Genomic DNA, 230686 nt, shown 5'->3' with positions numbered 1-230686 from the left:
ATATGGCTGAGGCCGTAGGCTTAATTATTAATGATCTTGGCTTTCATCTGGTTTGTGGTGGTTTGGGTGGCGTAATGGAAGCCAGTTGTAAAGGGCATAAATCAGGGGCTGAACCAAGTCAAACAATCGGCATACTGCCCTCTTTTAAAGAGAATACAGCAAATAAGTACACTGATATTATTATACCATCTGGGTTGGATGTTGGTCGTAATCAGCTAATTGTCTCTAGCGGATTTGCCGTTGTTGTTTTGGGTGGTGGTGCTGGGACCCTAAGTGAAATAGCTTTGGCATCCCAAATAAACAAGCCAATACTTTTGATGAAAGGCTCTGGGGGCTGGGCTGATATATTGACCGATGAGTATTTAGATCAACGTTGTAATTCAAAGCTCTATCATATTAGTAGTTTAGATGAATTAAGAATAACGCTTCAAAAATTGTCTTTGCATGAGTCAAAAAGTGGTTCTGTAGACAGTGGTCATAATCGATGAAATTACTAATCCCAATAAGTTACTTTTTCGGAAATCCAAAAAGTGAGTTGTGGCAATTAGATACAGAGACAAAGAAAAGGAGTTTGTTAGCCACCCTACCTTCCTCTGAGAGAGATGTTGCTGGCAAAGGCTTGACCAGTGTTACATGGATTAGCAATGACTTGCTTGTGGGTTGTGATTTTAATCGTGTATTTATTATTGATCGTAAATTATGTGAGTTAAAAAAAATAAATACAGACGAACAATTCAATGATTTACACCACGTTAGCTTTGATGGTCATTTCATTCATATAGCTAATACAGGCCGTGATTGTGTCGATGTTTTAGACAATCAATTACAGTCTGTCAGCCGAATAGAGTTTCTTCCAATAGAAGAAATATCATCAAGGGTTAAAGGGGAATATAAAGCTCAAGGTGATTATTACGATTGTGAAGCGATAAAAATTGATTTTCACCTACGCAAGGTGCCTGATTCTCTGCATATCAATCATGTAATCCGAGTGGGTAAAGAACTTGCAAACAAAGTTATCGTTACAAGTTTTAAAAAAAAATGTTTAGTTGACGCTAAAACTCTAGAGCCACTCAGTAATAATTTACCAGAACAACCCCATGATGGCTTCATTGACAATAAGTATATTTGGATAACCACTGTTTCAGGGAAAGTGTTTCGTTCAAAGCTATCGCTACCTTTTAATTTTGAATTGTTTTTTGATCTATTTCGGGTAGTAAAGTTCAAAGGGTGGTGTCGGGGTTTATTAGTTGCTAATGACACTTTATTTATTGGAGTAACTGCTATTCATAAGGAAAATAATCGAACAAACTGGCTTAATAGTCCAGTGAAGAATACTCGAACGGGAGTTTATCAGATCAATTTAGCCTCATTAAATATTGAACACTTCTACGATTTTAGTCACACAAACGGTTCCCGTATATTTTCAATAATCAGTGATTATTTTGATGGATAAGCAACCAAGGATTTATATGTTTCATCGTGTCCTTAAAAATTACGATGAAAAGAACTATTACTATCAACGACAAACAGCCATTAGTTGGAAGAAGTTCATCGAACTGCTTGATACTATAGAGAAAAAAGGTTGGAAAACTAAGCCAATTTCTGCTCTGGCGAAAGGATATACACATAATGATGTATTTATTACTTTCGATGATGGATATAGAGATAATATTGGTGCATTTGATGAATTAATTAATCGTGGAATGATCGCTACAGTTTATCCCGTGAAGGATTTTGTTTTAGATGGTTTTTCTCCGATAGATGATATGGCTCTTCACTTGATGTTGACACCGAATGTACCTAAAGACCTTAGTCTATCATTGCTCGGTGGGCGATTAAAAAGAATATTACGAGGTATAACAGCCTCGAGATATAGGTATCTCCGACAACGTTTGTTTGGCATAGATGTGGATGCGGATTCTACTCATTTATTTATGCAGGAGCATCATCTAAAACTGTACAATAGCCAAGGAATTGAACTGGGTATTCACGGGTGTAGCCACAGAGCATTTACCCAACTTTCTCCAAGTGAGCTAAATAAAGAGTTAACTGAAAATTATAATTGGATCAGAGGATTGGAATGTAGAGAATCGATGTCTATTTGCTTCCCTCATGGTAAACATAATAAGAAAGTAATTGAGCAAAGCCAGCTATTTGGCTTAATTCATTTAGGTGTCGACTGTGAGACATTTTACCCATCAGTTTTAAGGAGAATACATATTACGGAAGATTATTGTGGGTGACCTTAATGCTAAGCTTTGCGCATTGCTCAAGAATCAATTAGAGACTTTTCCATTTCACAATTTAGGGCAGTTATTGGGGAAGAAGGTTATTAATGGGGGGACTTGTTTTGATCACGCACTAAGCTTGCGCGCTCACATAACTAAAATGGGGCTTAGCGGAACATTACATGAGGCTGAGGTTTGCATGACAGGTTTAAACTCACATCGTTTGATCCGAGTTGAATCTTCAGACAAGGTTAGCTTTTTAGATTCTGGCACGGGCTGGCCAACTATGTATCAGGCTCATGCTTGCGATATCTATCGAGAGTATACATCAGCAGGAATACGCTTTCGAATTGTCAAAGAGTCAAACAAGCTTCTTGTCAAACGACACGATGGTCGACAATGGCGTGATATGAACCGTATTGCATTAGTCGCTCAAAATGAAGAGATTATATTATCCAAATACCCTAACAGGTATCTCCAACAACTGCCTTACAGCCAAGAACTTCGGTTTTGCTGGTTAATGAATGAAAAGTTTTATCGAATTACAGGTTTCTGTTTAGCAGTATACGAAGCAGGAAAAAATACTCAAAAATACAGCCTAACACCGATAGAGCTTTTGAGTTTTGTCCAGAGTAGCTTTCCCGAATTGATTTCGGACTTAAAAATATATCTAGAGAGTATTAGTTGATGTGCGGGTTTGTTGTAAGTGTCACTGAAGGACAATCTAATTTAAATAAGAAAGTAGGAAAGGATATTCTATCTCGGGGCGAAGACCATTCTAGTTTAGAAACCATTCATTTTAATGGAATACCTATACATTTTGAATTTTCGCATTTATTTATAACTTCTCCCCAAGTTGTTCAACCAATACAAAGTATGTCGAAAATTTTAGTACTGAATGGTGAGATATATAATTATCAAGAATTGGCTGAGATACTTGGTCTCGAATTAAATAAGTTTAATGATGTAGGTATTTTTTTTGAGTGTATAGAGCGTTACGGTTTAACTCAGGCCATGACGATGGCAAATGGAATGTACTCAGGTGTTCTTTTCGATAAATCAACGGGAGATTTGAGAGTTTTTACAGATCATGTTGGTAAAAAGCCTTTGCTCGTTTGGAATAGTAGTATGGGATGGCATATAGGAACGGGCGTTGATACTGGTTATATAGATGCATACACTAATACGTTAGATGTAATCTCCCCTGGAGTATCAAAGTTTGATATAAAAACTGGGGTAGTATGCAAAGAATACCTCCATCAATACACTGTGACCAATAAACGAAGCTTTGTTGATATTATAGAAAGTGCTATAGCACTTCGAATTCCTAAGGATATCCCATTCGCTGTAGCTTTAAGTGGTGGGCTAGATAGTTCGATTATTGCTTATATTTTAGAGACAAGATTAAGCAAAAGTGCAAGATATTACGTCGTGGCTGACAGTTATCCCGATTCAGTTTTGACGTTATTAGAACATCTAAAGGTTTGTCCTAGTCGTGTCGTTTTAATTAAGCCACCGACACAAAGTGAGCTCTTAGGATTAATTAAAAAAACATGCGAAATTACAAAAAGCTATAACCCTTCAATTATATCAAATGGACTAGCAACATTATTACTCAGTAAGGCTGTACAAGCAGACGGTATCCGCGTTTTGTTATCAGGTGAAGGTGCAGATGAGTATTTCTGTGGTTATCAAGGAATGTACAATGGTCGTAATGACCCTGAGAAAATGAGAGCTTGTTTGATTGAAAACCTCCATTACACGGAATTGAGACGCTTAGATCTTATTACTGCTAGCCATAGTATAGAGGCTCGTTGCCCATTTTTAGATAATCGCGTCACTCAGTTTGCATTAGCACATGACGTTCAAGATCTTTGCGACATTTCTTTGAACGTGGGAAAAACAATACTAAGAGATACATTTAAACATGTATTACCCAACTCAATAATTCATGCTCCTAAAGAGCCTTTCGATATTACCTCAGGTTTGCAAAAAATGGTTATAGATGAATTAAAGAAAATATCTACGACAGAAAGAACAGCATTAAGATCCATTTTTGAACAAATTATGGATAACACTTCTATAGCTAATCATCATTACTTCTCCCATTACCCAACTTTTGACACGATGATTGAACGACGTGAGCTTAAATACAAGCAGAGGGATATATGATCGATAATCAAGTGGTTGCAGTCGTTGGGCTAGGGTATGTCGGGTATCCGCTTGCAATAGCATTTGGTCAGCATATCCAAACAGTAGGTTTTGACATAAACGAAACTAGAATCTCTGAATTACATGAAAGTAATGATCGCACCAATGAAAGCGATATTAAGTTAGTTGAAAGTGCTGAGCATTTAACTTTGTCTAATGATCTAGAGTGTATTCGAAGAGCGAATATATATATTGTCACTACACCTACTCCAGTTGATAAGGCATACCAACCGGAGTTAAGTGCGGTATTGAATGCTGCAAAGATGGTTGGCTCTGTGATTTCAACTAACGATATTGTTGTCCTAGAATCTACAGTATATCCTGGTGTTACAGAGGGAGTGTTTGCTTCTGAAATTGAAAAAACAAGTGGATTGCTTGCAAATATTGACTTTCAGCTAGGGTACAGTCCTGAGCGGATTAATCCAGGAGATGAGCTTCATCGCTTACAACATATAGTAAAGGTTGTTTCTGCCACAAATACATCTACTTTAGAAATATTATCTCAATTATATGAACTTATAGTTCCTGCTGGAGTATTAAAAGCTGAGTCAATAAGAACAGCTGAGTTATCTAAGTTAATAGAAAACACCCAGTGTGATGTTAATGTTGCATTTATAAACGAAATGTATCAGTTGTCGGGCAAGTTGAAATTAGATTTTAACAAGGTATTAGAATGCGCCAGTAGTAAGTGGAATTTTCTAGATTTTAAACCTGGGTTAGTTGGTGGACACTGCGTTGCTGTTGATCCGTATTACTTAATTCATTCTCAGGTTATGAATGGAGTTGCACCTCGTATAACAAATACAGCACGGCAAGTTAACGGGGATATGGTTAGTTACGTTGCAAATACATTTTTGAAAAAGTTAATTCGGGCTGGCCTTTCACTACCTTCCACAAGAATATTAATCTTGGGTGTGAGTTTTAAACCCAACTGTCCTGACGTTAGAAACTCTAAACATTTTGAAGTTATAAGAGAGTTGATAGATTTTGGAGCAAAGCCACTTATTTACGACCCAGTTGTTAAGTGGGAAGATACCCAAAACTGCATTGTTGAAGAACAAATGCCTACAGGCCCTTTTGATGCGATATTGTTACTTGTACCTCACGATGAAATTGTTCGAGATTTACGATGCAATGGGGCCTCTCTGATACATGAAAACACCATTTTCTTCTCTTTAGACTCACAATATACAGATTTACTGAAATGACTATAGAATTAACAGAATATAATAAATTCATCTCTATGGCCTCAATTGTTGGGGATTCCCTAGGTAATAAAAATGCTATTGATTTTGTTACTAGCTTCCTTGAAGGTTTAGGCTTCGATGTTCGGGTTTCAAATACTAAACATACAGCTCAACCTACAATAATAGCGCACTATTCAGGACGGTTATGTGATAAAAAAATAGTCATTTATGGTCATTATGATGTTGCACCTGTGAAAAGTGAGAATAATTGGCTCAGTGAAAACCCATTCTTATTAAAACGTATCAATGGTCGTATTTATGGACGAGGAATAGCCGATAACAAGGGGCCTCTGTTATCCCGCATGCTCGCTATGAAATCATTAATATTATCGGAAAAAGCAATCCCTGAAATTATGTGGTTAATTCAAGGTGAGGAAGAAATTATGCATGGGGATAGAGTTGCCTATGATATTTTTAAGCATGAAATAAGTTCATTTGGTGCAAATACTTACATTGAAGAAACAGGATTTAATAATTTAGACACAGGATCTCAAATTGCATTTCTATGGTCACCATCTCTGACTGATTTACAGTTATCTTCGTGGCATGATTTACTAAATCACAGCTTGGATAATCCGAATATCGAATATCGTCATCTAAATAAGCTAAATGGCATCAAAGCTTGTCCTCTTCTAGCCAATTTGCCCAAAGACTCTGTTTATATTGGTTTTGGTCCTAATGATCGCTTGCATAATATCCATCAAGACAATGAATCATTAGATGAGAGTAATCTTTTAAAACACCAAAAACAATTTGAAAATTTTTTAGCAAATTATGCGTCGTATAGCCATGCAGTCTAACAACATCATTAACGTGGTATTGGCCAGTGCTGATATAAAAGTGGCAAACAGTCTGTTGAAAAGCATGTATCAAGCGTTACCTAGTTTTGAGATTAAAGCGTCCATCTTATTATTTGGCATAACAGAGCCAAGAAAAATTTATCAGTTTTGTCCTCCAGTTGAAATAATAGATATAGTTACGTACTACCCACCTATTGTGGATAGTCGAAATATCTGCCAAGAATACCTTCGTCGTAAAATGAACGAATTTGGGGGAATCGGATTTATACTTGATGATGATTTATCTTGGACACTTCCTGAAATTGAATTTATTACTGTGCTTGAAAAATTGAAAAAAGCGGGTTGTGATATGGCTTTTAGTGCGCTATCTGGTGATTCACCAATCCCAAAGGAATATACTCGAACAAGCCCCTTACTCGATGTTTTGATAGCCATTGCAGTCCAATATAATGACTCTAAGACTTTGAAAATAAAAGAATATATTGCAAAGGTGAATGTGTCGAAAAAAAGCGAAAGTAATATCAATATTCATCATGACTTTTATACTTTTACCCATAAAAAATTTCATAAATATGATGTGGATATAGCAACTATCAATTGGCATAATTTCATCGATCGATTAGTAAAGGGTAAATCTACAACCCGAACTACACCAACACCAATTACAATAACGCCAGCAAAAGGAAGAGAGCGGGGTGGTGCAACTCTTATACTAAATATTGATGTATTACTTTGTAAAAATGATTCAATGCGCTATTTGAATTTATATAGCCGCCGAAGTGATATGATTATGGCAACGGATGCTGCGAATTATAACTTTAAACTATTTAATACTCCGCCTATGTTAAAACACCTCAGAGATGAAGCATTTGATACCCATGACAGTAAAAAGTTAATAGGCGATATACTTGGGTATGCGCTTGTTGAATCTAAAGAAGGAGCTAATTTTTGTGCGAAAAAATTTGAGACAAACGTATCTCAACGAATTGAACATACAAAGTTTTTGCTAATGGAATCATCAAAAATGATGGAGTTACTAGATGTATGGTTAAAAAATAATAATTATATTGAGTTGGGTGTAAGTAGCTTGGTTAAATCCATGATTGAAGAAAATGAGAAAACCCACTCAGCGCTCACATCCATTGACTTAGGGATTGTTCAGCAGTCCTTTAATACATTTATTACTAATAGAATTCATGTTTTTAAACCAAATGAAAGAAAAGTATCGGCTTCTTAGATTTCGTTTAGCATTATGGTTTTGTTGTTTATTTAAACTAACTACCCGTTAAATGCTTATCCATGGCGTACGTATTATCAAGCTGTTGCTCTATTAAGCTAATCGTTTGTTTATTTACATCAAGTGCTTTAGCGGTGTCTTTAAAGTTGAAAATAATCTCTGCTATTTCAGATATGATCACTTGTACTTGTTTCCAATTAGCATAACCTGCTGCAGAGGCCAGCTTTTGAATCGCTTTTAGTGGTGGGTTCTTTCTAAATCCAGCAAACGAAGTCGCATGCTCGTTAAAAGGGTGAGGACTAAAAGTGACATCAGAAAAAGGCGCTAAATCCCACTCACCAGAATCTTCTTGTAAAAAAGCCCTGTTTTTACTGTGGTCGTCTTGGTTACAGCTAAATAAATTAAACATAGCCCGACGAAATTGTAATTGTCCTGCAGCAGGTGATTTGCATAAAACACGGCTCGCTTTAAGGCAAGCCATTGCTTTGCACCGATTCCTTCTGGAGCAGGTACCAGTAATCGTTGAGGTGGGTTTAATCCCGCTTGTTCAGCTAAATCCAAATACACAGCTTCACATAATCCTTCTTCATGTCCTAAAGCGAGGTTTTTTAATGTGAATTTTATTAACCAAGCATCATCGCCCGTTTTAGGCTTTGTTCTACATTCTTGTATATTATTGTCAGGAAAATAAATTTGAGCTTTAGGGCGTGCACCGCCGGAGCTGCCAGCAGCCACTAACGCAGAAAGTACTTCTTCTGTCTGCCCGTCAAATATTGCTTGGGCTTGTTGACCTCATGTAGCAAGACCAGCTTCATCGTCATTTGTGCCACCATAATGAGTTTCAGGTGTAAACGATAATGCGCCATAGCACAATGGCCAACAAAAGATAAGCGGTCCATTTGGGTCACAAAGTTAGGCATTATATTATTTTGTCTGAATACACGGTCCTGTAGTAGTAACCCCCACCCATCAGGTAAGCAATCAGAAAAGACCCCATGCAATCCATTATGTGGGCTTTTAGGTGCTAATTGAACATCTCTATTGAAGGCGAGTGAGAATGGCGAAAGATTACCATATGTGTCTAAATAGCCTTGATCGAATTAAAAGTAAACACCTTGCCTATTTTGAGCAAGTACACCAACCATTAACTCTGTTGAGTCTGACAGTGTACGTTTTACTTCTAGATTTTCTATGGGTTTAAAGGCCATTGTTTAATACCTGATCAATAGAAGTTGGCGCATTCTTACCTTGAGCTGGCGCTTTTGTTAAGTCATATAAACGAGTTAAATCGTCCAGTGTTTGCCATAAAAGCAATAGCTGCCTGAATGAAATAAGCCCTGTAACCTCAAACTTTTTTATTGTAGATGCAGGTACTGTGCTTTTTTTAGCTAACGCCTCGCGTGACATTTTTGCTTTTTTGCGACGCTCTTTTAAATGCTCAGCAAAAGCCAGCTGCACATCACCTTCGCTTAATAATAAATAATAAATAATTAATGATAGAACCTCGCGAACTTGATTGGACATTACAGTGTCCATTTTTGGGTTGTAAAGTTAATGGTTGAATGCGAATTAACTAATATGATTTTTATTGATTGAGATCAACAAGGAAACCCAGCATAAAATGCATAATTTGCGGCTGCAAATTTATGCTAGAAGTACTAGCTTTAATAAATGAGGTTAGAGAGTGGCTTTACTAATAAATAGTAAGTGCATTAACTGTGATATGTGCGATCCAGAGTGCCCAAATGAAGCGATTTATATGGGCGCTAAAATTTACCAAATCGACCCTGCAAAATGCACCGAATGCGTAGGCCACTACGACAAACCTACGTGCGTGAGTGTATGCCCAATTGACTGCATAAAGCCCGATCCTAATCACCGTGAAAGTATAGATGAGCTGGCAGAGAAATATGTGAGGTTAACGGGGTAGTTTGTCGGTTGGTTTTTATGCTTAATGGGTTACGAAGCGAAAGTGGCGATACTGTCGCAATAATCAAACTGCTCGCATATTGCGTATTGTGAGCGATAAATATCCCTTCATATATTTTTAATTAAGTCTCAATAATTCGTGCTCTTTACGGTATGATAACTCAATAATTTGTATTGATATTCTGGTCTGAGATAGTTATGGAAACCGCACCTAAAAAAACCGCCACAAAGCCCGCTACTAAAAAAGTTGCTAAAAAAACCACAAAACAAGCACAAGTCGGGTTTGAAGAATCGCTTTGGGATGCCGCCAATAAACTACGTGGCAGTGTTGAATCAGCCGAATATAAACACATTGTTTTAAGCTTAATCTTTCTTAAATTTATTAGTGATAAGTTTGAAGTACGTCAAAAAGCCATTATTGCCGAGTATGGTGATGAATACATCGATATGGTTGACTTTTACGCGATGGATAACGTGTTTTACCTACCAGAAGACGCTCGCTGGTCATACATTCAAGCCAACGCCAAGCAAGGCGATATCGCTGTAAAAATAGATACCGCCCTGCACGGCGTTGAAAAAAACAATAAATCACTCGCGGGCGCATTGCCCGATAACTACTTTTCACGCTTAGGGCTTGATGCCAGTAAGCTCTCAGCGTTAATCGATACCATTAATAATATCGACACCATTGCCAACCAAAACGAAAAAACAGAAGAAGACTTAGTTGGCCGTGTGTACGAATACTTTTTAGGTAAATTTGCTGCATCTGAAGGTAAAGGCGGAGGCGAGTTCTATACGCCTAAGTCAATCGTTACACTCATTGCTGATATGATTGAACCATTCGAAGGTAAAATTTACGACCCCTGTTGTGGCTCGGGCGGTATGTTTGTGCAATCGCTTAAGTTTATTAATAGCCATAACGGTAACCAAAAAAATGTGTCTATTTATGGGCAAGAGTACACCAACACCACCTATAAATTGGCGAAAATGAACCTCGCCGTGCGCGGTATTTCGGGCAACTTAGGCGATGTAGCGGGCGATACCTTTTTTAAAGATCAGCACCCTGACCTAAAAGCCGATTACATTATGGCAAACCCACCGTTTAACCAAAAACAGTGGCGCGCCGATAACGAATTAGTTGACGATGCCCGCTGGGCGGGTTACCCAACACCGCCTACCGGTAATGCCAACTATGCGTGGATCATGCACATGATCTCAAAACTCAGCGAACATGGCACCGCAGGCTTTGTACTGGCTAATGGCTCAATGAGTTCAAACACCAGTGGCGAGGGCGATATTCGCCAAAAAATAATCGAAAATGATTTAGTCGATTGTATGATAGCCCTACCAGGGCAGTTGTTTTACACCACACAAATTCCGGTGTGTTTATGGTTTATAAGTAAAGACAAACGCGGTAATAACGAAAAAGGCCTACTAAAGCGCCGCGATCGCCAAGGCGAAACGCTATTTATAGACGCCCGCGAAATGGGCACTATGGTTAACCGCACCTTAAAAGAACTCACCAACGACGACATAGCTAAAATTACCCAAACCTACCATATTTGGCGCGGCGAAGAGCTAACCACTGAAACTGCGAAGCCAGAAAGCGCAGATAAAGAGCAAAGCGCACAAAAAGAGCAAAGCGAAAATAAAGAGCAAGAGTACAAAGATGTCGCCGGTTACTGTAAATCAGCCACCCTTGCCGATATAAAAGCGAACGACTACGTACTTACACCAGGGCGCTATGTCGGCGCGGCCGATATTATCGACGATGGCATCCCGTTCGAAACTAAAATGAGCGAACTTAGCCAAACCCTATATAGCCAAATGAATCAAGCCGATGAGCTTGATAACGCTATTCGTAAAAACTTGCAGGCCTTAGGCTATGGTGAAGAGCGTGATGGAGCAAAACGTAATGACTCATAGTGAAGAACAACCATCGACTCAAAACGAGCACTTATTAGTTGATATTCGCCGCATTGTTGAGCAAGCCCGTGGGCAAGTTAAACAAACTGTTAATACCGCCATGCTACAAGCGTATTGGCAAATAGGGCGCTTAATTGTAGAAGATGAGCAAGGCGGTGAAACACGCGCAGCCTACGGCAAAGCAACATTAAAACGTTTATCGCAGCAACTCAGCACAGATTATGGCAGAGGATTTGACATAACCAACCTGCGTAATATGCGCCGCTTTTATCTCGCCTTTGAAAAACGAGACGCAGTGCGTCTCGAATTAAGCTGGACGCATTATCGTGTACTATTACGGATAGATAATTCAACTGCGCGCAACTGGTATCGAGATGAAGCCATTTTACAAAATTGGTCGGCGCGCGCGTTAGAACGTCAAATTGGTACGCTTTACTACGAGCGTTTGCTCTCAAGTAAAAATAAACAACCCGTAGAGCAAGAAGCACAACAAAACACACAAGTATTGGCAGAGTCCGCAAAAGACTACCTGCGCGATCCCTACATTTTAGATTTTTTAAACCTGCAAGACAAAAGCTATCAAGAGAACGACCTAGAGCAAGGCATTATAAATAACTTACAACAATTTTTATTAGAGCTTGGTAAAGGCTTTGCTTTTGTAGAGCGCCAAAAACGCATTCGCTTTGATGACGAAGATTTTTATATCGACCTCGTTTTTTACAATTTTAAACTTAAGTGTTTTTTATTGCTTGATTTAAAAATTGGCAAACTCAAACACCAAGATATAGGCCAAATGGACACCTACATTCGCTTGTACGATGATCGATACACCAGCAGCGACGATAACCCTACTATTGGCTTGGTCTTATGCAGTGAAAAAAGCGAAGCCGTTGTTAAATACTCTGTACTGAGCGACCAAAAACAGCTGTTTGCTGCAAAATATTTAGCCCATCTACCGAGCGAAGAAGAATTACGCATAGAACTCCAAAAAGAGCGCGAACGTGTGCAAGCGCAATTGCTTAATCAGCAAGTTAAAGGCCAAGATGATGAATAAACAAATAGTGGGTGTTGTTGATAGCCGAATGGGCGAAGCAAAAGTGTTAGATAGAGCTATTCGTGAAAATGCGGAGGCGCTGGGTTATGGGGAGTAAAGTTAAACTAGGGAGCTTACTTTCTCTATTGACGGATTATCATGCGAACGGTGCGTATAAAAAGCTTAAAGAAAATGTAGAGTTGTTTGATGAACCTGATTATGCAGTAATGATAAGAACTACAAATTTCGAACAGAAAAATTTTGACTCTAATCTAAAATATATTTCTGAGCACGCTTATAACTTTCTCGAAAAATCCAAAGTTAAGGCTGGTGATATTATAATGAATAAAATAGCTAATGCAGGTAGTAGCTATTTAATGCCTGAGCTTAATTGTCCTGTTTCACTTGCAATGAATTTATTTTTACTAAGAATTGACGACGATAAAGCTAATTCCACTTTTGTATATTTGTATTTAAAACTCAATGAAGATTATGTAAAAAGTTTTGCAAATGGCTCTGTAACTAAAACCATTACAAAAGAAGTAGTAAGAAATCTAGAGATAGAGCTACCTGAAAGGTCAATACAAGATTATATTGTTAAAGTGTATATGGATTATGTTAGTAAATTGACCCTGAACCAAAAAACCAACCAAACCTTAGAACAAATGGCGCAGGCGTTATTTAAAAGTTGGTTTGTTGATTTTGATCCCGTGTTCGACAACCTACTTGCTAGCGTTGATTTTAACTTAGAAAACCTTGAAACTAGTCTGCCTGACGAGTTAAAACTAAAAGCGCAGCGCCGCTTAGTGGCACTAAACAGTTTAGAAAATGTGGCACAATACAAAGCGTCACTCATTGCGCTTGCTCACGAGTTACAAGCACTCTCACCAACAAAAGAAGCAACACAATCAGCAGAGAAAGGCACTGAAACACCCGTTAAAGCAAACTTTAACACCAACCCTAATATATTGGCCCAACACGCCAATACCCACGCCCACTTCCCCAATGAGTTCGAGCACAACGAACAACTAGGCTGGATACCAAAGGGGTGGGAAGATGTTAAAGTTAATGAAATGGTTCGAACCGTTTCGGAAACTTACCCTCTTAAATCAGTAGGTAAAGTCATTTTTTTGAATACAGGTGACATTTTGGAAGGCAAATTTCTCCATAGTGAGTTTTCTAATACTGAAGGACTACCAGGACAAGCTAAAAAGTCTATTAAAAAGGGAGATATTTTATACAGTGAAATACGACCTAAAAATAAACGTTTTGCGCTGGTAAATTTTGACGGCTCTGAACATGTTGTTTCTACTAAGTTGATGGTGCTAAGACCTAATGAAGGTTTTGAAGAGTTATTTCCATACTTTGTATTGACCCAAGAACATAACATATCTCTTCTACAACAAGCGGCAGAGTCTCGTTCCGGAACATTTCCTCAAATTACTTTCACTGAATTGGCGATGATTAAAATAGCATTACCAAAAGATAAAAAGTTAATTAATATATTTATAAGTAGCTTCTTAAAAGATCATTTTTCTAAAAAAGATAAACGTGACTTTCAAAATAAAACTTTGACCAAACTCCGTGATACTTTGCTACCCAAACTCATCTCTGGCGAACTACAAATACCCGATTTAGCCACCGACGATGAAACGGCAGATTAATACATAAGCAGAGCACTTAACCGTTTAAAATAATAACAATAAGGATGTTTGATGAAATTTACTGAAGCCAAATTAGAACAAGCGGTGGTTGAGTTATTAGGTGAACAAGGCTACCCGCATTTACTAGGCGGGCATCTCACTCGCAATAATAGCGATGTATTAATTAAAGACGACCTCTGTGCTTTTTTAACCAAGCGCTACGCTAAAAATAATATTACCACCGGTGAAGTAGACTCAATAATTGCAAAGCTTGAAAAGCTGCCTGCCAGTGATTTATACGAGAGCAATAAAACCTTTTGTAAGTGGCTAAGTGACGGCTTTTTACTGAGTCGCGAGCGTGGCAGAGTGGCAGGCAGCGCGGCACAAAAAGATTTGTATATTCAGCTGCTAGATTACGACAACGTTGAGCAAGGCATTAAAAGTAGCCTAATAGCAGGCAGTGCTATGGCTGCTTTGGATAATGTGAATGAAGCGAGCGTAACTTACCTGCAAGACGACAACATTTACCGCTTTGTTACTCAGTTAGAAATAGAAAGCCCCACAAGCTACGACAATATTGAACTGCGTATTCCCGATGGCATTTTATATGTGAATGGCTTGCCGCTGGTGGTGTTTGAATTTAAAAGTGCGATACGCGAGCAAGCCCCTATATTTGAAGCGTATGAGCAGTTAACTGTTCGGTATAAACGCGCTATTCCTCAGCTATTTGTGTTTAATACCTTGTGCGTTATAAGCGATGGTGTAAACAACAAAATGGGTAACTTATTTGCGCCGTATCAGTTTTTTTACTCGTGGGGAAAAGTAACGGGGCAAGAGCTGACCGCGCAAGAGGGCATTAACTCATTACATACCTTATTGCAGGGCTTGTTTGATAAAGCGCGCTTGCGCGATGTAATGCGCAACTTTGTGTTCTTCCCTGATTCTGATAATAAAAACGCGGGTAAAAAAGAGACAAAAATAGTGCCCCGTTACCCGCAATATTACGCTGCTAAAAAGTTGTTTGAAAATATAAAGCTGCATTTAAAGCCAAAGGGTGATGGTAAAGGTGGTACGTACTTTGGCGCAACGGGTTGTGGTAAAAGTTACACCATGCAATTTTTAACACGCTTGTTGATGAAAAGCGTTGAACTTAAAAGCCCCACCATTATTTTAATTACCGACCGCACCGATTTAGACGATCAACTCTCCCAGCAGTTTGGTAATGCTAAAACCTACATTGGCGACGACACAGTTAAAACAGTCACCAGCCGTACTCACTTACGCGAGTTACTTAAAGGGCGTAATAGTGGCGGTGTATTTTTAACGACCATTCATAAGTTTACCGAAGACACTCAGCTTTTAACTGATCGCACTAACGTTATTTGTATTTCTGATGAGGCGCATCGTAGCCAAGTTAATCTTGATCAAAAAATTACTATTACCGACAAAGGCCCTAATGCCGGAGTAAAAAAAACCTTTGGCTTTGCTAAATACCTGCACGACTCACTGCCCAATGCCACCTATGTTGGTTTTACTGGCACGCCAGTCGACGCGACTTTAGATGTATTTGGTGAAGTGGTTGACTCGTACACCATGACCGAATCGGTCAAAGATGAAATAACCGTGCGCATAGTTTACGAAGGCCGCGCGGCCAAAGTGTGTTTAAACAACAGTAAGCTGGCCGAAATTGAAGCCTATTACAAAGAATGCGCCGATGCTGGCAGTAACGAGCTGCAAATAGAAGACAGTAAAAAAGCCACCGCCAACATGAATAGCATTTTAGGTGACCCAGACCGTATTAAAGTGTTAGCAAAAGATTTTGTACAGCACTACGAAAAACGTGTTGAAGAATGCTCAACGGTTGCAGGTAAGGCAATGTTTGTGTGCAGCTCGCGTGGCATTGCTTATCAGTTGTATCAAGAATTAGAAGAATTACGCCCACATTGGTTTGATGTAGTCGACTCTTTAAACGAGCAGGATAACGCTCAAAATTTATCGGATACCGAGCGAAAGCGTGCTATTAGCGAAGGCCGTATTGCAGCCCCTTCTGAAAAAGTAAAAATGGTAATGACCCGTGGAAAAGACGACGTAGCACGCTTATATAATTTACTAGGCAGTAAAGACGAGCGTAAAGAGCTTGATAAGCAATTTAAAAATAAACATTCAAACTTCAAAATAGCCATAGTGGTAGATATGTGGCTAACCGGTTTTGACGTGCCATTTTTAGACACCATGTACATAGACAAGCCACTGCAAAAGCACAGCTTAATACAAACTATTTCGCGGGTTAATCGCCAGTTCGAAGGCAAAGATAAAGGCCTAGTGGTTGATTATATTGGTATTAAATCTGAAATGAATAAAGCGTTAGCGCAGTATTCAAAAACAGACGAAACCAATTTTGAAGATATTACCGCCTCGGTTATTGAAGTAAAAAATCACTTAGCATTACTTGCTCAGTTATTTCATAAATTTGACAGCAGCGCGTACTTTACAGGCGAAGCAGTTACGCAGCTAAATAGCTTAAACCACGCCGCCGAGTTTGCGCTTATTACCGAAAAGCGCCGAAAACGCTTTATGGATTTAGTTAAGCGTTTAAAAGCCGCTTACGATGTATGTTGTGGTAGTGAAAAAATTAACGAAAACGAGCGTAACCACATTCACTTTTACCTCGCTATTCGCTCTATTATTTACAAGCTAACCAAAGGCGAAGCGCCCGATACCGCGCAAATGAACGCCAAAGTACGCGAAATGATAGCCGAAGCCCTACAAAGCGACGGCGTAGAAGAAGTATTTAAACTCGGTAATGAAGACGGCGGCGAAATCGACATTTTTAATGATGACTACATCGCTAAAATAGAAAAAATAAAACTCCCCAATACCAAAATTAAAATACTGCAACAAATGTTAGCCAAAGCGATTGGCGAGCTTAAAAAAGTAAACCAAACCCAAGGTATCGACTTTACTAAACGCTTTGAATCGCTAGTTCAACGCTACAACGAGCGAAAAGAAGATGACGTACTGGTAAGCAGCGTACTAGATGACTTTTCAGAAAGCATGGTTGATATGATTTACAGCGTACGCGACGAAATGAACGCCGGCGACGAGCTAGGAATCGATATTGAAGAAAAAGGCTTTTACGATGCATTAAAAGCACTTGCCGTTAAATACGACTTTGACTACCCCGAAGATAAGCTCATTGAGCTTGCCCAAGCGGTAAAAGTAATCGTAGACGACAAAGTTAAATTTGTAGATTGGAACCACCGCGAAGACATTAAATCATCCCTAAGAGTAGAGCTTATTTTAATACTGGCTAAATTTAAGTACCCACCAATCAGCCGCGATGAAGTATACAAAGAAATATTTGAACAAGCGCAGAGCGTGAAAGCGAATAAAGAGGGGTAAAACATCCGTTAACTCGTTTATTTTGCTGACTGAGTTTGCAATATTTCGGTTGAGTGCTTTTTATTTACTTTAATAAAATAACGGCCTAAGAAGGTTTACATGACAATAATAAACTGGGGTCTACTTGGCCCTGATAAACTTGAATCTGAACGACGTACTCGCACCTTGGGTCTTGCAGTTGCTGTACGTGCATTTAATGACTTGGCAGTACCTAATTTAGGTGGGGTAAAATTTAGTAAAAATGTTTTTTTAGCCTGTTTGGGCATTCATGTGGCTGAAAAAGTAAGATTAGAAGGTAAGCAGGTAAGTAACATACAAGTTGCAAATGTAATTGAAGCGCTCGGCTGTATTTTGTCGTTTGAAAAAAATAATTGGCAGTCTGATGAAAGGTTAAGGGGAAACTCCAAGTTAGCAGGTGCAAAAGATTTATCATATAAAGTAGTTGGCGCTAACAATTATTATGTAACACAGCCTATGCGTATGGCTACTGTGCAATTATTACCAGGGCTTGGGTTAGTTGAATCACAAGGAGAGCGATTTAATAGCTATAGTTTGAACGACAATGGATTGAAGTTAGTTATTGCCGGCTGCGCTGATTTTAAATGTCATAACAGTAGTATTGTTAATTTTTTAGTTAAGTGGGTGCTAGGTAATCATAGAAGCCCTAGAGTAAGTGGTTTAATAAAGGCGCTAGCGCCTATTTATAGTTTAGCGGCAGACGCTAAAGCCATTTTAAAAGATCGTTTGGTTTCTGGTAATGATGAGTCTGCACTTCGAAGAAGAAATGCATTAACGTGGGTTAGTAATATAAATACAAACCCATGTATAAATTGGCGAAAACCATCAGAATTAACAGACTTACATTTTAAAGACATAAAAAGCGGAGCTTACTTTTTCATACTCAGAGATAGTGTGATGATGTTATTAGACGCTATTGAAACCGCAGTTGCTAATGAAAAGTCGGGGAGTTTAGATTTACGTAAAGGCACTCCTTTAGATTTGCAAAACGCATTAACCAGAGTGAAGTCGGCAGCAACTAGTTTTGTTAATTTAAGCCATGATCCTACGCCTGATAAATTAGCGCTGAGTTTTGCACGTGAATGCTTACAAAGTCAGGATGAATTAATTATTTTAAGTGTTGTTGAAAGAGATAATTTAGTACTTAAAGTAAGAGATAAAGCTGTTATTAAAGGATCTGCTTTTGGTGGCGAGCAGCAAGAAGCTAACGACGCTGGCGAAACAGAAAGCTTGTTTCCAAAAGGCGTTTCATTTCGTTTTTGGAACTTGTATTTACTGAATATTGACTTCGATGGGCAGCTTGATATGTGGCTAAATAAAAAGGAGAAAGCAGATGAGTAATCCATTACCACTTTCTTTATCGGCTTATTTTGTGCCACCGACAGATTGTATTGGTGAATTTGGCTTGTTGACTGGATATTCGGCAGATACTCACTTTTTTAATGATGCACTTGATAAGTTTACGCAAACAATTAAATCACAAAGAGCCTATGAAGGAAGTGGTTATTTAGCCATGATGTTAGACCCAAACCATCACCAGATATCTGCGGTTGACTGCCCTGGGTTGGTTCATTTAGCAGCTAAATCTAATACAGAAAAAAAGTTTAGATTGTTACATGCAAAAGTAGCGTTATTACTATTTAAAAATAAGCTAACAGAGCAAAAAATTATTAGGGTTATTGTGTCTACGGGGAATTGGACACGCCAAACAATAGAAGACAGTTTAGATATGGTTTGGTCGATTGATTATGAAGTAGCCTATAGTGATAATCATCAAGTGCAAACTGATATTGCCAAGGTGAATGATTTTATCAATCACACTTTAACTTTTTTTAATATCGATATATTAAATAGCGTAAGAATAGAAAATAAAGCAACAGCAATAGCAACAACAACAGCGACAGCGTTAAGGTTTAAACACTATCAACATGTTTTAGGTGAAATTAAGCCAGTAAAAAATGTACAACCTCGCTTTTTTGATAATACAAAGCAAGCACTCATTACACAGTTACCACATTTAATAAAAACACATAGTAATAATACAAAGTGCAATTATTTAGCCCTTGGTTCTGGTTTTTATGAAGGTGGAGATAATAAGAGCAAAGTGCCAAAAGTGATTTCTGAGATTGAAAAAGTATTACAGCAGGCTGGTCTCTTAACTAAAACAGCTGAAAAAGATATTTATGTCAACCCTGATAATTGTCAACTAGTCGCTCAAACTTTAGATATATTAAATACAAATGATTGGTCAGTTAGGCCTGCTTACGATGCTGTTTATCAAAGTAAAAATTATCGAAGATCATTGCATGCAAAGTTTATATTTTCAGCCAAAAATGGAAGTGACGATATCTGCAAAAGATCATGGTTGTATTTAGGGTCAGGAAATTTAACAACGCCTGGCTTTTTAAGTAAAGCAAGTTTGCATGGCGGCAACCTAGAAGCGGGAGTTGTGTTTTCTCCAAAAGAATTGAGTTGGTATGGCGAAGATGACTCAGCTAATTGTATTAGTGATAAATTGCCTATTAATTGGGATGAAGAAACTATTATTACAGATGCTACGCAGTTGTGCTCAGGGAAAGGGATGCCAGAACTCGACGGTGAATTTGTAGCTGCACCGATAAGTTATTTTACTATTTGTAGCTTAACTAAGACAGGTTGCTTATTACGACCTAATACTGATGATACAAAAAGCTATCAAGTTTGGTACGCTGAAAATTACGCGTGTGAGTGTAAAGGTGAAAATATAATTTGGCCCGATAATACTCCGAGGCAAGTGAAAGTTACGTGGAATATCAAAGATGAGACGCACAGCATTTATATACCTGTATTCGATGAGTTTGGACGAATGGCAGCAACCGCTTTGCCTGAGTTAGAGATAGATGACGCATGGAACTTGCTAGGCGCATTCCCTACTTTGCCCGCAGAGGACGGTTTCGATGGCGAGGTGCTAGATGAAAGTCATTCAGTGGCATTAAATTGTCAGCAAGAGGCATCAGGTTCTAATTATTATATAAATAAAATGATGTTATTGATTGAACATGTAGCACAAAAACAAACAGAACTAGATCCATTCAACTGGGAACAGTGGTGTTATCGTTTAGAGCAAATATTTTGTCAAATGAGTAAGTCAGCAGCAATCTTTTACTTTAAAGAAATTAATATTAATCCATTGTCCCCTTTATGGGCAGCCCCTTTTAGACCTCTTTTTGCAGAAGACTCAAGTACTGAGCAAGGTCGTTTATATGAGTCATTATTAAGAAAAATTGAACATAGTTTGGAATTGAATCAGTTAATAACGCTTGGAGGCAAAGGTGAGTAATTTTTTAGGTTGGGAAAAGGTTGCTAAAATAATAAAAGATACTCTCGCATTCAATGAGCGTCTGAACTCAACCCAAAAAGAAAGTGTAAATGCGATATTAAATAGGATAGCTAACACAGGAGTAATTATTGCTGATGAAGTTGGCATGGGTAAAACACGAATAGCAGTTGAGCTTATCCATGCTGTTAAACAAGCAGGTGGTCGTACAGCCATTATTGTGCCCACAACATTAGGATTCCAATGGCAAAAAGAGCTTAATGATCGCGAAGCAGATTTAGCGCCACAGCACACAGTAAATAGTCTCTGGCGTTTTATGTCTGCTTGGGCTGATGGTGATAAGCAAGAGCATTGGGATAAACAGTCGGTTATTTTATTATCTCAAAATTTTGCGAATTGGCGCATTGGTGGTAATTCTCATTCAAGTCGTTGGGCACTGCTACCAGAAGTGTATGCACAGTGGCGAAAAGCTAAAAATAACAGGTTACCTAATGGTTACAATAGCCATGAAGACCTAAAATATATGGATGCTGAATATTGCGCACGTAGAATAGTTGAACAAACATATTACTTATCGAATAGTGATCCTAGAAAGAAAATTTTATATTGCATCATTGAAAACTTTGAATGGGGTGTAAATTCATTTGGCGGGGATAATTTTTCTGCTGGAAGTGAATACCGAAATTTGTTGGAAAAAACGGTAGGTTTAGGACTCGGTTCATTTGACTTAGTTGTTATAGATGAAGCACATAAAAGTCGAGGTGAAAGCAGTAGCTTAAGCCGAATTTTGAATGAAATTATTATTCAAAATGATAATGGTCGCCGGTTAGCTATGACGGCTACACCTGTTGAGTTAAATGTTGAGCAATGGCAACAAATGCTCAATAGAATAGAGTTATCCGAATCTGATCAGCAGCCTATTTTAAAGAGTGTTGATAACTATGCTAAAGCTGTCGCTAAACTCAAGTTATATTGGAAGGTTGATGAGCAATCTCGGTTGAGTTTTCAGCGGGCCGCTAGAGCGTTTGAGAATTCGTTGAAACCTTATTTATTAAGAAGGGATAAGCGACAAGACCCAACAATTCAACAATTTCACTCTGTTTCAAATTTACCAATTAATGCATATAGGAAGCATACCCAGGTAGAAATTAAAGTAGAAGAACTATCAGAGCAGTGGAAGCAAATAGTGTGCTCTGTTGAAGGGCTATCTGCTGCTTCAATTATGCAAGATGCGACTTCAAAAAGAGCACGACTTACACTAGCTAATGGTCACGGGATTGCTGCAATTATAGATAACTCAGCTTATTCATCTCATGAAGATGACGATGACGAGCTAGAAAATGATTTGAACAATGATGATAGTAAAAAGCTTCAACGGGCTCACTGGTGGAAAAAACAGATTACTGAGGTATATGCAAGTGGAGATGAATCGTTATATCAACATCCTGCATTATTAAAAGTTATTTCAGAAATTGAAAATAATTTAATGTTGGGTCAAAAAGCATTAGTGTTTGGTAAGTTGACCAAGCCTATGAGGATATTAGTTAATTTATTAAATGCAAGAGAAATGCTACGCAGGCTAGATAAAAAAGAGTTTTGGCCTCAAACTAAAGTTCATATCAGTGATAAAGAAAATGATGACTCTGAAGTGCATGCGGCCAAATTTGCGTCAAAGCAACTTGGTTTAAATTGGAGTATTGATGAAATAAATGATCGTTTAAAACGTCAATATGAAAAGCATGCTAATCAAGTTGATCAAACTAAACAACACCTGATTGAAAATATTGAACACTCAATCTCTTTATTGGATACACGTTGTGAACAGCTCTTCAAAGCATTTAAAAAATCTGTTGAACAAGCCTGCTCAGAGGAACATGCTGTTCTTACCTTTATGACGCGTGCTATTTATGAGCTATCAGATTCAAGCGATTTTAATTTAACATCTGAAGAGGTTGCTCAGGGTTTTATTGATCTAATGGGTGCAGTCACAGCAGAGAATGAAGGTGATGCCGATGGTGATGGTCAATTAGATGAAAAAGAAGCAAGCAAGCTTTGGCCCTGTATAGAAGCAAGGGTAAAAGAAGAGTATGAACATGTTAGAGGTGGCATGGCGCGCTTAATGTATGGGAATACATCAGCGGCAAGTCGTCGCATGTTACAGCTGGGTTTTAATCGTAAGAACAGTTTTCCTTATGTGTTAGTTGCACAGTCAGTAGTTGGAAGAGAAGGGTTAAATTTACATCAAGCTTGTCGGTTCGTATATTTATTACACCCAGAGTGGAATCCTGGCGTTGTTGAGCAACAAATAGGTCGTGTTGATAGGCTCGGATCTCGTTGGGAGAAAGAGTTTTATGAGCAACAAGACCAAGGGGGAGAGCTTCCGTTTATTGAAATTAAGCAGGTTATATTTAAGGGAACTTATGACGAATATAATTGGCAGGTATTGCATGCACGCTGGGATCAACTTCGCTCACAATTACATGGAGTTGTCATCCCTATAAGTGAACGAGATGATGCGTTTTCACATTATTATGATGAATTATGCTCAGCTGCACCGGATTTTACTCCTTGATATAAAAGTTTATTAATGAATTCACATCGTCATTTATTTATTCTCGAGCTTGTGCCAATGGGGCCAAGCTCTATCTCGACACAACAATTACAACAGCAGTTAATTGAACGTGGCTTTGACCTTTCAACCCGAATGCTCCAGCGCGACTTGCAATCACTTTACGAGCAAGGTTGCTTCGGTCTTGAAAAAGATACGCGGAGTAAACCGTATGGTTGGTCTATCAATGCGCAGTGGCGCGGTGTTAACGAAAAAGTAATGAGCAGCGAAGTGGCTGAACATTATTTGTTGTTGGAGCAGTTATTACCGCAATCTGTCCCCAGTGAGGTTAAGCAGTCAGTGCATATTAAAGCAGAGCAGGCGTTAAAGCGTGTTAATGGCCATCTGCCTGAGTGGCTCTCAACTCTGCCTAAGCCTTCGTTAAAAGTGAATGTTGATAGTCAGTTAGTGGCGCAAATTGAGCATGCGATTAAACATAAGCGTGCAGTGAGTGCTGAGCTATACAGGGTGCTGTACGATGAGGCGCATTGGTTAAAGTTTGCTGAATTGAGTTTTTATAATTTAGTTGAACAAGGCGGTGTTTTAATGGCGCAGTTTATGGTGGGGTCGCTTCACGATAAGTGCTATCAAATGCCGGTTTATCGCATTCGCAATGTACACATTTTGCAAAAGACACGACGTGAGCCAAGTGCTGAGCAACTAAAATCGTTACGTAGCGCTATTAATAAAGGTATGAAGCAAGAGGCTATTGAGTTAGTTGTGGCAGTACCCAGCCACTCGGCAGTTAATCAAGGTTTTATTGAACTTGGTGAGCTGACTGACAAACAATATATTGACGATAAAAATGTATTACTCACCTATCAAACGATTGATACAGAACAACTCACCAATGAGCTATTTAAATGTGCTCATTGGCTTGAAGTTATAAAACCTGAGCAAATCAGGAAAAGAATCATCACAAAACTTAAAGCGGCTGCTAGTAACTATCAATAACTCTAATTAGTTGGATGCGTCAATTTTTGACGCACCGGTTTGTTATGCTCCTTTAAAAGTTAAGGAGTAGTTATGTTTCAATTAATTGAGCAGCAAGATGGTTTATCTATTGGTGTATTTGGCATTGGAGGTTGTGGCTGTAATACGTTAAATAGTATTTATGAGCAGCGCGAGAGTAAACAAGCAAAGTTATTTAGTGTTAATACCGATAAAGTAGTGCTCGAACATACCCAAAGTGATGATGCCGTGCTGATTGGCGCTGAACTGACACATGGTGCTGGCGCCGATCCTGAGGTTGGTTTACAAGCGGCGCAAGAAAGCAAAGATCAACTGTTAACATTAATAAATAGCTGCGATATTTTATTGTGCGCAACAGGGCTAGGTGGTGGTACTGGTACCGGCGCGAGTCCTTATATCGCAGAGCTTGCTCGTGAACAAAATAAGCCTGTGATATTTGTTGCAACACTGCCTTTTAGCAGTGAAGGGCAGTTTAGATCACATGTTGCACAAACCGGGTTGAACGCCTTAAAAGAGCATGCAAATGCAGTGATCACTTTACCTAATGATCAGCTGATTCAGGTGTTAGGGGATGACGTTGATTTATTTGATGCATTTAAACACAGCAACCAAATATTACACTCACTTATCAAATCATTGATTGATATGCTGTGCTATCAAGGTTTGATTAACGTTGATTTAAATGACTTTGCGAAAATTATGGATTGCAAAGGTGATGCTGTTTTAGGTGTGGGTAAATGTGATCTTGAGGATGAATTCCCTAACGCACTTGATGACGCGCTCAATAATCCGTTAGTGAACCAAGTGGATATGTCATCCAGTTCGGGTGTTATTGTGCAAGTAAACTGTAAAGACGAGATCTCATTAGGAAGTTATAATCTCATTACCGACACGGTTCGCCAACAAGTAAGCCCTAATGCGCTAGTGATCTGTGGTGTATCTAAAATTGAGAGCTTAGCAACTAATTATGAGCTGTTGATCATCGCAACCTGTGCAAGCGCTAAGATGATTGTTGAACCTTTCAATAATGCGCCTAGTAGCGAAGTCGAACAGTCGCCAGCTGCAAGAGTTAAACCTCAAGCTTCTGATATTTTTGACATACCAGCGTTTATACGTAACCAAGCTCCAGCACCATCTGGAAAATAACTATTATTATATAGCTTAAAGTGTTGTTAGTTATTGCTTTCAGAGTCTGAAAACATTTTTCAGTGAGATACCTATGAACGTATATTTAGATGATGAAAGAGAAACACCAGCCGGTTGGTTACGAGCCTATTGGCCTGATGAAGTGATTGCATTTTTGAAGAGCGGAAAAGTAAAACAGCTCAGCCTTGATCATGATTTAGGTAATGATAACAAAGGCACTGGCTATGACGTTTTACTTTGGATTGAGCGGGCAGTGTTTATTGATGGCTTTGTACCACCAACAATAGCCGTTCATTCAGCCAATAGCTCAGCACGAATTAAAATGGAATGCGCAATTGCACAAATTAATTTACTGGCTAGGCATTAATACTGAATGAGACTAAAAATGAGTCACGTTCTAAAGTGATCGCCACTGAGTGAAAAGCATCGGATATTTTTGATACCCCTGCTTTTAGAAGAAATCAATCTGCACCACCTAGTAAAGCCCTTTATAGGTTTTGTAATCAAAGACAAAGTTGTATAGCAATATGTAAGCACTACTCTAATATTTGCACATAGGTTGGATCTTAAGAAACTTGAAGTTGAACTCTGTTAATGATCAAATAGTTACGCCAATAAAAAAATGACTAAAAACAAAGTTCACATGCAGATTAACCAAGTTTCAAATCAATTAAAAGCCCTCATCTCAGAAAAGCACCTAATCGCGCTTGCAAAAACCTCAGGGTTTCAAGTCCGCCATCGATGTTTGTCGATTGTCTCTTTACTCAAAGCCGTATTCAAAAGCTTATCTTGCTTGCAAGACGCTAACTTGTCAGATATCCATCAAAACCTTAAAACGCAGACTGATTGCACAATCAGTTATAAACCTTTTCATAACCAAATCCGAAAACCAGCCTTGACTGAATTACTCCGTGAACTCGTTATTCAAGCGATGTCTAAATTAACTCTAAACACGCTGGATAAAACCTTTTTTATCCAGCGTGGAATACAACGCGTGTTATTACAAGATGGCTCTTCATTTGCTCTACATGATGAATTAGCTCAGGTTTTTGCTGATCGCTTTACTGCTGTAAGCCCTGCCGCAATCGAGTTGCATGTTACCTATGACCTATTTAACGAACAGCCTTGTGAAATAGATATTCGTCCTGATGTTGAAACTGAGCGAGCAAGTGCAGTTATCTTTGGTTGGATGATATTCTAGGTTGCATGGAGCAAACACGGTGCAGCCACAAGATACACCGTGTACTAAAGCTACTAGCGGAAAATTGTAAGCGTCAATCCATTGAAAAAGAGAGTGACATTTGCCGTTTTAAAATAGGAAGTTACGCGATCAATGTTCCTTAAGAACTAAGCTATGAATCATCCCTAAGAGTAGAGCTTATTTTAATACTGGCTAAATTTAAGTACCCACCAATCAGCCGCGATGAAGTATACAAAGAAATATTTGAACAAGCGCAGAGCGTGAAAGCGAATAAAGAGGGGTAAACAGCTTATGGCTAGTATCGCAATTAGATTATGCTTTAGTAAGAATTGGAAAAAAATTAATGCATTTTAATTATGTAAATAAGGACTGATTACCATGTTTGATTTAGGCGAAATAATACAGCGCGCATCGAGCAAAACGTACGATCTTGGTTATGGCTTGTTTGCGTCAAACCATGTTAGCAAGTTGCTAATTATTGATAACCAGGCAATGGCAACCGTGGCGGGGCAGTTTAAATACAAAGTCACTTTAGAAAATAACACGGCAGGGCAATTTTTGGCTAGTTGTACATGCCCTGCAGGCGATTATCAAGAGATATGCAAACATGGCGTTGCCGTGGCGCTCAAAGTAAATAGTTTATCCGCTGCTGAATTCGCTGATGCAAATGCTAATGATGAAACAGCGCAAGATAATGAGCGCAGTGAACTCATCGCGTGGTTTTTAGATAAACCCACTACTGAACTGACCGATATAATCATGGCTTTTTTAGACGAGTCAGAGCATGAGTACGACAAATGGGTACTTATAATGGCAAACGATAAACAGGCAATGGGCGCAGGGGAGCTAAGTAAACTTATCACCAAGGCGTTGCCTAAAAAGCAAATATGGGGCTGGAGTGAAGTGCGAGGCTATTTTGCTGAGGCAGACTCATTGTTTGAAATGATATTCCCTGCAATAGAAAAACTGCCCGTTGATCAGCAATGGCTGCTGAATCTTAAAGCCTTGGTACGTTTAAATACAGTGCTTGAGGGGATAGATGACTCGGGCGGCTTTCGCTTTGAGATAGAGGGGAGTCTTAACCAAAAATTGAGCGAACTTTTTAATCAACTACCTTGGTCTGATGAACAAAAAGCGCAGTGGATTTTTGAGCACTTTGAAGATTATAAATACGATGTATTCCCGAGTGTGCCGCATGACTTTGACATAACGCCAAGTGTAAATACCTTGTTTTTATCACAGTGTACAGCGGCAATAGAAAAACGACTGCAAGCAGGCGTTGATTTTGATGACTGGAGACAAAAAAACGCACTTACACGCCTTACCTCGGTATTGATAAAACAAGCGCAAGAACAGGATGATTGGCAAGAGCAACTGCGTTTAATTAAACTAACAGCCCATGATTCAGATGATTATTTAAAAATAGCTGCACTTTGCAAAGCGCGTAATGACTTATTAGATGCCGAGTACTATTTAAAGCAAGCGTATCAACGGGCAAATAAGTCCCATGAAGTGTTGGCATGTAAACGTGATGAAATAGCACTTCGCCTTGAGTTATCAGAATTTAAGGCCGCATGGGCAATAGCGTGGCAGTTATTTGTTGATAGCCCGAGTTTTAATGGCTTTAAAAACTTACAAACGCTACAACTAAAAACCGGTATCATTGATGCAGAGTTTACGCAAAAGGTAGAGCAATTATTACTTTCTTTGTCAGATAAAGCGGCTAAATCAAACCAAGGTGCTTATCGCTTTACTAATTATCCGAGTGAGTTACTGGATTTTTATATTGATCAAAACGACATTGCAAAAGCACGTTCATTAGCTGCAAAACATGAGGTTAAGTCGAGCCAATTGATAACGTTGGCTGGTTTAATTATGGCGCAATACCCACAAGAGTCGATTGACTTGTATCACAAATCACTTAGCAACATAATTGGACAAACCAATAATGACGCTTACCGTGAAGCAACTAATTTATTAATTAAAATAGAAAAAAACTTAAAAGACACCAACGCTGACTGCACGCTATTGTATGACATGATTGGTACACTCGCTAAAAGCTTTAAACAAAAACGTAATATGATGAAGCTATTGCGAGAATACTTTCCTGAGTGTTTTTAATAATTAAATTTTGCAGACGGTGTCTGCAAAATTGAGTTGGTTGTTTTTATTGGGCTTGCAATGATTTAGCGTGGATTTAACGCGGACTTACACACGGTAAGCCCGCAGCTATACGTTACTCTGCGTAATCACGCTTTTTAGACATGCCGCCGATGCCTGCATTTAAGGTATTGGTTGGGTCTAAGTGTCGGTAATTATCGGCCAAGGCAGGTTTGGCATGATAATGATGCCCTACGTTATGCTCTGCAGGATATTCGGCACCACGTTGCTCTAACAGTGCGAGTAAAGCCGCTTTTACGGCTTTGCAGTCTTCGCCTTTACGTACTAAATAGTCTTGATGAAATACGTGACACAAAAAGTGGCCGTAATAAAGTTTACTCACTAGTTTATCGGTAATGCTGGGTGGTAGCTTTTCAAACCATTCGTTGTCGTTACGCTTGAGTGCAATATCTAGCGCGAGAATACCTTCAACTTCGTTATGGTTTATTTTTGCATATTGTACTGCTGCGCCTGCGGCTGCAAAACGCAGCAAATACGCTGCTTTTGCTTCTTGTTCGCTACACTGAAAAAAATCAAGTTGGTAGTCTTTTTTAACTTGCTCAAGCAGTGCTAGAGTTTGCTGGTGAGCATCCCCTTTGACAGTCAAAATTAATTGGTGTTGGTATTGCTTGTTCCATTGTTGGAGTTTCTTTGGCGTTTGGCTTGGGAACAGCTTAGCAAGGCGATAAACTAATTTATCAATGGTGTTTTTTGGTAAAAAAGGCAGCTTTTGGCATACAGCATCAAGTTGGCGCTTAATATTAAAAAACTTAGGTAGCCAGTTTGTGCCTAGGTTTTTTATGAGTAAAACCGTATCGCGGCCGTAGTTATCAGCAAGTTCAAAAATATCGCGGTGCAAATACTCAGCGTAAACAGGCAAGCTGGTGGCTTGCTCTAGCAATATTTTGCGTACAGCTTGTAATGCGGTCGATGAATTAGTACCAAGATAGAAAGTAAGTTCTTGTTCGTTTTTGGCAAAGGTGTCTACACGTACTGCAAAAACAGCGAGTTTGCCTGCGCAGCCGCTGGCTTGGTGCAAGCGCCGTGGGTCAGCATTAAAGCGTGCAGGGGTATCATCATCCGTTTTACGCACCCAGTTAGCGTATTCTCGATCAGAGGCTTTTTTTGCTGTTGTTTTTACATCGTGTTCGCTGTATTTCTTATTTTGTAAGTTAGTGAGTATTTGCTCTGGTGTATCACCAAGGTCAATATCTAAATTATTAATTAAACTAAGGTTACCATCACTGTTTATTTGTGCATATAAGGCAAGCTCAGTATACGCTGGGCCACGTTCCACTAATGCGCCACCTGAGTTATTACATACGCCGCCAACAATCGATGCGCCAATGCACGAGGAGCCGATAACGGAGTGTGGCACTCGGCCATACGGGGCGAGGGCTTTTTCTAGTGAGAATAAGCTAGCCCCTGGAAATGCCACAATTTGTTGTTGCGCGGGCAGTACTTGAATATCGCTAATTCGTGTTGTGTTAATAATAACCGTATTACGGTCACACCCTTGAGTTGGGGTTGAGCCGCCCGTTAAGCCGGTATTGGCCGCTTGCATAATAACAATGACATTGGCGCTTACACAGGCTTGTAAAATATGCCATTGCTGTAATAGTGTGGCAGGTTTTACTACCGCAAGCGCGGGTCCATGGCCTTCTCTAAAGCCTGTACGATAAGGCGCTGTGGCGCGGTCGCTTGTTAATACATAACGAACGCCAACGATTTTTTTTAATGATGCGACTAACTGTGACTGTGACTGTGACTGTGACATAAGAGCTCTAATTTAGTGAAGGCTTTAATGATGTGTCATTAAATAGGTTTTTACGCACGCTGGTACGTAGTTTTTCTTGTTCTAACAAATGCGTTGCGTCTATATCATTTAAGGGTAATGCGTCTTCTCGGGTTAAATTGCCATCGGCAACCAACGATAAATAGCGCGAACAGCACACACGCAAAAATGACGTGAAGTTACCTATGTCGTGATCAGCATCAAGAGACTCAAGATACAACTTAGTGATCATTTGGTTTACGGTCATTTGATCACGAAATGCGACTTCTTCTAAAATATCCCAAAAAAACTCTTCTAAACGGATTGAGGTAACAACGCCATCAATACGCAAAGATTTGGTACGACAGGTCCATAAGCGGCTGTCGGCATTAATAAAAAGTTGGCACATAAAAATTAACCTCTCGATGCTGTATTAGCAGTGCTTATAACAATGCCGCAAATTGCTTTAACATGGCAGGGTGTGCAGGCCATGCCGGGGCCGTTACTAATTTACCATCTGTGATTGCGCCGTCCATCGGTAAATCTACGTATTGTGCACCCGCCATTTTTATTTCTGGCTGGCAAGCAGGGTATGCTGATACTTTTTTACCTTCAAGCACTCCTGCAGCGGTGAGTAATTGTGGGCCGTGGCAAATAGAAGCAATGGGTTTATCTGCCGTTGCAAAGTGTTGAATAATTTCGATTACTTTAGGGTTTAAACGTAAATACTCAGGGGCACGGCCACCGGGTAAATAAAGCGCATCGTAGTCATTTACATTAAGCTCGGCAAATGTCGCGTTTAATGCAAAGTTATGGCCGCGTTTTTCTGTATAAGTTTGGTCGCCTTCAAAATCATGAATTGACGTTGCGATTGTATCGCCTGCTTTTTTATCAGGGCATACGGCATCAACATCGTGTCCCATTGCTAATAAAGCTTGAAAAGGCACCATGTTTTCATAGTCTTCGACAAAATCACCGGTGATCATTAGTACTCTAGCCATGCTGTGCTCCAAATTTAATAGGTATTTGCTCGCTGCTTTAAGTGCGTTCAAATACAAAAATATAAGAGAGTCTAGTAAAACATATGTGGATCCGGAGCGGGTAATATCCAAATACTACACAGAGCTATTTTGTCGGGTTTTTGCATATTATTAAACGTTGGCTAAATCACATTTAAAGTTTGTAATAGATAATCTCTTAAAGGGTGTTTTAGTTCAAAAAGAAGAGATCACTGCGTCGATGGGCGCTTAATATTAAATCATGATGCTTTAAATGCCGCTAAAGCTTAAATTATGGTTATGTCCCTAAAATTCTTGGGTACTAAACTAAATGGAATAATATATATCGTTTTTAGTAGCATATTTATAATTTAAAGTTTATAAATGGCCATAACGTATTAGCAGATAAATCCCCCTGCACAGCATTAACGGCGGAGCTTTTAGGATTTAGGTACGTATTTGATTTAATTATATGGTGTAGATTTATCAGTGAGTAACTATTCAGATTTAGCGCAACGAAAGCTAATAATAAAATTATTTTCCGTAATTGGTTTTTTAACTACCAGTTTTATGTCTGTTATGGCATTTTGGGGCGGCTTAGGGGTACTAAGTTTAGTACTTGTTATAGCGTCCATCTGTTTTGTAATTTCATTTTTTGTTACTGCATTTTTACATAAGCGGTTATTACTTGCTTCGACCACTATTTTATACACCATTTATATTTTGATGTTCTACTTGGTTTTAACCGGAGGGAGTCACGGAACTGGGCCATTGTGGATTTATGTTGTTGCACCGATCACCTTTTTTATTCGTGGTTTTAAAAAAGGCATTGTTGATATTTTCTTTTTTGTATTAGTAATGTTGTATGCCTTTTATTTAGCGTCTACTTTTCAATTTACCGATTACGGTACTTTACATTTTCCTTCCCGTATTATTTTAACGTTTATTATAGTGGCTGCACTAAGTGGATTATATGAACACTTTAGGCAACACCACAGTGAAAAATTGACGCTTTTAGCGCAAAAAAATGAATTACTTGCCACTATAGACCCACTAACTAACCTACCCAATAGACGCAGTATGATGGCAAAGCTGGCGGAATTAAAAAGTAACGATATTAATCCTGTCTTTTCGATTATATTGCTTGATGTAGATGATTTTAAAAAAATAAACGATCAGTATGGTCATTTTGTAGGAGACCATGCATTAACCCACCTTGCTGGTATTTTTACGCAGCAGCTTATACATAACGACTTAGTGGCACGCTGGGGCGGCGAGGAGTTTTTATTTGTTTTACCAAATAAAGACAAAGCAAAAGCGTTACAATTAACAGATACGTTGCATGGCGCACTTAAATCACAGCCGCTGCATATTGACGGTTATACTATAAGCATCACCGTGAGTATGGGGATTGCTGAGATCACAGATTCATCTGCAATTGAGCGCGACATTCAACATGCCGACGCTTTACTCTATCAAGCAAAAAATAGTGGTAAAAACCGTACTTGTGCTTAATGAGGTTTAATGAGGTTTAATGAGGTCTAATGAGTTTATTGTTGTCGATTGCGCTTAGCGCGCTTCCAGTATTACCCGAACCAGTTGCAAATAATGCAGTAGCAAAAGTAATTGTGAATGAGCAGCCCTATTTTTTAAGTTTTATGGGCATTGGCGCGAGTAAAGATCATACCAGTGTGCACAATAAAGTGTGGGCATTAAAACTAGGCGACGCTAAATGGCACGCTAAAGCACCCGTTCCCAGTAGCTTATCAATTAAAGGCCGTTTAGCCAGTACAGCCGTTGGTGTAGGTGAATATGCGTATGTATTTGGTGGTTATACGCTAAGCGCAGATCATAGCGAAATTTCCAGCCCTGATGTATACCGTTATGATTTAAAAAACGATAGCTACACTGAGCTTAGTACAATGCCGGTTCCAGTTGACGACAGCGTAGCACTCACTTATCAGCAGCGTTATATCTACTTAGTCAGCGGTTGGCATAACGATGGCAATGTAAATCTTGTGCAAGTGTACGATATAAAAACCGATACATGGCAACAGGCATCGCCATTTTTAGGTGAACCGGTATTTGGTCAAGCCGCTGCAATTAGTGGGAATACAATTGTGGTGTGTGATGGCGTAAAAACGCAGGCAAACGTTGATAAACGTCGATCATTTGCAAGCGTTGCTCAGTGTTTAAAAGGCACTATTGATGATAATAACCCATTAAAAATTGATTGGCGCACGTTGCCACATCCAACGGGAACATCACATTATCGTATGGCGGCCACCCGCTTTAACGGTGCTATTTATATGCTTGCAGGATCGTCAAATCCCTATAATTACGATGGCATGGGGTACAACGGTAAACCAGCACCAGCGAGCAACCACGTGTGGCGTTTTGATATTGTAAGTAATCGCTGGAATGTGCTTGCCCCGGCTGAATCCTCAAGTATGGATCACCGTGGTTTACTTGAGCACGATGGTATTTTTTATCGAATCGGTGGAATGGATAACAATCAGCAAGTTACTGACTTAGTATTAGCACATATGGTTAAGGATTAACTATGAATACTCTATACATCACTGGCGCGGGTGTCAGTGCCGCCAGTGGTATCCCGACTTTTCGGGGCGAAGACGGCTACTGGACTATCGGCAGTAAAAACTACACACCGATGGAAATGGCTACTCGGGCAATGTATGAAAACAACCCACGGCAGTTTTTAGCGTGGTATTATCATCGATTTGCCACTTATCGTAATCATGGACCTAATGAAGTACATCACTGGCTTAGCGATAAAAACTTAATCACTCAAAATATAGACGGACTCGATGGTAAAGCAGGTAATAAAAATTACATTGCTATTCATGGCAGACTTGATCAAATGACGGTGTTTCATCATCAGGGCGATGACGTAACACCGCACACTACGCCGTGGGATGATGTAGACGAAAGCTGTTTACACGACTCATTACTTGAGTTGTTTAAAATCGATAATCAACAGCCTGTATTGAACCAGTCTTTCAAACCTTTTGTGTTGTTATTTTGACGAATACTACACCGAGCTTTACCGTATTAGTGAAGCGCAGCAACGTATGGCGGATGCTGACAAAATAGTCTTTATGGGCACTTCGTTTAGTGTCAACATTACTCAAATGGCACTTGAGGTCGCACGCAGTTATGCTATTCCTGTAGAGGTAGTCGACCCTGAGCCTGCACACATTATGCACCCTAATGTGAGCTATAAAAAAATGACCGCACTGGAATATATTGATTCTACATTTAAGGGCTAAATTTCAACCGTAATGTTACAAATTAAAAAGCCTCAACATGCTCTTCAGTTGAGGCTTTTTAATGCCTGGTCTTTTGTGAAATTTAAGGCCATGATCAAACATAAAGTAATTCAAAGCAAAAGTTGTTATTTTTAAAGGGCTGTCTACTTCCGAGACTGCTCTAATCTTCTAATCAGAAGTAGAAATAAGGAGATCAAGCAAGCCTTTGTTATGTAGTTTTTGATCACTTATAGCTCGTAAAGATTCATGAGCAAGGATAATTTTTAAATTATCAGGAGTTATTGAAAAATAATTTGACTCAAAAAATGAGTAACCACAGCAATCACATTTTCTTAATGTAATAATTTGTGGAAAGTGACAGCGACTACAACGTTTTATTTCATTATTGCGAAGCAAAAACGAATCAAAGCACTCTATCAGGCCAATTCTTTTTACTTTATCTTCATTTGAAAAATCAACCTTATTATTTTTAGCTTGTAATCTTAATGCTTCTTTTAACTTTCGGGTTTCTATAGCTGCAAGTTTTTCACGCTCAAGCTCAGCTTGGGTTTTAGCATCTTCTTTTTTTTGTTCTTCTATAGCCCTTTCTATAGCTGCAAGTCTTTCGCACTCAAGCTCAACTTGTTTTGCAGCATAAGCTTTAGTTTGTTCTAACTTGTGGTCATAAAATGACTTTTTTACTTGTTCTTCAAACGGGTGATAAAGCCATTTTTTGTTAGTGAGGTTATTCGTTAATAAATCAATAATAACCTGCCTAAAAGATATATTGTGACGTTCAAATATTTCTCTTGAACCTTCAAGATCAACAATTATATGAGCTAATTTTTCACCATCAATTACATACGGTGTCTTACTATTAAAATCAGGGTCGAAATTTACGGTTATAGCGACTTTTTGAGAGTTGATACATACAAAAAAAGTGCAAGACTGATCTAAAGCGATTGAGGTTTTATAATACGAGTAGGAAAAAGAAGCTGTTTCTTCAGGAATAACGTTTAATTCGACGTCAATATCACTTTCTGGATCGGTTACAAATACATTATAAGCTGGTAAAGCAATTGAGTCTGTAGATTCAAATACCTCTCTACACATCCAAAATACACACCGTTCAAAGCTAATTTCACAAGCATCTTCAGTGGTATCTTTATTCTTGTGTTTAAAGTGGTGTACGTTGACTTCGCCTTTACTAGCAACTAAATCAAGATTGCAACTCAAACAAATACAATTACAATTTTTACCTTGAGCCACTTCGTCAATAGACACTATTTTTTGTGTGCTTTTATCTAGGGCGTGTTGACCTTTCGTGATTGATTTTGCAGCAGTATGTTTGGTATTTAGGCAAGGCAGAGCCTATGTCGTGTGGTTGTTCCCCATAAATAGGTGATAACGCAGTATAAATACCAAACATGCGCTGCCCAAAGGGTTCTTCCTAGGGGCGATTGACTCTTTGTTACTCGGTTTTTACTTAGCCCGCTAGGTTACAAACCTCGCGCCGCGATTAAATCGCCCCTAGGTTGAACAAATTTCAATCCACAAAGGTCAACACGCCCTAATGCAAAAGGGATTAGTGTGCTCAAAATATCATCCTTGTTATTTATTAATCTGACTTAATCGGAAGTATAAACAAGTAACTGGTTTATCAAAAGTGGTTAAGTAAAGCTTACCATGCGCGAGCGCATAAAATATAAAAGACTATTCCAATATCATCCCAGCCTAATTAACCGAATTTCCTTGTTAATAGACTGTGATAGTTTAATCTATGTTGCATTAAATAACATTTAAATTATGCAATCAATAAAATGCTAAGACAAATATTAGTCGATAACGATATAAATTCGCTTCTAAATGACGCGTGTACTGGTAAGTATTCACTTAAAGATAGGTATCTAATAACCCAACTTGCTTGCGTCCCCTTGTCACTTACAGAGCATAATTTATTAAAACTACATCAGCTGATAAGTGACAAAGGAGAAGTTTATCGCAAGTGGGTTTTGCCAGCAGAATATAGTCGAAACAAGAATGAGCGCATTATCGAAGTGCCTGAAGTTTTTTGCCAAGCACTAGAGCAATATTTAGACTGGTACGCACAGCAACAAGATTTACCAGTTGAATACAGGCATAACTTAGGAACGTACAGGGGGTTTAGTCAAAAAGCCCCTGCTTTACTTAATGACCGCCTAACTGCGTTTGCTATGAGTGAGCGAACCGTTAAAAAGGGCATTAATAAACAACCAACAAACTTAAGAACCAAAGTTAATACACTGCTTAAAAAGGCTGGTTTAGATTGGGCTACAGCTAAAACCTTTGAGGACTCGCTCATAATCCATTTATCAAAAAACGTAGATCATGGTGTTGTAGCTGACTTGTTTGGTTACGCATCAAGACAAGTAGTAACAGATAAGTACAACGGTAACTTGTTGCAATTATCGGACGCTATCAATAGCGTGTATTCAAGAATTAAAGTGACAGGACATTAGGAAGTTGAAAAAGTTTAAGTTTATAAACAATCAATCAAAAAAAGAGTTTCTAGCGTTGCCTGATAAGATTCAAAAGCGCTTTGCAAATGATTTAAACGCTATTTGTCAAAACAAAGAGCCATTTAGCAAGTTTAAGCACTTAAAGGAAAGTGTAGGTATTGGTGCGGTTGAGCTGATAGAGAACGGCAGACCAGCATACCGAACGATTTACGTTGCAAAGTTTGCTGACACTGTTTTTATTTTGCACTCATTTACCAAAACCACTAACGGGGTAGAAAAACAGGCAATGGACACAGCGAAAAAGCGCTACAAACTCATGCAAAAAGAATTGAATAAATAAAATTATATCAGTGCTTGTATATATATCAACGCTGATATATAGTGATTGTAAGTTAAGCAATAAGGTTGTTAAGATGACTCTTGAATACTCAAATATCTTTGATGCAATAACCGAAGATAAAGCAGAAGCCTCGGAACTACAGACGCGCTCAGATCTGATGATTGTTATTCGTGACATTATCAATGCTAAGAATTGGTCACAGACCGATGCAGCGATTCAATTAGGGCTAACCCAACCTCGCGTAAGTGATCTGGTTAATGGCCGAATTGATAAATTCAGCATTGATAAGTTAATGACTTGTTTGTATCGAATTGGTTTTCGCTTTAAACCGTCCTTTGCAGATGATCAGTTAACAATGGCTGTTGAAGCCGTTAAAACACACTAGTTGGAATGATATGCAAGAAAATGATTTAAAGACAGAGGCAGATTTCAACAGTGTCAAAGTTAAATATAACTCATACACGAATACCTTTTTTTGTACAGTTTTAGTTTTTCATATTTTGATATTCTGTCTCTTTTGCTATATAGATATTAGCGAACAGTCTCAAGGTGGTTTTTTTGCTAGAAGTGGCGCATTAAATACGGCGATACTTCTATTTATTGATTTTTTTCTACTCCGATTCAATGACAAGGCCAAGACAGAAGCATTAACAGGTGGTCAATGGGGGGGGCGTATTGCAGTTGATGTCATTTTTAAATTTACAGAATCAATCAAACTGCAAAGTGCTGCATTTATATCAGTTAACACCTTAGTGTGGGGGTTTGGCGATAAACTATTTTGATATTGGAAAAAGGTCTTATGGATTTAACAATCATAATCAATTACGACAATAAACCATTGTTGGAGCAATCGAAACTAGCAAACTCTATTATGCATTGCTACTTCAATAATCAGAATGTGATTGCCTCAGAAGCACTTAATAGCTGTGAAGACAAGTTGTTTATTGAAGAAGAGTGTATGAGCGATGAACTGGCAAAGCATTGGCTTATTGCTAGTGATTTAGCATTTGTGGCAGTGTGTGGTGGAATTGCTGAGATAACAGACCGGTACACTTTAAGTTTTGTGGAATAGTTTAATTGGATTAGTTTGTGTTTCTAATATTGAGTTTGAGATTATTGCTTTATGAAGAGGTCAAAAAAATAATAAGAGATATTTGTAACGATAATGGTAAACCTTATGCGTTTGATCCAGAAAGTATTGAGTGTGTTGAGGATCTAACAAGTAAATCAGATAAAGCTATGGTAACGGTAGCTGTAACAATGAAGTCTGGTAAAACAGTTGTTTTGAATGTTATCGCAGCAAAATAGTAACCAAATTTAATATAGGAATTTTTGTGAAAAGTAATGATCAAAGCATCAATAATTTAAATACGTACTTGAGTGTTCTTAGTTTAATTGTTGCCGTTGCAGCTTTGTATTTTACATATGAACTTCATGTAGAACGTGATGAAAACCTGTATCTCGATTTCGGTGTTTGTCAAGCTAGTTGTCGCGATCACTACGTTATGCACTCTCCACGTTGACGATTTCACGTTCGGGGTTTAGGTGCACTTTTCCTGGTAAATCCCAGTTGCGGATGTCACCACTCCAGCGCTCAGGCGTTTGCTCCTTAGCACGTTGATACACTTCTTTTCTCTTTGCCAACACTTCACTTGCCACCCCAGAATGTCTTTGGTGAGGGGTTATATATTTAATACCGCTATGTTTGTGGTTAAAATTATACCAGTGGCTAAATTTCAACACCCAACTACGTGCTTCATCTATTGTTGAAAACCCTTTATACGGATAGTCAGGACGATATTTACACGTTTTAAATATCGACTCAGCATAAGCATTATCATTGCTCACCCTAGGACGATTAGAAGACGACACGACGCCTAAACTATAAAGTGTTTCAAGCATTGATGAGCCTTTCATTGGGCTTCCATTATCCGAATGCAGCACCAAAGGGTTATCCTTAACCCCTTCTTTTAAATTGGCTTTTCTGATTAACATTGATGCATTCTCTGCTGATTCGTCATCATGAATTTCCCATCCAACAATCTTTCGACTAAATATATCGAGTATCAAATATAAATAAAAATGCAGCCCCTTAGCGGGACCTGGTAACCAAGTAATATCCCAACACCACACTTGGTTCGGCCCTGTAGCACAGTGTGTCGTCGGTACTTTTCTCTCTTTTATCTGACTACGTCCGCGAGCGTTTTGCTGTTTTTCTTCATGAAGAACACGATAATATGTTGATTCAGAAGCAAGATAAATCCCCTCATCTGCTAATGTTGGGACGATTTGGCTTGGTGGTAAGCTCTTAAAATCATCGCTATTAACGATGGCTAATATGTTATATCTCTCTTCTTTTGATAGCTTATTTTTTGGCTCAGGGCGCTGAGATATTGGTCTACCATCTGTTTTTATATTCCCGTCAACAGTCCAACGTTGATACGTCCGGACACTGATCCCGAGTTCACGGCAAGCTTTAAACCTTGGCGCTCCAGAACTCACAGCTTCATTAACTAGTTTAACCGCTTGAACGCGAGCTGAGTCGAGGATCATTCGTCCTCGGCTTCCCCCCAGATCGCATTTGCTTTTTTTCTTAACACCAATAGTGCTGCAGTTTCTGCTAATGCCTTATCTTTTCGGCGCAATTCTTTTTCTAATTGATTAATCTGCTTTTTATCTTTTTTAGCTTCAATAGAGAAGGCTTTTTCCTGCTCTTTAACGTTAGCGTTTGCATCCATACACGCATTTCGCCAAGCCGATACTTGTTCCACATAAAGACCTTTACTTCGGCAATATTCCGCTAACTCAGCTTGATTTAAAGAGGCTGTTTCCAACACGACTGAAAATTTATTTGCTGATGACCACTGCTCAGCATTCTTTCCATTACCTGGCACTAAATGCCCCTTATCAATTGCTTGTTTTCGCCAATTATACAAGGTTGATTCACCAATACCCATCTCGATAGATAATTGGGCTATTGCTATATTATTTGGAGGCATCATCTTCTGAAGAGCCGACTCTTTGCTTTGCGCTGAATAATGTTTCATTGTTACTCCACGCCCTCTATTTAATGGTTAAATATTAAGCGCGACAACTAGTCTGACAGAGAGGGATTTTGATATAATCACTCGGGGTGATTACCCTGTCAAACTCATCACTACTGAATTTGAGTTTTTACCAGCCACATTACAATCACAATGGGAACTTGTGATTGGAAACAAAAGTGATAGAGATATTTCAATTATTAGTGTTAAATTGTATCGCTTAGCATCAGACAGCAAGTGGAAATACGATTTTATTCGTGGAATGAAAACTGAGTACGACAACCCTTTATATTACACAGCTGTAAATTCTAATGAAGAGTATGCTTTTAATGTCCCTTTTTCAATAAAGCCAGGTCACAGCAAAAAATTTACACTTGGAGTAACTTTTCCAGTTGCTATTGAAGCTTATAATACTTTAGATGAGCTCCTAAATTTAGAAGAAAAATATCCTTTAAGAAAGTTAAGACTTGCATTGTGCTATAAGAACTTAGATTTTATGGGAAATTATGCGCATTGTGCAGGAGGTCCATCAGGTCATAATTCTAAGAAGAAAAACATACCTTATACTTATCAGTTGTTATTACAATCATCTAGAGGGAATATATTCACTTTTGAAAAAACGGTGCTTTACCTTTAATAGGGTGGCCTAAGCTGTAATAGCTTCATTTGTATAGCTAACTAACACTATTGGATAATAACTCTAATTTGCAAACTGTAACGATTTCGATTTAGACTCAATAAGCGAAGCTGACGCAGGTTTAGTTTTAATTATTAAGTAACCATTGGAATAACGAATTATGGCACTAAAAGTACACCTTGAGATAAAAGCGGGTGAGAACTTCAGTCCTCGAAACGAGTATGTAGGTTCTTTTGACGAAGCGCAATTAAATATCCTTAAAGAAAAGTTCAATACAGAGGGTCGAGTACATTTTTGGTCAGTTAGCGAAGAACTACCTTATGACGAAGGGTATAAGGCAGCAATGGATGGTGAGGCGAGTGAAAAGAACCCTTATGCCGAACATTTTTGGAAACATAATGAATGGTGGTTAGGTTGGGATGCCTATCACGAATCAAATGATTAATTAGCCATATTGGAATGTATTCAACAGCAAGGGTAGGTTTGCGCTAGCCTAACAACATAATGGGAATGATGTGGCATTTATTTTTGAAACTCAAAGACTTAGTGTACGTGAAATCACGCCAAGTGATGCTGAGGATTTAGCATTTGTGCTTGCGGATCCGCTGGTAATGACACACTCAACAGTGGGTGTGCATTCTGATCTGCAAATAAATGATTTTATAAAAAACTGCCAGCAGCTGTATAGAATAAACGGCTATGGTCATTGGATTATTTATAACAATTTCAATGAATTTGTTGGTGTGTGCGGGCTAAATAAGCATCAAGTAGGTGACAAAGAGCTTGTACACATTAATTATCGGCTGGCCACTTCGCAGCAAGGTAAAGGCTATGCAGTTGAGTCGACGCAAGGGGTACTATCTTTTGCCAAGGATGCACTTGCGCTAAGCTGGGTATATGCGCTGATTGAGCCTGACAACGTGAACTCGGTTAAAGTGGCTAATCGAACTGGGTTTTCGTTTATTGAGTCCTCTGTATTTCGAGGGTTTGATATAGATATATACCAGCATTCATTATAAGTTTGTGTAGGTGAGCTTTACGCCGCGCATGTGGCTTATTGAGGCATGTTGATGTCGTGATTAAAGCAAACAAAGCGTGCGAAGTTAGTGCGTTAAAGGAATGTTATTAAATTTTAAAAGGAGTTATATAACCAATGGCGTACTTTAAAACCCCTCAATTTTTGCATGAGGTATTTGGTGAAAAGCAATCGATGCTAGAGGTGAGTTGCACTGTATTATTTGCGCTGGTAGGAAGTTGGCTTGTTTATTTTGTTGCGGACATCAAGCTCGACAATTGGCAGGTAATCTTAGCGTTTATATTAATCGCTGATGTATTAGCGGGCTGTATTGCTAATTTTAGCTTTGGCACGAATGCGTTTTATGCAAAACGCCCGAAAAACCGGCTTATCTTTATTGCCATTCATGTTCATATAGTAGCAATTGCATGGTTACTTTCGCAGCCAATGGATATTGCGCTGATTATTTGGGCATATACGATAGTGACAGCATGTGTTGTAAATGCATTACACGGTAAATCGATACAGGGTTTTATTGCTGCAAACTTAATGTGCTACGGGATTTTTTTACTAATTTACTTATCTCTTCCTACGTGGTTTTTAATGGTTAGTGTATTTTTTATGATTAAAGTATTGTTTAGTTTTGCTGTTGATCATTATAGGCAATCAACTCAGTAAGCTTGTTAAAAAAACCAGTACAGCGTTATCAACTGTACTGGTTTGGTATTTGGCAAAAAGCTTATTTAAATAACTGTGCTAAGTCTTTCATCTCCTGGGCAGAAGTATACCAAATTTGGTGCTATCAAATTGACTTACAATTAAAAGCGAGTACGAATACCAAAGGTTATACGGCGCTCAAAGATATTTTGAGTGATCACATGATCTGACCACTGCGCATAAATATCTTCCTTCTCTTCAGTTAAGTTGCTCACCGACGTATAAATACTCATATCTTCGGCAAATTCATAGCCGGCATACATATCAAAGTACAAAGTGCTGTCGGTCCAAAATGGCATTACTCCCTCTCCCATCGGCGAGCTTAGGCTATCTAAACGGTCGCTACGGTAGTTAGCCGCGAGGCGTAGTTGTAATGGGCCTTTTTCGTACCAAAGTACCGCATTGGCTGATTTCTCTGAATTATCTTGAATCGGTAAGCTTTTGCCATAAACATCCACATTTGCACTGTCACTTGGCGCATAGGTAAAGTTAACTGACGTCCCTAAGCCATCAAATGGTGCAGGTAAAAAATCAAACGCTTGTTGGTAAACCACTTCAATGCCTTTGATATTTCCGCCTTTGCCGTTTATTTCTGTGCTTACGGGCACTTCTCGGCGCACCACGCCATCAATATCGGGCAGGCCTTGCATTACTATACCGCTTTGAATGAAGGATTCCATATCCATTAAAAAGGCTGAAATACTCAGTAAGCCGCTGTCGTTAAAATACCACTCGGCCGATAAGTTGTAGTTTGTTGCGCACCACGGTTCTAAATCAGGGTTACCATTTTGACGACCCTGTACAGCCACTAATAAATCAGGGCTAACACCAAGCTCTGCGGCTAGTACATCGCCAGCACGGGTACGACCAACACTAATACCACCAGCAAGCTTACCAATATCTAAAGTGGTCATGGTTTTACCGTAACCGGCACGTAAAATAATCTCTTCGGTGAGGTTTAAGTTAAAGTTCATTGATGGTAAAAAGTCTGAGTAATCTCTGCTTAACCATTTTTCACCGATTTTTTCACTGGCGGTACATAATGAGCAAGGGCGTGCTGAGCCTAACTGGTTTTGCAGCATGTCGAGTTCGGTTTTAATGTATTGCGCGCCGATATTAGCGGTGTAACTTAAATCCCCTAATTCGCCGGCAAAGTTCGCTTTAAAGTAGGCGGTTTGGGTTTGCTCTTTTACTTGATAGGTACGTGAGGGATTAGCTAAACGTTTGTTACCCGGATAAATGGCATTTTGAAATGCCATTGGGTCGTCCATCACTTTTGGGTCGATTAAGTAAAAACTGTGCCCACTACCACCTGGGCCTAAACCATTTACTTGGTTTACCCAACCGGCAGGCATATCGCTAAAGAAGTTGGTTTACCTATCGTTAAATCACCACCTGCTACGCTGTTTTCGCCATCACCGTTAGTATCACCCAAAGATGCGCCTGAATCCTTCCACATCACATCGGCAGTAATATCCCCAGTGGTAAATGGTGCAACTAGAATATAGGTTTCGCGCTCTACATCTTGTTTTTTACTGGCGGCAATGCCCCGTACTTCAATGGTTTCTATGTCGTCACTTGCTGTTTGGGCTTGATCAGCGGCAAAAGCGCCAAAGCTGGCGTATCCACAAATGATAGCGGCGACTGCTTTCGCTGTTAAGCTCTTATTTAGAGTAGGCTAGCGACGGTTTTTAATGCTCATGTTGATATACCTCATCCTGTATATTTAGACGTTAATTATTATTCCCCGTTAATTTGTAACATATGTTGATTCTTTGCTTGTTATTAATTAACATTGCTTTCAAGTAAAATGCAATAACAATTACATTAACATTTGATAATTTTTTGATTTTTAATGTAACGTTGCTATCTAAGGTAATGATTTAAAATAAGAGTTTTATTTATAGGAAAGTTAGTCATGCAACACGCCGCAAAAATTTATACTGTGAATAAAGGCTTAGGCACTAACGATGCGCTCATACAAGGTGATTGCAATGTTGCTAAGCAACAAGTGAGCCTCCCTTGTGCATGTATTTACCAAACACGCTTGGATAACAACATTGCTTGGATGGCAAAGTTTGCCAAACAAAGTCAGGTGGCGTTTTCACCCCATGGTAAAACAACGATGGCACCGGGCATTTTTAAAAAGCAGCTCAGTGCCGGCGCATATGCGATTACGGTCGCCACGGTGCATCAAGCGGTTGTAGCAGCGCAGGCCGGTGCTAAGCGTATTATTATGGCAAATCAGTTGGTCGGCAAAGCTAACTGTCAGCACTTAGCAAACTTATTGCACAGTGCTGAAATTGATTTTTACTGCTTAGTTGATGATGTTGATAACGTGACGTCACTGGCTGAGTTTTTTTGCGAGCAAGGTGTAACACTCAAACTGTTAATTGAATTGGGTGTGCCCGGTGGGCGTTGTGGTGTTGTTGATAGTAAAAAACTACAGCAGTTGGTTAAACATATTAGTCAGTTCCCATCATTACAGCTTGCGGGTATTGAAGTGTATGAAGGCGTACTAAATACTCAAAGCCAAGTTGCAGCGTTTTTAAGTGATGCTGTTACGCAGTGTAAAGAGTTGATTGCCGATAATGCATTTGCTACCGATCAAGTGATGATCACCGCCGGCGGCTCTGCATGGTACGACTTAGTCTGTGATGCCTTTGCCCCTGCCAATATGCTTGAAAATATGGTGCCGGTGATCCGTCCTGGCTGTTATGTGGCTCATGATCAGGGAATTTATGATGCTGCCCAACAGCAGGTTTTAGCACGTAATCCATTAGCGTGTAATATTGGCAGTGATTTACAGTCATGCTTAGAAATTTGGGCGTATGTGCAATCAATACCAGAACCTGGGCGTGCAATTATAGGAATGGGCAAGCGCGATGTAGCGTTTGATGCTGGGTTGCCCATTGCCAATTTACATATTGATCAACACGGTGTTGTTACTAAAGCGGGTGCTGATTGGAAAGTTGAAAAAATAATGGACCAGCATGCCATGCTCCGTGTTGAACAAAATAGCAATTTAAAAGTCGGTGATATTATTGCGTTTGGGACTTCGCATCCTTGCCTTACATTTGATAAATGGCGTTATATTAATGTCATAGACGATAACTATAACGTTATTGATATCTTTGATACGTATTTTTAGGAGAATAAGTAATTGGATATTGTTTCGCGAATTAAAGAGCGTTTAGGTCATTTACGCCAATCAGAACAGCTTGTTGCACAATTAATTTTAGCCGATCTGCAATATGCAGCATCCGCAAGTATAAGTGATTTAGCACAGCGCGCTAAAGTGAGCCATGCATCAATTACTCGTTTAGCTAAAGCATTAGGTTGCGATAATGTACGTGATATGAAACTCCAGCTTGCGCAATCACTGGCAGTAGGTGAGCGCTTTATTAGTGAAAGCAGCTCAGTACGTGAAGATATTCCGGCCATTTATCAAGCTATACACGATATTTTAGATATTAATGCCGGGCTTATTGAGCAATCGCTGGTGGAAGAAGCCGCACGTTGTATTGCGGGGAGCCGACATACTTTAATTTTTGGCGTTGGCGGCGGCAGCTCGGTGGTCGCACAAGAGTGCCACAACCGGTTGTTTCGCCTTGATGTACTAAGCAATGCCTATAGCGATCCGGTGATGATGCGCATGACCGCAGCAAGTGTTGATATCAGTGATGTGGTGGTGGTGTTATCGCTTACTGGCTTACCAAATGACTTAATTGACGCGGCAAGTATTGCCAAAGATTACGGTGCTAAAGTGATTGCCATTTGCCCAGACAGTGCCCTTGCTGATATCGCAACGATTCACTTGCCAATAAAAACCAATGAGTCAGATTATATTTTTACGCCAAGTACAGGGCGCTACGCCATGCTTGCGGCCGTAGACATATTGGCCAGTGAAGTGGCTATTTTGACTCAGAAAAAATCTCGAGAAAAACTGCGTCGCATTAAGCATGAATTAGATGAGTACCGTGAAGGACCAGATAGAGCGCCACTAGGAGATTAATGATGCACGATACCTCGCAATCAGTAGATACAATTATTTATCAAGCAAACGTGTTTGATGGATTAGGCAATGATCCCCAGCGCATGGATGTCGCAATACAAGGGCAGTACATTGTTGCTCTGGGCGAGTTATCACAGTGGCAGGCGACGCACAAAATAATGGCCAATGGTTTGTGCCTTGCGCCTGGGTTTATAGATGTTCATACCCATGATGACCTTGAGCTACTAAGAAACCCGAATATGGCCGCAAAAATAAGCCAAGGAGTGACTACAGTGATCACAGGCAATTGTGGGATCAGTGCCGCCCCTGCAAAATTAAACGCCGATGCGCCAGATCCAATGAATTTATTGGGCGAGAAAAGCGAATTTACCTTTGCGCAGATGCGCGATTATATCAATGCATTTAATCGTAAAAAGGCCAATGTGAATGTGGCCGCTTTAGTCGGACACACTACGCTGCGTAACAATGTTATGACTGATTTACTGCGCCCAGCAACCGCTGATGAAATTACTGCGATGCAATTGCAATTAGATGAAGCCATAGCGCAAGGCGCACTTGGTCTTAGCACGGGCCTTGCCTATCGCAATGCACATTGTGCGCCCGAACAAGAAATATACGCATTTGGCGGTATTTTAAAAAAGCACGATGCGCTTTATACCACCCATTTACGCACCGAATTTGATGCCGTACTTGAAGCAATGGATGAAGCGTTTGCAATGGAGCAAGAGTTTGGTATTAAAGTGATTATTTCCCACTTAAAGTGTGCGGGTAAAAATAATTGGGGGCGTGCCCCTGAACTACTGGCAAAATTTACAGCGCAAGGTGAGCACTCAAAATGCAGTTGTGATGCTTATCCGTATGCAGCCAGCTCCAGCACCTTAGATTTAAACCAAGTGACCGATGACTTTGATATTTTTATTACCTGGTCAGAAGCCCATCCAGAAATGGCAGAGCAATTACTGGCAGATATAGCTAAGCAATGGGGCATGAGTTTGCTTGACGCCGCTAAAAAATTGCAACCTGCGGGCGCGGTATATCATGGTTTAAACGAAGACGATGTAAAAACTATTTTAGCGTTTGATAAAACCATGATTGGCTCTGACGGTTTACCGTGCGACCCGCATCCGCATCCACGGTTATGGGGATCATTCCCACGTGTGCTGGGACATTATAGCCGCGGGGAAGGGATTTTTTCACTGGCAACCGCTATTCATAAAATGACCGGGCTCAGTGCCGCTAATTATCGGTTGGAAAATCGTGGCGTGATCAAAGTCGGTAACTTTGCCGATTTAGTGCTATTTGATGCCGATGAGGTTATTGATAACGCAACATTTGTCGATTCAGAATTACCGGCCTCAGGTATTCACCAAGTCTGGACTAATGGCCAAACTACATTTAAAGATAAACGAGTTTTACCCGCGTATTCGGGTCAATTTTTAACATCCTTAGGAGCAAGTAAACATGATTAGACGAATTGGTATTGAGGGCGGTAAAGGCACGGGTGGTCAACATTTACCGTTTGCACGTGCAGTAGAGGCGGGTGGTTGGTTAATGGTGTCAGGGCAAACCCCGATGAAAGATGGCGAAGTTGTTGAAGGTGGCATTATTGATCAGTCTCGGTTAGCGATTGAAAATTGCCTCGATATTATGAAAGAAGCAGGTTACGGCCTCGAAGATGTGGTTCACGTTACCGTTATTCTAACCGATTCACGTTATTTTCAGTCGTTTAATAAAGTATTTAAAGCGTATTTTGGTGCTAATCCACCAGCACGTATTTGTGCTGTGGCGGATTTAGTGGTCGACTGTAAAGTTGAAGTGGATGTGACGTGTTATAAAGCACCTTAACTTCTCCTGCCAACATCAAAATTTATACCTAAGAGCATAAAAAATAATAACGGCTCTTAGGTGGCTTAGATATATTAATCAACAGAATAATAACTAACATCAACCTCGTAATTAATAATGATAAGTGCCGTAAGGTACAACGTGGATTGGTGCAGCAGGGTGTCTTATGAAGTGGCAATTATTAATGGCCTTTTTAGGTTACTTAGGTTTTATGATCTGGTTTGGCTGGTGGGTAAGCCGCAATTCTAAAGGGGGAGATGACTTTTTACTGGGTGGACGTAACTTACCGTTTTTTCTTACGTTAGGCACTACCGTTGCCACTATGGTTGGCACCGGCTCGTCAATGGGGGCGGTCGGTTTTGCCTACTTAAATGGCTGGGCAGGGATGATTTACGGCCTTGGCGGCGCGTGTGGCATTTTGCTGCTGGCCAAGTTATTTGCGCCGGTGCGCGAGCATCAATTTATGACCATGAGTGAAGAAGTTTCTTACTATGTTGGAGCCCACCCATTAGTCAAAAATACCATTGCCGTGTTTATTTTTGTCGCCAGTATTGGCTGGTTAGGGGCACATATTCTAGGCGGTGGTATGTATTTAGCGTGGCTGACTGGGCTATCACCGTTTTCAGCCAAACTGATTATTGCCTTAGGTTTTAGTATTTATGTGGTGATTGGTGGCTATGTTGCCGTGGTATGGACTGACTCGATTCAGGCGTTGATATTATTTGTTGGATTTTTCTTGATGGCGGGAGTCGCGCTGTACGAGATAGGCGGTTTAGCAGAGATGGCAAGTGCGCAGCCAGCTGTTAATCAAAGCTTTTTATCACTCGATAAAATTGGTTACGTACATGGTTTATCATTATTTTTTGCGGTATTGATTGGTGTGTTAGTGGCGCCATCATTTCGCCAGCGAATTTACTCAGGCAAACATGTAAAAAGTATTCGCCAATCGTTTTATTTATCAGGCGGGTTGTATTTAGTGTTTGCTATTGTGCCTGCCATTATTGGCATGGTGGCCTATGCACTTAACCCTGCTTTAGAAAACAGTGCCTTTTCGTTCCCATACATGGCATTTGAATTACTACCATTTGGTTTAGCTGCTTTAGTGATTATTGCTGGGTTGTCAGCAACAATTTCTAGCGCTAGTTCTGACGCTATTGCAGCAGTGAGTGTTCTAATTCGTGATATTTATAGTCTAGTGTTTAAACGCATGCCGCACGCTAAAGATGTGGTGCTGCTCTCGCAAATCGGTTTAGTGCTGACGATAGGCATTGCTTTACTATTGGCATTACTAACCAATGATGTGATCGGATATATCACTAATATGATCGCTACACTGATGTCGGGTTTATGTGTGTGCGTGTTGTTTGGTCACTTTTGGCCGCGTTTTAATTGGCAAGGAGCGATTACGGCGTTACTGGTTTCTTTAATCGTATCGCTGGCAATAATTCTAACACCTAATTGGCTTGCTTATTGGAGTAATCCAATCATTCCTGCCACTTTGCTATCTGCTTTGTTAGCAGCGGTCATAACCTTACTGACTCCGGTTCAAACACACACTTCAGCACAAGCATTGGCCATTTTGCAGGCACAACGCGAGGAGATGCAACATGATTAAATTAACGCTAGGTGCCCTAGTACTTGTGGGGGGGCTGTTTAACATTGTTCAAGCAAAGCAGCCGGTATTAATGCCAATGCCTGCAAAGGTACAGATGCTAGAAGGGAAAACACAATTAAATCCTGTTATTGGCGTGCACATCCCAAAGCAGCAACAAGCATTATTGCAACCATTATTGCTAAATTCTGTTTTTTCTCAGCAGTTTAATGAACTAAAGTGGAGCGATGAGTCGCAAGCTCAACTGCAGATTAGTATTACTCACAGCGCTGCGACTTTGCCCTACTTAGGCATGGATGAAAGCTATAAAATTAGTATTATTGATAACACTGTAAAACTAACTAGCGCTAACCAGTATGGGATGTTGCGCGGGTTAGCGAGTTTATCGCAGTTAATGTTTAGTGCCGAGCAGCCTCGCGAACTGACGAACTTAATAATAACCGATTCACCCACTTATCCATGGCGAGGGCTGTTATTTGATGGGGTTCGTCATTTTTTACCGATCGCGGATGTAAAACGCACGTTACGTGGCTTGGCCTCAGCAAAATTCAATGTATTTCACTGGCATTTAACTGATGATCAAGGTTGGCGAATAGCGCTAAATAGCTACCCCAAGTTGCATCAACAGGCTTCAGATGGTTTGTATTATAGCCAAGCGCAAATCAAAGACGTGGTTGCGTATGCTGCAATGTTAGGTATTCGTGTGGTGCCAGAGTTTGATGTGCCAGGGCATGCCAGCAGCATTGTAATGGCGTATCCAGAGTTTGGTAGCGGTACAACTTTAACTGAGCTGGAGCGACGTTGGGGGGTATTTAAACCGCTACTCGATCCAAGTAATCCTAAGGTATATAAATTTGTTGATGAAATAGTGGCAGAGCTTGCGGGGTTGTTTCCTGATCCGTATTTACATATTGGTGGCGATGAAATTGACGACACAGATTGGCAAGCAAACAGCAAAATACAGGCTTTTATGCGCGAGCAAAAATTGGCTGACAGCCATGCACTACATGCTTATTTTAATCAGCGGGTTGCGAAAATATTAGCAAAGTACAATAAAAAAATGATTGGCTGGGATGAAGTACTGCACCCAAGCTTACCTAAAAATACCTTAGTGCAATCATGGCGCGGGCACCATTCACTCGCGGCGATCACCCAAGCAGGCTACGACGGGTTGCTATCGAGTGGTTTTTATATTGATCAACCGCAGTGGAGTAGCTATCACTATCGCAACCACCCGCAGCAACCGGTTAAGCCCAGCGTAACGGCAAACGCTGTGATAGGACATGTTGATTTTACGCTAACACGTTTAAAAGGCAGTGCGGTAACGGGCGACATTACCGTATTTGAAGGTGACGATGATCATGCTGGCATACACGCAATTGTAAACATTGTTGGTAAAGGGGCATTTATTACCGATAACGTGACTAAAACGGCAGATAACTATCAGCTGTTAATCGACACTTGGCTTGGCCCTACGCAACTGACCTTTAATTTATCAAATACTGCTAGTATCTCGGCATATGTGGGTAACACGCCTTATGCGTTTACCAGTCATGGCGCAGATAAGGTATCGCTTATACAGTTAAACCAGCAGTTAATACATGAGCAGCAACGGGTTAAATCAGGCAATGTACTCGGTGGTGAAGCGACAATTTGGGCTGAACTGATCACCACTGATAATCTAGATTCACGCATTTGGCCAAGGCTTTATGCCATAGGTGAGCGTTTCTGGTCACCTGCGAGTGTAATAGATGAGCGCGATATGTATAACAGGCTTGATGTTATGAACCGTTATGCGATTGAAAAAATTGGTTTACAACATCAGCAACAATTTATTCAGCGTTTAAAGCAATTATCAATTAGTTCAAAAGACGATCTTGATGCACTCGTTACTTTTAGCCAGCTGATCGAACCTGCGCACTATTATACTTTGCATCATTTAGCGTTTTTACGTGATGAATATCATCAATTAGCGCCACTGGATAAACTTGTGGATGTACTGCCCGTAGAGAGCCTGACGTTAAAACAATTTGACTATGCGGTGGATGACTATCAGCAATCGTGTGACGATCAGCAATTATTGTTACTACACAGCAAACTACTAAAGTGGCAACAATTACTAGAACGCGAGCAGCCTCTGTTTTTAGCGGTTCAACAATGGCAAGTAAGTTACTCGGCAATACTCCTTGCACTCAAGCAACACGATAAGCTGACTAAGCAGCATTTAGTGAAAAATAACAACGGCACTATTCCCCAAGTTATCGCATCAATTAACCGTTTAAAGAAAGCACGCTTAGGGTGTGGGCAATAGGGACTTAATGAGGAATAGGTTACGTTTGTTTGTAAATCATTGCGTTGCTATTTTAAACGCAATGATTTTAAAGTGGATGGCATTTTAAAGTAGCGGTTTATAAAAATACACAGTAGCGTTAAGTTCACCTGATGAACTCAGTGCAAACTGTGGTATTTGCCCAGCTTCTATATAATTTAATTTATGATATAAACGTGAGGCTACATCACCTAAACGAGTATCAAGCACCAGCAGTGTTAGTTGTTGCTGTAACGCGCTTTGTTCAAGGGTATTCATCAGTTGTTTAGCAAACCCTTGACCTTGATGTTGGCTGTGCACCATGAGTTTTTCAATTTCACCACGATGTGCGCCATTGGCTTTACTACATAGCGATAATTGCACAGCACCAATCACCTCAGTTCCAACCGTGATAATAAATAACTCACGGTTGTTGTTTAGGGCATGTTGACCTTCCGTGATTGATTTTGCAGCAGTATGTTTGGTATTTAGGCAAGGCAGCGCCTATGGTGTGTGATGTTCCCCATAAATAGGCGATAACTCAGTATAAATGCCAAACAGGCGCTGCCCAAAGGGTTCTTCCTAGGGGCGATTAACTCTTTGTTACCTACACGGATGTAGGTAAGGGGCGTGAGCAGGACGCACAAGCTTTGCTCGATTTTTACTTAGCCCACTAGGTTACAAACCTCGCGCCGCGATTAAATCGCCCCTAGGTTGAACAAATTTCAATCCATAAAGGTCAGCACGCCCTAGTAAATCGTTTTCAATACTGTACCAATATTGAACTGCATTTTTGTGGGTTAATGGCGCGATAAAACCAATTGATGCCCCGCAGTTAACACTATCAATGAGTAAATTACTCAGCGAATCTTTAAATTCATGCAGTGAATTTATTTTATAAGCTTGAGAGTAGCCAGCGGCGACATCGTGCATTGCTTAACCTTCTAGTTGAAATGGGTAAACAGCGCCTAATTCCAGGTGCTGGGTAAGCTCATCAAGCGCATTATAGCTTTCGATAAGTAAATTAGGATCCGCAAAGTCATCATTGCTGAGTTTGTCGCGGTAGTGTTTATTAGCCCAATCACATAATTGTTGGTACTTGCTATCATTTAAAATGACAGCAGGGTTGACGGCCGCAAGTTCTGGTTGATTTAACGCAACACGCAAACGCAAGCAAGCAGGGCCACCACCATTTTGCATGCTTTGTTTTAAGTCAAAAAATTGCACTTGATCAACGGGGTTGTCAGCCATGATCATTTCTTCAATATAGGAGTTAACGGCTTGGTTATTTTTACATTCATGTGGGGCGACTAATAACATTTTTCCGTTTTTTAGACTAACGAGTTGGCTATTAAATAAATAGCTGGTAACGGCGTCTTGCACGCTTACTTTGGCGGTGGGTACTTCTATAATATGCAGCGTTTTATTCCCCATATAGGCATCTTTTATTTGTTGTAATGCATGCGATTGATTTAAAAAAGCTTGTTGATGGCATAGCAGAACATTGGCATTACCAACTGCAATCACATCATTATGAAATACACCTTGATCAATCACGTCAGGATTTTGTTGGATCATCAATTGGCTAGATGGTTTTAGCTGATGCAGTCGACAAATTGCTTGTGATGCTTCGAGAGTTTGGCGTGCCGGAAACTTACTTGGTTTTGGTAATGCGCTGTTAAATGCGCTGGCACCATACACAAATAACTCAAGTCCTTGTTCGCCATGCTCATCGCCTAAGCGTGTGTGATTAGCTGCGCCTTCATCGCCAAAAAAACCTTGATCGGGCAAGTGAGTGTGATGACTAAAATAATCATCGTTATTAAACATGGCTTTAAGCAAGCGAGTAGTAGTTTGGGGCTCAAGAGAGCGATGAAATTTATTATTTAAATTAGCGGCCGTAAAATGCACTTTGCCGTCAAGTGTATCGGCTGATGGAGACACTGTACCGGCATTGGCAGTCCACATTGATGATGCTGAATAACATGCACGAACTAACACCGGATCAGCTTTGAATGCTTTACTGATCACTTGTTCAGCAGTGCCTGTAAATCCTAAACGGCGCAGCACATTGATATCAGGGCGGGCATGCGGTGCAAATACGCCTTGGGTCAGCCCTAAATCATGCATTGCTTTCATTTTTGCAAGGCCTTGTAACACAGCCTCTTTGGGGTTTGAGTAACTAGCTGCATTATTGAGCGAAGCTACGTTACCATATGATAAACCGGCATAATTATGAGTTGGGCCAACAAGGCCGTCAAAATTCACTTCTACTGATTTCATTGTCATCTCGTAATTTTAATATCTTGTGTATTAAAACTATACATAAAATAGCCAGTAATAGTTTAATTAAAATGAGCTAATTTTATGCTTTATAAATAACGCGCTCAGGTTAATCATAGTGTTCAGATGTTTCACTGATCGTTAATTGATGTACCGATAGCTTTTTAGCGCTTAGTCTAAGTGCGGATAGTTATTTAACATCTCTACGCTCCTTTTCTGACATAGAGTGTGTATCATTAGCATCATGAACATGCCAAACGCTGATGTCTAAGTGCCATAATAAATACAAAAAGTTACTCATAGCCCGCTCCTAGTTAACGAGGTAATAAAGTTAAATCTCACACTTTATGTGAGTTAATTTTATATAAGGAAGATCTATGCCAGTACGGAAAATTATTTTTATGATATTAAAATCAAATAATTAGGTTTTTTGGAGAGTAAATGTTTGAGTGTAAGCACTAATATAGTGAAAAGTAATGACTAAATTGCACAATACTGGAGCATTAGAATTTAAATTGTGCGGGGGCTTTTGCACGAAATGGCCGGCTTTCGTGCAAAAAGAAATGTGCTTAAAACCCTTCGAGTACTAGTTTACCGCGTGATTGATGAGACTCTAAAATTTGGTGCGCTTTCATTAAGTTCTCTACGCTGATTTTCCCTAGATGTTGGCCTAAGGTAGTTTTAATGGTGCCGTTATCAACTAACTCTGCTAATTCAGTAAGTAGCTGATGTTGCGCAATCATGTCGTCGGTTTGGTACATCGAACGGGTGTACATAAACTCCCAATGTAGCGAGATACTTTTACGTTTAAGTTTTAAAATATCAAAACTGGCTGGATCATCAATTAACGCTAATTTACCTTGCGGTTTTAGCACTTGAATAATTTCATCAAGGTGTTGCTCTGTATGAGTAAGGCTTATTACATAATCAAATTCAGTAAGCTTTAATTGCGCTCTTTGTGTATCTAAACTTTGTGAATGATCAAGTACCTGATCAACACCTAATTCTTGCAACCAAGTAACACTTTGTGCGCGTGCTGCGGTGCCTACAACAGTTAAATTGGTCAACTTTTTAGCTAGTTGCACTAAGATAGAACCTACACCACCAGCAGCACCAATTACTAATAAAGATGCGGGTTTTTCATCACTGGAGCGAGGTATTTGTAAGCGATCGAACAACAATTCCCATGCAGTAATACTGGTCAGTGGCAATGCTGCGGTTTGGGCATCATTTAAAGTGGTAGGCGCACGACCAACAATGCGCTCATCAACCAGTTGAAACTCTGCATTACTGCCTGAACGAGTTAAATCACCGGCGTAATAAACACGGTCGCCAATATTAAATAAACTCACTTTATCGCCGACTGCTCTTACAATACCCACCGCATCCCAACCAATGACTTTATGACCTTCATCAGGACTTACATTAGCGCGAATTTTTGCATCCACAGGGTTGACCGAAATGGCTTTTACTTCGACTAGCAAATCGTGGTCATGCGCCATTGGTGTCGGTAACTCGATAATTTCAAAAGATTGTTCGTTAAGTGTTTTTGTTGCTGCTAGATATCCAATGGCTTTCATGAGGTAACTCCTTAATGTGTTTATGAACCTACTATACCCAAGCCACCTCAAGATGCGAGCGTCGTTGGAATTAAAAGCGATTTAGGCAAGGCATTGATTGCAAATAATAGTGGTTCTATTGTTCAAATCAATAACGCAGTATAAATCGCTTTTAAACCAACCCTCTGGGCGTTTCACAGGCGCTTACTCTCTACGTTGTTACTTCTTAAAAGGGACGACCATTATTGCAAAGTAACGCCTTGATATTAAGCGCCTGTGGAACGCTGAATTCTGCATCTTGAGGTGGCTTGGGTATATAGCTAATTAATTTATATGAAAAAGAGGGTTGTATCTAAAACACTATCAAATATTTTTTGATAGTTAGCTTAAGTCAATATTGAGTTTATCAAGCAAACTGATTAGCAGGGCTGCTTCTTGCTCATTAATAGATGGGAATTGGCAGCGAATTTTTTCAGGAATATCAGCAGCCTGTTGTTGTAGTTGTAGGCCGTGAGGTTGCAGCTTAACGACTCGCTTACGTTTATCAGTTTCACCTTTGACCACCGCTAAGAGCTGTTTATCGGCCATTTTTTTAAGAATTTGTGTCATTGCGCCACCATCGACCATCGTTTTTTCTACTAGTTGCGCAATACTGACTTTGTCTTCTTCCCAAAGCGCCATCATAACCACATATTGAGGATAAGTGAGATCCAGTTGATTTAATGCATCTCGATAAGCACGTACCACTGAATTTGACGCCATATACAAGCGATGACAAATTTGGTTCTCTAATTTTAATTGTGGGTATTTCATGAATGCTCTCTATACGGCTAGACAATACATTTTAATTTGCACACAAAGTATTTGCAATCATGATTTTTCTGCTTTATTATTTTGCATGCAAAATACTTTAACGTTTAACCTTAAATAAGGAAAAGACCATGAAAGAATTACTACAAGTCGCATATACAGCTAAAGCAACTGCAACAGGTGGCCGTGAAGGGTCTGCAAAATCAGACGATGGCCGTTTAAATGTCGCGCTTTCAACCCCTAAAGGCTTAGGTGGCGATGATGGTCAAGGTACTAACCCTGAGCAATTGTTTGCAGCAGGCTATGCCGCATGCTTCATTGGTGCATTAAAATTAGTAGCGGGCCAGGCTAAAATTAAATTACCTGCTGATACCCGTATTGATTCAGAAGTATCAATTGGTCCAATCGAAGGGGGCTTTGGGATTGCTGTAAAACTGGCTGTATTTGTTGGTGATTTAGATAAAACCATCGCTGAAGAATTAGTCGCTAAAGCGCACGAAGTTTGCCCATACTCAAATGCCACTCGTGGTAATATCGCAATTGAATTATCGGTGATCTAAGTTTTGTTAAATTAATTTTAAAAAGGCGCATTTTAAATCAAAATGCGCCTTTTTTACGACCGTTAGTTTATAATCCAGGGCGTTTTACGTACAACAAATAAAGGGTGGTAGCCATGTGGCAGTGTGTTTTTTTGATTTTTTCAATCCTTGGGTGTTGCTTTCTCTACTTAACGAATAAACATCAAGGTGCTTTAATTAATACATTGGATGTTAAACCGTGGCGAATTTTAGGTTATTTTTTTCTATTCGTATCACTACTGGGGTGGCTTTGGTTGTTTACGATTAGTAACGCAATTTTTACTTGGGTTGTAATTAATATGGTCACACTGGGTTGTGCGCCATTGCTAATAAACCGTAGTAGTAAGGCAAAATAAGTGCGTATAAAAAAAAGCAACAGAATTGCACCTGATTGGTGGACAAAAACCATTGCCGCCACATTACTAGGGTATTTATTAGCACTGGGGTTAGTTGGCCTATTTGCTTGGTTTGGTCCCGGAGGAATAGACGCAAAGAGTAAAGTACAATTTAATGTATGGCTAACGCCACTAATATGGTTATTAATTGTAAGTTTTAGCTTTTTGTTTAAAAGTGGTTTACGTGCTTTTTTATGGCTATCGGCAAGTAATTGTGTGGTGTATGGCGCGCTGTATTTATTTAAATAGTTTATTTATTAAGGTATGTAGATGAAGATACGCAGCGATGTTTTGCGCATTTATCAATTAATTCATAGTTGGACTGGCATATTCGCAGGGATCATACTGTTTATTGGTTTTTTTGCGGGCTCATTAACTATGTTTAAAGATCAGATAGCGCAATGGGCTACCCCGCCTCATCATGTATTAGCGCCAGTAAAGTTTACGCAGTTAGACAGCTTGATCAGTCAGGCAACCAGCAGCCACGACAAAGCCCGTAGCGGGTTTAGCCTCTATTTAAATGATACAACTCGTTCGCCAATGATGTGGTACGAGCAGGGTACTGCACGAGGTTTAGCGTTAGATAAACAACGACAGCATGCAAGTTTAAATGCACAAGGACAACTGATAACACACCGAGCAGAGCAAGGCGTATTGGCTGAGCTTATTGACCAATTACACCGTAGTGCAGGAATAGCAGGAGCTATTGGTTATCGTATAGCGGGAGAATACGTATTAGGCACTGCCGCAATCGTGTATTTTTTGGCAATTGTGTCAGGCATCATATTTTTACTACCCAGTTTAACTAAAAATTTTTTTGCGATCCGTAAAGATAAAAGCGAAAAACGTTTTTGGCTTGATACCCATAATTTAGTGGGTATAACCAGCTTACCGTTTCATCTTGTTATTAGTTTAACGGTTGTGGTCTTTACTTTTAATAGCCAGATCTATGCAAGCTTAGGTACAGCGGTATATGGCGATCAGCCATTATTTCCAAGGAGCAACACCGTAGCTCACGTTTATCCATTTACAGAGTTACCACCGGTAGCGAAATTTCAAGCAATTGTAGATGAGCAAGCCCCAGGCTATATTATCAAAGAGCTTCGTTTTGTTGGTCTTGATACAGCATGGCCGTTTGCACAACTGGGAATTTATAACCCAACAGCGTTGATGCGCGGGCCAACCACCGACTATATTTTTATGCATCCTTTTACACTTGAAGTAAGCAATAATTCAGCCAGTACAACGGATGATGCAATATGGAATCGCATTGTAGCCAGTTTTTATGCGCTGCACTTTGGTAGCTTTGGTGGTGATATTGGCCGTTGGAGCTATTTTATACTTGGTTTGGGCGGCGCATTTTTATTTTACAGTGGTAACTTATTGTGGCTTGAAAAACGTCGTGTTAAACAACAAAGTGCTGAAAATGTAAAACAAACACGTGCTTGTAGATTAATGGCTGCAGCTACTGTGGGGATGTGTCTAGGATCGATAGCGGGTGTAGCAATCACGATGGTGGTAGCAAAGTGGTTGTATCCGTTGGTAGATAATATAAACCATGCGTATTTATACAGTTACTACGGTGTATTTTTTTCATTTGTGTTTTACAGCTTTTACAAAGGAGCTGCCAAAGCGGCAATTACATTATTAAAAGTATGTATGTTTAGTTGTTTTGCAATCACTGCTACGTCACTTGTAGCAATGTTACTACCACAACTAGGTTTATACGTTGTAATTAACTTTACGAGTATCGGTGTTGATATTGTTGCGCTTTTAGCGGGGTTTGCGTTTATGTATTTTTATAAAATTACAAAACATCGTGCTCTGTACGGGCCTAAAGACAGCGTATGGGCATTACCTAAGCCGTTATCCACGATTTAATATAAAATATTTACTAATTTATGGTATGAAATCATTAATTAATACTATCTTCCCAATAAATGTAGTTAAATTATTTATAATTAGACTAGAATATAGACGTAGTTTTAATTAAAGGATAAGTGGAATGCGGCAATTAGCGTTGGCGAAAAAGTTACTATGGCTTACTTTAGGCAGTATTTTTATAACCGTTTTAGTGCTATCAAGTGTGCTTTGGTGGCAACTTTCAAGTAGTAATAAGGTACTTTCAGCACAGGCTGAGACGTTAATAGTGGCTGAAGTAGAAGAAAAGCTAGCAACAAATGCAGCTGCATACGGCGAAAAAATAGCCGGTTTTATTAATGAGGCTTATCGTGTCCCTTTTTCATTGGCTGCTACGCTTGGTAACGAAGCGGCAGACGAAACACTAACCCGTGATTCTGTTGTACAACTTAACCGTTCCATTATTGCTGGTAATTCAATACTTTCATCAATTTATTCGCAATTTGAGGCGAACGGTTTTGATGGTAATGATCAGCAATTTAAAAACGGTTTTGATCATTCGGTCGCAGGTTCAGGTACTTTAGAGATATATTTTACTCGCAGCCGTGAAGGCGTGATTGATCAACAAATTGTCGATGACGCATCAGAAAAATACGTCACAACTAAAAATGAATTTGGCCTACGTGAAGCTGAATGGTACTTGTGTGCAAAAGACAATCGAAAAGCTTGCATAATGGAACCATACCTATACGAAATATCACCGGGTTATTCTGAAATGATGACTTCGTTAACGGTACCCATCCTGCGCTCGGGCAAGTTTATTGGGATCAGTGGGGTGGATATTACCTTACCTGTTTTTCAAACCATGACAGAGCAATTATCAAAAGAACTGTATAACGGTCAAGCTCGGGTTACTTTGTTAAGTTCACTCGATTTGATTGTGGGCAGTAGTCACTACAAAGAAAAGTTAGGTCGTCCACTTAAAGAAGCGGTTCCTGGGAATATTTTAGATGATTACGTTGCGCTGAAAAAGAATGCAGGCGTACTAAAGTCAGGTGATGAATATTTAGTTAACTACCCAATTGACATTAAGCTTGCGGGTAGCCAGTGGACATTGCTTGTTGAAGTACCCATAGAGCTTGCCTTAGAAGGGCCGCAAGCGCTTAGCGCAAGTATGCAAGATAATGCTAATACGTTAGGCGGGCTTATACTCGTGTCTGGTTTAGTGATTGCTGGGGCTGCATTTATTATCATGACGTTAGTGATCAAAAGTATTGTTGCGCCACTTAAGCAAATTCAACAGCGAGTTGATAATTTAGCCAGCGCTGAGGGCGATTTAACGCAAACATTATCTGTCGATACTCATGCTGAGTTAATGGCCTTAGCAACTGGCTTTAATGCATTTTTAGAAAAGCTACGCGATATGATTGCTCAGCTCAAAGATGTGTCAGGCCAAACAAAAGATCAAGCACAAATTGCAGCGCATGTTGCCGTAGATACAAAGCAAAATGTACAAGCGCAATTTCAAGAAATTGAAAGCGTAGTGACTGCCATGAATGAAATGAGCGCCACGGCATTGGAAGTGGCCCGTGCATCTGAGCAATCGGCTCAGCAAGCTGATGAGATTAATAGCTTAGTTGTTAGCAGTGAAACAAGTTTGTCGTCTGCAGTAACGCAAGTTAAAACAATGTCTGAAGAAATCAAGCAGGCTAACCAAGCAGTTGAAAAAGTAGCGGCAAGAAGTAACGATATTACACAAATTTTAGATGTTATTCGGACTATTTCGGAGCAAACAAACTTACTTGCTCTTAATGCCGCAATTGAAGCTGCACGTGCTGGTGAACAAGGCCGAGGGTTTGCTGTAGTTGCTGATGAGGTTCGTGCGCTAGCATCGAAAACGCGTGCATCAACAGATGACATAAGTGGCCTAATTGATAACCTACAGTTAGAGGTGGGTAATGCATCAACCGTAATTGAAAAAGGGGTAATTCGTGCCCAAACGGCAGTTGATGAAACGACAGTCGCATTTGATGCATTGCACAGTGTTGTTGTTAAGGTTGAAGAAATAACCAACCAAATTACACAAATAGCGACAGCTGCAGAAGAGCAAAGCTCTGTGACTGAAGAAATCAATCGGAATTTAACGCTCATATCTGATGCAGCATCACAATTAGCTGATTTATCAACGCAAGCGGGAGACGGTAGTCAAATGCTGAATCAACTCGTTGCACAGCAAGATGATGCATTGAATAAATTAAAGACTTAAACCCGCCAACAGGTGTTTTAGATCTTAATACAAAAATGTTGAGATCTAAAACACACTGCTTTTATGCTATTTTAACAGCTGTAAAGATAGAAACATTTGCGCTATTAATCCCGCAGCTAGCCTATTTGAATTTGGTCTATTTAAATAACTACGCAAGCCAGTAAATTGTATTTGAAAAAAACGCGCATATTCAAGTGCTGTTAAATCCTCAGCGAGCTCACCTTGGCGCTGTGCTTTTGTAAAAATAATACTTAAGAACTCTTCGAATTGACCTAACAAATTTTGACTTAATGTTTTTAGCGTTGGTTGATCGTCACCAAATTCGCTATTTGCTTTAATAAGCATGCATAAGTTGCTAGGAGCATGATGCTGGTCTTCAATCAATACCTGCGTTACAAACATTGTCAACCCATCAAGCACTTTTGAGTGTGCAGCTAAACAGGTATTTAACTTGTTTTGCATTTGCAATGCGTAGTCTTTTAATGCTTCGCAGTATAGACCCTCTTTAGAACCAAACGCAGCATAAATGCTACCTGGGCGCATGTTTATTGCATCTTGTAGATCACGGGTTGAAGTGGTGTTAAAGCCTTTTTGCCAAAATAATTGGCTGGCAATGCGTACAACCGCATCACGCTCGAATTTAACTTTATTGACCATCATCATTACCTTCTTGAACGAATGCTCAATTTTAACTTGAACAATCGCTCAAAATCAAATAGTCTAGATCAGGTAAATACATTTAAATGACAACTTTGGAGTTAAATAATGACCGATTTTACTTTATATACTCAAGATAACGCACCTGAAGCCGCAAAACCTTTACTGACTAAATCAGTCGCTGCATTTGGTATATTACCTAATTTACATGCTGTCATGGCAGAGGCGCCAACTTTGCTTGAGGGCTACCAAGTACTGCATGAACTATTTCAAAATACGTCGTTTAACGCTGAAGAGTTAACCGTGGTTTGGCAATCTATAAATGTCGAACATGATTGCCATTATTGCGTACCAGCACACAGTGCGATTGCTGCGGGCATGAAAGTTGATCAAAGTATTGTTGATGCATTGGTAAATAAAACACCGTTAGCAGACACTAAACTTGAAGCACTTCGCGAGACAACGTTGGCAATGACGCGTAGTCGTGGCGTAATAAGTGATGAGCAAATAGCTGCCTTTTTTGCTGCAGGTTATGTTAAGCAACAGTTATTGGAAATTATTGTAGGTTTATCACAAAAAGTAATGAGTAATTACACAAATCATCTGGCAGATACCCCAATCGATGCACCATTCAAAAAGTTTGTAAAATAATCAGTTGCTTTTACAGCGCAGACTTTCCTGCGCTGTATCTTGAGGTGGCTTGGGTGTAGTATTTAAAGTTATTTAAAAATAACCTGCTTATCACTACGCGTGTATATACGCTTTTCAGGTTTAGTCCACTCACCTTTTTTTAAATAAGAAGTCGACACTATAAACTCGCCGTCTTTATAGTCACTAATAGATTTAACTTTAGTAATCCCTTCTTTTGATCCTGTTACAGTTTCGTATGCAACAAACTGTGTTGGGCTCAATACCTTCATAGTACCTTTAGTGTAAAAGCCTGCAGTAGTGAAATAATAAAATACCAGTGACTGTTGCTCACGATCCCAAAAAATCATCGACTCGCCACCGTACTCACCTTCGTTTATCGAGTGTTTGGTATGAATTGCTTGCCCATTTAACGCACGTTCCCATATACCTACATCTTGAATTTTTGGTTTGTTATCAGCAACCTTGAAATCAGCTTGCCATGTACCAAGGTAAGGTTTAAATACTGCTAGCTCAGGGGCTAGCTCGCTAGGTTGGGCGTGAGCAAAAAACGCCAAAGTGAGAAGAAAGGTTAAGGTAAGTGTTTTTATATATGACATAATTAGCGCCTTTAGTTGTTATTCTTTGCATAGTATAGGCGATAGTTCATTGATTAAAAAAATCTTAGTTATTTTTTCGAGTAGTTTTTTGTGTGTGTTAGTACTAGGCGGCTTGCTTGGCTATTGGGCTGCAATTATAAGCTGTGCGTATGTTCTAATGACGGTTATAACTATTTGTGTTTATAAATGGGATAAGCATTTAGCTATGGCAAAGCCAAAGCAATCAACAAGAGTACCTGAACGTAGTTTGCAGATTTTAGCGTTAGTTTGCGGCTGGCCAGGGGCATTGATTGCACAGCAATGGTTTCGGCATAAATCACAAAAGCGTTCATTTATTGTTGTGCTGTGGCTAACCATTTTTCTAAATATTAGTGTGCTAGGTGCGGCGTATTACTGGCAATTTATTTAAATTGCTGCATTATCAGGTTATATAAAAATAAAAAAGCTAAATATTATGCATGTTTTTTACCGCTGTTATCACTTTATTTTAAAATGTATTGTCATTTTCATTGGTATACCTCACCCACGTTTATATCAAGGTTATTCGGGGCTAGAGCAATGGGCAGCCCAATGGAATAGCGAAAAACCTGTGTTAGTCGTCAGTGACGCGACCTTACAAAAGCTTGGCGTGCTTAAGCAGACATTAGCGCAACTTGACGAGAAAAAAATAACTTGGCATTTATATACTGGTGTTGCTCCAAATCCTACCATAGACAATGTTGAGCATGGCCTTGAAATGTATATAGAACATCGTTGCACAGGCATTATTGCCATTGGTGGGGGCTCGGTAATGGACTGCGCTAAATTGATTGGAGCACGTGCCGTGAGGCCTAGTAAATCGGTAAAACAATTAAAAGGGCTTTTTAAAGTACTTAAATCTTTACCGCCTTTGTGTGCTATTCCAACAACAGCAGGAACAGGCTCAGAAACCACTGTTGCAGCCGTTGTTAACGACCCTAATACCAAAACAAAGTATGCCGTAACTGATTTTTCATTGGTGCCAAGTGATGCGGTTTTAATTGGCGAACTGACACAAAGTGTGCCTGACTTTATTACAGCTGCAACGGGTATCGACGCGTTAACGCATGCCATCGAGGCGTATATAGGGACTATTGGATTAGCATTTAGCAATGAAAAATCACTCCAGGCGATAGATCTTATTTTAAAAAACCTTAAAGTTGCTTATAACGAAGGTGATAACTTAGTTGCCAGAGAGCAAATGTTACTGGCCTCTTTTTACGCTGGACAGGCATTTACTCGTACATCGGTAGGGTATGTGCATGCTATCGCCCATCAATTTGGCGCGCAATATGGCACCGCACATGGTTTAGCTAATAGTGTACTATTAATGCCCGTTTTGAGGTTTTATGGCAAAGTAATATACCCTAAACTGGCTGAGATTGCGGATTATTGTAAGTTGACACAGCCCCAGCAAAGTACTGAGCAAAAGGCGTTGTTATTACTTAAAACGTTTGATGATTTATTAGCATCTTTAGCCATACCGAAAACGTTACCTGAGATAAAAGTAAACGATATATCGGGTATCTCACAAGCGGCAATGAAAGAAGCGCATCCAGATTATCCCGTGCCAGTATTTATGAGTCATTCGCAATGTGAAGCAATTGTTCTGCAATTAACTCAGTAATCAAGTCAGTAATAAGCTTTAAGCGTATGAGTTTGGCAAAGAAGCGCGTCGTTCCTGCAAGAGAAAATCGCAGGAACGAATTTACGAAATTAAATCAACGCCTTAGCTGAGCCTCAGGCTGGTTTAGTAAATTAATAACTGGATTTTGTTCAATTATTTTTGATTTTAAAGCAAAGCCAATAATTAAGCCTGCAATAAAGCCACCAATATGAGCGCCATAGTCAACACCATCTGGCGCAGAGATCATGCCAAAAATATTGATCCCTAACCAAATTACAAAAAACCAAACCGCAGATAACTTTTTCTGATAAATGATGATCATAAAGGTTAAGCTTGCGTGCCTAAACCACATTAAATACATACCAAATAAACCTGCGATAGCGCCGCTTGCTCCTACACTTGGAATTGCTGAACTTGGATCAACGATAAAGCTAGCAAAAGACGCCGCCAAGCCACAGACCATATACCACATTAAAAAATTTTTATGGCCTAATACGTCTTCTAGGTTATCGCCAATAATGTATAAAAAGTACATATTACCGATAAGGTGCATTACTGAGCCATGTAAAAACACACAGGTAATCACGCTCCATAAATGTTCGCCTTGAGAAATCTTACTTGGGTTCATGGCAAACAGTTCGAGTGTGGTGCTGAATGCGGTGGTATTAAAAAAATACAAGGCAAAAATAATGGCATTGAGAGCAATTAAACTGCGTGTTACCCACGGCGTTTGTTTTGGTTTTAGGTTATATTCAACCGGCATTTGCGTTAAAAATTGAAACAGGTAAGTTTTCCAACTAACTTTTTGATTTAGCTTGTCTAAGCTCGCTTTAAGTTCAGGGCTATTTTCAACGCTTTCTAATTGATCTTTTTCAATCCAACTACCATCACAATGACGGCACACATCAATTTCTGTATGGAAATCTTCGAGTAAATGAAAACGCTCTAAATTTTTATTACAATCAGGGCAATCTAGTTTGGAGATCCCCAACGACTCACCAAAATGAGTTTCGTATTTATCGCCGATTGGGCCTTCATTGATCTCGGCAATCATTCTATTAACTTCGTTTTTTTCAAACCATAGACCACCACATTCACGACAAATATCAATTTCTTCGCCTTGATAATGCGTCACTTCTAATGGATGGGTAATACAATGTGGACAGCGCTTAGTTGGCATTATTAGTGTCCTTTAATGAACCAATAATTATATCGTTTTTCTTTAATTCTTTTTGCAAGTTTAATGCACTCGCCTGAAGCTTAGGCAGTGTTTGCAATTCAATAATATCAGCAATTTTATTGAGTTCTAGCGAAGCTTGACGCGCAGACATTTGACGTTTTAACGCCGCTTCAATCACAAATTCAGCACGGCTATAAAAGCGGCGTATTTGAGTTAAAAATATGCTCGGCGTTTCAAGTGTTGTGGGTGAGTATTGCATTGTTTGCCAAATATATTGCTCAAGATTTGGTTTGTGATATTGCATTTCTGAACTCGGTGGGCTTTTAGCGAGTCGCTCTGCATAAGCACGTACATTTGCTGCGTTGTCTTTTACTTCGTCATAAAGTGAGGTGCGAAGATAAAAATTATCTTCCATTTTACTATATGTATCAAATTTAAGCGCTTGCTCTAAACCACTTTGCGCGGCTAGGTAAACCCCAAAAATTGTTGAAAGCACAAGAAATACCTGATTTAGCCAAAAACCGGTACTTTTTAATTCTTTATTATCAACCGTTTTTAATGCTTCAGCCAATTTAGGTTTAGGTGTTGGTGCTCTATCTTCAGAGGTAGGTTGTGTTGGTTCCACGTGTTTATTCCTTATGCGATTGCTTCCTTTTTGAGCGCGATAGGCTACTTGAATTTTTTGGTTTTAACAATCAGTTGTTGTTAATTTGTTTCATATTTTATGTAATGTGTTTTGAATTAGAAGGAAATACAAGGGATATAGGTTTATTTATATTGTTTAGAGGTATTATGTTACCCGAATACAGTGGTTATTTACATTGTCGGGAATAGGTAAATAGTTTACTTTTGATAAGTGGTGCTATCTGGCGCTTCGGGGGGGGCAATTAATTATCATTAAAACCAACCCCAACCCCTCACAATAAACTGACCTAAAGCTGATGAAACTTATGTATATCTAATTATTTAAATAACTACCTCAAAAGTTTGATTAAATTGCTTTAATGCGGCTTCTACGCGAGTTATGCCTAAATCGAATTCAGCCCGAGTTGCTGGTCCGCCTAGGGTGAGGCGTACACCATTTTGGCAATTCGCTTTGCTGGTGGGATCGTCGAGGACAAAAGCGTCTAATGTCCTCACTATTACTTTATGTGCTTTTAATACGCCGCAAAATTCAAACATATTTTGCGACGGAGCTAGGGGGATATACACGTTTAAACTGGCAAAATGTGCGTCTATTTCGTAGGCTTTGAGTCGTTTTTTAGTTTCTTCAATACGATATCTGATTTCATCGGCAAGCTTGGTTTGATTATAAGCAAACTCGTTACTTTTAATAGCGCGCATTATTAACTCAAAGTTCATTGAGGACACCGCCCAACATTCACTATGAAGTTGTTTTAAAATTGGTTGTTCCCAAAGTCGTGGAGGTAATAAGTAACCCGCTCGTAGCCCGCCGGCAAAGTATTTTGAAAAACTTGAGATATAAAAAACGCGATCGGGAGCTTGTTGCCATAATGGTAATCGCCAATGCTCTGGCAAACAGTAATTTACGTCATCCTCAATAATGAAAAAATTATATAGGCGACTCAGCGCCAGTAGAGCATCTAAATTGTCACTGCTATAGCAAATATTGGTCGGGTTTTGACAGTTTGGCGTGATATACACTGCTTTGATTGTCCGTGACTTGCACAGAGCTTCTATTTGCGCAAGATCAATCCCTTTGCTATACACGTTTACTTGCGCTAATGAAAGTTTAAGCGAATGACACGCATGATAAAAACCGGGGTAACACATCGACTCTGCAATGACAGTATCGCCACTTTTACACAAGGTTGCTAACGTAGTGAATATTCCTTGCTGAGCGCCTTGGGTAAATATCAACGGATGGTTTAAGCAATCAATGCCCTTATCCGCTAGCCATTGCTTAAAAAAATGTTGATGTGAGGTAAGCCCGTTGAGTTTATAAATCATCACATCTTTTAATGCACTTTGATCCTTTGATAGCGATTGCAGGGCGTTGGTCATAACATGTTGTTGCCCCATCATAGGTTGCATGCTCGAAGCAAAGTCGGTGTCGCCCTCAAAGTGACTTAACTCAATAACTTTACTTACAAAGGTACCAGCCCCTAGTTTTGCAGTAACCAACCCTCGCTGCTCAAGTAAAGCGTATGCACGCGTTACCGTACCATGTGTAACACTTAGGCTGTCAGCGAGTAGTCGTTGGGCTGGTAACTTTTGCTTAAAACCCAGCATTTTTTTGTCGATAGCATGCTCAATCAAAGCAGCTAATGCACGGTATTTGGGTTGTGTGTCACATAAGTTGCTAAACAGAGCCCGATCAGGTTTGTAAATTGTATCCATAACAATAAAAATATTGATGATTTTGTATAAGTATGACAATTAATAGTTATTAAACAACCACAATATTGTATCAATACAATTAACCATTATGAATACAGTTACTGTTTTTGAGCTTGCCCCGGCTCTCATTTTATTTTGTTTTGCGGCGTCAATTACGCCTGGGCCTAATAATATTTTGCTTACTCACTCAGGCACACATTTTGGCGTGATCAAAACCCTACCGCACTTATTAGGTATTCGTGTTGGCATGACGATAATGCATTTGGCAATGTTATTGGGGTTAGGGAAATTGTTTTTAATGCAGCCAAAACTGCATTTTTTTCTACAACTTTGTGCCAGTGGTTATATTTTATATCTGGCGTATAAAGTGGCTAATTCAACCCAAGTAGACGGCGTAAATGCCAAGGTGAAGCCTTTGAGTTTTTTTCAAGGCATGCTTTTTCAGTTGATCAATCCTAAGTCATATGCGGTGTTAATGACACTTTGTACTGCACTTACTTTACCTGAAGGTGCTTATTGGCCTTCTGCAATTTTGGGCGTGATTATTTTTAACCTTGTTGCGGCTTGCTCAGGCTTGTTTTGGGTGAATTTTGGTAAATACATGCGCCAATTTTTAAATAGGCCAAATACCTTTAAACGTTTTAATTGGATTATGTCACTGTTTCTTGCGGCATCAATTCCTTTAGTTTTTCTTTCCAATACAAGCATCCAGTAGGGGAATAAAATGAAATTTACTCACCAATTGTCACCACAACAATTTACCCAAGCGTTTGAGTTTTTATCTGAGCGAAGTTATTGGAGTCAAGGCATTAGTCGCGAACGGTTAGAAAAAGCGTTCGCACATTCGCTGTGCTTTGCATTAATTGAAAATAACCAGCTATTGGCATTTGCACGAGTGGTGACTGACCAAGCCACTTTTGCAAACTTACTGGATGTATTTGTGTTAGAGCCATTTAGAGGGCGAGGGCTGGGTAAAAAGCTGATGGATCATGTAATGAGTCACCCTGAATTGCAATCGTTGCGCCGTTTTACACTAGCAACAAAAGACGCTCATTCACTTTATCAACAATTTGGTTTTCAAAGCCAAGCAAACCCCAATCTTGCAATGGAAAAATGTTTAGCTGGCGGGTACTCAACAGTATTACAGCGGCAAAAATAAAACCAGGATTGAACGTTTTGACGCGTGCAGTTAGATATTAGTTAAATATTCTTATTATTTTTCAGCTCAACTCATTTTCTCTATTTATAGCCGTTTTATTAATAACATAAGTGCTCAGGGTAACAATAAACAATACGGCCTATAAAAATAGGCCGTGTTTTTACTCAATGGTTATTGCAAATTAGTAAGATGCGACAATGCTAACGCCAGAGAATGTATTATATCCTCTTAATGTAATGTAGTATTTACCGCCTTGCCCTGAGTTTAGGTTGCAGCTTTCATTATTACCGTTTGCATATGGACGACAGTCATACACGCTCGTTGTAGCTTGAGCGTCTTTACGAACATATAGATCAGCGTCGCCCGTGCCACCAGACATACTGACATTTAACGTGGCATTTGCGGGTACATCAATAGTGTAAACGAGTTCTTGATTACGTGCGCCAGAAAGCCCTGTGGCTGGTACACCATTTGTTAAGCAATTACTGCCACAACTAGTGCCGCCGCCAATAGTGCCAGTTAAACTTACTCCACTGTATTGGCTGTAGCCATTGAGCATCACCCACCAATCGCCAGCTTGTGGGTTGGTGAACGTGCAGTTTTCTGTGTTGCCATCTTTATATGGTCGACAGTTGTAGCTACTCGTTGAAGGTTTTTGCCCTACCTGTACATACATGTCAACATCGCCAGAACCACCATTTGTATCAAATGACAACGATTCAGAGCCCGCAGGTACAACTAGCTTATAAAAGGTGTTTGTACCTTGAGCACCTGATATGGTAACACTTTGTCCATTGGTGAGTTCATTTTCTTCTGGCGGTACAATAATGCCACCTTCTAATGTGTAAAGTAACTCATTTGGTGAGCCAGATTTTGCATCGGATACTTTGTTTTTAGTACTACGTTGGCTGAGCATGGTTTCGATTTGTGATGGGCTTAAAGAAGGTGTTTCATCAAGGTATAGTGCAACGGCACCAGCAACATGAGGTGAGGCCATTGATGTACCACTGATGGTATTTGTTGCTGTATTTGAGTTATACCACGCTGATTTAATACTTGAACCAGGTGCATAGATATCTAAACAGTTACCATAGTTTGAAAAACTTGAACGGCTATCGCCGCTGGTTGTTGAGCCAACCGTTATGGCATTAGCTGCGCGAGCTGGTGAATAATTACAGGCATTACTGTTGTCATTACCGGCAGCTACAACAAAACTAATTCCTGCGGCTACGGCATTATTTACAGCATCATCAGTTGCTTGCGAAGCTCCACCGCCTAAGCTCATATTGGCTACAGAAGGACCCGATGCATTATTTTTAACCCAGTTAATACCTGCAATAACCCCTGAGTTTGAGCCAGAACCATTACAGCCCAGTACACGCACGCCAACAATGTTTACATTTTTAGCAACCCCGTAAGCGCCACCACCAATCGTGCCTGCTACATGCGTACCATGTCCATTACAGTCTGTTGCATCTGAGTCATTATCGATAAAGTCATAACCATGAGATGCGCGATTGCCAAATTCATTGTGATTTATACGTACACCAGTATCAATGACATAGGCTGTTACCCCAGATCCATCAAAGTCATAATAGTAATTTGAATTGAGAGGAAGATCTTGCTGATCAATACGGTCTAAGCCCCAGATTGCATTTGGTTGATTTGCGTTTGTTTGTGCTAAAGGGTTAACCGACATCATTTGATCTTGCTCAATATAGTCAATATTCGGATTGCTAAGCATTTGTTGAATTGTTTTATCCGATGCATTGACAACAACACCATTTAAAACGCCGCCAAATTCCTGAGCCACGTCGATGTTGTATAGGTTACTTAAACTGGCCGATTGTGAACTGGCAAAGTCTGCTATTGCGTCACTACTTTGAATATTTAAAACCGAGGGAGTTTTAAATACAACGATATATTTACCTTCAATCGCACGGCTTGTGTCGACAGACATAAGTTCTGCGGCATGAACTTGCCCAGCTGATAAACCGACTAATACAGCAAAACTTAGAGTACTTAATTTACGCATTGTTTAATCCTTTTTGGATGGTTACTGTTTGAAACGCACTCCAAAAGATAGCCCTGAATAGCAATAAGTAAACATTCTATTAACTTTTATTTAACTTAAATGTAAAGATATGTAAACAAGTGTGACTGTTTTAGGTTTTTCTGTCGCTTTATCATGAGCCTAACGCGTGCTTGTTTTTTAGTGCAATTACGCGTGCTAGGTATTTTTAATATTGAGCGTATTGATGTTATTGGAGGAATTATTTTTGAGGGGTATTTAAAAGCACAGCACCGCTTTGTTTGTCGCCTAGATGATCATCTTTATTGTAAATTGGGCAGTTGTTCATTGATAAGCAACCGCAACCAATGCAGCCATCAACTTTATCGCGAAGACGCTGCATATAGGCAATTCGTTCATCAAGCTGGGCTTGCCATTTTTTAGACAGGGCAGACCAATCTTTTTTTGTAGGAGTACGTTGCTCTGGCAACGTGTCAAGTGTGCTTTTAATGTCATCAAGTGTAATGCCCATAGTTTGAGCGGCTTTGATCACCGCAACACGGCGTAATACATCTGGCTTGTAACGGCGTTGGTTGCCGTTATTACGCCAACTACGAATTAGCCCTTTCGATTCATAGAAATGTAGGGCTGAGACATTAACACCGCTGCGTTTGGCAACAAAGCCAACGCTTAAATTGGCGTCGACGATTTTTTTTGTGGTGGTCGTTGTTGGCATCGTGTTTTTACTCATTATTGGTTCAAATTAAACACAGTGTATTGCTATTCGTGTGGCCTAATGGCTTTAATATCTTGCTCTGCCGCCCATGCCATAACATCTTCGCGCTTTAAGGCGGTGGCCATTAGATCAGGAAATTGATCTGGCGTACAGGCAAATACCGGGCTACCTAATGTTGCAAACTCGCTTGCCATGTCGCTATCGTACGCGGGCCGCCCGTCATCACTTAAGGCAAGTAGGGTGATGACATTAACATCTTGTTTTATTAATTGAGCAATACGTTGTTTTAATTGACTTGCGTCGCCGCCTTCATATAAATCAGAAATAAGCAGCAAATGCGTTTTACTGGGGTGTTCAATTTGTTTTTCGCAGTAAGCAATAGCTTGATTTATATCGGTCCCGCCGCCTAATTGCACACCAAATAATACGCTAACGGGATCGGCCAAGTCTTCAGTTAAATCTAAAATACTGGTATCAAAACAAATCAGTTTTGTTTTGATACCAGGGATAGAGGCCATAACAGCGGCAAAAATTGAGCTGTACACCACAGACGTTGCCATAGAGCCTGATTGATCAACACATAAAATCACTTCATCAAGATCGGCTAAACGACGTTGTTGGCGCATAAATCCAATGAGTTTATCAGGGACTATAGTGTTGTATTTTGGTTGATAGTGACGCAAATTAGCGTTAATAGTGCGCGGCCAGTCTATGTCACTAAAACGAGGGCGAAAGCTGCGCTTGGATTTATTAACTGCACCACGAATAGCTTCGGTTGTTTTTTGTTCAAGCTTGGCGAGTAATTGATTAACCACTTTATCGATCACGTGACGCGCTGTATCAAGGGTTTTTTCAGGCATGACTGAGCGTAAGCTTACTAAATCAGCCACTAAATGCACATCAGCTTCAATGGCGGCAAGAAACTCAGGCTCCATTAACATTTCTTTTAGGCCGAGTCGCTCAAATGCATCGCGTTGTACCACTTGGACTATGGGAACTGGGAAAAACTCACGAATATCCCCAAGCCATTTTGAAATTTTAGGGGCTGAGCGGCTTAAACTCCCGCGCCCACGCGCTGTACTTTGCTCTGCGTTATAAAGGGCTGAAAGTGCGCCAGATAAACGCTTATCTCTGTCGTTTAATGTGCCTTGTTGATCGTCATCAACCCCCAGTGCTAATTGCCAGCGGCGTGATTTTTCATCTATCAATGTAGTTGATGATTGTTCTGTCACTGAGTTTGGCTCGGTTAAGGTTGTTTTATCGTTCATGCCAACCAATCCTTATTGCGTTGAGCGAGTTTAGCCAGTTTTTCCATGTGTTGCTGCCAATATGTATGTTGATTTGTATCGATGTTTTGAACTATCTCGGCGTGTGCTTTGTTATTAAAAAGCGTATCGAACAAGCGTTTACGCTCCATTGCATCAAGGTTTGAAAATACCCGCCTAAACAAAGGCAAAAACTCAACAAAGGTGGTTTCTTCTAATTGGAGTAACCAATTATTTATGGCGTTGAGTAACAGTGAGTCGTATAGCAGTTGGTCGACCGAATCTGTAAAAAAGCCATCAAAAAATCGTGCAGCTTGAGCCGGTGGCAACGCAGGGGAGAGCATTTTATCAAGCATGGTGCTTAGTTGCTCACGGCTTAAACGCTCATTTTGATAAAGTAATCGTGCACATAAACCAATGAGTAAATAGCTGGATTGATCGCTGTGAGCAATAGCCTCTATCGCTTGCCACCATTTAGCTAAAATGTCGGTATCACCAAGGTGCAGCACTAAGGCACGATGTGCGCTGTTAATATTTTGCTGAACGTGCTGCGCTTCTTCATCATTTAAGTTACGGCACGCGTAAGGCAAAGCAAGCGCTGCTTGAATTGCTAAACGCTCGATCAGTGCATCTATTTGACTCAAAGAAAGCGTACGAGCGCTGCCATAACGGCTTATATCAATAAGGGGCGCAATGCTGGTAAGTAAATCATTGCAGTCACTGACTTGGCCGGCGCGCAGTGTTAACTGGGTTAAACCAAACTCAGTGGCTTGCGAAAGGTTGGCAGTTAAACAGTTAAGCACTGAATCGGCGAGCACGGCTAAGTTTTGTTCTTTTGCTAGTGACGCCATCACTTTGTTATTGGCGGCTTGCTCTATGGTGCTGCCGTAAACAATATGTTCAACGAGTTTAATAGCAAATTCAGGCTGCCAGGTTAAGCGCCACTTTTCTCTAAACGTACCTCGGCTGCTACCTGAGTCAAGTAGCTCGCCCCATGGCACATTTAACAACTGCAGTTGATGTAATAAAATAGATTTGTTTTGGCCAATATCACTGCGCAAGTCGAGTGAATGTTCGCGTGCGAGGGCTTCGGGTTTGAGTTTGTATTTTTTTTGGCGCTTTTGTAAATCTTCAAGCAGTGGCACCAAATCAGTATCATCAGGAATTTGCCCAACCTGATGACCCAGTAAAACGGTGTTATGTATTTGTTCCCACAAGGCGTGTTCACCAAAACACATGCAGCTTATAACCGCATCAGTGATTTCTTCAAAACTTGGTTGTGGCCTGTCTCTTACTGCGGCTAAGCTTAGGCAAAGTCGCTGGGCTTCAATGACTGATGCAGTTGAAATAACCGCCCCTTGCTCTCGTAAATTTTGTGCAATAAACACTAACCAAGGCGCAATACGATCATCCTGTTGGCGATGTTGCCATAAATGCTGATACCACATAGGTGCAGCAACACCTGCGCCGTAGCCTGTTTGCGTGGCTAAACGTGCTGAAGTCCACGGGATCCAAGTGGATTTATGTTTACTGGCTGCAAGCTTTTTAGGGAGGGCTTTTATTAATGCCCGATCATCTTTAGCGCTATGCTTGGCTTTAAGTGCGGGTACATGCCAAGCACCACAAATTACGGCAATGGGGCCGTCGCATAGTTTAGCTATTTTGGCTATTTCTAAGCGCATAAATGCTTCGCGTTGATGATCATGTGCCAGCTCTGGCGAATCTTGTGCGACAGGCTGCCTTAGTGCAGTCATTGCATGTTCAACTTGTTCAAAAATAGCTAAGCTGTCATCGCGATTTTGCTCGATAAGGTCATTCCACCAAGCCTCTGCATCTTGATAGCCTGCAATGTTTGCCAAGACACCAATGGGATCGCGTAAGAGTGCGGTTAACTGTGGTGTATTTTCTTGGTTATTGCTTTGATCATCGCTTTTGCCATCGCTTTGATTATTATTTGGTGTGAGTTGCTCAGCTTGCATTTGTGCTAAGCGCACTGCAATGGGTAAATCAATAAACGCGCTGGGTATTTGCTGTTGCTTTGCCCAGACACTGGCTTGGTATTCAGGGGAATACTCAGCAAAGGGATAAAAAATGCTGCTTTGTGCATGCTCTACCGCATAGCTTAGCAATGCCACGGGTGGTTTCATTTGCTGATGCGCTAATAATGGTAAAAGATCACTGCAATCAGCGGGGCCTTCTATCAATATATACTGCGGTTGCAGCTGCTCAAGGGCGGCAAGTAATCGCTTACTTGAGCCCGGACCATGATGTCGAATACCAAAATAATGAATATCAGAATGTGCCATTAGTTAACCTTATAGCACCTGATTTAAATGGTGGTAATAGTCTTCATAGCCTTTACGCTTTTTGAGCACAGTTTCAAGGTATTCCTCTAATACGGCGCGATCTTGAACGGGGTCTTTCACAATTGCACCAAGCATACTTTGGCTAATTTCGGCAGCGGTTAACTGGCCTTGGCTAAACCAGTTTGCTTGGCTGAGCCCGCCAACCATAACGGCAATAGCCTCTGCGGTTGATAGGTTCCCGGTTGGGGTTTTTAATGTGAGTTTACCGTCGAGCGTTTCGCCGCCACGTAGCTCTCTAAAAATGGCAACAACCTTGGCAATTTCGTCAGCGGTGTTTTTCGGTACTGGTAAATCTAACGATTGGCCCACTTCAGCAACACGCTTATTAATAATTTCGACTTCTTGATCAACCGAATCTGGCAGCGGCAGTACTACAACATTAAAGCGACGTTTTAACGCTGATGATAGTTCATTAACGCCTTTATCGCGGTTATTCGCGGTGGCAATAATATTAAAACCGCGCTGTGCAAATATGGCATCGTTTAGCTCTGGTACTGGGAGCATTTTTTCTGATAGTACGGTGATCAAGGTATCTTGAACGTCAGAGCCCATACGGGTTAGCTCTTCTAAGCGGCACAAGCTGCCATTTTCCATTGCACGCAATAGTGGCGTTGCAACGAGGGCTTCTTTACTCGGGCCATGTGCTAATAGCTGCGCATAGTTCCAGCCGTAGCGAATTTGGTTTTCGTCTGTGCCAGCGGTACATTGGATAACTTGGGTACTACAGCCACAGATGGCTGCGCTTAAATGTTCAGACACCCATGATTTGGCTGTACCAGGTACGCCCAAAAGTAATAATGCGCGATCGGTCGCCAACGTGGCAACGGCGGTTTCTATAATGCGGCGGTGGCCAATGTATTTTGCTGAAATATCAACGCCCGATGCAGTTTTACCACCCATTAAATAAGTAACCACTGCTTGTGGCGACATTGCCCAGTTATAGGGTTTATTACCGGTGTCGTCCGCTTTTAATGCATCTAATTCACTTTGGTATACTTGCTCAACGGGTAAACGAAGGATATCGCTCATTATAGTGTCCTTGAATAATGTGTGTTGCGCGTCCTGTTTATATTTAGGGCGGCTAATAAAGGGTTGTAAAATGACTGTGCGGCTTGGCTTTTATTAAATTTCATGGTGTTTGTGCCTTTACAGCGACTAAGCCAACATTAAGTTTAAGTGCGTCTAGCATGGGATCTGCAGGCATCACACCTAATGCAATCACGCCATCGTAAATTCGCTGTGCCAGTGCTTGGGGTAAAAATAGCCCAAGTGCTAATAACTCACTCATTATGGCGTAATGCTCAAGGTAATGTTTATCAGTGAGCTCCTGTTTAATATCTTGCTGTAATTGTGCCCAAGCTTGAGTGTGGCTTAGTTGTTGCCAAGTTAGCTCTGTTAATGGCGAATCAATGAGCGACAGCAAATTGCCAAAATTGAAGTGCATATGCTTTTTTTCAAGCAGCGTATAAATAACAGTGGCAACATGTTGCGGTGATAAACGAGATTTAACGCCACGCAGTACATACCATAACAAGCTGTGCGTGAAGAGTTCATCACAACTGCGGGTTATAAAGTCATTGAGTGTTGTTTCTGGCAGGGAATCAAACGCATTGTTAATAAAGCCAATATTATCTTGCTCACGGTATTGATCAAATTGCCAGCCGTTGCATAGCTGTGTAACCGAAATGTTAAGTGTTTTTGCTAATGCTGCTAATGAAACCTCAGCAATAAACTCGGTTCGCATGGCCTGTTGTGTTTTACTTTTGAGTTTTGCGGGCAATACTATGGTGGTTTTTTTAAACAAACCTTTGGTTTTTACTTCTAGCCAAGGTGCTAACTCTTGTGCGCGTTGATCACTTTGGGTATCGTCAACATCCACAGCTAAACGTGCGAGTAATTGTTTGGCAAAGGCCACCACCTTTTTTGATTTATCGGTTAAGTATTCTTGTAATTGGGGTTGATCTTGATGGCTTAAATGAATGCTTAAAATATGATACAAACGCAGCCGATTTTCTGCTAACTCAGTTTTCGCAACCTGATGAATATACTGCGCTGCTAGTTGTGGGTTTGTATGCCTAAGTTGGGTTAAGCGGGCACGTTTTTCTGCTGGGTAAAGGTCGTCCCACTGTAGTTGTTCAAGTGCTGTATTTTGCTGCGCTTGCCATTGGCATAATTGATCATTAGACCAATATACCCAAGGTAAATAAATACTGGGCACAGAGTCTGAGTGTTTTGTTGGCATCCAATCGGCTGGATGGGCACATACGCCACGACTAGCAAGTAAATTAAGTACGGCATCAAACCCTGAGCTTGTTTGTTGTTTACAAAATGTCATTACACGGCTAAATAGAGGCCGCAATGAGGTTGTAATACACGGGAGTGCAAGTGTTGGAATATCAGGTGCTGATACTAACTCCGTCTCGGGTGATGGGTAGTGCATAATCAATTGTTGTTGCTGAGAAAGTATCAGCGCATACATGTTTTGTTTGCTCGGTGTTATCGCACTTAGTAATGTTTGCCAATCATCGGGGAGTTCAACTAGGTTGATTTGATCATGCCCAACGAGCCATTTTTTCTCGAGCTTTTGAGCTGCTTGCAATGCGTTATTAAGCTGCTCATTACGCGCTTCGATTTCGTTAGCATGAGTGTCGATGATAGTTACTGACATAAAATAACGCCCCATGATGCTGTTTCAACACTTATTAACTCAGCAAATTGTCCATCGAGTAATACAAAGGCCGTATCAAGCTGGCTTCCCAATATTAAAGGATCTAGCACTTCATTTATTAAAGGCAAATGCACTGTTTTAGTGTTATTTTGCCACCAGTATTGACCTGACTTGTCTTGGCTAATACGCCCTGCAGGGGTAATAAAAGGCACTTCTTCAAGCCATGGCAATTGGGCATGATGCTGCAAAAAATGTAGTCGCCAATCTTGAAGTGGTTCTTGTATATGGCTCATTTGCTGATTAGTTGGGCTTTGGGGCATGTATTCATGCTCACCTAAAATAGCCCTGTATGGCATACGACTAGCATAAAAAGTTACTTTACCTTTTAGGGTTTTCCCCAGCGCACTTTGCGTTTTACTACTGCCACTTTTTACAGGAATAAAATCGAGCAACATAGCAATCGCAGTTGCAGGAGTCGATGTTTGTTCATCGCTTGGCGAGAGTAACTTTAACCAGCGCATAGACGCTAGTAAGCCATTACGGCGCATTTGTGATTTTTCACCAATAACTTGCCACGTACCATTGATAGTGAGCGGTTGAGTGCTATTTTCATCAGTATTGGGGCTGAGTACTTGTTCACGATTTTCGCTGCTAACAACACTGCGATAGGCATCAATGTCTTGTGGGTTACTTAGCCATGCTTCGCTGAGTAACGCTAATTTAGCGAGCTCTTGGAGCGCCGCACTGGGTTGATGTTGCACCGGCTGAGCCAGTATTTTTGCTGGTAATTCGTCAATTCTTGCTGCCAAGTTTGCTGCTTTGGCATCAACTAAACGCGCCGCTATTTGGCGGCACTTATCTCGGCTGTCTTTTAAAAACTGTACAATGCCACTGCTAAGTTGATCGTTTATCCACTGTTGTAACTCAGTCAGCCCTTGTGCCACTGAATCGAGAGTTTTGGCTCGATTTTGCGCTGCGCGTTTAGCTTTATCTTCTTCACGTTTAGCGAGTTCTTCATCGGTGAGTACTTTCTCAACATTGGTTTTATGCAATGAAAGGGGGGCGGCGGATTTACTTATTTTTGCTGCGTTGTCCTGCGCAGAGGCTTCGTCTGTTGTGCTGGTGGAGCGTCTGCGTCTGCCTAACCAGTCATTCACCCATTGTGGCGGCGCAGTTTTAGCGAAGTTATCAGGCAAGTCAGAAAACTGCCAAAATAGCGCAAGCACATGTTTACACGGAAACTTACGCGACGGGCATGTACATTTATAGCCGTGATCGCTCACATCAGCCATAGTGTAGTAGGGTGTGGAGCCTGAGCCCTGACACTCTCCCCAAATTGTATTTACGTCTTGGGCTTGCCCAAGCACTGGCCACTTGGCGGGTTTGAGTAATTTTTTTGCGGCATTAATTGATGGCTGATCGGGTGCCAACTCTTGCACGAGCGTGTCGGATACTTCCATGATAAAACGCCTACTACATTACTAATGTGGAATAAGGTTAATAGCGCCAGTTTATCTATAATTCTCGTAAATACAATACGCTAATAGTTAATATAGGTACATCAAAGTAAAAAATTGATCACAAATAGCGCCTTAAAAAGGTAAAAAAATAGTTGTTGACCTTAACTTAGCTTGAGGTTTTATGCTTGGTTGCATCATTAAAAAGGAGTTAACCCAATGCAACAAAAATCAGTACATAATACAGCGATTATTTATTCAAGTGGCCGAAAAAATGGTAATACAACAGCGCAGGTGAACGCATACATTAAACAAAAAAGCGGTATTGTTTTTTGTTTAGATGATTATGTTATTGCCCCTTACCGATATGATAAGCAATATAACAATGACGACTTTTATAACTTGTTCGAAGTGCTGTTACGTTATGAACATTGGGTATTTGCATCCCCCGTTTACTGGTACAACACGACCCCACAAATGAAAGCGTTTATGGATAGAATAACCGATTACATGGATGATGAGGTGCTAAAGCCAAAGTTAAGAACATTGCGCCAAAAGCATTACTCTTTACTCTCAAATGCAGCCTCAGCAGAGGCCCCATCTGCATTTATAGATATGTTTAAACATACCTTTAACTATTTAGGTATGACGTTTAAAGCACATTCACATATTCAAGCTAGTTAAACTGTTTTAAACAGGGTAGGCTAAAACAAAAAAGGGTAATTTATGAAAACGTTACTTATGGGTTTTAGCCTACTTTTAACAAGCCTCGCACTATCAGCACAGGAACCCGAGCCTGTTATTAAAGATTTTGGCTTTTTTTATAATGTTCCAGAGCACACATCTGATCTAAAGCAGGCGCAGTTTAAAATAGCTTTTGATGTAGGTGAGGGAGCTGAAAAAGGTCAGCAAAACAACCATATAAATTCGTTGGCGCGTTTTATTAATATGCATGTGGCGCATGGCGTTAACCCTGACAATATCAAGCTTGCTTTGGTTGTTCATGGCAGTGCCAGTGTTGATGTGCTTGAAAATAGTTTTTACATGCAGCGTTTTGCTGTGGGTAACAAAAACCAATCACTTATAAAGCAATTACTTGCTAATAACACCGACATTTATGTATGCGGCCAGTCGGCAACGCATATGAAAGTAGCTAAAAAGCAGCTTATCCAAGGTGTTAAAATGTCGCTATCAGCAATGACCGCTCACGCAAAATTACAGCAGCAAGGTTATACCTTGAACCCGTTTTAAATGAATGTTTTGTGTTTTGGTGATTCAAATACCTTTGGGCTTTCAGCAATAGATGGCTCGCGTTTATCTGAAATTGAACGTTGGCCTACATTATTTAAACAAGCGATCGGGGACGAACATCAAGTAATTGAAGCAGGGCAACCTAACCGCACACTTGTAAATAACCCACCATTTACCGGGAACAAATCAGGGGTTACGTACTTAAAGCCTTATCTTGAAGCGCATCAGCTTGATGTAATCATCATACAACTGGGTACGAATGATCTAAAAGCACGCTTTGCGTTAACAGCAGAGAAAATTGCTGAAGGTTTAGCGCAATTTATTAATGAAATTGAGTTGTTTTATCAATCAACACCTCAACCGCGTTTAGTTATTATTAGCCCATTTACAGTGTTTGAAGTAGGCCAATACCAACGTATTTACGCAGGCGCACAGGTTAAAGCCGTGCAATTATCTCACGAGTGTAGGCGTATAGCACACGCACACAACTGCCTTTTTTTAGACGGTCACACATTAATAACACCCTGTAAAAACGAGGGAATTCATTTACCAGCCACAGAGCACAAAAAGCTAGCAAATGCTGTGTTTGAGCTTATTTACCAATACTCAGGTTACTTAAGGCGGGCTGTTTTAATTAGTGACTAAATTAAAATAGTAGCAACGCGCCTTAGAGTTTATCGAACAATAAAGCTTTGCTCTGTTTGGCCTGATTCATACATCCATTGGTAAGTGAGAGGTTCAGTGCTGCCATCATAAAACCATATCAATGCGACTAACTCTGTTTCACTATTAGCGATTGTTACAGATTGTTTAATGCCTAAGCTGCTGATCGGGCTTCTATAAATACAGTTATTATAGTCCACAGGTTGCTCAAGTTGAGGTTTAACACATACATTTAAATACGCTCGTTGAGATATCTCAGTCAATTTAACGTCTATTAGTAATTCAAATTGCGTCGAAAAATCAAATTCGGGTGTTGCGACTAAATCAGCTGTTGAAACCGGCGTAACAACTGGTGGTGAAACTGGTGCAGGTGTTTCTCCTTGAATAGGAGTTGATGTATTTGTATCATCCGATCCACCACCACAGCCTTGTAACATAAACCCTGTTGCCGCCAAAATAGTCATGATTAAATTTTTCATATTAAACTCCTAATTATTGATGACTTTTGATTCACTAAAGGTATTAAACCACGTTGTTTTTTCTGATCCTGATGATTGTGTAAACTCGGCAAAATCAGGGTAAGCACTCAGTAGATCAACGCCCTCTTTAGGATGAGACCAGTTCACACCAATTTCTAATGCCCAAGGTAACCCTTGTGCTGTTTGATAATACATTTCTGAACCACTGTTATCATCGGCTTGACCATATGAGATTGCAAAAGCCTCTGTGGGAGATTGGTTTTTAAGATGTACTTCCCAACTTCTAGCATTGTTAACATCGACAAATGGGCCATGATAAAAACCATTTACAGCAAAAATAAAGGGGTCAAATAATGCGGATGGAGCGCTTTCACTTGCCACAGGTGTAATTAAAGGCACTGTCACTTTAAAGCTAACTTTAGGGCTGTTTTCGCACCCGGATTGTGTTCTAAAATATGTGCATGACGCTGAGGTTTCAAACCAGTTCTTAGTATCAGCCATAACGATTATGATAGTCTCACTACGCCCTGGCTCGATCGCAGAGCTAGTTTGCTGCACACCGTTTATTTCATAACGAATTAAATCTTCATTGATGTTACTAGACAATATTGAATCTAAGCGCACAGCAAAACCGTTATGATAACTTGCCCCAACAGCATTTAACGTGCCCTCTACTGTAAATCTCACAACATCAGAACCCACTAAATCAGTGGTTGTACGGTAATTAACAACAACATCATTAAAGTCATAATCACCCTTTTCAGGCCATAAATCCTCATAAGCCAATGCAACCCAATCATTTGCCCCTGGATAGCTAATACTGGTAATTCCTGGATCTGATATGCTAATTGGGTAATCTTCAACCTCACCATCAGATACCCCGCCAATAGAGCCTATATCAGCTGTTTTTGATACTCTGAACCTTGACCATGTATCACCTACAAATGCATTACTTGGAATATCTACTAATATTGCATTTAACCCTTCAACCAATAAGTGCTGGCTTATCGCTTGCGTATCATCAAACTTGCCATTATTATCCCAATCAAACCAAGCGTTTAAATAACCTTCTTTTGATGCTTTAACAATAATTAAACTATCAAGGCCAGCCTCTAAGGCTGTGACAAATTGAACGCCATCATCGCTATCATCTGTAGATTTAGGTGCAGGTTCGCCATTGACAATATCACCTAGAAAAATGCCATTTTCATCAAATTCATGTCTTGCACCGTTATCAGCTAATGAAATGCCATAGCTAGTTGGCGCATCACCAAAATCAATCGTGGTGTCATCTTCATCTATGATCGGTGCTGTTGCACACCTTGCACCATCGTTATTAGAAGAGCTTGGCCCGTAAGCAAACAGCGTTGCATTAGGTGATGCTGCTGAAACATCAATTCTGAAAACATGACCATCACTATTTCTGCTGATATAAAAATTACCATCAACATCAAAATAAACTGCACCAAATGTACCGGACACTCCCACATTACCTAAATTGGTTGATACTGCGGTTGAGCCATCTTTTTGGATAGTTATTTTATGTAAATTACCATTACTATCAACACTATAAGCACGGTCTGCGTTAGGGTTTGAGTCTGCATCAGGGTGAAATGCTAAATCAAAGATGTTTAAATTGAGTAAATCTCCAGAAACAACCAGATTCATAATTAAGTAGTCGCTACTACTTTCATCTAAATCAGTACGATAAAGGCCATAGCTAGCGCCTTTTCTATAGCTGTAGTAATAATTTTGTTGAACAGAAACGTCACCAACATAAAAATTAGTGCTTGCGGGTGTGTTAGCAACTGCTAATGGAATCATTTGAAAGTCGTTGCCAATTTTTACTATGGTTGCTGCGTCGTATCCCCAGCCATATAAATATCGGTCATGTAGATTAAATCCCAACCCATTGATTTTGCCAGTAGTGCCTAAATTATCACTTAAAACAGCATTGCTACCAGTTGCTAAGTTAACACCATATAATTTAGCAACTGACTCTTGTACTAAAAAAGCTTTTGACGGACAAGTCGTAAAAGGATCTGCGTGTAAATCCAAACTCAATAAAGCCAAAGTGACAGCTACATAAAGTTGTTTAGTTTTCATATAAAGACTCCAATGGGTAAGCTACTTTGGAAGTGCATTACTCAAGCCAACTTTTTTTATTATATACTTCAAAGTGTTGTGGCATTGCTAATCAATGCTTTTGCAATTTGCGATACGAATTGCGACTCAATTACTCAACTAGGTTTGCTTTTTATCCGCCTGATATTCCAGTTAGATAGCTTAACTCTGAGTAATACAGTTAACAGCGCGCAAGCGGTAATGTTATTCCTGATGAGTAATTAGCAGCTAAAAATATATGCTTGTCATTTTTATTTAAGTAAAACAATTGATTAAAAATGTTATTTTATAAAATCGCTTAAGTAGTGTAGGTGGCGTAAGTGGTTGGTATTGTTCAATAGGCTATGATGCCCGCAGAAATGTTACTAACAACGGCGCATATAGTTTAGATTTCAATGCGGCCAATCAACTTAAAACCGCGAAAGGTAATAGCTATTTATATGATGGTCACAACCGCCGCGTAAAACAGACCGATGGTAATGGCACCAGCTATTCAATGTACAGCCAAGATGGTACATTACTGTACAGAGAAAAAGGCGACACCATAACAGGCAACGGCACTAACTATATTTACTTAGGTAAAAAACTGATTGCCAAATACAGTGACGTAACACCGCAAACAGTGAATGAAAGCCGTCAGCACAGTCGTCCATTTGGTGAATCGATAGAAGCACCCAGAGATGACGTAGGGTACACAGGGCATAAATTCGACACCGACTTAGGGTTGAGTTATATGCAGGCACGATACTATGATCCAGTCATAGGTCGGTTTTATTCGAATGATCCTGTTGGTTGGACTTCTGCAAATCCTGTAATGTCCTTTAACCGCTACTTGTATGTCAATAACAATCCGTATAAATATACTGATCCAGACGGTGAATTTTTAGACATAGTTCTTGATGTTGGCTTTATTCTGTATGACCTAGGTGATATGGCATTTAATGGAGTGAATGCAACGAACTCAGCATAGTTGGGCGCAAATGTTGCTGGGTTGTTTATTCCCGGAGCCACAGGGCTTGGACTTGCAGTGAGAGCTGGTGATAAAGGTGTCGATGCGGCAAATGTATTACGCAGGACCTGCTGTTTTGTAGCTGGAACTCAAGTGCTAACTAAAGGTGGCTACAAGAACATTGAAGATGTTAAATTAGGTGAAAATCTGTGGGCGAAAAATACTGAAACAGGTGAACAAGACTGGAAGCCAGTTACAAAGGTATTTATTGAACCAGATCGAGGCATCTTTGAAATCAAATTAGTTGCTGGAGATGGTTTTGAACAGAAAATCCAAGCAACAGATGACCACCCTTTCTATGTCATTGGTAAGGGGTGGAAACAAACTATTGAGTTAAAATTTGGTGATAAGATTGAAACTGATGGCAATGGAGCTATGGAAGTTGTCAGTGTTATAGATGAGCAAAGACTCGACTTAACATATAACTTTACTGTAGCTGATTTTCATACTTATTATGTTACAAAGAAAAATGTTCTAGTTCACAATTGTAATCTACATAGTACTTCGAAGTCGGTAGATAAGGCTTTCAAGAAAAATAGTCGATTACAAGTAGCTTTTGAAAAAGCTACAGGTAAAGGTGAAGTCGATGCTACAGGTCAAGAAGGCATCAAGGCACTAAAAGGTAGCAAGTATACTCATGAAGTTAAATTCAAAAGTAAAGAGTTTGGTGATGTTAGAATACTGGGTAATAAGCAGGAAAACGGCACATTTAAGTGGGAAAAAGCAACAGACCACAAAGGTGTAAAGAGGAGCTAATAAGTGAATTTCCCTGAAGTAGAATTAAGTGATTCATTGATAGACAAAGCGACTAGTGATGGCTGTGTAAACTACATTTCTACTCTGAACAATGAGGACCCTGAAAGCTTTTCTGAGTATTTTGGTGATTTAGAACCTTCATCATTACACTCAAGTTTAGTGCGAGTTTCCTATGTGAAAAACATAGTAGTCGATGATTTAAGCGATCACTTTGAGCAGCCAACTGAGTTTTTTTTCAACTGTATGCGATATATATTTGCCTATGATGAAGATGGTGATAAAGAGCATATTGCTACTTATGTTTTAGTAATTGATCAAAGCATGACGGCTGTGGATGATTATTTACTTTAATGTAAACTTACTCGACTACATGTAGTATTTTTTTGAATCCAAAGCCTCGGACTCGCGGGGCATTGCTTTTTCTGGCTTGGGGCTTGGGCTTGTTTTCAAGGCTGGCTGTTCACCTCAATGAAATAAACAAAGATGACACCCACCCTAAAGTTTGATACTTGAATGCAAGAAGAGATAAACTTTTAGCCCAAAAGAGTAAACTTAGTAGCGCAGTTTTATTTACTCAATTAAAGTGGCTGTCTAGTTTATTTCGTAAGTATGTTGATCCAAACGGTGAGTTGAAGGTTAGAGCTCGCGTTGCGACAGTCTCACCTCAGCAATCATTAATTAATGCCAGAGTTAATCACTTAGTTAGTCAAATAAGGCAAGTAAATACGACTTTTAGTGGTTTATTTGCAAGACCTTCTTCTGATTCTGGCAGTCAACATAACATGCAGACCATTAACGCCTTGCAGTCAAGGTTGAACAATGCCCAGCAAGCGGGTTTCTGTGGGCCGGGAGCTAGTAATCCTAGACCTACAGATCCAACTACAGGAATGACAGTCGGAAGATTTATAGTAAATTAGAATGGTACTACGATGATAGAACCTGTGGGAGGGAGTACTGTAGGTGCAGGAAGATCACTAGCCGGAGGTGTTAGGCAGGAGACGTATACAACATACCCTAATGACTCAAATTATCAGAGATTAAACGCTCAGGGGCATGGTAATAACCCACAACCTCACGGGCATGGTCACGCACCGGGAACTGAGCCGGGGATGAGAGGTCAAGGTCCTTCACTGGACATATACGGAAATATCGTGCCAAATAATACAGGTGCGGCTCATTGGCCGTTAACTGGGGGATCAAATTGAAAAACAGTATCGAATTAATAAAGTCTCTTTATCTAGGTGATAGATATATAGAAAAATTGACGTGGGATTTTGGTAAGAAGACTTTCGAAATTCAAATTAATCTAATTTCGTTTTGTGATGCAGAAGCTGGGGAGTGGAACTTTGATAGCTCTAGAGACATTGAACATGGTGTATTAATATTTTCTGGCGTTAGATCTGTTGAGTTTATGGATAATAAAAACTTTCCAAACGATCAAATCAACGAAATAGTCGTTAATGAAGTTGATCAAGCATTAGGTTTCAAAGTGTTTGCTGATTCAATATCAGCATCTGGAGAAAATATTGAGAGTCACGTAGCAATAGTTGCTGATGAAGTTCGAATCTCAGCGGAGACTATTACAAAGTAAGTAGGCATGGCTCAATCTTTTTTGATTCCAAAGCCTCGCACTCGCGGGGCTTTGCTTTTCTGGCTTAGATAGCTCGGGATTTTGGATAATAAAAATAAAGATCAAAAATAAAGATGACACCCATCCTAAAGTTTGTATTTTGCACTAACTTTTTTCCTAAAGTTTGATACTTGAATTCAAGAAGAGATAAGTTTTTAGCCCAAAAGAGTAAGATAATTAACGCAGACATCCACCGTTAATTTTATTAAACGCCCTTTTAAAGGGCGTTTTTTATGTCTATTGATTTGCGGTTTATAGGCAATAGGGTCGTTTGGGTGGGCAGTTAATATTTGTAATAGCGACAGAATAAACCCAAGGCTTCAATGAGCAATACATTGAAGCCTTTGATATTAAATGGGTAATGCTCTTTTGTTATTAAATAATGTTATTGTACGTGGAAAACTATAATACTGAGTGGTATAGTTAGCCAAGAGTAAGGAATTTAAATGTATATCTTTAAATCAAAATGGTTCAGTAAGTGGGCTGAAAAAGAATGTTTAACCGATCATGCTTTGCAAGAGACGATACGTGAACTTGGAGAGGGACTTAATGATGGTGAACTAGGCGGCCATGTTTATAAAAAACGAGCAGCAATTCAAGGCCAAGGTAAACGTGGCGGGTTTCGTACTATTGTAGCGTTTAAAGTGGGTGATAAATCATTCTTCATGTTTGGTTTTTCTAAAAATCAACGAGATAACATAGGTAAAAAAGAGTTAAAGACACTGAAGTTGATGGCAAAATAATTACTTGGTTATTCAGATATTCAACTCAAAAAAGCCATTGAATCAGGTGAATTAATAGAGGTAATAAATCATGAGTAATAGTATTTTAGATGTTATGCACGACACCGCAAAAGGGTTGACTGATGCGGGTGTAATGGATGTGCAAACAATGCGGGAATTTGATGTGTTATGCCTACCAGAAATAGAGCGCTATGATGCTGCACATATAAAAGCAATACGAGAGAGAGCTCATGTTAGTCAAGCCGTGTTTGCTGCTTATTTAAATACAAGCCCTTCGACGGTTAGATCATGGGAGCAAGGTGGGAAATCACCAAAAGGAGCGTCTTTAAAATTACTCAACCTAGTGGCGCACAAAGGGCTAGATGTACTTGCTTATTAAATTCATTGAACACTTAATATCACTAAGACGTTCATTTAAATCATTACTTTAATAAGATTGACCCTGTGGATCATAAAGCCAATTACTGTATATGCAGGCACGATATTATGATCCAGTGATTAGGCGTTTTTACTCAAATGATCCGGTTGGGTTTACTAATGTACATACGTTCAATAGATATGCATACGCTAATAATAATCTGTATAAATACATAGATCCCGATGGTAGAGAAGTACGTTCTGTATACAATAATGCTATTGGTCAGTTAAGTATGAGGGATAGGGACACTGGTAAAAAAATTGTCATAAATGCGGAGTCTGGTGGAAAGCCATTTGGAGGAATAAACTAGACAGCCACTTTAATTGAGTAAATAAAACTGCGCTACTAAGTTTACTCTTTTGGGCTAAAAGTTTATCTCTTCTTGCATTCAAGTATCAAACTTTAGGATGGGTGTCATCTTTGTTTATTTCATTGTGAAGTCAAGATTTGACCCCTTTTGTTTTCATTCTCGGTGGTGAAATTTACTTTCTCGGACTAAAGCCCGACCTACAAATAAAACCAACTAGTTTGTCTTTTATGTGCTCGCTAGGATTAGATAACACCCATTTCCCCCTCTTTGAAAATGGAATAAAAACATGAAAATACGGTTAAAAAGCTTGAAAACACTTTGATGTCTGAAGTCAAGATTTGGCCCCTTTTGTTTTGATGTCTGAAGTCAAGATTTGACCCCTTTTGTTTGATTTGTCATGTGTCATTCCTGTTTTTATCAGTTTAATCAAATGACACAGATTTTTGAACACTCCCGTGGGGGCTGGAGGTTAGAGACCTCCGGCTACCCGATTAGTTTCTGTTTTCACCAAACTTATTCAACAATTTTTCAGTTAGCACTTGCGCCTGTTCAATATCTTGAAATTCCATATTTTGAGTAATACGCAGCTTAATAAAATCTAATTTCAAGTGAATATCGTTATCCTCTACTATTTTTAATCCAAAGTCTGCATATGCTATGGCTTTTAAATAGTTTGGGTTTCCTGTGTCAGGATCGTAATTTTGATATTCTTTTACCAGCCTTAATATTGACTGCTCTCCACCAGTTAAAGCAACACTTTCTGAAAGTTGAAATTTCAGGCTATCAAATTTAATTCTTTGCTCTATTGTTTTCTCACGATTTAATTCAAGCAACCCTTTACTTTGAAAGTATTCTTTGTCTGAAATAGCCCATAACTCTGTCATGGCGTCATCAGAACCTAATTTGATTGCTTTAACAAGTAACTCAATAAAATCATCAGATATAAAGCTAATTTGTGAACAGCGCTCAAAAAGAGACAAAACATCTTCGATATACTCGTAGGGCTCACCCACCTCATTTGCATTGCCCAGCCAATTATCAAGTTCATCTTGAGTTTTAGGTATTGCGCTGCAACGACGTATTTCTTTTGCTTCAAATAAGTATTCTTCTGCGGATACAAGAGCACTAACTTCTATATCAGTTTCAATCGTTGATTTTTCTTTCGGCTTTAAGCCTTTGGAAACAACCTTTTCGCTATCACTTTTATCGCTAAACTTTTCAATTTCACTATGTTCTTTTGGAATAAAATAGAAAACAACTAAGGCCAAAATTGATATAGCAAGAGTAATTTTTTTCACAAAACCTCGATAGGAGACTAACGCCTCGTTTAAGGGGCAGAAACACATGGGCTACAATGCGAAGCAGCCCATGTGCTTGTGTCCCAGTGTGCGCCAGCACACGCCTTAAAACGTTTTTTAGCGACCTCCCGCCACGTCAAAAACATCTTTTACCAACAAGAAATTATTAAATCTATTACTCTGCTCCGTGTCTAAGCCTTTTCTCCATTGCTTGACTCCAGTAATCATATGTTCGCAGAAAGTGTTTATATGTAGAACAAGTTGGTTATTAAGAATACTTCCATGCATGATCATTTGCCCATGTGGCTCTACAAATTTAATACCCTGCAATATTTCTCTAGCACGTTGCGATGAGATGTCACCTAATCCCTGATGAAGGTATGCACATCTGAAAGCATAACAATCGTTGCCTGATAACTTAGTTTGCTTTTTTAAATTTTCATAGTCTTCTTTTGTGCTGTATGTCAACACCATTTGAAGTTGAGATTCGCTGTAGTTTGTTTTGTAAAAGCTACCAACATACTGATTAAACCAAGCAGCATATTTTTTACCATTAGTATGCGCACCATCATTAATATATGAGCAAATGTCTGGAATGGTTAAGGCTGTAGCGAGTGCTGCGTGCCAATTTTTAGTTTCTAAAGAAAGGGCTATTGAGCTTGTTAAATGGTCCATTATTTATCCGAGTCGCTAACATTTTAGTATTTATGCGACACGCAGTTTGTCTTGCATAATCGCTTGTTGGACTGAGGCGCTACCTACTCGGTATATCAGAGTTGGTGTTGTTTATGCTATGGGAATTTTTTTTATGGCCTAAGTGATATCAAACCAATTTCATTGGCGTGTCTATCGTATCTAAGCTATCCCTGCGTTACTCAGCGTTTATTATGTGCCTATTAAACCGAATATTTAACCGTTAAGCAATGATATTTTTCTTACGCACTGTCGCGACTAGCCTGAGCAGTTAAGCAGGTTAACTCATTGATTTGATGCAGCAAGCAAGGCTGCTAACTCGTTCGTGCTATTTTATTTGTCTCCACATCTAAATTCCCGAATTCAGGTTTCAAGTAGCTAAAGCTCTTAATTTAGCGTAAGCGTCTAGCAAAGTGCACCTGCCAGTAATTCGTCAAACCGATTAAGCTATTTCTTAATTTCAATTAGGAGATAGCCATGAGAAACAAAGATGACACCCATCCTAAAGTTTGATGCTTGAATGCAAGAAGAGATAAACTTTTAGCCCAAAAGAGTAAACTTAGTAGCGCAGTTTTATTTACTCAATTAAAGTGGCTGTCTAGTTTATTTCGCTAAAGCAAGTCTCGCACCTGCGGTTTATATGACTTGCCAATTTTAACCTTTGCGTTTGACGCTAATTGGATGGTGTCGGTATTTATCGCAACAACCTTACTTTTGTTGATCACGTAGGATTTATGTACTTGCATAAAGGAGCTGTCGAGATCGAGTAAAACTTGCTTGAGGGTACTGTTTACTAAGGTGGCGGTTTCTCCTTGCCATACTTTTACATAGTTGCCGTAGGCTTCAAACATGTCGATTGAATTAAGTTGAAATTTACGTTTTTCACGCTCGATTTTAAGTGTAATAGTTGAAGGTGCAGCGCCGGTGAGGGGCAGTTGATTTTGGTTAGCTCTTAACCTGACCTTGTCTAATGCTTTTTCAAGTCGCGGCGCTGATACTGGCTTGAGCAAATAATCGGTTACATCCAGCTCAAAGCCTTCTAAAGCGTATTCTTGATACGCGCTAATAATAATCACTTGTGGGCGCTTGGCGAGGACTTTTAAAAGTTCGATACCGGAGAGCTCGGGCATATTTATATCTAGAAAAAGTAAATCAATGGATGATGTTGCTAATGTGCATAAGGCATCTTTGGCATTAAAACTTTGTCCTGTTACTTTAATATCGGGGTGTTTGGTCAAGTGGTGCAAAATGACCTGATGGGCAAGGGGTTCATCATCAACAATCAGTGCGTTTAACATCGTGGTAGCTCCATGGCGAGTGTGGTTTGCCAAAGGTCATTATTTTCATTAATTGTGAGAGTGTGCTTATTTGGGTATAAAAGGGCCAGCCTGCGGCGCAGATTAGTCAACCCAACTCCCTGATGTGAACTAGTCTGAGCATGGTTGATAGGGTTAGCAGAAAACAAGGTTAATGTGTTCTCTGTGATTGTGAGCTTAAACACGACGGTGACTTTGTCTGATGTGGGTTCTACGCCATGTTTAATCGCATTTTCTAAAATCATAATAAGCAATAAAGGGGCAATAGCATATTGCTGAGCCTGCTCAGGCCATTGTGTTTCAAACTGACAACGCTCGCCACTGCGTATACGCTGCAGGGCTATAAAGTATTTTAAATAATCAACCTCATTAGTTAAACTCACCTGCGATTTTTGCCCCTCATAAACGCTGTATCGCAATAAGTTAGCTAACTGCATAACAAGTTCTGGCGCGTCATCTGATTTAGTTAATGTGAGTGCGTATAAGTTATTTAATGTATTAAACAAAAAATGTGGGTTGATCTGTTGTTGCAGTAACTTGAGCTCTGTTGTTGTTTGTTGTTGGGCAATTTCATTGATTTGGGCGTGCTGCTGCTGACGCTCAAACGCTAAAATAATGGGGGTACTCACAGCCAAATAGAAAAACATAAACAGGTAGTTATCAGGGCTAAAAATATTATTGTTTCCGCCGGGTGTGAGGTTTGAAATACCCACAGGCAAGTCATTTATGGGGAGTAAAAGTACCCAAGAAGTTAGAGTGGGCGTTAGTATAACCAAACCTATTAAGCTTGCTGATAAAAATGCCAACACACCACAATGTGTTAATATTTTACGTATCAGTATGTAGCGGTTTAATAAGTACACACTATACATAAGTGCTGTATACAAAGTGATTTGCCAAAGGTAATTCACAAAGTTATCAAACTCAGAGAATATTTTAGTGATATCAATAATTATATTAAATGGCTGATTTAGCATAGGGTTTACATGTGTATTGAGTACCCCAGAAAAAATAAGCGACCAGCCAAACATCATCATAAATAACATCCCATCGAGTGATACAATTGACTTTAGCCACTTGCTGTTTAGGATTTTTTTGCTTTTATTCCCCCGTTTTGAAATCAGCCATACTAAGCTCACACTCAGGCATAACGCCCAGCTTTGCAGGTCAAGAAAATGCCATTGCGCAGTGTTAGCAAATTGCTCTTTAAGTATTAAAAATAGTATTGGGTAGACTATAAAACCGAATGAGAACACTATTACTGCGCGCTTTAGCGTGAAACGAGATGCGCATACATGGGCGACTAAAAAGGGAGTGCATTGTAAAAATAGTTGTGCATTGATCAGTAAGTAGTCTGAAATAAAATGTAATTTTAATGATAAAAAACGGATATGCGCTTCAAGCAAAATTATGGCGATTAAGGGCAAAAACACGATCAAGTGGTGCGCATTAAAACGTTGCCGTAATGAGGAAAAAACCCTGTGCATTGTGAACTCCATTTATTTGTTCTTATTATAGTTACTCGAATATCACGTCAGTATCTAAGTCATTATATGCTCTACCACGAGAGTAAATGGTCTGAATGAGCACTACAAATGACGAAAGTCACTATTTAAATGATGAACGTCTAATTTAAACTTTTATCACTTTGTTTAGTGCTTTAATCATCAATGTATCGAGTGTTGGCCTGTGTTGACTTAAGCTAATAGTATATTAATTAAGGAGATACCACTATGCTGGCGCTGACGAACATAAATAAAACCTACGCAGACGGTACACACGCGCTTAAAGATGTGTCACTTACATTACCAAGCGGTATGGTGGGGCTACTAGGCCCAAATGGAGCAGGAAAATCAAGCCTAATGCGCACTTTGGCGTGTTTACAGCATGCGGATTCAGGCAGCATAGAATTTAACGGGCTCGATGTAATAGCGAAACCGCAAATACTTAGAGAGCAGTTAGGTTATTTACCGCAATATTTTGGTGTTTACCCTAATATGAGTTGCCGTGCATTGCTTGACCATATTGGCGTATTAAAAGGGCTACCAACAAAAACACGTAAACTACAAATCGATAACTTACTTGCGCTTACAAACTTAACGCGTTTTGCTGACAAAAAAGTGGTTAACTTTTCGGGTGGGATGCGCCAGCGTTTTGGTGTTGCACAAGCATTATTAGGCGATCCAAAATTAATAATTATGGATGAACCCACCGCAGGACTTGATCCTATGGAGCGAGAAAGCCTTAATAACTTATTAGTTACGATCAGCAAAGACAGACTGGTATTACTCTCAACACATATTGTTGAAGACATTGAAAACCTTTGTCATCACGTGGCGATTATTAATCAAGGGGCTGTGGTTGGCAGCGCCGATGTACTTGACTTGATCTCACCGCTTGAAGATAAAGTATGGCAACTTGATAGCTTGCCTGCTGATATTGAAAAAAAACATATACTGAGTAAAAGTTACCGTTACGGTAAAGCGGCTTTTCGTGTGTATGCGCAACAGCAACCGTGTGAAGATGCAAAGCTAAGTAAAACGACATTACAAGATAAATACTTTTTTGAGCTTAATGCACAAGGAGGCGTATCATGTTAATGATGAATGAGTGGAAGTTTGTGCTACGCCAACCTTTAGTGTGGCTGTGTATTTTAGCGCCTGTTGGGTTTACTATTTTATTAGCTAGTGGTCTAGCAACGCTCGATGTAGATATTGTTAAACAGTATCAGCTAAATGTGATTGCCATGCAGATGATGGTGCTGCCTGTATTAGTAGGCGTATTGTCGCCAATTGTATTTTTACGCGATCAACACGCGAATATGGATTCACTGATTGCAGTCACGCCCGTAAGTGTATTTAAGCGTGGCTTTGTACGTTTTGCGCTGGTATTCAGCCTCGCTTTTTTGATTGTAAGCCTAAGCACTTTAATGATGATGTGTTTGCATTTTAGTCAGTTAGGTTTTCAACCCTCAATTCTAGCCAGAACATTATTCAATAGTCTGTTTGTATTATTGCCAAATGCAGTTCTTCTGACTGTGATTGGCTTTTGTGTGTGCCATAAATTGTCAAGCTCGTTAGTTAACTATGTGGTGTTTGCTGTATTATGGGTTGGTTATTTAGTGCTGGCGAGTTTAACTGGCAACCCTATACTTGCAGGCAGTAGTATTGCAAGTGAGCAGTTGCATTCGCTGTTTGTTTGGTTCGACCCTTTTACATTTACAGCAATAATTCATGGTTTTTCACAGCCAGAATCGTTTTGGAATACGCCGCTCATTATTAACCGTGTTGTGATTTTATTAGGCTCAGGGACGTGCATGTACTACGCATTACACACACGACCTAATCAAAAAAGTATGGCTCTTAAAACACAAAAAAAGGTTGAGCAGAACATTGAAAGTAGTGATGCTTTTATTCCTGGAACACGAGCAACAGAATATAAAACGTTTACAGCGTTACCTAATATGCTTTCAACTATCTTTGCTGTGTACAAAGCTGCGTTAAGTGATCTGATTGCACACCCCGTTACATGGATAATTTTTGCGGGATGGCCGTTGATTATATTTAATAATGTCGCTTCGAGGTCAGGTTATGTTGAGCCATTTTCTATCATGGACTACACCAGTATTGATGTAGTAAATCATTATGCGTTTGATACCTTACTAGTGCTGGGCACCTTGTTAATGTTGCTTTGGAGTTGGCAAGTCTGTACGCGTGGTAAAAGTACCCAAATGGCAGAGCTTATTGCAGTTTCGCCAGTAAAAAACGTGCAGCTGTTAATCAGTCATTTAGGCGTGTTAACCACCATGGTAGTGGCTCTATTAGTTGGGAGTTTTATTGGTGCAAATGCTGCTCAGTGGTTTTGTGGTGGTAGTTATCAGCCATTAGTTCATGTGCATATTTTATTAATGATTGGCTTTGGGCTAATGTTAGTTGCGTGGGCATTTGTGAGTGTGTTTCACTTGTGTCGTTCGTCAAAGACGGCTGGGCTTATCATCACTGCTATTTTACTTATCAAATTTACGCCTGTGATGACCTATTTAGGACTGACGAATACGCTATGGAGCCTAGCATGGACGCCATTACAAGGGCCAGAGGCCTTTTGGGGGTACCGTGGGAGCATCACAACTTATTGGCCTTATATGCAGCTGTGGTTAGTTGCCGTTGTTAGCTTGGTTATTGTAGCCTGTGTTTTTAGTTACCGTGGTGCGGGTATCGACAGCGCAAAAATAAGCCGTAAGCACAGTTGGTTAGTTTTACCTGTTATGTTGACTGGTGTGCTGTTTGTACAATTACATATGCAATTAGTCGCTGAAAAACCACTCACTAATTCTCACAAACGTGAGGTGTTTAAAGCGCAATATGAACAGAATTTTGTGCATTGGCAAAGCGTTGCACAGCCAAAAATAACCCATATTGATGCTAATGTTGATTTTTACCCTAGTAAACAAAAAGCAGATTTTGCTTTAACGTACACGCTTACAAATTTAGATAAAAACCCAATAAAGCAGGTATTAGTAGGGCGCGCTGGTTTTTATAATTGGGCTGATATTGAGGTGACTGGCGCGTATAAAGTAGATCATGATGAAACACTAAACCAAGCCGTTTTTGAGTTTGAGATTGCAATGCAACCGGGCGAAGTGAGAACGCTTAAAAGCACGTTCACTTATCAACAGCCAAAGCTATGGCCTGTTAATTCTCACCAAATAGTAACACCTGAATTTAGCTATATTCGTTCTGTGCCTTTATTACCTACAGTTGGTTATCAAGCAAATTATGAGCTGACTGATCATGGCCTACGTGAGACTCACAACCTTCAAGAAAAATTGCAGCGGCCACCGAGCCAATTATTTGCAAAGGCGGACAATCGCCAAGGCCAATTTGAATGGACAACGCTTTCAAGTACTGTAACAACAGAGGCCGGCCATCAGATTGTTAGCCAAGGGGAGTTAGTATCACAAGCGCGTATGGGTGGGCGCGAGATATTTGATTTTGTAACAAACAACCCTGTAAGCGCTATTCCTACTTGGGTATCTGTACCCTATAAAGCTGTAAGTAAAATGCAAAATGGCGTAAAGCTACAGGTTTTTGCACAGCACAAAGCTCAGCCAAATATTGTGCGCGCAATAGATGTAAACCTCACTGCAATGGCCGATACGCTAAAATGGTTTAGTGACAATATTAGTCCTTACAAAGGTAAGCAACTTAGCCTTATTGGGAGCCCAAATTTTGGTGCTACAGGTTATGCATTACCGCAGGTTATGTTTATTGAACACAATGTTGGTTTTAGAGCAAGACCCGCTGATGATGCGTTATTTGATCAACGCTATCGCCGTGCAGTGCATGAGACGGCGCATCAATGGTTTGGTCATGATATTGGTAATGGAGTAGCAAGTGACAGATCATTCTTAGTGGAATCGATGGCTAAATATGTTGAACTTGTAATGATTGAGCAACGCTATGGTAAACAAGCAATGCAGGGATTAGTTGACTTTGAAACGAAGCGTTACGAGCAACGTTCAATGATGGATATTACAGATAAGGTCGCACTTATTGATGCTACACAAAGTCATGATCAATATTCTCGCGCCACGATAGTGTTTGCAATGTTAAGAGCTGAAACAGGGGATGAGCCTATTGTCCGTGCATTAAAATCAGTGTGGCAAGAGCACAGTTATCCACAAAACCCTGCAAATTCAATGGACTTTATACGTGCGCTAAAACATGAAACGGGTAGGCAGCATGAGCAATTAATCACCCATTTGTTTTTAGAAAAATGAATTAACCTACAGTGATAAAAGCCGCTCTTATACTAAGAGCGGCTGTGTGTACCTTTCAAGGGGAGGTAAATTTAAAACGCGTAACTCACACTAAATCGAGTCGTGCGCGGCATAATGTAGCGGCCATTAGGTGCGTCCGCATTACGTGGATCGCCTTCGGTAATACCTTGCTCATTTGTTAGGTTATCAATTGCCAGTTGCAGTTTGATCCCTTCCATTGGCTCAAGGATAAAACCTAAATCAATTTTTTCGTAACCATCAAGGGTTACAGTGTTTTCATTATTACCAAAACGATCATCAACAGCCGACAACGTGCCATATAATGTTGCATACATGCCCTCTAGCTCAAAATCATAACTTGGCGTAGCACGAAGTTGCCATCTAGGCTGGCGTTGTGCTTCATTGCCTTTGTTTGTTGGGCTTTGAGTGATCTCAGTACTTTGAATAGTTGAATTAAGATTAATAGAAAACCCAGATTCATGGTTAAAATTGTAATCAAGTTCTACGCCGTATGCTTCGTTGGTTAAAACTTCTGCAGGTTCACCTGGGCGGCGAACAAAAGTGTCACCCTCAACTTTATTAGTAAATAGTGTGGCATAAAAGTCAGTGCTTTGGCTTATTAATTTATAACCAACTTCTGCTTGAGTGACTTCTTTAATGAGAGTTTCGCCCTTTTGGTAGGCGCTATAGTTATCTCTAAAGTCATCAAAGTAAGGCATTTTATAGCCACGATTTACGCGAGCAAAAACACCCGTATTGTCGTTCAGTGAGTAATTTATACCTGTGGTCCACGATGTTTTGCTTTCATCATATTTTACGGTTTTATTTATAATGCCATCAAGACCTTCGTCAACACTATATTGCACATCATGGTTTTCAAAACGCAGGCCGACATCTAGGGTTAGATCTTGAGTAAACTTATATTGAGTTGTGGCATAAAAAGCGTTAGTTCGGGCATCGCCTGTTGAGTTAATATCGTAATTAAAGTCGCAACCAGCTGTGCTTTCGTTACAGGCAATATCGTTTAGCATTTCGCCACCAGCTTGGAGCACGTGGTATGCTGTATTACCTAAGCTCCACCAATCGTTTGCTGAGGTGGTCGCCGTGAAATAACCCGCCGCAATTGAGAAGTCGTCAAACTGTTTTGAGAATGCTAAGTCATTGGTAAATGAGCTTATCTCTTTAAGCACAACCCAGCGACCAATTTGTTGAACTGGTGTACTACCGGTATAAATAGTGCCTGTTGCTGCACCTGTTGCACTTTGTTCATTATCAGCAACAGCACTAAGTGTAGTGGCTGCGCCAGCGGGGACTAAACCAAACGTGTTAGCATCGCCTTTGGTAATATTAAACCGGTCTGAAAAAGTCCAACCATTATCAAAATCTAGCTTAATACTCCCGCCAGATACATGGCCTTTCCAACCTCGACCATTACCTATATCAATGTGGTGTTCATCGTTATTTGGCCCGGTATAAATAGTTGCTTGGCGGTTGAGCGTACCAAGTTGTGTATATTCAGCATCAATGCCATCAACATTAAGGGGGGTTGGTAAATACCATGCGCCATGGTCGTCAGTTTGGCGAGTATAAAAATTCAACTCACCATTATCGAGAACTTTGGTGATATTAACTGTAAATTGGCTGCCTTTTTCAGACGTAAAGCCGGCATCTCGAATGCCCGGTGAACTTTTGATATAACCGCCTACCATAAAGTAAAGATCATCTGATATTTCACCACTAACAACGGCATCTACACGCTGTAAATTATAATCAGACGTGGTGTATTTAAAGAGCCCTTGTGTGTCTTCACTACCACGCTTTAAGCGAAAATTTGTGGTTAAACCGGGTTGACCGTTTGATAAAACAGGGTTCGGGCCGCCACGAAGTGCTTCCATGGTTTCAATGGTTTCGTCGATTCTAAATATTGAAGAGTTCTCTAAGAATGACAACGTAGACGCTGGATAAATAGGCGAGCCTTCAAGGCTTAACGTTAAAAATGGGGCGTCACCACCACCTGGAAAACCACGTACAAATATATTGGCCCCAGATTCACCACCTGAGCTTTCAACCCAGACTCCAGGTACCGCTTTAAACAGATCAGCTGTGCTCTTAGGTGATAACTTTATTATTTGCTCTGCATCAATATTTGTTACTGCGTAACTAGCATCAATTTTACGCACGCCCATACCTGCAGGGGTGCCAGAAACCACAATGCGTTCAACTTTATTATTAATTGCTGTTTGTTCGCTATTTAGCTGTTGCTGTGCAAGGGCGTTTTGACTGGTTAACGCTAAAAAAATAGCGCAAGCCAGTTTGCTTGGTGTGTGTGTTGTCATGTCGGTGTTCCCATTTTTGTTCGTTATATAAAAAACTATTAATGACCTAGCGCTTTGGTTGATGAATCAGTTTCGAGTTGTTTATTCAATACCTGCGCGTTGAATTTACTCGTAATAGCAAGCTACAGTTCTATAAAACTGCTTAGCAATTACAGGCGAAATATTGACCCAATACTTAGGCTGTACAACACAGTATTAAGCTATTTTATACAATGTTAATGCTGTGCTCTTTTAAACCTTAGAACTTTATGCAAACGTTTGCAATTATTTTTTTGAGCTTTCAGTGTTATTTTTATACATAACGATGTTTGTAGTGAAACTTATGTTTTTGCGCAGCCTATTTTTAATAATAATGGTATATTGCATGCCTATGATTTAAGGAAGGCGTCATATTTAACAATGAAGAATAAACAACTTAAGTTAGCCGATTTAGCCAAGCTTGCGGGTGTATCAACATCGACTGTTTCTCGCGCGTTAAATGATAACCCATTGATAAAAAAAGAAACTCGAGATAAGTTAAAGCAACTTGCTAAGCAACACAGCTTTAGTTTAAACACGGCTGCAAGCCGCCTTCGCTCGCAAAAAACTAATGTAGTGGCCGTAATTATTAATTTTGACAGTGGGACTGAGCAGTCAATTAATGATCCGTTCTTGCTTAAAGTGGTTGGTGAAATAAACCTAGCGCTAAATAAGCAAGGCTTAGAATTATTACTTTCAAACTCTTTTATGGCTGGTGATGATTGGGCTAATTATTTTATTAATGGCCGTCGAGCTGATGGTATTATTGTGGTTGGCCAAGGTAAAAATCCAGCAAACATTGAAACCGCAGCCGCTGCGGGTGTACCGTTAGTTGTATGGGGTGACCCTAAAACCGTAAGTGATTACGCTATTGTAGGCAGTGATAATTTTGTTGGTGGGCGTTTAGCCACTGAACACTTATTAGCCGTAGGTGCTGAGAATATTCTATTTTTAGGCGATCCTGACCATGCTGAAATTGGTGAACGATGCCGTGGATATATTGAGGCCATTAAAGCGGCTAATCGCACTCCACACATTATGTCTATTGATATTACCAGTGGTGCTGCGTATCAAGGAATAAACCACTTACTGGTTGAAAAAGGGTTGTGTTTTGATGGCATAATGGCATGCAGTGATATGGTTGCACTGGGGGCAATGAAAGCTTTAAAAGAGCGCTACATCAGTATTCCTAACGATGTTGCCTTAGTTGGCTTTGATGACATAGCAATGGCTGATATTAGTCACCCTTCACTTTCAAGTGTTAAGCAAAATACACAACGTGCATCGGTGTTATTGGTCGAAAAGTTACTCACTCAGTTACAAGGACTAAAAGCTGAATCGCAAGTTGTTGAAATAGAATTAGTTAATCGTCAATCAAGTAGCCGAAAATAGACCAATTAAACATATTAATAGCACTTATTTTAAAAATTAAATGCAAACGTTTGCATTTTTATTTTAGCTAAACTATTCTAAAAAGAAATCAACAACAGGTTAAGCGAATGAACTCAATAAGAATAACCATAGCATTGGCATGCAGTTACTTTGTGTTCGCTATTTTACTCAATAGTGTTGGTACTGTGATTTTACAGGCTATCAATAGTTTTGATATCACAAAAATGCAAGCTTCTGTTTTAGAAGGTTATAAAGACCTGACAATCGCGATTATATCGTTTGTTGTTGCATCCTTTATCCCACGTATTGGGTATAAATTTGCCATGCTATTGGCCTTAGGGTTGGTGGCTTTAATATGTTTATTGGTACCCTATATTGCCGAATTTTATGCGATTAAAATATTGTTTGCAGTGATTGGTTGCAGTTTTGCGATTATGAAAATATCGGTTTACTCAGTTATTGGCCAGGTTACTGACAACGCTAACACACATTCTTCATTGCTAAACACCATAGAAGGCCTATTTATGGTGGGTGTATTATCAGGGTATTGGATATTCTCTGGGTTTATTGATAGCAACGATGCACACAGTACCACCTGGCTGAATGTGTACTATTTGCTTGCAGGATTAATTGCTGTGGCATTTGTTGCTGTAACTGTTGCACCAATTAAATCCCCTGACACACATGCCCAACGGGGAGAGCACTGGCAGGCTTTTGTTGAAATGTTGGTACTTACATATAAGCCTTTGGTTTTAATATTCATTATTAGTGCATTTTTATATGTGCTAGTTGAACAAGGTGTTGGTACTTGGCTGCCAACGTTTAATAATCAGGTACTGAAATTACCAGTCGATGTCAGTATTCAATTAGCCAGCTTATTTGCAGCTGCTCTTGCGTTGGGTCGGTTAGTTGCAGGGCAGGTTCTACGTGTGATTGGTTGGTATAGTTTGTTGTTAGGGTGCTTAATTGCAATGGCAATGTTAGTTTTGCTGATATTACCACTGACTCAAGACGTTGACGGTAGCCATATAACCAATGTATTTGATGTGCCTTTTGCCGCTTATATGTTGCCCTTAATTGGTTTTTTTATGGCGCCATTATATCCACTATTAAATTCAGTAATGCTCAGTTCATTACCCTCTAGTCAGCATGCATCAATGACGGGATTGATTGTTGTTTTTTCTGCCTTAGGTGGGACAACAGGTTCAATAATCACCGGTTATATATTTGATAAGTTCAGTGGACAACATGCTTTTTATCTCACTTTGATCCCTATTAGTTTATTGGTAGTCAGCGTTTCTATATTTAAAAAAATGACAATAGCTCAGCATGCAGAGCCAGTTAAAGGATGATTATGAATTTTGTAAATAGCCAATTATTTTTAGATGTGCAGTTAAGTGGCTTATTTGCTGATAGCAAAACCTTTGCCGATGCGAAAGCAAAAAAAACGTGGCAATATGCTTGCCAGTGTTACGAGAAACTAGGACCATTACAGGATAAAGCTCTGTATGCTTTCGTCATAGACAATTTTATTTTTGAATCAGTTGAGTTACCCGATGCGAAAATAAATACAGCTAGCGTGAGTGATTATATTACTGATTTATGGCCTTACTTATCCCGAGAGGCTGATAAGCCACAAAGCAGCTCATTACTGCCATTAACGCATAGTTACACAGTGCCTGGTGGGCGTTTCCAAGAAATATATTACTGGGACAGCTATTTTACCTCGTTGGGCCTTGAAGACATTGGCGACATTGCCAGCATTGAAGCCATGATATTTAATTTCATTGATTTACAAAAGCGCAATGGGTGTATTCCAAATGGAAATCGTGCGTACTATAGCTCGCGTTCTCAACCTCCTGTTTTAGCGTTAATGGTTGATTTGGTTTGGCAAGCAAAGCACCGCGACAATATGAATACTCAATGGTTATCACAATGCGTTGTAGCACTAGAGCAAGAGTATGCTTTTTGGATGCAAGGCAGTGAGCAGTTATCTGATAAAGTGCCAGCACATAAACGTGTTGTTAGAATGGCGAATGATGCGCTACTTAATCGTTACTGGGATGATGAGGCAACGCCAAGGCCGGAATCATTACGAGAAGATTTACACGATGCGTCACTATTACCTGAATCTGAACGGGCTGATTATTTTAGGAATATACGCGCCGCGTGTGAATCAGGGTGGGATTTTAGCCGTCGATGGCTTGCAGATACAAATTTAACCAGTATTCAAACAACCGATATTATCCCTGTAGATTTGAATAGTTTGCTCTATAACCTCGAAAATCAACTTGCAGTGTATTTTGGTGAGCTAAATAACTCACAAAAGCAGGTATATTTTAATCATAAAGCAACGCAGCGTAAAAAAGCGATTAACACGTATTTATGGGATCCATCGCATTACTTTTTTGTAGATTATAATATTCGACAAAAGCAATACTCGCCAATATTATCACTTGCTGCTGTAGTTCCTTTATTTGTGAAGTGCGCAGATGAAGAACAAGCTCACTGCGTTAAACAAATACTTATGCAGGACTTTTTAAAGCCGGGTGGGTTAGTTACTACATTGTGTGACACATCTCAGCAGTGGGACAGTCCAAATGGCTGGGCACCATTGCAGTGGTTTGCAGTGCAAGGCTTTAAACATTATGACTTTGAAAAAGAAGCAACATCGGTCATGCATAATTGGTTAGGAATGATAGAAATGCGGTTTAGTGCTGATAGTTGTTTACTTGAGAAATATAACGTTTGCGAACCAGATAACCGTGCTGGTGGCGGTGAATACAGTGTACAGCAAGGGTTTGGCTGGACAAATGGCGTGACTTCGCGGTTTTATAGGTTAGTCTTTTTGGCTGGTTCTTAATAAACTATATTTGTAGAGTATATTATTTTGCGGTCTCAATCTAAATAGCTAGACGTCTATCCTTGTAAACACTATATATATCATAGTATTAATCAATAAATAACGGTTGAATGTTGTTATTTAATTGGGTATTGTGAATAAAATATTTCAAGGACGAAAGCAGATGATTCGACCGACTTCTGTATTTATAAAAACAGTTCAAAACGTACGCCCTCAAACACAAAGCTACTCTTACTTGATAAAAATACTAGAGGCGTTTTTTGGCAAGGTTAAAATGGAAGACTGCTTGCCGCATACGAGTGAGCGCCATGATTTTGACCTTTATTTAGTCGACAGTGCCGGCAGTAATTGGCAAGATTTAGTGCCCGCAGATTTAATTATGCTAGCAAAATTACGCCCTGTTATTGTTTTTAATGCTAATCCTGATGCAACATGTGAAAAAAACCTATTGCTTAATAATTTTAAAGGTGTGTTTTATGATCATGACGCACCAGAAAATGTATTTAAAGGATTAGTCCGCATAATTAATGATGAATTGTGGTTTAGCCGTAAGATCATTTCATCTACTTTCATTGAAATCCTCGCGATGGTCACAAATAGTGAACAGTCAAATACCCTCAATATCGATAGCACACACGAGCAATTAGTTAATTTAACTAAACGTGAAAAATCAGTTATATACTTACTTGCTCAAGGTGCCAGTAATCATGATATTGCTGATCGATTAAATATCAGTGATCACACGGTGAAAACCCACCTGTATAGTGCGTTTAAAAAAACCAGCTCACGTAATCGTATTGAACTTGCTAATTGGGCACAGCGTTATATGGCGGTTAGATTGCCGTTGCATGATTAAATGCTTTTTATAGTTATTGAGTAGATAGGAAATAGCATGAATACGTGTATTTTTTGCGATATTGTCGCTGGCAAAGAACCTTGCCACAAAGTGTGGGAAGACGATGAACATTTGGCTTTTTTAACTATTTACCCAAACACGAAAGGGGCCACGGTTGTGATCCCTAAACAGCACCTTTCAAGTTATGCCTTTGCACAACCGGATCAAGTTCTTGAAAAACTTATAGTCGCAACTAAAAAAGTAGCGCTTATTTTAGACTCTGTACTCGATGGAGTAGGGCGAACAGGTATGTTTTTAGAAGGCTATGAAATTGATCATCTACATAGTAAATTATCACCTATGCATGGTACGGGAAGTGGATCTGAATTTCATCATATAGAACCAACATTCGGGCCCTTTATAGAAAAATATGAAGGCTATTTATCATCTCATGATTGCGAGCGTGCTGATGACAGCGAACTTGCTGTGTTAGCCAAGTTACTTCAAGATCATGTGCCACGTTTTAGTTGTTAGATTACTGAAGGATCATTATGTTAGAGGCAGCTGCACTTTTATTGTTATTTTGCGGAATAGTTCACTCATACTTGGGTGAAAAGTATATTTTGATCCGCTTATTTAAACGCGACAATTTACCAAAATTACTTGGCAGTGATTGGTTTACAAAGCGTGTATTACGTTTCGCTTGGCATTTAACTACCATTGCTTGGTGGGGATTTGCGGCGATCATCTACTTTATACTGTACCCCAGCGGCAATTACAGCATTGATATTCTGCATATTATTGCTGTGGTATTTATCCTAAGTGGTATTATGTCGCTAACGTTTACCCGAGGTAAGCATTTGTCGTGGATATTCTTTTTTTGCATCGCAGGATTATGCATTGCAGTTGGTAATAACTACTAGCGAAGATTATCTATTTAGATACAGCCTTGGCAATAGATTTAACTATTTACTAAGGCTGTTGTTGGGGAAAGATTAACTACGCTTTGTTGCCCATATTCCTTTATCAATGCCTTTAATGACTAAATCGCTGAGGGCTTTTTCAATTGCCTGAGTGACGCAAATACTCATTGGCTCGTTATCGCTGTAGCCTGCTTCAGCTTCGGCTAAACGTTTGTAGCTGACATAACGGAAAAAGCCTGCCCGCATTTCTTGGCTAAGTACTTTTTTGCTTGTAGCAACCGAAAGTAAAACTTGTCCTGTACGTACATCTACGGCACGTAAATAAATAGAGATTGCATCTTCTCGGTATAGCTCTGATGCGCCAATGCCAAAATATTCCATGCCAAATCCACCTGTTTTTACATTGGTGTCGTAGCTAATAATACCCCCTTCTAAGATTATTTTTGCCGTCGTTAAAGGTGGGAGTTCAACAGCATTGGGTTGATCTGCTTGAGAAGCGCGAATGATTTTTCGCTCTGTTAGTATATTTTGTAAGCCTTCTCGTTCAACAGGGATAAACCAATCAGACTCATGCAGTGCTTGCATTAAAATTGAATTTGCACCTTGCGTGACGGCGGTAGAAAATGAACTCACATTCCCTTGTGGTTTATACTGACCTGTTTGATCGCGAAACGAATACACAGAAACGGCAATGCTACCTGCTGGCTTAGGGAGTTGTTGCAGTGCTGTAAAGGTATCAGTAGGTGCTAAAGTAGCGGCTAACTCTTTAGATGGTGGGATCAAGTGGCCCACATTACTACATGCTGATAAAAGAGCAGATAATGCAATGGCAAATGCTGTAATTGATAATTTTTTCATTTAGCTAAACCTCGGGACTTCAATAACTACAATGCTGCCATCAGTGGTGTTGGTAATACGTACTGTTATTGAATCAACAGTACTAGTGATCACTTGAATCTCATAATCCCCGCTTAAGAAAATAGAATCTTGATTAAAAATACTGTCATCAATATCCTCGCCAAAAGCAATATCTGTGATTTCACGTACCATACGATTTAAATACGTACGCTCTAAGGAATCTTGAAATTTTTCAGCATAACTTTGCTCTATAATCGGGGCTTTATGTTTATTTTGTGATTGCGCTTTATTGAGCAACATATTAGCGTTTAATGGGCTACCGCCAAAACTAGGGTTTATTGGGGTATAGACAAGCTCGGTTGCACACAAGGTGAAAGAAAAAACCGTTGTAATAATTGTTATTATATATTTCATAAAATTGGGAGTCATTTTACCATCCGTTTTTTGCCATATCTGGCGAAGCTTTGTGTAAATTTGAGCGTGCCATTGCATCCATAACGCCATAGAGTGCGTGCTCAACGCGATCACTAATTGGTTCAAGTCGACGTCCTAAATAGGTTACGTAAACAGTTTGATTATTCATCATAAGGGTAAGTTGAGTGCCAGCGCGAGGTAACACTGTTTCTTTTATTTCGACGTTAAAACCCGCAGTTGAAGGGAGATCGCGCCATAAGTTAGAAAATTCAAAATAAAATTGATGACCAAAGCGGCTAATACTGCGATCAAGTACCAAACCATCTATTTCTAATTCATCAGCACCATGAGAAAAAGCGCTGTAGGTCAATACACACAGCAAGCTAAATGAAGTCATAAGTGTTTTAATTAACATGGTATAACGTATAGGGGGGCGATAACCCCCCTATATCCTTACTCTTGTGTAATGGTTGCTGTGTTGAAATCACCTACTTGGGTGATGATCACAGAACTATTTGAGTTAATGATTGATCCTTCAACAAGGTTACCGTTACCTACTTGAGTAACTTCGAAATTGATATTATCGCCGCCGATAATAAATGCGCCGCTACCAATTCCAGCCACCATATTCATGTCGCCTTCTTGGGAAATATCGATTGAATGGTTATTACCTTCCATTACTAAATCAATCGCATTGAGTTCACCGTTTTGAGAAAAATCAACGCTGTTGTTATTGCTATCAATTACGCTACCAAAAGTAACAACTGCTTCATTCGCAGTGCCTAGTTGGTAAATGTTGATGTCGTTGTTATTTGATGCAATTGTAGTATCTGGGTACGAAGACTGAATTAACGCGGTATTCATATCACCCGCTTGAGCGAGGTCTACATCATTACCTTCGCCATTAAAGTTGGCAATGTGTGCGCTATTTTCATTACCAATTTGGTTACTCATGAATTCGTTATTTGAACCAATAACACCTAAATATGTTTCATTTGTAGAACCGTTTTGTACAACGGTGAGTTCGTTATTATCACCAACAACATCAGCGCCAACTTGGTTGTCATTTTGTTGTTGATTTACTGATACTTCATTATCAGTGCCTGCAAATAAATCAGAAGTAAATACGTTGTTATTACCTTCTTGATCTATTGAGAGTCTATTGTCATCGCCTTCTACATCAGCGAAAGTTGCTTTGTTAGAATCACCGGCTTGCTCTACTTCTAAGCGGTTATCATCACCACGCAGTGAAGTGATTGTAACGTCATTGAAATTACCATCTTGGTCGATTGAAAGCTCATTTTCGTTGCCAACAAGCTCGTCAATTGCAAAAGCATTAAACAGACCAATTTGATTGACTTCAACTGAGTTTTCATCACCGCTGATCAATGCAATCTTTGCTTCGTTTAATAACCCTGATTGTGATGCGCTAAGAGTATTATCGTTTCCTTGTAAGTCTAGATTATAGAACCAATGGCCACCGTCTTGTTGCGTAACTGCAACATCATTGTTATCACCTTGGATGATGTTGATAGCTTCATTATTAATGCCAAAAAAGCCACTGCCATATTGTGCGACATCAATCGTGTTGTCGTTACCTGTTACGTCTGATAATGCGCCATTGAGTTCACCGTCTTGGCTGTGGCTTAACGTATTGTTGTCACCGACAGTGTAAGTTAGTGATAGATTTTGAATTTGTTTTTGATCGACCGTAATACTGTTGTTATCGCCTAAACTTTTTACGTTAGCCTCAAGGCCATCGCCTTGTTGTGTTACGGTGGCATCATTGCCTATACCTTGTAATGATGTTTGTTCAATTGTTAGAACATTTCCTACCGCAGTACTTGAGACTTGGCTTGCTAGTACCGAAGTTGATTGATTTTTATCTTCTATATTTGCGTGTGCAACAAAGCTTGAGCTCAACGCAACTGCGATTGCACATGTTAATAAAGATTTTTTCAATGTCATGATTTTTCCTTAACTTATAATTATTAGCGCAGTGACTTGATGGGTATACCGCCAATTCCTGCATTGTGTTCGGCATGCCTTGCCGATTTAAGTTTTGTAATATCAAGAGCAAAATACTCATTCATCAAAGAGGTGAAGAGTTATGTTGATGGCGGTGCTGTATTGTGTGTTATTTAAAAGCGAGCCGAAATCAACTGACGATTTACTGTATTGTGTTATCGAAATGACTTAAATCATCTTTTTTTAGGGTTTTTATTTTCATTTAATTTCAAAGACTTAATTTGATGTTGCTAATTTGTTAAGTTTTTGTTGTTGGTAACTGGTAAAAAATGATGAGACTGGCGTAGTCGAGCAGCTATAAATTTACCAGTAAAAATGAATGGGTTTTCTTTAAGGTTATGGGTAAAACTCATGTTAAAGAATGGTTTTACAGTTGCGGTCATAATTTTTCTTGTGTGTTTTCTTTTTTGTGGTCATTTATTGATCTTGCCATGTAATATTTTTCAAAGTAGTGAAGTTAACAAAACTTAGTTGCACTTTTGCATTGAGTTAATTTTTCTAACTATGGATACAGTAAATGAAAACTAAATTATCTATTTTAAGCTTGGCTATTTTGCCATGTCTTGCAGCAGCACAAGTAACGAATATTTCTGCGCAGTCTTCTATTCAAGCGAGCCAAGACTCATTGTTAGTCATGTATAAAAAAGGTACGTCACAGGCTATTCGGTTACAAGCGCGTAGTTTGGTAAAGGCTAAAATCAGTGATTTGAATAAAGATGGAGTTGATGATAATTATTCGTCTATTTTGTCAGGGCGTTTAGCTAAGTTTGAAGTAACAGGAATGAGTACCAAAGAGGCTATCAAGTTACTACAAACGCATAGCGCGATTGAGTATGTTGAGCCCGATTACCGTGTAAGTATTGCTAATACACCCAATGATCCTGATTTTTCACAATTATGGGGCCTCCATAATGAAGGACAAACGGGTGGTACTGCTGATGCCGATATTGATGCATTAGAGGCATGGTCTATTACCACGGGTGGTAAAGATGTTGTTGTGGGTGTAATTGATACTGGTGTTGATTATAGTCACAGTGATTTAACTGCAAACATGTGGGTTAACCCAGGTGAAATTGCAGGTGATGGTATTGATAATGATAATAACGGTTATGTTGATGATATTTACGGTATTAATGCGATTACTAGTGCAGGTGATCCAATGGATGATCAAGGCCATGGTACGCACGTGTCAGGTACTATTGGTGCCACAGGTAATAACAATAACGGGGTAGTGGGTGTAAACCATGATGCTGCAATTGTTGGTTGTAAGTTTTTGGACGCACAAGGTAGTGGTTCAACTTCTAATGCAATCAAGTGTATTGATTACATGGTGGGTTTAAAAAATGACGGTGTAAATATTCGTGTGCTTAATAATAGCTGGGGCGGTGGTGGCTTTAGTCAGGCACTTGCTGATGCGATCACAGCCAGTGAACAAGCCGACATCCTTTTTGTTGCAGCAGCGGGTAATGATGCTGTTGATAACGATCAAAACCCAAGTTATCCGGCAAATTATGAGCACGAAAGTGTGTTATCCGTAGCTAGTACTGATAGTCGCGATAATATGTCTGATTTTTCACAATGGGGTGCAACGACTGTTGATTTAGGCGCGCCAGGTAGCGCCATTCTATCAACTGTCCCAGGTAATGGTTACGCAAGTTATTCAGGTACGTCAATGGCAACACCTCATGTTGCGGGTGTGGCTGCATTGGTATTATCGATCAATCCAGATCTTTCAACCAGTGAGCTCAAACAACTGTTAATGGACAGTGGTGATGACAATGCACAACTGCAAGGTAAAACCGTATCGGGTAAACGCTTAAACGCGAACCAAGCGTTAGAGCAGGCAGATCCTACGCCGAGCTTTAAATTATCAGTTACGCCAAGTTCTCAGCAAATAACCGCGGGTGATGTGGCAACCTATACATTTGAGATTGGGTCAATCGCGCAGTGGGATGGTGTTGTTAACCTTGAACTTGTGGGTGATTTAGCTGGTGCCAGTTTATCTGCTAATACTGCTATGCCAGGTGAAGCTATTACATTGTCAGTACCTACTCAAGAGTCGACGCAATGGGGTGGCTATAGCTTTACTGTGAATGCGTCTTCAGGCGAACTGGCGAAGCAAAAATCGGTAAGTTTATTAGTTGATCCAGTTGGTTTAAATGACTTTACTTACAGTAACGACACATCTATCGATATTCCTGATAGTAATGTTGATGGGATAGATTCCGTGATCACCGTTGCTGACCCATTAACGGTATTTGCAACGCAAGCGAATATTGATATTTCACACACATATATCGGTGATTTGGTTGTAACGCTGACTTCACCTGCAGGTACTGCAACAACGCTTCATAGTCAAACTGGAGGCGGAGCTGATGACTTAGTACAAAGCTATACACTTGCTAATTTTAATGGCGAAGTAGCAACAGGTGATTGGACTCTCCATGTTGAAGATACGCTTTCAGCAGACACTGGCACATTAAACAATTGGTCTATTACTTTTAGTGCCATTGGTGAAGTGAGCCCTCAACCTCCGCAAGCAGGTTTTGAGTTTGACACACAAGGCCTGATGGTGACTTTTAACAACACGAGTACTGACAGCAATAATGATATTGTTAGTTGGGCATGGGATTTTGGTGACGGTGATACATCAACAGATAGCAGCCCTGTACATGCATTTGCGCAAGCTGGTAGCTATGAAGTTCAACTGACAGCCACTGACAGTGAAGGACTCACCGGTACATTCACACAAACAGTGGTAGTAACTGATGTTGAAATTGAGCTCTCACTAAAACGAGCTAATAAAACACGCTTGGGTACGATGCGAGTTGATCTTACTTGGCCAACAGTCGCTGCAGAGCAAGTGAGCATATACCGTGATGGTGAGTTACTAGACACAGTATCTGACAATGGTCGCTATCGTGATTTTGAGCGTAACGCAACATTAGATAGTTACGACTATCAAGTATGTGTTACTGAGTCAGCATGTTCGAACACAGTGACAGTTACATTTAACTAAAACTTTTGAACTGTTCAAAGCCCAGTTTCCCCGCTGGGCTTTTTTTATGGTTGGCTTTTGTCATTAGTTGTTGCTAATAGTTCAATTACATGTTGCTGGCCAAAAGTATGTGCAAATTGTTCAGCTGTTTGACCTGCGTTGTTTTGGTGTGCGTTGTCGCAATCAAGTGATACGAGTGTTTTAGCGATACTAAATTCACCTCTAAAAATTGCAGCCATAAGCGCTGTGTTACCACGGTTATCTTCTAAACAGGCATTAGCGCCTAAGTGTAAAAGCGTGTTGACCGTGTTTTTATTGCCATGATAAGTGGCAATCATCAACGCGGTGTAGCCTTTAATGTTATAGCTATTGATAGGAATACCAGCCTCTACAAATTGTTCAATTACGTCGGTATCGTTGGTACGTGCTGCGGCAAAGTAGTAAGCGAGTAAACTATCGTACTGTGCTTGTGGCGAGTTGTGGTGTTCAACTTGCGTACTCGTTATTTGTGTATCTGTTGTATTTTGAGCATTAACGCTATTGGTAAAGCTTATTAATACAGTCGCTATAATTAGTAAATTACGCATAACAGTCGCCTTTTAAAAAGAGGAGGGAGTTTACTCCCTTCCTCATAGTTGTGGTTGCTTATATAAGTGTTCGTTTAGTTGGGACTAACTTAAACAACTGGCTATTTACAAGGTAGCTGCAAGTTGTTTAACCATTTTAATATCGCCTTTTACAGCTTTTGTTAAACGTGTACCGTACTCACTGTCTGCTTTGTAGAAGTGGCTAAGCATTTTGTGTTTAACACTGCTGTTTTGCACTTTTCCTAAATCGCCTGCTAGGTTATTAATTAAATTTGTACGCTCTTGTTTACTAAAACCACGGTATAAAACACCTGCTTGAGCAAAGTTTTGTTGCTTTTTAATCGCGGCCTGTTGTACATAACCTTTCAGCTGCGTTTGGCTTCTACGGGCAATTGGGTTTTCAGCTACATTTTCGTGGCTTGGTTGGTAGTTCACATTACTTGTTGTGTTGCCGTAGTTCATTGCGCCGTCTTGGTTGTAGTTAACTACATTCACTTTTGCACGGTTTATTGGCAATTGCTGGTGGTTAGCACCCAAGCGGTACATTTGTGTATCTGAGTACGAAAATACACGCCCTTGTAATAAACGGTCTTCAGATGGCTCTATACCCGGAATAATATTGGCAGGGGCCATTGCAACTTGTTCAGTAGATTGAAAAAAGTTAGTTGGCATACGGTTTAAGGTCATAGTACCGACTTTGGTTTCTTTGACATCTAACCACATTTTAGTGGCGTCTAATGGGTTGTAATTAAAGTCATCAAGTTGTGATGGATCTAATGTTTTAATGTAAAGATCCCATTTTGGAAAATTACCTTTGCCTATTTCGGTGTATAAATCACGGGTTAAATGCTGGAAATCTTGGCTTTGTACTTTTGCCACGGCTTTAGCGTCTAAATTATCAATACCTTGCTGGCTTACCCAATGAAATTTAACGTATTTTACATCGCCCGATTTATTAATCATTTTGTAAGCATGTACGCCCCAGCCATCCATTTTACGCAGGCTTGCTGGCGTACCGTAATCACTGTAAACCCAAGTTAGCATGTGTGTTGATCCCGGCTCATACGAAAAAAAATCAAAAAATCGATTTGGATCCTGAATATTATCAACAGGAGATGGCTTTAATGAATGCACCATATCTGGAAATTTAATGGCGTCTCGAATAAAGAATACTGGCAGGTTATTACCCACTAAATCCCAGTTCCCTGCATCAGTGTAAAATTTGGTAGCAAAGCCTCGTGGATCACGCAGTGTCTCAGGGCTTCCTTTAGAGTGAATAACCGATGAGAAACGTACAAATACGTCAGTTTCTTTACCCGCTTCACTAAATGGGGCTGCAATAGTTAAATCATCTAATTCTTTACTCGCAACAAATACCCCATGCGCACCAGTGCCACGTGCATGTACAACACGCTCAGGAATACGCTCGCGAGCAAAGCGTTGCAATTTTTGAATTAGTTGTACATCTTCAAGTAATACACTGCCGTGCTCACCAGCGGTGATTGAATTTTGGTTATCACCCACTGCTGCGCCATTATCTTTGGTAAGAGTGGTTGCAGCTGAAGCAGGCAGTGCCATTGCCAGTGCTAATGCACTTAAAGTGAGTGTGGTTTTATTATTTATTTTGTTTGATTGTGTGTTCATTGTCGACCTCATCTATTTAATCGAGCCAGCATCAGTGCAAGCGTTTTTACTAGGGTTGAGTGTATGAGTAAAAAGCCTATCGGTAAAATTGATTGTTTAGATTAGTGCAATTTGTATTTTGGATTGATTGATGTATGCCCAACGATGCTTACACCTGGGAATCGCTTGGGTATATAAGCAGGTTTAAGACCAGAAAAAGCAAATTAAACTTATCGCTCACTCGAGTACGTAAGGCAGCTTAGCTGTGTATTGCGCATCAATTTGATTTATAATTGCAGTGTAAAAGAATTGCATATTTCATTTTTAATAAAACTAATATATCAATATTCGTTAATGTTATATAAAATATATTGTATACAATGATAATTAAATGTTACAACTCTCACCCTCAATAACCCGTTCTGGATTGAGATAATAATAATTATCGAAGGTATATTATGAAAATTAATACATTGATTCTCGCGTTACCAATACTTGGTGTAAGTTCTATTGCACTTGCCAATACTTCGCATGAGCGTTTGTTTACGCCTCAAGCTGCGGTTGTAGAGCGTGTGCATCATCATGGTGTGGAGCAAGCACACAATGAAAAAGCACCTATCGCAAAGCTGCAATCACAGCCTCAGCAATTTAATACCTTAATAGTACATAGCCAAGCGGTAGCGGCTGTTACTTGTGATCTCAACGCGTTAGCAATAGCAAGTACATCAAGCATTATTACAGAGATAAAAAACCAAGGAACAAGTTGTATAAATGAACTCTTTAGCGCTTCGACTTCAATACAAAGCCAGGTTTTTACCTCTGACAATATGTTTGCAGTCGCGAATCACGCAAAGTCACTCTCACAGACTTATTCAGGCGGTGGTAATGTTGAGTTAGAGGCGCTGTTTTTATACCTTCGCACAGGCTTTTATGCCGAATTTTATAACGATAGTGTTAGTTTTGCGACATGGGTTACGCCAGCGGTTGTAGGTGCAATTGATGCATTTGTTAATAATACCCATTTTTATGATGATAATGACGGCCACGGTAAAACACTTTCAGAAGTGATAATTACTATGGATAGTGCAGAACAACAGCACCGCTACTTAGGTGTGGTTAAGGGGTGGCTTACACGTTTTAACGAAAGTTATGCTGCAAAATGGAATATGCGCAGTGCCGTAAATGGTATATTTACCTTACTTTATCGTGGTCAGTGGAATGATGCGTTTGTTACTGCTGTAGGCAAAGATACCGACTTGGTAGTTAAACTGAATACGTTTACGCAACAGCAATGGATGATTGGATCAGATGCACAATACTTAATTGTTAATGCGGCAAGTGAACTAGCGCGGCTTAAGAAATATTCAGGCACTGTTATTCAAGCGACGGTAGATACAGGCATTAAAGCTATTTTCAGCACCTATAACAGTTTTGGTTATGGCGATGCGGTATGGCTTGCGACAGCGGATTCTGTCAGCTATTACGCGGATTGTAATGATTATGGTATTTGTGGGTTTGTGGAGCAACTTACCCAGCAAGCACTTTCGCAAAGCTACAGTTGTAGCAGCACCATTAAAATTCGCTCGCAAAATATGACTGCAATCCAACACGCTGCGGCATGTGATGCAATGGGGGCGGAAGAGGGCTTATTTCATAATAAACTAGCAACAAATAACACACCAGTAGCTGATGATAACAACAGTTTTTTACAAGTAAATATATTTGATAGCAGCGACGATTACGGTAAATATGCGGGTGCTATTTTTGGTATTAATACAAATAATGGTGGGATGTATTTAGAAGGTGACCCTTCTGTTGTGGGTAATCAAGCAAATTTTATTGCTTATGAAGCAAGTTACGCCAATGCAGAGCATTACGTGTGGAATTTAGAGCACGAATATGTACATTATCTTGATGGCCGCTTTGATTTATACGGTAACTTTAATTCACCAACGCAAGATATTGTTTGGTGGTCTGAAGGCGTTGCAGAATACGTTGCTAATTTAGATAATAATGAAGCCGCTAAAAATACCATCAGTGATGGCTCTCGTTATACATTAGCGCAAGTGTTTGCCACTAACTATGACGGTTTTGATCAAGACCGCATTTATCGCTGGGGCTATTTAGCCGTTCGTTTTATGTTTGAGCGCCATAATAGCGAAATCAATGCCATGCTTGCTCATACTCGTGTTGGCGATTGGAATGGATACAAAGCTAAAACAGTTCAATGGGCAAATAGTTACGAAAATGAGTTTGTGCAATGGTGTGATGATTTAGTTGCAGGTACACCGACCAATAATCCACCAACAGCACAGATCAACGGCCCATATGCCGGCATGCAAAATAGTGAAATCAGTTTTACAAGCAATGGCAGTGTTGATAGCGATGGGGCAATTGCAAGCTACCAGTGGGACTTTGGTGATGGTAGTAGCTCTAATGAAGCAAATCCTGCACACATTTACACGACTGCGGGTGAATATACAGTGTCACTAACGGTTGTTGATAATCAAGGTAGTAGCCAAACAGTAACAACGCTTACCAGTGTTGAAGCAGATACAAGTGTTGGAGATGGTGAACTAGTTAATGGTCAGGCAACAGTGATAAGTGGTACTCAGAACGAATTGTTGTATTTTAGTTTTGATGTACCACAAGGTGCGACTGATTTAGTGTTTAACTTAAATGGTGGCACAGGCGATGCTGATTTATATGTCAGTTATGAAGCTACCCCAACTGTAAATAGCTACGATTGTCGTCCGTATGTGGGTGGTAACAGTGAGCAATGTGCAATAAACCCTGCACAAGTTGGTACATATCAAGTCATGGTTCGGGGCTATAATATGTTTGATAACGTGCAACTTACAGCGTCTTACACTGGCGCTGCGAGTAACGTACCAAATGTATGTGCAACACAAGGGAGCCGCAGTAGTGGGCGTTTAAATGATGGCGATGTGATTTGTTTAGGTAACAACGACCCAATGTGGTTTAGTATTGGCGATGTGCAAGGACAAAATGGTGTGGCGATCACGACCGCAAATGGCAGTGGTGATATGAGCCTTAGCTATTCAAATAGTGGCTGGCCAAATGGTGTGAATGAACAAGCACAGTCAAGCAATACAGGGAATGGCGAATGTATTTACATTAGCAACCAGAGTCAATATTGGGGTTATTTAAAAGTATCAGGCAATAGCACGGGTGCAAGCCTAGTCGTTGACTTTAACAGCGGTGGTTGCCGTTAAAGTGAAACCAATAATTTAATAAAAATCCACAAAAAGCCCATGTAAATGGGCTTTTTTGTAGATTTTTTAAATAGTTAAAATGCCTTTAATAGCTGTAGTTTAATTGCTTTTGCACCTTGCTGCGGTATGGTTTTAAGCTCATTCGCAATATAAAGTAAGCAAGGCAAAAGAATCAAAGACGTTAGCGTGGCAAATAGCACAGCAAAACTTAATGAAACAGCCATTGGGATCACAAACTGTGCTTGTAAACTGCTTTCAAACATCAAGGGTAATAAACCAATGAATGTAGTGAGTGATGTTATTAAAATTGCTTTAAAGCGAGCGGCAGCACCTTGGTAAATTGCTTCATTTAGAGGCATTTTATTACGCAGTTGGTTAACTCGTGTTAATAGTACGAGAGCATCGTTTATAACGACGCCAGATGCGGCAACTATGCCAAAAATCGACATCATACTTAGTGTATACCCCAGCAGTAAATGCCCATACAACGCGCCTGCCGTGGCAAACGGTATAACAAAAATAATCAGGAACGGTTGGCTATAGCTCTTCAGTGGTATTGCTAATAAGCTATACACCATTAATAACGCGATTATAGCAAACGAAGTGACTTGGCTTTGTTCTTGTTGCTGCTCCTTTAAATGTTCACCTAAATCAAAAGACACATCAGGGTAGCGGGCTTTTATAGCGGGTAATATTTGGGTTTCAATTGCTAAATGTATCGCTTTTGTTTGCGGCTTTTTACTTGGAACAATAAACGCAGAGACATTAAATGTTCTTCTGCCTTGTTCTGTATGAATTTCATGGCTGCTTTGCGTTGTAGTGAGTGTTGCTATCTCTGAAAAAAACACTTGTGAGTGCTCATTTACACTAATAGGTAGGTTATTTAAAGATGAAAAAGATTGGCGTTCGTTTAAATCCCCTCGAACCATAAATCGGACGGTTTGTTGTTGTGTAACAACTCGCTGTACCTCAATACCATAAAAGTAGGCAAATACCTGTTTAGCAACTTGGTTTGAAGTTAGCCCCAAATGGCGTCCTTTAGGTGTTAGCTGAATTTTCCATTCTTGCTGATTTGTGTTTAAGTTTGATGTTAATTGTGTGATGGCCTCATGTTCAGATAAAGCGGTACTCAAATCTAAAGTGGCAGCAGTTAGCATACTTAAATTATCGCTATATAATTGATAGCTTAGTTCAGGCTTTTGATTAATATCAATAACATCAGATTCAATGGTAATTGCTTTAACGCCAAGTAGCGTCGGCATCGCAGCTTGCCAGTGACGTGCTAATTCAAATGCGTCAAAGGGGCGCTTATCTTCATCAACCAAGGGGGCGAGCACTTCGCCCTCGGTATCATTATCGAGCCAAATGTAGGTGTCTTTTACAAGCGAACGCCCTGAGATTTGCTGTGTTTGTTGCTCTACTTGTAAAACCATTTGTTCTATACTTTTAACAGCATGCAATGTTTGTTGATGCGACGCATTGTTATCCATTTGAATATGAATAGATGGAAAATCATGCGGAACTTTAGGTACGGCAGTAAAGCCAATTAAACCTGTTTTTACAAGTAAAATAGCGCCAACTAAAAATGCAATAAAGAGCATTAATACTGGATACCTAAAGTGAATAATATGCTTTAAAACTGGCACAAATGTATCCGCTAGCCATTGATTAAAGGCGTGATCAAACTTTGTTCTCCAGTGGGTTTTAGAAAGAGGCTTGATAGGGCTATGAGCAAGGTGTGCGGGCAAAATCATTTTGGATTCTATCAAACTAAAAAATAAGCACAGTAGAGCAACGCCCGCAATGGCGATAAATTGCCCTGAGTTAGGGCCTGTGCTAAACATAAATGGCATAAACACAGCCATTGTGGTGAGTACACCGAATGTAGCAGGGGCAACGACCTTACTAGCCCCCGTGATTATATTTTCAACATTATGGCCGTAATCGGTTGTTTCGTTCGCAGCGCTTTCACTAATAACAATGGCATCATCTACCACTATGCCTAACACCATAATAAACGCAAAAAGTGATACAACATTAAGCGTTACGCCGATAAACGGCATTAACCAAATAGCGCCTAAAAAGCTAACTGGCAAGCCAAGCATTACCCACATGGCCAAGCGCACCCGTAAAAATAAACTCAATACAATAAAAACTAACAATGCCCCTTGGGCTAAATTGTTTAACATCATATTAAGTCGTCCTTCTAAATAGTAGGTGGTGTCGACTAATTGGTACAAAGAAAACCCCGCAGGCAGCAGAGGGGTTTTATACGCTAAATAAGATTGTACACTTTGCGCCACAGCGGTAATTGACTGTGACTCATCGGCTAAAATACGCATATAAAAAGCATTTTTGCCATTTAACTTTGCTAGGTGCAATTGCTCAGTGAGTGATTTTTTTATAGTGGCAATATTGCCTAATGTGAGTAATTCGCCATGCTCAGTATTCAATATTGGCAGGGAGTTTAAGCTCGCTATTGTTTCTTTTCGGGCTGGCATTTGTAGATTGATTTTGCCATTTTTAGTAGCAATTTGACCTGCACTGATATTTTTCGAATGTTGACTAATAAGATCAGCAATGTCCTGTAATGATAATCCGTAGCGTTGTAATTGATAGCGAGTTACCTCTATTGAAAACTCAACATCGGGTAAGTTTGTTGCTTGTACGTGACTAATTAGGTCTCGGGCTAACAACTCTCTTTTAATATGTTCGCCAAACTGCTTTAAAGCGAGTTTATCGTCTGGCCCGGTTAGTACTAAGCTTACTGCATTTTGTAACTGCGGCTTATTTTGTAAAATGATAGGTTCCATGGCTTTTGGTAAATCAGCGATGGCATCTAATTTGTGTTTGATTTCATTGAGCCTTTGCTCACTGGATTGATCTGCGTATAAAGCAATGGTCATACTGGCGCTATGTTGCCTAGCTTGGCTTTGAACTCGTTTAATGCCCGCTTGGCCATTGAGGGCGTGCTCTATTTTGGCTACGACCTGTTCTTCAAGCTCTTTTGCAGAGGCACCAAAATATTGAATTTGTATATGGATCTCAGGGTTTTTAGCTATTGGGAACATTTGTCTTTGTATACTGTTAAAGCTTAACAATCCCATCGCAATAATAAATAACATCAATAAGTTAGCAATCAACGGGCGATGACAAAAAAAAGCGATCACACTGTTTTTATAAGGTGCTGCTGGTGTGTGCTGTGTCGTCATAGTGAGTTGCCCTCAAGAGGGGCTGTCGCTAGAGCTGAGTTAATGACATTTACTGCCATGTTTTCTCTTACAATTTCAGGGCGTTTATCGACTAAAATAATTGATTCATCGCTAGGTAGTTGAATCATTAAATTGTGTTTTTGCATGTTTAAGATTTCAACGGGGATTGACTGTAAGGTATTGTTTGCAGACAAAGCCCATATACGGCTATTAGTAACCATATGTTGTGCCACAACTGCTGCATTCTCAAAGTGTTTTGTTGGTACAGAGACGTGTACAAACTCACCAAATTCGATCCTTTTTCCTTGATTAAGTAATCCGTAGGGATCAGTAATTTCAACAATATAAATAGCGCTACGAGTTGAAGAAGAGCGCGTACCAATACTGCGTGTTAAGCGGCCAGTATGAATAACATGATGATGGTTAATAATCACATTGTTTATTGGTAAACTAGGCAACACACTTAATTTATTATCTGCAATGGCAACATGAACCTCGGCTTTAGCAACATTAGCTAAACGCCCCAGCGTTTGCCCTTGACTGATAACTTGACCAAGGCCTACTGCGCGGTTTTGAACGAGTGCGTCGTAAGGTGCCCTATATGCACTACGGGCAAGGTTTGTTTGTGCAATTTGCAATTGCGTTTGTGCGGCAAGCAATAAAGCTTTGGCACTTTTAACTTGCGGCTCTCGTTTTGCAAGGGGGTTGGTAGAAGGCGTGTTAGCAAGTAAAAGCGTGGCTTTGGCAACGCTTGCTTTGGCTTTTTCTTCTTCAAGCTCTGCGCTGGCTTTTGCAACTTTAGCCTCTGCAAGTGTCACTGCGGCCGTTAAATCAAATGGATTAAGTTTGATCAACACAGTGCCTTTTTTAACGATCCCGCCATCAATAAAGCTCGGATGTAAGTAGATTACTTTCCCTGCAACTTGAAAAGCAATATCAGTGTTTTCGATTGGTTTTACAACGCCTGATAATTCAAGCTTAGTATTCATCAATTTAGGCGTTATGGGCGTTACACTTATAAGTGGCAAAGGCTTAGTTGAAGAGCTAGTTGGCTCAGTGTTTGCCTTTGACGAAGGTGTAATAAAATAGCCAGCCAACACGATTAATATAATCATTAAGAGTGTTAAAAACCATCGTCCTTTGATGCCGTAAAACATTTTGAGCATGGAAATTCATTCCTTTTTGTATAATCAAGGACCCTTATTAAATACAGGGAAACGCTTGTAATTGCCTATTTTGATATGTTATAACATTTTTTAGTTAATTATGTGTAACAATTTTTCCTAAATTAGGTATGTATGTCTCAAACAATTTCACCCTATCAACATGCGTCGCAAATTTGTGATGTATTTCAAATGATTAAAAATATAAAGATGGATTCTTTTGAAGCGCCGAACATGGCATTGTATGAGCGCTTTATGGCTTTACTGTCTAATCAACAAGATGAAAAATTTGCTAGCCAAGTTTTAGCTGAACCTTGCCTCAGTACAATTAAAAGTGATATAGCGTCACTTTTTGCAGCTGCGTCGGGGCGCTATGAACATTACTGGGCGCAAAAAGTACTTGCCTCTACCGCACCTATCTTGACCTTAGAGTCTGATTACCCTTGGTTTAGTCATTACCAAAGAGCGGTTGGTTTAGAGTCAAATGCTATTTATGCCTTATCAGGTAAGCAAAATTTAAACGTATTAATGGCTGGCAGTGGGCCGCTGCCTATTACGTCAATGCTCCTTTCTCAGCAAGGTATGAAGGTGAGCAATCTAGACATTGACGCACAGGCATTAACCGTTGGTGAGCGTGTGCAAAAACATGTTTACCCACAGCAGAATCAAAAATTTAGTTGTGCAGATATTTGTGAATTTGAAGACCTTGAACAGTTTGATGTAGTGTGGCTGGCTGCATTAGCGGGGTCAAGCGATGTAAAAAGGCAAATATTATCGCATTTATTTACGCGCATGCGAGCGGGAAGCTTTGTTGTCGTGAGAACAGCATTTAATTTACGTCAGCTACTTTACCCCAGTATTGAGCTGAGTGATTTAATGCCTTTTACTCCTAAATTAAAAATTCAGACCTATAGCGATAATTTTCATTCTATTTTGATCGCGCAAAAGCCGTTTGAAGAGCAACCTTAATGCACGCATTAGCACCTTTTCGTGGATTAACCCCTGAGTACAAATTGATGCTGTTTGCTGCATTTGTATTTAACTTAGGTTTTTATATGTTGATCCCATTATTGAGCCATTATCTAGCAGAGAACTTACTTTTGAGCGCCACATTGATCGGCGTAGTCATGGGAGTTCGCTCGTTTTGTCAACAAGGTTTGTTTTTAGTCGGTGGTGTGTTAGCTGACAAGCTTGGTGTTAAGCGATTGATAATAGGAGGATGTTTTTTACGAGCAGTCGGTTTTTTACTGTTTTTATGGGCCGATCACATTGTTGTTTTGTTTTTAGCTGCATTTTTGACGGGCTTTGCGGGGGCATTGTTTACACCTGCTGCCCAAGCCTATTTTGCACATGCGCAAGGGATCAGTAAAGCAAACATGTTTGCGCTCGTTGGTGTTGCAAGAAACGCTGGCGAGCTGCTTGGTCCTGTGTGCGGTTTATTATTAATTTCAATGAGTTTTGGTTTACTGTGCGGCGTAGCTGCGTTTCCTTTTTTATGTTTTGGTATCGCGTTTATTTATTATTTACCAACAGCAAAAAAATCACAAAAAAGTGCAGGACTTAATACTCGTGATTTAATTAAAACAGTGTTGGGTAATCGTGCATTTTTACAACTTTGCGCAGTGATGATTGGCTACTTTATGCTGATCAACCAAATCTCATTTGCGATGCCCATTTTTTTAGGTCAATTAGATATGCCGCTGCATAGTGTGACTTGGTTATTAAGTATGTGCGCATTGATTTCAATCCTAGTACAACTACCCATTACGGCGCTGACTGAGCGTATTAATAAAGATGCTCTGTTTATTAGTGCAGGGCTTACATTGATGGGGAGTGGTTTTTTAGTCATGTTATTTGAAGTACAGAGTCAGTGGCAGCTATATCTTCAATTGGGGCTGTTAGCCTTATTTTTTAGTGTAGCAACTGCAATGAGCTTACCGCTTATTATGAAACAAATTGCGAACTCGGCACCGCCAGGAACGGTGTCTACTCACTATGGATTCTTTTACTTATTTGCAGGTTTTGGATTAATCATAGGCAGTGCTTTAGCTGGTTATGCCTTAGATTTAGAGCAACAAGTACCGGGCTTAATTTGGTATTTATTTGCTTTAATAGGAGGAGTAAGCGCACTTGCACATTTATATTTAAGCTCGCCAAATAAAGAAGAAAAGCTAGGGCGTGTTGACCTTTCGTGATTAATTTTGCAGCAGTATGTTTGGTATTTAGGCAAGGCAGCGCCTATGCAGTGTGGTTGTTCCCCATAAATAGGCGATAACGCAGTATAAATGCCAAACATGCGCTGCCCAAAGGGTTCTTCCTAGGGGCGATTGACTCTTTGTTGCTCGGTTTTTACTTAGCCCGCTAGGTTACAAACCTCGCGCCGCGATTAAATCGCCCCTAGATTGAACAAATTTCAATCCACAAAGGTCAACACGCCCTAAACACATTCAACACTTAAAAGGATAATTTATGCAACAGTTAAATACACAGCAACAACAGGCTCTGATGTCTGATTACTTGCAAAAAGGCTGGAAACAAGAAGTGATGGAGTTTTCATCCGTTCACCTTGAACCTGGTTATATCAAAGGCTTAATAGATGTTAAATATTTTCAAATGCCAGGAGATGGCGAGTTTCATTTTAGTGCGCAAAGCGCAATGATTTGGATTTCGCAGTTAGGGATAATATATGGCTGTTGGGATAATCAATTAGAGACAAAAGCAGGTGAAGTGTATTTGAGAGATATTGATCTTAAGTTTAAACGTACGATTAATAAAACAGAGCAAGTGAGTTTTGAAGGTTTTTTCCCTAAACACTGTAAAAAGAAATTATCAGAGGATTTAGTGTATTACAAAGATGCAAAAATAATTGTTGAATCTGGCGCGTTTATTGGCAGTGCAAGCTTTATGGTGCCTTTAAAATGAAGTGTAAGTATATTAATTTTAAACAGCGAAAGAATTAATCTATAAATAAGCTCTTTACAATATGGGTACAGTAAGTGTTATGATATAACAAATCTTGGATGTTATATTGTTAAAGGAACTACAATGCACTTTTCTCTTCGCTCATTCCAACTTTGCTCTATCCATCTAGGGGTTGCACTTAGCTTATGCTCAACTGCAGCCTACGCAAAAAAAGATGAATCACTCGAAATAATAGAAGTTACTGCAAAGCGACAGGCTTATCGTGGTAACTTTGATGTGCTGGAAACACCTGAGGCCATCTCGGAGATAAACCAGCAGTTAATCGAAAATACCGGTGTGGCAGGGTTAACTGAGGCGTTAGATTTATCAGCTTCAGTATCGAGACAAAATAGCCTCGGTGGCTTATGGGACAGCTTTGCTATACGCGGCTTTTTTGGTGATGAAAATGTCCCAAGCGGCTATTTAGTTAATGGTTTTAATGCAGGGCGTGGCTTTTCAGGGCCCAGAGACTTATCTGGTATTGAGCGAGTTGAAATATTAAAGGGCCCAAAAGCGGCCCTTTATGGTCGCGGAGAGCCTGGAGGGACAATTAATTTAGTCACTAAAAAACCAACATTCGAGCAGCAAGGAAAAATAGCTCTAGAAGTTGGAAGCCGTGATAAACGCCGCCTTGAGGCTGACTATAGCGGTGGTTTAACTGAGCAAGCAGCTGCGCGTGTTATAGGCTATTATGAAACGGGTGATAGCTTTCGCGATACTATAGAAATTAATAAAAAAGGCGTAATGGCTTCTGTATACTTTGAGCAAAGCGATCGCTCTGTGTGGCAATATGAATTAGAAGCTGCACGTCAAGAGATCCCATTCGATCGGGGTATTCTTGCGATTGGTGGCAATTTTGACATGATGCCTATTGAACGCTTTTTAGGTGAACCAGGCGATGGCGCCACAGTAACAGAAGTACTGGGACACCAGTTACAATGGCAGTATGAGTTTTCTAACGATTGGTACTTAAATTCAGGCTTAAGCTATCGCTCAACACGCTTAACAGGCACATCGAGTGACGCTGAGGTATCTCCCGCGAGACAAAAGCTGTATTACAATGGTCGTACGCTAACACGTCAAAGACGCCAGCGTGACTACGATACCGATCAGTTTGTGATCCGCTCAGAAGTCTCAGGGCAGTTTGATACCGGCTCAATTGCGCATGAGCTAATAGTGGGTATTGACTACGATTTGTTTGATTATGACCGTGATTACCGCGTTTACCGCTCCCCAGCGTTATCTACAAATCCAACGAATGAACAGTTGCATGCAATTGATATTCATCAGCCTCTTTATGGACAACATGCATTACCAACACCAGTGCCTGCGATTGTAAGAGTACAAAAGCAATTCGCAACTGGATTATACCTGCAAGATCAAATGCGCTTAACTGATAACTTGCATGTTAGGCTTGGCGGGCGGATTGATCGTTTAAAACAAACGCTTGATGATAAAATTACAAATTTTGATGCTGAACAATCTGAAACTCATTTTAGCCCTCAAGCTGGGGTGGTTTATCAGTTAAGCGATAGCTGGTCTTTATACTCAAGTTATGGCGAAGGTTATCGTCTGAACTTTGGCACAGATGCAAGTGGCCAAGGTTTTAAACCAAATGAAACAAAATCGGCCGAAATCGGTACTAAATTTAATCTGCTCGATAATAACCTAGGCGTTACGTTTGCTTATTTTGATAGCACGCAAAAAAATATCATCGTCGCAGATGCTGCAAATCCGGGCTTCCACACTGCAATTGGTCAAGCCAGCAGTAAGGGCTTTGAGTTTGATGTAACAGGGCAGTTACCAGGTGATATTGATATGTGGTTTTCTTACGCATACATTGATGCGCAAGTAGACAAAGATGCAAAAGATACAGGCTTAGGTGTTGCTTTAAAACGAGGAGATGAGCTGCTTAATATTCCAAAAAATAGCGCAAGCTTACAAATCAGCAAGCAATTCTCAGTGGCTGATCGTGCACTAACGGTAGGTGTTGGCGCTAATTATGTGGATGAGCGTTTAGGTCAACGTGGTTCTGACTTTTACTTACCATCGTATACTGTGGCAAATATGTTTGCTAAATATGATTTAACGCAGCAATTTGAAGTGAAACTACAAGTCCATAATCTGTTTGACCGTAAATATTTCCCTAACTCATACACGCAAATTTGGGTACAGCCGGGCGAACCTCGTTCAGTTGACTTAGCGTTAAGTTATAAGTTTTAAAATATGACAGACTGCCACACAATGTGCGGCAGTCTTATTTAGCAAGCTTTCTACCTCATAACTATCTTATTCACTAATCGGATCTCTTCACCATCGACATCTAACAATGCGGTTACAGTAATAAGCTGTGATTGTTTTGTTGGTGCTAGTTCAAATACATGAATTTTCTGCTCATAAGGTGCGATCTCAACATTATGCTGTTGTGTTTTGATGATCTCAGGTTGAGTAAACGGTGTTGTTGTAATCGTTAGTACCCCTTTGGTTCTACCTGAGTACGGGCCTGAAAGATGTGCCTTAAATAGCCAGTGTCCGTTGTTGCCTTTACTTTGTGTAAGGGAAAGCTCAACGCCGTTAAATGGGGTGGCTGAGGCATGTAATTGGCTTATGTTATTTAAACCTTGCCAATTAAGCGTCTGCTCAATAGTAATAGTCTTTGTATCGGGTATTTTGAATAAAGCAATATTGTGAATGCCGGGTTTAATAGCTTGGTTGAGTTGTTGGTTATTAAGCAATAGGCCTTTGCTATTGTTAAAGCTAACTTTTGCTGTAAGTGTGAGATTAAAATTAGTTGGATTGACCACTCTTAAAAAAGCCTCGCCTTGATGATAGTGTACGCTAGCACTGATACCAGAAAGCACGCTAAAGCCATTATCTCCTAATAGGGTTTTGTAGCGATTGAGAAGTATTATTAGCTCTGAATTAATTGCTGCATGATTAGCCTTTATGGGCAGTTTTTTCATCAAGTTACTGAGTTTTTCATCACAACCGATTAACTGTGCACCATATTGTTGACAGGTCTTAAATAAGCGGCTTAACAGGCTGTATTCTTCGAATAACCAAGGGTTAGGTAATTGGGTATGAGATTTATCGAATGTATAATCATCATCGTCTTTATGGGGAAATAAATAGGGTGTGATTGCATGGTTATTATTTTTACTCAATAAGCTGATTTTTTGTGTATTGAGTAAGTGTGTAAAGTCACCAGAGAAAGGGATGATAAACACTTGCGTAATTATTTTAGTGCCACTATTTGCTTTTAAGTTAACGCTCAGCTGGTTGTGATCTAGCGTGATATTCAAGCCCAGTTCTTTATGTGTGGTCAAAGCTGCTTTTAATTCAGTTGTTAGGGCAACCTGCACCGAGTTAAAACCACTGATATTATTTTCGCTGATTAATATGCGCTCAGCATCTACTATTAATAGTTTAAGTAATTGGTCGTCATTTGCTTGCTCATTACCCATAAACGTAGCGCGGTATCGTTGGGTTTGTTCACTGAGTTTGCCTTGCATGGCGATGCCTATTTCACCGCGCTGCAGTTGTGCTGGTTCAAATTTAATTAAAGCAGCCACTTGGTGCTCATTATTTAGGTTAATTAAAGCACTTGGTTGCGGCGCGGGAAAGTCTATTACAGGGTGAGTCGCATTGCTTGTTGGGTTTATATCCAATCGAGATAAGGTATTAGAGTCTGTATTTCGTAGCCAATAAGCATTACCATCTTGCTCCCACGGGCCTGATACAATATGAAAACTCGGCTTAATAGTTTGCACAAAATCTGCAAAGCCTTGCTCTATTGCCTGCCAATCTTTAAAAGTGTGTTTAAGGAGTGAATTGGCTGTGCTGAGCGTGGCGTCACTGTGCGGGTTGGCAAGTCTAAGCTGCTGCACAAAATATGCAAAATATTGTGCGCGTTCTGGGGAGCTTAAAAGGTAATGAATGATGAAAAAATTAAGGCCGCGTTTAAGTGCAGGATCATCGTTTATTTGCTCAATAGTAGGTTTATTGGCACTGTAATATTGCTTTAAACCGGTCTCAATATAATTCATGGGCGCGCGATCAAACACCATCACAGTCAGTTGTTTTTGCTTGGCATCGTAAACATGGTGAGCGACCGAGTCGGCTAAGCCTTCGGTGATCCAATTAGGCGCCCAGGTTGAATGACCGTTTAAAGCCATGTGAAAAGCATGCATGGTTTCGTGAATGACAATATAGCGTTGGTGATGCTCACGATGGCTTGGGAAGTTATATCCTGCGCGGTTGTAAAACATAGTTTCGCCGCCTGCGGTTTTATGCACGCCTCGTAAAAAGCCATCATCAAGCATGGCCTCGCGCACTCTATCGCGGCTGCTACCATACACTACAGCGATACGCTGGCGTTCAATATTAGGTGGCTCCATACCGAATAGCGCAACATAGTGTGGGTAAGCCATTTCTAAAAGCTCTAGATACAGCGTTACTTTTTCTTTTGGTAAATCGCTCTTCAGTGCAAAATGTTTACTTACCCACCAATTATAGCCCCGGCTATTACCAATTTTGCCATCGCTATATGTATAGGGGATGGTTTGCCCTAAGAATGTAATGTCCATTTTGTGCAAAGTACTGGTGTAACCTTGTACTGATAGGTCTACTTGCATCTGTTGTGGATCAGTTACCATAGCACTTGACGTTGTTGATTGTAGTTGTACGGTCTGCGCAGTATCAACTTGCGGCTCTTTTTGACACGCGGCAAGTAACAGTAATAACAAAGTGAGTGAGATTTTTTTCATAATTATAGTTGTTTTATATGTATATTGTATGCAATATAAAATACTGCGTTTAATTGTGAAAGTAAACTATGAATAATAATCAAATACCAATAACAACTAACTCAACAGCAAAGCAGAGTAAACAAACCCCAGCTAATAAAGGCTTTGGTTTGGCATTTTATATTGCTAATACCATGGAGATTTTTGAGCGCTTAGCTTGGTATGGTTTTTTTGCGGTTTCATCTGTCTATATGACTACCCCAGTTGAGCAAGGTGGGGTGGGTTTTAATGATGCACAACGTGGCGCAGTGCAAGGTATTATTCCCTTCTTTTTATATTTGCTGCCTGTGCTAACCGGGGCTTTGGCCGATAGGTATGGTTATAAAAAGCTGTTTATTATTTCATTTATAATTATGGCGCCTAGTTACTATTTTTTAGGTCAAGTAACTGACTTTAATTCGTTCTTTATGATTCTAATGTTGGTGGCATTTGGCGCAGCGTGTTTTAAACCTGTCGTGGTTGGCACGATTAGTCGCAGCACTAATGATACTAACCGTGGCCTAGGGTTTGGTATTTTTTACACTATGGTTAATTTGGGCGGTTTTATTGGCCCATTAGTCGCCGGTTATATGCGTGCGATCAGCTGGGATGCGGTATTTGTAATGTCGGCCGTGTGGATATTGCTTAACTTTATTCCGCTGTTGTTTTATCGCGAAGCCACACCATCTTCACAAGTAAATACCAGCTTTAAACAGGTATTACAACAAGCTCAACAAGTATTGGGCAATAGCCGCTTTGCACTATTGTTATTTACTTGCGTGATTATTCTAATGACCGCAGGAGTGAGTTGGCTCAGTTATACGCAAGCTTTTGTATTAATTGTAATATGGCTAGGATTAAACTGGTTGTGGGATAAAAGCGTTAGCACTAAGCAAAGCCATAACTGGTATTTACAGCCAGTGCGGGTAAGTAACCGTAATTTTGCCTTGTACTTAGCCATATTGACTGGATTTTGGACTGTGTATAATCAGCTATTTTACACTTTACCGTTGTTTATACGTGATTATACAAACACCCAAGATTTGGTTGTTTTACTCAGTTATTTTGGTCAATCAACGGTGGATTTTTTTGCGTTTGTTGATAGTGGGGCATTGAGTGAAAAAATTCAGCTTTTGTCAGTCAATTATGTATCTTCATCACCTTTAACGAGCACTGAGCTTGAAGCAATACGCCTTGAATTAGTGCATCTAAAAGTAAACGTGCCAGTGAGCGAAATAGCGCTTTTTATTGAGCAAATAGCAACTAGCGATTTTACTCAGCAACAAAGCAAACAACTTGCCCAGCAATGGCTGGTTTATCGGCAAGTTAACCCCGAGTACCTGATTAATTTAGACTTTGCGGCCATTGTATTATTACAAATAATCGTTAGTTTAAAATGCCAAGGATTTAAGGTGATATCGGTTTTGATCAGTGGCTTGATTGTTACTGCGGGTGCCTTTTTATTGTTATTGCTAATGAGCGCGGGTTTATTAATGACGCAACTGGGCGGAGCTGTAATGATCACCGTTATTTTACTGATCGCCTTTGGTGAAATGCTCACCTCCCCAAAAAGCCAAGAATATGTAGCCAGTATTGCCCCTAAAAATAGCGCTGCGATGTTCATGGGTTACTATTTTGTATCTATGGCGCTGGGCTTTTTATTTGCTGGTTTTTTATCAGGGTGGAGCTATGGTTACTTAGTGAAAGAGCTGCAACGTCCGGCACTCATGTGGCTATTATTTGCAGTGATTGCGCTTATCACCGGCTTTGGTTTTTACCTTCTAGCGCGAAATAATAAGGATACCAACAGTGAAACTTAAACAGCGACTTGTTTTAATGGCTGCCATGATGGCTTTGAGTTTGCAAGCCACAGCAAATGAACCAGTGAGTGATGCAAATAGTCATTATAAAAACTTAATTGATCGTACTGGTAGTCCATATTACATGCAAGATTTTGCTAAAGGCGGGCATCAACGGTTTAGTCCATTATTTGACTTAGGCGCATGGCATGGTCATTTACTACCAAGTGTTGATAATATGGGGGGCTTTACCGGGCCTGCAATTATTACCGAAGAATACCTTAATTTTATCGCCCCTTATTTAGAAAAACTCAGTGTATATAAAGACCAAGGTCGTAAAGTTAAACTCGCCATGAATAGTTACAGCTTGCCGGGCGCTTTAGTACAAGAATTAATGGGGGATGGCGTAAGTATTCGCATGGAGTTACGTTTTGTAAGTAATCGCACTTCGTTAGTTAAAACACAGATCACAACCAATCAACCACTCACTTTACGATGGGAAGGGCGGTTGGTGAGTAACTTAACAGCTCAAGACGGTACTGTAAAAGATGCGCGTTCACCTTTTGAAGTGCACCCGCAACTGCTACCTCAATGGCAAGTGAGTAATAACGCTATCGCGCTATTATTTGGCAAAGTACGCGCTTATGGCCAGTTGCTAACTTCTGGCAGCTCGCAATTACAATTACACAAAACGTTATCAGTCAGTACCACGCACGATGCATTAAGTTATGTAAGCCAAACAACGATTGATACCGACACCACGTTTTATACAACTTATTCGTACTTATTAAATAGCCAAGAAGTGGCAAGCGAGCAGGCTATTATAAAAGATATTTTAAAACAACCCGAGCAATATTTAGCCAGCAGTGCTGCGCGTTGGCAGGGCTATATTAATAATGCACTGCGCCCGTTAGCCAGTGCAGACAACACACATAAAAAGTTAGCTGTTAAAAGCGTTGAAACGTTACTCGGTAATTGGCGAGGTAAAGCAGGTGCTGTTGGTTTTGATACCGTAAGCCCTGCGGTAACTGGGCGTTGGTTTTCGGGCAATCAAACCTGGCCATGGGACAGCTATAAACAGGCATTTGCATTGGCAACGTTTAACTCAGCGCTTGCAAAACAGAACTTAAATGCGGTGTTTGAGCATCAAATAACGGCAGCGGATAAAGTTAGGCCGTGGGATGTGGGTTTTATTCCTGATTTAGTGGCTTACAATGTCAGTTCTGAACGTGGTGGCGATGGTACTAACTGGAACGAACGTAATACTAAACCCAGTTTAGCGGCCTGGGCTGTGTGGCAAGTATACAAATATACCAATGATAAACAGTGGCTTGCTGAAATATTCCCAAAGTTGGTTGGCTATAGAAACTGGTGGCTAACTAATCGAGATCACAATGGCAATGGCGTGCCCGAGTATGGCGCAACAGTTGATAAAGCCCATACAACGGATGACGGTAAATTACGCTTCGAGGTGCAAACAGCAGCGGGTTGGGCTGAGCGAAGCGGTCTTGAAAACTATAAAAATGAGCTTAGGGCCCATCCGCAAAGGCAAATAAAGATCCCTGCGCAAACGGCGGCATCTTGGGAGTCGGGGCGAGATGATGCTGCGGTATTTGGCTTTATTGATAGTCAACAACTGGCGCAGTATGTAAAAAAAGGCGGTAAAGCGAGTGACTGGCACGTAGGCTTTGCCTCAAATTTTGATAAAACGGGACGTTTGATCGGTTATTCATTATTACAAGAATCCGTTGATCAGGCATCATACATGGCAGCAGATAATCGCTATTTAAGTAAAATGGCGCGGGTACTTAATTATCCTCGCCAAGCGAGTTACTTTTTAAAACAAGCTACCAAACTAAGAACGTATATAAATAGATGTATGTTCGATAAAACAACGGGCTATTATTATGACATTGAAATAGCACCACAACCGTTAGCAAATGGTTGCGCAGGCAAGCCGTTAGTTAAGCGCGGTAAAGGCCCTGAAGGCTGGTCGCCGCTATTTAATCAAGTAGCACGTGTTGAACAAGCGCAGCAAGTGGTTGATGTAATGCTTGATGAACAAGAGTTTAATACCTATGTACCACTTGGCAGCGCGGCTTTGAGCAACCCTGCTTTTGGTGCTGATATCTATTGGCGAGGTCGAGTATGGCTTGATCAGCTGTATTTTGGTTTAGTGGGCATGAGCCATTACGGTTACTGTGAAAAGGCACAAAAGCTAAGTGAACAGTTACTTAGTCATGCAGATGGCTTATTGGCAAGTGCCCCTATTCGCGAAAATTATAATCCTTTGACGGGTGAGCAACAAGGCGCGCCTAATTTCTCGTGGAGCGCCGCACATTTGTTACTAATAACACAGCAACAAGGACGTTGGTGTGAGTTACATTAAGCAACAAAGCGTTGCTTAATGTGCACGTTTAAGGCATTTTGTTCAGATGAGATGGAGTAAGTAATGCCTGAAATTGATACAAAAAAAATAATCGAGAGTAATAAAATAATTCTCTTTGATGCAGAGTGTAAGCTTTGCAGTGCGTGGTGTAATTTTATGATAAAGCATGACAAAAAACTGTGTTTTAAATTATGCAGTGTGCAATCTTCAAAAGGCCAGGCGATACTTAAGTACTTTAATTATCCAACGGATAGTTTTAAAACCATGCTCTATATTGAAAAAAGTATGTGCACTGTGCAAAGTGATGCGTTTATTGATGTTGTAATACAGCTTGGTTGGCCGTGGCGTATGGCTAAAATATTACGAATAATACCTAAGCGCGTGCGCAATTGGGCGTATGATCGCATTGCGTTTAATCGTTATGCATTATTTGGTAAATATGATTACTGCCTTATACCCAATGCTGACTATGATCAGCATTACTTATAAAATATCAATCCATTTTGATATAGTTACCTCAGTCTATAATGTGGGTATGATGTTGTGTTAAAATTGGTGCAGTTAAAATAGAAGAGATAAGCAATGGCTAGCACAGCACACGCATTACACATTTTGGTTAAACATAAAGAGTTAGCCGAAGATATCATCAAGCAGTTAAAAAAAGGTGCTAAATTTCAAGTGCTCGCAAAAAAGCACTCATCTTGCCCATCAGGTAAAAAAGGCGGTGATTTAGGTGAATTTAAGCGCGGTCAAATGGTTCCTCAATTTGATAAAGTAGCCTTTGGTGCAGAAATATTAGAACCACATTTAGTAAAAACTAAATTTGGTTGGCACGTGATAAAAGTGCTTTATAGAACTTAAAAATACAGCCAGCAGCAAGTTAGCGATAATGGCGCTGTAGGCCACGCTTTAGCGCGAAAGAGCTTGCGACTGCGGTTAGCAATTTTAGTGGCTTATAACGTAAAAACCACCTAAAAAAGGTGGTTTTTACGTTCAAGTATTCAGTAAGTTAGCTGCCAACGGCACTTGGTTGTACATCCAAGCCGTAACCAAACATAACAGCAAGCACTAACACAATTGATGCGGCAACCATTAGCTTAATTAATAGTGGTAAACAAAAGCGGAACCAATGTCCATAAGGCACACCCGCCATGCCTAAAATACCCATTAATACTGCGTTGGTAGGGATAATCATATTTGAAAAGCCATCACCAAATTGATAAGCAAGTACTGCAACTTGGCGTGGCACACCCACTAAATCACCCAGTGGTGCCATCAGTGGCATAGTGACATAGGCTTGACCAGAACCTGATGGGATAAAGGTATTTAACACTGTTTGAATTACTAACATGCCAATCGCTGATATTTCAGCGCTCACATAAGATAATGGCAGTGACATACCGTGTACTAAGCTGTGAAGTATTTGTCCATCTTCTAAAATTAATGCTATACCACGAGCAACACCGATTAAAATAGCAGTCGTAACTAAGTCTGAAACACCTTCAATAAAGCGATTTGCAGTTTCATCAGCAGATAGGCGCCCAAGTATCGCAATTAATGCGCCCCATGCGATAAATACACCGCCTAATTCGTATAAGTACCAGCCTTTGGTTGCAATGCCCCAGACAGCAACACCTAGTGTGACAATGAAACTACCAAGGATAAGCTTATGACGCATTGCAAGTTCAGGGTAATGTGGGGTTGCTTTATCTTTGAGTGGACAAGGCACATCAAGCATCATTGATTGACTTGGATCGTTTGCAACTCTTTGAGTGTATTGCCACACATGATGAAAACCAATTAGTACAAATGGCACAAATATAGCTAAACGTAACCATAAACCAGAATAAACAGGGACTTCAGCAATTTGTTGTGCAATCAATACAGTAAAGGGATTAAAAGCGGATACGCCATAACCAATACCGTAACCGGCAACAATCATGCCTACCGCAGTCATTGCATCAAGGCGCATTGCTTTACACAAAGCCACTAAAATTAGCACAAACGGAATATATTCACCCGCCGTTCCAATGCTGCTAGAGGCTAATGCGAAACAAAAGACCACCATAAAAATCAAACGTTGTGGTTTCTTGCCGTGGCGTTCGAGTAAACGGCCAATTAGCGCATCAACGGTGCCTGTTGCACGCGCTATGGCAAGTACACCACCAACAATTAATACAAAAAATATCACATCTTGCGCAGCGGCAAAGGCACGCGGAATTGCAGTAAGTAAATCCCATGGGGTAAGGTAATGGCGTTCAGCAACTGTTTGGTAGGTACCCGCTACGACCATTTCACGGCCAGACTCAGACAATGTAGTATCAAAAAAACCTTGTGGTACTAACCAAGTAGCAATCAAAGCGGTGACCATCATACCCAATAGTAAAATTAAGGTATGAGGGACTTTGAGTGTTTTACTCATAAATTCTCCATAAATGTAATTTGCACAGCAAAAAAGAGGTGCTGCTTTTTTCCAAAGAATATCACGAGTTGCTTAAAACGAGATAATAATAGGGACAGTTATCTGTAAAGGATTGTAACGGCTTGTAGACACTAAGCGTGTTTCAAGCTTACTTTATTGATTTAGGTAGTTCAGATTAAAATAAAAAGGTTAACCCGAATGAGTTAACCTTTTTAAATAATATATAAAAATACATTGCTAAATATGTAAGCGTTACTGCATATTTACGCAAATTTCGTAATACCATAAATCTGAGTATGGATGAGATACTAGCGCCCCGGCTGTAAATACATTACCCTCAGCATCGGTCACAGAGCCCGTGCCAATCGGTACTTCGCCTTTAGATACGCCATCCCACATAAATCTATCTGTGCCATAACTGGTGTTATGATATATAAATGTTTGCCCGGTAAAGCCTGGATCATTACGACCTTGATTATCACCAGAGAAAGCGCACTGAGGAGCAATTATCGTATTGTCAGGGGTAAAACTAAAGTTATCAAACGTCGCATTATAACTTGATGATTTGGTTGTCCCCCAGGTCAAAAATTCAAATACATCGCCAGCGCTGATTGTGATATTTTGCGCAGCACCTGAGGCACTCCCTGCTGTAGATAAGTCGAAGTTAACGCCATTGATAACGTAACGGATAACATCGCCATACTGACCCGCTGAGTTAATCGCAATATCCCAATCAAAGTTAACAACGCCGCTTGCTGGCATTGTGATTGAAGCTGTTACACCACCCCCACCATAATTTACGGACGCACTAAAAGCTGATTCAGACATATTTGCAGTGCCAACGCCTGTTATACTCCAATTACTAGCAGCAAAAGAGTCTGTAAATCCATAGGTGGTTGCCTCATTGTAAGTACCACATTTGTAGTGATAGCGCATCGTGGTTGCCGTGGGTCTTTCAAGTCTAAGGTAGCTCAGTACCTCATTTTCTGGGCAGTTTACATGATGTCTATCAAGGTAAACGGCATTACCGCCACCATCTTCATTGGCAGGAGTAAAGTAATCGCTTACGTCACTAAGTGTCTTGTCACTGCATTGATAATGGTACTGAACAGTGCTGGCGGTTGCTCTTTGTAAATGCAAATATTGCAGTGCCTTTCCTTCGCAATTTACAGTGTGGCGATCTAAAAATATAACGTTACCACCGCCGTCATCATTAGCGGGGGTGTATACATCATTATTTATTGCGCTATTGAGGTTAGTACATCCGTATTCATACGCAATTTGTGTTGCTGTAGGCCTAAACAGATGGAGCGAATTGATGGCATCACTACCACAATCGACAATGTGTCGATCAAAAAAAACAAAATTGCCTTGCCCATCATCATTTGCAGGCGTCGCCATTTGATAAGTAGACGCACTTGCCAGCTGCGATGACGATGCAATAACCGCAGTTAATGCGAGCAACACAAGCTTACATTTTTTGTGTGTGTTTTTTATGAAATTATTCTGAGATGTTAAAAAACGTTTCCTTTTGAAATATGTTTTCATAGTTTTCTCCTGTTGAGTATTTCACAATCTACTGTAGAAGAATGTTAAAAAAATGTTTATTACACGCTATTACACGGATGATTTTGGAGGGAGAGGCTAAACACTCAAAAAACTTGGCTGACAGTTAATTGCATCTGTATCCAAACCACCTCAAAACGCTGAAGTCTGCATTTTGTGTTGGTTTGGGTAAAGCCAATCGCATAGTTACTAAATTTTCTTGTGGTGTTTGTAATGGCGCACATTAATTAAACAACTATAAGGCCCTTATCTATTGCATCAAAATTACGGGTGGGATATTGTTTTTATTGGGAGTATATAAAATGCGGGAATTGTTTTATAAGCTGATCACTTGACAGGGCACCCTCTTTAATAATGGAGATTAACATGAAACGAGTAACAGGAATTGGTGGCATCTTTTTTAAAGCCAAAGATGCACCTATGCTACATGCTTGGTACAAGCGTCATCTTGGTATCGACGTGCAAGAGTGGGGAGGTGCAGTTTTTAACTGGGCAGACTCTGAAGGTAAACCAACAAATGGAACAACTATCTGGTCGGTTAATTCAGATCAAGACGAACCGCTTTCCCCTAATAATTCACCTTTTATGATCAACTACCGTGTAGATGATCTTCATGCTTTAGTTGCAGAACTTAAAGCCGAAGGTTGTAACGTCCTTGATAAAATTGATGATTCTGAACATGGTAAGTTTGCTTGGGTAATAGATCCAGAGGGAAACAAGGTTGAACTATGGCAACCACCTGCTGGCCAATGATTTACATTATCATGGTTGCACCAACACTAAACACTAAGAAGACATATATGGACGCTATGACTTATGAAATAGCGTGTTAAAAAATATGGGTGTCACTGGTAATTGGTTTTTTAATCGGAGGTTTTATGAATTATTTATCTATTTTTTCTTTGCTGGTATTTTCTGCATTATCATATGCAAATAACAGTTTGCCCGACAATCGCCATGTTTCGATTGTGGGTACGGCGAAGCTACAAGCCAAACCCGACATTGCCGTTATTAAATTTGAAGTTGAAAGCTTGAAAGCCACGAGTATAGGCGCCAAAAAAGATATTGATAACAGAGTTAACAATTTTTTAGAGGGGCTGGTTACGTTTAACATTAATGAAGATAACGTTTCAGCATCTAGGATTACGACACAACCTAGTTATTCATATTCGGATGATGATAAACAACAATTAGAGGGTTACATTGCTAATCGAAGCATTAAAGTAACTTTGCATGATATTAAGCGTTTAAATACGTTTCTCGATTTTGCTTTAACTGTAAAAATTGATGAAATAAAAAGCATTGAATTAAAGTCATCTGATGAAGAGCCGTTGAAACAAAAAGTAAGGGCGATGGCTGTAAATAATGCGAAAGAAAAAGCGAGTTCCTTAGCGAATGCATTTGGTGCCAAATTAGGAAAAATTTATAGTATAAACTCAACATCAAATGAGCATTTTAATCGATATGGCGCAAACAATAATATTGAACGTATCGAAGTGACTGGCTCAAGGATCAGCGAAGCAGTTCGCCCTGGCAAGTATTTACAAGAAAATATTGTTTTTTCAGCATCAATTAGTGTTGTATTTGATTTAGAAGTCAATAGGACGACATCTAACCAAAATTGATGTTTAGGCTGAAAAACCACGTCAAGTTAAGAGGTGACCTTCTGAATTACGTGGCTTGTTATTTTACTGCTGTTGTTGCGCTTCTTGCTCGGTTATTTGTTTAAATGCTTGCACAAATGCGTCGCTTGGTTGGCCGCCAGTAAGCGCGAATTGATCGTTGATAATAAACGTTGGCACTGAGGTGATACCCATTTGCTGTAGCGCGTTTTGCTCGCTGCGAACGTCTTGAAAATACTCACCTGAGTCTAAAATCTCTTTTGCGCGGGCTCTATCAAGGCCAACACTTTGTACTACATCAAGTAGGTTTTCTTGCTCGTTCAAAAAGACTAAATCGGTAAAGTGGGCTTTAAATAATGCCAGTTTTAGCTCGGTTTGTTTGCCTTCACTGGCAGCCCAAGTGAGTAAGCGGTGCAGATCAAAGCTGTTGATCATGATGCGTTTACCATCAAAGTTAAAGGCAAAACCCGCTTGTTCGCCCATTTCTAAAATACGCTTGCGGTTTTCCTCGCCTTGCTCTTCGCTCAGGCCGTATTTTTGTGCTAAATGTTCGTTTAAATCTTGCCCTTCGATTGGCATATCCGGATTTAACTCAAATGGTTTCCAGCTGATCTCAGCTGTAAATTCGTCACTTAATTGCTTAAGGGCTGTTTCAAGGTTTTTATAACCAATAATGCACCACGGGCACATTACGTCTGAAACGATGTCGATTTTTAGCTTTTTCATCGGTGAGCTTATTTTTTACAGTGTGTACAGGTCTATATGCAGGCGTTAAGGGGTTAATTCAAGTGGCGTGATTTTCAATTTATAAAAATAAGTGCGTAAACTGCACGGTAAGAATTTACCGTGCAGTGAATAATGATAGGCTAGTTGAGAGTAAATTAATTAGCTAAACCAAATGGGTCTTCTATGCTGTGGCTCGGCTGGGTAAACCATTTAGGGCCGTTATCAGTCATGTAAAAATGATCTTCTAAGCGTACGCCAAATTCATCAGGTACAACTAACATAGGTTCGTTACTAAAACACATGCCTGCTGCGAGTGGGGTTTTATTGCCACCCACTAAATAAGGCCATTCATGTATGTCTAAACCAATGCCGTGACCAGTGCGATGCGGGCAACCTGGCGTTTGATATTCTGGGCCTAAATCTTGGGCAGCCAAGTAACTGCGCGCGGCGGCATCGACTGCTTCACAAGGCGCACCAATTTTTGCGGCGTTGAAGGCGGCAATTTGCGCGGCTTTTTCATAATCCCAAAATTGGCGTTGGCGCGGCGTTGCTTCACCAAATACATAGGTACGCGTAATGTCTGATAGATAGTCATGCACTTTACAACCCGTATCAATCAATACCATATCGCCTTTTTTAAGAATTTGCGGGTCTTTTACGCCATGAGGAAATGACGTTGCTAGCCCAAATAATACGATACAAAAGTAATTGCCTGGTGCGCCGACTTTTTGATGCGCTTGTTTGATAAAAGCTTCTACTTCGCTCGTGCTAATGCCTTCATGTAGCATGCTGGCTGTTGCTTGGTGTACTGCTAAAGTCATGTCCATAGCGCGTTGCATCAATGCTAATTCGTTGGCTGATTTATGCATACGACAATGTGCGGTAACGGGTTGTGCATTAACCAGTTTTAAGCCGGTTTGTGCTTTGTTTATACCATCAAAAATAAAGAACTGTGCGCTTTCGTCAATGCCAACAGTGCCATTAGCAGCAATGCCCATCTCTGCGAGTATTTCAACAAATAAGGCATAAGGGTTTTGGTGTTCTTGCCAACCGCGAATAGGCCCATCAATAACTTTAAAACCATTAAGTGAGCCAATTTCAAAAAACGGAGCTATGTATTGTACGTCGCCTTTAGCCGGTAATATTGCACCCACTATTCGTTCACTGGCATACCAACGCATGCCGGTAAAGTAGGTTAGGTTAGTTCCTGCATTTAGGTAAATTGCATCAATACCATTAGTTTGCATGTAGGTTTGTGCGTTGGCAATACGTGCTAGGTGTTCATCAGCTTGAATAGGCGTTAAATCGCCCGTCATATCGCTTAGGCTTGCGAGTGCTTGTTCTTTATTTTGCGTACCAATACCGAATGTTGTCATGGTGCTCTCCTTTATTTATATGCGGCTATTGTGCGTGTGGCTGTGCTTTACTGCAAGCGGGTTGCGTTGAAAAGCGGCTAACACAATAAGGGTGTATATCTATTTGCGGCGGGTGGTTTAAACACAGTGCGGTTATTAATTCTGCGGTTACAGCGCCTTGCGTTAATCCTAAGTGCTGGTGGCCAAAAGCAAAATACAGGTTATCGTGGTTTGGGGCGCTGCCAATGATAGGTAATGAATCTGGTAGCGATGGCCTACACCCCATCCAGGTACTGCTAGCATGTAATGAAATGGCTGACTTATTAAGGAGTGCTTTAGCATTAGGTAATAATGCCAATGCGCGTTTGTTATTCATTTTACGCTCGGTGCCGGCAAACTCTACGGTGCCTGCAATACGCAGGCCTTGACTCATCGGGGTCATAATAAAGTGACGTTCGGCAGAGGCCACAGGGCGTGAAAGGCCGTAATTACTGGCTAGCATACAATGGTAACCGCGTTCAGTATCAAGGGGGACTTTATAGCCTAAAGGTTTAAGGAGTGTTTTACTCCATGCGCCTGCGGCGATGACTACTTTATCAGCTGTGACTTTTTGATCATGATAACTGAGTGTATAACCTTGCTTTACTGGTTGTATCGCGGTTATTTTTTGTTGGCAAAATTGGCCGCCCAAAGCGCTGAATTGCTCAGCTAAGTGCAGGCAAAATAAATGCGGATCAACACTGTGGGCCACGTCTTTAAATAATAAAGCGTAGGTAATTGTTTTAGCCAAATTGGGCTCTAGTAGGCGTACGTGTTCGTCATCAAGTAACTCCACTGCAATACCCTGATCAAGATAGCTGTCTAGCATGGATTCAATTTTACTAAGAGGAGTGCTTTCAAAGGTCAATAAGCTGCCTTTTTTAGTTAATAAATGGCCTAAATGGTACTCACTGAGTAAGCGCTCATAAGCGGGGATCGCTAGTTGGTTTAATGCCTTAAGTGCCTGTGTGTTAGCACGGTAAGTTGTACTTGGCATATTTTTAACAAATTGCCAAAACCAAGGCAGGGCTTGAAACCCATAACGCCAATCAATCCGAAGTGGCCCTAATGGATTGAATAACATACCGGGTAGCTTTTTTAATAGAGAAGGGTGCGCAAGCGGAAACACTTGCTCAGTAGCAAAGTGGCCTGCATTGCCCTTTGAGCACCCTTGCGCTAAACCACTTTCATCATATAAGGTGACTGCAAAACCTGCGCGCTGTAATTGTAATGCGCTACAAATACCAATAATACCGGCGCCGATAACGGCGACTTGCTGGTTTTTTTTATCCGCCAAAATAACTTACCTCTTCTATAAAAGTAATACTAAGCACTTGATTTACAGGCGCGTATACATTGCATCTCACTTTAAACCGTGATTTATGAAAAAAATCCTGCTGTTTTAAATCAGTAAATAAGCATTGTTTTTCAGCTGCTTAAATAGTTTTTCCCAACTTTTAAAAAGCCTCTAAAGATAAACCTTCTAACAAACTTTAAGTCGGGATATTGATTATTGTATACAATATACTTACTATATCAAGTCTAAACATCAATCAGGTAATTAAAATGACAGTAACTTGGCAAGGTGTCTGTGCAGCAGTAACGACTCAGTTTTATGCAGACGACGCCATTAATTGTGCAACAACAGTAAAAATGATCGATGAACTTAATAACGAAGGTGTTCACGGCATGATTGTAATGGCAAAGGAGCAAGCAGCTGACGTCTCGCTTTATAGTCAAGTGATGGCAAGCCCTATTAACTTAACAAAATTTAAATTGGACTAAGTTATGCTCAAAGGGACCTTTTTTTGTATTGACGGGCATACCTGTGGTAACCCCGTTAGGCTCATAACCAGTGGTCATCCACAATTGAGCGGGCTGAGTATGAGTGAGAAGCGTCAAGATTTTTTGCAAAATCATGATTGGATACGCCAAGCACTGATGTTTGAGCCTCGTGGTCATGACATGATGTCGGGAGGATTTTTATATCCGCCCACCACAGAAGATGGTGATGCAGCCATTTTATTTGTTGAAACATCAGGGTGTTTACCCATGTGCGGCCACGGCACAATGGGCATTGTCACGTTTGCTTTAGAGCATGGTTTATTACATGCAAAAGTACCCGGAATCCTGCTGTTGGACACGCCTGCTGGGCGTGTACAAATCAATTATGAAATGACTGATGGCAAAGTGCAGTGGGTAAAAATTTATAATGTTCCCGCCTATTTAGCACACCAGTCGATCGTTATTGAAGTGCCTGAATTAGGCGAGCTGACAGTAGATATCGCCTATGGCGGCAACTTCTACATTATTGTTGAGCCACAGTGTAATTATAAAGGCATTGAACATTTAACCGCTGGGCAAATTTTGCAGTATAGCCCGCTGGTGCGTGATGCGATAAACGCGAAAGTTCAATGTACTCACCCGCTTGATCCAACCGTTCAAGGTGCAAGCCATGTTTTATGGACAGGCACACCAAAAAGTGCCAATTCAGATGCAGCAAATGCTGTTTTTTATGGCGATAAAGCCATTGACCGCTCGCCATGTGGAACAGGCACCAGCGCGCGTATGGCACAGCTATTTGCCAAAGGGCAGTTGGCTCAAGGGCAAAAGTTTATTCACGAAAGTTATATTGGCAGCCAGTTTATTGGTTGCATTGAACACGTAACAAAAATCGCAGGCATAACAGCTATTTTACCAAGTATTCAAGGCTGGTCTAGGGTGACGGGCACAAGCGCGATCACTGTGGATGACGATGACCCATACGCATTTGGGTTTCAAGTAATTTAATGAGGAGCAAAGCATGACATTAACAGGACAAAGTTTAGTCGCAGGGCAATGGGTTGGTGATTCAGCGAATGGTGAATTTAACGCATTTTCTCCAGCACGCAATGAACCACTACCAACGCGCTTTTTTAATCTCAGTGCCACTGAATTAGACGGTGCCATAGAGGCCGCGCAATCGGCATTTTATGAGTACCGTAAAACCAGTTTTGCACAACGAGCTGATTTTTTAACGTGTATTGCTGATCACATTCTAGCGCTTGGGGATGAGTTACTTGAGCAAACACATCAAGAAACCAACCTACCGCTTGCACGCTTACAAGGCGAGCGCATGCGCACCGTAAATCAACTTAAAGCGTTTGCCAGTGCCTTGCGCGAAAACCCTGCATCACCACTGGGTTTAAAAATAGTGGATGAGGCCGATGCCACAAGAGCGCCTTTGCCTAAACCACACACTGAGCTTAACTATTTACCACTGGGGCCTGTTGCTGTATTTGGTGCATCTAATTTTCCGTACGCCTTTTCAACACTGGGTGGCGATACGGCAGCAGCACTGGCAGCAGGTTGCCCAGTGATTGTAAAAAACCACACAGCGCACCCTGGTACAGGTGAGCTAATGGCACGTGCAGCGTTTGCCGCTATAAAAGAATGTGCGATGCCTTTAGGGGTATTTGCAATGATACAAAGCAAAGCGTATGACATGTCGCATCAGCTAGTTGCAGCATCATCAATTAAAGCGGTGGGTTTTACCGGATCATTTAATGTGGCAAGCAAGCTGCAAGCAACGATTGCGAATCGTGAAGAGCCAATCCCATTTTATGGCGAATTAGGCAGTATTAACCCACAAGTTATTTTGCCCAATAAAGCGATTGAAAACAGCAAAGAAATCGCACAGTCACTTTGCCAGTCAATGCTTATGGGCAACGGGCAATTTTGTACCAGCCCTGGGCTTTGGTTAGTACCAACCGGATGTGATGAGCTTGAAGCACACATTACCACGTGCATTAATGATGCCGCGTCAGATACTTTACTTACACCAGGAATTGTTAACACGTTTAAACAGCAAATAGCAGAACGTTGCCAACTTGATCAGCTAAGCGTATTGGGTAAAGGCAAGCTTGAGCACGCGTTTCATGCCAATGCGCATGTATTCGCGTGCAATGCCGATGATTATTTAACAACCCCTGCTTTGCAAGATGAAGTGTTTGGTCCTGCTGCATTAGTGGTGCGCTACGACAGTGAAGCCCAGCTCATGACATTGATAAACCAATTACAAGGGCAGCTGACAGCCAGTGTTCATGGCACTGAAGCTGATTTAAACAAAGCCGATAGCCTTATCGAAGCGCTGCAATATAAAGTAGGCCGTTTGATAAAAAATCAGATGCCAACAGGTGTTGAAGTGTGCGGTTCAATGAACCACGGTGGGCCATTCCCCAGCTCAACCGATGTACGCAGCACCTCTGTGGGCACAAATGCAATGTTACGTTTTATGCGACCAATTTGTTATCAAGCATAAGATTTATTGGGCGGGATTTACAGATTGTATTTTCCCGCTTATCCCCTATTTATAGAGGGTTCAGGCAGATTCTAACTTGGCATATGAGTGAATTTGAGTATAATGTATGCCAAATGCAATATAATACCAATCGACTTAAATATTTAACCATTCTAGCGAGCTAAATAAAGCGCTAACTGCGTTATAAATTTTTCATGTACGACTGCATGGATGCAGGAGGTAGAGCAATGCAGGAGCAATTGCCGAGATCAACACCATGTCAAAATTTATGCCTTGTTATCACTCCATTTACCTGTCGCTATAATTGGTCAGTAACTTAACACGATTGGTATAAGAGGATCACCATGGCTATCGAGCACAAAACCCGTACCCAATTAGTCGCAGAAGCAATTCGCGCAAAAATTCTTTCTGGTGAAATTAAAGCCGGCGAACCTTTACGTCAAGCGGCACTGGCAACAGAGATGAACGTAAGCCGTATTCCTGTACGTGAAGCTCTATTGCAGCTTGAAGCCGAAGGGCTTGTTAACTTCGAAGCACACAAAGGAGCCACGGCCACAGAGCTTTCAGCATCACAAATTGATGAAATCTTTGATTTAAGAGCGTTGCTTGAAGCCGAGCTACTAAGCCATTCAATAGGTGGTTTAACAGATCAAGATTTAATCGACGCAGAGCTTATTTTAACTGAGCTTGAAAGCGCCATGGATGCAGGCGATACCCACCTAGCCACGGGCGATTTAAATAGCCGTTTTCATGGCAAACTCTATAGCCGCGCAGAGAGACCACAAACCCGTGAGCTGGTTGACATGTATAGTAAAAATTCAGAGCGTTATGTTCGTATGCATATATTGTTAGCCGGTGGCCTAACTACAGCGCCAGAAGAACACCGTACTTTACTAGAGTTTTGCCGCGCAAAAGATACTAAAAAAGCCTGTGACTTTTTGAAAAAACATATATTGGGTGCCAAAAACGACATTAAAAAGCTACTACTTAAAATAGAAGACGAAAAAAGGTAGCTTTTCGTAAACTTTTGCTAGCACATTCATATAATGTGCTTTAACGCGTTAAATTTATTTGACAAAAATATACGGCTGTCCTTTTTACCTGTTTTATAACCTAGAGAATGGACTAATCACGCCATTTGCACCTTGTTGTAAAACATGCGTATATATCTGAGTTGTTCGCACATCGCTATGGCCTAATTGAGTTTGAACCGTTCTAATATCAGCACCACTTTGTAGTAAATGTGTTGCAAAAGAATGGCGTAAGGTATGCGGAGTAACGTGTTTATTAATTTGTGCTCTTGCCGAAGACAATTTTACTGCCTTTCTTACCCCTGAATGATCTAAGTGGTGGCGTCTTATTTCTCCTGTTTCAGGGTCTGTACTTAATTTATGTGATGGGAACAGAAACTGCCATTGTAATGACTTATTAGCGCTTGGGTATTTTTTACTAAGTCGATAAGGCATCCATACACCGGCGTACGCATCATTTTTTAAATCTAACTGTAAATATTCATCAACTTGAATTATTTGATTTCTTAGCATTGGTATTAATTCTTCAGCAAGTGTCACAATACGATTTTTATTACCTTTTCCGTTCCAAATACGTATGTTTTTATAGTCGAAGTCAATATCATGAACTCTTATTTTTACTGCTTCCATCAGCCGTAAACCACTTCCATATAGCAGGCTTGCTATCAAATAATGTCGTTTATTTATATTTCTAAAAAATAGCGATACCTCAGTTTGTGTAAGTACGACAGGAAGTTTCTGCTGACGGTTACTTTTAATGAAATTTAAATCTAATGAAAGCTCATTCTTAATAATATGTTTATATAAAAAAGCAAGTGCATTTAAAGCGGTTGCTTGTGTTCTCGCTGCCACTTTTTTAGTGACTGTTAAGTGATTTAAAAATATTTCTACTTCATTATTGCCCATACTGGTAGGGTGCCGCTTATTATGAAAATGGATATAGGCAGTAATCCAAAATACATAAGTTTCAATAGATTTTTTAGCATAGTGATGGCTATACATATAGTTGATAATACTATTAAGAAAAGGGGATTTAGTTTTCATTTTAAATCTCAGTTAACTGTATTTATATACAGTATTGGCGTTTTTCCTCCTAAGTCAAGAAATGAGGACCTTTTCCTCTTTTCTGTATTTTAATAAAAGAATAGCCTGACTTAAAGTTTAAAGCTGGCAATGTATTACAGGATTTGTTATTAATATGAAAAACAATTAAGGGGACATGCATTGCTCATAAAAAGAGGAAAGTGTCCTTTGATAAAGTTGTTAGTTTCCTGTCGAGGTTTCGTGAAAAAATTTGCTCTTGCTATATCAATTTTGGCCTTGGTTGTTTTCTATTTTATTCCAAAAGAACATAGTGAAATTGAAAAGTTTAGCGATAAAAATGATAGTGAAAACGCTGTTTCTAAAGACTTAAAGCGCAAAGAAAAATCAACGATTGAAACTGATATAGGTGTTAGTGAACTTGCATCCGCAGAAGAATACTTACTTGAAGCAAAAGAAATACGTCGTTGCAGCGCAATACCCAAAACTCAAGATGAACTTGATAAATGGATGAGCAAAGTAAATGAGGTGGGTGAGCCCTACGAGTATATCGAAGAGGTTTTGTCTCGTTTTGAGCGCTGTTCACAATTTAATTTTATATCTGATGATTTTGTTGAATTACTTTTTAAAGCAATTGAATTAGGTTCCGATAATGCCGTAGCAGAGTTATGGGCTGTTTCGGATAGAGAATATTTTCAAAGTAAAGGCTTAGATGAATTAAGCAGAGAAGACACAATAAAGCAAAGAGTTAAATTTAATAAATTGAAATACCGCCTTTCCGAAAGTGTTGCTTTGACTGGTGGAGAGCAGTCAATATTAAGGCTGGTAAAAGAGTATCAAAATTACGATCCTGACACTGGAAACCCAAACTATTTAAAAGTCATAGCATATGCAGACTTTGGGTTAAAAATAGTAGAGGATAACGATATTTATTTGAAATTAGATTTTATCAAGCAGCGTATTCATCAAAATATGGAATTTCAAGATATTGAACAGGCGCAAATGCTAACTGAAAAGTTGTTGAATAAGTTTGTTGAAAATGGAAACTAACAAATCACTTAAAAGGACAAATAACAGTTGGCTGTTTGCTCCTTCGTCGCCTATTTTAGCCAGCAATTATTTTCCTCTTAGTGAGGCGTTATGCGGCATTGAGAATTCGACTAAATGTTATTGCACCCGTTGTATTTTATGAAAGGTTTATCGTTTGTTGCCTTTTCTTTTACTTGGCAAATTATTCGTAAGTAAGTCTGTTTCAACTTATGGCTAAACAGTTTTTCGCCAAAGTAGGTTAGTGGTAAATTAAGTTTTTATCGTGTGGCTCAAAATTCACGGTTTAGAGCATCACAATGCAATGGTCTTTTAAAACGTGCATTGCATGCCGTTAATATTTATACAAATAGTATGTTATTGTAATCTGAAAATCGCATAACAAGGCATTTAAGCAGGACAAAAAACAGTTGGTTTTTGCTCGTGTCTCGCTTATTTTAACCAACTATTTTTTGCCTCTTAATGAGGCGTTATATTTTATTCAAACTAAGGAGAGTTATATGAGCATTAAAGATACCATCCATTCAGCAGGTCAAAATCTTCATACAATCATGATCACTGCCCGAGAAAAAGATGGCTCTGTTGAAACAAGAGAAGCTGAACCCTACAGTTACAGAGTGACTGCAGGGACTGAAAAGTTTTTTTGCTATGATATCCAAAAAGGTGGCACAAGAAACTTATTCGTCTCAAATATTATTTTAGTCGAAGAAACTAGCAATTCATTTCAACCTCGTTGGACAGTAGAGGTTTAGCGTAATATAAAATATAACAAGTTGCTCAAACGGAAAATAACAGTTGGCCATCGCTTCGCGATTATAGCCAACCGTTATTTTCCGTTTGAGCAAAGCGTTAGCCGTTCAAGGAGTATCAACATGGATGTAAAATCTCTGCCTACAGATAATTTATATAAATTTATCGCAATATTTTGTATAGCTCTAATTTTTACAAGTGCATATGCGTTTGTAAATGTATACGACACTTTTTCAAAAAACTATCAAAATAATCAAATTTCTATTATGGAATTGGAAGCAAAAACGGATTTAAAGGATTTAGAAAAAAAGAAACTCAAATTTTTTCAAAATAGACTCGAATTAATAGATTCTGATAAAGGTTTCTTAATGGGAACATGTTTATGGATTTTAATATTCTCAATATTTGGGGCTATCATGGGATTTCGCTCATGGAGAAAAAATTTACAAATATATCTTGATATGCAAATTCAATATGAAACGACGCTATTGCGCTTTCAAGTTGAAACGGCTAACAAGAAAATCAACAAGGACACGTAACAGTTGGCTACGTTTCGCTTCGCTACACAATTTTAGCCAACCATTACTTAGCCTGTTATTTAGGCGTTAGTGCGTCAAGCGAAGCTTGATGCATCTTGCAGGGTGCAAGTCCCTGTCGGGTAAGGTTTAACTCACCACCCGTATCGAGTGTTGCGCCTATGGCGGAGCTGAATTTTTTTCAGCGAACAAGCTAGGTGAAGCGTACACAGAGAATTAAGTAGGCCACAGGGGATACGTGTCCCTGAAGTGCTGGCATCGCTCCGATAAATACAGTCTGACTGACGAGGTTTGCAACGCCACCGAAGTCCATGCAAAGCAACCGTAATGAGTGAGGTTGTGGCGAGTCAGCGGAGTTATTAAGCCGTGGCATGGTTAAAGAGATGCATTAGGAACTTGAGAGAGCCAAGGGTGTTCCGCAAGGACGCGGTAGGGAAGCTAAGCCAAAAAGCAAGGCCAACGATGACCCTTTGGCAGTCAGACCAGCTCGTAGTAGTTTGAGACGGGAAAGCCGATCACATGGCGAAGGGGCTGGCAGTTATATCACGTGTTTAGCAGACACATAGGCCGGACAATGTAGGGCTGGAACCACTATGATAACCGAACTAAACGCGATCACATTTAAATCACAGCGACACCCCAAACACAGGTTTCAGAACTTATACGGATTACTAAGGGAAGATTGCTTGTATAAAAGTTGGGATCAGCTCAATAAGCAGGCTGCGGCCGGTATTGATGGCATTACCATGCCTGTTTATAAGCAGCAACTCATTAGCAACATTACTCGACTGAGCGATGCCCTTAAGCATAAGCGCTTTCGAGCCAATGACATCAAACGTGTCTTTATTCCCAAAGCAAATGGCAAACAGCGACCGCTGGGGTTGCCCACGGTGGATGATAAATTGGTGCAACAAGGCGTGAGCCAGATATTGCAAAGTATCTGGGAAGCGGACTTTCTGCCCAATAGCTATGGCTACCGACCGAATAAAAGCGCTCATCAAGCGGTGCACAGTTTAGCGTTGAACCTTCAGTTTAAAGGATACGGTTACATTGTGGAGGCTGACATTAAAGGCTTCTTCAACAACCTTGACCACGACTGGCTGATGAAGATGCTCAAACAACGTATTGATGACAAAGCCATGCTGAGTTTAATCAGCCAATGGCTTAAAGCCCGTATCAAATCACCGGAAGGGGTGTTTGAACCCCGAAAAGCGGTACGCCGCAAGGGGGGATCATTAGCCCAGTACTGGCGAACATCTATTTGCACTACGCACTCGACTTATGGTTTGAAAAGAAAGTAAAACCTCGAATGCATGGTCGCGCGATGCTCATCCGGTATGCCGATGATTTTGTGTGTGCGTTTCAATACGCCAACGACGCAGAGCGATTTTACAAGGTGTTGCCAAAACGACTCAAGAGGTTCAACTTAGAGGTAGCAGAGGATAAAACCTCACTGCTGCGTTTCAGTCGATTTCACCCGAGTGAAACAACGATGACACCCATCCTAAAGTTTGTATTTTTTATATTTTGCACTAACTTTGAGTTAGTGCAAAATATAATCTGGGTGTCACATGGCAATTGCAAGAAGGCGTCAAGTAAGTTTGGTTGATACAAAGTATTATCACTGTATTTCACGTTGCGTTCGTCGTGCTTTCTTGTGCGGGGAAGACCGTTTTACAGGGAAGTCTTTTGAGCATCGCAGAGGCTGGGTTGAAGATAAGCTACTCACATTGGCGAAGGCATTTTGCATTGATGTGTGTGCCTATGCAGTCATGAGTAACCACACTCATTTAGTCCTGTATGTAGATGATAAAAAAGCGAATCGACTAAATGATAAAGCGATTGTTATTCGTTGGCATAAACTCTGTAAGGGCACTTTGCTTACTCAAAAGTACATGCAAGGTGAGAAGCTAAGTAAAACTGAACTTATCTTTTTTAATCAAACAGTAAAACAATACCGTGAACGGCTAGCAAGTATTAGCTGGTTTATGCGATTATTAAATGAAGACATTGCGCGTAAAGCCAATAAGGAAGATAACTGTACAGGCCGATTCTGGGAAGGGCGCTTTAAATCCCAAGCATTATTAGATGAAGCCGCACTCGCCGCCTGTATGGCCTATGTAGATTTAAACCCAATCAGAGCAAAAATGGCACAAACACCGGAAACATCTGACCACACCAGTGTACAAAAACGCATTGGAAGCGCAACAGAGGGCAAGCAACCAAAACAACTATTACGCTTTGCAGGCATGCCACGTCAAATCATGCCAAAAGGGTTACCATTTGAGCTTAAATCGTACCTTGAACTGGTTGAATTAACAGGGCGTTGTATAAGAGAAGGCAAACGCGGGTATATTGAAAACACACATTTACCTTTACTAGAAAGAGTCAATATCTCCCCAGAAAATTGGTTAAAACTGACCACGCAATTTACACGCGTATTTCATGGCGCAGTAGGTAGGACGACCTCACAAGAGAGTTACTGTGAACACTTGAACAGAAAACGGCGTAGCAACGTCAGTAACAGCGAAAAGCTGCTGGCATAAAGTTAAAAGTCCTCAGTAAAAAGTTAAAACTGCAATTATGCAGTTATTATTATGCGCGTAATTTAGGCTTTAGAGTACTAATAACTTATTTAATGGATGGAATGAAAGCAACCCATTAATAAAAAGTAAATTCATAACCTAAAAAGTAAATCTAGTGGAATAGTGATGTTGGCTCAATTAGAATGGCTGTCTAATTTGTTGTTGCTTTTAAGAAAAATAGCCAGTTTTATGGGTCCCAAATACATTGCCTAATGCTTTACAAACGCTTAGAGTTAATTACAGGAGCTCGTTTTTTAATTGAATTTGGCTGTTAGAGTTATTCTACAGCCTCGTTATACCTACAGGGGGCACGGTGAAATTTTTAATTCTGATATTTTCGTTTATTTCATTATCTAGTTTTGCATGTTCAGATGGTAAACCCGAAAACGGTATAGCCGCTTTTATTACTAAAGAAAGTCACCTTAGGTCATTAGATGTCTCGGTTTATTACCCTTTAAAGTTTGGCGAAGCAATTGCTTTTCGCGCAGACATTTCATTTGGTAATAACATAGACGAGTCAATGTTATCCGTTCCTACAAATGTAACAGTACCTTATCAACTGACGGAGAATCCAGAATTAAAAAACTATATGGTATCCACTTTTCTAGTTGAGCCTAGTATGTTAGACAAGATTTCCATTACTGTTTATTATAAACGACAGAAACGCAAAGGTGGGTTAATTACATTTTGTGCGGGGCCAGTAGCAATATATAAAATTAATGATTTACCTATTAAGTAGGTATAACAAGGCAATTAAGTCGGATTCGTAACAGTTTGCTCGGTTCCACTTCGTTTCACATTTTAGCAAACTGTTACTCACCGCTTATTGCGGCGTTGTGGCTGTAGAATTACTCTTTTTTAAGAAAAACAGCTTGTTTTATGGGTTCCAAATGCATTACCTAATGCTTTAAAAACGCTTAGAGTTAATTACAGGAGCTCGTTTTTTAATTGAATTTGGCTGTTAGAGTTATTCTACAGCCTCGTTAGCAGTCAGGTTTTAGGATTAAGTTAAATGGAATTTTTTAAGCAAGTAATATATGAAATGTACGGTTTTACTTTACTGGAATTTCTTTTTTACGCCTTAGATGCACTTGTCATCTGCGCTTGTTTTATAGCTTTGTTAGTGGGCTCAGTTAAATTAAATCGTCGCGTTAACTCCAAGGATTCTCGGCTGCTCGTTTTCTCTTGTCTAACGGTACTGGTTCTAAGTGTCTTATCAGGTGTCGTATCAGAATATAGTTATCAAGAAAATGATTCCTTGTCTTTGACGGAGCTGCTAATGATTTACTCTCCATCAGTTGCAGTTGTATGTCTTACAATTAGTCTTCTTCGAGTTTTAAAAAGCTTAAGAGGTAATTTAAACAATGACTGCTAACAAAGCGCTTAAGCCTCTCCCTTCGGTCGCTGGGACGCCTATACGCGGGGCGGCTTCGCCATTATGCCCCACGTATCAGCACCCCTTAGCTTAAAGTTATACGCAAATATGAATTCGAACATTGTGCCACAAAATAAACATGATTTAGATGCATGCATTAACTTACAAGCTATCCCTAATTCGGAGTTGCCATTATATTTTGAGCAACTACTTCCATGGCTTCAAGATATTAATTGGCCAGTGGCATTACCTGTTGCGGAAAAACTATCACAGGCGAACGATGATTTAGTTCCGTTTATCAATGAAATCTTACTGGGTAATGATGATATCTGGAAGTGTAATGCCATTGAGTATTTAATTATGAAACTGAAACCACAAGTAATGGAATCAGCTTTAGTTGAGGTTGTTAAAATTATTAACTCTCCTACTCAATCTGAAATAGATGAAGGTGTTAATTTAATTGCAAGAGAAGCTGTGTTCTATTACAGTCATTGCGTATAATCGGTTAGCCGGAGGTTTCTAATCTCCAGCCCCCAAACCACCCATCATGCGCTTTTTATTGACAGGAAGTGCAATGGGCGGTTCATCTCCTGTAATGAATATTGATCCAAATATCTTTCAATGACACTAAACCTTGTGATGCTAAGTAGTCATTGCCTAGCGCAATGTTAATTCCTTTTGTTTTTGAGCTTCTACAAGGGCGTTCGTTTCCAAGCGCCTACTTTTGGTACTGTGATACCACAGGCTCTGGCGAGTCGCACGCTAACCCCCAATTTCATTAAACTGCGAACTTTAGTGTGTACTATTCCCTTTATAAAGAGCGCCATCGCCGCCAGTAGCACATTCTTATCCTGCGGCGGATCCAATGATCTAAATCCACCGTTAGATAATAAGCATTGGCAGGCTGAAAATGAGCTACATTGACAAGATGAAGGTCAAAATAGACAGTCTATTGGAACGACGACAATGTTTTATAAAGTAATGGTAAAAGACTCGGCAGTATTGAGCCTGTCTTTCTTGAGGTAAAAAGCGCAATATTACAGTCAATAAAGACATGAATAAATTGACCTTACGCGGACAAACTAATGTGAATGCATTCACTTTATTCTGCGGCAACTGTATTGCCTTGTTCATAATCTAGAAAAGCTGAGAAACACGATGCATTAATAAGGGTAACCCCTTATCACTTTAAATAAACCACTCACACACCTGCAATCCCTTTCAAAACGCCGATTAAAACAACACCAAGTCCTCTTTTTATATTTACGTGAAATAGAAGTAACCGATTGAACCAAAATAGGAACTCAGCTATGGTTGATGCATCAATAAAAATAAATTAAAACGAGTTGTTCTACGGGCTCGTTATGTTCTAGGGAGAAATTATGATTTATACGACAACGGAAACTGTTCCTGGCAAGGAAATTGAAGCTGTATTGGGCATCGTCAATGGGAACATGGTTCAGTCTAAACATGTTGGTCGAGATATCATGGCTGGTTTAAAAGGTATTGTGGGCGGCGAACTCAAAGGCTATACCGAGATGTTGATGGAAGCTCGAAATATAGCGGTAGAACGATTAATAGAAGATGCAAAAAAGTTAAATGCCGATGCAATAGTAGGAATACGATTTACAACTAGCTCAGTTACTGATGGGGCATCAGAAATATTAGTGTTTGGCACAGCTGTTAAATTTCGAACATAACCGGGTAGCCGGAGTTCTCTAGCCTCCAGCTCCACACCACTCATCTTAACATTGGTGTTTCCCCTGTTTTTATGACGTTTAATTAGCATGAATATTGAATAGCTCAAGATGTAACAATAACAGTTAAACTGTAGATACAAAAAAACTCCGTAAAGCGGAGTTTTCTTTGCGAATATTCTAAAAGATCAATCTATTAAGCCCAGAATTTCAAGTCTTTCTTTTGCTTTGATATATCGTGCGCGGACGTCATCAATTTGCGGTTGAGTTAACTTTTTACCAAAGGTACGAAGCCCGCCGTTGGCATCGTTATGATGAATTCCGAAAGCAAATTTTAGGTACTCTAAAAGTAACGGTTGTGCATCAAGGTAGGAGATAGAATTCATCGCCTGAGAAATTTTATTTGCCTCAGCCCACTCTCCGTTATTTACATATTCTTGCATAGTAATACTCGCTTTTGGGAATATACACCCAACGCCTGTAATTCCACCACATGCACCAGCGAGCCCTGCATGTACCGTTACGGTATCAACACCGGCCAGCACTTTTAAATCTTTGTTCTCTAGTATCATTGTTTCAATAACTGACACGTCTATAGTCGATATCTTAAGCGCGGTTACTTCAGGCAGGGCTGCAAGTCTTGTAAGAAGATCAGTTGAGAGCGCATGATAGCCGGCCGCATCAGGGTTGTTATAAGGCATTATTGTTATGCCGGCTTCTTTTGCCGCTGCTGCAGAAAGTGCGTAGTACGCATACATTTGTTCATCAGATGGTGCTACTTTTGTTTTTGGTGGCATTACCATAACGGTATCCACACCAACTGTTGCTAGCTCTTTAACGATTTTAGCAAGTTCTTCTTTCGTTTCTGCCGCAGCGCCACTGATCAATGGAACATTGTATTCATTAGCAACACTAGAAAGGGCTTTTAGCAAAGAAAGGCGCTGCTCAGAACTTAGGTAGCTATTCTCACCCAGAGTACCAGAGCCAACCAGCCCACCCATTCTAGTTCCATGTTTACCTTGAACTTTTAAAATATCAGCAGCGTATTTTTGTGTTGCTTCAAGGTCAATTTCAAGGACTCCAGATTCTGACTCTTTTAGCCATGTAAATACGGCCGGCATAACTGTATATCGCCAATCTTTACTGCTTGCTTCCATCATATTCTCTCTTTTGTTTTATATTGTATACATTATGCAATTATTGTATCAGTAAAATTAACTTCGGCAAGGCCGGGATAAAAATAAAGCTAAATATAAATAAATCTGACATCTACCTTAAAGTTGAATAATAGCCGACAGATTTGAAGAGTCCCACCAAACTAGCGTCAAAGCACTTAGAGTATGAAAAGTGACTCGCCTAGAGCTATGCTCAATAATGTGGTTTATATTTCACGTAGGCGGGGTTTTATGCCGCGCGGATCTTCAAATATATAAAACTGCGCGAGGTAAACTCCCGCCTACTTTCCTTGTTTTTATTGCTGTTCTCTTTTCAAATGAAACATATTTTTTATATGATATGTGAAATAAATGTATATTTAATATTGTATACAATATGTAATGAGTGTATATTTTTTGCGTCTGAGGTTAGACAGACAACAAAAATCAACAGGATCAAGGAACATATTCATGTTTACATATAATAAAAAGCAAACTCGGGGTGTTGGCGTTAAAACATTATTAGCAACGGCGGTTACAGCTGCGTTAATGATGGCACCTGCTGCGCATGCGGTAGATGGTAGCAGTGTTGTAAAAGGCCATGTTGTGGCTCAGGCAGGTACGGATTTAATTGGCGCAACAATCACACTAAAGCATAAAAGCAAGGGCTTGGTTTATACAATTACAAGTAATGCGCAAGGTGAGTATTTGCTGCGTAATGTACCAGTAGGTACGTATGATGTGACAATTGTTAAAGATGGTTACCAAACACTAACAGAAGAAAATGTTTCTGTGACGATTGGACAATCAATTATTCTTGATGTACAGCTTTATAAAGCGGGTACCGATATGGAGCGCATTGCGGTAACTGGCGCTGCGATCCGTCGTGTTGATATGGCGTCTTCTACGTCGGGCTTAACATTTAGCGACGCTGAGCTTAAAGCGATGCCAGTAAATACGGGTTTTGAAAGTATTGCGTTATTAGCGCCGGGTACTGTTGCACCGGGTGGCTCAAACTTTAAAGGTGCATCGAGCTTTGGTGGCTCGTCTGCTGCTGAAAATGGCTATTACTTTAATGGTTTAAATGTGACGAGTATTCGTACCGGGTTGGGTTCAATACGCCTGCCGTGGGAAGCTATTTCGCAAACCCAAGTTAAAACGGGCGGCGTGAGTCCTGAATTTGGTGGCGCATTAGGCGGTATTGTTAATGCTGTTTCTAAATCAGGTGATAATGACTTTAAATTTGGTGCTGAAGTACGCTGGGATCCAAATAGCTTACGCAGCCAACATGACTCAATATTTCAAGATAATGGCACGATAAGCACCAATACGCAGCAAAGTAGTTACGACTTTAAAGAACTGCAATTGTGGGCCAGTGGTGCGATTATCGAAGATACTTTGTTCTTTTATGGTTTATTTGCACCGCGCCGTGAGGAGTCTAATAGCGCAGGTCAAACGACGTTCTCAGATTTTGAGCGTGATGAAGATCGCTGGTTTACCAAAGTAGATTGGTTTATTAATGAAGACCATTCAGTAGGCTTTTCAGCCATGAACAACAAACGTACATGGACTGATAAAACCTTTGCTTATAGCTGGAAAGACAATGTTGTAGGTGCGCAACAAGGTGTGGATGCGCCGGGTGAAGACGGCGGTAATGTATATAGCATTAACTATAATGGTTACCTTAGCGATACGTTTTCTGTCTCTGCGGTAATAGGGCGCGTTACTGAAAATGTTGAAAACGTTGTAGCCTCGCCAAACCCTGGTGTATGGGATGCACGTGATGGCTCTGTTACGCTAAGCCAACACACTAATTCCGCGGTTAGCGAAGAGGAGTACACTCGTGATCAAGCACGTATCGATTTTAGTTGGGATTTAGATGCACATTCAATTCAATTTGGTGTGGATTATACCAAAGTTGATGTGGTATCTCATTCAGGCCAGAACGGTGTTGGTGATGCAGAAGGTTGGTGGACAGTAAAAACTGCGGGCGAAAATGATGTATCAGGCGCAGCGGTCGGTAGTGATTATATTGAACGTCGCATCCGTACTCGTGACGTAGAGTCAGACGTTTCTTCATTGGCATTTTATATTAACGACTCTTGGCAGGCGACTGATAATTTAGTGCTTAATTTAGGTGTTCGATACAGCGAATTTGAAAATACGGTATCAGATGGCCGTGCTTTTGTAGATATTGATGGTCAAATTGCGCCACGCTTACAAGCTATCTACGATCTATCAGGTGATGGCAGCTCAAAGGTTTTTGCAACCTATGGACGTTATTTCCAGCCAGTGTCTGCCAATATGAATATCACTCAAGGGTCTGCGTCAGTAGAGTGGTTTGAATATTTCGATTTAGATCAGCTAGATGGTAACGGAGCGCCAAGCTTAATGACCGATGGTTCGCCAAGTCGTGGTGAAATGCTGCGAGATAGGCGCTGGCGCCAACGTGGTATTACTGAGCCAGGCTTAATAGCATCAGCCTCTTTAAAGCCTATGTACAGTGATGAATTTACCATTGGTTATCAACAAGAAGTGTTCGATACCATGTCAGCTGGTGTACGTGCCATTTACCGTGATTTAGGTCGCAGTGTAGAAGACACTGATGTAGGCCCTGTTTTAGCTAAAAAATTAGCAGAAATGGGCATAACCGATAATGTCGGTCAGGGTTCGTATTATGTCCTTAATAATCCCGGCGAAGCGATTCAAATGTCGTATGACTTTGATGGTGACGGCCAAGTTGATGATGTTAATTTAAGTGCAGAGGAACTTTCACTTCCTGCGGCACAACGAAAATATTTAGCACTTGAGTTTACTTTAGACGGCAATGTAACAGACGATTTACGCATTAATACGTCATATACGTGGTCTCATAGTTATGGCAACACGGAAGGACTCGTCAAAACCGATAATAACCAAGCGGATCCGGGCTGGACAACGTCATATGACTACGGTGACTTGATGGACCATGGTTATGGTAATTTACCAAATGATCATCGCCACGCTATTAAACTCAGCGGTGCTTACACTATTACAGACTCGTTAACGTTAGGCTTAGTTGCGCGTACTGCGTCGGGTCGACCTAAGAGTTATTTCTCAGTGCACCCTGAAGGAGTCGATAGCTGTGCAAAAGGCAGTCCATGGGATGCATGTGCCAGTAAATACTACGACCAAGCATCACATTATGATGAAAATGGTAACCCAGCTCCGCGTGGAAGCAAAGGTAATTTACCGTGGGCTACAAATATAGATATGTCGCTTACGTATTACACAGACTTTTTTGGCGCTGATATGACATTAAAAGGCACTGTTTATAATTTACTTGATAGTGACAGTGCCATTTCGATTAATGAAGAGCGTGCGCAGTATGGTGATGATGGCTTAGAGCTTAACCCTGACTATGGATTGGTGACAGGCCGACAAGGTGCGCGTTATGTATCGTTAACCGCGCGTATAGAGTTTTAAATTCCCTGGTAAGATGCTGTTAAATAACAATAAGGTAATAACTTTACCCATCGTTTTTAGCTTGTTGTTTTAATGTTTAAGCACATTCTCTGTTAAGAGTGATACAGCCTTGATGCCGAGCAGGAAACTGCTCGGCATTTTTCATTAAAGTTATTGCACTAAAAAACATTAAGATATATTGTATGCAAAAAGGAGTTGATGATGTCCCACACTTTATTCTCTCACTGGCAACAGCCAAATAATGATTGGTTACAAATACACACCCTGGATATGCACACCGGGGGCGAGCCGCTGCGTATTATTGTTGATGGTTTTGAGCAGCTAGTAGGTAATACGATGCTTGAAAAACGTGCAGATTGTTTAGCTCGCTTTGATTACTTACGCAAAGCATTGATGTTTGAACCTCGCGGTCATGCTGACATGTATGGCGCAGTGATCACCCCCGCTGAGCGCCCAGATAGCCACTTTGGCGTACTTTTTTTACATAATGAAGGCTACAGTACGATGTGCGGGCATGCGATTATTGCGCTGGCAACCGCTGCAAAAGATTGCAGATTTGTTGAGTTTAAAGATGGTCATAATGAGCTAAGAATAGACACTCCTGCAGGGCTTATAAAAGCCTATGTTGAACTTAAAAATAATCAGTTACAGCAGGTGTATTTTGATAATGTCGCCAGCTTTGTCGATAAACTCGACGTTCAAATAAGCTTGCCTATGTTTGGCTCAGTTAGCTGCGATATAGCATTTGGCGGTGCATATTACGCATTTGTTGATGCAGACACCCTTGATTTAAGCTTAGCGCCTGAAAATCATGAGCAGATAATTAGTCTTGGTAAAGCGATTAAACAGCAGGTTACTAAGCAATACCAACCAAAACACCCGAGCGATAATGGACTTGGCTTTCTATACGGGGTTATTTTTTACTCCAATAGTCAGTTATCGCAAGTCAATCACTTTAGTCGCCATGTGTGTGTATTTGCCGAAGGTGAACTTGATAGAAGCCCAACAGGCACAGGCGTAAGTGCTCGTGCAGCATTAGCATTTGCTAAAGGCGAGTTAGCCGTTGGGCAAAGTGCAAATATTGAGAGCATTTTAGGCTCCTTATTTAATGTGAAAATTAAGCAATCATGCACCTTTGAAACACATGCTGCTATTATTCCCCGCGTTACTGGTAGTGCATTTATAACAGGTAAACATACATTTTTAATTGATCCGAACGATCCCCTAAAGCAAGGATTTATTTTTCGATGAATAGTCATTTTTTTCAGCGCCAACAGATTTTAAAACAACAACTAATAAATGATAATTTAACTGCTATTTTAGTTTTAGGTCATGAAAATATTCGCTACTTGAGTGGCTTTAGTGGTAACGCGGCGTATGCAATAGTAACACCAGCTAGTTGTGTACTTATTACTGATTACCGCTACTTTGAACGGGCAAAGCAAGAGTGCCAAGGTTTTGAAGTGATCTGCCGTGATCGTGATAACGAGAGCTTGGGTCATTGTATTAATCGTTTTTTACCAGCTAATAGCGATTTGGGTTTTGATGCCGCATTTATAAATGTGGCATTGTGGCAGCAGGTTGCAAATGATTTGAATAGCCATACATTAGTGCCAATCCAAGGTGTAATTGAACGCCAGCGCATGATCAAAAATGACTGGGAAGTAACACAAATTAAAGCTGCGGCAGCGATTGCTGATGAAGCGTTAGCACACACACTGCCATACTTTAAAGTCGGTGTGAGTGAGCGTGATTTAGCCCTAGAGCTTGAGTTTAGAATGCAAAAACTAGGCTCAGAAGGCATGTCATTTGCGACCATTTTAATGTTTGCTGAACGTACATCACTCCCCCATGGCAGCCCAAGTGAGCGCACACTTAAAGAGGGCGATTTTATTACCTTAGATTTTGGTGCTGTTATTAATGGTTATCGCTCAGACATGACTCGCAGCTATGTATTAGGCAAGGCGTCAAGCAAACAAACTCAAATTTACAATGCAGTTGCGACTGCTCAACAAACTGCTATTAATTTACTTAAGCCTGGTGTTGATTGTATTGATTTACAAAATGCCTCGCAACGAGTATTGGATGACTCAGGTTATGGGAAGTGGGCAGGGCAAGGGCTTGGCCACGGTTTGGGGCTATTTTTACATGAACACCCCTTTATTAATAAAAATGTGAGTCATGTTTTAGAGGTTGGTAATGTGATAACAATTGAACCGGGTATTTACATCCCTGATTTTGGTGGTGTACGTCTTGAAGAAGATATTTTAATTACACCAATCGGCTACGAAATATTAACGCATGCACCAAAGCCATTTGAGCTGGAGCTATAAAATGCAAGTTATTGATACAAAGCACATTGATAGCGCTCTTGATTTTGATTCGTTAATAACTGCTATGCAACAAGGATTTGCGCTCGATTTTGGCATGCCAAAACGTAACGTGTATGAGTTAGATAGCAACAGTGCCAGCCATGATGCGTTTGCTGTGCTACCTGCTTGGAATGAACAAGTGATTGGGGTTAAAGCATTTACTTACTTTCCAAACAATGGCGAAGCGGGTTTTGACTCGTTGTATTCTAAAATTATGCTGTTTTCGCGCGAGCACGGCGAGCCACTGGCATTGGTGGATGGAACGCGGATTACTTTGTGGCGCACGGCGAGTGTATCTGCACTGGCGAGTCGTTATTTATCTCGAGAGAACAGCAAGCATTTAGTGTTTTTTGGCAGTGGCAACTTAGCCCAATACATGGTACGTGCACATTTAGCTGTACGTGATTTTAAGCGGGTAACGCTGGTGGCGCGCAATAAATTAAAAGTAGCCGCCCTGCAACGTCGTTTACAGCATGCATTTCCCGATGTTGAGTTTGTGATTGGACAAAGCACACAGGAGATTATTTATAGCGCTGACGTGATCAGCTGCGCAACCGGTTCTGCTAAACCATTATTTGATGGTAACTGGTTAAAAGCAGGCACGCATATTGATTTAATAGGTAATCATCACAGCGAGCATCGTGAATGCGACACCACGACCATCACCCGCAGCCGTGTTTATGTAGATAGCAAAGCAAATGTTTTGGCAGAAGCAGGTGAGTTATTAATACCGATAGCGCAAGGGGTATTTAGTGAGCAAGATGTATGTGCAGAGTTGGCTGATTTAGCCAAGGTAAATACCATTGCTCGTTTTAATGAAACGGATATAACAGTATTTAAGTCAGTTGGTACGGCATTGAGTGATTTAATTGCTGCATATAAAGTGTACACCCAAACCACCTGCAAAATGACCAACTGAAACTCGCATCTTTAGGTCGTTTGGGTATATCAATCTTTACAAGGCTAGAAACTGATGAGCAAAGTACTATTTATATTGGGGGCTATTTTTATATTCGTTGGCATTTTGCCACTACTGCGCTGGCTAAAAAGTAAAATTAGCAAGCATCATTGGCGAGTATGCCCGATTGACGATATAACGAGTGTTGTTAATACGCGCGTGGCATCGCGTGAGTTACTACCACAAAAATCAATGTTAGTAAGCTTTCGCTTTAATAACCATTTGCACAGTGTTTTAATTGGTTACGACAGACGATTATTACTGCGTTTTAGAGATTCGCAAAGCTGCACTATATTAGTTGATAAAGATAACCCGCAGAGTGTGTATAACAATGCGCAGCTGTGGCATAGCTACGCAACAATATGGTTATTTTCAGGGGTAAGCCTATGTGCGGGTAGTTACTTTTTAGTGCCGTAGTTTTGGCCATTTAAAGGTTGGTATAAAGTAACTTAAAAACCAACCTTTTGGGTACGGGCTATTTTTTAGCGTAAGGCAGGCGAGTTAAGTGGCGAGTTTTATGATAGCTATCTAAACCACTGATAGCGACTGTATTTATAAGTTCAATGTCCAGAAAACCGTCGTCCATCACGGCTATATCATCAACGTGTATGTCCATTATTTCACCGATTACCAGCTCTGTTGCGTTAATATTAAGGTGCTGATGATCAACAAACTTAACAGCGTATTTTAGTTTACTTTGCGCGACGAATGGAGCTTTAAAATCAGCTAAGTATTGCTCCGTTAAGCCTGTTGCATCAAACTCAGACTCATCCTTATCATAGCGAGCTGATGTTTGATGTGCTTGCTCAACAATTTCACTGTTAACTTGGTTGATTGTAAATACACCGGTCTGAATAATATTTTCAAAGGTGTGTCTAGGTACGCTGTGTGGACGCATTATCATTGCGACCAAAGGTGGATGCGCGCCTAAGTGGATAACTGAACTGACAATCGCCAAATTTGTATTACCTGATTCGTCTTGTGTACCAATTAAATTAGCGCTTTTGAATCCAGACAATGAGTTTATCAGATGAGTGCGATAATCCTTTTCAAAGCTTTCGATTGCGTCTTTTGTTATATGCATGATGAATCCTTACCAGTGAATGTGTTCGCCTCGCCAATCTATGTAAGCTGGCGTACCAATATTTGTTAATTGTTCGGGTGTTTGTAAAAGAGCAAATAATTGATCCGCCACAAATTCAGGTGTAAACAGTTTTCCTGCGGGGACATTTTTTTGAAATGGTTTAGATAGTTCAGTATCTGTTGTGCCAGGGTGAAAAAGCACTAACCGTGTTTGTTTTGCTCTGCGGGCAAGCTCTATGGCAGCAGTTTTAAACAACATATTAAGCGCCGCTTTAGAGGCGCGATAGCTATACCATCCACCTAAATCATTATCAGTAATACTACCAACACGCGCACTGAGTGAGGTTATCACACAGGGGGATTTATGATTAAGTAGTGGTAAAATAGATTGTAAGCACAATACCGGTGTAAGTGCATTGGTGTTTAGCAGTACGTTGAAATAATTTTCATCTAAATCTTCGAGTTTTTTTTCTGGCATTGATTGGTCAAAATGCAGTAAACCGTTGAATATTAAAACTTGAGTAGGAGTAATGTTTTTAGTTTTTAAATGGGCTGTTAATTTGGCTAAGCTGGATTTGGTGTAATCACTGTGTATTTGTTCAATAAGTAATGAAGTGTTGGGCAATTGAATCTGCGCACGGCTTATACAAAAAACATGCGCGTTGGCGTCATCTGATGCAATTTTTTCTATGTATGCTTTTGCAATTGCACTGTTTGCGCCAAATAAAATATACACAGATGACATTATTTGATCCCACATGATGATTTACACAGTACGCTTGAGATTTGCAGGCGATACTTTGCAAATACCCAGTACCCTAGATCGGCAAAAAAGCGTATTACAGGAAGTTGTAAAATCTTTAACCATGAATGACGACCAACGGCTTTCCAAGCCGCAAATGTAACATCTAAGCCATATAGCATTTCGCCATTGTCACTTTGACCATGTAAAAAAGCCTGAGCATCTTGGCGTTTTATATAGCTATAGCGGTCTTCAAAATCATCTTTGTTGATATCTTCAAGGACAATTTGGTTGCGTGTGTCGGCGTGTTTGAGTTGTTGCATTTCTTTGCTGCATAAAGGGCATTTGCCATCGTAAAAAATAATCACAGTTTACTCATCCAGTATCAATTCATTATTAATTGTTACGAAATAGAATAAGCTTTGGATCTGTTCAATTAGCAATTTGGATGATATTAATAGAGCCTAACAAAATAAGGGTTAGCAAAATGTCGATTTTAACCATTATCCACACTCCACACTTTTAAAATCGATCCGGCTAACTATTTGTACCTAAACGGTATAAAAACATCAACAATGGAGTATCAGGAATGAGTGAACAATATGCCGCCTTACGGGGGAACGTTAATTTATTGGGCCAATTATTAGGCCAAACAATTAAAGACGCCCAAGGACAAGCAATTTTAGATAAAGTGGAAGAGATCCGAGCTTTAGCTAAATCATCTCGCACAGGTAATGAGCAAGATCGTTATGCCTTAATTGATGTTCTGCACGCTTTAACTGATGAAGAGCTATTGCCCGTCGCGCGTGCGTTTAATCACTTTTTAAACTTAGCGAATGTTGCTGAGCAATTTCATACAATATCGCGCTTTAACGATGTTGGATTTTGTCAATTAAGCCCTCTGACACAAACACTTAAAGCGTTATCAAGCCAAGTCCAGCAAGGTAAAATAGATCCAAACCAAATAGCAGACAACCTTGCTAAATTACATATCAATTTAGTACTAACCGCGCATCCTACAGAAGTAACTCGTCGTACTATTATTAATAAACATGTTGAACTAAGTGACTGTTTAGCAGCGCTTGAGCGCACTGATAACTTACCATTTGAACGTGAGAATATTTTAAACCGTATTGCTCAGCTTATTAGCCAAGCATGGCATACTGATGATATTCGTCGCTCGCGACCAACCCCCATTGATGAAGCGAAATGGGGCTTTGCGGTTATAGAAAACAGCTTGTGGCATGCGGTTCCTCGTTTTTTACGTGATTTTAGTAAAGAAGTAAAAGAGCATCTGGATTTAGAACTGCCAAACAACTATAGCCCGGTTGAATTTACATCTTGGATGGGGGGCGATCGCGATGGCAATCCATTTGTTACTGCACAGGTAACACAGCAAGTGTTGGATCATGGTCGTTGGATGGCGCTTGATTTGTACAGTCGTGATATTGAGACCTTAAGTACAGAGCTATCAATGTCGCAAGCAAGTGATGAACTGATTGAGCAGGCAGGACAAGAGTTTGAACCATATCGTGCTGTATTAAAAGATCTCAAGGCACAGGTGAGTGAAACGGTAGCTCATTTAGGCGCTAAAATTATGGGTAATCGCAGTGAAGCGCAAGACATCATTACTGATATTAGCCAAATTAAATACCCTCTAGAGGCGTGCTATCGCTCATTACTTAAAACAAATATGGGTGTTGTAGCGAATGGTTTATTATTAGATGTATTACACCGTATTAATAGCTTTGGGATCCGATTAGCTAAGCTTGATGTACGTCAAGATTCATCACGCCATAGCGATGTTTTTTCAGAGTTAACACGTTACTTGGGTCTGGGTGATTACAATCAATGGCAAGAAGAAGATAAGCAAGCCTTTTTATTGGCTGAGCTTAACTCTCGCCGCCCACTTATCCCTAAACATTGGCAACCAAGCGCAGATGTTAAAGAAGTGCTCGATACCTTTGATGTAATAGCACAACAAGATGCGTCAACATTTGGTTTATACGTGATTTCAATGGCACGTACAGCATCAGATGTGCTGGCGGTACAATTATTATTAAAAGAAAGTGGCTGTGGTTTTAAACTGCCAGTTGCGCCGTTATTTGAAACCTTAGATGATTTAAACGCCGGGCACAGTGTTATAACGCAATTACTGGATAATAATTGGTATCGTGGTCAAGCTGAGGGTGTGCAAAACGTCATGATCGGTTATTCAGATTCAGCTAAAGACGCTGGTATGATGGCAGCGGGTTGGGCTCAATATGAAGCAATGGATAAACTTGTACAATTAGCGCAGCAACGCGGTATTGAACTGGTGTTGTTTCATGGTCGTGGTGGTACGGTGGGTCGTGGTGGTGCACCTGCAGCGCAAGCACTTCGTTCACAACCGCCAGGATCACTCAAAGGTGGCCTGCGTGTAACTGAGCAAGGTGAAATGATCCGCTTTAAATTTGGTTTGCCTAATGTGGCATTACAAAGTTTAAATATATACGCGGGTGCAGTGCTTGAAAGTAACTTATTACCGCCGCCAGAACCTAAAGATAAATGGCGTGACGTGATGGCATTGATCAGCGAAAAATCATGTGAACATTATCGTAATGTGGTTCGTCATGATGACAATTTCGTGCCGTATTTTAGAATGGCAACACCTGAGCAAGAGCTATCTAAATTACCGCTAGGTTCAAGGCCTGCTAAACGAAACCCACATGGTGGCGTTGAAAGCTTACGTGCTATTCCGTGGATATTTGCATGGAGTCAAAACCGTCTAATGCTGCCAGCATGGTTAGGTGCATTAACAGGGCTACAGGCAGCACTTGAAAAGCATGGCATAGAGACGCTTAATGAAATGAGTCAACAATGGCCATTTTTCAGAGCGCGTCTAGAAATGCTCGAAATGGTGTTTAGTAAGGCTGACTGCTGGTTAAGCGCGCATTATGACGATGCGTTAGTTGAGACACAATACAAACCTCTTGGTGTGACGTTACGCCAAGAGCTAAAACAAGCCATTGAATTAGTTCAATCATTGAGCCCACAACAAAGCTTATTGGCAGATCAGCCATGGATCAAAGAATCTATCAATTTGCGTAATCCGTACACCGATCCACTTAATGTATTACAAGTTGAGCTGTTAAAACGCTCTCGTGAAGCTGCGCAAGGTAGCTCCGGTGATATTGATAATGCACTAATGATCACTATGACGGGCATTGCCGCTGGTATGCGTAATACGGGTTAGATAGCGTTAACTTAGGGTTTATATTACAGCGTCTCAACTGGCCCATTGAGAGGTAGTACAATTTTAAAACATGCGCCTAGCTTACACTGCTCGGCGCATATATTACCATTTAATGATTGCTTTACTGCGTTAAACACAATATTTAAACCCAGCCCTAAGTGGTTTCCCCCCATATTTGTTGAATAAAATGGAGTGAAAATATCTTTGAGTATTTTATCATCAATGCCGCTGCCATTATCTTGAAATATAATCACAGCATGATTGTTAACTACACTTATTTCTATCGTGATTAACGCATCATCAGTGTGTACAAAACCATGCTCGTAAGCATTAATGATCAATGTTTTAATAACATCAGAAACAATTGATGGATAAGTAGGAATAGAGACTTCGGTGCCTATCACGTTAAAACTAATATGTTTTTTAAAGTGATTTTGTAATGTGGTCACTCTATCTGTAATAAACGTTTTAAGTGGGATTACTCGCATTGGTATATCGGGTGCAATCGAGACACTTAATGCTTTGAACTCTTCAACAATATTTGCTAAGCGGTTTATATTATTGATCACAAAATCTTTTGCTTCGTTCGTTTCTTGAATAAATTTACTAAAGTCGTTGCTGCTGAGTGTTTTTTCATTGAATTTCTGGCTCAATCGTTTTAGATTTTCTTCGATCAAAGAGCTGGCCGTCGCAGCTGTGCCAATAGGGGTATTTAATTGATGTGCAAGCCCGGTGACTAACACTGTTAATGCGGCTATTTTCTCAGCTTCTAATAATTGCGATTGAGTTTTATGAAGTTCATCGAGTGTTTTAGCTAAGCGTTGCTCACGCTTATGAATATTATGTACAGCAAAAAAAGAGCCGAACAATATCACTAACAACGAAATAGTAATTGCTATAGACAATTCTTGAAACGCTTTAGCTTTTGTTTCTTTGAGTTGTTTTGTACGAGTTAACTCGGTTATTTCTACTTCCTTACTACTTGAGTCAGCTTCGGCGAGTGCCTTGGCTAAGTTAACATCACTTTGCTGTTTCACTAATTGAGTATGCGCATTAGTATGCTTTTTATATGCATTAATTGATTGTTTATAAAGGCTTTGAGACTCAAGGAAACTTGACTGAAATTTATAAACACGAGATACAAATAGTAAATTACTTTGTTTATTTATACTCGCAATCACTAACGCTAGGGTTGTATTTGCTTTATTTAGATCACCCATATCAGCATATATTTGTGCAATAAAAAAATGAGCTTGTGATATTTTTTCAGGCAAACCTTGTTGCTGAAAAATACTGAGGGCTTTTTCGTAATGCTGCTTGGCAAGTGGGTAGTCATTATTTGCTTGTTCAATCTCACCGAGTAATAAATATGCTTCAGCTAAGTAGTATTTAAAATCATTGTCTTGTAAATCAATAATAATATTTAAAGCTAGCGTTTTTGCTTCTGCATACTGTTGTTTGGCAATTAACGTCTTAATTAAATTGTTCGTCGAAATTGAGATGCTTAATGGGTTTTTTAATGCGGTGGCATAATCGAGGTACTTCCTGTAAATATCCTCTGCTTCATCGAGACGTCCAAGTTGTAAATATACTTCAGCTAAGTTGTTAAGTGTTTGCTGGGCTAAATTTTTGTTATCTTTTTTAGTGTGTTCAAGCGCCTTTAAAAAATGCTCTATAGCAAGTTGATACATGCCTAATTGTGTGTAAATACCGCCAGAAATATTATAGTACCCATAAATTAAGCTCGGTTTATCTGATCGTTGAACCAGATTTTTATACAGAACTAAAGTGCGCATTGCTTCTTCAAATTGTCTGGCTTCGAGTTCAAACCATGCTTTGTAATTAAGCATTACAATTTTTTGAGTTGGATTTAACTCGTCATTATTGAGAATGTTTTTTAATTGTGTAAGTGCTTCGGTGGGGTTTTTTGCGTAACTGGCGCGAAGATCCACGCGTAATTCTTCAAACGATTTTTTAGTGTAGGACTGAGCAAAAGCAGATACAGAACTTAGGCTATATAAAATGACAAGTAACACAACACGAAGCATATAACTTCCTTTTAACTGCATGAGTGGCGATATAAAATATTCTTTAATTATAAGTGAAAAAGTAGCTCAGTTGTGTATGATTTTTACCTTTTTCGTAGTCTTTGCTAATACTTTAATCTGTTTCTGTCGGATGGACTGACCAGTTAGGATGATAATGATTGACGGCGGCGAAGAAAAAACTACAATGACTCACCTCCTTGAATGAGAGTTTATCTTATTCTCTTTTACTTAACTGACAGAGCCGTTTAATGTCTAATGTTTCTACTTGTATTACTTATGATGCGTCGACATCATTAATAATGATGACATTACGAGGGACTGCAAATGCACAGGATGTGATTACTTTTTATCAAATAGCTGAACAATATATTGGCATCTATAAATGTAATAAATTATTGGTAGATGTATCTGAATTAAAACACGATTTTCCTGCAAGTGACTTACTTAGCATTATGCCTGCGATTTCGAGCTGGCTTAAACACTGTTTTATAGCTCGCATTGTTAGTTTTGATGGTTTTATGCATGATTTATTTTTGCAAAAAGCGAAACGTTTTGAAATAACGGCTGAGAATTTTGAGTGTTTTCGTAGTGCAAAGCACTGGCTTGAAAATCAGCCTAGCAATTAGGCCTGTAACATTTTACACTGTGTAGCCATTAAATAAGAATAAATTGTTTATGACTGCATCAACGTCTTCTGTATTAAAAGATTCATTAAATAAAACCACATTTTCATTTGATGAATCGCAGCGCACAGCATTGTTCAATCAAGTTAAAACACAGCATGGATTGCTGTTTGCTGCTGACATTAAAGCGCTTTGCGCTCAATATACAATTACACATGATGAGCTTTTACGTGCATGTTTGCCGGTAGCCTCATTGTTTGCTGTAGCACCGATTTCTCACTTTTTGGTTGGTGCTGTTGTTGTTGGTATTGATTGTGATGATGCTATAAATTTTTACTTTGGTGCTAATGTTGAATTCGCCAAACAACCATTGAGCTTGGTGGTACATGCCGAGCAATCGGCGATAAACAACGCATGGCTTAAAGGTGCACAAACAATTGTGCAAATAGCAATAAGTGATGCACCTTGTGGCTATTGTCGTCAGTTTATGAATGAGCTTGCCGATGCAGAAAAATTTGATATTTTGTTACCTGATCAGCAATTTAAATTAAACCAATTATTACCACATGCATTTGGTCCAAAAGATTTAGGTAATAATTACAGCCTATTTAATCCAGCTCCACAAACGCAGACTTTTGAGGCTAACGCTGATATTGATACTGCGCTTACTAAGCTTGCTTTAACAGCTTATGTCCCTTATACGGCTAATTACTGCGCTGTGAAAATTACAACGTTTGATAATGGCTGCTTCTATGGCTGTTATGCTGAAAATGCAGCCTATAGCCCAAGTTTAGCACCACTACAAAGTGCAATTAGCCAGTTGCATTTAGCGGGCTTAAGTATGAATGACACAACAGTGAAAAGTATTGAGTTGCTACAAACTAAGGGAGTGGAAAATCAGTTACACGTAAGTGAATCAGTACTGGCAAGTTATAGTAACTTACCAGCGTTGATCGCATATAGTTTAGCGCTTATAAAGACCTGTTAAGCAAGAAGTATTTTTGCAGCCTCGATAACCACGGCGACTGATTTCTTCTCGATTTCGCCGTGATCAACATTTGGTATTTCCTGGCGAGTACGGTTCACTAATACACCAGCTACACAAGCCGCTTTTAAACCAAGTGCTGCACACATAGTAAATAAGGTTGCTGATTCCATTTCATAATTCATTACACCTAGTTTTTGCCATTCTTCACAACTACCTTGAAATGCTTTTGGCACATAACCAGAATACGTATCGTAACGTTCTTGGCCTGGGTAAAAGGTATCGCTTGATGCTGTAATACCAATGTGAAAATCAATCCCTAAATTGCCACAGGCATTAACCATTGCTTGAGTTGCAAAAAAATCAGATACAGCAGGGTAGCTAAGAGGAGCAAAGTGTTGACTGGCACCATCTAAACGCACAGATGCTTGGCTAATTAATATGTCCCCTTCATTTATATGTGGTTGGATCGCGCCAGTTGTTCCTATACGCAAGAATGTACCTACACCTAGTTGGGCCAGTTCTTCAACTGCAATAGATGTTGAAGGTCCACCAATACCTGTGGAACAAATTACCACTGAATGGCCATTTAATTGCCCTAAATAAACATGGAACTCACGAGTTTGAGCAAGGCATGTGGGGTTTTCAAGGAACGTTGAAATACGTGCTGCGCGATCTGGATCGCCAGGAACGATTGCTAATGTTGCGCCTTGAAGATCATCGCGAGAGAGTCCTAAGTGAAATACCTTTTCCATAACGGGGCCTTATTATTACTTTTGTTGATAACGTAAGTGGTAACGTTAACTTACAGAGTTATAGTCAATTTAGCATAATTACTACAATACCGAGCACTGTACAGGACGGATGTCCGTTTTATAAAATAATGCTTTATTCAGTGCATTTGAATATTCAAGCACTTAACAATATTGTGATAAACCAGCGGTTGTTGACTTGTATTAGCAGACACTATATCTATCTTAATTAGTACTAAATTTTAATTTATCCGGTGTATGAAAATTTATATAACATATTGTTATATAAATGGTTAATTATTTCTATTGTTTGGTCTATAAAAAACAGTCAGCCTTAAATTTGACCATTCAAAAACAAGATGAATCTTTTATTATATTTATTTTCTGCAGCGCCTTTTGCATAACTACGCAAAAATACCAAGTAAGGAATCGTGATGAGCACACAATGGCACACATTTAAAAGTAAAGTTGAACACTGTTTATGTCCACCGGGTGATGGTGTATTTACGGTCAATACAGCACAAGAAAGAAAAGCAGCACTGCGTAATAAATTGTATGGCCAAACTGATAATGTTGATGTGCTATGGCGTGACTCGTTAATTAATCTACCAGAAAGTGAGCATAAGGCAGTTATGCTTGGAATTAGTTCAGATTGTGGTGGTGGGATTTTGCGTGGAGCAAATTGGGGACCATTGTTTTTGCGTTCAGCATTAATTGATCAGCAGCCTCAAGCTAAATCATTCGATTTAGGTGATGTGCGTGTGATCCCACATTTATTGCATGATAAGTACCTAAATGAAACGACTATTAGTAACTGCCAAAAGGCATTATACGATAACCCAAGCAGTGAATATTATGTCAGCCCATTGTCAATCACTGAAGATGTGTGCGATAGCTTTTACGCAACCTTTACTGATAAAGGAATTTTTGGCATCGGTGGCGATCATTCAATTAGTTACCCGTTAACAAAAGCGTATTTAAAAGCAAAACGCGCGCAAGGTAAACGCACCGCTATTATTCATTTTGATGCCCACACAGATTTACTCGTTGAACGTTTAGGCATTGATTTATGTTTTGGTTCATGGTGTACGCATATTTTAGAATTTTTACCAGCGCCGCATCACCTTATCCAATTTGGTATTCGTTCAAGTGGTAAACCAAAGGAACACTGGGAATCAACGTTTGGTGTTAAACAGCATTGGGCACATGAAATTATTGAACGTGGCGCGCAGGCAATTGCATCGGATGCGATTGCACAGCTAAAAGCAGATAACGTTGATGAGCTTTATGTTAGTTTTGATATTGATGCGCTAGATGAAGAATTTGCTTCAGCGACGGGCACACCAGAAGGCAATGGCTTAACGCCACAACATGCCCTCGATATTTTAGTCGCACTGGCGGATGAATTTCCAATTACAGGTGCTGATATGATGGAGATTGCCCCATTTACAGACAGTTCATTAGTTGGTCAATCAAGCTCAGACACAACGCTTAGGGAAGGTGCTAAAATCTCAGCATTTTTAATTAATGCAATGAATCGTTAAGTTTTATTCGGTACGCATTAAAAAACAGACCCTTTGTGGTCTGTTTTTATTCACATACCCGTAATTTGCCGCTATATTCAACTTATATAAAAGAATGATATAAAAAAAATCTGTGGGGCAACAGTGGCTAAATGGTGTTATTTTTTATTTATAATTATTAGTAATCAATGCGTAGCTAAATTACATGTAGTTACGGAAAACTTCCCGCCTGCCCAATACTTAGATGAAAACGATCGTTTAGTGGGTTATGTTGCCGATAAAGTACGCTTAGTACTTGATCAAGCAAAGATTGATTACACACTTTCAGTTAATAATTGGAGTACCGTATTTAATACAGCCTTAAGAGACCCCCAAACATGTATTTTCTCAGTCGTTCGTTCATCAGAGCGAGAAAACAAGCTTTTTTGGGTCGCTGAAATAGCTGAATTAAAAACATATTTGTATGCACTTGGTTCAAAAAATATTACGATCACTGAGCTCAATGACGCAAAAAAAATGAATGTCGCAGTACTAAAAGATAACTACAGTCATCAATATTTGCGTTCACAAGGCTTTGAAGATGGAAAAAACTTGATGCTGATTAATAGCTTCGATAACATATTTAAAATTATAAAAAACCGTAAAAGTAGTATTGATTTGGTTGTATTGCCGGAGCAACGTGTTCGTTATGAAGAATCAATAAATCACGTTGCTACATCATTAAAATCTGTTTATCGTTTAAACGTAGAACAACCGCCTTTATACTTTGCGTGTAATAAAAACTTAGACCCTTCAATTAAATCAAAATTGCTTAGTGCCTTTTCGCACTATTGATAAATATGATGCTGCACTACTTTGCGTACATGTCTATTTTATAGAGTACTGCCAGATTTTTAGTTTACCTCACTTAAAAAACAACACTTACACTATCTATTACATTGATATTAAATGCTTTTTAATATTATTTAAATATAAATTGCTCCGCATTTAAAAGAGGCTATAATCCAGCTGCTTTTGCTTATAAAAGCGTTTATTTTTGGAGCTATAAATGGGTGATTTAATCGGGATTGGCTTATTAATCTTGATCAGTGCGTTGTTTGCGATGTCAGAAATTGCGATAGCCGCATCACGTAAAATAAAATTAAGAGTCATGGCTGATGAAGGCAATATTAAAGCTGCTGCGGTCTTAAAATTACAAGAAAAACCGGGTGCATTTTTTGCCATGATCCAGATTGCGCTAAATGCGATTGCGATTTTAGGTGGTATAGTTGGTGAACAAGCACTTTCGCCATACGTTGAAAGTGTACTGACGATATTTTATCAAGGACCTTTGCTTGAGCAAATGAGCTTTATTTTATCGTTTTTAGCGATTACCTCTTTATTTATTTTATTTGCTGATTTATTGCCGAAACGCTTAGCCATGATTTTGCCAGAAGCTGTTGCTGTGCGAGTTGTTACTATTATGCGTTGGGTGACGTTTGCTTTAACACCGCTGGTATTGTTTTTTAATGGTGTCACTAATATTGTGCTACGGCTATTTAACGTGCCAGCTGAACGTGAAGATATTGTAACCACAGAAGATATAGTGGCAATGATGGATGCTGGCGCGGAATACGGTAGCCTGCAACAACAAGAATACGATTTAATTGGTAATGTGTTTGATCTAGAAGCCCGCTTCTTATCCAGCGTAATGTCACCACGTGATCAAATTGTGTATTTTGATATTAAAGAAGCCAGTGCTGATATTTCGAGTAAAATTATCGATCATCCGCATAATCACTTTTTAGTATGCAATGGTAACTTAGACAAACTAATTGGCTCAGTTGAGTCTAAAGATATTCTACGTCAAGTGCTCAAAGGCGAAGCGGCGAATATTAATGATGATTTATTAGAAAAAGATATTTTCTATTTGCCAGAGACACTCAGCTTATCAGAGGCATTAAATGCATTTAAAGGCGCAGCTAAACCTTTTGCTGTGGTGGTTAATGAGTACGCTTTAGTGGTGGGTATTGTGACCGTTAAAGATCTTATGAAAGGGTTTATGGGAGATTTAATAACTCATACTGGCGATGAATTAATTATTGAACGTGATGAAAACTCGTGGTTAGTCGATGGTCTAACGCCAATAGTTGAACTGGCTAAAGTACTGGATGTTGACGAGTTCCCAGATCAAATGCATTACGAAACAGTTGCTGGCTATTTGATTTATATGATGAAGCGCATCCCCAAACGGGCTGAGTATATTCAATACGGTGGTTTTAAGTTTGAAGTTGTAGATGTAGAAGGTATTCGAGTAGAGCAGCTCTTGGTATCAAAAATAGCTGCGGCGACGAATACCGCATCAGGACATATCTAAGGTGCGTTAAATTAATCATTCAGGTATTTCAAAGGGGCTTACTTCATCGTGTTACTTTATTTCAAATAGCGCCTGATGTTAAGCCCTGCATAATGCACACATAGAGCGCACGTTATTAAAGTGTGGTTATACAACTTTATTAAAAACGTTATCAGTGTGGAAAGTTAAATAACCCATTTAGTGACAAATTACTTATATACGACGACATATAGCCAAGCTACCTCAAGATACAGAGTTTAGCGTTTCACAGGGGCGCAATATCAAGGCGTTACTTTGCAATAATGGCAACCCTTTTTAATAAGTAACAACGATGAGAGTGAGTTCCTGTGAAACGCCCATCGTATTGGTTTTAAAGCGATTTATACTGCGTTACTTTTATAAGGGATTGATTTTAACAATAGAACCACTATTATTTGCAATCAATGCCTTGCCTAAATCGCTTTAAATTCCAACGACGCTCGCATCTTGAGGTGGTTTGGGTATAGATGTAGATCAATACAGGAAAGTTGGCGAAACCAACGCTAAAAGATCAAACACGTCCTACATATTTTATTTATTTTATAGCTCAGCTTGTTGTTAATAACTAGATGGTTAACAATACAGACAGTGTTTAATTATTGGGTATAGATTAGTTATGCTAATACAGTCACTTGGATTTATTTCACGTGTTAAACGCAGGGTATTTTTATTCTGTTTGCTTGCTGGTTCTTCGTCAGTATTTGCTGATAATAAAGAACAAACATTGATTATCATGGGCAGCGAAATTGAGACCTGCACCACTTTGAGCCCACAGTTTTGTAATATAGACACCCCATTGAGGAATGAAAAAGGCGCGCTTTATTCATTAACGCCAAAAGCAATCAAAAGGTTAGAAATTAATTGGCCAACAGACGACAAAAGCCAATTAGTAGCAACTGTCAGTCATTTAAATACACTGCTTAAACAGCATTCGTTGCCCCTTAGCAAACAAGAATTGTTATGGGCATGGCGTGATATTGCAAGTAAGCAATTGAGTGAATTATCGCAAATTGAGTTTGATTATGTAATTGATATGCTAGAAATCTCGCATTTAGATGGGCAGCGTAACGTGTTCAATATTGATGCTAAGAATAGTAAGAAATCTCAAGATTGGTTAACACAAACGTACAAATTTATAACGGCTAGCTTAAAAGTTAAAACTGAAAAGCCAACTCTATTAGTGATAACAACAGCTGCTCGGGACCCCTATGCTTCAGCTAATTATTATGAAACGTTATTATCGCAGACCGGGGTTGCACTTGAGTGGCTGCCACTGACACCAGGGCTTGCCAAAGCATTACATGAAAAAAAATGTGAGCAGTTAGATACATTTCGTGTTCAGGCTGGTGTGCATAACCGTGCTAACGTTTACCCTAAACGTGTAGCAATAGAGCAAGCAGCCTGTTTACAAGGTACTGACAAACTAATCAAGCGGATTAAAAATAGCACCGGTGTTATTTTAATCGGAGCTGAATTTGATACTGCAACAGATCAACGATTACGGACAACGTTATTTGACTCACAAGGAAATGCCTACCCGTGGACGAGCGCTATAGCTGACTCATCAGTATTAGTAACTTCAGGTTATAGTGGTAATTTATTATCGGGTGGACGTACTCAATTTGGTCCCGTTGCCACGGTCAAACCAATCTCCAGTTTAGCTGCGCTGCGCGGAGAACGTAGCGTGTCAGCAGGTGGCGTGGGTAGTATTACATTTGCGTTGCTTGACACATATTTTAGTGAGCAAAATCGTACAATTGGCTTGGCGAAGTCTCTTGATGCAAATATGCAACCTAATGGCATTGGTATTGATGAGAATACGAGTCTTGTGGTTATTAAATCACCTCACGAAAACGTATTAACGGTGCTTGGTGAGCGTGGGGTAGTGCATTTGAAATCGTTAGCTAAACAGCAATTCCAGTTTAATTATTGGCCTGCAGGCGCTGTAGTTGAAATGAAAAAATACGGCTTTATATTGAGTAAACCTAGTATTGATAAAGCGTTACCGACAGTGAAAATACCGCCTTTGCCAATGCTGCGTTTTGACAAAATACTCACAGATGCAAAATTACGCTCGCTTACCCAAGCGATGTGTTTAAGCAATGAACAATCTGCGGTAGGCCAGCAAGATGAGTTTATTGTAAGTTTAGATGCTGCAAAAAACACGCAGTACCATCGCATTAATTCCAGTAGTTATGGATGTGCTATAGAGCAACTAAAGTTAACTATTACAACAATTCAATAAGAGTGACTTGCTCAGTAAGATGGTAAATAACTTACTGAGTAGTTTAAACTGCGTCTTTATGGTGTATTTAGAGATTCGACATTCGACATTAGATCAAATAACGATCGTGGTTTCTCTTTTTAAACTCTTTTCGCTAATAATTCACGCTTGTTGATGTCAATGAGCTTGTGATTGTCATAATTTATAATGTTAAACACCTCAGTTTGAGAAACAGGTTATATAGGCAAAATCTATTTATTTAGATGGAGATACAATAAGCCCAAAGGGCTATTGTTTATATAAAAACAATAACAACAGCTCAACCATGATTTTATTTTCCAGCCATTGTTGTTAATTAGCTTAACAGTAAACAGCATCTTGGCAGGAATATTTATTTAATAGAAATAAAATATTACGGTACTAAATGCGCAAGTTAGCTTTAAATGGAGCCTAAATTGTCGATTAAAGCGAGTATTTTCAATTAACTGATCAATCAGTTGCTTTGAAGTCATTAAAAGCCTTATTTTAGCTATGGTTAAACAGTGCATGATTGTCATACAATGGGGTTAAAGTAGACCACAATAATAAAGAGAGATAAAAATGGCAGCGTTTGGTACGGTATTTATGCCGCAGATGATTCAAGCTCGTTTTACAGACAATGCGTGGAGTGAAAGCTCGGTTGTTCCTTCGGATAAAATTGAACTACATGCTGGGGCCCATGTATTACATTATTCAAGTACATGTTTTGAGGGCTTAAAAGCCTTTCGCCATGAAGATGGCTCAGTGTATATTTTTCGTATGGATGCCAATATAGCCCGTATGATACAAAGCTCGCATTTATTAAGCTTACCTGAGGTCGATGGACCCATGCTTGAAAAAATGATCATTGATATTGTACGTCAATATGCAGATGAAACACCTTTACCACCTGGCTCTATGTATATCCGCCCAACACATATTGGTACTGAGGCGGCAATAGGCAAAGCAGCGGTGCCGTCACTCAATTCGTTATTATATGTATTGTTATCGCCTGTAGGGGATTACTTTGCGGGTGGTGCGACTGCGCTGCGCGTTTTACTTGAAGAAGACGGAATGCGTTGTGCACCACATATGGGCATGATCAAAAGTGGTGGTAACTACGCGAGTGCATTAGCACCAATTACTGCCGCACGGGTTAAGTACAAAGCAGATCAAATATTGTTCTGTCCAGGCGGTGATGTACAAGAAACTGGTGCAGCAAATTTTATTTTAATTGATGGCAACGAAATCATCACTAAAGCGCTAGACAGTACTTTTTTACACGGTGTTACGCGCAGCAGTATTTTAACGATTGCAAAAGATTTAGGTATGACGGTATCTGAACGCAATTTCACTGTAACAGAGCTACTAGAGCGTGCTGCAAAACCAGGCACAGAAGCTGCGCTTTCTGGCACTGCAGCTGTATTAACGCCAGTAGGTACTTTTATCCATAATGATACAGAGTACAAAGTAGGCAGCGGTGAGCCTGGTCCAACAACCATGCGTTTGCGCCAAGCTCTTAACGATATTCAGTGGGGCAAAGCACAAGACACTCACGGTTGGTTAACTAAAATAGACGTGTAAACTCTAGGGCAAGTTGACCTTTCGTGATTAATTTTACAGCAGTATGTTTGGTATTTAGGCAAGGGGCGTGAGCAGGACGCACAAGCTTTGCCCGGTTTTAACTTAACCCGCTCGGTTACAAACCTCGCGCCGCGATTAAATCGCCCCTAGATTGAACAAATTTCAATCCACAAAGGTCAACACGCCCTAGCTACTTGTTTTACATTAAGCCTAGACTATTTATTAGCCTAGGCTTTTTTATGACCTATTTAATGTAAATAAGTAACACGAGTATGAATATATGACTAATATTAATAAAGTAACAGCAAGGTATTTAATTTTAACTACATAATAAAAAACAATTTTTTTAGCTGCATGATTCTTGCAAAGTAATTTCATAATTATGAGATTAATATTCGATATTAAAACGGACACTTAAAAGGAGCATGTATGTGGGTGGCAATAAGTTATTTACTGTTAGCAATCGTTTTTATAATAATGGGGTGGCAAGTTAGCCCAAGTTATTTTTCGGTTCTGTTTTACTGGACAGCCTTATCATTAACGTTGGTCGGTTGTGCGTATGTTTTTAATATAGCAAAAATTTTTCGCAAACGTGAAAACGGCGTTATTCCATTTTATATACGCTGGGCATTCATCCCATTTTTACTCGGCGCACAGGTTTATAATGCGTGGAGTCGTAAGCACGATAAAGTGCCACCACTGCAACAAATAAATGAGCATTTGTTTTTAGCCTGTCGTTTGTTTCCCTCAGATATAGATACGCTAAAAGATAATGGCATTACGGCTATTTTAGACGTTACGTGTGAGTTTGATGGTCTTGAGTGGAGTTCAACGCAAGAAAGCATCAAGTACCTCAATATTCCTGTACTTGATCATCGAGCACCTACACGCTCTCAGCTAAATCAAGCAATTAACTGGATTGCACATCATGTTAAAGAAAATCGTCGCATTGTAGTTCATTGTGCGCTGGGAAGAGGGCGTTCGGTATTTGTAATGGCAGCATATTTGTTAAGCCAAAATAAACATGCAGATGCACATCAGGTTTTAGCGCAAATAAAAGAGACTCGCTCTACAGCAAACTTGAACAAACATCAGCTACGTCAATTATTAAAAAGCCACAAAAAAGGGGAGCTATTAATTAAAAATAAAGCAATTTTGATTGCTAACCCAGTCTCTGGCACCAAGCTGTGGGAGCAAAAAGAGCATGCAATTATTGCTCGTTTATCAGCGTATTATGATTTGAAAGTGATGACAACAAGCGCTGAACACAATGGTACTTTGCTTGCAAAGCAAGCAATCAAAGAAAATCCTGATATGATCATCGCGTGTGGTGGAGATGGAACCGTTGCTGAAGTAGCCAGTATGCTCGTTAATCAAGACTGTAAGTTAGGGATTATTCCCTTAGGTACGGCTAATGCGTTGGCACATGTATTAATGGGAATACAATCGAAATTGATTCCGGTTGAGGTCGCGTGTGATTTGATTATTGATGGTCAAACTAAACAGATGGATACCGCATATTGTAACGGCGAACTAATGTTGTTACTTGCAGGAATTGGTTTTGAACAGCGTATGATTGAAAAAGCCGATAGAGATACAAAAAATGCAGTAGGTCAATTTGCCTATTTACAAGGGTTTTGGCAAGCACTGGGTACACAAAAAGCACAAGATTATAGTGTGCAACTAGATGACAACGCACCTCAAGTTATTAATACAAACAGTCTCGTTGTTGCTAATGCTGCACCCTTTACAACGTTGCTCGCGCAAGGAGGAGGGCAACCAAATCATTATGATGGTTTATTAGATGTGAATTGGCTAACCCCTAATCAAGATGCATCAGCAAATGCACTCAGTATTGCTGAACTAGTGTTTAGCAGTGTTACTCAAGCCCATTTAGCGCTTAACTCACATCATACAAATGCTAGGCGTGTGGAAATATCCGCCACTGATACTATAAAATACGTGATTGACGGTGAGGTAAAAGAAGCTGATAAGCTCATAATAGAAATTGAACCCAAGTCATTAGCGGTAGTGTGTGCAGAGTAAAGGTTGTAATAAACATAGGCGCACAGAGTGCGATTAAACCCAAGCCATCTCAATATGCAGAATTCAGCGATTCACAGGGGCTCTTTGTAATAATGGCAGTCCCTTTTAAGAAGTACAACGATGAGAATAGGTTTCTGTGAAACGCCCAGCGGGTTGGTTTTAAAGCAATTTATACAGTGCTACTTTTATAAGAGATTGATTTTAATAATAGAACTACTATTACTTGCAATCAATACCTCGCCTAAATCGCTTTAAATTCCAATGACGCTCGCATCTTGAGGTGGTATATGTTTATTTCTTTTTAATACTTGGCCATACAAAACCGCTATTTTGTGGTTCTGTTTCAACACAGTTATCAAGATATAACTGCTCTACTTTTGTACGGGCCCAAGGTGTTTTACGCAAAAATTTAAGGCTGGATTTTACACTTGGATCTGATTTAAAACAGCGAATATCAACGTGTTCTCCCATCGTTCTCCACCCGAGTGTTTGCTCAAGTTTCGTCACGATCTGCTCTAGGGTTAGGCCATGTAATGGATTGTTTGGTTGTTGATTCATAATTCACTGTTTGTCGTTTAAAGTCAGCACTATTGTAACGTAACTACTGCTCGATACCAATGCGTTATAACCCAACACCGTGGATATAGGTATCGGACTAGGCAGTTAAAGTTAATTAATGCTAATTTTGTTAACTTTCTTAGGGTAAATAATGTTGCCTTTTTCATCAATCATTAACCAGCTAAGAGAGCTATTACTCTGACTAGGATTTTTAGGAGTGCAGATCACACGGGTATCAGACATATATATGATTGCCCCTTCACTATATCGCTTATCATCAAACCAGCATATATTTTGGTTGCTTATTAGATCACCTGGATTGATAAGGAAGGTCGCTTTTTGATTATTACCCAAACTATTTGTTGAGTAAATTACACTGATAAAACAGAGGCCTACCATAGTTAAAATTCGCATTTTATACCTTTGCATTTAGAAATAACTACACTAAGCTTAAAACGTGTTAGGGTAAATAACCAACAAAAGAATAACAGATAGTAATTTTATTAAATCACAGTGCATTTAAATGATCTAAATCACTTTTGTAAATCAGTTATTTAATACAATTAGCTCAACAAAACAATAACAAGGTGAACACATGCAATTTAACCAAACAATGATTGACGAATTTACACTTTTAGCTAAATTTCCTCTAAGCACTAAGATGCAAGGCCTTAAACTTCATAGTGACGCAGAGGAAAGTTTAAAACAAGCCGCACAGCGTTTATTTGAAAAAGGGGTTATTGATAGCCCAGACGGGGGGTATTTAACAGAACTGGGTTTAGATTTAATAGAGCACGTTACCGTGCTCCATAGCGCATTAGGCAGTTAAACTTAGGATTTGGTTAAGCTGCATCTGGTTGGTTTTGTGGTGCAGCATCAATAAACGCATCAAGCTTATTACAGCGTTCATAAATGGCTGCTATCTTTGGATATGCGGTCATATCGACTTTGAAGCGATAAGCATTAAATACTTGTGGAATTAAACAGACATCAGCAAGGCTTAGTGTGTTACCTACACAATAGTCGTTATTACCATCAAGTGATTTTTCAATTTTTTCAAAACCGATTTCTACCCAATGACGATACCATGTATTTTTAGCATCATCGTCAGCACCAAGTTCGCTGCTCAAGTATTTTAGTACACGTAAGTTATCGATAGGGTGAATATCGCACGCGACGGCATAACATAAGTTACGAATTTGCGCTTTTTGCCAAGCGTTACCAAACAGTAATGGTGTTTGTGGGTGTGTTTCTTCTAGGTACTCTAAAATAGCCATTGATTGTGCAAGCACACCTTCATCGGTTTCAAGTGCAGGTAGTAAACCTTGTGGGTTTTTATCAAGGTACTCTGCGCCTTGTTGTTCTGACTTTAATAAATTAACGGTCACTAACTCATGGCTAATATTTTTTAAATTAAGCGCAATGCGCACTCGGTATGCGGCAGATGAACGAAAGTAAGTATACAGTTTCATTATTCTATTATCCTTGTGGGGCCGTGAAGTGTTTTTTAATTGTACGCCAGCAATCAGTGTAGTTTGGTTGGCGTTCTTTGCCTTCAAGGGCATATTTAGTTGGTGAAATAACATAACGAGATTCGAACATAAACGCGAGTGTATTGTCGTAACGTTGCGGCTCAAGCTCTGCGTTAGAGGCTTTTTCAAACACATCAGCTTCTGGACCATGCGGTGACATACAGTTGTGCAAGCTCATGCCACCGGGCACAAAACCATGTTCTTTAGCATCGTATACACCTTCAATTAAGCCCATAAATTCACTCATAATATTACGGTGATAATACGGCGGGCGGAAAGTGTTCTCTGCAACCATCCAGCGTGGTGGGAAGATGGCAAAATCAATATTTGCTACGCCTTCGGTGCCTGATGGCGAGGTTAAAACAGTAAAAATAGAAGGATCTGGGTGATCAAAACTCACCGTATTCATCACATTAAAGCGTGCTAAGTCGTATTTATACGGAGCACTATTTCCTGTCCATGCGACTACATCTAATGGTGAATGAGCGATATCACAACGGAACATATTCCCGTTAAATTTAGCAATCAATTCAAAGTCGCCTTCTTTATCTTCAAAGGCTGCGACAGGGTATTGAAAATCTCGGTCGTTGGCATATCCGTTAGCACCGACTGGACCGCGCTCAGCTAAAACATACGCATGGCCGTAGTTTTCGCAAATAAAACCACGCGCTGAGTCAGTTAATAATTCAACTTGAAACTTAATGCCGCGAGGGATCACTGCAATTTCGCCTGCTATAATTGTTAAATTACCGCACTCTGTTTTTAACAGCAATTCACCTTGTTGCGGTACAAATAACATTTCACCGTCGGCATTATAAAAATAGCGGTCAGTCATTGATTTATTAGCGACGTATACATGGATACCAATACCCGTTTGAGCGTTGGCACTGCCGTTTGCAGCCATAGTGATCAAACCGTCAATAAAATCGGTTGGTGTAGCTGGAATATCAATTGGGTTCCAACGCAGCATAGTTGGTGGAGTCGGTACTTCAGTGATGGGGGCTGTACGAATTAGCCCATTATCAATCGATGTGTAATCACCCTGTACAACAGATGGGCGAATGCGATACATCCAAGTACGACGATTATCAGCACGTGGCGCTGTGAACGCGGTTGTACTAAATTGCTCTGCATATAAATCGTATTTTACTTTTTGAGGACTAAACTGCCCAATAGGTAGAGCACCCGGTAAAGCTTCGGTTTCAAATTCATTACCAAACCCTGTCATGTATTTTAATTCGCTTGTCATCACTCGACTCCTTTGTGTTTTACTGTAAGATACTCTCAAGTGAGACTAAATTCAATCATCAAGCTTTTTATAAGTGTACATATTTATGAACAGTTAAAACATGGTTGTAAATTAATAGGAGATGCAGATTAATGGCACTCGATTTAGAAACCTTTTTACCCTACAGATTAGCTAATATAGCCAGTAAAATGAGTGAGGAGTTTGCATGTGTTTACCAACAGCAAAGTAATTTAACTATACCCCAGTGGCGTATTTTATTTAACTTAGCTCAACTTGGCCAAAGTCATGCAAAAGAGTTATGTATGCAAGCTTCTATGGATAAATCGACTGTATCTCGTGCGATAAAGGCACTCATTGATAAGCAATATATAATCAGTATTTTAAACCCTGAGGATAAACGCGCGAGTCTATTAGAGTTAACATCAGATGGGCATGAATTATATAAGCAGCTAGCACCAGATGCATTAGCATGGGAGCAACAGTTATTAGCAGTATTAGATGAGCAAGAATATCAGGTGTTACAACAATGCTTAGATAAGTTAAGTATTAAGCTAAACACGCCTTAATCATGAGTAAATAAAAAGCCCATCAAGGATGGGCTTTAGTTAATTTAAAGTGATATTACTCTAAATTAGAAAGTGTATTTAACACCAAGCTTAATTCTATATGTTGAATCTTCAGCTTCAAAAGTGAAATCATCATTAAGTGGTGCACCGATAATATATTGACCTGTTTCCGGATCAATATCCATCTCAACTACACTACGTGTTCCAAAATCTTGACGATAAACTTTACCTTTAGACGAATCGATTAGGTTTAGTACATTATCAATTACAAAATAGAACTCACCGCGGTGATCTTTTGTGAAGCCAGGAATTTCTTGAGATACATATAAGTCCATTGCAGTTACCCAAGGAGATTTCCCTTGGCTTCTATCAACAAATCCACCTGCATAGCCTGAAAGACCAAGTTCATTAAAGTGAGCAAGTACTTCAGCTTCAGTTACACCGTCTTCATAACGTACATTTGGATCGTTCGCTGTAGGAACGTAAGCTAGGTAGTTACCACCAAATGTAGACCCGTTACCTGAAGGCTGAATAAGATCTTGGTTAAAGAATCTACCACCAGTCAAGTTTTGAAGGCTTGCAAGTTGGCTATATGCTGAGCCAGAACGACGTTCAAAGAATAAGTTAAAGTTTGTTTTATAGTTTTCGATAAACTCAGTAGAGTAACTTAGACTTAATACAAACCTGTGTTCAGTTTCATAAGTTGATGTACCAATTTGCGTACGTTGATGATCACCAAAGTGGCCGTAACGGTAGTTACTTCTACCTGTAGATGAGCCTCCAGGGTTCCCTTCTGTTACATCTTGGTAAGTATATGAAGCATCGAATTTAAAGCCGTTATCCCAACCTTTAGATAAACCAGTGCTAAGAATAAGAGAACGTCCATCTTCGTCGGCATTTGTTAACATAATTTCAAGTTCACGCGTGTCGTAAAATGGTAACGCACCATCGATTGTTGATCCTACAACATCACCCTCTTGTAATAACGCGGCATTGATCCACTCAGCTGAGTTCTCTTTTTTGGTGTAGATTGCGGTCGTTGTCCAGGCAAAATTATCACCAATATATGGAATATCCAGAGTTACATCAGTATTTAGCATGTAAGTCCATTGCGAAGGGATATCAAAATTTGGGTCGATAAAGTTTGATGTTGAACCACGAGTACCTGAATTTATTGCTTCAATTGCTTCAGGTGTTGGTGTAGTTAAAACGCTTGCAGGTACCTCAACGCCTCTCGCACTATAGCTTTGCGCACTTACACCGTCATTTGAGTATGAGTTTGAAATCCAAACGTTCGGATTACCACCTGCATAACGTCCAACGCTACCACGAATAATAACATCGTCACTTAGGTTATATGTGAAGCCGGCACGTGGTAATAAAATATCTACGCCATCAAGGTTAAAAGTGTTATCAAAACCAGTGCGGTCAAGTACATCTTGGTTGAACTTTGGCTTATCGTCTGAGCCAAGACGTTCATAACGAAGTCCAAAAGACAGGGTTAGATCGTCATTGAAGTCCCAAGAATCATTGATGTATAAAGCAATATCTTTACGAGTGAACTTAGCTGCAACGGCTAAAGGGTTGTTGCCAATACCGTTAGAATAGTTATAGTTCGCAGCAATTCTTTCTTCGAAAGCTTGGATATTATCAAAAGACACAACACCTTTTGAGCCCGGTAAATATTGGTTTTCAATATCTAGTACATCATATTTAACACCAAATTCTAAAGTGTGCTCATCGAACAGGTAAGTACCATCTAATTTAAGTGAGAATAAATCATTTTCTAATGAATTAGAATGGCGGCTTTCATCAGAGCCAAATGAAATCGTTCCTGTATCGCCATCGCCATCGACATCAATATTATTAATTGATATATCGCCTAAGCCCAAGTTACTGTTAAGAGATACCTGACCAGTTTCTACAGACTTTTTGGTTACGCTAATTTGAGATGAGAACTCATCTGTCCAATCAGAATATAAAGTAGAGCTGAAGTTATTAAGTTTTTCAAATTTGTTATACCAGTGTGTATCTAATCGAAGTTCACGACTACTGCTGGTCATGTTACGGGTGTTATTGCCTTCATTATGCATGTAAACCAAATTTGCACGATGATAGTCATTGATATTCCAATCGATTTTAGCGATGTATTTCTCATCTTCTAATTGCGGTTGTGTATCGGCATTACCGATATTATCAACACCGTATACTTCACTTGCAATTTTACGAACGGCTTCTAAATCAGCATTTGTAATTAGTGTTTTATTCGTACCAATGCTTGATCCCGCAACACCGTACTCAAGTTGTTGAGGAGATTCGAATTTTTCATAAGCACCAAAGAAGAAAAGTTGATCTTTAATAATTGGAGCACCAAATGACACGCCATAGTTTTTCTCTTCAAAGTCTAGATCTAACTTTTTACCGTCACTCCCTTTAGGGCTACCAGCCCAATCACTGCTCAGCTTTTCATAGAACATATTACCATGAACTTCATTAGTTCCTGATTTAAACACTGCGTCAACATTACCACCAGTGAAGCCGCTTGATTTAGCGTTGACTGGTGCAACAGATACAGATACTTGATCTAAAGCATCTAGTGGGAAAGGATTACGCTGAGTTGGGTAGCCGTTATTGTTAAGGCCAAAGTCATCATTAAGGGGAATACCATCAACTGTGATAGAGTTTGTTCGCGGGTTTGCACCAGCGATTGTTAAAGAGCTGTCACTACCTGGTTGAACCACTACTAAAGGGTTGTTTCTTACAATGTCTTTTATGTCACGGCCAATACTCGGTACCGTTTTAATTGCGTCTTCGCCGAAGTATGAATCATTTGCAGATGAATTAAATAAAACAGCAGAGCCAGTAACGACGATAGACTCAATATTATTACTTGATAAAGTCTGGTCTAGTCGTCTAGTTTCACCAAGTGATAGGTAAACATCGTTGATTTGAACATCACGATATACATCTGAATCAATTGTAATTTTGTATGGACCACCAACGCGCAAGCCTGCTGCATTAAAAGTACCTGTGTCATTTGTTGTTACAACACGCTTTGTACCAGTAGGCTCGTGAATGATTATTAACTTAGTGTTTGCTGCTGGGCTACCATTAGGTCCAGATATTTGGCCTTTAACAGATGATGTAGTATCACTTGCTATTGCTGCGCTACTCACACCAACACAAGCTGCAATAGCGAGTGATAGAGCTGTTTTGCGTAGTTGGATTTTCATTATGTTGTTTTCCCGTGTTAAGGTTATATTAATGATTATTTAATTTGTGTTAGCGGGCATCTTAAGTGCATCTACTAACGGTTTTGCGGAATTGTCGAAAATTAAATTCAACAACCCAGAAAGTCTAATCCCGCTTTGCTGCAAACGAGTTTTTATAATTGGCATATTTGTATAAATATACTGATAGCTAATTTTTGTTTCATTTTTATTATAGATAACATTAGCTATATTGTTAGATTCTTCTAGCCACATTGCGGGTGTACTTTGTAAATAGTCTGCAATCAGTAGCTTATCGTTTGAATTTATAAAATGTGCAAATTCGGTATAAGATAAATTCTCATTTTCAATAAGCTTAGTATCCCATAGACTATGAAGATTGGTATCCTGCCCGAAGAATGTGACAGAAATATTATTACCGCCTCTGTCTTCTTTACGTCCTGCGTGAAATGGTTGGTGACTATCACCCACGAGGTGAACGAGAAAACGTAAGCTAAATCGCTTTGCATCGATGGAGCTTTTTTTATCTTTAAGTGTATTAATGGAAAAGTGTATACCTTCAAGAATATTAGTGACGGTATCTTTATTTAACGAGTGGTTGTGATTGTGAATAAAACCAGTTGTTGAGTCGGGTGCATTAATATAATGCCAGCGAGAAGATTTTTTTTGCCAAAATGCACTAGGGTCTGAGCGCATTTCATCAGCCCATGTTGATATTTGAGCAAGGCTTTCACCTTCTAATAATGGTAATAATGCTGATTGAGTTGTTGGAGTTAAATGTACCTCAGCAATTTGACCAATAATTCGATGTCCGTTTTGTCCCCAAGCTGATGCATTATGTGTTGTTAATAATAGACAGATTACTAAAAAACTATGAATTCCAAGTGTAATTTTGCTTAACATTTACCTGTTCCTAAAAATAATGCGGCTGCTTTGAGCAATGTATCTAGATGTAAATTGTCCTGATTTTGACAGAAATAGAAAGGACTCAATTAGATTCATAATTTCTTGTTCATAAATTAATTATTTCAATGGTTTATGTCATTTAAGTAAAATTACCTATTGTAATGAGTAATTAAAATTGTTCAAATAGATATATGCTTCGGATTGGATTGTAGAACTTTTGAAAATAAAACAACTCGCTTTACAACATAGTGCCTTTGTTACTGTTTTGTTACTGTTTTTTTTGCTAGTTTGGATTTGTGGAAAGTTCAGTGTAGATTCAGAGAAAAAAGAAATAAAACCATTAATACAAACGTCTAATAGCTGTCAGACATCTGCAGTACATAATAAAGAAAAGCTCATTGTATTTGCACCTTCAAAAAAAGTAGCCTCCACGTTAATTAACAGTTTATGCGGTGACTCTGTTATAGCAAAACAATTTGGTGAGGTTGTTGGTTTTTGGGGGTATAGGACAACAGATAGCATTGAATTTGTTGGTAAAGGAATTGCTGATCTGATCTTGGCAAAAAACAATATTATGTCTGCATTCAAAGCAGAATCTACTTATAATTATCAGCCGATTGTCGGCTTTCCAAGTTATACAGCTTTTTTTATATCTGCGAAAGAAAAACCTAAAGTAGATAAGCAGTACTTTTTCGGTAAACGTATTGGATTACTTGATTATCCAACAAGCCGCTCAGGGCATATTTTACCGAAGCAGAAATTCAAAGAACTAGGTCTTAATCTTGAAATGTTAGATATTACTTACGCCAGTTCCCATAATGAGTTAAGAGAGTTATTAGCCAGTGGGCGTGTAGATTTAATAGCATCGTTTTGGAAAGAAGAAGATCATGAGCATTTTTCGAAAAATTACATTACACCTATCAGCAATAATATAACAGGAACTCGTTGGTATTTAAAAATGCAGCACGAAAATACAGATTTACTCTGTGCTGTCCAATCACGTCTTATGACACTTTCAAAACAGCAGACATCACCATACTTTAATCATGCCGAATCATATTGGCATTGTTCCGCAGATGAGGTTGAATTTTTAGGAGACAAGGATGATTAAAAATAAACAATTTTCAATTATCACTTTGTGTGTTTTCGTCTTCTCATTATGCATATTTAAAGTATCTACTTATTTTAAACAGCTTGAAAGTACCGAGCTCGTTATAGCTCAAATCGAAAAACGTATTGCATTAGATTTACCTCGTCTTGATTTAACAGATGCATTTTTAAAGCACTCAGGTAATCATGAAGAAATTACACATTATATTAAACTGCTAAACAATGAACTGCCTACCGAGAAGGTTAAAGTCTATGCTATTGCTGATGTGATGTTATCGTCACAGGATTTAAGCTTTAAAACGGTTATTAAATGGCTTACAACGAATGATCAAAGTGTAAGTATAACTTTTTTGACTTATACGCCTTTATTCCTATTGAGTGACCTGTATTTTGTTATTGCTTTTTTTGTTGTTGCTTTATTGTTTGCAAGATGGGCAGATGTAATTAAATATTCATCGAGGCGCTATCTGGCGCTAAAAAAACAAAAAGAACAATTGTTGCCTAAAAATAATGCCAGGTTTGAAATTGATTTGAAAAATAAAACACTGGGTATGAACGAAGATAAAGCTATTAAAATTGCTCTAGCTAACAAGCCGTTGTGTTTTTATTTAGCACTAATCGAGTTTTGTATAGATAACCCTGATGTAACGCTTAACCAAAATAAAGATGTGCCAGTTGAGCTCCTTGAACTTGCTAATAAATATTTTTACCGTTTGATTGAGCTAGGTCATACAATTCGTAAACGACCTAATTTTACCAATAGTTTAGAAAAAACATTAAGTGAAATTCGTGCTGCGCTTGATGAAATACTCAGTGAGTACCCCGAGCTAAAAGATAAGTATTACCCGCCAAAAGCACATGGAGAAGGATCCCGTTCGCGGCTTCATAGCTATGGGCTAGTCAATATAAAAGCAGATGACATTGTTGTGATCGGTAAATAGTAGAGGTGGGGTTGACTATGGTCAATTTGAGATTTCAAGTTGACCATAGTCAAAGTCGGTTATTTAGGTGAAAATTCCGCAGCATTTACAGGGCTGTACTCACTAAAAAATCGTTTTAAGGCTTGTGCATCAGTTTCCTCAGTGCTTACAAAGCCCTTTAAATCTGTAAGGGCGGGGTAGCCATCACCGCCTGAAGCATTGTAGCTATTAAGGCTCATTCTGTATGTTTTCGTTTTATTTAACTCTTTACCGTTTATCATTACGTTAATTAGAGAATCATTATTACGCTCAAAGCTTAGCTGATGGTATTGCAAATAAGCGCCAGAGTCAGGCGGAAAACGCGTTACAATATCAAGATAGTCCCATAAATCTTGACCTTGCCAATCCATATAAGTAATGCGGTTTTTAAACGGGTGTACTTTTAAAATATCTTTATAGCTTACTTCACCTGCCGAAATGCTGTCTCTAACACCGCCGCCACTAATAAGGCCAAAGTCTGCGTTAACACTGTTCATTTGTGCTTGAATAATGACGCGCGCCAAATTAGTTTGCTGATAACGGACTTTATTACGATCGCCTTCTAATTTTGCATTAACAAAGCCAATTTTCCCCTCGATTTGTTTCGCTCCTTTAGCTTGATACGGTGCTAAAAAGCTCTTCAATTCAGGGTTTGGTGTAATGTATTCGTTTGCTAACTCGGGAACAGTTATACCATTAGCGTTTACTTTATCTATGTATAAATTAACTGGCAGTAGTTCATAGTTGATTAACGTAAGCTGTTTTTTTTCAATTTTGAACATCGCCTTACCAACGTACTTGCCCCATTCGTGGGCTTGCATTATCCAAGTACCATTTTGTTGGTCTGGCTTGCATGCCATGCCTGGTTTAAAGTTGTCATCACTTTTATTATCAGCAGTCATACAAATTGGTTCTTGTGAATGACCCCCAATAATCATGTCTAAGGTGCCATGAGGTAATGAGCGTGCGAGGGTTACATCGCCAGGAGCGTTAATACCATATGAAGCATCAACATAGTGACCCATATGGGTGACGGCAATCGTGATATCTGGTTGATATCGGACTTTAATTTTTTGAGCTACTGCTTTGGTTATTTCAACAGGCTCTTTAAATTCAAGGCCACCAATAAATTGGGGGTTACCAATTTTTGCTGTATCGGTTGTGGTTAAACCAATAACAGCGATTGTTAATCCTTGTTGCTTGAAAATTTGATAGGCTTGAAAAGCATTTTCTCCAGTCTTTTTATCGAAAATGTTCGCCGACAGCAGAGGGAAATTAGCCCATTGTTGTTGTTGTTTTAAAATGGATAAAGGATTGTCAAATTCATGATTGCCAAGGGCCATTGCATCATAACCAATAAATGACATACCTTTAAAATCAGGTTCTGCAAATTGCAAGTCTGACTCCGGTATACCTGTATTAATATCACCGCCAGATAAAAGTAGTACGGCATGACCCTGAGCTTTTGCGTCATTTCTAAGTTGGTCAATCAATGTTTTACGTGCGGCCATACCATATTCGCCTTTTTCATTGTGCCAAAAGCGACCATGATTATCATTGGTATGTAAAACAGTGAGATATTGAGTTTCGGCTGCTGGTTTTTTTTGAGTTGGGGTATTGTTATTACTACATGCACTGATGCTCAGTAATAAAAAGAGTGTAATAAATACGCGCATAATGTGACCCGTGTTGTCCATATTTGCTGGTGATTAAGCGCGTAGTTTAACCTAGTTTGTTTTTAAAATAACGTAATTATTCTAATTCAAATGTAGTTTCTGCAGTTAATTTTCCTGTTGCAGCAAGTTGGCGTCTTTGTAACTCTTGATGTGCAAACGCTGATTTTTCGTGATTATTACCAACCATCCAGTTTAAAAAGCTGGCGGGCAGTTTGGTGTATGGTTCGCCTTTGTGCAATCCAAAATCACAAATATGCTCAGTAGTGTATGACATTGCTTTGTATCCTGTTACGACTAGTTTTTATTATTTGAGTAATACTAACAAATAAGAAATAGCCTGTTCAGACGATTTAGACTTAAGAAGAACCTAGTTATAACATGAAAGAATAAAGAGATAGTGTAAGGCTCTGCAATCAAAATGTAATTAAGTTGTAATCAAACTGCTCTTATTTGTATAAACAGGCTCTTAGCTATCGCTTTCGCTGCAAAGGTTTATTATCATTTCATAAATGTTAAATAATTAAAATAAATTTGGGAAACATAACAAAAATGAAAAAATTATTACTATGTAGTTTATTAGCCGCAGCATCTTTTAACAGTTATGCGACGGTTGTTGAAATGCAAACATCGCAAGGGACTATTAAGATAGATCTATTTGATCAACAAGCCCCTAAAACAGTCGCTAATTTTTTAAAGTACATCCAAAGTGACGCATATAATCAAACGGTAATACACCGTTCTGTTGATGACTTTATTATCCAAGGGGGGGGCTTTACTTATAATGAGGGTTTTAAAGCAATCACTACATCTGCTGCTGTTCAGAATGAGCCCGAACTGTCTAATGTTAAAGGCACTATTGCGATGGCAAAACTTGGTAGCAACGAAAATAGTGCAACCAGTCAGTGGTTTTTTAATTTAAAAGATAACAGTGCAAATTTAGATATACAAAATGGTGGTTTTACGGTTTTTGGCCAAATAAGCACTGACAGTTTTGCTGTGCTCGATACCATTGCTGAGTTAGTGCATTGTGGTGAAGTACCCGTTGTCAATGTGACTAAAGAACAGTGTGCCAGCACAGATACTGTACTTACTACAGCAAACTTAGTATCTATAAATAGTGTTGTAGTATTAGATAACGATGAAAATTCATCAGTTAATTTAAACCCAACTAAAAATACACTAATAGATACAGTTGAAAAACCATCGACGGGTGGCTCAGATGGAGGCAGCATGGGCTGGTTATTACTCCCTTTATTATTTGCTGGTTTTAAGCGTCGTCGCGCAGCATAGCCATCCAAATTTTATGTATATTTTGCTATCAGGTTTATTGATAGCAAAATATAAAAATGCTCGTTACATCAAAAAGACGTGTGTAACTATTTGAATCCACATAGCTAATACACATAAACAACTGACTAAAAAGCTATAATAACGCATCTTTACGCGATTGCCTCCCAAGTGAATTATACTGTGTATTATTCGTGAAATTACAAAGCACCACGCCAATACAATAAGTACATATCCCGTAGCATTGAGTTGTAAAGCCGCTAAGCTGGCCACAAAAAACAATACGGGCATTTCAAATTGATTAACAAAGTTACGACCTGCTACATGAACATCATCACCGGCTTTATCTAATTTCATAGTGACAAAGTCTTGCATCGAGATTGTCTTATTACGCGCAGCGCTAAAGCGGCGACGCCCCATAATGATCATAACCGCAAACGTCAGCAATACCTGACAAAACATAGCGAGCAATAAATATTTTTCCATTGTTATTACCTCTTATAATTACAGTCTCTTAAGCCTAACAGTTTGTTTTTACAATTCACAATGTGTTACAAAGTATTTATGAAAATGATTGCAAGCCCTGTTGGGTTTACCGATCATACTCACAAGACAACAAATATGGATTATATTCCCGTTATGAAAAAAATTATTACTTTAAGTGCCATTGCGCTAGCTGTATTAAGTGGTTGTGGTACAACAACGACGCCAGTTCAACAGCAAACCTCTTTGTTATCAGACACGCTAGTTGTCAGCCCAAATGATAACCGTGAATATAAAACACTCAAGCTTGCTAACGAAATCGAAGTAATTTTAGTCTCTGATCCAAGTGCTGAAAAATCAGCTGCAGCATTAAGTGTTGGTGTAGGTCTATTACATGACCCAATGAGCCAGCAAGGTATGGCGCATTATCTAGAGCACATGCTGTTTTTAGGCACCGAGCGTTACCCTGACACAAAGGGTTATTCTGACTTTATGACCAAAAATGGTGGCGCGCACAACGCGTACACTTGGCTCGATATCACTAATTACATGTTTAAAGTAAATAACGATGCCTACGATGAAGGACTTGATCGTTTTGCTGATTTTTTTAAATCACCAAAGCTTTACCCTGAGTATACAGACAAAGAGAAAAATGCCGTCAATGCAGAATGGTCAATGCGTCGTGAAATGGACTTTTTTGGACAGTTTAAACTTGCCCGTAAAATGATGGGCGATCACCCTGCAAACCGCTTTTTAATTGGTAACCTTGAAACATTAGGCGATAAAGAAGGCAGCTCACTGCATAAAGAAACCGTTGATTTTTATAATAAGTATTACTCTGCAAATATTATGAAAGTGGCGATGATTTCGAATCTTCCACTTGCAGAAATGGAAGCGAAAGCACAAAAATATTTTGCTGATATTGAAGATAAAAAAATTGATAAACCCACTGTTACTAAAAAGTTAGACTTTGATAATGTTGGCGGAAAACGCGTACATTACGCACCAAATGAAGATGTGAAGCAGCTACAACTAGATTTTACAATTACAGATAATAGCGATGAATTTGCTGTTAAACCAAACCGTTTTGTCGCTTACTTACTTAGCAACGAGATGCAAGGAAGCCCAGCACAAATTTTACGTGATAAGGGCTGGGTATCACAACTTTCTGCAAGTAGTTCACCGACACATTATGGTAACTATGGCATGCTTTCGGTTGATATTCAGCTGACTGATGAGGGCATGAAAAACCGCGAAACAATTGTCGCGACTATTATGCAATATATTGACTTGATCAAGCGTGAAGGGGTTGATAATAAATACTTTAATGAGATCCGCACGTCGCTTAATAATGAATTTAAATTTTTAGAAAAAGGCGATGAATTTGGGTATGTTAGTAACTTAGCGGGCAGCATGCAAGATTACCCGCTTAATCATGCTATTAATGCGCCATATCATTATGCACAGTTTGATGCAGATGCAATTAATGAAGTACTTGCACAATTAAATGCGCAAACACTGCGTATTTGGTACACCTCACAGCAAGAAAAAACGGACTCAAAACTGCATTTTTATGATGGTAAATACCGCATAGCAGAAATTGGTGAAAGTGAAATTGCTAGCTGGAACAAACCAAGTGAATTTGCCTTAGCATTACCAACAGTTAATCGTTTACTTCCAGAGAGTTTTGCAATTAAAACCACGCAATTTAGCGAGCAAAAACACCCAGAACTTACATACGATAAAAACGGTGTAAAAGTATGGCGTCAAGCGAGCCAAAACTTTGCAGAGCAACCAAAGGGCCTTGTAGAAGTTTATTTAAATACTCCTGATGCACTTGCGGATATTAAAGCGAAAGTGTTGTATTCAGTATGGGCAGATTTATATAATCTTCAGCAAAGTAAACTCAGCACTGAAGCAGCTGTAGCCGGTATGAGTGTTGGCCTTGAAGACAGCAATGGCCTTATTTTGTCAATGAGCGGCTTTACAGATAAACAAAATGTTTTACTTGCGCAGGCACTTGAAAGCATAGATGTACAAGTAGCAGAGCAAGGTTTTGCTCAAGCACTCGATCGCTACCAACGTGATTTACTCAATGCACAAAAGCAGTTCCCTTATTACCAAGCTTTTGGTGAATATTCAAAACTAGTACGCACTGGTAGTTTTGATACGGATGCATTGATCAAAACAGCCCAAACACTGACGATTGCTGATTTTGAAGAACTAAAAAATCAAACGTTTAGCCGCAATGAACTGCGTGTATTTACTTTTGGTAACTACAATCAACAAGATGTTGAAGCAATTGCAAAAGAGCTGACGGCAATATTACCGAAAGATCATAAGTCAACGTCATTTACGCGCAGTAAAGCGTGGTTACCGCAAGTAGGTGAAACTATCGTTTTACAAAAAGATATAGATGTGGCTGATGTTGCCATTATTGATATGACAGTTCACCCAATTGCAGGTTATAAGCAAAAGGCGCAAGCACAAGTATTGCAAGATCATTTTAGAACTATTGCCTTTGATAAGATGCGCACAGAAGAGCAGTTAGCCTATGCTGTTGGCGCACTTGCACGTTCAGTTGAAGATTACTCAGCAATAGGTTTGTTTATCCAAACCCCTGTTAAAGGGCCGAAAGAGATGCAAGCGCGTTTTGAAGCGTTTAAAAAACAGTATGCAGTGGAGCTTGAAGCCATGAGCGAAGAGACCTTTGCGCAGCTTAAAAATGCCACACTTGTCTCGTTAAAAGAGCAGCCTAAAAACCTTAGCGATGAGATGGGCCCGCTGATTGGTGATTGGTTCCGTGAAAACTTTGATTTTAACTCAAAACAAAAGTTAATTTCAGAGGTCGAAAAGGTCACACTTGCTGATATTAAAGATTACTACAAACAAACCATGCTAAACCCGCAAGCTGCACGTTTAAATGTGCAATTACGTGGTAGTAAATTTGCAGATACTCCATTTGCCGATCTACCAAAACAAACACTGGTTACTGATTTAAAAGCGCACTTTAATGGTATTAAACTGCAAAAGTAACTAAGTAGTTTAAGCGTTAACTTACAATGAGCCCAAGCAATTGCTTGGGCTTTTTTGTAGAAAAAAAAAGTTGCGAACCTTTTACCAAGCTAAACCGTCTTGTAAAAAAGAGATAAAGGAATTGCATGAATTCGACGCAAATAACGCTTACTGTTATTAATGCACAGCAGGGCGATGAGCTAGCTTTTAACTCATTATGTAACTGTTTATACAAACCAAGCTTTCTCTTCGCGATGAAATTGAGCAAGCAGACGGATTTAGCAAAGGATATTACGCAAGAAGCGTGGGCTGTAGTGGCAAAAGATATTCGAAAACTAAAAGAGCCAAGTGTATTTAAAGCGTGGCTATTTAGAGTGGTGTATCACAAATTTATAGATACAACCCGACAAAGCAGGGGCTACGAAAGTTTTCAACCAGATAAGCATGAACAAACAAGAGATATAACAAGTAGTAATGAGCAATCGATTGATTTACTCAAACTAATAAATAACCTGCCGGATAGTGAGCGGCACAGTATCTACTTATTTTATCTAGAGCAAATGTCAATTAGTGACATCGCCTTAATAACGGATGTAGCGGTTGGGACAGTTAAGTCACGTTTGCATCGGGCAAGAGCTCAGTTGGCAGTATGGTTAAATGAATAATTGGAGAGAATGATGATGAATATTGATGAAAAAATTAAACATAGTTTGCAAGCAGAGCAACACAATTTAGAGTCTATTTTAGAGAGTGATCCAGGCTTATTTAAACAACTAATTGGTATATATAAGGGAAAAATGCGACTTTGGACTATTCTAGGGACGTTTTTCGCTTTTATATTCACTGCCATTTTTATATTATCAGCTTATCAATTTTTTAACTCCGAGCAGCAATTGTTTTGGGCAGTGTGTTTTGTGAGTAGTTTAATGATGCAAATTGCAATAAAACTGTGGCTGTTTATGGAAATGAACCGACAATCGATAATGAAAGAAATCAAGCGAAGCGAGCTTGAAATTAGGCTAATTCTCAGTGAGCATTTTACCTCCAACAGTCAAACCTAAGCTAAAATGTAAAAGGAAAATGCAATGCAGTTAAGATCTCTAGGTGTTAATACTAATAGCTTCTTGTTACTGACTCTCTCTTTATTGTTTGCTGCAAATGTTAAAGCAGCATTTGTAAAAGTGGGAGAGTTTGAGTTGCAATATGAAATTGCAGGCAGTGGTAAGCAAATTGTGGTTTTAGAGGCAGGTGGTAGCGCAGGGCTAGATGATTGGAACTCGGTTTTTAGTTCCATAGCTGAACAAACTAAGGTTATTCGATACTCGCGTGTTGGTAATGGTAATTCAACTGCAATTAAACGGCATTTCACTTCAATGGATTATGCACAGCATCTGAGCGAATTCTTGTTGGCGCTGGATATTTCAGAGCCTATAGTATTGGCTGCACACTCTTATGGCGGCAGTGTTGCGCGAGAATTTGCCGCAAAATACCCACAGCAACTGAATGCTTTACTTATGCTCGATCCTTCTTCTGAGCACGATGTAGATATACTGCGTGCCATAAATCTAGAACAGGGTAATAAAGAAATCGCACAAATAAAACTAAGTGATATGGCAAATGGTATGTCGAATCAATATTTAGATTTTTGGAGTAAACGGCCCTTACCAGACTATCCACAGATTAAAGATATACCTGTCACCGTTATTGCGTCAGTGCGCAAAATGGCTGAACCGAGTAATTTGTTTTTTACAGACAAGGGCCGAATAATGTGGGGGGAGATATGGCAGAATTGGGCTGCTGAATTTCCTCAAGGACGTAGTGTATTAACAGAAAAAAGCGGTCATTTTATTCAAAATGATGAACCTATGCTGGTGCTTCGAGAGTTAAAACGAGTAATGAAGATGTTGGATGAGAATAAGCAGCCATGATTTTAAAGCTATTGAAGTTTAAATAGCGTTTAAATTTACAGGAATGACTATGACTTATGTACTTTGGTTTTTGCCGCTATTGTTTTCTGCTTTTAGTTATAGCAATACATTTACTGATGGATTGGCAAACGCCGCAAATGATAGAACACAACACAATGTACGTTACGATGGCGCATATCATCGAATTGCGTATCCAAATGGTGATGTTCCCGCCAATATTGGCGTGTGCACTGACGTGGTTATTCGTAGCTACCGTTCACTGGGGATTGATTTACAACAATTAGTGCATGAAGACATGCGCGATAACTTTTCTTCTTATCCTTCAAAAAGAATATGGGCTTTGACTAAGCCCGATAGTAATATCGATCATCGCAGAGTGCCCAACTTACAAACTTTTTTTAAACGTCATGGCACTGTGCTGCCGATTACGAACAATGTTGAAAACTATAAAGCGGGTGATATTGTCACCTGGATCCTACCAGGTAACCTCCCGCATATCGGCATTGTGGTAAACACATACGCAGTAGATAATAAAACGCCTTTGATAGTGCATAATATCGGATCAGGGCCGCAGCGAGAAGACGTATTGTTTCGTTATAAGATCACCGGACATTACCGGTATGAGCCCGTAGTTAATTCGATAGTAGGTATCTGGAAACATTCAGAAAAGCCCGCATGGCTAGAGATCACATTTGCAGCGGATGTAGGTGGAATTACAGTAAAGCGCCATGATGACAATTCGAACGCTGTTGGGTTAACAGTTATTAAGGATGTTATTGCAGCAGCTAAGCAAACCAATTTGTCTCAGGAGTTACAGTGGCAGGGAAAAATGTTTTCAGCACAGGTAAACGGCTACATTGATGTGAGTTTATTTTTAACTAATTCAACTACACTTGAAATCTATCAAAGTACAGACTTAGATAAACAAGTAAATATACTTACGTTAACGAAAGAACATGATTTTTCGACTCTTTAAGGGTAGCTAAATGCAAGATAGCGTTAAACAAAAATTTATGACGTACCCTGAAAGTATCGCGGTTGTATTACATGAAATTAGAGACTTAATTTTTCAGGTAGCTGCGCAGGATGGTATTACTACTGTCGAGGAAGCTTTAAAGTGGGGTGAGCCAAGTTATATCGCAAAAAGTGGTTCAACAATAAGATTCGATTATAAAGAAAAAGCGCCGCAGCAATTTTGTATTTACTTTAATTGTAAAACAAAACTAATCGATACCTTTAAAGAGCTATATGGCGATACCTTTGTCTATCAAGGAAACCGTGCTTTGGTGTTTGAGCTTGATCAAGCATTGCCGAACAAGGAACTTGCGCATTGTTTGTCGTTGGCTTTGCGCTACAAAAAAATAAAGCACCTGCCAATGCTAGGTGCTTAAATTTAATTTGAGTATTATAAGCAGTATAAAGTTTATTTAGCTCTTGCAGCGCGTGCAGCGTGGAGTTTTTTGTAGCTGTCAATTAAACGCTGATGACGCTCTAACCCTTCAAGTTGCATGTTGGTCGGTGTTAAACCGTAGAACAGCACATCGCCATTGATTGAACCTACCACGGCATCCATTACTTCTTGCCCAAACATGCGAGTGAAGCTATGAATGTAGTCTTCAATTTCTAGGTCTTCACCTAGTGCCACTTCGAGTGTGGCGTGCATTGCTTGATAAAATAACCCGCGCTCAACCGTGTTGTCGTTAAACTGTAAAAAGGTTTCAACTAATTCCATCGTTGCTTCTAAATCACCTAATGCTAAATAAATAAGTAATTTAAGCTCTAGGATTGTTAGCTGGCCCCAAACTGTGTTTTCATCAAACTCAACACCAATTAGAGTGATAATATCTGTGTAGTTATCCAGCTGGCTTTCTTCAAGTCGCTCTACTAAATCGGCTAGTTGATCTTCATCTAAACTGTGCAGGTTTAAAATGTCTTCACGGTATTTAAGGGCTTTGTTGGTGTTATCCCAAATTAAGTCTTCTACAGGGTAAACTTCTGAATAATCAGGCACTAAAATACGACACGCGGTGCCAATATCTGAAAACTCCGCTATGTAGGCTTCTTTACCTAAGTCTTTCAAGATGCCGAACAGACTTGCAGCTTCTTCTTCGTTAGTGCCAGAAAAATCCCATTCAACAAAGTCATAATCATGTTTAGCACTGAAAAAACGCCATGAAATTTTACCGGTTGAGTCTATAAAGTGTTCAACAAAGTTTTCAGGCTCAGAGACGGCCATACTGTTAAAGGTAGGTTTTGGCACGTCATTTAAACCTTCAAAGCTGCGTCCTTGTAATAGCTCCGTTAAGCTGCGCTCAAGAGCGACCTCAAAACTTGGGTGCGCGCCAAATGAGGCAAATACACCACCTGTTTTTGGGTTCATTAGGGTAACGCACATAACCGGAAATTGACCGCCTAACGAGGCATCTTTAATTACTACAGGGAAACCTTGCTCTTCTAAGCCTTTAATACCGGCAACAATAGCTGGGTATTTAGCAAGTACTGCGTCTGGCACATCTGGTAATACGAGTTCTTGCTCAATAATTTGGCGTTTAACTGCACGTTCAAAAATCTCTGACAAGCACTGCACTTTAGCTTCGGCAAAGTTATTACCTGCGCTCATGCCATTACTTAAAAATAAGTTTTCAATTAAATTTGAAGGAAAGTACACGGTTTCGCCGTCAGATTGACGAACATACGGAATTGAGCAAATGCCGCGTTCAACATTACCTGAGTTAGTGTCGATAAGGTGTGAGCCACACAGTTCATCTTCAGGGTTATAAATACTCAGTGTATAGTCGTCTAAAATACCTTGTGGCAGTGAGTCATCATCAGTGAGCTTAAACCATTTTTCATTCGGGTAGTGCACAAACTCACTGTTGGCAATTTCTTCACCAAGAAATTGATCATTATAGAAAAAATTACAGTTTAAGCGTTCAATAAATTCGCCTAGGGCTGAGCATAATGCGCTTTCTTTACTTGCACCTTTACCATTGGTAAAACACATTGGCGACGCCGCATCACGGATATGCAATGACCATACATTTGGTACGATATTACGCCACGATGAGATTTCAATCTTCATGCCTAGGTCAGCTAAAATTGCGGTCATATCAGCAATGGTTTGCTCAAGCGGTAAATCTTTACCTAAAATAAAGGTGTTTCCGCTACCTTCAGGCTTTGCCATTAGCATGGCCTGTGCGTCATTATCTAAGCTCTCTACCGCGTCGATTTTAAATTCAGGCACAGTTTGAATAACGCGCTTAACTGTACAGCGATCTACTGAACGTAGGATACCGGTACGGTCTTTTTCAGAAATGCTTTCAGGCAGCTCTACTTGAATTTGGAAAATTTGGTTATAACGATCTTCAGGATCAACAATGTTGTTTTGCGCAACACGAATACCATCTGTCGAGATGTCACGGGCATTACAATACACTTTTATAAAATACGCAGCACATAACGCAGATGATGCTAAAAAGTAGTCAAATGGACTTGGCGCAGAGCCATCGCCTTTATAACGAATTGGTTGATCTGCGATCACAGAGAAATCGTCAAACTTGGCTTCTAGTCTGAGGTTGTCGAGAAAATTAACTTTAATTTCCATTAAATAGTTCCACTTAAATGCGCACTGACAAGTAAGTTTAGCAAGGGCTAAAAAATTACTTAGTGAGTGTATTAATTATATGGATGCAATTATCTGCTTTTTCAGCCCTTACATACAAGTAATAGTCTTGGCTTAGTTAAAATAAATCTCGTAGTGGTTGCACTTTGAGTAATTGATATATTTGTAGATGCCCCCCATTTTTATCAAAAATAGAAATTAAGATTGTTTTTACTGTGCACTTATAAAGCATTTTGCTCGTTATATTGATGTTATTTATGATGGAAAAAATAATATTTAATGCTTAATTTAAAAATAATTTATTATAAATAATGAGCAAAATTTTCACGGTAAGCTAGTTTTATTACTGCATATTGCAAAATACTAATATCATAAGGTAACGCAAATGATGAAAAAGCTGTATTGGTTATTAACTGTGAATTGCATTTTATTTACAGGTGCTTCTTATGGCGAGATTAACTTCTCAGGATTTACCAGCATCAATGCCGGTAAGGTTTTATCTGGAAGTGGAGTCCCGCAATACGATATACCCCCTACCTTTTTAGCTGACTATCCGATTGTTTCAGCTTACTCAGAAGATATTTCATTTAAGCCTGAAAGCTTATTCGGCCTACAAATTAATGCTGATTTAGCCGAAGGTTTATCCATGACAGGTCAAATTGTTGCCCGAGGGGCTAATGATTTTGATGCAACAATCGAGTGGGCATACATATCTTATGAAATAAATGAACATTGGACGATCCAAGCAGGTAAAAAGCGTTTGCCGCTGTTTTATTATTCAGATTTTTATGACGTAGGTTATGCTTATGTGTGGATGCGTCCACCTGCAGATAATTACACATGGCAAATATTTAACTACAACGGTGTTAACGCACTCTATAGTGGTGAGATTGGTGATTGGTCTGTCATGGGTAATCTTTATTACGGTGAAGAAGACGATAAGGAAAATAAACTGCTCAGTGAGTTTTTTTTCAAAGAGCCTACGCGTGAAATTTGGCGTGACATGCTTGGTGGAGTACTGCAGTTAAACAAAGATTGGTTTGAAGTTCGCTTAACTCATATGACATACAAAAATGAGCGCTACCGTAAAGGTGAGCAAGTATTATTTGATGGTGAAACTAGCCGAACAGGTAAATTTTATGGTGTTGCGGTTAATTTAGATTTTGATAATTTATTTATACTAACAGAGCTAAATCGGTTGGATTTAAATGGCAACCTTGATACCTCAATGATTACCTTAGGCTACCGCTTTGATACCATCACTCCTTATGTTACCTATTCTCAATTTGAAGAAGATGCCGAGGATGGTGAACAACATGATACAACGTCTGTTGGCGTACGCTGGGATTTTCATTCCTCTGCGGCTTTTAAAGTCCAATTTGACAAAGTGAATGATGAATCCTTTGATTTGGCCGTTGCAGGTGATAGTGAGTCGATCACATTTGGCATTGATTTGGTATTTTAAGGAATAAGTTATGATATTGTTTAAAAAAGTATTCTTATCGCTTTTATTGCTTAGTTGTTACTCAGTAAATGCCGAGGTTGTTATTATTGTTCACCCATCAAATAGTAGTAGTTTTGATCAATCTGAAATTTCAAAGCTTTTTTTAGGGAAAGCGAAATCATTTTCCGATGGGAATCAAGCGGTGCCATTAAATCAAGATGAAGGTTCTGCAGCGCGTAAAGAGTTTGATAGTAATGTGCTATCTAAATCGGGCAGCCAATTAAAAGCTTATTGGTCAAAATTGATTTTTACGGGTAAAGGGTCACCACCAAAAGAAGTAGGAAATGATGCAGATGTTATTGACTTAGTCAGTAAAAACCCGAGTATGATCGGCTATGTTGGGGCGGCCTCATTAACTGATTCAGTAAAGTCAGTTGGAAAATTTTAAACGTTTATTTTGAGTGTATGTAAAATCGATTACATTAGGGGCTGTTGACCTTTCAGGATTAAAATTTGTTCAATCTAGGGGCGATTTAATCGCGGCGCGAGGTTTGGAATCGATGGGCTAAGTAAAAATCGAGCAAAGCTTCCGCGTCCTGCTAACGCCCCTTACCTACATCCGTGTAGGTAACAAAGAGTTAATCGCCCCTAGGAAGAACCCTTTGGGCAGCGCATGTTCAACCTCAAAAGATAAACAGGCCCTAAACCTGTAATCGATTTTTTATTAGCAGATACTTACCTGAACTCGGGTTAAGTATCTACTAACGTATTGATTTAATAATATAAAAATTCACTCAACTCTCCAATCGGAGATTTTCAGGGATAACAAGGCGAATTTACGCGTCGAATGCCTATTTCAAGTAAATTCAACGTAGTTAGCGTTGAAAATAGCCACTGGAGATAGATTTATTATCCCGAGTTTTGGTTACTTAGGCTATCACTAAAAACCCGATAAAAGCACACGCTGCTGCGATGAACGTATAGGGTAATTGTGTAACCGCATGGCTAATTAAGTTACAGCCTGAGCCTTGTGCCGCAAGGACTGTTGAGTCTGAGTAAAAACAGGCTTGGCTACCAAATGATGATGCTGATAGCAGCGCACCAATTACCAGCGGAATATTCGCGTCAACCGCGACAGCTAACGGCATTACAATCGGAATAGTGACTGCAAAAATACCCCAGCTTGAGCCAGTAGCAAACGCCAGTACTGCCATCGCTAAAAACACCACCGCAGGTAAATAGCCTGCGGTCATAAATGGGCTGAGTGAGTCAATAACAAACTGCGGTAGCAATAGTTTATCGCACACGTCTTTAAAAATAAACGCGGCAATTACAGTGGCAATTGCTGGGATCATGCTTTTAAAACCATCAAGCATTTTTTCGATCATTTCAGCAAAGGGCATTAATTTTTGCAGCATATAAATAGGGATTGTCACTGCAAATGTAGCTAATAGCCCTTTGTATACGTCAATATCGAAATACACAGTAAAGGCAACGAGCAAAAAAATAGGCAGTAAAAAGTTGTACAGTTTGCCGTGGTTATCTGCGCTTTCAAAGCTTTCTTCTACTGCTTTAACTGCGTATTCGTCAGCAGTTTGTACTTCGTTATATTGTGCCGGGTCTACTTGTGACTGCTCTTGCATGGCTAATTGCTGTGCTTTTTTCATCGGCCCAAATAATGGAATAACACCCAGCACGACTAAGGGCACTAGCAATACCGCAAACCAGGCATACAGCATGTAAGGAATGGCTTGCATATACACAGCAATCCCTTGGCCTTCACTAGCAATATTGTTATCAACCAACAAGCCACCAAAAAAGACCGCCCAGGTAGATAAAGGTACGAGTACACAAATTGGCGCAGCGGTAGAGTCAACCACATAAGCGAGCATTTCACGGCTGATTTTAAATTTATCGGTAATGCGCTTCATGGTTTCACCCACGGTAAGTGCATTGAGGTAATCGTCGATAAAAATCACGATACCGAGGATAAAAGTCATCATTAATGATGAACGCGGGCCTTTACAAAAACGCAGTGCAAAGCTGCCAAATGCGGCTGCGCCACCAGTACGCACCAATAATGCGATTAACGCACCAAAGCCACCACACACTAAAATAAGCCAGCCAATGGTTTCATCGACCATCACTTTTAAAGACGCAGCCGCAAAATTACTTAACATAGCAACAGGATCAAGCATGGCAAGGCCAACTAAGGAACCCATAAGTAGAGATAAAATAGGACGGCGTAAAATGATCGCCAATATCACCACCACAATGGGCGGCACAAGACTTAGCGCAGAAGGTTCAAGCATTTAAGTATTCACAAAATAAAAAGTACTTGAGTGATTGGCCCAAGTGACTTAACAAAAACAAAGAATGTTAGCTCAAAGGCTTATATTCCAAGTCACTGCTTTTGCACGCAAATGTCACTTATAAATACAGTGAAGTGCGTTGGCTTATCGCCAGACGGTGCAGAGGGTGCACCGCTATTGTTGTGCCGATAAAAACATCAGCGAGAAAATAAGCTTGAATAAGGTTTTAGTCAACTAAAAAATATTATAGTTATGCCGTACTTTTAAATATTTAACGCTCATGCGTACATATTTAGTTTTATTCGATCGCAGGTTAAATGCGTAATTTATAGAGCAACAGAGTTAATGGTTATCAAGCTCATCAAGCAAATTCATCACGCGCTCACTAGCAGCTTCCATTTTATTTATATGTTTGATTGCTTTACTTCTTTCACCGTTATGTATTAGTACTAACGCTTCAACACCATTACGGTGTACCTCGCGGTGTGGCTCTTCAAGTTGTTTAAAAGCATTAAGTTTTTTGAAGTTCTGAGCTTGTTCAGAGTTATACCATTTTCCTAAGCGGCACATTGTGTGATCTGTAAAGTCGTCGATTGATTTTTTACTAGTACCGTTTGCAACAGCATAAACATCGCCTTTCCAAACTATATGGTCTAGCTTAACGGTTTGAATAAATGAGCGCGTTGCAGCACTCGTAATAGTGTCTTTCATTTTGGTGCAGTGACTGATAATTGCACTGTAATCGTTATTTAAAGAATCGAAATTGGTAGAAAGCTGGGCATTATTTTGTTGAATATCTGAAACTGACTCTACGGTTTCACCTGTTTTGGCAATAATTTCTTTAACCAGTTCAGACACTTCCTGTGCAGATTGATTTGTATTAGTGGCAAGTGTTCTAACTTCATCAGCAACCACACTAAAGCCTCTACCAGCTTCACCTGCACGTGCAGCTTCAATTGCTGCATTTAAAGCTAGTAGATTTGTTTGATCCGAAATTTTCGAAATGGTAACTACAAACGTATTTATGCTATCAGCCATACTTGAAAGGCCTGAAATGTTTTCGGTCATACTTCCCATTTTTTTTGCCATAATTTCCATTTCATGAACAATATGCTTAAGTGAAACATTTGAGTTATCAAGTAGTTCATTGATTTGGTAGCTAACTTTACTTTCTTCATCAATGGTTAAATACGACTCTAAAACGGTTTGACGAACTCCTTCAATTTGAGTGATACAATCAATAGAGCTTGTAAGTAAGCTTTCTTGAAATACTTGTATGTCGTTTTTTCTTTGATCATTAAGCTGTGTTTGTAAATGCTGCTTTTCATCAAAGAGGGTTTTGTTTTTCGCTTTTAATGTTTCGATCTCCTTTACTAGCGCATCATTTTGATTTTTTATTGATAAATACGTTTTACTCGAGACGAACATGCAGCTTTCCTGTCTTTTTTATTAAAAGAGAATTTAAAGTTAACTAATCTGGATTCTAAACGGCTTTGCTGAATTAGGCAAAGCCGTTGTTATTTAATAGCAAATTCTTTGGTGAAACGCCAAAATATTGCTTAAATAAACGGCTAAAATGGCTGGGGTTCGTAAAACCAATATCATAGCAAATTTTGCTTATTTGTTGCCCTGATAGCAGAAGTTGACGCGCTTTTTTTAATCTAAGTTGTTGTTGATATGCAGCAGGGCTTTGCCCAAAGGCCAGTTTGAATTGTTGATAAAACTTACTACGGCTCATGCACGCTATTTTACAGATCGTATCAATATCGAGTGTTTGATTAAGGTGCTCTTTCATAAAATACAGTACATCAGTTAATGGACATGGAGCAGCATGTTGGCAATTAGCGAGTAATAAATCACGGCTTTGTTGCTGTAGCAGGCGGGTGATTAATTCATTGACGGATAAATTAATTAAGTAATGACGATCTTGCTCGTTTTCACTGAATAGACCAATCATACGCTCCAGTAATTGTTGAGTTTGTTGATTGTGCTGTGCGTGCACTAGGTTAGGTATGTACTGAAAAAAGTCATCATTGCTTATTTGTTGTTGCATATTTAGTGCATCAGCCACTTGGCTAATTTTATCGCAGCTTATTTCAATAGCTAAACAAGTCGTGGGCTGCTGCATTGATGCCTGTGGAAAATCAATTAATACACCTTGCTCGGGGGCGAGTACAAATGATTGTTGAGGTAAAAATTCTTTATGGTAGTCACTATCAGCAACATGCATCACTTTTTTACCACTAATCATCCCGCAAAACAGTAGTTCACTTGAGTGTAGGGCAACTTTCTGTGCATCTTGGTAGGTATCGTAAATACTGAGTTCGGCATTTTCTGCTGCAAAGGTGACTTTATTTTCAATAAGCACATCAACTGCTTGGCGTTTTCTCGTGAGGTTGCTCGTTGGTAGTGATGCAGTCATTTTATCTCCTTTAAACAATGGACGCACAGACATGTTTTTTGGACAGCTAATCAAGTTTTTAAGCTTCTTATAGGCTAATGTCAACAGGTGGCGGATAAATAAACAACAACTACTCGCTGGACGTTAATTAACCCAGGTTAAGTCAAACTCAACAATTTGAACAGGAATCACACAATGATTTATGCAAACCCCGGTGCTGATGGCGCACTCATTAATTTTAAACCTCAATACGGTAACTACATTGGCGGACAATGGGTTGAGCCTGTAAACGGCCAATACTTTGATAATATAAGCCCTGTAAATGGTAAAGTGTTTTGCCAAATTCCACGCTCAGATAAAGCCGATATTGAATTGGCTCTTGATAAAGCACACGCAGCAAAAGCGTCGTGGGGAACAACCTCAGTGACTATACGCAGTAACATACTATTAAAAATAGCTGATCGGATAGAGCAAAACCTTGAGTTACTGGCCGTGGCCGAAACATGGGATAACGGCAAAGCGATTCGTGAAACACTCGCAGCAGATATTCCATTAGCAGCTGATCACTTTCGTTATTTTGCAGGCTGTATTCGCGCACAAGAAGGCAGTATTGGTGAGATTGACGAGACCACAGTCGCTTATCACTTTCATGAACCTCTAGGTGTGGTTGGGCAAATTATTCCGTGGAACTTCCCTATTTTAATGGCTGCGTGGAAGTTAGCGCCAGCGCTTGCGGCGGGTAACTGTGTGATTTTAAAGCCGGCAGAGCAAACACCGGCTTCAATTTTAGTGTTAATGGAACTTATCGGCGATTTACTACCTGCAGGCGTTCTAAACGTTGTTAACGGCTTTGGTAAAGAAGCCGGCGAAGCACTGGCGACGAGCACCCGTATAGCTAAAATTGCCTTTACGGGCTCAACTCCAGTTGGTTCGCATATCTTAAAATGCGCAGCTGATAATATCATTCCATCATCTGTTGAACTTGGTGGTAAATCACCGAACATATTTTTTAATGACGTCATGGAAAAAGATGATTCATTCTTAAGTAAAGCAATAGAAGGCGCGGTACTTGCGTACTTCAACCAAGGTGAAGTGTGTACTTGCCCATCGCGTTTGTTTATTCAAGAAGATATTTACGAGCAATTTATTGAACGTATTCTGGCGCGTACTTTGCAAATCAAACGGGGTAATCCACTTGATAGCGAAACCATGGTGGGTGCACAAGCTTCAAAAGCACAGTTTGATAAAATCCTTAGCTATATCGAAATTGGTAAAAAAGAAGGCGCAGAAGTACTCACCGGTGGCAATATTGAGCAATTAAGTGACGAGTTAAACGGTGGCTACTATATTCAGCCAACCTTGCTTAAAGGCACTAACGATATGCGGGTATTTCAAGAAGAAATTTTTGGCCCAGTTATTTCAATGTCGACCTTTAAAGATGAAGCTGAAGCGCTGGAGTTAGCCAATAGCTCAGAGTTTGGTTTAGGCGCAGGGGTGTGGAGCCGCAACATGAACCGTGCCTATCACTTTGGCCGTAAGATAGAGGCAGGGCGCGTATGGACTAACTGTTATCACATGTACCCAGCTCACGCTGCTTTTGGCGGCTATAAAAAGTCAGGCATCGGCCGCGAAACCCACAAACTCGCGCTTGATCATTACCAACAAACTAAAAACTTGTTAGTAAGTTACAGCGAAGATCCGCTTGGCTTTTTTTAAAAAGAGCATAAGAACAACTAATTAAGTAAAGCGCGGCTCTTAGCTGCGCTTTTTGCTATATTAAAGTACTTAAGGTTAAATACTCATTAAAGGTTCAAAAGTGATTTTGGAATGAGTTAATTGCACCGAAGTTGTGCCGCTTACTAAGGAGATGGAATGAAAATTTTAACGAATATATGCTCAGATAATTTACCAGAAAGTAAAAACTTCTATGTAGAATTACTTGGTTTTATTGTTAAATATGAGAGTGATTGGTATGTACAACTTTGCTCGCCAGACGATCATTCAATTGAATATGGTATTATTCAAAAGGATCACTCCTTAGTGCCAAAAAAGTTCCAACAGTCGCCAACGGGTATGTACGTTACTTTTGTTGTGGCAGATGTTGATAGCACTTATGAAAAAGCGCTGAGTATGAAGATACCTATTTTGCAAGCGCCTCATAATGAATTTTACGGGCAGCGTCGCTTTTTAATTGAAGATCCTAATGGTTGTCTAATTGATATTTGCTCGCCATGGGAGACTCTATAAAAGCGTAACCTTTACGCATATACGAAAGTAAACGAGCGTATTAATCTACGTTGGAGCGATAATATGAATCAACTAACTGAACAAACAATAGCATGCCCATATTGTGGCGAGAGTATTGATGTGCTGCTCGACCCAACAGATGTTGATCAGCAATATATTGAAGATTGTCAGGTTTGTTGTAAGCCCATTAACTTTTTGGTTTTTGAAAATATGGATGAAGATTTAAGTGTGACAGTGTCTAGTGAGGACGAAAACTATTAAAAGATTAGGCACCCGATAATAAATAAAAAAAACACAGCTAAATATACTGAGTGGTGCCAGTTTTCGTTGCGATTTTTGCGGTAAGCGTTGCGCATTTTCCATTTATCTTCATGGGTAAAAGTGTGAAAGCAGCGTTCACACTATTTAGCACTGAATTCTTCCCAATAACCACATTGCGTACAGGCATATCTCTTTTTAAATTTGGTCCAAGGTTACTATTGCGCTTAAATATTTTTTATCTCAGCCTTTGATAATTTAAACAATGGATTTAAAACGCATACTGGTAAATATCTCCTTGGAGTGCCTTCAACCGAACCCAATAAATATACTGTTGATCAGGCGATATTGTATATTGATGGATAAAATCATCCGTTTTTGGCAACAGCAATTGTTCAATGTGTGTGTCAATATTAAATGCCCATACACCGGTTTCTTGTCTGTAGAAATACAGCTGGTTATTGATGATTTGCCAATTTAACCAATTAATACGATTAAAGTCTTTAATTATCAGCTCTTCATTTGGATGGTCTAATTTTTTTCGCCATAAGCCATCGACCGTAAATTTAGAGTAATACAGGTATTCACCAATTATTCTGCCACTGTAACCACCATTTACGGTAAGTTGCGTGTGTTGGCCACTACTTCTTTGGTAGTGCCATAGTTGCCAATTACCAGAAGAGTTGCCACTGTAAATAACATTATTATTCGCATCGTAATTGGCAACATAGCTATTTTTTGATTCAGTGAAAACGTGCTGATACGTGTTTTCATCAATATTTAATTCATATATATCACCATGCTTGCTAAACAGCACACGCTTACCATCATCTGAAAGCTCATAGCGAACAAACTGTAATTCAAACGGTAAATCAACATTAATTAGTTGGGCGTTGTCACCTTTTATTCTCCACCAATGATGGCTTTTATAGCGTGTTGATAAAATAAGTTGTGTGTCAGCTTTCATTCGAGGTAATAATTCTGTTCGAGCGCTTTGTTGCCATGTAATGTGTGTTTTTTGTTTAATATTATACTTTGCAATGTCACTTACAGCGTTGAGATTACTGATCAATAGAGAAGGGCCATTATCACTTTGCAAAAGAGCCAATGAGTTAATTTTAAAGTCTAATTTTTTAAGTAATGAGTAGTGGCTGTTAGCGGTTTTTAGAGTGTACAGGCTTGCACTATCAGCAATAATTAAATCGTTATTATTAGGGTGCCATAGCAGGTTATTTATTCGCAAATCAACAGTGTGCTCTGTTAAGACATGATCATCGTTGATGATAATAATATGAGATTGGTTATCATTTATATAACGAAGAACGGCAAGCTGATTGGTATGACGGTTGTAATTAAAATTAAAATCACCTTTGGTGTTATTTTTGCTGGTGGGGTTGGTTATTTGTTTTAACCTGCCTGTATTTACGTTATAGCTAAATACCTGATACGGATGCGATTTACTAAAGCGCTTAGTAAAGTAAAAGGTGTTATTTTCTCCCCATACTAATGATGTTGGTATTTCATCACAGGTAAATAAAGGCTGCTGCTTTTGTGTTGCGACATAATAAATAGCAATCGAACACTGTTTATCAATGTTCGTTGCATAAACAAGTTGCGTTCCTTTGGCGTTAATGGTGGCGAGTGAATCTGTTAATACTCTCTTTTTTGAATGTTTTTTTGTATCATATAAATACACTGCTTGGTTATTATTTTCATCTAGGTGATGAAATAGAATGTGTTGGCCAGAATCCGTTGTAGATAGTTTATACTCCGATCCGTTGAGTGCAATTAATGGGGCGCTAATAAGTGATAGCGTGTTTGAATGAGTAAAACTATCTGGTTTAATAAAATAACTAATAAGCGCCACTAAAAAGAGTAAAATGAAGGTAATAACGCAGCTTACTTTTATGAAAAACCATGTGCTTTTTTTATTTTCAGTAGCGGTAATTTCATTTAATACGGGCTCAATAGGGTCTTTGCTCAAACCTTCAAGACAAGCAATGAGCCGGTAACCTTGAGTTGGTACTGTTTCAATAATGTTTTCATCGGTTAATGCAGCAAAATGCCCACGTAATAAAGACACGGTTCTGTTTATTGCGCCTTCACCTACAACACGGTTGTTCCATACTTTTTCTATGAGTTGATCACGACTGACAATTTGCCCATTAGCTGCCAATAAAGCTGTTAAAAAGTTAAATACTTTAGGTTCAAGATTGCGACTTTGAGTGCCCTTTACCAATGTTCGCTGGTTTGCATCAAACATTACACTCGCAATGTGTACCGTCATACTAATCTCTATCATATTGAAATAACTTTATATTTTAAAACATAACACAAACATAACAAAAACATAAGCTCGAACTATGTGAGCTGATGTAAATACATGATTTGCTAAGCTTCCATGTTTAATAAGAGTAAAAAAAATGCGTAGTTATCTATATTATTTATTAAAAATAGTCGCTATAACATGGCTATTATCAGGTTGTAATGGCACCGACAATAAATCGGCTTCTCCTGTATCTAAGCCACCAGAGAGCGATGTAAATAAAATAAGTTTAAATGGGCGAAGTTATTACCTTTCACTGCCAGCTAAAAACTTTGACTCAAAAAAAGCCTATAAATTACTATTGGCTTTTCATGGCTCCGGACAAGGGGCACAAAGCATGCGTAGTATGTCGGCTCTTGAATCTGCATCAGACAATTATATTGTTGTTTATCCGCAATCAAAGGTTGAAGAATGGAATGAAGGGTGTGATTGCAATAAGCCGCACCGACTCGGAATTGATGACTTAGGTTTTGTAGATGAGGTTGTTGCAGATGTTAAAACAAAATACAACATCATAGATGATGAACTTTATGCTGTTGGATTTTCTCAAGGGGGGCTTTTTGCACAAAATTTAATGTGTAATAGTGACTTACAGTTTAACGCGATAGCGTCGATTGCATCGCCAATGTCGGTGCAATTATCACAAAGCTGCTACATTGAAAATAATACACACTATATGATGGTGCATGGTAAAAATGACAAAACATTGCCCTATTATGGCCTAACTCATTCAAATTTTGGGCTTATAGCCAGTGAATATGCAATAGAACTTATTGCTAAAGAAAACGATATAGAATCGCCAGTCGAAGTTGAAAAAACCAATGCAACGACCAAATATGTATATAAAAATGACACACACATTAATCAGTTAGTGGCTATTGAAGGCGGAGGACATAGTTGGGGTTTTACTGGCTTTAATACCACTGAGGAAGTGATCAGTTTTTTTGATTCAGTCAGCTTAAATAAGCTAGATATTCACTCAAGTTTATACCGTGTTGGCTCGCAGCCAAGTAAAGATGTGCATGTACGCAGTATGGGCCTAGAGCATAGCGGCCCTGCCATTATTTTACTCTCAGGGTTTAATAAAAACTTTCATAGTGACAGTGCATGGTTTTCATTGTTGCAGCCGTTAATTGCAAAAACGCATCGCGTACATGTTATAGAGCGCTTTGGTAATGGGTTTAGCAGTGATGTAGATCAACCATCATATGCATCGTTTGTGTCTGCATTAGATAAAACCCTTAATATACTCAACGAAGATGAGCTAATAGTGGTGAGCTTTGCAAGCGCAAATATTTTGGCTCATTTGTGGCAAGTGTCTCCAGATTCACACGCGTCAGCCAATCTTAAAGGCATGCTCTGGGTTGATCCTGATATTTTATTGTCTCATTCAATCAGTCTATATCAAGACTGGCCAGTATCGTGGTACAGAGAAGTTGGGGGCGATCTTATTGAACATATACAGCAGGGTAATTGGACCGAAAGAACATTGGGTAAGTTAGCCGCTGAACGCGAAGAAATGAATGCACTTATTCCTATCAATTATCAAAATGATATGAATTGGCCGTATTTTGATCTCATTAGTCAAGGCAGAGCACAAATTGATAAAACAAGTAACTCGGGCAAAAGAAATCATGAATTATCATGATGACTTAGCCAGCGTGCTCAACAGTGATATAGCCACCTCAGTGCCTATTACAGTCATAGATACTGACTTTGAGTCGCATGATATTGCAAACGCAGAGCCCGAGTATGTTGATGGCCTCATTAAATGGCAGCAAGAAGGAACACAGTGGAGTCACTTGATCAGTGAGCAATCAGGCGGTCAATATGTGCCATTGAACAACAGCGATCATATGGCTGTATTTCAGCACCCGGATGAAATTATAAAAGCGATAATTAATCTACATAATCAATAATGTAGCAAAAATTAGCTTTAATTACCCTAGCCAGATGGCTAGGGTTTATGCTTGCTAATGGGTTTAAAAGTTATCACATACTTTTTTACTGCAAAAAAGCAGAGAATATAATTGAGGTAAAAATAGGGTTGTAAGATTGTTTTTTTTTCTAAATTAATGTGGTTGACTTGTTACTAAAATGTGGTTTTATTGTGTTTTTCCATACAAAGGGATGATTGTAGATGTTAAATAAAAGTAATAACATCCGCCTGTCATTTTTTAAGGAAAAAATATGTTTTATAGGGCTAACAAACGAACAATTTCATCACTTCTATATCTATACTTACTGATCTTCAGTTCCGTTAGCTTCGCTGGTGGGTTCCCCTTCCCAGGTGGAGTGGATATATTTGAGACACCGAAAACGCCCACCAATTTTAATTATGCCCGTGACGGCAGTAGCATTAATATATCATGGAACGAAGGTAGTGGTGCAGGGGGATCGTATTATGCTAGCCTTTTAACTTATTCACGATCCAGTTTTGTAACTCCGTTACCGTGTAATGGCAGTTGTGATACTTCTAAAACATTTACGGTTGAGGTGTCTGAAAACGCAGGTGCTTACCGTGTTCTTACATCAAGTAATACACATAATAATTATCGATTCGAACTAACGGGCAAACAAAATTATCGCTTTAGAATTAAAGTAGTTAATGTGTATACGTTCACCACCCCGTATACCTATAAAAGCAGTGGTTACTTAGTGAGCCCACTCATTGCAGCTCCTACTCAAAGTAAATTAAACAAACCGGTTATTTCTCCCAGTAGTACCAGCATTTCAGCAAGCACTGCAATATCAATCAGTTCATCGCAAGGTGGCTCGCACCACTATAAATTAGTCAATAAAGGTACTGTATGCGGCACATCCGGCTTTAGTCAATACACGGGCGCATTTACGATAAGTACAAGTAAACGCGTATGTGCTAAAGCGATAAAAAGTGGTTGGTCAACCAGTGATGTCGCGTATAGAGATTATACTTTTTCAGCCAATAATAGTGACTATGCTCAGCTAACAACCAATGCCCCTGCTGATCATCCCTCGTTCAGTAATGTCGCAGCCCCCACTGTTGATAACATTGGCACAATTGCAGGGAAAGCGGGGGTCAGTGGTGGTGCGGCAACCTACCATATTCCCATTCAATTACCGCCAGGGCGTGCGGGCATGCAGCCTGAGGTGTCGCTCAATTATTCATCACGCAGTGGCAATAGTATTGCCGGTGTTGGGTGGTCATTGTCAGCTGGCTCAAGTATTACCCGTTGTGCTGCCACTTATGCACAAGACGGCTTTACCCAAAACCCACAATACAATAGTAACGACCGCTTGTGTTTAGACGGCCAGCGTTTAATCGCAACAGCAGGTACATACGGGAATTCTGGAACAGAGTATCGCACTGAAATCGACAGCTTTGTGCGGGTCACGCAAAGTGGTTCGCTCAATGGATCATCAACATGGTTTAAAGCCGAATATAAAAATGGCCGCGTTGCTTATTTGGGTAAAACGGCTGAATCGAGGTTAGTACATGGTGGCAAAAGTGCTGCTTACTCATGGTTGATTGAATATCAACATGATGCCAGTGGAAATAATTATATTCATTATGAGTATGCCTTATATGGAACCGCAGAGTTATTGCTTGAGCAGATTTCCTATACAGGCAATTCGGTAAATGAGAATGGAGAGCAAAAAGTACAATTTATTTATGAACCAAAAAATAAAGTACACGAAAGCTTTTTATTTGGGGGACGCTCAGTTGTTACACAACGACTTAATATGGTGAGTGTTTTTGATGCTAATAACAGTGTTTGGGGTTATGAGCTGAGTTACCAAAATAGTGTTTCATCTGGCAAAGAATTGTTAGATACAGTTACCCAATGTTTCAGTCAAAATTCTTGTTTACCTTCAACTTCCTTCACGTGGAATAATAGCCAAGAAGTATTAATACTAGAACCTTTGGGAGGGCAAAATAATATGCTTTACCCTAATGAAAAGTCAGTAAGCAAAATTTTACCAAGAGGAGATTTAAATGGTGATGGCATAAGAGATTGGGCCGGTTACTTTGTTAATGCGGAGGGGGATTTCAGAAATAACAATATAATACTAGATTCATGTCAATTTAATAGGTTTACACATAAGCATGAATGCAGTCAAGGGGATATTGATTTAGATGGGATAACAGATGAATGGTCGATAAATAGCGAGGTCTTAATGCTCGATTTGTCTAAAGGGGGATTCATTTCGACAAATATTAAAATGCCTCCTTCTTCAAAACCTGAATTAAGAAAAAGTCACGTACGTCAAATAGCAGACTTTAATAATGATGGTTGGCCAGATATATTACTTTATATTGCAGGTGCTGCTCCTAAGATCACACTCTACTTACATCAAAAGAATAATAGTAGGCCATACGTTAGTCCTGAATTTAGTATCAATCTAGAGTTAGGTAAAGCTAGAGATTTATATACGACCGTTCTTTTAGACGACTATACCGTATTGGGCGATATTAGCGGAGATGGCACGATAGATATTCTGCATGTTAGTTCAGGGGCTACAGATATTATCCCAACATTACAGCCACGCCCTAGAAAGTTACTATTAGGAGACGACAACTACCAAAACGAACATGATTTACCATTTGTTGTTACTTTAGGAGCGCTTAAGCCTCAGTTGAGCATGTTTATTGACTTAAATGGCGATGGATTAATCGACTGGCTTGGGTGGGAATATAATGAAAATATTATTTCACTCACTTATAGGCTGAATAAAGGTGCATTACAATTTGCAGCAAAACAAACTCTAAGTAATAACCTTATCGAAACGGTAGAGCAAAAGGTACTTTATAATGCTGGAGAATGGGTAACGCGTAGAGTCCCTAAATATGGAAGAGGGTTTCTCATTGAAGATATTAACTATGATGGAATACCTGAATTATTAATGCCAGGTGAGCGACTACTAACGCGTTGTGCTTCTTTTGCACGACTTAGGTTTTGTGGTGATCAGTTATACGGTGAGTGGGAAACGACTCCAGGTGATCGTAGTTCTTTAATTCCAATTGATAGCTACTCACTTGATAAAAGCATTTACCAGTTTGATGCATTGTATTTTAGGCAAGACAGCTCCGGGAAGTTGAGTGTAACTAAAGGTAAAACGGAGCTGGTTGGTAATCCGTATGACTCTGCATTTGTTGATGCATACGGAACGGGGCTAAGAAGCTTAATATTTAATCACACATCAGAGCTTGGTTTTTCTCACCAAGGCAACGCAACGGGTACTTTTTCTGGGAATACAGAGCAATATGGTGTCTTTATAAATCGAAATTATGGTGCTAGTTCAGGAATTAGTGGTCGCGATTATGCCCCTGTTGACCTTATGTTAACGGCCAACGATGGTGTAGGTAAAGAGGCTCAATGGCGACAACGACCATTATCCAGTAGTGAAGTTGAATATGATTTGCTAAGGAACAGAATTATATCAGAGCTAGGATATATTAACTTTGCATCTAGCATGTATGTTGTTAATTCCTTCCAACAAAGTAATGGTTTAAACGGAGCTATTGAAAGAACTTACAGTTATGCTGGCGCTGTATATAATCAATTTGGCCGTGGCTTCATGGGCTTTAAATCCATCATTGAAGAAGACGTAAGCCGTGGTTTAGTGACGCAAACTGATTTTGAACAAGTCTTTCCGTACCAAGGCAAACTAACTCGCCAAGCCACCTTTACCCGTAATGATTACGTATCACGAGGCGATGGGCTGCTGGGTACAGCCACCCACGAAAGCAACGCGCTGAGTTATTCAAACACGGTGTGGCAAGCTAACCCTCACCACAACATAGAGGGTGTGCACAGTATATACCCCAGTGCCAGCACACAAATCACCCGCGATTTAGCCACCAAGGCAGAGCTTACCCGCACCACTAAAAACATTACCGCAATAGATGAATACGGCAATGCTGAAGAGTCAACCACACAGGTGGAAGATGAGTGGGGTACGTACACAAGCACCCAATCAAATACTTTCCAAAGTAATGAAAATAATTGGTGGTTAAACAAACTCACAAGCAAAACACACACTAAAGCAAGTATTACAGGTCGCCACGCAAACGACCCTCTAACCAATACACACCTTGACCAAACCACGAGCGTCACCACCAATTACAGTGATTACCATGCAAGCAGGCAACCACAAACCGTAGTAACCAGCGCCACACTTGCAGGCTCATCGTCTGGTCATGGCAGTGAAATAGCCACTGTTTATAATAATTACGGTTTGCCCACATCTATAAGCCAAACCACCAAAGTGCGCAATAGCAGCGACAGTTGGGTTAACCAAACGCGAACAAGCTCAACCAACTACAGCAAAAATGGCACCAGTGTGGCAGCCGATGGGTACTTCCCGTACCAGCAAACCAATGCCAAAGGGCATATTAGTTATACAAAAGTAAACCCCGCCACAGGGCAAGTCACGCAAACACGCCAACAACTCAGTGGCAGCAGTTATCAAATAACCAATTTTACTTATGATGATTATAACCGCCCGTACAGCCTACAAACGCCGGGTATGCCCATACAATACACGGCAGTACAAGCACCTGACGCACAAGCACCTACCCATGCGGTTATGCAAGTGTTAAAAACAGGCGCAGGGCAACCGCTACAAAAAATCTACCAAGACACACTCGGCCGACCGCTGCGCACGGCGGTACAAAGTATCAACGGTGACTGGGTGTTTACCGATGTAACTTATAACAGTTTAGGTGAAAAAACATTTGAGTCGGTACCGTATAAAGAGCACACAACGCGTTACGGCAGCACTTATACATACGATGTATTAGGGCGTGTGATTACAAAAGTGACCAATCAACACTGCGGCGATATGACCACCGAGTATACCCACGCTGGGCTTACAACGAACATCAGCGTTCATGAAGATTGCTACGGTATTACCTTAGACATGTCGCGCACCTACAATAGCCTTAAACAGTTAATGCAAACGGTGGATGCCAATAACGGTGTTACTCGTTACAGCTATAACGCACAAGGGCTGCCGATTGTTATTCAAGATGCTAACGAAAATAACATCGTTGCCACCTACAATGCCCTTGGGCAAAAAACACAGGTAAATGACCCTAACCAAGGTGTTACTCACTTCGAATACAATGGCTTTGGTGAGTTACAGCATGAATCGCGCGCGGGCAATAAAACCGTCAGTTATGTAACGGATGTGCTTGGCCGCGTTACACGGCGCACCGCCTCAGGCGAAAACACCTTAACTTATGCGTATGACGGCGCAACCTATGGCTTTGGTCAATTAAACCAAGCCACAGGTAATAATGTTACACAAAACTATACTTACGACAGTCGCGGACGCCCAAGCAGTCAAACCATTGCAGGCAGTGGTAAAAGCTACACCACCACCACCTTCTACGACAGCAATTTTGGGCGAGTAAAAGGGCTGCGTTACCCTAACAACCTGACCCTTGAATACCGTTACAATGACGCAGGCTATCAAACACAGGTAAACAATGCCGCCAGTGGTTATGTGTATAAAACCATCACCGAGCACGATGCATTTGGTAATATTACCCACGGCACACTCGGCAACGGCTTAAGTGAAAGCACCGCCTACAGCCTTAAAAACGGCCAAATGACGTTAAAAACCATTGCTAACAATAGTAGCAATATCATGAATATTGATTACTCAGTGTATGATGGCTTTGGTAATTTAAAAGCTGTTAGCATCACCACGGGTAACATAGGCAGCCAACACAGCTTTAGCGAAAGTTACACGTACGATGCACTGCACCGTTTAACTCGTAACGGAGTCAATGGCATTGCCACTATAAACTACAGTTACGACGCCGTGGGTAACTTGTTATCAAAATCGGACTACGCAAGCCAGTACGATTACACGACGGGTTCTACAGGTGGCCCCAATGCGGTTAAACGGGTTTACCGTAACGGCAGCTGGCGCACCTTTAGTTACGACGCCCGTGGCAACATGACCCGTGGCGATGGCCTCACCAGCGCCACGTATAACGCGATGGACAAACCCACGCAAATTCAAAAAGACGGTAAAACCCTTAACTTTACCTACGGCCCACAACACATGCGCTTTAAGCAAGTTAACGGCAGTGTAACCACGTATTACAGCGACAAGTTATATGAAGAAGAAGTCAGCGGCACCAAAACCACCTGGCGCGCCTACATAGACGACATCGCCGTTATAAGCCAAACCACCAATGAAGGTGCAACCATCCGCTACACCCACCGCGACCGCCTAGGCAGCGCACGGGTATTTACCGACCACAACGGCCAAGTAGAGGCAGAGCGAAACTTCGACCCATTCGGTAAACCACGCTTAGCCAGTGGCGGGTTGAAACCGTATGGAGATTCAAAACTAGATGACCTGGATAAAGCCAAAACACGCAGAGGTTTTACCGACCACGAGCACTTGGATGATGTAGAGTTAATTCATATGAACGGTCGGGTGTACGATTATAACCTTGGTCGGTTTATGAGTGTGGATCCACTTGTTCATGAGGGTTCGCAAGGATTAAACCCATACTCTTACATCATGAATAATCCGCTGTCCGGTATCGATCCAACAGGTTATTCACCAGAAGAACCTGAGTTAGAAAAGGTTGAGTACACGGAACAGACTGAAAAGGTCGCTGTTACTGGATCAAGGATAAAACGAGAAGTTGTAACAGGTGCCAGTGGAACTGCAACTTACTCTAATGGGGCTACACAATCGTTTTCAGCGACATTCAGTGGTGGGAAGGTAGCCACGATGGACATTGGATCCATGAAACAAACTAATGCAAATAATACAAAATCCGATCCTATTTCCAATAATATAGAACAATATGCACAAGAAAATGAATATAAAACTAAAAGTAAAATTAGTTACTCCACATTACCAATAGATAAGACAAATTTGGATGAGAATGTAAAACCTTATGACAAAGTAACTCTCCATCACACAGGTGGAGCGGATACGCCAAAAAAAGTAGAAGACATGCATAGGGCTAACGAGGGGATTATAACCATAATGCGACAAGCAGGAGATATGGTTAAATTATCACAAGCCTATAATAATGCAGATGTTGGTTATCATTTTATGATTTCTAAAGATGGCACTATCTATGAAGGTCGATCGCTTGAGTATTCCGGGGCACATGTGAAAGGTAATAATCAAGGGAATATAGGGATAGCATTTTTAGGGGATTATACAGAAAACCCAATTTCTAAAAGGCAATTTGGTGCAGCTAGGCAATTAATAGGGAACTTGCGGCAGAGATATAAATTGTCTGGACAGTTTATTAAGACTCATGGTCAATTTAACCCAGATAAACATAATGAGTTACAAGGTGCTAAACATCAGGTTGGTATGTTAAGGAGTGAATTTAAGTGATTAAGAAAATAACAATAATTACATTACTTATAGTAATAGTAGGTTTTTTTGTCCATGTAAACCAAAAGACATACAGCACGTTCGTAGATTTTTTACCTTCTAAGGTGAGATCTAATTATATTGAGTATATTTTAGATGACAGAGCTGGAATAGGCTCTGATTATATAAAAATATTATTATTACGAGCTTTAGAGCGTGAGAAGTATGAATTTAATATACGGTTACTTTTTCCTTTATGTGATAGAACTGATACTCCATATGCAGAGCCTATCCCTCAATTAGCTGTAAAAGTTATATATAAAAATAAACCGTCTATTATAGATGAGTTAATAGAGCATTATAATAATGATGAAATTACACAAATAGTAATAGAAAAACAGTTAGATAAAATAAGTTTGATGAATAGCGGGAAATTAAAATAATCAAGTCATAAGTATCTTACTGATTTAAGCTGGAATTAAAAATGAAAAAGAAATGAAACCCGAATTCAGGTTCCAAGTGCACCAAACCTTAAATCACTAATTAATAAAGACTTCTTCAACTGTCTGATAATTTAGTATTTTCCTTGGGCGAGTATTAATTTTCATTACAACCTCTTGGAGTTGTTCATTAGTTATAGTTGAAAAATCAGTTTTCTTTGGGAAATAACGCCTGATCAGACCGTTTATATGTTCATTTGTTCCTCGTTGCCACGAACAATAACAAAGAGAAACAAAAGAGAAAGGACAGGCACAAGTTTTTTTGCAAAAATCATAGTATCAACTACTGTTATTACATACAGTTCAACTAAGGTTGATATTTTATGACTCGCGCAAGAAAAAAGCTGATTGATTTAGCGTCCACATCTTATAAAAAATAAAAAGGACACCCACCCTAAAGTTTGTATTTTTTATATTTTCAACCAAATAAAAAGGACGCCCACCCTAAAGTTTACGACGCCGTGGGTAATCTGTTATCAAAATCAGACTACGCAAGCCAGTACGATTACACGACAGGTTCAACAGGTGGCCCGAATGCGGTTAAGCGTGTTTATCGCGGTGGCTGGAAAACCTTTAGTTACGACGCCCGAGGCAACATGACCCGAGGTGATGGGCTAACCAGTGCCACCTATAACGCAATGGACAAACCCACGCAAATTCAAAAAGACGGTAAAACCCTTAACTTTACCTACGGCCCACAACACATGCGCTTTAAGCAAGTGAACGGCAGTGTAACCACGTATTACAGCGACAAGTTATATGAAGAAGAAGTCAGCGGCACAAAAAACACCTGGCGCGCCTACATAGACGACATAGCTGTTATAAGCCAAACCACGAACGAGGGCGCAACTATCCGCTATACCCACCGCGACCGCCTAGGCAGCGCACGGGTATTTACCGACCACAACGGCCAAGTAGAGGCAGAGCGAAACTACGACCCATTTGGTAAACCACGCTTAGCCAGTGGCGGGTTGAAAAACCCAGCCAAACTGAATGACAAAGCCACAGCAAAAACCAATCGCGGCTTTACTGACCACGAACATTTAGATAATGTAGAACTCATTCATATGAACGGTCGGGTGTACGATTATAACCTTGGTCGGTTTATGAGTGTTGATCCTTTGATTCAAAGCCCAACGAATAGCCAGAGTATAAATCCTTACTCTTACATAATGAATAATCCGCTGTCTGGAATAGATCCAACTGGCTACTGTTCAACTGATGATACAATGAAAGGTTGTGCAGATGGTTTAGAAAATGGTGAAACTCAAGCCATTACAAATGCTGATGGTGACACCGTTGGTTATGTTGGAAAAGATAACCAAGGCAACATCCATATGACTAACAATGGCTCAAGTAATGGGCAAGCAGCTGTTGTGGGAAGCATGAATTCGATGGATATCGGGGCTCAAAACAATATTAGTAAGCAAAGTCCTTCTGGTGGCTTTATGGAAAAGGCTTCTGGGTTCTTTAAGCAATTGGGTCAATCATTTTTAGATAGTCAGGCTCAGGAGTTGGCTGGTGGAATGGGTTTTGGTGATACCGATGAGATCGAGTCTTCTATACAATTCCCAATGGATGAAAGTGAAGTGGAAGGAGCGGAAGCTGCTGAGGCTTTTATGTCGAATGCAGATATGGCAGTTGCCGCGATCGCCACAGTTGTTAATTTAAGGAAGGGAGACGTAACTCCAAGCAAAGAATTGATCATGGGTTCACTATCCATGCTTGGTAAGCGTCTAGCAAAGTGCACCTGCCAATAGCTCATCAAACCGATTAAGCTATTTCTTAATTTCAATTAGGAGATAGCCATGAGAAAAACACGTAGCCTTGAGCAGTGGCGTAACATTATCGAAGAACAACAAGCCAGCGATTTAACTATTACTGAGTTTTGCCAGCAACATGCCTTATCTAAAA

General features: G+C 39.7%; 195 protein-coding genes and 6 pseudogenes (1 of these 201 cut by a window edge). 132 read left to right on the top strand and 69 right to left on the bottom strand.

Annotation, left to right across the window (positions count from 1 at the left end; translation table 11 throughout):
• The 8 genes in view from HJP15_RS10430 to HJP15_RS10395 are tightly spaced (at most 16 nt apart) and all read left to right on the top strand, a layout consistent with a single transcriptional unit that may run on beyond the window.
• Positions 1-488, top strand: partial view of a TIGR00725 family protein gene (locus HJP15_RS10430; protein ID WP_170173725.1) — the 3' portion only. Its footprint begins 61 nt before the window's first position; 488 of the gene's 549 nt are visible here — the last part of the coding sequence; its start codon lies beyond the left edge, outside the window; it ends in the stop codon at positions 486-488.
• A complete protein-coding gene (locus tag HJP15_RS10425) occupies positions 485-1453 on the top strand; it encodes a hypothetical protein (protein WP_170173724.1) in 969 nt (322 codons plus the stop codon). Before HJP15_RS10430 ends, HJP15_RS10425 begins: the two co-directional genes overlap by 4 nt.
• 16 nt (positions 1454-1469) lie before the next feature.
• Positions 1470-2243, top strand: a complete 774-nt coding sequence (locus HJP15_RS10420) for a polysaccharide deacetylase family protein (protein WP_249365839.1) — start codon at positions 1470-1472, stop codon at positions 2241-2243.
• Positions 2236-2916: an arylamine N-acetyltransferase gene (locus HJP15_RS10415; protein WP_170173722.1), complete on the top strand. Its 681-nt coding sequence runs from the start codon at positions 2236-2238 to the stop codon at positions 2914-2916. The genes HJP15_RS10420 and HJP15_RS10415 overlap by 8 nt, the downstream gene beginning before the upstream one ends.
• Entirely contained in the window at positions 2916-4400 is a 1485-nt protein-coding gene (locus HJP15_RS10410; RefSeq protein ID WP_170173721.1) for an asparagine synthase-related protein, read from the top strand. The genes HJP15_RS10415 and HJP15_RS10410 overlap by 1 nt, the downstream gene beginning before the upstream one ends.
• A complete protein-coding gene (locus tag HJP15_RS10405; RefSeq protein ID WP_170173720.1) occupies positions 4397-5647 on the top strand; it encodes a nucleotide sugar dehydrogenase in 1251 nt (416 codons plus the stop codon). The genes HJP15_RS10410 and HJP15_RS10405 overlap by 4 nt, the downstream gene beginning before the upstream one ends.
• Positions 5644-6486: a M20/M25/M40 family metallo-hydrolase gene (locus HJP15_RS10400; protein WP_249365838.1), complete on the top strand. Its 843-nt coding sequence runs from the start codon at positions 5644-5646 to the stop codon at positions 6484-6486. Before HJP15_RS10405 ends, HJP15_RS10400 begins: the two co-directional genes overlap by 4 nt.
• Positions 6461-7723, top strand: a complete 1263-nt coding sequence (locus tag HJP15_RS10395; RefSeq protein ID WP_170173719.1) for a hypothetical protein — start codon at positions 6461-6463, stop codon at positions 7721-7723. The genes HJP15_RS10400 and HJP15_RS10395 overlap by 26 nt, the downstream gene beginning before the upstream one ends.
• A gap of 37 nt (positions 7724-7760) precedes the next feature.
• On the opposite strand, the gene HJP15_RS21920 is transcribed toward HJP15_RS10395, so the two are convergent.
• Positions 7761-8204, bottom strand: a complete 444-nt coding sequence (locus HJP15_RS21920) for a HipA domain-containing protein (protein WP_249365837.1) — start codon at positions 8202-8204, stop codon at positions 7761-7763.
• Between the two features lie 716 nt (positions 8205-8920).
• Positions 8921-9211, bottom strand: coding sequence for a helix-turn-helix domain-containing protein (locus HJP15_RS10385; RefSeq protein ID WP_349304621.1), 291 nt, complete (start codon positions 9209-9211; stop codon positions 8921-8923).
• A gap of 196 nt (positions 9212-9407) precedes the next feature.
• On the opposite strand from HJP15_RS10385, the gene HJP15_RS10380 reads away from it, so the two are divergent.
• The 14 genes and pseudogenes from HJP15_RS10380 (at position 9408) to HJP15_RS10315 (ending at position 29038) form a co-directional block, all read left to right on the top strand.
• Positions 9408-9653 (top strand): YfhL family 4Fe-4S dicluster ferredoxin, encoded by a 246-nt coding sequence (locus HJP15_RS10380; RefSeq protein ID WP_082355570.1) that lies wholly within the window; start codon positions 9408-9410, stop codon positions 9651-9653.
• 197 nt (positions 9654-9850) lie between these two features.
• Entirely contained in the window at positions 9851-11578 is a 1728-nt protein-coding gene (locus HJP15_RS10375) for a type I restriction-modification system subunit M (protein WP_170173718.1), read from the top strand.
• Positions 11553-12632, top strand: a complete 1080-nt coding sequence (locus HJP15_RS10370) for a PDDEXK nuclease domain-containing protein (RefSeq protein WP_249365843.1) — start codon at positions 11553-11555, stop codon at positions 12630-12632. The genes HJP15_RS10375 and HJP15_RS10370 overlap by 26 nt, the downstream gene beginning before the upstream one ends.
• Positions 12633-12718: 86 nt before the next feature.
• Positions 12719-14275: a restriction endonuclease subunit S gene (locus HJP15_RS10365; protein WP_170173717.1), complete on the top strand. Its 1557-nt coding sequence runs from the start codon at positions 12719-12721 to the stop codon at positions 14273-14275.
• Positions 14276-14326: 51 nt separating this feature from the next.
• Positions 14327-17656: a type I restriction endonuclease subunit R gene (locus HJP15_RS10360; protein WP_170173716.1), complete on the top strand. Its 3330-nt coding sequence runs from the start codon at positions 14327-14329 to the stop codon at positions 17654-17656.
• Between the two features lie 99 nt (positions 17657-17755).
• Positions 17756-19015 (top strand): hypothetical protein, encoded by a 1260-nt coding sequence (locus HJP15_RS10355; RefSeq protein ID WP_170173715.1) that lies wholly within the window; start codon positions 17756-17758, stop codon positions 19013-19015.
• The gene (locus tag HJP15_RS10350) at positions 19008-20993 is read left to right on the top strand and encodes a phospholipase D-like domain-containing protein (protein WP_170173714.1); all 1986 of its coding nucleotides are present in this window, start codon (positions 19008-19010) and stop codon (positions 20991-20993) included. Before HJP15_RS10355 ends, HJP15_RS10350 begins: the two co-directional genes overlap by 8 nt.
• A complete protein-coding gene (locus tag HJP15_RS10345) occupies positions 20986-23562 on the top strand; it encodes a DEAD/DEAH box helicase family protein (RefSeq protein ID WP_170173713.1) in 2577 nt (858 codons plus the stop codon). The genes HJP15_RS10350 and HJP15_RS10345 overlap by 8 nt, the downstream gene beginning before the upstream one ends.
• Positions 23563-23577: 15 nt before the next feature.
• Positions 23578-24552 (top strand): helix-turn-helix transcriptional regulator, encoded by a 975-nt coding sequence (locus HJP15_RS10340; protein ID WP_170173712.1) that lies wholly within the window; start codon positions 23578-23580, stop codon positions 24550-24552.
• Positions 24553-24624: 72 nt separating this feature from the next.
• Positions 24625-25716 carry a cell division protein FtsZ gene (locus tag HJP15_RS10335; protein WP_170173711.1) on the top strand — a complete coding sequence of 364 codons (1092 nt, stop codon included), beginning with the start codon at positions 24625-24627 and terminating at the stop codon, positions 25714-25716.
• 73 nt (positions 25717-25789) lie between these two features.
• Complete coding sequence (locus HJP15_RS10330; RefSeq protein WP_054452308.1) at positions 25790-26083, top strand: cyclic-phosphate processing receiver domain-containing protein; 294 nt, start codon at positions 25790-25792, stop codon at positions 26081-26083.
• Between the two features lie 276 nt (positions 26084-26359).
• A complete protein-coding gene (locus HJP15_RS10325) occupies positions 26360-26917 on the top strand; it encodes a hypothetical protein (protein ID WP_170173710.1) in 558 nt (185 codons plus the stop codon).
• 170 nt (positions 26918-27087) lie between these two features.
• Positions 27088-27201 (top strand): annotated as a pseudogene (locus HJP15_RS22430) (hypothetical protein); the annotation flags it as partial.
• Between the two features lie 94 nt (positions 27202-27295).
• Positions 27296-29038, top strand: a complete 1743-nt coding sequence (locus HJP15_RS10315) for an SWIM zinc finger family protein (RefSeq protein ID WP_170173709.1) — start codon at positions 27296-27298, stop codon at positions 29036-29038.
• 115 nt (positions 29039-29153) lie between these two features.
• On the opposite strand, the gene dld is transcribed toward HJP15_RS10315, so the two are convergent.
• The 3 genes from dld to HJP15_RS10300 are packed head-to-tail and all read right to left on the bottom strand — an operon-like array spanning position 29154 to position 31852.
• Positions 29154-30854 (bottom strand): D-lactate dehydrogenase, encoded by a 1701-nt coding sequence (gene dld, locus HJP15_RS10310; RefSeq protein WP_170173708.1) that lies wholly within the window; start codon positions 30852-30854, stop codon positions 29154-29156.
• 7 nt (positions 30855-30861) lie between these two features.
• Positions 30862-31260, bottom strand: coding sequence for a ribbon-helix-helix domain-containing protein (locus tag HJP15_RS10305; RefSeq protein WP_054204105.1), 399 nt, complete (start codon positions 31258-31260; stop codon positions 30862-30864).
• 34 nt (positions 31261-31294) lie between these two features.
• Positions 31295-31852 (bottom strand): DJ-1/PfpI family protein, encoded by a 558-nt coding sequence (locus HJP15_RS10300; RefSeq protein ID WP_170173707.1) that lies wholly within the window; start codon positions 31850-31852, stop codon positions 31295-31297.
• A gap of 486 nt (positions 31853-32338) precedes the next feature.
• On the opposite strand from HJP15_RS10300, the gene HJP15_RS10295 reads away from it, so the two are divergent.
• The 3 genes and pseudogenes from HJP15_RS10295 to HJP15_RS10285 all read left to right on the top strand — a co-directional run bounded on the left by HJP15_RS10295 (position 32339) and on the right by HJP15_RS10285 (position 35139).
• On the top strand, positions 32339-33364 hold the full coding sequence (locus tag HJP15_RS10295; RefSeq protein WP_349304620.1) for a GGDEF domain-containing protein: 1026 nt from the start codon (positions 32339-32341) through the stop codon (positions 33362-33364).
• 29 nt (positions 33365-33393) lie between these two features.
• Entirely contained in the window at positions 33394-34410 is a 1017-nt protein-coding gene (locus tag HJP15_RS10290; RefSeq protein ID WP_170173706.1) for a Kelch repeat-containing protein, read from the top strand.
• A 2-nt stretch (positions 34411-34412) separates the two neighbouring features.
• Positions 34413-35139: pseudogene (locus HJP15_RS10285) on the top strand (SIR2 family NAD-dependent protein deacylase).
• A gap of 168 nt (positions 35140-35307) precedes the next feature.
• Here the strand turns inward: HJP15_RS10285 and HJP15_RS10280 are convergent.
• Positions 35308-36402, bottom strand: a complete 1095-nt coding sequence (locus HJP15_RS10280) for a cell envelope integrity TolA family protein (protein ID WP_170173705.1) — start codon at positions 36400-36402, stop codon at positions 35308-35310.
• A 536-nt stretch (positions 36403-36938) separates the two neighbouring features.
• On the opposite strand from HJP15_RS10280, the gene HJP15_RS10270 reads away from it, so the two are divergent.
• The 7 genes from HJP15_RS10270 to HJP15_RS10240 all read left to right on the top strand — a co-directional run bounded on the left by HJP15_RS10270 (position 36939) and on the right by HJP15_RS10240 (position 39479).
• The gene (locus HJP15_RS10270; RefSeq protein WP_249365835.1) at positions 36939-37616 is read left to right on the top strand and encodes a hypothetical protein; all 678 of its coding nucleotides are present in this window, start codon (positions 36939-36941) and stop codon (positions 37614-37616) included.
• A gap of 4 nt (positions 37617-37620) precedes the next feature.
• Positions 37621-37956 (top strand): type II toxin-antitoxin system RelE/ParE family toxin, encoded by a 336-nt coding sequence (locus HJP15_RS10265; protein WP_170173703.1) that lies wholly within the window; start codon positions 37621-37623, stop codon positions 37954-37956.
• A 73-nt stretch (positions 37957-38029) separates the two neighbouring features.
• Positions 38030-38341: a helix-turn-helix domain-containing protein gene (locus HJP15_RS10260; protein WP_170173702.1), complete on the top strand. Its 312-nt coding sequence runs from the start codon at positions 38030-38032 to the stop codon at positions 38339-38341.
• A gap of 10 nt (positions 38342-38351) precedes the next feature.
• Positions 38352-38738, top strand: coding sequence for a hypothetical protein (locus tag HJP15_RS10255; protein WP_170173701.1), 387 nt, complete (start codon positions 38352-38354; stop codon positions 38736-38738).
• Between the two features lie 17 nt (positions 38739-38755).
• Entirely contained in the window at positions 38756-39028 is a 273-nt protein-coding gene (locus HJP15_RS10250; RefSeq protein WP_170173700.1) for a hypothetical protein, read from the top strand.
• Between the two features lie 17 nt (positions 39029-39045).
• Complete coding sequence (locus HJP15_RS10245; protein ID WP_170173699.1) at positions 39046-39264, top strand: hypothetical protein; 219 nt, start codon at positions 39046-39048, stop codon at positions 39262-39264.
• 26 nt (positions 39265-39290) lie between these two features.
• Positions 39291-39479 (top strand): hypothetical protein, encoded by a 189-nt coding sequence (locus HJP15_RS10240; RefSeq protein ID WP_170173698.1) that lies wholly within the window; start codon positions 39291-39293, stop codon positions 39477-39479.
• Here the strand turns inward: HJP15_RS10240 and HJP15_RS10235 are convergent.
• Positions 39460-41003, bottom strand: a protein-coding gene (locus tag HJP15_RS10235; RefSeq protein ID WP_502706979.1) for an IS3 family transposase whose coding sequence is annotated in 2 segments (ribosomal slippage) — positions 39460-40541 and positions 40541-41003 — 1545 coding nt in all. Because the reading frame shifts where the segments join, the coding sequence is not laid out codon by codon here. The two genes, HJP15_RS10240 and HJP15_RS10235, sit on opposite strands and share 20 nt — an antisense overlap.
• Before the next feature lie 160 nt (positions 41004-41163).
• On the opposite strand from HJP15_RS10235, the gene HJP15_RS10230 reads away from it, so the two are divergent.
• The 4 genes from HJP15_RS10230 to HJP15_RS10215 all read left to right on the top strand — a co-directional run bounded on the left by HJP15_RS10230 (position 41164) and on the right by HJP15_RS10215 (position 43330).
• Positions 41164-41637 carry a hypothetical protein gene (locus HJP15_RS10230; RefSeq protein ID WP_170173697.1) on the top strand — a complete coding sequence of 158 codons (474 nt, stop codon included), beginning with the start codon at positions 41164-41166 and terminating at the stop codon, positions 41635-41637.
• Between the two features lie 160 nt (positions 41638-41797).
• Positions 41798-42082 carry a hypothetical protein gene (locus HJP15_RS10225; RefSeq protein ID WP_170173696.1) on the top strand — a complete coding sequence of 95 codons (285 nt, stop codon included), beginning with the start codon at positions 41798-41800 and terminating at the stop codon, positions 42080-42082.
• A gap of 70 nt (positions 42083-42152) precedes the next feature.
• A complete protein-coding gene (locus HJP15_RS10220; RefSeq protein WP_170173695.1) occupies positions 42153-42656 on the top strand; it encodes a GNAT family N-acetyltransferase in 504 nt (167 codons plus the stop codon).
• A 134-nt stretch (positions 42657-42790) separates the two neighbouring features.
• A complete protein-coding gene (locus tag HJP15_RS10215) occupies positions 42791-43330 on the top strand; it encodes a hypothetical protein (protein ID WP_170173694.1) in 540 nt (179 codons plus the stop codon).
• A 140-nt stretch (positions 43331-43470) separates the two neighbouring features.
• Here the strand turns inward: HJP15_RS10215 and HJP15_RS10210 are convergent, their stop codons facing one another.
• Positions 43471-44724, bottom strand: coding sequence for a TonB-dependent receptor domain-containing protein (locus HJP15_RS10210; protein ID WP_170173693.1), 1254 nt, complete (start codon positions 44722-44724; stop codon positions 43471-43473).
• A gap of 563 nt (positions 44725-45287) precedes the next feature.
• Here HJP15_RS10210 and HJP15_RS10205 point away from each other — a divergent pair.
• From HJP15_RS10205 to HJP15_RS10180, 6 genes are all read left to right on the top strand, one after another.
• Positions 45288-46520 (top strand): amino acid deaminase, encoded by a 1233-nt coding sequence (locus HJP15_RS10205; protein WP_170173692.1) that lies wholly within the window; start codon positions 45288-45290, stop codon positions 46518-46520.
• A gap of 12 nt (positions 46521-46532) precedes the next feature.
• Positions 46533-47384 carry a MurR/RpiR family transcriptional regulator gene (locus HJP15_RS10200; protein WP_054204114.1) on the top strand — a complete coding sequence of 284 codons (852 nt, stop codon included), beginning with the start codon at positions 46533-46535 and terminating at the stop codon, positions 47382-47384.
• On the top strand, positions 47384-48853 hold the full coding sequence (locus HJP15_RS10195) for an N-acyl-D-amino-acid deacylase family protein (RefSeq protein WP_212760661.1): 1470 nt from the start codon (positions 47384-47386) through the stop codon (positions 48851-48853). Before HJP15_RS10200 ends, HJP15_RS10195 begins: the two co-directional genes overlap by 1 nt.
• On the top strand, positions 48846-49229 hold the full coding sequence (locus HJP15_RS10190) for a RidA family protein (RefSeq protein WP_054452287.1): 384 nt from the start codon (positions 48846-48848) through the stop codon (positions 49227-49229). Before HJP15_RS10195 ends, HJP15_RS10190 begins: the two co-directional genes overlap by 8 nt.
• 166 nt (positions 49230-49395) lie before the next feature.
• Entirely contained in the window at positions 49396-50844 is a 1449-nt protein-coding gene (locus HJP15_RS10185; RefSeq protein WP_170173691.1) for a sodium:solute symporter family protein, read from the top strand.
• Positions 50837-53152, top strand: a complete 2316-nt coding sequence (locus tag HJP15_RS10180; RefSeq protein WP_170173690.1) for a family 20 glycosylhydrolase — start codon at positions 50837-50839, stop codon at positions 53150-53152. The genes HJP15_RS10185 and HJP15_RS10180 overlap by 8 nt, the downstream gene beginning before the upstream one ends.
• An 84-nt stretch (positions 53153-53236) precedes the next feature.
• Here the strand turns inward: HJP15_RS10180 and HJP15_RS10175 are convergent, their stop codons facing one another.
• The 5 genes from HJP15_RS10175 to HJP15_RS10155 all read right to left on the bottom strand — a co-directional run bounded on the left by HJP15_RS10175 (position 53237) and on the right by HJP15_RS10155 (position 57804).
• Positions 53237-53611: a GNAT family N-acetyltransferase gene (locus HJP15_RS10175; protein WP_502706980.1), complete on the bottom strand. Its 375-nt coding sequence runs from the start codon at positions 53609-53611 to the stop codon at positions 53237-53239.
• A 216-nt stretch (positions 53612-53827) separates the two neighbouring features.
• Complete coding sequence (locus tag HJP15_RS10170) at positions 53828-54082, bottom strand: hypothetical protein (RefSeq protein ID WP_170173689.1); 255 nt, start codon at positions 54080-54082, stop codon at positions 53828-53830.
• A 3-nt stretch (positions 54083-54085) separates the two neighbouring features.
• Positions 54086-55432, bottom strand: coding sequence for an N-succinylarginine dihydrolase (astB, locus tag HJP15_RS10165; protein WP_170173688.1), 1347 nt, complete (start codon positions 55430-55432; stop codon positions 54086-54088).
• A gap of 569 nt (positions 55433-56001) precedes the next feature.
• A complete protein-coding gene (locus HJP15_RS10160) occupies positions 56002-57012 on the bottom strand; it encodes a zinc-binding alcohol dehydrogenase family protein (RefSeq protein WP_170173687.1) in 1011 nt (336 codons plus the stop codon).
• Between the two features lie 360 nt (positions 57013-57372).
• Positions 57373-57804: a MarR family winged helix-turn-helix transcriptional regulator gene (locus tag HJP15_RS10155; protein WP_170173686.1), complete on the bottom strand. Its 432-nt coding sequence runs from the start codon at positions 57802-57804 to the stop codon at positions 57373-57375.
• A gap of 128 nt (positions 57805-57932) precedes the next feature.
• Between HJP15_RS10155 and HJP15_RS10150 the strand changes: the two genes are divergently transcribed.
• From HJP15_RS10150 to HJP15_RS10135, 4 genes are all read left to right on the top strand, one after another.
• On the top strand, positions 57933-58361 hold the full coding sequence (locus tag HJP15_RS10150; protein WP_054204124.1) for an organic hydroperoxide resistance protein: 429 nt from the start codon (positions 57933-57935) through the stop codon (positions 58359-58361).
• A 374-nt stretch (positions 58362-58735) separates the two neighbouring features.
• Positions 58736-59023 (top strand): hypothetical protein, encoded by a 288-nt coding sequence (locus tag HJP15_RS10145; protein WP_054204126.1) that lies wholly within the window; start codon positions 58736-58738, stop codon positions 59021-59023.
• 21 nt (positions 59024-59044) lie between these two features.
• Positions 59045-60655 (top strand): PepSY-associated TM helix domain-containing protein, encoded by a 1611-nt coding sequence (locus tag HJP15_RS10140; protein WP_170173685.1) that lies wholly within the window; start codon positions 59045-59047, stop codon positions 60653-60655.
• Between the two features lie 124 nt (positions 60656-60779).
• Positions 60780-62900, top strand: a complete 2121-nt coding sequence (locus tag HJP15_RS10135) for a methyl-accepting chemotaxis protein (protein ID WP_054204128.1) — start codon at positions 60780-60782, stop codon at positions 62898-62900.
• Positions 62901-62966: 66 nt separating this feature from the next.
• Here HJP15_RS10135 and HJP15_RS10130 read toward each other — a convergent pair whose 3' ends face one another.
• Entirely contained in the window at positions 62967-63557 is a 591-nt protein-coding gene (locus HJP15_RS10130; protein ID WP_064435863.1) for a TetR/AcrR family transcriptional regulator, read from the bottom strand.
• Between the two features lie 108 nt (positions 63558-63665).
• Between HJP15_RS10130 and HJP15_RS10125 the strand changes: the two genes are divergently transcribed.
• Positions 63666-64208: a carboxymuconolactone decarboxylase family protein gene (locus HJP15_RS10125; RefSeq protein ID WP_170173684.1), complete on the top strand. Its 543-nt coding sequence runs from the start codon at positions 63666-63668 to the stop codon at positions 64206-64208.
• Positions 64209-64276: 68 nt separating this feature from the next.
• On the opposite strand, the gene HJP15_RS10120 is transcribed toward HJP15_RS10125, so the two are convergent.
• Positions 64277-64804 (bottom strand): hypothetical protein, encoded by a 528-nt coding sequence (locus tag HJP15_RS10120; protein WP_054204131.1) that lies wholly within the window; start codon positions 64802-64804, stop codon positions 64277-64279.
• Positions 64805-64853: 49 nt separating this feature from the next.
• On the opposite strand from HJP15_RS10120, the gene HJP15_RS10115 reads away from it, so the two are divergent.
• Both HJP15_RS10115 and HJP15_RS10110 read left to right on the top strand, forming a co-directional pair.
• Positions 64854-65213 carry a DUF1294 domain-containing protein gene (locus HJP15_RS10115; protein WP_170173683.1) on the top strand — a complete coding sequence of 120 codons (360 nt, stop codon included), beginning with the start codon at positions 64854-64856 and terminating at the stop codon, positions 65211-65213.
• A 45-nt stretch (positions 65214-65258) separates the two neighbouring features.
• Positions 65259-66449 carry an iron-containing alcohol dehydrogenase gene (locus HJP15_RS10110; protein ID WP_170173682.1) on the top strand — a complete coding sequence of 397 codons (1191 nt, stop codon included), beginning with the start codon at positions 65259-65261 and terminating at the stop codon, positions 66447-66449.
• Between the two features lie 94 nt (positions 66450-66543).
• On the opposite strand, the gene HJP15_RS10105 is transcribed toward HJP15_RS10110, so the two are convergent.
• The 3 genes from HJP15_RS10105 to HJP15_RS10095 form a co-directional block, all read right to left on the bottom strand.
• The gene (locus tag HJP15_RS10105; protein WP_170173681.1) at positions 66544-67629 is read right to left on the bottom strand and encodes a rhomboid family intramembrane serine protease; all 1086 of its coding nucleotides are present in this window, start codon (positions 67627-67629) and stop codon (positions 66544-66546) included.
• A complete protein-coding gene (locus tag HJP15_RS10100) occupies positions 67619-68254 on the bottom strand; it encodes a hypothetical protein (protein ID WP_054452255.1) in 636 nt (211 codons plus the stop codon). The genes HJP15_RS10105 and HJP15_RS10100 overlap by 11 nt, the downstream gene beginning before the upstream one ends.
• A 341-nt stretch (positions 68255-68595) precedes the next feature.
• Positions 68596-69990, bottom strand: a complete 1395-nt coding sequence (locus HJP15_RS10095) for an aminotransferase-like domain-containing protein (protein ID WP_170173680.1) — start codon at positions 69988-69990, stop codon at positions 68596-68598.
• An 88-nt stretch (positions 69991-70078) separates the two neighbouring features.
• On the opposite strand from HJP15_RS10095, the gene HJP15_RS10090 reads away from it, so the two are divergent.
• Complete coding sequence (locus tag HJP15_RS10090) at positions 70079-70705, top strand: LysE family translocator (RefSeq protein ID WP_054204137.1); 627 nt, start codon at positions 70079-70081, stop codon at positions 70703-70705.
• Between the two features lie 9 nt (positions 70706-70714).
• Positions 70715-71149: a GNAT family N-acetyltransferase gene (locus HJP15_RS10085; RefSeq protein ID WP_170173679.1), complete on the top strand. Its 435-nt coding sequence runs from the start codon at positions 70715-70717 to the stop codon at positions 71147-71149.
• A gap of 181 nt (positions 71150-71330) precedes the next feature.
• Here HJP15_RS10085 and HJP15_RS10080 read toward each other — a convergent pair whose 3' ends face one another.
• From HJP15_RS10080 to HJP15_RS10050, 7 genes are all read right to left on the bottom strand, one after another.
• On the bottom strand, positions 71331-73184 hold the full coding sequence (locus HJP15_RS10080; RefSeq protein ID WP_170173678.1) for a S8 family serine peptidase: 1854 nt from the start codon (positions 73182-73184) through the stop codon (positions 71331-71333).
• Positions 73185-73422: 238 nt separating this feature from the next.
• A complete protein-coding gene (soxR, locus tag HJP15_RS10075; protein WP_249365832.1) occupies positions 73423-73911 on the bottom strand; it encodes a redox-sensitive transcriptional activator SoxR in 489 nt (162 codons plus the stop codon).
• A 29-nt stretch (positions 73912-73940) separates the two neighbouring features.
• On the bottom strand, positions 73941-75164 hold the full coding sequence (locus tag HJP15_RS10070) for a VWA domain-containing protein (RefSeq protein WP_170173677.1): 1224 nt from the start codon (positions 75162-75164) through the stop codon (positions 73941-73943).
• A complete protein-coding gene (locus HJP15_RS10065; RefSeq protein WP_170173676.1) occupies positions 75161-77467 on the bottom strand; it encodes a DUF5682 family protein in 2307 nt (768 codons plus the stop codon). The genes HJP15_RS10070 and HJP15_RS10065 overlap by 4 nt, the downstream gene beginning before the upstream one ends.
• Before the next feature lie 9 nt (positions 77468-77476).
• Positions 77477-78556, bottom strand: a complete 1080-nt coding sequence (locus HJP15_RS10060) for an ATP-binding protein (RefSeq protein ID WP_170173675.1) — start codon at positions 78554-78556, stop codon at positions 77477-77479.
• Between the two features lie 100 nt (positions 78557-78656).
• Positions 78657-80195 (bottom strand): DUF5691 domain-containing protein, encoded by a 1539-nt coding sequence (locus tag HJP15_RS10055; RefSeq protein ID WP_170173674.1) that lies wholly within the window; start codon positions 80193-80195, stop codon positions 78657-78659.
• On the bottom strand, positions 80186-81655 hold the full coding sequence (locus HJP15_RS10050; RefSeq protein ID WP_170173673.1) for an SWIM zinc finger family protein: 1470 nt from the start codon (positions 81653-81655) through the stop codon (positions 80186-80188). The genes HJP15_RS10055 and HJP15_RS10050 overlap by 10 nt, the downstream gene beginning before the upstream one ends.
• A gap of 216 nt (positions 81656-81871) precedes the next feature.
• On the opposite strand from HJP15_RS10050, the gene HJP15_RS10045 reads away from it, so the two are divergent.
• From HJP15_RS10045 to HJP15_RS10035, 3 genes are read left to right on the top strand one after another with little or no spacing between them, the layout of a single operon-like run.
• The gene (locus HJP15_RS10045; RefSeq protein WP_170173672.1) at positions 81872-82336 is read left to right on the top strand and encodes a flavodoxin family protein; all 465 of its coding nucleotides are present in this window, start codon (positions 81872-81874) and stop codon (positions 82334-82336) included.
• Positions 82337-82378: 42 nt separating this feature from the next.
• Positions 82379-82903 carry a DsrE family protein gene (locus tag HJP15_RS10040; RefSeq protein ID WP_170173671.1) on the top strand — a complete coding sequence of 175 codons (525 nt, stop codon included), beginning with the start codon at positions 82379-82381 and terminating at the stop codon, positions 82901-82903.
• Positions 82904-83548 (top strand): GDSL-type esterase/lipase family protein, encoded by a 645-nt coding sequence (locus HJP15_RS10035; RefSeq protein ID WP_170173670.1) that lies wholly within the window; start codon positions 82904-82906, stop codon positions 83546-83548.
• 29 nt (positions 83549-83577) lie between these two features.
• On the opposite strand, the gene HJP15_RS10030 is transcribed toward HJP15_RS10035, so the two are convergent.
• Positions 83578-84045 (bottom strand): hypothetical protein, encoded by a 468-nt coding sequence (locus tag HJP15_RS10030; RefSeq protein WP_054452236.1) that lies wholly within the window; start codon positions 84043-84045, stop codon positions 83578-83580.
• Positions 84046-84054: 9 nt separating this feature from the next.
• Entirely contained in the window at positions 84055-86151 is a 2097-nt protein-coding gene (locus tag HJP15_RS10025; RefSeq protein ID WP_170173669.1) for an LruC domain-containing protein, read from the bottom strand.
• Between the two features lie 514 nt (positions 86152-86665).
• Between HJP15_RS10025 and HJP15_RS21915 the strand changes: the two genes are divergently transcribed.
• From HJP15_RS21915 to HJP15_RS21910, 9 genes are all read left to right on the top strand, one after another.
• Positions 86666-87139 carry an RHS repeat-associated core domain-containing protein gene (locus HJP15_RS21915; RefSeq protein WP_249365831.1) on the top strand — a complete coding sequence of 158 codons (474 nt, stop codon included), beginning with the start codon at positions 86666-86668 and terminating at the stop codon, positions 87137-87139.
• On the top strand, positions 87140-87934 hold the full coding sequence (locus tag HJP15_RS10015) for a polymorphic toxin-type HINT domain-containing protein (protein ID WP_170173668.1): 795 nt from the start codon (positions 87140-87142) through the stop codon (positions 87932-87934).
• A 3-nt stretch (positions 87935-87937) separates the two neighbouring features.
• The gene (locus tag HJP15_RS10010; RefSeq protein WP_170173667.1) at positions 87938-88285 is read left to right on the top strand and encodes a hypothetical protein; all 348 of its coding nucleotides are present in this window, start codon (positions 87938-87940) and stop codon (positions 88283-88285) included.
• Positions 88286-88443: 158 nt separating this feature from the next.
• On the top strand, positions 88444-88851 hold the full coding sequence (locus HJP15_RS10005; protein WP_170173666.1) for a hypothetical protein: 408 nt from the start codon (positions 88444-88446) through the stop codon (positions 88849-88851).
• Between the two features lie 12 nt (positions 88852-88863).
• A complete protein-coding gene (locus HJP15_RS10000) occupies positions 88864-89139 on the top strand; it encodes a hypothetical protein (RefSeq protein WP_170173665.1) in 276 nt (91 codons plus the stop codon).
• On the top strand, positions 89136-89525 hold the full coding sequence (locus HJP15_RS09995; RefSeq protein WP_170173664.1) for a DUF6258 family protein: 390 nt from the start codon (positions 89136-89138) through the stop codon (positions 89523-89525). The genes HJP15_RS10000 and HJP15_RS09995 overlap by 4 nt, the downstream gene beginning before the upstream one ends.
• Before the next feature lie 485 nt (positions 89526-90010).
• Positions 90011-90307, top strand: a complete 297-nt coding sequence (locus HJP15_RS09990; RefSeq protein WP_249365830.1) for a type II toxin-antitoxin system RelE/ParE family toxin — start codon at positions 90011-90013, stop codon at positions 90305-90307.
• A 70-nt stretch (positions 90308-90377) separates the two neighbouring features.
• The gene (locus HJP15_RS09985; protein WP_008137812.1) at positions 90378-90686 is read left to right on the top strand and encodes a helix-turn-helix domain-containing protein; all 309 of its coding nucleotides are present in this window, start codon (positions 90378-90380) and stop codon (positions 90684-90686) included.
• Positions 90687-90777: 91 nt separating this feature from the next.
• Positions 90778-91035: an RHS repeat-associated core domain-containing protein gene (locus tag HJP15_RS21910; RefSeq protein WP_249365829.1), complete on the top strand. Its 258-nt coding sequence runs from the start codon at positions 90778-90780 to the stop codon at positions 91033-91035.
• Positions 91036-91526: 491 nt separating this feature from the next.
• On the opposite strand, the gene HJP15_RS09975 is transcribed toward HJP15_RS21910, so the two are convergent.
• The 4 genes from HJP15_RS09975 to HJP15_RS09960 all read right to left on the bottom strand — a co-directional run bounded on the left by HJP15_RS09975 (position 91527) and on the right by HJP15_RS09960 (position 95829).
• Complete coding sequence (locus HJP15_RS09975) at positions 91527-92333, bottom strand: hypothetical protein (RefSeq protein WP_170173663.1); 807 nt, start codon at positions 92331-92333, stop codon at positions 91527-91529.
• 117 nt (positions 92334-92450) lie between these two features.
• Positions 92451-93008: a hypothetical protein gene (locus HJP15_RS09970; protein ID WP_170173662.1), complete on the bottom strand. Its 558-nt coding sequence runs from the start codon at positions 93006-93008 to the stop codon at positions 92451-92453.
• A gap of 629 nt (positions 93009-93637) precedes the next feature.
• Positions 93638-94324 (bottom strand): LytR/AlgR family response regulator transcription factor, encoded by a 687-nt coding sequence (locus HJP15_RS09965; protein ID WP_170173661.1) that lies wholly within the window; start codon positions 94322-94324, stop codon positions 93638-93640.
• Positions 94318-95829, bottom strand: coding sequence for a sensor histidine kinase (locus tag HJP15_RS09960; RefSeq protein ID WP_170173660.1), 1512 nt, complete (start codon positions 95827-95829; stop codon positions 94318-94320). The genes HJP15_RS09965 and HJP15_RS09960 overlap by 7 nt, the downstream gene beginning before the upstream one ends.
• A gap of 246 nt (positions 95830-96075) precedes the next feature.
• Here HJP15_RS09960 and HJP15_RS09955 point away from each other — a divergent pair, with 246 nt between their 5' ends.
• Together HJP15_RS09955 and HJP15_RS09950 are read left to right on the top strand one after the other, a co-directional pair.
• Positions 96076-96942 (top strand): ABC transporter ATP-binding protein, encoded by an 867-nt coding sequence (locus HJP15_RS09955; RefSeq protein ID WP_170173659.1) that lies wholly within the window; start codon positions 96076-96078, stop codon positions 96940-96942.
• On the top strand, positions 96936-100121 hold the full coding sequence (locus HJP15_RS09950; RefSeq protein ID WP_170173658.1) for a M1 family aminopeptidase: 3186 nt from the start codon (positions 96936-96938) through the stop codon (positions 100119-100121). The genes HJP15_RS09955 and HJP15_RS09950 overlap by 7 nt, the downstream gene beginning before the upstream one ends.
• 71 nt (positions 100122-100192) lie before the next feature.
• Here HJP15_RS09950 and HJP15_RS09945 read toward each other — a convergent pair whose 3' ends face one another.
• On the bottom strand, positions 100193-102457 hold the full coding sequence (locus tag HJP15_RS09945) for a TonB-dependent receptor (RefSeq protein ID WP_170173657.1): 2265 nt from the start codon (positions 102455-102457) through the stop codon (positions 100193-100195).
• Between the two features lie 399 nt (positions 102458-102856).
• On the opposite strand from HJP15_RS09945, the gene HJP15_RS09940 reads away from it, so the two are divergent.
• The 6 genes from HJP15_RS09940 to HJP15_RS09915 all read left to right on the top strand — a co-directional run bounded on the left by HJP15_RS09940 (position 102857) and on the right by HJP15_RS09915 (position 108488).
• A complete protein-coding gene (locus HJP15_RS09940) occupies positions 102857-103867 on the top strand; it encodes a substrate-binding domain-containing protein (RefSeq protein ID WP_170173656.1) in 1011 nt (336 codons plus the stop codon).
• 107 nt (positions 103868-103974) lie between these two features.
• Entirely contained in the window at positions 103975-105219 is a 1245-nt protein-coding gene (locus HJP15_RS09935) for an MFS transporter (protein WP_170173655.1), read from the top strand.
• Positions 105220-105221: 2 nt separating this feature from the next.
• The gene (locus HJP15_RS09930; RefSeq protein WP_170173654.1) at positions 105222-106730 is read left to right on the top strand and encodes a trehalase family glycosidase; all 1509 of its coding nucleotides are present in this window, start codon (positions 105222-105224) and stop codon (positions 106728-106730) included.
• 163 nt (positions 106731-106893) lie between these two features.
• Positions 106894-107586, top strand: coding sequence for a helix-turn-helix transcriptional regulator (locus HJP15_RS09925; RefSeq protein ID WP_170173653.1), 693 nt, complete (start codon positions 106894-106896; stop codon positions 107584-107586).
• A gap of 36 nt (positions 107587-107622) precedes the next feature.
• Complete coding sequence (locus HJP15_RS09920; protein WP_054204155.1) at positions 107623-108099, top strand: HIT family protein; 477 nt, start codon at positions 107623-107625, stop codon at positions 108097-108099.
• 17 nt (positions 108100-108116) lie between these two features.
• The gene (locus HJP15_RS09915; RefSeq protein WP_054204156.1) at positions 108117-108488 is read left to right on the top strand and encodes a hypothetical protein; all 372 of its coding nucleotides are present in this window, start codon (positions 108117-108119) and stop codon (positions 108486-108488) included.
• A gap of 72 nt (positions 108489-108560) precedes the next feature.
• On the opposite strand, the gene HJP15_RS09910 is transcribed toward HJP15_RS09915, so the two are convergent.
• Genes HJP15_RS09910 through HJP15_RS09895 form a run of 4 tightly spaced genes read right to left on the bottom strand, consistent with a single transcriptional unit; the run spans position 108561 to position 111728 of the window.
• Complete coding sequence (locus HJP15_RS09910) at positions 108561-109346, bottom strand: CsgG/HfaB family protein (RefSeq protein WP_054204157.1); 786 nt, start codon at positions 109344-109346, stop codon at positions 108561-108563.
• A complete protein-coding gene (locus HJP15_RS09905; protein WP_054204189.1) occupies positions 109347-109760 on the bottom strand; it encodes a curli assembly protein CsgF in 414 nt (137 codons plus the stop codon).
• Positions 109761-109776: 16 nt separating this feature from the next.
• A complete protein-coding gene (locus tag HJP15_RS09900; RefSeq protein ID WP_231658990.1) occupies positions 109777-110157 on the bottom strand; it encodes a curli production assembly/transport protein CsgE in 381 nt (126 codons plus the stop codon).
• A gap of 56 nt (positions 110158-110213) precedes the next feature.
• Positions 110214-111728, bottom strand: coding sequence for a curlin (locus HJP15_RS09895; RefSeq protein WP_054204159.1), 1515 nt, complete (start codon positions 111726-111728; stop codon positions 110214-110216).
• A gap of 577 nt (positions 111729-112305) precedes the next feature.
• Here HJP15_RS09895 and HJP15_RS09890 point away from each other — a divergent pair.
• Positions 112306-114807, top strand: coding sequence for a S8 family serine peptidase (locus HJP15_RS09890; protein WP_170173652.1), 2502 nt, complete (start codon positions 112306-112308; stop codon positions 114805-114807).
• Between the two features lie 44 nt (positions 114808-114851).
• Here HJP15_RS09890 and HJP15_RS09885 read toward each other — a convergent pair whose 3' ends face one another.
• Together HJP15_RS09885 and HJP15_RS09880 are read right to left on the bottom strand one after the other, a co-directional pair.
• Positions 114852-115373 carry an ankyrin repeat domain-containing protein gene (locus tag HJP15_RS09885; protein WP_170173651.1) on the bottom strand — a complete coding sequence of 174 codons (522 nt, stop codon included), beginning with the start codon at positions 115371-115373 and terminating at the stop codon, positions 114852-114854.
• Between the two features lie 105 nt (positions 115374-115478).
• Positions 115479-117017, bottom strand: coding sequence for a catalase (locus HJP15_RS09880; RefSeq protein WP_170173650.1), 1539 nt, complete (start codon positions 117015-117017; stop codon positions 115479-115481).
• Positions 117018-117454: 437 nt separating this feature from the next.
• Between HJP15_RS09880 and HJP15_RS09875 the strand changes: the two genes are divergently transcribed.
• A complete protein-coding gene (locus HJP15_RS09875) occupies positions 117455-120232 on the top strand; it encodes a collagenase (protein ID WP_170173649.1) in 2778 nt (925 codons plus the stop codon).
• A gap of 74 nt (positions 120233-120306) precedes the next feature.
• On the opposite strand, the gene HJP15_RS09870 is transcribed toward HJP15_RS09875, so the two are convergent.
• Both HJP15_RS09870 and HJP15_RS09865 read right to left on the bottom strand, forming a co-directional pair.
• Entirely contained in the window at positions 120307-123444 is a 3138-nt protein-coding gene (locus HJP15_RS09870) for an efflux RND transporter permease subunit (RefSeq protein WP_170173648.1), read from the bottom strand.
• Complete coding sequence (locus tag HJP15_RS09865) at positions 123441-124610, bottom strand: efflux RND transporter periplasmic adaptor subunit (RefSeq protein ID WP_170173647.1); 1170 nt, start codon at positions 124608-124610, stop codon at positions 123441-123443. The genes HJP15_RS09870 and HJP15_RS09865 overlap by 4 nt, the downstream gene beginning before the upstream one ends.
• Before the next feature lie 132 nt (positions 124611-124742).
• Here HJP15_RS09865 and HJP15_RS09860 point away from each other — a divergent pair, with 132 nt between their 5' ends.
• The 4 genes from HJP15_RS09860 to HJP15_RS09845 all read left to right on the top strand — a co-directional run bounded on the left by HJP15_RS09860 (position 124743) and on the right by HJP15_RS09845 (position 129791).
• Complete coding sequence (locus HJP15_RS09860) at positions 124743-125576, top strand: nicotianamine synthase family protein (protein ID WP_054204173.1); 834 nt, start codon at positions 124743-124745, stop codon at positions 125574-125576.
• On the top strand, positions 125576-126802 hold the full coding sequence (locus HJP15_RS09855) for an MFS transporter (RefSeq protein ID WP_054452199.1): 1227 nt from the start codon (positions 125576-125578) through the stop codon (positions 126800-126802). The genes HJP15_RS09860 and HJP15_RS09855 overlap by 1 nt, the downstream gene beginning before the upstream one ends.
• Before the next feature lie 274 nt (positions 126803-127076).
• The gene (locus HJP15_RS09850; protein WP_054204175.1) at positions 127077-127529 is read left to right on the top strand and encodes a hypothetical protein; all 453 of its coding nucleotides are present in this window, start codon (positions 127077-127079) and stop codon (positions 127527-127529) included.
• 123 nt (positions 127530-127652) lie between these two features.
• Positions 127653-129791 carry a TonB-dependent siderophore receptor gene (locus HJP15_RS09845; protein WP_054452197.1) on the top strand — a complete coding sequence of 713 codons (2139 nt, stop codon included), beginning with the start codon at positions 127653-127655 and terminating at the stop codon, positions 129789-129791.
• A gap of 50 nt (positions 129792-129841) precedes the next feature.
• Here HJP15_RS09845 and HJP15_RS09840 read toward each other — a convergent pair whose 3' ends face one another.
• A complete protein-coding gene (locus HJP15_RS09840) occupies positions 129842-132334 on the bottom strand; it encodes a hypothetical protein (protein ID WP_170173646.1) in 2493 nt (830 codons plus the stop codon).
• Positions 132335-132402: 68 nt separating this feature from the next.
• Between HJP15_RS09840 and HJP15_RS09835 the strand changes: the two genes are divergently transcribed.
• From HJP15_RS09835 to ppiC, 4 genes are all read left to right on the top strand, one after another.
• On the top strand, positions 132403-134172 hold the full coding sequence (locus HJP15_RS09835) for an MFS transporter (RefSeq protein WP_054205904.1): 1770 nt from the start codon (positions 132403-132405) through the stop codon (positions 134170-134172).
• Positions 134162-136540: an alpha-glucosidase gene (ygjK, locus tag HJP15_RS09830; RefSeq protein ID WP_349304619.1), complete on the top strand. Its 2379-nt coding sequence runs from the start codon at positions 134162-134164 to the stop codon at positions 136538-136540. The genes HJP15_RS09835 and ygjK overlap by 11 nt, the downstream gene beginning before the upstream one ends.
• Positions 136541-136603: 63 nt before the next feature.
• Entirely contained in the window at positions 136604-137029 is a 426-nt protein-coding gene (locus tag HJP15_RS09825; RefSeq protein WP_170173645.1) for a thiol-disulfide oxidoreductase DCC family protein, read from the top strand.
• Positions 137030-137122: 93 nt separating this feature from the next.
• Positions 137123-137401 (top strand): peptidylprolyl isomerase PpiC, encoded by a 279-nt coding sequence (ppiC, locus tag HJP15_RS09820; RefSeq protein ID WP_054205907.1) that lies wholly within the window; start codon positions 137123-137125, stop codon positions 137399-137401.
• 148 nt (positions 137402-137549) lie between these two features.
• Here the strand turns inward: ppiC and HJP15_RS09815 are convergent, their stop codons facing one another.
• Positions 137550-138962: a YfcC family protein gene (locus HJP15_RS09815; RefSeq protein WP_054452188.1), complete on the bottom strand. Its 1413-nt coding sequence runs from the start codon at positions 138960-138962 to the stop codon at positions 137550-137552.
• A gap of 252 nt (positions 138963-139214) precedes the next feature.
• Positions 139215-140429 (bottom strand): hypothetical protein, encoded by a 1215-nt coding sequence (locus tag HJP15_RS09810; protein WP_170173644.1) that lies wholly within the window; start codon positions 140427-140429, stop codon positions 139215-139217.
• A gap of 465 nt (positions 140430-140894) precedes the next feature.
• Here HJP15_RS09810 and HJP15_RS09805 point away from each other — a divergent pair, with 465 nt between their 5' ends.
• Together HJP15_RS09805 and HJP15_RS09800 are read left to right on the top strand one after the other, a co-directional pair.
• On the top strand, positions 140895-141281 hold the full coding sequence (locus tag HJP15_RS09805) for a VOC family protein (protein WP_170173643.1): 387 nt from the start codon (positions 140895-140897) through the stop codon (positions 141279-141281).
• A gap of 125 nt (positions 141282-141406) precedes the next feature.
• Positions 141407-142153: an SIMPL domain-containing protein gene (locus HJP15_RS09800; RefSeq protein ID WP_170173642.1), complete on the top strand. Its 747-nt coding sequence runs from the start codon at positions 141407-141409 to the stop codon at positions 142151-142153.
• Positions 142154-142216: 63 nt separating this feature from the next.
• On the opposite strand, the gene HJP15_RS09795 is transcribed toward HJP15_RS09800, so the two are convergent.
• The 3 genes from HJP15_RS09795 to HJP15_RS09785 form a co-directional block, all read right to left on the bottom strand.
• The gene (locus HJP15_RS09795) at positions 142217-142876 is read right to left on the bottom strand and encodes a DsbA family oxidoreductase (protein WP_170173641.1); all 660 of its coding nucleotides are present in this window, start codon (positions 142874-142876) and stop codon (positions 142217-142219) included.
• A 155-nt stretch (positions 142877-143031) separates the two neighbouring features.
• Positions 143032-144252, bottom strand: a complete 1221-nt coding sequence (locus tag HJP15_RS09790) for a M24 family metallopeptidase (RefSeq protein WP_170173640.1) — start codon at positions 144250-144252, stop codon at positions 143032-143034.
• 25 nt (positions 144253-144277) lie between these two features.
• Entirely contained in the window at positions 144278-145567 is a 1290-nt protein-coding gene (locus HJP15_RS09785) for an NAD(P)/FAD-dependent oxidoreductase (RefSeq protein WP_170173639.1), read from the bottom strand.
• 269 nt (positions 145568-145836) lie between these two features.
• On the opposite strand from HJP15_RS09785, the gene HJP15_RS09780 reads away from it, so the two are divergent.
• The 4 genes from HJP15_RS09780 (at position 145837) to HJP15_RS09765 (ending at position 149583) form a co-directional block, all read left to right on the top strand.
• Positions 145837-146055 (top strand): hypothetical protein, encoded by a 219-nt coding sequence (locus HJP15_RS09780; protein WP_054452175.1) that lies wholly within the window; start codon positions 145837-145839, stop codon positions 146053-146055.
• A gap of 3 nt (positions 146056-146058) precedes the next feature.
• Positions 146059-147060 (top strand): 4-hydroxyproline epimerase, encoded by a 1002-nt coding sequence (locus tag HJP15_RS09775; RefSeq protein WP_170173638.1) that lies wholly within the window; start codon positions 146059-146061, stop codon positions 147058-147060.
• A gap of 13 nt (positions 147061-147073) precedes the next feature.
• Positions 147074-148570: an aldehyde dehydrogenase (NADP(+)) gene (locus HJP15_RS09770; protein ID WP_054452171.1), complete on the top strand. Its 1497-nt coding sequence runs from the start codon at positions 147074-147076 to the stop codon at positions 148568-148570.
• 344 nt (positions 148571-148914) lie between these two features.
• Positions 148915-149583 carry a GntR family transcriptional regulator gene (locus HJP15_RS09765; protein WP_054205919.1) on the top strand — a complete coding sequence of 223 codons (669 nt, stop codon included), beginning with the start codon at positions 148915-148917 and terminating at the stop codon, positions 149581-149583.
• 93 nt (positions 149584-149676) lie between these two features.
• Here HJP15_RS09765 and HJP15_RS09760 read toward each other — a convergent pair whose 3' ends face one another.
• A complete protein-coding gene (locus HJP15_RS09760) occupies positions 149677-150645 on the bottom strand; it encodes an integron integrase (protein WP_170173637.1) in 969 nt (322 codons plus the stop codon).
• Positions 150646-150885: 240 nt separating this feature from the next.
• On the opposite strand from HJP15_RS09760, the gene HJP15_RS09755 reads away from it, so the two are divergent.
• From HJP15_RS09755 to HJP15_RS09725, 7 genes and pseudogenes are all read left to right on the top strand, one after another.
• Positions 150886-151692: a hypothetical protein gene (locus HJP15_RS09755; RefSeq protein ID WP_170173636.1), complete on the top strand. Its 807-nt coding sequence runs from the start codon at positions 150886-150888 to the stop codon at positions 151690-151692.
• A 497-nt stretch (positions 151693-152189) separates the two neighbouring features.
• Positions 152190-152441, top strand: coding sequence for a hypothetical protein (locus tag HJP15_RS09750; protein WP_170173635.1), 252 nt, complete (start codon positions 152190-152192; stop codon positions 152439-152441).
• A gap of 120 nt (positions 152442-152561) precedes the next feature.
• Positions 152562-152978 (top strand): hypothetical protein, encoded by a 417-nt coding sequence (locus HJP15_RS09745; RefSeq protein ID WP_170173634.1) that lies wholly within the window; start codon positions 152562-152564, stop codon positions 152976-152978.
• Positions 152979-153568: 590 nt separating this feature from the next.
• A pseudogene (locus tag HJP15_RS22425) lies at positions 153569-154584 on the top strand (reverse transcriptase domain-containing protein).
• Positions 154547-155521, top strand: a complete 975-nt coding sequence (locus HJP15_RS09735; RefSeq protein ID WP_170173633.1) for a transposase — start codon at positions 154547-154549, stop codon at positions 155519-155521. Before HJP15_RS22425 ends, HJP15_RS09735 begins: the two are co-directional and overlap by 38 nt.
• 352 nt (positions 155522-155873) lie before the next feature.
• The gene (locus HJP15_RS09730) at positions 155874-156299 is read left to right on the top strand and encodes a hypothetical protein (RefSeq protein ID WP_170173632.1); all 426 of its coding nucleotides are present in this window, start codon (positions 155874-155876) and stop codon (positions 156297-156299) included.
• Between the two features lie 744 nt (positions 156300-157043).
• Positions 157044-157436, top strand: a complete 393-nt coding sequence (locus HJP15_RS09725; protein ID WP_170173631.1) for a DUF5071 domain-containing protein — start codon at positions 157044-157046, stop codon at positions 157434-157436.
• A gap of 310 nt (positions 157437-157746) precedes the next feature.
• Here HJP15_RS09725 and HJP15_RS21905 read toward each other — a convergent pair whose 3' ends face one another.
• Positions 157747-157815: a hypothetical protein gene (locus HJP15_RS21905; protein ID WP_342884031.1), complete on the bottom strand. Its 69-nt coding sequence runs from the start codon at positions 157813-157815 to the stop codon at positions 157747-157749.
• A gap of 21 nt (positions 157816-157836) precedes the next feature.
• Here HJP15_RS21905 and HJP15_RS22420 point away from each other — a divergent pair.
• Together HJP15_RS22420 and HJP15_RS09715 are read left to right on the top strand one after the other, a co-directional pair.
• A pseudogene (locus tag HJP15_RS22420) lies at positions 157837-158102 on the top strand (transposase); the annotation flags it as partial.
• Positions 158103-158317: 215 nt separating this feature from the next.
• Positions 158318-158635: a heavy metal-binding domain-containing protein gene (locus HJP15_RS09715; RefSeq protein ID WP_054205931.1), complete on the top strand. Its 318-nt coding sequence runs from the start codon at positions 158318-158320 to the stop codon at positions 158633-158635.
• Positions 158636-158820: 185 nt separating this feature from the next.
• On the opposite strand, the gene HJP15_RS09710 is transcribed toward HJP15_RS09715, so the two are convergent.
• Positions 158821-159789, bottom strand: a complete 969-nt coding sequence (locus HJP15_RS09710) for a dihydrodipicolinate synthase family protein (RefSeq protein ID WP_170173730.1) — start codon at positions 159787-159789, stop codon at positions 158821-158823.
• 468 nt (positions 159790-160257) lie between these two features.
• On the opposite strand from HJP15_RS09710, the gene HJP15_RS09705 reads away from it, so the two are divergent.
• From HJP15_RS09705 to HJP15_RS09685, 5 genes are all read left to right on the top strand, one after another.
• Positions 160258-163251 carry a TonB-dependent receptor gene (locus HJP15_RS09705; RefSeq protein WP_170173630.1) on the top strand — a complete coding sequence of 998 codons (2994 nt, stop codon included), beginning with the start codon at positions 160258-160260 and terminating at the stop codon, positions 163249-163251.
• Between the two features lie 201 nt (positions 163252-163452).
• Complete coding sequence (locus HJP15_RS09700; protein WP_170173729.1) at positions 163453-164502, top strand: proline racemase family protein; 1050 nt, start codon at positions 163453-163455, stop codon at positions 164500-164502.
• A complete protein-coding gene (locus HJP15_RS09695) occupies positions 164499-165584 on the top strand; it encodes a M24 family metallopeptidase (RefSeq protein WP_170173629.1) in 1086 nt (361 codons plus the stop codon). Before HJP15_RS09700 ends, HJP15_RS09695 begins: the two co-directional genes overlap by 4 nt.
• 1 nt (position 165585) lies before the next feature.
• Positions 165586-166542 (top strand): bifunctional Delta(1)-pyrroline-2-carboxylate/Delta(1)-piperideine-2-carboxylate reductase, encoded by a 957-nt coding sequence (lhpI, locus tag HJP15_RS09690; RefSeq protein ID WP_054205936.1) that lies wholly within the window; start codon positions 165586-165588, stop codon positions 166540-166542.
• Positions 166543-166596: 54 nt separating this feature from the next.
• Complete coding sequence (locus HJP15_RS09685; protein WP_054455710.1) at positions 166597-166998, top strand: hypothetical protein; 402 nt, start codon at positions 166597-166599, stop codon at positions 166996-166998.
• A 58-nt stretch (positions 166999-167056) separates the two neighbouring features.
• Here HJP15_RS09685 and HJP15_RS09680 read toward each other — a convergent pair whose 3' ends face one another.
• The 3 genes from HJP15_RS09680 to HJP15_RS09670 are packed head-to-tail and all read right to left on the bottom strand — an operon-like array spanning position 167057 to position 168774.
• Positions 167057-167665 carry a flavin reductase family protein gene (locus HJP15_RS09680; protein ID WP_054205938.1) on the bottom strand — a complete coding sequence of 203 codons (609 nt, stop codon included), beginning with the start codon at positions 167663-167665 and terminating at the stop codon, positions 167057-167059.
• Between the two features lie 9 nt (positions 167666-167674).
• The gene (locus HJP15_RS09675; protein ID WP_170173628.1) at positions 167675-168409 is read right to left on the bottom strand and encodes an SDR family NAD(P)-dependent oxidoreductase; all 735 of its coding nucleotides are present in this window, start codon (positions 168407-168409) and stop codon (positions 167675-167677) included.
• Entirely contained in the window at positions 168409-168774 is a 366-nt protein-coding gene (locus tag HJP15_RS09670; protein WP_054205940.1) for a thiol-disulfide oxidoreductase DCC family protein, read from the bottom strand. Before HJP15_RS09670 ends, HJP15_RS09675 begins: the two co-directional genes overlap by 1 nt.
• A 221-nt stretch (positions 168775-168995) precedes the next feature.
• Here HJP15_RS09670 and ppc point away from each other — a divergent pair, with 221 nt between their 5' ends.
• A complete protein-coding gene (gene ppc, locus HJP15_RS09665; protein ID WP_064435961.1) occupies positions 168996-171641 on the top strand; it encodes a phosphoenolpyruvate carboxylase in 2646 nt (881 codons plus the stop codon).
• A 23-nt stretch (positions 171642-171664) separates the two neighbouring features.
• Here ppc and HJP15_RS09660 read toward each other — a convergent pair whose 3' ends face one another.
• Complete coding sequence (locus tag HJP15_RS09660; protein WP_170173627.1) at positions 171665-173689, bottom strand: tetratricopeptide repeat protein; 2025 nt, start codon at positions 173687-173689, stop codon at positions 171665-171667.
• Between the two features lie 248 nt (positions 173690-173937).
• Between HJP15_RS09660 and HJP15_RS09655 the strand changes: the two genes are divergently transcribed.
• Together HJP15_RS09655 and cdd are read left to right on the top strand one after the other, a co-directional pair.
• On the top strand, positions 173938-174315 hold the full coding sequence (locus HJP15_RS09655; protein ID WP_054205943.1) for a hypothetical protein: 378 nt from the start codon (positions 173938-173940) through the stop codon (positions 174313-174315).
• A gap of 49 nt (positions 174316-174364) precedes the next feature.
• Positions 174365-175300, top strand: a complete 936-nt coding sequence (gene cdd / locus HJP15_RS09650; RefSeq protein ID WP_170173626.1) for a cytidine deaminase — start codon at positions 174365-174367, stop codon at positions 175298-175300.
• Here the strand turns inward: cdd and udp are convergent.
• Positions 175297-176052 (bottom strand): uridine phosphorylase, encoded by a 756-nt coding sequence (gene udp / locus HJP15_RS09645; RefSeq protein ID WP_054205945.1) that lies wholly within the window; start codon positions 176050-176052, stop codon positions 175297-175299. The two genes, cdd and udp, sit on opposite strands and share 4 nt — an antisense overlap.
• 431 nt (positions 176053-176483) lie before the next feature.
• Between udp and HJP15_RS09640 the strand changes: the two genes are divergently transcribed.
• The 6 genes from HJP15_RS09640 (at position 176484) to HJP15_RS09615 (ending at position 185818) form a co-directional block, all read left to right on the top strand.
• Positions 176484-177593, top strand: coding sequence for an arginase family protein (locus tag HJP15_RS09640; RefSeq protein ID WP_170173625.1), 1110 nt, complete (start codon positions 176484-176486; stop codon positions 177591-177593).
• Between the two features lie 123 nt (positions 177594-177716).
• Complete coding sequence (locus HJP15_RS09635; protein WP_170173624.1) at positions 177717-178406, top strand: transporter substrate-binding domain-containing protein; 690 nt, start codon at positions 177717-177719, stop codon at positions 178404-178406.
• Positions 178407-178620: 214 nt separating this feature from the next.
• On the top strand, positions 178621-179928 hold the full coding sequence (gene paeA, locus HJP15_RS09630) for a polyamine export protein PaeA (protein ID WP_054205948.1): 1308 nt from the start codon (positions 178621-178623) through the stop codon (positions 179926-179928).
• 634 nt (positions 179929-180562) lie between these two features.
• Positions 180563-182191 carry a type 1 glutamine amidotransferase family protein gene (locus HJP15_RS09625; RefSeq protein ID WP_170173623.1) on the top strand — a complete coding sequence of 543 codons (1629 nt, stop codon included), beginning with the start codon at positions 180563-180565 and terminating at the stop codon, positions 182189-182191.
• A gap of 579 nt (positions 182192-182770) precedes the next feature.
• The gene (locus tag HJP15_RS09620; RefSeq protein ID WP_054205950.1) at positions 182771-183772 is read left to right on the top strand and encodes a branched-chain amino acid aminotransferase; all 1002 of its coding nucleotides are present in this window, start codon (positions 182771-182773) and stop codon (positions 183770-183772) included.
• Positions 183773-184201: 429 nt separating this feature from the next.
• Complete coding sequence (locus HJP15_RS09615) at positions 184202-185818, top strand: diacylglycerol kinase family protein (RefSeq protein WP_170173622.1); 1617 nt, start codon at positions 184202-184204, stop codon at positions 185816-185818.
• Between the two features lie 291 nt (positions 185819-186109).
• On the opposite strand, the gene HJP15_RS09610 is transcribed toward HJP15_RS09615, so the two are convergent.
• Together HJP15_RS09610 and HJP15_RS09605 are read right to left on the bottom strand one after the other, a co-directional pair.
• Positions 186110-186376: a VF530 family protein gene (locus tag HJP15_RS09610; RefSeq protein WP_054205952.1), complete on the bottom strand. Its 267-nt coding sequence runs from the start codon at positions 186374-186376 to the stop codon at positions 186110-186112.
• 111 nt (positions 186377-186487) lie between these two features.
• On the bottom strand, positions 186488-186790 hold the full coding sequence (locus tag HJP15_RS09605) for a DUF1496 domain-containing protein (protein ID WP_054455728.1): 303 nt from the start codon (positions 186788-186790) through the stop codon (positions 186488-186490).
• Between the two features lie 181 nt (positions 186791-186971).
• Here HJP15_RS09605 and HJP15_RS09600 point away from each other — a divergent pair, with 181 nt between their 5' ends.
• Positions 186972-187205 carry a TIGR02647 family protein gene (locus HJP15_RS09600; RefSeq protein WP_054455730.1) on the top strand — a complete coding sequence of 78 codons (234 nt, stop codon included), beginning with the start codon at positions 186972-186974 and terminating at the stop codon, positions 187203-187205.
• Positions 187206-187218: 13 nt separating this feature from the next.
• Here the strand turns inward: HJP15_RS09600 and maiA are convergent, their stop codons facing one another.
• The gene (gene maiA / locus HJP15_RS09595) at positions 187219-187848 is read right to left on the bottom strand and encodes a maleylacetoacetate isomerase (protein WP_170173621.1); all 630 of its coding nucleotides are present in this window, start codon (positions 187846-187848) and stop codon (positions 187219-187221) included.
• Positions 187849-187855: 7 nt separating this feature from the next.
• On the bottom strand, positions 187856-189157 hold the full coding sequence (gene hmgA, locus HJP15_RS09590) for a homogentisate 1,2-dioxygenase (protein ID WP_170173620.1): 1302 nt from the start codon (positions 189155-189157) through the stop codon (positions 187856-187858).
• A gap of 131 nt (positions 189158-189288) precedes the next feature.
• Here hmgA and HJP15_RS09585 point away from each other — a divergent pair, with 131 nt between their 5' ends.
• Positions 189289-189723 carry a MarR family winged helix-turn-helix transcriptional regulator gene (locus tag HJP15_RS09585; RefSeq protein ID WP_064435966.1) on the top strand — a complete coding sequence of 145 codons (435 nt, stop codon included), beginning with the start codon at positions 189289-189291 and terminating at the stop codon, positions 189721-189723.
• Positions 189724-189788: 65 nt separating this feature from the next.
• Here the strand turns inward: HJP15_RS09585 and HJP15_RS09580 are convergent, their stop codons facing one another.
• Together HJP15_RS09580 and HJP15_RS09575 are read right to left on the bottom strand one after the other, a co-directional pair.
• Positions 189789-192956, bottom strand: a complete 3168-nt coding sequence (locus tag HJP15_RS09580; protein ID WP_054205958.1) for a TonB-dependent receptor domain-containing protein — start codon at positions 192954-192956, stop codon at positions 189789-189791.
• 39 nt (positions 192957-192995) lie between these two features.
• Positions 192996-193856: a S1/P1 nuclease gene (locus tag HJP15_RS09575; RefSeq protein ID WP_054205959.1), complete on the bottom strand. Its 861-nt coding sequence runs from the start codon at positions 193854-193856 to the stop codon at positions 192996-192998.
• A gap of 220 nt (positions 193857-194076) precedes the next feature.
• Between HJP15_RS09575 and HJP15_RS09570 the strand changes: the two genes are divergently transcribed.
• A complete protein-coding gene (locus tag HJP15_RS09570) occupies positions 194077-194970 on the top strand; it encodes a type 2 periplasmic-binding domain-containing protein (RefSeq protein WP_212760659.1) in 894 nt (297 codons plus the stop codon).
• Complete coding sequence (locus HJP15_RS09565) at positions 194963-195910, top strand: hypothetical protein (RefSeq protein ID WP_054205960.1); 948 nt, start codon at positions 194963-194965, stop codon at positions 195908-195910. The genes HJP15_RS09570 and HJP15_RS09565 overlap by 8 nt, the downstream gene beginning before the upstream one ends.
• Positions 195911-195969: 59 nt before the next feature.
• Here HJP15_RS09565 and ushA read toward each other — a convergent pair whose 3' ends face one another.
• Together ushA and HJP15_RS09555 are read right to left on the bottom strand one after the other, a co-directional pair.
• Positions 195970-197604 carry a bifunctional UDP-sugar hydrolase/5'-nucleotidase UshA gene (gene ushA, locus HJP15_RS09560; RefSeq protein WP_170173619.1) on the bottom strand — a complete coding sequence of 545 codons (1635 nt, stop codon included), beginning with the start codon at positions 197602-197604 and terminating at the stop codon, positions 195970-195972.
• Positions 197605-197680: 76 nt separating this feature from the next.
• A complete protein-coding gene (locus HJP15_RS09555) occupies positions 197681-197878 on the bottom strand; it encodes a hypothetical protein (protein ID WP_054205962.1) in 198 nt (65 codons plus the stop codon).
• A 275-nt stretch (positions 197879-198153) separates the two neighbouring features.
• Here HJP15_RS09555 and HJP15_RS09550 point away from each other — a divergent pair, with 275 nt between their 5' ends.
• On the top strand, positions 198154-198894 hold the full coding sequence (locus HJP15_RS09550) for a peptidylprolyl isomerase (protein ID WP_064435972.1): 741 nt from the start codon (positions 198154-198156) through the stop codon (positions 198892-198894).
• Positions 198895-198957: 63 nt separating this feature from the next.
• Here the strand turns inward: HJP15_RS09550 and HJP15_RS09545 are convergent, their stop codons facing one another.
• The gene (locus tag HJP15_RS09545; protein WP_170173618.1) at positions 198958-199377 is read right to left on the bottom strand and encodes an MAPEG family protein; all 420 of its coding nucleotides are present in this window, start codon (positions 199375-199377) and stop codon (positions 198958-198960) included.
• Positions 199378-199530: 153 nt separating this feature from the next.
• Here HJP15_RS09545 and HJP15_RS09540 point away from each other — a divergent pair, with 153 nt between their 5' ends.
• The 6 genes and pseudogenes from HJP15_RS09540 to HJP15_RS09515 all read left to right on the top strand — a co-directional run bounded on the left by HJP15_RS09540 (position 199531) and on the right by HJP15_RS09515 (position 205708).
• On the top strand, positions 199531-202410 hold the full coding sequence (locus tag HJP15_RS09540; RefSeq protein WP_170173728.1) for an insulinase family protein: 2880 nt from the start codon (positions 199531-199533) through the stop codon (positions 202408-202410).
• Positions 202411-202535: 125 nt separating this feature from the next.
• Positions 202536-203054, top strand: a complete 519-nt coding sequence (locus HJP15_RS09535) for an RNA polymerase sigma factor (protein ID WP_170173617.1) — start codon at positions 202536-202538, stop codon at positions 203052-203054.
• Between the two features lie 9 nt (positions 203055-203063).
• On the top strand, positions 203064-203450 hold the full coding sequence (locus HJP15_RS09530) for a DUF6768 family protein (RefSeq protein ID WP_249365828.1): 387 nt from the start codon (positions 203064-203066) through the stop codon (positions 203448-203450).
• 24 nt (positions 203451-203474) lie between these two features.
• Positions 203475-204317 (top strand): alpha/beta fold hydrolase, encoded by an 843-nt coding sequence (locus tag HJP15_RS09525; RefSeq protein ID WP_170173616.1) that lies wholly within the window; start codon positions 203475-203477, stop codon positions 204315-204317.
• A gap of 49 nt (positions 204318-204366) precedes the next feature.
• A pseudogene (locus tag HJP15_RS21900) lies at positions 204367-204945 on the top strand (DUF1287 domain-containing protein); the annotation flags it as partial.
• 358 nt (positions 204946-205303) lie between these two features.
• Entirely contained in the window at positions 205304-205708 is a 405-nt protein-coding gene (locus HJP15_RS09515) for a DUF1801 domain-containing protein (RefSeq protein WP_170173614.1), read from the top strand.
• Between the two features lie 32 nt (positions 205709-205740).
• On the opposite strand, the gene HJP15_RS09510 is transcribed toward HJP15_RS09515, so the two are convergent.
• Positions 205741-207921: an OsmC domain/YcaO domain-containing protein gene (locus HJP15_RS09510; RefSeq protein ID WP_170173613.1), complete on the bottom strand. Its 2181-nt coding sequence runs from the start codon at positions 207919-207921 to the stop codon at positions 205741-205743.
• Between the two features lie 403 nt (positions 207922-208324).
• Between HJP15_RS09510 and HJP15_RS09505 the strand changes: the two genes are divergently transcribed.
• Positions 208325-209404 carry a hypothetical protein gene (locus HJP15_RS09505; RefSeq protein WP_082355720.1) on the top strand — a complete coding sequence of 360 codons (1080 nt, stop codon included), beginning with the start codon at positions 208325-208327 and terminating at the stop codon, positions 209402-209404.
• A 10-nt stretch (positions 209405-209414) separates the two neighbouring features.
• Entirely contained in the window at positions 209415-209831 is a 417-nt protein-coding gene (locus HJP15_RS09500) for a type 2 periplasmic-binding domain-containing protein (protein ID WP_170173612.1), read from the top strand.
• A gap of 481 nt (positions 209832-210312) precedes the next feature.
• On the opposite strand, the gene HJP15_RS09495 is transcribed toward HJP15_RS09500, so the two are convergent.
• From HJP15_RS09495 to HJP15_RS09485, 3 genes are all read right to left on the bottom strand, one after another.
• Complete coding sequence (locus HJP15_RS09495; RefSeq protein ID WP_170173611.1) at positions 210313-211695, bottom strand: Na+/H+ antiporter NhaC family protein; 1383 nt, start codon at positions 211693-211695, stop codon at positions 210313-210315.
• 342 nt (positions 211696-212037) lie between these two features.
• Positions 212038-213123, bottom strand: coding sequence for a methyl-accepting chemotaxis protein (locus HJP15_RS09490; RefSeq protein ID WP_054205969.1), 1086 nt, complete (start codon positions 213121-213123; stop codon positions 212038-212040).
• Between the two features lie 73 nt (positions 213124-213196).
• On the bottom strand, positions 213197-214117 hold the full coding sequence (locus HJP15_RS09485; protein ID WP_170173610.1) for an AraC family transcriptional regulator: 921 nt from the start codon (positions 214115-214117) through the stop codon (positions 213197-213199).
• Positions 214118-214291: 174 nt separating this feature from the next.
• On the opposite strand from HJP15_RS09485, the gene exaC reads away from it, so the two are divergent.
• The 3 genes from exaC (at position 214292) to HJP15_RS09470 (ending at position 216604) form a co-directional block, all read left to right on the top strand.
• Positions 214292-215812, top strand: coding sequence for an acetaldehyde dehydrogenase ExaC (gene exaC, locus HJP15_RS09480; RefSeq protein ID WP_054205971.1), 1521 nt, complete (start codon positions 214292-214294; stop codon positions 215810-215812).
• A gap of 156 nt (positions 215813-215968) precedes the next feature.
• Positions 215969-216343 (top strand): VOC family protein, encoded by a 375-nt coding sequence (locus HJP15_RS09475; protein ID WP_170173609.1) that lies wholly within the window; start codon positions 215969-215971, stop codon positions 216341-216343.
• Between the two features lie 63 nt (positions 216344-216406).
• Complete coding sequence (locus tag HJP15_RS09470; protein ID WP_054205973.1) at positions 216407-216604, top strand: CPXCG motif-containing cysteine-rich protein; 198 nt, start codon at positions 216407-216409, stop codon at positions 216602-216604.
• A 268-nt stretch (positions 216605-216872) separates the two neighbouring features.
• On the opposite strand, the gene HJP15_RS09465 is transcribed toward HJP15_RS09470, so the two are convergent.
• Entirely contained in the window at positions 216873-218888 is a 2016-nt protein-coding gene (locus tag HJP15_RS09465; protein WP_170173608.1) for a winged helix-turn-helix domain-containing protein, read from the bottom strand.
• A 136-nt stretch (positions 218889-219024) separates the two neighbouring features.
• Between HJP15_RS09465 and HJP15_RS09460 the strand changes: the two genes are divergently transcribed.
• The 4 genes from HJP15_RS09460 (at position 219025) to HJP15_RS09445 (ending at position 228715) form a co-directional block, all read left to right on the top strand.
• The gene (locus tag HJP15_RS09460; protein WP_170173607.1) at positions 219025-220575 is read left to right on the top strand and encodes an alpha/beta hydrolase; all 1551 of its coding nucleotides are present in this window, start codon (positions 219025-219027) and stop codon (positions 220573-220575) included.
• Positions 220562-220846, top strand: a complete 285-nt coding sequence (locus tag HJP15_RS09455; protein ID WP_170173606.1) for a hypothetical protein — start codon at positions 220562-220564, stop codon at positions 220844-220846. The genes HJP15_RS09460 and HJP15_RS09455 overlap by 14 nt, the downstream gene beginning before the upstream one ends.
• A gap of 376 nt (positions 220847-221222) precedes the next feature.
• Entirely contained in the window at positions 221223-228293 is a 7071-nt protein-coding gene (locus HJP15_RS09450; protein ID WP_349304618.1) for a SpvB/TcaC N-terminal domain-containing protein, read from the top strand.
• A complete protein-coding gene (locus tag HJP15_RS09445; RefSeq protein ID WP_170173604.1) occupies positions 228290-228715 on the top strand; it encodes a hypothetical protein in 426 nt (141 codons plus the stop codon). Before HJP15_RS09450 ends, HJP15_RS09445 begins: the two co-directional genes overlap by 4 nt.
• Before the next feature lie 96 nt (positions 228716-228811).
• Here the strand turns inward: HJP15_RS09445 and HJP15_RS21895 are convergent.
• Positions 228812-228994, bottom strand: a pseudogene (locus tag HJP15_RS21895) (transposase); the annotation flags it as partial.
• A gap of 239 nt (positions 228995-229233) precedes the next feature.
• Between HJP15_RS21895 and HJP15_RS09440 the strand changes: the two are divergent.
• Together HJP15_RS09440 and tnpA are read left to right on the top strand one after the other, a co-directional pair.
• Positions 229234-230532 (top strand): RHS repeat domain-containing protein, encoded by a 1299-nt coding sequence (locus HJP15_RS09440; RefSeq protein ID WP_349304617.1) that lies wholly within the window; start codon positions 229234-229236, stop codon positions 230530-230532.
• A 48-nt stretch (positions 230533-230580) separates the two neighbouring features.
• Positions 230581-230686 (top strand): IS66 family insertion sequence element accessory protein TnpA (gene tnpA / locus HJP15_RS22415; RefSeq protein ID WP_432651944.1); only part of this gene is annotated, 106 nt, incomplete at its 3' end.

This window comes from Pseudoalteromonas sp. NEC-BIFX-2020_002, from assembly GCF_013002825.1.
GTDB lineage: Bacteria > Pseudomonadota > Gammaproteobacteria > Enterobacterales > Alteromonadaceae > Pseudoalteromonas > Pseudoalteromonas neustonica.
This window is presented reverse-complemented; position numbering and strand designations above follow the sequence as displayed.

What these genes read in the sequence shown, in the direction of transcription:
- HJP15_RS09735 (WP_170173633.1), top strand. Translation starts at nt 154,547, where the DNA reads ATGGCAATTGCAAGAAGGCGTCAAGTAAGTTTGGTTGATACAAAGTAT.
- HJP15_RS09495 (WP_170173611.1), bottom strand. Translation starts at nt 211,695, where the DNA reads ATGCTTGAACCTTCTGCGCTAAGTCTTGTGCCGCCCATTGTGGTGGTG.
- HJP15_RS09760 (WP_170173637.1), bottom strand. Translation starts at nt 150,645, where the DNA reads ATGAAAACTAAATCCCCTTTTCTTAATAGTATTATCAACTATATGTAT.
- HJP15_RS09490 (WP_054205969.1), bottom strand. Translation starts at nt 213,123, where the DNA reads ATGTTCGTCTCGAGTAAAACGTATTTATCAATAAAAAATCAAAATGAT.
- HJP15_RS10095 (WP_170173680.1), bottom strand. Translation starts at nt 69,990, where the DNA reads ATGGATACAATTTACAAACCTGATCGGGCTCTGTTTAGCAACTTATGT.
- HJP15_RS10080 (WP_170173678.1), bottom strand. Translation starts at nt 73,184, where the DNA reads ATGCGTAAATTAAGTACTCTAAGTTTTGCTGTATTAGTCGGTTTATCA.
- HJP15_RS10325 (WP_170173710.1), top strand. Translation starts at nt 26,360, where the DNA reads ATGCAGATTAACCAAGTTTCAAATCAATTAAAAGCCCTCATCTCAGAA.
- HJP15_RS10395 (WP_170173719.1), top strand. Translation starts at nt 6,461, where the DNA reads ATGCGTCGTATAGCCATGCAGTCTAACAACATCATTAACGTGGTATTG.
- HJP15_RS10125 (WP_170173684.1), top strand. Translation starts at nt 63,666, where the DNA reads ATGACCGATTTTACTTTATATACTCAAGATAACGCACCTGAAGCCGCA.
- ushA (WP_170173619.1), bottom strand. Translation starts at nt 197,604, where the DNA reads ATGCGCGTATTTATTACACTCTTTTTATTACTGAGCATCAGTGCATGT.
- HJP15_RS09575 (WP_054205959.1), bottom strand. Translation starts at nt 193,856, where the DNA reads ATGTTAAGCAAAATTACACTTGGAATTCATAGTTTTTTAGTAATCTGT.
- HJP15_RS09625 (WP_170173623.1), top strand. Translation starts at nt 180,563, where the DNA reads ATGCTAATACAGTCACTTGGATTTATTTCACGTGTTAAACGCAGGGTA.
- HJP15_RS21920 (WP_249365837.1), bottom strand. Translation starts at nt 8,204, where the DNA reads ATGGCTTGCCTTAAAGCGAGCCGTGTTTTATGCAAATCACCTGCTGCA.
- HJP15_RS10425 (WP_170173724.1), top strand. Translation starts at nt 485, where the DNA reads ATGAAATTACTAATCCCAATAAGTTACTTTTTCGGAAATCCAAAAAGT.
- HJP15_RS09700 (WP_170173729.1), top strand. Translation starts at nt 163,453, where the DNA reads ATGTCCCACACTTTATTCTCTCACTGGCAACAGCCAAATAATGATTGG.
- HJP15_RS10290 (WP_170173706.1), top strand. Translation starts at nt 33,394, where the DNA reads ATGAGTTTATTGTTGTCGATTGCGCTTAGCGCGCTTCCAGTATTACCC.
- HJP15_RS09470 (WP_054205973.1), top strand. Translation starts at nt 216,407, where the DNA reads ATGAATCAACTAACTGAACAAACAATAGCATGCCCATATTGTGGCGAG.
- HJP15_RS10370 (WP_249365843.1), top strand. Translation starts at nt 11,553, where the DNA reads ATGGAGCAAAACGTAATGACTCATAGTGAAGAACAACCATCGACTCAA.
- HJP15_RS10160 (WP_170173687.1), bottom strand. Translation starts at nt 57,012, where the DNA reads ATGAAAGCCATTGGATATCTAGCAGCAACAAAAACACTTAACGAACAA.
- HJP15_RS10225 (WP_170173696.1), top strand. Translation starts at nt 41,798, where the DNA reads ATGGCACTAAAAGTACACCTTGAGATAAAAGCGGGTGAGAACTTCAGT.
- HJP15_RS10195 (WP_212760661.1), top strand. Translation starts at nt 47,384, where the DNA reads ATGATGCACGATACCTCGCAATCAGTAGATACAATTATTTATCAAGCA.
- HJP15_RS09915 (WP_054204156.1), top strand. Translation starts at nt 108,117, where the DNA reads ATGTTAGAGGCAGCTGCACTTTTATTGTTATTTTGCGGAATAGTTCAC.
- HJP15_RS10120 (WP_054204131.1), bottom strand. Translation starts at nt 64,804, where the DNA reads ATGTCATATATAAAAACACTTACCTTAACCTTTCTTCTCACTTTGGCG.
- HJP15_RS10180 (WP_170173690.1), top strand. Translation starts at nt 50,837, where the DNA reads ATGATTAAATTAACGCTAGGTGCCCTAGTACTTGTGGGGGGGCTGTTT.
- HJP15_RS10255 (WP_170173701.1), top strand. Translation starts at nt 38,352, where the DNA reads ATGCAAGAAAATGATTTAAAGACAGAGGCAGATTTCAACAGTGTCAAA.
- HJP15_RS09920 (WP_054204155.1), top strand. Translation starts at nt 107,623, where the DNA reads ATGAATACGTGTATTTTTTGCGATATTGTCGCTGGCAAAGAACCTTGC.
- HJP15_RS10205 (WP_170173692.1), top strand. Translation starts at nt 45,288, where the DNA reads ATGCAACACGCCGCAAAAATTTATACTGTGAATAAAGGCTTAGGCACT.
- HJP15_RS09500 (WP_170173612.1), top strand. Translation starts at nt 209,415, where the DNA reads ATGATATTGTTTAAAAAAGTATTCTTATCGCTTTTATTGCTTAGTTGT.
- HJP15_RS10170 (WP_170173689.1), bottom strand. Translation starts at nt 54,082, where the DNA reads ATGCACGATGTCGCCGCTGGCTACTCTCAAGCTTATAAAATAAATTCA.
- HJP15_RS09985 (WP_008137812.1), top strand. Translation starts at nt 90,378, where the DNA reads ATGAGTAATAGTATTTTAGATGTTATGCACGACACCGCAAAAGGGTTG.
- HJP15_RS09695 (WP_170173629.1), top strand. Translation starts at nt 164,499, where the DNA reads ATGAATAGTCATTTTTTTCAGCGCCAACAGATTTTAAAACAACAACTA.
- HJP15_RS10070 (WP_170173677.1), bottom strand. Translation starts at nt 75,164, where the DNA reads ATGAACGATAAAACAACCTTAACCGAGCCAAACTCAGTGACAGAACAA.
- HJP15_RS09840 (WP_170173646.1), bottom strand. Translation starts at nt 132,334, where the DNA reads ATGAAAAAAATCTCACTCACTTTGTTATTACTGTTACTTGCCGCGTGT.
- HJP15_RS09485 (WP_170173610.1), bottom strand. Translation starts at nt 214,117, where the DNA reads ATGACTGCATCACTACCAACGAGCAACCTCACGAGAAAACGCCAAGCA.
- HJP15_RS09600 (WP_054455730.1), top strand. Translation starts at nt 186,972, where the DNA reads ATGCAATTTAACCAAACAATGATTGACGAATTTACACTTTTAGCTAAA.
- astB (WP_170173688.1), bottom strand. Translation starts at nt 55,432, where the DNA reads ATGAAATCAGTAGAAGTGAATTTTGACGGCCTTGTTGGCCCAACTCAT.
- HJP15_RS09455 (WP_170173606.1), top strand. Translation starts at nt 220,562, where the DNA reads ATGAATTATCATGATGACTTAGCCAGCGTGCTCAACAGTGATATAGCC.
- HJP15_RS09565 (WP_054205960.1), top strand. Translation starts at nt 194,963, where the DNA reads ATGATTAAAAATAAACAATTTTCAATTATCACTTTGTGTGTTTTCGTC.
- HJP15_RS10340 (WP_170173712.1), top strand. Translation starts at nt 23,578, where the DNA reads ATGAATTCACATCGTCATTTATTTATTCTCGAGCTTGTGCCAATGGGG.
- HJP15_RS10140 (WP_170173685.1), top strand. Translation starts at nt 59,045, where the DNA reads ATGAAGATACGCAGCGATGTTTTGCGCATTTATCAATTAATTCATAGT.
- HJP15_RS09850 (WP_054204175.1), top strand. Translation starts at nt 127,077, where the DNA reads ATGCAACAGTTAAATACACAGCAACAACAGGCTCTGATGTCTGATTAC.
- HJP15_RS09835 (WP_054205904.1), top strand. Translation starts at nt 132,403, where the DNA reads ATGAATAATAATCAAATACCAATAACAACTAACTCAACAGCAAAGCAG.
- HJP15_RS09865 (WP_170173647.1), bottom strand. Translation starts at nt 124,610, where the DNA reads ATGCTCAAAATGTTTTACGGCATCAAAGGACGATGGTTTTTAACACTC.
- HJP15_RS09905 (WP_054204189.1), bottom strand. Translation starts at nt 109,760, where the DNA reads ATGAAATATATAATAACAATTATTACAACGGTTTTTTCTTTCACCTTG.
- HJP15_RS10135 (WP_054204128.1), top strand. Translation starts at nt 60,780, where the DNA reads ATGCGGCAATTAGCGTTGGCGAAAAAGTTACTATGGCTTACTTTAGGC.
- HJP15_RS10250 (WP_170173700.1), top strand. Translation starts at nt 38,756, where the DNA reads ATGGATTTAACAATCATAATCAATTACGACAATAAACCATTGTTGGAG.
- HJP15_RS10025 (WP_170173669.1), bottom strand. Translation starts at nt 86,151, where the DNA reads ATGAAAACTAAACAACTTTATGTAGCTGTCACTTTGGCTTTATTGAGT.
- lhpI (WP_054205936.1), top strand. Translation starts at nt 165,586, where the DNA reads ATGCAAGTTATTGATACAAAGCACATTGATAGCGCTCTTGATTTTGAT.
- HJP15_RS10085 (WP_170173679.1), top strand. Translation starts at nt 70,715, where the DNA reads ATGAAATTTACTCACCAATTGTCACCACAACAATTTACCCAAGCGTTT.
- HJP15_RS09780 (WP_054452175.1), top strand. Translation starts at nt 145,837, where the DNA reads ATGACAGTAACTTGGCAAGGTGTCTGTGCAGCAGTAACGACTCAGTTT.
- HJP15_RS10355 (WP_170173715.1), top strand. Translation starts at nt 17,756, where the DNA reads ATGACAATAATAAACTGGGGTCTACTTGGCCCTGATAAACTTGAATCT.
- HJP15_RS09960 (WP_170173660.1), bottom strand. Translation starts at nt 95,829, where the DNA reads ATGCACAGGGTTTTTTCCTCATTACGGCAACGTTTTAATGCGCACCAC.
- HJP15_RS09540 (WP_170173728.1), top strand. Translation starts at nt 199,531, where the DNA reads ATGAAAAAAATTATTACTTTAAGTGCCATTGCGCTAGCTGTATTAAGT.
- HJP15_RS10150 (WP_054204124.1), top strand. Translation starts at nt 57,933, where the DNA reads ATGAAAGAATTACTACAAGTCGCATATACAGCTAAAGCAACTGCAACA.
- HJP15_RS09775 (WP_170173638.1), top strand. Translation starts at nt 146,059, where the DNA reads ATGCTCAAAGGGACCTTTTTTTGTATTGACGGGCATACCTGTGGTAAC.
- HJP15_RS09605 (WP_054455728.1), bottom strand. Translation starts at nt 186,790, where the DNA reads ATGCGAATTTTAACTATGGTAGGCCTCTGTTTTATCAGTGTAATTTAC.
- dld (WP_170173708.1), bottom strand. Translation starts at nt 30,854, where the DNA reads ATGTCACAGTCACAGTCACAGTCACAGTTAGTCGCATCATTAAAAAAA.
- HJP15_RS10045 (WP_170173672.1), top strand. Translation starts at nt 81,872, where the DNA reads ATGCAACAAAAATCAGTACATAATACAGCGATTATTTATTCAAGTGGC.
- HJP15_RS10065 (WP_170173676.1), bottom strand. Translation starts at nt 77,467, where the DNA reads ATGGCACATTCTGATATTCATTATTTTGGTATTCGACATCATGGTCCG.
- HJP15_RS10105 (WP_170173681.1), bottom strand. Translation starts at nt 67,629, where the DNA reads ATGCCAACTAAGCGCTGTCCACATTGTATTACCCATCCATTAGAAGTG.
- HJP15_RS09845 (WP_054452197.1), top strand. Translation starts at nt 127,653, where the DNA reads ATGCACTTTTCTCTTCGCTCATTCCAACTTTGCTCTATCCATCTAGGG.
- HJP15_RS10410 (WP_170173721.1), top strand. Translation starts at nt 2,916, where the DNA reads ATGTGCGGGTTTGTTGTAAGTGTCACTGAAGGACAATCTAATTTAAAT.
- HJP15_RS09685 (WP_054455710.1), top strand. Translation starts at nt 166,597, where the DNA reads ATGAGCAAAGTACTATTTATATTGGGGGCTATTTTTATATTCGTTGGC.
- ppc (WP_064435961.1), top strand. Translation starts at nt 168,996, where the DNA reads ATGAGTGAACAATATGCCGCCTTACGGGGGAACGTTAATTTATTGGGC.
- HJP15_RS10350 (WP_170173714.1), top strand. Translation starts at nt 19,008, where the DNA reads ATGAGTAATCCATTACCACTTTCTTTATCGGCTTATTTTGTGCCACCG.
- HJP15_RS10190 (WP_054452287.1), top strand. Translation starts at nt 48,846, where the DNA reads ATGATTAGACGAATTGGTATTGAGGGCGGTAAAGGCACGGGTGGTCAA.
- ppiC (WP_054205907.1), top strand. Translation starts at nt 137,123, where the DNA reads ATGGCTAGCACAGCACACGCATTACACATTTTGGTTAAACATAAAGAG.
- cdd (WP_170173626.1), top strand. Translation starts at nt 174,365, where the DNA reads ATGACTGCATCAACGTCTTCTGTATTAAAAGATTCATTAAATAAAACC.
- HJP15_RS09515 (WP_170173614.1), top strand. Translation starts at nt 205,304, where the DNA reads ATGCAAGATAGCGTTAAACAAAAATTTATGACGTACCCTGAAAGTATC.
- exaC (WP_054205971.1), top strand. Translation starts at nt 214,292, where the DNA reads ATGATTTATGCAAACCCCGGTGCTGATGGCGCACTCATTAATTTTAAA.
- HJP15_RS10155 (WP_170173686.1), bottom strand. Translation starts at nt 57,804, where the DNA reads ATGAAATACCCACAATTAAAATTAGAGAACCAAATTTGTCATCGCTTG.
- paeA (WP_054205948.1), top strand. Translation starts at nt 178,621, where the DNA reads ATGGGTGATTTAATCGGGATTGGCTTATTAATCTTGATCAGTGCGTTG.
- HJP15_RS09935 (WP_170173655.1), top strand. Translation starts at nt 103,975, where the DNA reads ATGAACTCAATAAGAATAACCATAGCATTGGCATGCAGTTACTTTGTG.
- HJP15_RS09990 (WP_249365830.1), top strand. Translation starts at nt 90,011, where the DNA reads ATGTATATCTTTAAATCAAAATGGTTCAGTAAGTGGGCTGAAAAAGAA.
- HJP15_RS09620 (WP_054205950.1), top strand. Translation starts at nt 182,771, where the DNA reads ATGGCAGCGTTTGGTACGGTATTTATGCCGCAGATGATTCAAGCTCGT.
- HJP15_RS09805 (WP_170173643.1), top strand. Translation starts at nt 140,895, where the DNA reads ATGAAACGAGTAACAGGAATTGGTGGCATCTTTTTTAAAGCCAAAGAT.
- HJP15_RS09610 (WP_054205952.1), bottom strand. Translation starts at nt 186,376, where the DNA reads ATGAATCAACAACCAAACAATCCATTACATGGCCTAACCCTAGAGCAG.
- hmgA (WP_170173620.1), bottom strand. Translation starts at nt 189,157, where the DNA reads ATGACAAGCGAATTAAAATACATGACAGGGTTTGGTAATGAATTTGAA.
- HJP15_RS10375 (WP_170173718.1), top strand. Translation starts at nt 9,851, where the DNA reads ATGGAAACCGCACCTAAAAAAACCGCCACAAAGCCCGCTACTAAAAAA.
- HJP15_RS10060 (WP_170173675.1), bottom strand. Translation starts at nt 78,556, where the DNA reads ATGAGCGATATCCTTCGTTTACCCGTTGAGCAAGTATACCAAAGTGAA.
- HJP15_RS10400 (WP_249365838.1), top strand. Translation starts at nt 5,644, where the DNA reads ATGACTATAGAATTAACAGAATATAATAAATTCATCTCTATGGCCTCA.
- soxR (WP_249365832.1), bottom strand. Translation starts at nt 73,911, where the DNA reads ATGAGTAAAAACACGATGCCAACAACGACCACCACAAAAAAAATCGTC.
- HJP15_RS09475 (WP_170173609.1), top strand. Translation starts at nt 215,969, where the DNA reads ATGAAAATTTTAACGAATATATGCTCAGATAATTTACCAGAAAGTAAA.
- HJP15_RS10185 (WP_170173691.1), top strand. Translation starts at nt 49,396, where the DNA reads ATGAAGTGGCAATTATTAATGGCCTTTTTAGGTTACTTAGGTTTTATG.
- HJP15_RS10040 (WP_170173671.1), top strand. Translation starts at nt 82,379, where the DNA reads ATGAAAACGTTACTTATGGGTTTTAGCCTACTTTTAACAAGCCTCGCA.
- HJP15_RS10215 (WP_170173694.1), top strand. Translation starts at nt 42,791, where the DNA reads ATGGCGTACTTTAAAACCCCTCAATTTTTGCATGAGGTATTTGGTGAA.
- HJP15_RS09615 (WP_170173622.1), top strand. Translation starts at nt 184,202, where the DNA reads ATGTGGGTGGCAATAAGTTATTTACTGTTAGCAATCGTTTTTATAATA.
- HJP15_RS09585 (WP_064435966.1), top strand. Translation starts at nt 189,289, where the DNA reads ATGGCACTCGATTTAGAAACCTTTTTACCCTACAGATTAGCTAATATA.
- HJP15_RS09950 (WP_170173658.1), top strand. Translation starts at nt 96,936, where the DNA reads ATGTTAATGATGAATGAGTGGAAGTTTGTGCTACGCCAACCTTTAGTG.
- HJP15_RS09880 (WP_170173650.1), bottom strand. Translation starts at nt 117,017, where the DNA reads ATGAACACACAATCAAACAAAATAAATAATAAAACCACACTCACTTTA.
- HJP15_RS09550 (WP_064435972.1), top strand. Translation starts at nt 198,154, where the DNA reads ATGAAAAAATTATTACTATGTAGTTTATTAGCCGCAGCATCTTTTAAC.
- maiA (WP_170173621.1), bottom strand. Translation starts at nt 187,848, where the DNA reads ATGAAACTGTATACTTACTTTCGTTCATCTGCCGCATACCGAGTGCGC.
- HJP15_RS09535 (WP_170173617.1), top strand. Translation starts at nt 202,536, where the DNA reads ATGAATTCGACGCAAATAACGCTTACTGTTATTAATGCACAGCAGGGC.
- HJP15_RS10055 (WP_170173674.1), bottom strand. Translation starts at nt 80,195, where the DNA reads ATGTCAGTAACTATCATCGACACTCATGCTAACGAAATCGAAGCGCGT.
- HJP15_RS21910 (WP_249365829.1), top strand. Translation starts at nt 90,778, where the DNA reads ATGCAGGCACGATATTATGATCCAGTGATTAGGCGTTTTTACTCAAAT.
- HJP15_RS09675 (WP_170173628.1), bottom strand. Translation starts at nt 168,409, where the DNA reads ATGTCATCTGTGTATATTTTATTTGGCGCAAACAGTGCAATTGCAAAA.
- HJP15_RS09955 (WP_170173659.1), top strand. Translation starts at nt 96,076, where the DNA reads ATGCTGGCGCTGACGAACATAAATAAAACCTACGCAGACGGTACACAC.
- HJP15_RS09710 (WP_170173730.1), bottom strand. Translation starts at nt 159,789, where the DNA reads ATGGAAGCAAGCAGTAAAGATTGGCGATATACAGTTATGCCGGCCGTA.
- HJP15_RS10000 (WP_170173665.1), top strand. Translation starts at nt 88,864, where the DNA reads ATGATAGAACCTGTGGGAGGGAGTACTGTAGGTGCAGGAAGATCACTA.
- HJP15_RS09800 (WP_170173642.1), top strand. Translation starts at nt 141,407, where the DNA reads ATGAATTATTTATCTATTTTTTCTTTGCTGGTATTTTCTGCATTATCA.
- HJP15_RS09580 (WP_054205958.1), bottom strand. Translation starts at nt 192,956, where the DNA reads ATGAAAATCCAACTACGCAAAACAGCTCTATCACTCGCTATTGCAGCT.
- HJP15_RS09545 (WP_170173618.1), bottom strand. Translation starts at nt 199,377, where the DNA reads ATGGAAAAATATTTATTGCTCGCTATGTTTTGTCAGGTATTGCTGACG.
- HJP15_RS09945 (WP_170173657.1), bottom strand. Translation starts at nt 102,457, where the DNA reads ATGACAACACACACACCAAGCAAACTGGCTTGCGCTATTTTTTTAGCG.
- HJP15_RS09815 (WP_054452188.1), bottom strand. Translation starts at nt 138,962, where the DNA reads ATGAGTAAAACACTCAAAGTCCCTCATACCTTAATTTTACTATTGGGT.
- HJP15_RS09510 (WP_170173613.1), bottom strand. Translation starts at nt 207,921, where the DNA reads ATGGAAATTAAAGTTAATTTTCTCGACAACCTCAGACTAGAAGCCAAG.
- HJP15_RS09895 (WP_054204159.1), bottom strand. Translation starts at nt 111,728, where the DNA reads ATGACATTGAAAAAATCTTTATTAACATGTGCAATCGCAGTTGCGTTG.
- HJP15_RS09965 (WP_170173661.1), bottom strand. Translation starts at nt 94,324, where the DNA reads ATGTTAAACGCACTGATTGTTGATGATGAACCCCTTGCCCATCAGGTC.
- HJP15_RS10335 (WP_170173711.1), top strand. Translation starts at nt 24,625, where the DNA reads ATGTTTCAATTAATTGAGCAGCAAGATGGTTTATCTATTGGTGTATTT.
- HJP15_RS10315 (WP_170173709.1), top strand. Translation starts at nt 27,296, where the DNA reads ATGTTTGATTTAGGCGAAATAATACAGCGCGCATCGAGCAAAACGTAC.
- HJP15_RS09910 (WP_054204157.1), bottom strand. Translation starts at nt 109,346, where the DNA reads ATGAAAAAATTATCAATTACAGCATTTGCCATTGCATTATCTGCTCTT.
- HJP15_RS09870 (WP_170173648.1), bottom strand. Translation starts at nt 123,444, where the DNA reads ATGACGACACAGCACACACCAGCAGCACCTTATAAAAACAGTGTGATC.
- HJP15_RS10270 (WP_249365835.1), top strand. Translation starts at nt 36,939, where the DNA reads ATGCTAAGACAAATATTAGTCGATAACGATATAAATTCGCTTCTAAAT.
- HJP15_RS09885 (WP_170173651.1), bottom strand. Translation starts at nt 115,373, where the DNA reads ATGCGTAATTTACTAATTATAGCGACTGTATTAATAAGCTTTACCAAT.
- HJP15_RS10260 (WP_170173702.1), top strand. Translation starts at nt 38,030, where the DNA reads ATGACTCTTGAATACTCAAATATCTTTGATGCAATAACCGAAGATAAA.
- HJP15_RS10420 (WP_249365839.1), top strand. Translation starts at nt 1,470, where the DNA reads ATGTTTCATCGTGTCCTTAAAAATTACGATGAAAAGAACTATTACTAT.
- HJP15_RS09900 (WP_231658990.1), bottom strand. Translation starts at nt 110,157, where the DNA reads ATGACTTCATTTAGCTTGCTGTGTGTATTGACCTACAGCGCTTTTTCT.
- HJP15_RS10305 (WP_054204105.1), bottom strand. Translation starts at nt 31,260, where the DNA reads ATGTGCCAACTTTTTATTAATGCCGACAGCCGCTTATGGACCTGTCGT.
- HJP15_RS10300 (WP_170173707.1), bottom strand. Translation starts at nt 31,852, where the DNA reads ATGGCTAGAGTACTAATGATCACCGGTGATTTTGTCGAAGACTATGAA.
- HJP15_RS09705 (WP_170173630.1), top strand. Translation starts at nt 160,258, where the DNA reads ATGTTTACATATAATAAAAAGCAAACTCGGGGTGTTGGCGTTAAAACA.
- HJP15_RS09790 (WP_170173640.1), bottom strand. Translation starts at nt 144,252, where the DNA reads ATGACAACATTCGGTATTGGTACGCAAAATAAAGAACAAGCACTCGCA.
- HJP15_RS09505 (WP_082355720.1), top strand. Translation starts at nt 208,325, where the DNA reads ATGATGAAAAAGCTGTATTGGTTATTAACTGTGAATTGCATTTTATTT.
- HJP15_RS09725 (WP_170173631.1), top strand. Translation starts at nt 157,044, where the DNA reads ATGAATTCGAACATTGTGCCACAAAATAAACATGATTTAGATGCATGC.
- HJP15_RS09795 (WP_170173641.1), bottom strand. Translation starts at nt 142,876, where the DNA reads ATGAAAAAGCTAAAAATCGACATCGTTTCAGACGTAATGTGCCCGTGG.
- HJP15_RS09530 (WP_249365828.1), top strand. Translation starts at nt 203,064, where the DNA reads ATGATGATGAATATTGATGAAAAAATTAAACATAGTTTGCAAGCAGAG.
- HJP15_RS10030 (WP_054452236.1), bottom strand. Translation starts at nt 84,045, where the DNA reads ATGAAAAATTTAATCATGACTATTTTGGCGGCAACAGGGTTTATGTTA.
- HJP15_RS09825 (WP_170173645.1), top strand. Translation starts at nt 136,604, where the DNA reads ATGCCTGAAATTGATACAAAAAAAATAATCGAGAGTAATAAAATAATT.
- HJP15_RS09555 (WP_054205962.1), bottom strand. Translation starts at nt 197,878, where the DNA reads ATGTCATACACTACTGAGCATATTTGTGATTTTGGATTGCACAAAGGC.
- HJP15_RS09925 (WP_170173653.1), top strand. Translation starts at nt 106,894, where the DNA reads ATGATTCGACCGACTTCTGTATTTATAAAAACAGTTCAAAACGTACGC.
- HJP15_RS09680 (WP_054205938.1), bottom strand. Translation starts at nt 167,665, where the DNA reads ATGCATATAACAAAAGACGCAATCGAAAGCTTTGAAAAGGATTATCGC.
- HJP15_RS09640 (WP_170173625.1), top strand. Translation starts at nt 176,484, where the DNA reads ATGAGCACACAATGGCACACATTTAAAAGTAAAGTTGAACACTGTTTA.
- HJP15_RS09660 (WP_170173627.1), bottom strand. Translation starts at nt 173,689, where the DNA reads ATGCTTCGTGTTGTGTTACTTGTCATTTTATATAGCCTAAGTTCTGTA.
- udp (WP_054205945.1), bottom strand. Translation starts at nt 176,052, where the DNA reads ATGGAAAAGGTATTTCACTTAGGACTCTCTCGCGATGATCTTCAAGGC.
- HJP15_RS10090 (WP_054204137.1), top strand. Translation starts at nt 70,079, where the DNA reads ATGAATACAGTTACTGTTTTTGAGCTTGCCCCGGCTCTCATTTTATTT.
- HJP15_RS09875 (WP_170173649.1), top strand. Translation starts at nt 117,455, where the DNA reads ATGAAAATTAATACATTGATTCTCGCGTTACCAATACTTGGTGTAAGT.
- HJP15_RS09930 (WP_170173654.1), top strand. Translation starts at nt 105,222, where the DNA reads ATGAATTTTGTAAATAGCCAATTATTTTTAGATGTGCAGTTAAGTGGC.
- HJP15_RS09855 (WP_054452199.1), top strand. Translation starts at nt 125,576, where the DNA reads ATGCACGCATTAGCACCTTTTCGTGGATTAACCCCTGAGTACAAATTG.
- HJP15_RS09465 (WP_170173608.1), bottom strand. Translation starts at nt 218,888, where the DNA reads ATGACGGTACACATTGCGAGTGTAATGTTTGATGCAAACCAGCGAACA.
- HJP15_RS10360 (WP_170173716.1), top strand. Translation starts at nt 14,327, where the DNA reads ATGAAATTTACTGAAGCCAAATTAGAACAAGCGGTGGTTGAGTTATTA.
- HJP15_RS09970 (WP_170173662.1), bottom strand. Translation starts at nt 93,008, where the DNA reads ATGGACCATTTAACAAGCTCAATAGCCCTTTCTTTAGAAACTAAAAAT.
- HJP15_RS09940 (WP_170173656.1), top strand. Translation starts at nt 102,857, where the DNA reads ATGAAGAATAAACAACTTAAGTTAGCCGATTTAGCCAAGCTTGCGGGT.
- HJP15_RS10110 (WP_170173682.1), top strand. Translation starts at nt 65,259, where the DNA reads ATGCATGTTTTTTACCGCTGTTATCACTTTATTTTAAAATGTATTGTC.
- HJP15_RS09890 (WP_170173652.1), top strand. Translation starts at nt 112,306, where the DNA reads ATGAAAACTAAATTATCTATTTTAAGCTTGGCTATTTTGCCATGTCTT.
- HJP15_RS09525 (WP_170173616.1), top strand. Translation starts at nt 203,475, where the DNA reads ATGCAGTTAAGATCTCTAGGTGTTAATACTAATAGCTTCTTGTTACTG.
- HJP15_RS09750 (WP_170173635.1), top strand. Translation starts at nt 152,190, where the DNA reads ATGAGCATTAAAGATACCATCCATTCAGCAGGTCAAAATCTTCATACA.
- HJP15_RS09770 (WP_054452171.1), top strand. Translation starts at nt 147,074, where the DNA reads ATGACATTAACAGGACAAAGTTTAGTCGCAGGGCAATGGGTTGGTGAT.
- HJP15_RS10405 (WP_170173720.1), top strand. Translation starts at nt 4,397, where the DNA reads ATGATCGATAATCAAGTGGTTGCAGTCGTTGGGCTAGGGTATGTCGGG.
- HJP15_RS21915 (WP_249365831.1), top strand. Translation starts at nt 86,666, where the DNA reads ATGTACAGCCAAGATGGTACATTACTGTACAGAGAAAAAGGCGACACC.
- HJP15_RS09460 (WP_170173607.1), top strand. Translation starts at nt 219,025, where the DNA reads ATGCGTAGTTATCTATATTATTTATTAAAAATAGTCGCTATAACATGG.
- HJP15_RS09765 (WP_054205919.1), top strand. Translation starts at nt 148,915, where the DNA reads ATGGCTATCGAGCACAAAACCCGTACCCAATTAGTCGCAGAAGCAATT.
- HJP15_RS09745 (WP_170173634.1), top strand. Translation starts at nt 152,562, where the DNA reads ATGGATGTAAAATCTCTGCCTACAGATAATTTATATAAATTTATCGCA.
- HJP15_RS09715 (WP_054205931.1), top strand. Translation starts at nt 158,318, where the DNA reads ATGATTTATACGACAACGGAAACTGTTCCTGGCAAGGAAATTGAAGCT.
- HJP15_RS10330 (WP_054452308.1), top strand. Translation starts at nt 25,790, where the DNA reads ATGAACGTATATTTAGATGATGAAAGAGAAACACCAGCCGGTTGGTTA.
- HJP15_RS10035 (WP_170173670.1), top strand. Translation starts at nt 82,904, where the DNA reads ATGAATGTTTTGTGTTTTGGTGATTCAAATACCTTTGGGCTTTCAGCA.
- HJP15_RS10365 (WP_170173717.1), top strand. Translation starts at nt 12,719, where the DNA reads ATGGGGAGTAAAGTTAAACTAGGGAGCTTACTTTCTCTATTGACGGAT.
- HJP15_RS10210 (WP_170173693.1), bottom strand. Translation starts at nt 44,724, where the DNA reads ATGCCTGCCGGTTGGGTAAACCAAGTAAATGGTTTAGGCCCAGGTGGT.
- HJP15_RS10050 (WP_170173673.1), bottom strand. Translation starts at nt 81,655, where the DNA reads ATGGAAGTATCCGACACGCTCGTGCAAGAGTTGGCACCCGATCAGCCA.
- HJP15_RS09655 (WP_054205943.1), top strand. Translation starts at nt 173,938, where the DNA reads ATGTCTAATGTTTCTACTTGTATTACTTATGATGCGTCGACATCATTA.
- HJP15_RS09860 (WP_054204173.1), top strand. Translation starts at nt 124,743, where the DNA reads ATGTCTCAAACAATTTCACCCTATCAACATGCGTCGCAAATTTGTGAT.
- HJP15_RS10130 (WP_064435863.1), bottom strand. Translation starts at nt 63,557, where the DNA reads ATGGTCAATAAAGTTAAATTCGAGCGTGATGCGGTTGTACGCATTGCC.